Annotated in this window: 184 protein-coding genes, 1 tRNA gene, 3 rRNA genes, 8 pseudogenes and 1 riboswitch (2 of these 197 running past the window's edge); of the genes and pseudogenes, 100 read left to right on the top strand and 96 right to left on the bottom strand. The window is 65.8% G+C overall.

What is annotated here, in order from left to right; genetic code table 11:
* A protein-coding gene (locus ACVWZ8_RS03015; protein WP_456503749.1) for a carbon-nitrogen hydrolase family protein crosses the window boundary here: on the top strand, positions 1-172 show its end. The gene continues 611 nt to the left of window position 1, outside the view; only the last 172 of its 783 coding nucleotides appear in the window; its start codon lies off the left edge, out of view; its stop codon occupies positions 170-172.
* 56 nt (positions 173-228) lie between these two features.
* On the opposite strand, the gene ACVWZ8_RS03010 is transcribed toward ACVWZ8_RS03015, so the two are convergent.
* From ACVWZ8_RS03010 to ACVWZ8_RS02965, 10 genes and pseudogenes are all read right to left on the bottom strand, one after another.
* On the bottom strand, positions 229-738 hold the full coding sequence (locus ACVWZ8_RS03010; RefSeq protein WP_456503748.1) for a glycerophosphodiester phosphodiesterase family protein: 510 nt from the start codon (positions 736-738) through the stop codon (positions 229-231).
* Positions 696-1,310 (bottom strand): glycerophosphodiester phosphodiesterase family protein, encoded by a 615-nt coding sequence (locus tag ACVWZ8_RS03005; RefSeq protein WP_456503747.1) that lies wholly within the window; start codon positions 1,308-1,310, stop codon positions 696-698. The genes ACVWZ8_RS03010 and ACVWZ8_RS03005 overlap by 43 nt, the downstream gene beginning before the upstream one ends.
* 135 nt (positions 1,311-1,445) lie before the next feature.
* Positions 1,446-1,913, bottom strand: coding sequence for an SRPBCC family protein (locus ACVWZ8_RS03000; protein WP_456503746.1), 468 nt, complete (start codon positions 1,911-1,913; stop codon positions 1,446-1,448).
* Positions 1,914-2,084: 171 nt separating this feature from the next.
* Positions 2,085-2,688: pseudogene (locus ACVWZ8_RS02995) on the bottom strand (DEAD/DEAH box helicase); the annotation flags it as partial.
* Positions 2,689-2,972: 284 nt separating this feature from the next.
* Positions 2,973-4,118 carry a flavin-containing monooxygenase gene (locus ACVWZ8_RS02990; RefSeq protein ID WP_456503745.1) on the bottom strand — a complete coding sequence of 382 codons (1,146 nt, stop codon included), beginning with the start codon at positions 4,116-4,118 and terminating at the stop codon, positions 2,973-2,975.
* A gap of 38 nt (positions 4,119-4,156) precedes the next feature.
* Positions 4,157-4,456: a hypothetical protein gene (locus tag ACVWZ8_RS02985; protein ID WP_456503744.1), complete on the bottom strand. Its 300-nt coding sequence runs from the start codon at positions 4,454-4,456 to the stop codon at positions 4,157-4,159.
* 115 nt (positions 4,457-4,571) lie between these two features.
* Positions 4,572-5,561: a LuxR C-terminal-related transcriptional regulator gene (locus tag ACVWZ8_RS02980; RefSeq protein ID WP_456503743.1), complete on the bottom strand. Its 990-nt coding sequence runs from the start codon at positions 5,559-5,561 to the stop codon at positions 4,572-4,574.
* Positions 5,561-6,643, bottom strand: coding sequence for an IS630 family transposase (locus ACVWZ8_RS02975; protein WP_456503742.1), 1,083 nt, complete (start codon positions 6,641-6,643; stop codon positions 5,561-5,563). The genes ACVWZ8_RS02980 and ACVWZ8_RS02975 overlap by 1 nt, the downstream gene beginning before the upstream one ends.
* 46 nt (positions 6,644-6,689) lie before the next feature.
* Positions 6,690-7,391, bottom strand: a complete 702-nt coding sequence (locus ACVWZ8_RS02970) for a hypothetical protein (RefSeq protein ID WP_456503741.1) — start codon at positions 7,389-7,391, stop codon at positions 6,690-6,692.
* 205 nt (positions 7,392-7,596) lie between these two features.
* The gene (locus ACVWZ8_RS02965; protein ID WP_456503740.1) at positions 7,597-8,346 is read right to left on the bottom strand and encodes an ArsR/SmtB family transcription factor; all 750 of its coding nucleotides are present in this window, start codon (positions 8,344-8,346) and stop codon (positions 7,597-7,599) included.
* A 73-nt stretch (positions 8,347-8,419) separates the two neighbouring features.
* On the opposite strand from ACVWZ8_RS02965, the gene ACVWZ8_RS02960 reads away from it, so the two are divergent.
* Complete coding sequence (locus tag ACVWZ8_RS02960) at positions 8,420-9,097, top strand: LmeA family phospholipid-binding protein (protein WP_456503739.1); 678 nt, start codon at positions 8,420-8,422, stop codon at positions 9,095-9,097.
* Here the strand turns inward: ACVWZ8_RS02960 and ACVWZ8_RS02955 are convergent.
* The 3 genes from ACVWZ8_RS02955 to ACVWZ8_RS02945 all read right to left on the bottom strand — a co-directional run bounded on the left by ACVWZ8_RS02955 (position 9,040) and on the right by ACVWZ8_RS02945 (position 12,351).
* Entirely contained in the window at positions 9,040-10,644 is a 1,605-nt protein-coding gene (locus ACVWZ8_RS02955) for a serine hydrolase domain-containing protein (RefSeq protein WP_456503738.1), read from the bottom strand. The two genes, ACVWZ8_RS02960 and ACVWZ8_RS02955, sit on opposite strands and share 58 nt — an antisense overlap.
* Before the next feature lie 304 nt (positions 10,645-10,948).
* Positions 10,949-11,494: a hypothetical protein gene (locus ACVWZ8_RS02950; protein ID WP_456503737.1), complete on the bottom strand. Its 546-nt coding sequence runs from the start codon at positions 11,492-11,494 to the stop codon at positions 10,949-10,951.
* A complete protein-coding gene (locus ACVWZ8_RS02945) occupies positions 11,491-12,351 on the bottom strand; it encodes a DMT family transporter (RefSeq protein WP_456503736.1) in 861 nt (286 codons plus the stop codon). Before ACVWZ8_RS02945 ends, ACVWZ8_RS02950 begins: the two co-directional genes overlap by 4 nt.
* Positions 12,352-12,525: 174 nt before the next feature.
* On the opposite strand from ACVWZ8_RS02945, the gene ACVWZ8_RS02940 reads away from it, so the two are divergent.
* The 8 genes and pseudogenes from ACVWZ8_RS02940 to ACVWZ8_RS02905 all read left to right on the top strand — a co-directional run bounded on the left by ACVWZ8_RS02940 (position 12,526) and on the right by ACVWZ8_RS02905 (position 20,572).
* Positions 12,526-14,103 carry an ABC transporter substrate-binding protein gene (locus ACVWZ8_RS02940; RefSeq protein ID WP_456503735.1) on the top strand — a complete coding sequence of 526 codons (1,578 nt, stop codon included), beginning with the start codon at positions 12,526-12,528 and terminating at the stop codon, positions 14,101-14,103.
* Positions 14,103-15,059, top strand: coding sequence for an ABC transporter permease (locus ACVWZ8_RS02935; protein WP_456503734.1), 957 nt, complete (start codon positions 14,103-14,105; stop codon positions 15,057-15,059). Before ACVWZ8_RS02940 ends, ACVWZ8_RS02935 begins: the two co-directional genes overlap by 1 nt.
* Positions 15,056-15,949 (top strand): ABC transporter permease, encoded by an 894-nt coding sequence (locus tag ACVWZ8_RS02930; RefSeq protein ID WP_456503733.1) that lies wholly within the window; start codon positions 15,056-15,058, stop codon positions 15,947-15,949. Before ACVWZ8_RS02935 ends, ACVWZ8_RS02930 begins: the two co-directional genes overlap by 4 nt.
* On the top strand, positions 15,949-17,874 hold the full coding sequence (locus ACVWZ8_RS02925) for a dipeptide ABC transporter ATP-binding protein (RefSeq protein ID WP_456503732.1): 1,926 nt from the start codon (positions 15,949-15,951) through the stop codon (positions 17,872-17,874). Before ACVWZ8_RS02930 ends, ACVWZ8_RS02925 begins: the two co-directional genes overlap by 1 nt.
* Positions 17,805-18,806: pseudogene (locus ACVWZ8_RS02920) on the top strand (CocE/NonD family hydrolase); the annotation flags it as partial. The gene ACVWZ8_RS02925 and the pseudogene ACVWZ8_RS02920, both read left to right, overlap by 70 nt.
* A pseudogene (locus ACVWZ8_RS02915) lies at positions 18,793-19,377 on the top strand (CocE/NonD family hydrolase C-terminal non-catalytic domain-containing protein); the annotation flags it as partial. The pseudogenes ACVWZ8_RS02920 and ACVWZ8_RS02915, both read left to right, overlap by 14 nt.
* Positions 19,378-19,413: 36 nt before the next feature.
* Complete coding sequence (locus ACVWZ8_RS02910; RefSeq protein WP_456506002.1) at positions 19,414-19,896, top strand: hypothetical protein; 483 nt, start codon at positions 19,414-19,416, stop codon at positions 19,894-19,896.
* A 25-nt stretch (positions 19,897-19,921) separates the two neighbouring features.
* Entirely contained in the window at positions 19,922-20,572 is a 651-nt protein-coding gene (locus ACVWZ8_RS02905; RefSeq protein ID WP_456503731.1) for a TetR/AcrR family transcriptional regulator, read from the top strand.
* Positions 20,573-20,630: 58 nt separating this feature from the next.
* Here the strand turns inward: ACVWZ8_RS02905 and ACVWZ8_RS02900 are convergent, their stop codons facing one another.
* Positions 20,631-21,785, bottom strand: a complete 1,155-nt coding sequence (locus tag ACVWZ8_RS02900) for a DUF1275 family protein (protein WP_456503730.1) — start codon at positions 21,783-21,785, stop codon at positions 20,631-20,633.
* 292 nt (positions 21,786-22,077) lie between these two features.
* Here ACVWZ8_RS02900 and ACVWZ8_RS02895 point away from each other — a divergent pair, with 292 nt between their 5' ends.
* Positions 22,078-22,458 (top strand): VOC family protein, encoded by a 381-nt coding sequence (locus ACVWZ8_RS02895; protein WP_456503729.1) that lies wholly within the window; start codon positions 22,078-22,080, stop codon positions 22,456-22,458.
* Positions 22,459-22,558: 100 nt separating this feature from the next.
* Here ACVWZ8_RS02895 and ACVWZ8_RS02890 read toward each other — a convergent pair whose 3' ends face one another.
* Entirely contained in the window at positions 22,559-23,392 is an 834-nt protein-coding gene (locus ACVWZ8_RS02890; protein ID WP_456503728.1) for a serine hydrolase domain-containing protein, read from the bottom strand.
* 411 nt (positions 23,393-23,803) lie between these two features.
* Here ACVWZ8_RS02890 and ACVWZ8_RS02885 point away from each other — a divergent pair, with 411 nt between their 5' ends.
* Both ACVWZ8_RS02885 and ACVWZ8_RS02880 read left to right on the top strand, forming a co-directional pair.
* Positions 23,804-24,124, top strand: a complete 321-nt coding sequence (locus ACVWZ8_RS02885; protein WP_456503727.1) for a GYD domain-containing protein — start codon at positions 23,804-23,806, stop codon at positions 24,122-24,124.
* A 370-nt stretch (positions 24,125-24,494) separates the two neighbouring features.
* On the top strand, positions 24,495-25,571 hold the full coding sequence (locus tag ACVWZ8_RS02880) for a methyltransferase (protein ID WP_456503726.1): 1,077 nt from the start codon (positions 24,495-24,497) through the stop codon (positions 25,569-25,571).
* A gap of 23 nt (positions 25,572-25,594) precedes the next feature.
* On the opposite strand, the pseudogene ACVWZ8_RS02875 reads toward ACVWZ8_RS02880, so the two are convergent.
* The 3 genes and pseudogenes from ACVWZ8_RS02875 to ACVWZ8_RS02865 form a co-directional block, all read right to left on the bottom strand.
* Positions 25,595-26,549: pseudogene (locus ACVWZ8_RS02875) on the bottom strand (lipid kinase).
* A 26-nt stretch (positions 26,550-26,575) separates the two neighbouring features.
* Entirely contained in the window at positions 26,576-28,249 is a 1,674-nt protein-coding gene (locus ACVWZ8_RS02870; RefSeq protein WP_456503725.1) for a thiamine pyrophosphate-binding protein, read from the bottom strand.
* 119 nt (positions 28,250-28,368) lie between these two features.
* Positions 28,369-28,872 (bottom strand): Lrp/AsnC family transcriptional regulator, encoded by a 504-nt coding sequence (locus ACVWZ8_RS02865; RefSeq protein ID WP_456503724.1) that lies wholly within the window; start codon positions 28,870-28,872, stop codon positions 28,369-28,371.
* 93 nt (positions 28,873-28,965) lie between these two features.
* Here ACVWZ8_RS02865 and hisC point away from each other — a divergent pair, with 93 nt between their 5' ends.
* The 3 genes from hisC to ACVWZ8_RS02850 all read left to right on the top strand — a co-directional run bounded on the left by hisC (position 28,966) and on the right by ACVWZ8_RS02850 (position 32,436).
* Positions 28,966-30,063, top strand: a complete 1,098-nt coding sequence (gene hisC, locus ACVWZ8_RS02860) for a histidinol-phosphate transaminase (protein ID WP_456503723.1) — start codon at positions 28,966-28,968, stop codon at positions 30,061-30,063.
* A 47-nt stretch (positions 30,064-30,110) separates the two neighbouring features.
* Entirely contained in the window at positions 30,111-31,523 is a 1,413-nt protein-coding gene (locus ACVWZ8_RS02855; RefSeq protein WP_456503722.1) for an amino acid permease, read from the top strand.
* A gap of 265 nt (positions 31,524-31,788) precedes the next feature.
* Complete coding sequence (locus tag ACVWZ8_RS02850) at positions 31,789-32,436, top strand: hypothetical protein (protein WP_456503721.1); 648 nt, start codon at positions 31,789-31,791, stop codon at positions 32,434-32,436.
* Between the two features lie 160 nt (positions 32,437-32,596).
* On the opposite strand, the gene ACVWZ8_RS02845 is transcribed toward ACVWZ8_RS02850, so the two are convergent.
* The 11 genes from ACVWZ8_RS02845 to ACVWZ8_RS02795 all read right to left on the bottom strand — a co-directional run bounded on the left by ACVWZ8_RS02845 (position 32,597) and on the right by ACVWZ8_RS02795 (position 48,409).
* Positions 32,597-32,773: a hypothetical protein gene (locus ACVWZ8_RS02845; RefSeq protein ID WP_456503720.1), complete on the bottom strand. Its 177-nt coding sequence runs from the start codon at positions 32,771-32,773 to the stop codon at positions 32,597-32,599.
* A gap of 97 nt (positions 32,774-32,870) precedes the next feature.
* Positions 32,871-36,020, bottom strand: coding sequence for a UvrD-helicase domain-containing protein (locus ACVWZ8_RS02840; RefSeq protein WP_456503719.1), 3,150 nt, complete (start codon positions 36,018-36,020; stop codon positions 32,871-32,873).
* Positions 36,017-38,695 carry a PD-(D/E)XK nuclease family protein gene (locus tag ACVWZ8_RS02835; protein WP_456503718.1) on the bottom strand — a complete coding sequence of 893 codons (2,679 nt, stop codon included), beginning with the start codon at positions 38,693-38,695 and terminating at the stop codon, positions 36,017-36,019. Before ACVWZ8_RS02835 ends, ACVWZ8_RS02840 begins: the two co-directional genes overlap by 4 nt.
* 104 nt (positions 38,696-38,799) lie before the next feature.
* Entirely contained in the window at positions 38,800-39,393 is a 594-nt protein-coding gene (locus ACVWZ8_RS02830; protein WP_456503717.1) for a hypothetical protein, read from the bottom strand.
* Positions 39,390-39,944, bottom strand: a complete 555-nt coding sequence (locus ACVWZ8_RS02825; RefSeq protein ID WP_426939274.1) for a hypothetical protein — start codon at positions 39,942-39,944, stop codon at positions 39,390-39,392. Before ACVWZ8_RS02825 ends, ACVWZ8_RS02830 begins: the two co-directional genes overlap by 4 nt.
* Before the next feature lie 98 nt (positions 39,945-40,042).
* Complete coding sequence (locus ACVWZ8_RS02820) at positions 40,043-41,725, bottom strand: nuclease-related domain-containing DEAD/DEAH box helicase (protein WP_426939275.1); 1,683 nt, start codon at positions 41,723-41,725, stop codon at positions 40,043-40,045.
* A gap of 26 nt (positions 41,726-41,751) precedes the next feature.
* The gene (locus ACVWZ8_RS02815; protein ID WP_456503716.1) at positions 41,752-43,278 is read right to left on the bottom strand and encodes a TY-Chap domain-containing protein; all 1,527 of its coding nucleotides are present in this window, start codon (positions 43,276-43,278) and stop codon (positions 41,752-41,754) included.
* Between the two features lie 65 nt (positions 43,279-43,343).
* Positions 43,344-44,882, bottom strand: a complete 1,539-nt coding sequence (locus tag ACVWZ8_RS02810) for a TY-Chap domain-containing protein (protein ID WP_456503715.1) — start codon at positions 44,880-44,882, stop codon at positions 43,344-43,346.
* A gap of 143 nt (positions 44,883-45,025) precedes the next feature.
* Positions 45,026-45,895: a sigma factor-like helix-turn-helix DNA-binding protein gene (locus ACVWZ8_RS02805; protein WP_426939277.1), complete on the bottom strand. Its 870-nt coding sequence runs from the start codon at positions 45,893-45,895 to the stop codon at positions 45,026-45,028.
* A gap of 13 nt (positions 45,896-45,908) precedes the next feature.
* Positions 45,909-47,453: an ADP-ribosylglycohydrolase family protein gene (locus ACVWZ8_RS02800; RefSeq protein WP_426939278.1), complete on the bottom strand. Its 1,545-nt coding sequence runs from the start codon at positions 47,451-47,453 to the stop codon at positions 45,909-45,911.
* Positions 47,450-48,409: an ARPP-1 family domain-containing protein gene (locus ACVWZ8_RS02795; protein ID WP_426939279.1), complete on the bottom strand. Its 960-nt coding sequence runs from the start codon at positions 48,407-48,409 to the stop codon at positions 47,450-47,452. The genes ACVWZ8_RS02800 and ACVWZ8_RS02795 overlap by 4 nt, the downstream gene beginning before the upstream one ends.
* A gap of 93 nt (positions 48,410-48,502) precedes the next feature.
* Here ACVWZ8_RS02795 and ACVWZ8_RS02790 point away from each other — a divergent pair, with 93 nt between their 5' ends.
* Positions 48,503-49,171: an NUDIX hydrolase gene (locus ACVWZ8_RS02790; RefSeq protein WP_426939280.1), complete on the top strand. Its 669-nt coding sequence runs from the start codon at positions 48,503-48,505 to the stop codon at positions 49,169-49,171.
* 113 nt (positions 49,172-49,284) lie between these two features.
* Here the strand turns inward: ACVWZ8_RS02790 and ACVWZ8_RS02785 are convergent, their stop codons facing one another.
* Positions 49,285-50,865 carry an SIR2 family protein gene (locus tag ACVWZ8_RS02785; RefSeq protein WP_426939281.1) on the bottom strand — a complete coding sequence of 527 codons (1,581 nt, stop codon included), beginning with the start codon at positions 50,863-50,865 and terminating at the stop codon, positions 49,285-49,287.
* A gap of 248 nt (positions 50,866-51,113) precedes the next feature.
* Here ACVWZ8_RS02785 and ACVWZ8_RS02780 point away from each other — a divergent pair, with 248 nt between their 5' ends.
* The 3 genes from ACVWZ8_RS02780 (at position 51,114) to ACVWZ8_RS02770 (ending at position 62,767) form a co-directional block, all read left to right on the top strand.
* Positions 51,114-54,176: a hypothetical protein gene (locus tag ACVWZ8_RS02780; RefSeq protein ID WP_426939282.1), complete on the top strand. Its 3,063-nt coding sequence runs from the start codon at positions 51,114-51,116 to the stop codon at positions 54,174-54,176.
* Positions 54,173-59,521, top strand: coding sequence for a DEAD/DEAH box helicase (locus tag ACVWZ8_RS02775; protein WP_426939283.1), 5,349 nt, complete (start codon positions 54,173-54,175; stop codon positions 59,519-59,521). Before ACVWZ8_RS02780 ends, ACVWZ8_RS02775 begins: the two co-directional genes overlap by 4 nt.
* A 90-nt stretch (positions 59,522-59,611) precedes the next feature.
* Entirely contained in the window at positions 59,612-62,767 is a 3,156-nt protein-coding gene (locus ACVWZ8_RS02770) for a DUF3427 domain-containing protein (RefSeq protein ID WP_426939284.1), read from the top strand.
* An 82-nt stretch (positions 62,768-62,849) separates the two neighbouring features.
* Here ACVWZ8_RS02770 and ACVWZ8_RS02765 read toward each other — a convergent pair whose 3' ends face one another.
* Positions 62,850-64,127 (bottom strand): hypothetical protein, encoded by a 1,278-nt coding sequence (locus tag ACVWZ8_RS02765; protein WP_456503714.1) that lies wholly within the window; start codon positions 64,125-64,127, stop codon positions 62,850-62,852.
* 132 nt (positions 64,128-64,259) lie between these two features.
* Entirely contained in the window at positions 64,260-64,901 is a 642-nt protein-coding gene (locus ACVWZ8_RS02760; RefSeq protein WP_456503713.1) for a DUF6308 family protein, read from the bottom strand.
* 12 nt (positions 64,902-64,913) lie between these two features.
* On the opposite strand from ACVWZ8_RS02760, the pseudogene ACVWZ8_RS02755 reads away from it, so the two are divergent.
* A pseudogene (locus ACVWZ8_RS02755) lies at positions 64,914-65,135 on the top strand (hypothetical protein); the annotation flags it as partial.
* An 880-nt stretch (positions 65,136-66,015) separates the two neighbouring features.
* Positions 66,016-66,243, top strand: a complete 228-nt coding sequence (locus ACVWZ8_RS02750; protein WP_456503712.1) for a matrixin family metalloprotease — start codon at positions 66,016-66,018, stop codon at positions 66,241-66,243.
* Between the two features lie 70 nt (positions 66,244-66,313).
* Here ACVWZ8_RS02750 and ACVWZ8_RS02745 read toward each other — a convergent pair whose 3' ends face one another.
* From ACVWZ8_RS02745 to ACVWZ8_RS02710, 8 genes are all read right to left on the bottom strand, one after another.
* Positions 66,314-69,466 (bottom strand): DEAD/DEAH box helicase, encoded by a 3,153-nt coding sequence (locus ACVWZ8_RS02745; RefSeq protein ID WP_456503711.1) that lies wholly within the window; start codon positions 69,464-69,466, stop codon positions 66,314-66,316.
* Positions 69,456-71,336 (bottom strand): phospholipase D family protein, encoded by a 1,881-nt coding sequence (locus ACVWZ8_RS02740; RefSeq protein ID WP_456503710.1) that lies wholly within the window; start codon positions 71,334-71,336, stop codon positions 69,456-69,458. Before ACVWZ8_RS02740 ends, ACVWZ8_RS02745 begins: the two co-directional genes overlap by 11 nt.
* On the bottom strand, positions 71,329-72,537 hold the full coding sequence (locus ACVWZ8_RS02735) for a DUF6361 family protein (RefSeq protein ID WP_456503709.1): 1,209 nt from the start codon (positions 72,535-72,537) through the stop codon (positions 71,329-71,331). Before ACVWZ8_RS02735 ends, ACVWZ8_RS02740 begins: the two co-directional genes overlap by 8 nt.
* Before the next feature lie 81 nt (positions 72,538-72,618).
* Positions 72,619-73,152 carry a hypothetical protein gene (locus ACVWZ8_RS02730; RefSeq protein ID WP_456503708.1) on the bottom strand — a complete coding sequence of 178 codons (534 nt, stop codon included), beginning with the start codon at positions 73,150-73,152 and terminating at the stop codon, positions 72,619-72,621.
* Positions 73,149-76,226 (bottom strand): type I restriction endonuclease subunit R, encoded by a 3,078-nt coding sequence (locus ACVWZ8_RS02725; protein ID WP_456503707.1) that lies wholly within the window; start codon positions 76,224-76,226, stop codon positions 73,149-73,151. The genes ACVWZ8_RS02730 and ACVWZ8_RS02725 overlap by 4 nt, the downstream gene beginning before the upstream one ends.
* 10 nt (positions 76,227-76,236) lie before the next feature.
* A complete protein-coding gene (locus ACVWZ8_RS02720; RefSeq protein ID WP_456503706.1) occupies positions 76,237-77,172 on the bottom strand; it encodes a restriction endonuclease in 936 nt (311 codons plus the stop codon).
* A complete protein-coding gene (locus tag ACVWZ8_RS02715; RefSeq protein ID WP_456503705.1) occupies positions 77,169-78,344 on the bottom strand; it encodes a restriction endonuclease subunit S in 1,176 nt (391 codons plus the stop codon). Before ACVWZ8_RS02715 ends, ACVWZ8_RS02720 begins: the two co-directional genes overlap by 4 nt.
* Before the next feature lie 92 nt (positions 78,345-78,436).
* Positions 78,437-80,407 carry a type I restriction-modification system subunit M gene (locus ACVWZ8_RS02710; RefSeq protein ID WP_456503704.1) on the bottom strand — a complete coding sequence of 657 codons (1,971 nt, stop codon included), beginning with the start codon at positions 80,405-80,407 and terminating at the stop codon, positions 78,437-78,439.
* 209 nt (positions 80,408-80,616) lie between these two features.
* Between ACVWZ8_RS02710 and ACVWZ8_RS02705 the strand changes: the two genes are divergently transcribed.
* Entirely contained in the window at positions 80,617-81,903 is a 1,287-nt protein-coding gene (locus tag ACVWZ8_RS02705; protein ID WP_456503703.1) for a hypothetical protein, read from the top strand.
* Here ACVWZ8_RS02705 and ACVWZ8_RS02700 read toward each other — a convergent pair.
* Entirely contained in the window at positions 81,813-82,457 is a 645-nt protein-coding gene (locus ACVWZ8_RS02700) for an NAD(P)-binding domain-containing protein (protein WP_456503702.1), read from the bottom strand. The two genes, ACVWZ8_RS02705 and ACVWZ8_RS02700, sit on opposite strands and share 91 nt — an antisense overlap.
* A gap of 13 nt (positions 82,458-82,470) precedes the next feature.
* Between ACVWZ8_RS02700 and ACVWZ8_RS02695 the strand changes: the two genes are divergently transcribed.
* Positions 82,471-83,238, top strand: a complete 768-nt coding sequence (locus ACVWZ8_RS02695) for a hypothetical protein (RefSeq protein WP_456503701.1) — start codon at positions 82,471-82,473, stop codon at positions 83,236-83,238.
* Between the two features lie 22 nt (positions 83,239-83,260).
* On the opposite strand, the gene ACVWZ8_RS02690 is transcribed toward ACVWZ8_RS02695, so the two are convergent.
* From ACVWZ8_RS02690 to ACVWZ8_RS02680, 3 genes are all read right to left on the bottom strand, one after another.
* On the bottom strand, positions 83,261-84,496 hold the full coding sequence (locus ACVWZ8_RS02690) for a flavin-containing monooxygenase (protein WP_456503700.1): 1,236 nt from the start codon (positions 84,494-84,496) through the stop codon (positions 83,261-83,263).
* 213 nt (positions 84,497-84,709) lie between these two features.
* Complete coding sequence (locus ACVWZ8_RS02685) at positions 84,710-85,204, bottom strand: GNAT family N-acetyltransferase (RefSeq protein WP_426976370.1); 495 nt, start codon at positions 85,202-85,204, stop codon at positions 84,710-84,712.
* Positions 85,201-86,073, bottom strand: coding sequence for a ribokinase (locus tag ACVWZ8_RS02680; RefSeq protein ID WP_426976371.1), 873 nt, complete (start codon positions 86,071-86,073; stop codon positions 85,201-85,203). Before ACVWZ8_RS02680 ends, ACVWZ8_RS02685 begins: the two co-directional genes overlap by 4 nt.
* A 135-nt stretch (positions 86,074-86,208) precedes the next feature.
* Between ACVWZ8_RS02680 and ACVWZ8_RS02675 the strand changes: the two genes are divergently transcribed.
* Both ACVWZ8_RS02675 and ACVWZ8_RS02670 read left to right on the top strand, forming a co-directional pair.
* Positions 86,209-87,630: an MFS transporter gene (locus ACVWZ8_RS02675; protein ID WP_456503699.1), complete on the top strand. Its 1,422-nt coding sequence runs from the start codon at positions 86,209-86,211 to the stop codon at positions 87,628-87,630.
* Positions 87,631-87,694: 64 nt separating this feature from the next.
* A complete protein-coding gene (locus tag ACVWZ8_RS02670; protein ID WP_456503698.1) occupies positions 87,695-88,660 on the top strand; it encodes a nucleoside hydrolase in 966 nt (321 codons plus the stop codon).
* On the opposite strand, the gene ACVWZ8_RS02665 is transcribed toward ACVWZ8_RS02670, so the two are convergent.
* Positions 88,657-89,445 carry a GntR family transcriptional regulator gene (locus ACVWZ8_RS02665; RefSeq protein ID WP_456503697.1) on the bottom strand — a complete coding sequence of 263 codons (789 nt, stop codon included), beginning with the start codon at positions 89,443-89,445 and terminating at the stop codon, positions 88,657-88,659. The two genes, ACVWZ8_RS02670 and ACVWZ8_RS02665, sit on opposite strands and share 4 nt — an antisense overlap.
* A 473-nt stretch (positions 89,446-89,918) precedes the next feature.
* Between ACVWZ8_RS02665 and ACVWZ8_RS02660 the strand changes: the two genes are divergently transcribed.
* From ACVWZ8_RS02660 to ACVWZ8_RS02625, 8 genes and pseudogenes are all read left to right on the top strand, one after another.
* A complete protein-coding gene (locus ACVWZ8_RS02660) occupies positions 89,919-91,118 on the top strand; it encodes an acyltransferase family protein (RefSeq protein WP_456503696.1) in 1,200 nt (399 codons plus the stop codon).
* A gap of 192 nt (positions 91,119-91,310) precedes the next feature.
* Positions 91,311-91,631, top strand: coding sequence for a putative quinol monooxygenase (locus tag ACVWZ8_RS02655; RefSeq protein ID WP_456503695.1), 321 nt, complete (start codon positions 91,311-91,313; stop codon positions 91,629-91,631).
* 22 nt (positions 91,632-91,653) lie between these two features.
* Positions 91,654-91,983, top strand: a pseudogene (locus ACVWZ8_RS02650) (ABC transporter permease); the annotation flags it as partial.
* A gap of 4 nt (positions 91,984-91,987) precedes the next feature.
* A pseudogene (locus ACVWZ8_RS02645) lies at positions 91,988-93,818 on the top strand (gamma-glutamyltransferase family protein).
* Positions 93,802-95,433 (top strand): dipeptide ABC transporter ATP-binding protein, encoded by a 1,632-nt coding sequence (locus tag ACVWZ8_RS02640; RefSeq protein ID WP_456503694.1) that lies wholly within the window; start codon positions 93,802-93,804, stop codon positions 95,431-95,433. The pseudogene ACVWZ8_RS02645 and the gene ACVWZ8_RS02640 overlap by 17 nt, the downstream one beginning before the upstream one ends.
* The gene (locus tag ACVWZ8_RS02635) at positions 95,414-96,190 is read left to right on the top strand and encodes a GntR family transcriptional regulator (RefSeq protein WP_456503693.1); all 777 of its coding nucleotides are present in this window, start codon (positions 95,414-95,416) and stop codon (positions 96,188-96,190) included. The genes ACVWZ8_RS02640 and ACVWZ8_RS02635 overlap by 20 nt, the downstream gene beginning before the upstream one ends.
* Before the next feature lie 29 nt (positions 96,191-96,219).
* Complete coding sequence (locus ACVWZ8_RS02630) at positions 96,220-96,456, top strand: hypothetical protein (protein ID WP_426976384.1); 237 nt, start codon at positions 96,220-96,222, stop codon at positions 96,454-96,456.
* A 110-nt stretch (positions 96,457-96,566) separates the two neighbouring features.
* The gene (locus ACVWZ8_RS02625; RefSeq protein WP_456503692.1) at positions 96,567-97,760 is read left to right on the top strand and encodes a S8 family serine peptidase; all 1,194 of its coding nucleotides are present in this window, start codon (positions 96,567-96,569) and stop codon (positions 97,758-97,760) included.
* A gap of 485 nt (positions 97,761-98,245) precedes the next feature.
* Here ACVWZ8_RS02625 and ACVWZ8_RS02620 read toward each other — a convergent pair whose 3' ends face one another.
* The 9 genes from ACVWZ8_RS02620 to ACVWZ8_RS02580 all read right to left on the bottom strand — a co-directional run bounded on the left by ACVWZ8_RS02620 (position 98,246) and on the right by ACVWZ8_RS02580 (position 108,253).
* Positions 98,246-98,638, bottom strand: a complete 393-nt coding sequence (locus ACVWZ8_RS02620) for a type II toxin-antitoxin system VapC family toxin (protein WP_456503691.1) — start codon at positions 98,636-98,638, stop codon at positions 98,246-98,248.
* Entirely contained in the window at positions 98,635-98,901 is a 267-nt protein-coding gene (locus ACVWZ8_RS02615; RefSeq protein ID WP_426976387.1) for a type II toxin-antitoxin system Phd/YefM family antitoxin, read from the bottom strand. Before ACVWZ8_RS02615 ends, ACVWZ8_RS02620 begins: the two co-directional genes overlap by 4 nt.
* A gap of 94 nt (positions 98,902-98,995) precedes the next feature.
* Positions 98,996-100,588, bottom strand: coding sequence for an alkaline phosphatase D family protein (locus ACVWZ8_RS02610; protein ID WP_426976388.1), 1,593 nt, complete (start codon positions 100,586-100,588; stop codon positions 98,996-98,998).
* Between the two features lie 121 nt (positions 100,589-100,709).
* Positions 100,710-101,996: a Wadjet anti-phage system protein JetD domain-containing protein gene (locus ACVWZ8_RS02605; protein WP_456503690.1), complete on the bottom strand. Its 1,287-nt coding sequence runs from the start codon at positions 101,994-101,996 to the stop codon at positions 100,710-100,712.
* Positions 101,986-105,387, bottom strand: coding sequence for an ATP-binding protein (locus ACVWZ8_RS02600; protein WP_426976390.1), 3,402 nt, complete (start codon positions 105,385-105,387; stop codon positions 101,986-101,988). The genes ACVWZ8_RS02605 and ACVWZ8_RS02600 overlap by 11 nt, the downstream gene beginning before the upstream one ends.
* On the bottom strand, positions 105,384-106,034 hold the full coding sequence (locus ACVWZ8_RS02595; RefSeq protein ID WP_456503689.1) for a DUF4194 domain-containing protein: 651 nt from the start codon (positions 106,032-106,034) through the stop codon (positions 105,384-105,386). Before ACVWZ8_RS02595 ends, ACVWZ8_RS02600 begins: the two co-directional genes overlap by 4 nt.
* On the bottom strand, positions 106,031-107,473 hold the full coding sequence (locus ACVWZ8_RS02590; RefSeq protein ID WP_456503688.1) for a DUF3375 domain-containing protein: 1,443 nt from the start codon (positions 107,471-107,473) through the stop codon (positions 106,031-106,033). The genes ACVWZ8_RS02595 and ACVWZ8_RS02590 overlap by 4 nt, the downstream gene beginning before the upstream one ends.
* Positions 107,474-107,594: 121 nt before the next feature.
* Positions 107,595-107,990: a type II toxin-antitoxin system VapC family toxin gene (locus tag ACVWZ8_RS02585; protein ID WP_456503687.1), complete on the bottom strand. Its 396-nt coding sequence runs from the start codon at positions 107,988-107,990 to the stop codon at positions 107,595-107,597.
* A complete protein-coding gene (locus tag ACVWZ8_RS02580) occupies positions 107,987-108,253 on the bottom strand; it encodes a type II toxin-antitoxin system Phd/YefM family antitoxin (protein ID WP_456503686.1) in 267 nt (88 codons plus the stop codon). Before ACVWZ8_RS02580 ends, ACVWZ8_RS02585 begins: the two co-directional genes overlap by 4 nt.
* A 248-nt stretch (positions 108,254-108,501) precedes the next feature.
* Between ACVWZ8_RS02580 and ACVWZ8_RS02575 the strand changes: the two genes are divergently transcribed.
* The gene (locus tag ACVWZ8_RS02575; RefSeq protein ID WP_024365339.1) at positions 108,502-108,705 is read left to right on the top strand and encodes a cold-shock protein; all 204 of its coding nucleotides are present in this window, start codon (positions 108,502-108,504) and stop codon (positions 108,703-108,705) included.
* Between the two features lie 207 nt (positions 108,706-108,912).
* Here ACVWZ8_RS02575 and ACVWZ8_RS02570 read toward each other — a convergent pair whose 3' ends face one another.
* From ACVWZ8_RS02570 to ACVWZ8_RS02560, 3 genes are all read right to left on the bottom strand, one after another.
* The gene (locus tag ACVWZ8_RS02570) at positions 108,913-109,212 is read right to left on the bottom strand and encodes a DUF1905 domain-containing protein (protein ID WP_456503685.1); all 300 of its coding nucleotides are present in this window, start codon (positions 109,210-109,212) and stop codon (positions 108,913-108,915) included.
* Between the two features lie 2 nt (positions 109,213-109,214).
* Positions 109,215-109,565: a hypothetical protein gene (locus ACVWZ8_RS02565; RefSeq protein ID WP_456503684.1), complete on the bottom strand. Its 351-nt coding sequence runs from the start codon at positions 109,563-109,565 to the stop codon at positions 109,215-109,217.
* Positions 109,566-109,679: 114 nt separating this feature from the next.
* Complete coding sequence (locus ACVWZ8_RS02560) at positions 109,680-111,482, bottom strand: SARP family transcriptional regulator (protein WP_456503683.1); 1,803 nt, start codon at positions 111,480-111,482, stop codon at positions 109,680-109,682.
* Between the two features lie 129 nt (positions 111,483-111,611).
* Here ACVWZ8_RS02560 and ACVWZ8_RS02555 point away from each other — a divergent pair, with 129 nt between their 5' ends.
* The 9 genes from ACVWZ8_RS02555 (at position 111,612) to ACVWZ8_RS02515 (ending at position 123,466) form a co-directional block, all read left to right on the top strand.
* The gene (locus ACVWZ8_RS02555; protein WP_456503682.1) at positions 111,612-111,806 is read left to right on the top strand and encodes a hypothetical protein; all 195 of its coding nucleotides are present in this window, start codon (positions 111,612-111,614) and stop codon (positions 111,804-111,806) included.
* A gap of 94 nt (positions 111,807-111,900) precedes the next feature.
* Positions 111,901-112,368: a hypothetical protein gene (locus ACVWZ8_RS02550; protein ID WP_426976403.1), complete on the top strand. Its 468-nt coding sequence runs from the start codon at positions 111,901-111,903 to the stop codon at positions 112,366-112,368.
* Positions 112,369-112,534: 166 nt separating this feature from the next.
* A complete protein-coding gene (locus ACVWZ8_RS02545) occupies positions 112,535-114,154 on the top strand; it encodes an alkaline phosphatase D family protein (RefSeq protein ID WP_456503681.1) in 1,620 nt (539 codons plus the stop codon).
* 611 nt (positions 114,155-114,765) lie between these two features.
* A 16S ribosomal RNA gene (locus ACVWZ8_RS02540) occupies positions 114,766-116,291 on the top strand.
* Between the two features lie 524 nt (positions 116,292-116,815).
* A 23S ribosomal RNA gene (locus ACVWZ8_RS02535) occupies positions 116,816-119,954 on the top strand.
* A gap of 236 nt (positions 119,955-120,190) precedes the next feature.
* Positions 120,191-120,307, top strand: a 5S ribosomal RNA gene (gene rrf, locus ACVWZ8_RS02530).
* Together the 16S, 23S and 5S rRNA genes form the textbook arrangement of a ribosomal RNA operon.
* A gap of 253 nt (positions 120,308-120,560) precedes the next feature.
* Positions 120,561-122,063, top strand: a complete 1,503-nt coding sequence (locus ACVWZ8_RS02525) for a CBM96 family carbohydrate-binding protein (protein ID WP_456503680.1) — start codon at positions 120,561-120,563, stop codon at positions 122,061-122,063.
* A 154-nt stretch (positions 122,064-122,217) separates the two neighbouring features.
* On the top strand, positions 122,218-123,063 hold the full coding sequence (locus ACVWZ8_RS02520; protein ID WP_456503679.1) for an SDR family NAD(P)-dependent oxidoreductase: 846 nt from the start codon (positions 122,218-122,220) through the stop codon (positions 123,061-123,063).
* A gap of 100 nt (positions 123,064-123,163) precedes the next feature.
* Positions 123,164-123,466, top strand: a complete 303-nt coding sequence (locus ACVWZ8_RS02515; RefSeq protein WP_456503678.1) for an excalibur calcium-binding domain-containing protein — start codon at positions 123,164-123,166, stop codon at positions 123,464-123,466.
* A gap of 95 nt (positions 123,467-123,561) precedes the next feature.
* Here the strand turns inward: ACVWZ8_RS02515 and ACVWZ8_RS02510 are convergent, their stop codons facing one another.
* From ACVWZ8_RS02510 to ACVWZ8_RS02485, 6 genes are all read right to left on the bottom strand, one after another.
* Positions 123,562-125,427, bottom strand: a complete 1,866-nt coding sequence (locus ACVWZ8_RS02510; RefSeq protein ID WP_456503677.1) for a putative bifunctional diguanylate cyclase/phosphodiesterase — start codon at positions 125,425-125,427, stop codon at positions 123,562-123,564.
* Positions 125,428-125,543: 116 nt separating this feature from the next.
* A complete protein-coding gene (locus ACVWZ8_RS02505) occupies positions 125,544-127,661 on the bottom strand; it encodes a putative bifunctional diguanylate cyclase/phosphodiesterase (RefSeq protein ID WP_456503676.1) in 2,118 nt (705 codons plus the stop codon).
* 180 nt (positions 127,662-127,841) lie between these two features.
* Positions 127,842-130,115: an EAL domain-containing protein gene (locus ACVWZ8_RS02500; RefSeq protein ID WP_456505897.1), complete on the bottom strand. Its 2,274-nt coding sequence runs from the start codon at positions 130,113-130,115 to the stop codon at positions 127,842-127,844.
* 197 nt (positions 130,116-130,312) lie between these two features.
* Positions 130,313-131,707, bottom strand: a complete 1,395-nt coding sequence (locus tag ACVWZ8_RS02495) for a UDP-glucose dehydrogenase family protein (RefSeq protein WP_456503675.1) — start codon at positions 131,705-131,707, stop codon at positions 130,313-130,315.
* A complete protein-coding gene (locus tag ACVWZ8_RS02490; RefSeq protein ID WP_456503674.1) occupies positions 131,704-132,891 on the bottom strand; it encodes a glycosyltransferase family 4 protein in 1,188 nt (395 codons plus the stop codon). The genes ACVWZ8_RS02495 and ACVWZ8_RS02490 overlap by 4 nt, the downstream gene beginning before the upstream one ends.
* A 196-nt stretch (positions 132,892-133,087) precedes the next feature.
* Entirely contained in the window at positions 133,088-133,825 is a 738-nt protein-coding gene (locus tag ACVWZ8_RS02485) for a hypothetical protein (protein ID WP_426976411.1), read from the bottom strand.
* Between the two features lie 425 nt (positions 133,826-134,250).
* Between ACVWZ8_RS02485 and ACVWZ8_RS02480 the strand changes: the two genes are divergently transcribed.
* Positions 134,251-135,015, top strand: coding sequence for an RNA polymerase sigma factor (locus ACVWZ8_RS02480; protein WP_456503673.1), 765 nt, complete (start codon positions 134,251-134,253; stop codon positions 135,013-135,015).
* Positions 135,012-135,284, top strand: a complete 273-nt coding sequence (locus ACVWZ8_RS02475; RefSeq protein ID WP_456503672.1) for a hypothetical protein — start codon at positions 135,012-135,014, stop codon at positions 135,282-135,284. Before ACVWZ8_RS02480 ends, ACVWZ8_RS02475 begins: the two co-directional genes overlap by 4 nt.
* 8 nt (positions 135,285-135,292) lie before the next feature.
* Here the strand turns inward: ACVWZ8_RS02475 and ACVWZ8_RS02470 are convergent, their stop codons facing one another.
* The 3 genes from ACVWZ8_RS02470 to ACVWZ8_RS02460 form a co-directional block, all read right to left on the bottom strand.
* Complete coding sequence (locus tag ACVWZ8_RS02470; RefSeq protein WP_426976413.1) at positions 135,293-135,541, bottom strand: hypothetical protein; 249 nt, start codon at positions 135,539-135,541, stop codon at positions 135,293-135,295.
* On the bottom strand, positions 135,534-136,970 hold the full coding sequence (locus ACVWZ8_RS02465; RefSeq protein ID WP_426976414.1) for a flotillin family protein: 1,437 nt from the start codon (positions 136,968-136,970) through the stop codon (positions 135,534-135,536). Before ACVWZ8_RS02465 ends, ACVWZ8_RS02470 begins: the two co-directional genes overlap by 8 nt.
* A 201-nt stretch (positions 136,971-137,171) precedes the next feature.
* A complete protein-coding gene (locus ACVWZ8_RS02460; RefSeq protein ID WP_456503671.1) occupies positions 137,172-138,041 on the bottom strand; it encodes an HNH endonuclease in 870 nt (289 codons plus the stop codon).
* A 54-nt stretch (positions 138,042-138,095) separates the two neighbouring features.
* Between ACVWZ8_RS02460 and ACVWZ8_RS02455 the strand changes: the two genes are divergently transcribed.
* Entirely contained in the window at positions 138,096-138,275 is a 180-nt protein-coding gene (locus ACVWZ8_RS02455; protein WP_426976416.1) for a hypothetical protein, read from the top strand.
* Positions 138,276-139,183: 908 nt separating this feature from the next.
* Here ACVWZ8_RS02455 and ACVWZ8_RS02450 read toward each other — a convergent pair.
* Complete coding sequence (locus ACVWZ8_RS02450; protein ID WP_426976417.1) at positions 139,184-139,651, bottom strand: DUF4383 domain-containing protein; 468 nt, start codon at positions 139,649-139,651, stop codon at positions 139,184-139,186.
* A 144-nt stretch (positions 139,652-139,795) separates the two neighbouring features.
* Between ACVWZ8_RS02450 and ACVWZ8_RS02445 the strand changes: the two genes are divergently transcribed.
* Positions 139,796-141,112: a cell division protein PerM gene (locus ACVWZ8_RS02445; RefSeq protein ID WP_456503670.1), complete on the top strand. Its 1,317-nt coding sequence runs from the start codon at positions 139,796-139,798 to the stop codon at positions 141,110-141,112.
* Positions 141,113-141,160: 48 nt separating this feature from the next.
* On the opposite strand, the gene ACVWZ8_RS02440 is transcribed toward ACVWZ8_RS02445, so the two are convergent.
* Positions 141,161-141,601 (bottom strand): hypothetical protein, encoded by a 441-nt coding sequence (locus tag ACVWZ8_RS02440; protein ID WP_456503669.1) that lies wholly within the window; start codon positions 141,599-141,601, stop codon positions 141,161-141,163.
* Positions 141,602-141,640: 39 nt separating this feature from the next.
* Here ACVWZ8_RS02440 and purN point away from each other — a divergent pair, with 39 nt between their 5' ends.
* Together purN and ACVWZ8_RS02430 are read left to right on the top strand one after the other, a co-directional pair.
* Positions 141,641-142,222, top strand: a complete 582-nt coding sequence (purN, locus tag ACVWZ8_RS02435) for a phosphoribosylglycinamide formyltransferase (RefSeq protein ID WP_426976420.1) — start codon at positions 141,641-141,643, stop codon at positions 142,220-142,222.
* 132 nt (positions 142,223-142,354) lie between these two features.
* On the top strand, positions 142,355-143,857 hold the full coding sequence (locus ACVWZ8_RS02430; RefSeq protein ID WP_456503668.1) for an exosporium protein: 1,503 nt from the start codon (positions 142,355-142,357) through the stop codon (positions 143,855-143,857).
* A gap of 163 nt (positions 143,858-144,020) precedes the next feature.
* On the opposite strand, the gene ACVWZ8_RS02425 is transcribed toward ACVWZ8_RS02430, so the two are convergent.
* A complete protein-coding gene (locus ACVWZ8_RS02425) occupies positions 144,021-145,373 on the bottom strand; it encodes an MFS transporter (RefSeq protein WP_456503667.1) in 1,353 nt (450 codons plus the stop codon).
* Positions 145,374-145,524: 151 nt separating this feature from the next.
* On the opposite strand from ACVWZ8_RS02425, the gene purH reads away from it, so the two are divergent.
* Both purH and ACVWZ8_RS02415 read left to right on the top strand, forming a co-directional pair.
* On the top strand, positions 145,525-147,219 hold the full coding sequence (purH, locus tag ACVWZ8_RS02420; protein WP_456503666.1) for a bifunctional phosphoribosylaminoimidazolecarboxamide formyltransferase/IMP cyclohydrolase: 1,695 nt from the start codon (positions 145,525-145,527) through the stop codon (positions 147,217-147,219).
* 718 nt (positions 147,220-147,937) lie between these two features.
* Positions 147,938-150,157, top strand: coding sequence for an NADP-dependent isocitrate dehydrogenase (locus ACVWZ8_RS02415; RefSeq protein ID WP_456503665.1), 2,220 nt, complete (start codon positions 147,938-147,940; stop codon positions 150,155-150,157).
* A 189-nt stretch (positions 150,158-150,346) separates the two neighbouring features.
* On the opposite strand, the gene ACVWZ8_RS02410 is transcribed toward ACVWZ8_RS02415, so the two are convergent.
* From ACVWZ8_RS02410 to ACVWZ8_RS02365, 10 genes are all read right to left on the bottom strand, one after another.
* A complete protein-coding gene (locus ACVWZ8_RS02410; RefSeq protein WP_456503664.1) occupies positions 150,347-150,835 on the bottom strand; it encodes a mucin-associated surface protein in 489 nt (162 codons plus the stop codon).
* Positions 150,832-152,043, bottom strand: a complete 1,212-nt coding sequence (locus tag ACVWZ8_RS02405; protein ID WP_456503663.1) for a serine/threonine-protein kinase — start codon at positions 152,041-152,043, stop codon at positions 150,832-150,834. Before ACVWZ8_RS02405 ends, ACVWZ8_RS02410 begins: the two co-directional genes overlap by 4 nt.
* Positions 152,044-152,249: 206 nt before the next feature.
* Positions 152,250-152,468 (bottom strand): hypothetical protein, encoded by a 219-nt coding sequence (locus ACVWZ8_RS02400; RefSeq protein WP_426976428.1) that lies wholly within the window; start codon positions 152,466-152,468, stop codon positions 152,250-152,252.
* A gap of 1,574 nt (positions 152,469-154,042) precedes the next feature.
* Complete coding sequence (locus ACVWZ8_RS02395) at positions 154,043-155,113, bottom strand: Gfo/Idh/MocA family protein (RefSeq protein ID WP_456503662.1); 1,071 nt, start codon at positions 155,111-155,113, stop codon at positions 154,043-154,045.
* Positions 155,114-155,309: 196 nt separating this feature from the next.
* Positions 155,310-156,002, bottom strand: coding sequence for an ABC transporter ATP-binding protein (locus ACVWZ8_RS02390; protein WP_456503661.1), 693 nt, complete (start codon positions 156,000-156,002; stop codon positions 155,310-155,312).
* 2 nt (positions 156,003-156,004) lie between these two features.
* On the bottom strand, positions 156,005-157,465 hold the full coding sequence (locus tag ACVWZ8_RS02385; RefSeq protein WP_456503660.1) for an ABC transporter permease: 1,461 nt from the start codon (positions 157,463-157,465) through the stop codon (positions 156,005-156,007).
* 218 nt (positions 157,466-157,683) lie between these two features.
* A complete protein-coding gene (locus tag ACVWZ8_RS02380) occupies positions 157,684-158,784 on the bottom strand; it encodes a substrate-binding domain-containing protein (RefSeq protein WP_456503659.1) in 1,101 nt (366 codons plus the stop codon).
* A gap of 84 nt (positions 158,785-158,868) precedes the next feature.
* Positions 158,869-160,140, bottom strand: a complete 1,272-nt coding sequence (gene mmsB, locus ACVWZ8_RS02375) for a multiple monosaccharide ABC transporter permease (protein WP_456503658.1) — start codon at positions 160,138-160,140, stop codon at positions 158,869-158,871.
* A 55-nt stretch (positions 160,141-160,195) separates the two neighbouring features.
* Complete coding sequence (gene mmsA / locus ACVWZ8_RS02370) at positions 160,196-161,752, bottom strand: multiple monosaccharide ABC transporter ATP-binding protein (RefSeq protein ID WP_456503657.1); 1,557 nt, start codon at positions 161,750-161,752, stop codon at positions 160,196-160,198.
* Between the two features lie 130 nt (positions 161,753-161,882).
* Complete coding sequence (locus tag ACVWZ8_RS02365; RefSeq protein ID WP_456503656.1) at positions 161,883-163,073, bottom strand: ROK family transcriptional regulator; 1,191 nt, start codon at positions 163,071-163,073, stop codon at positions 161,883-161,885.
* Positions 163,074-163,281: 208 nt separating this feature from the next.
* Between ACVWZ8_RS02365 and ACVWZ8_RS02360 the strand changes: the two genes are divergently transcribed.
* Positions 163,282-164,073 carry a nitrilase-related carbon-nitrogen hydrolase gene (locus tag ACVWZ8_RS02360; RefSeq protein WP_426979823.1) on the top strand — a complete coding sequence of 264 codons (792 nt, stop codon included), beginning with the start codon at positions 163,282-163,284 and terminating at the stop codon, positions 164,071-164,073.
* Here the strand turns inward: ACVWZ8_RS02360 and ACVWZ8_RS02355 are convergent.
* On the bottom strand, positions 164,052-165,659 hold the full coding sequence (locus ACVWZ8_RS02355; protein ID WP_456503655.1) for a PucR family transcriptional regulator ligand-binding domain-containing protein: 1,608 nt from the start codon (positions 165,657-165,659) through the stop codon (positions 164,052-164,054). The two genes, ACVWZ8_RS02360 and ACVWZ8_RS02355, sit on opposite strands and share 22 nt — an antisense overlap.
* Before the next feature lie 172 nt (positions 165,660-165,831).
* Between ACVWZ8_RS02355 and ACVWZ8_RS02350 the strand changes: the two genes are divergently transcribed.
* Positions 165,832-167,376 carry an amino acid permease gene (locus ACVWZ8_RS02350; RefSeq protein ID WP_456503654.1) on the top strand — a complete coding sequence of 515 codons (1,545 nt, stop codon included), beginning with the start codon at positions 165,832-165,834 and terminating at the stop codon, positions 167,374-167,376.
* Positions 167,373-169,076 carry a flavin monoamine oxidase family protein gene (locus ACVWZ8_RS02345; RefSeq protein WP_456503653.1) on the top strand — a complete coding sequence of 568 codons (1,704 nt, stop codon included), beginning with the start codon at positions 167,373-167,375 and terminating at the stop codon, positions 169,074-169,076. Before ACVWZ8_RS02350 ends, ACVWZ8_RS02345 begins: the two co-directional genes overlap by 4 nt.
* 21 nt (positions 169,077-169,097) lie before the next feature.
* Here ACVWZ8_RS02345 and ACVWZ8_RS02340 read toward each other — a convergent pair whose 3' ends face one another.
* From ACVWZ8_RS02340 to purU, 3 genes are all read right to left on the bottom strand, one after another.
* Positions 169,098-169,619, bottom strand: coding sequence for a gamma carbonic anhydrase family protein (locus tag ACVWZ8_RS02340; RefSeq protein ID WP_456503652.1), 522 nt, complete (start codon positions 169,617-169,619; stop codon positions 169,098-169,100).
* A gap of 107 nt (positions 169,620-169,726) precedes the next feature.
* Positions 169,727-170,140 carry a class I SAM-dependent methyltransferase gene (locus tag ACVWZ8_RS02335; protein ID WP_456503651.1) on the bottom strand — a complete coding sequence of 138 codons (414 nt, stop codon included), beginning with the start codon at positions 170,138-170,140 and terminating at the stop codon, positions 169,727-169,729.
* Positions 170,141-170,161: 21 nt separating this feature from the next.
* A complete protein-coding gene (gene purU, locus ACVWZ8_RS02330; protein WP_456503650.1) occupies positions 170,162-171,022 on the bottom strand; it encodes a formyltetrahydrofolate deformylase in 861 nt (286 codons plus the stop codon).
* A 63-nt stretch (positions 171,023-171,085) separates the two neighbouring features.
* Positions 171,086-171,171, top strand: a riboswitch (ZMP/ZTP riboswitch).
* A 172-nt stretch (positions 171,172-171,343) separates the two neighbouring features.
* Here purU and glyA point away from each other — a divergent pair.
* From glyA to ACVWZ8_RS02265, 13 genes are all read left to right on the top strand, one after another.
* Positions 171,344-172,645: a serine hydroxymethyltransferase gene (glyA, locus tag ACVWZ8_RS02325; RefSeq protein ID WP_426976442.1), complete on the top strand. Its 1,302-nt coding sequence runs from the start codon at positions 171,344-171,346 to the stop codon at positions 172,643-172,645.
* Positions 172,646-172,649: 4 nt separating this feature from the next.
* On the top strand, positions 172,650-173,585 hold the full coding sequence (locus tag ACVWZ8_RS02320; RefSeq protein ID WP_456503649.1) for a bifunctional methylenetetrahydrofolate dehydrogenase/methenyltetrahydrofolate cyclohydrolase: 936 nt from the start codon (positions 172,650-172,652) through the stop codon (positions 173,583-173,585).
* Between the two features lie 121 nt (positions 173,586-173,706).
* Positions 173,707-174,846, top strand: coding sequence for a sensor histidine kinase (locus ACVWZ8_RS02315; protein ID WP_426976444.1), 1,140 nt, complete (start codon positions 173,707-173,709; stop codon positions 174,844-174,846).
* Positions 174,843-175,520, top strand: coding sequence for a response regulator (locus ACVWZ8_RS02310; protein ID WP_426976445.1), 678 nt, complete (start codon positions 174,843-174,845; stop codon positions 175,518-175,520). Before ACVWZ8_RS02315 ends, ACVWZ8_RS02310 begins: the two co-directional genes overlap by 4 nt.
* Positions 175,521-175,695: 175 nt before the next feature.
* Positions 175,696-175,983 (top strand): SHOCT domain-containing protein, encoded by a 288-nt coding sequence (locus tag ACVWZ8_RS02305; RefSeq protein WP_426976446.1) that lies wholly within the window; start codon positions 175,696-175,698, stop codon positions 175,981-175,983.
* Between the two features lie 225 nt (positions 175,984-176,208).
* Positions 176,209-177,159: an ABC transporter ATP-binding protein gene (locus tag ACVWZ8_RS02300; RefSeq protein WP_426976447.1), complete on the top strand. Its 951-nt coding sequence runs from the start codon at positions 176,209-176,211 to the stop codon at positions 177,157-177,159.
* Between the two features lie 27 nt (positions 177,160-177,186).
* Positions 177,187-178,056, top strand: coding sequence for an ABC transporter permease (locus tag ACVWZ8_RS02295; RefSeq protein WP_456505896.1), 870 nt, complete (start codon positions 177,187-177,189; stop codon positions 178,054-178,056).
* On the top strand, positions 178,053-178,901 hold the full coding sequence (locus ACVWZ8_RS02290; RefSeq protein ID WP_456503648.1) for an ABC transporter permease: 849 nt from the start codon (positions 178,053-178,055) through the stop codon (positions 178,899-178,901). Before ACVWZ8_RS02295 ends, ACVWZ8_RS02290 begins: the two co-directional genes overlap by 4 nt.
* A gap of 82 nt (positions 178,902-178,983) precedes the next feature.
* The gene (locus tag ACVWZ8_RS02285) at positions 178,984-179,559 is read left to right on the top strand and encodes a hypothetical protein (RefSeq protein WP_426979825.1); all 576 of its coding nucleotides are present in this window, start codon (positions 178,984-178,986) and stop codon (positions 179,557-179,559) included.
* 10 nt (positions 179,560-179,569) lie between these two features.
* Positions 179,570-180,403 carry an exodeoxyribonuclease III gene (locus tag ACVWZ8_RS02280; RefSeq protein ID WP_426976485.1) on the top strand — a complete coding sequence of 278 codons (834 nt, stop codon included), beginning with the start codon at positions 179,570-179,572 and terminating at the stop codon, positions 180,401-180,403.
* Positions 180,404-180,420: 17 nt separating this feature from the next.
* Entirely contained in the window at positions 180,421-181,560 is a 1,140-nt protein-coding gene (gene trpS, locus ACVWZ8_RS02275) for a tryptophan--tRNA ligase (protein ID WP_426976486.1), read from the top strand.
* Between the two features lie 4 nt (positions 181,561-181,564).
* Entirely contained in the window at positions 181,565-182,167 is a 603-nt protein-coding gene (locus ACVWZ8_RS02270; protein ID WP_426976487.1) for a 2'-5' RNA ligase family protein, read from the top strand.
* Entirely contained in the window at positions 182,145-183,323 is a 1,179-nt protein-coding gene (locus ACVWZ8_RS02265; protein WP_456503647.1) for a YihY/virulence factor BrkB family protein, read from the top strand. The genes ACVWZ8_RS02270 and ACVWZ8_RS02265 overlap by 23 nt, the downstream gene beginning before the upstream one ends.
* Here the strand turns inward: ACVWZ8_RS02265 and ACVWZ8_RS02260 are convergent.
* From ACVWZ8_RS02260 to sdhC, 5 genes are all read right to left on the bottom strand, one after another.
* The gene (locus ACVWZ8_RS02260; RefSeq protein ID WP_426976488.1) at positions 183,280-184,050 is read right to left on the bottom strand and encodes an alpha/beta hydrolase family protein; all 771 of its coding nucleotides are present in this window, start codon (positions 184,048-184,050) and stop codon (positions 183,280-183,282) included. The two genes, ACVWZ8_RS02265 and ACVWZ8_RS02260, sit on opposite strands and share 44 nt — an antisense overlap.
* A 102-nt stretch (positions 184,051-184,152) precedes the next feature.
* Positions 184,153-184,935, bottom strand: coding sequence for a succinate dehydrogenase iron-sulfur subunit (locus tag ACVWZ8_RS02255; RefSeq protein WP_426976489.1), 783 nt, complete (start codon positions 184,933-184,935; stop codon positions 184,153-184,155).
* Position 184,936: 1 nt separating this feature from the next.
* Positions 184,937-186,745: a succinate dehydrogenase flavoprotein subunit gene (gene sdhA / locus ACVWZ8_RS02250; RefSeq protein ID WP_426976490.1), complete on the bottom strand. Its 1,809-nt coding sequence runs from the start codon at positions 186,743-186,745 to the stop codon at positions 184,937-184,939.
* A 126-nt stretch (positions 186,746-186,871) separates the two neighbouring features.
* Positions 186,872-187,384 (bottom strand): succinate dehydrogenase hydrophobic membrane anchor subunit, encoded by a 513-nt coding sequence (locus ACVWZ8_RS02245; protein ID WP_426976491.1) that lies wholly within the window; start codon positions 187,382-187,384, stop codon positions 186,872-186,874.
* A 3-nt stretch (positions 187,385-187,387) separates the two neighbouring features.
* Entirely contained in the window at positions 187,388-187,768 is a 381-nt protein-coding gene (gene sdhC / locus ACVWZ8_RS02240) for a succinate dehydrogenase, cytochrome b556 subunit (RefSeq protein ID WP_354242701.1), read from the bottom strand.
* A 293-nt stretch (positions 187,769-188,061) separates the two neighbouring features.
* Here sdhC and ACVWZ8_RS02235 point away from each other — a divergent pair, with 293 nt between their 5' ends.
* The 24 genes from ACVWZ8_RS02235 (at position 188,062) to ACVWZ8_RS02120 (ending at position 214,026) form a co-directional block, all read left to right on the top strand.
* Positions 188,062-189,207, top strand: coding sequence for a mannose-1-phosphate guanylyltransferase (locus tag ACVWZ8_RS02235; RefSeq protein WP_426976492.1), 1,146 nt, complete (start codon positions 188,062-188,064; stop codon positions 189,205-189,207).
* Between the two features lie 99 nt (positions 189,208-189,306).
* Positions 189,307-190,506 (top strand): amidohydrolase, encoded by a 1,200-nt coding sequence (locus tag ACVWZ8_RS02230; RefSeq protein WP_426976493.1) that lies wholly within the window; start codon positions 189,307-189,309, stop codon positions 190,504-190,506.
* Between the two features lie 171 nt (positions 190,507-190,677).
* Positions 190,678-191,127 carry a MarR family winged helix-turn-helix transcriptional regulator gene (locus tag ACVWZ8_RS02225; protein WP_426976494.1) on the top strand — a complete coding sequence of 150 codons (450 nt, stop codon included), beginning with the start codon at positions 190,678-190,680 and terminating at the stop codon, positions 191,125-191,127.
* Between the two features lie 28 nt (positions 191,128-191,155).
* Positions 191,156-191,587, top strand: a complete 432-nt coding sequence (locus tag ACVWZ8_RS02220) for an organic hydroperoxide resistance protein (protein WP_426976495.1) — start codon at positions 191,156-191,158, stop codon at positions 191,585-191,587.
* Entirely contained in the window at positions 191,584-192,633 is a 1,050-nt protein-coding gene (locus ACVWZ8_RS02215; protein WP_426976496.1) for an NADP-dependent oxidoreductase, read from the top strand. The genes ACVWZ8_RS02220 and ACVWZ8_RS02215 overlap by 4 nt, the downstream gene beginning before the upstream one ends.
* Before the next feature lie 307 nt (positions 192,634-192,940).
* Entirely contained in the window at positions 192,941-194,050 is a 1,110-nt protein-coding gene (locus tag ACVWZ8_RS02210; protein ID WP_426976497.1) for a BMP family lipoprotein, read from the top strand.
* A gap of 168 nt (positions 194,051-194,218) precedes the next feature.
* Positions 194,219-195,838 (top strand): ABC transporter ATP-binding protein, encoded by a 1,620-nt coding sequence (locus tag ACVWZ8_RS02205; protein ID WP_426976498.1) that lies wholly within the window; start codon positions 194,219-194,221, stop codon positions 195,836-195,838.
* Entirely contained in the window at positions 195,831-197,258 is a 1,428-nt protein-coding gene (locus ACVWZ8_RS02200; protein ID WP_456503646.1) for an ABC transporter permease, read from the top strand. The genes ACVWZ8_RS02205 and ACVWZ8_RS02200 overlap by 8 nt, the downstream gene beginning before the upstream one ends.
* Entirely contained in the window at positions 197,255-198,625 is a 1,371-nt protein-coding gene (locus ACVWZ8_RS02195) for an ABC transporter permease (RefSeq protein ID WP_456503645.1), read from the top strand. Before ACVWZ8_RS02200 ends, ACVWZ8_RS02195 begins: the two co-directional genes overlap by 4 nt.
* Before the next feature lie 5 nt (positions 198,626-198,630).
* Entirely contained in the window at positions 198,631-199,035 is a 405-nt protein-coding gene (locus tag ACVWZ8_RS02190; protein ID WP_426976501.1) for a cytidine deaminase, read from the top strand.
* A complete protein-coding gene (locus tag ACVWZ8_RS02185) occupies positions 199,032-200,354 on the top strand; it encodes a thymidine phosphorylase (protein WP_426976502.1) in 1,323 nt (440 codons plus the stop codon). The genes ACVWZ8_RS02190 and ACVWZ8_RS02185 overlap by 4 nt, the downstream gene beginning before the upstream one ends.
* Before the next feature lie 137 nt (positions 200,355-200,491).
* Positions 200,492-201,127, top strand: coding sequence for a DedA family protein (locus ACVWZ8_RS02180; protein ID WP_456503644.1), 636 nt, complete (start codon positions 200,492-200,494; stop codon positions 201,125-201,127).
* A gap of 125 nt (positions 201,128-201,252) precedes the next feature.
* Entirely contained in the window at positions 201,253-201,975 is a 723-nt protein-coding gene (locus ACVWZ8_RS02175) for a DedA family protein (RefSeq protein ID WP_426976504.1), read from the top strand.
* Between the two features lie 32 nt (positions 201,976-202,007).
* Positions 202,008-203,174 carry an adenosine deaminase gene (locus ACVWZ8_RS02170; protein WP_456503643.1) on the top strand — a complete coding sequence of 389 codons (1,167 nt, stop codon included), beginning with the start codon at positions 202,008-202,010 and terminating at the stop codon, positions 203,172-203,174.
* A 64-nt stretch (positions 203,175-203,238) separates the two neighbouring features.
* The gene (locus tag ACVWZ8_RS02165; RefSeq protein WP_426979828.1) at positions 203,239-203,844 is read left to right on the top strand and encodes a MazG nucleotide pyrophosphohydrolase domain-containing protein; all 606 of its coding nucleotides are present in this window, start codon (positions 203,239-203,241) and stop codon (positions 203,842-203,844) included.
* 148 nt (positions 203,845-203,992) lie between these two features.
* Positions 203,993-205,273 (top strand): phosphopyruvate hydratase, encoded by a 1,281-nt coding sequence (gene eno / locus ACVWZ8_RS02160; RefSeq protein WP_426976506.1) that lies wholly within the window; start codon positions 203,993-203,995, stop codon positions 205,271-205,273.
* Between the two features lie 174 nt (positions 205,274-205,447).
* A complete protein-coding gene (locus ACVWZ8_RS02155; protein WP_456503642.1) occupies positions 205,448-206,335 on the top strand; it encodes a septum formation initiator family protein in 888 nt (295 codons plus the stop codon).
* A 94-nt stretch (positions 206,336-206,429) separates the two neighbouring features.
* Entirely contained in the window at positions 206,430-207,152 is a 723-nt protein-coding gene (locus tag ACVWZ8_RS02150; RefSeq protein WP_456505895.1) for a DUF501 domain-containing protein, read from the top strand.
* Positions 207,149-208,102 (top strand): Ppx/GppA phosphatase family protein, encoded by a 954-nt coding sequence (locus tag ACVWZ8_RS02145; protein WP_426976508.1) that lies wholly within the window; start codon positions 207,149-207,151, stop codon positions 208,100-208,102. The genes ACVWZ8_RS02150 and ACVWZ8_RS02145 overlap by 4 nt, the downstream gene beginning before the upstream one ends.
* Positions 208,103-208,225: 123 nt before the next feature.
* Complete coding sequence (locus tag ACVWZ8_RS02140) at positions 208,226-209,635, top strand: S8 family serine peptidase (protein WP_456503641.1); 1,410 nt, start codon at positions 208,226-208,228, stop codon at positions 209,633-209,635.
* Between the two features lie 107 nt (positions 209,636-209,742).
* Positions 209,743-211,212 carry an NAD(P)/FAD-dependent oxidoreductase gene (locus ACVWZ8_RS02135; protein ID WP_456503640.1) on the top strand — a complete coding sequence of 490 codons (1,470 nt, stop codon included), beginning with the start codon at positions 209,743-209,745 and terminating at the stop codon, positions 211,210-211,212.
* Between the two features lie 121 nt (positions 211,213-211,333).
* Positions 211,334-212,275 carry an N-acetyltransferase gene (locus tag ACVWZ8_RS02130; protein WP_456503639.1) on the top strand — a complete coding sequence of 314 codons (942 nt, stop codon included), beginning with the start codon at positions 211,334-211,336 and terminating at the stop codon, positions 212,273-212,275.
* A 48-nt stretch (positions 212,276-212,323) separates the two neighbouring features.
* Positions 212,324-212,397 (top strand) — tRNA-Leu (locus ACVWZ8_RS02125).
* Positions 212,398-212,676: 279 nt separating this feature from the next.
* Positions 212,677-214,026: an ABC transporter substrate-binding protein gene (locus ACVWZ8_RS02120; RefSeq protein ID WP_456503638.1), complete on the top strand. Its 1,350-nt coding sequence runs from the start codon at positions 212,677-212,679 to the stop codon at positions 214,024-214,026.
* 391 nt (positions 214,027-214,417) lie between these two features.
* Here ACVWZ8_RS02120 and ACVWZ8_RS02115 read toward each other — a convergent pair whose 3' ends face one another.
* The 4 genes and pseudogenes from ACVWZ8_RS02115 to ACVWZ8_RS02100 form a co-directional block, all read right to left on the bottom strand.
* The gene (locus tag ACVWZ8_RS02115; protein WP_426976514.1) at positions 214,418-215,191 is read right to left on the bottom strand and encodes an ABC transporter ATP-binding protein; all 774 of its coding nucleotides are present in this window, start codon (positions 215,189-215,191) and stop codon (positions 214,418-214,420) included.
* Positions 215,188-216,258, bottom strand: coding sequence for an ABC transporter ATP-binding protein (locus tag ACVWZ8_RS02110; RefSeq protein ID WP_426976515.1), 1,071 nt, complete (start codon positions 216,256-216,258; stop codon positions 215,188-215,190). The genes ACVWZ8_RS02115 and ACVWZ8_RS02110 overlap by 4 nt, the downstream gene beginning before the upstream one ends.
* Positions 216,255-217,224 (bottom strand): annotated as a pseudogene (locus tag ACVWZ8_RS02105) (branched-chain amino acid ABC transporter permease). The gene ACVWZ8_RS02110 and the pseudogene ACVWZ8_RS02105 overlap by 4 nt, the downstream one beginning before the upstream one ends.
* Positions 217,225-217,233: 9 nt before the next feature.
* Positions 217,234-218,517: a branched-chain amino acid ABC transporter permease gene (locus ACVWZ8_RS02100; protein ID WP_426976517.1), complete on the bottom strand. Its 1,284-nt coding sequence runs from the start codon at positions 218,515-218,517 to the stop codon at positions 217,234-217,236.
* 526 nt (positions 218,518-219,043) lie between these two features.
* Between ACVWZ8_RS02100 and ACVWZ8_RS02095 the strand changes: the two genes are divergently transcribed.
* Positions 219,044-219,946, top strand: coding sequence for a Bax inhibitor-1/YccA family protein (locus ACVWZ8_RS02095; protein ID WP_456503637.1), 903 nt, complete (start codon positions 219,044-219,046; stop codon positions 219,944-219,946).
* A 126-nt stretch (positions 219,947-220,072) separates the two neighbouring features.
* On the opposite strand, the gene ACVWZ8_RS02090 is transcribed toward ACVWZ8_RS02095, so the two are convergent.
* Positions 220,073-221,311: an acetyl-CoA C-acetyltransferase gene (locus ACVWZ8_RS02090; protein ID WP_456503636.1), complete on the bottom strand. Its 1,239-nt coding sequence runs from the start codon at positions 221,309-221,311 to the stop codon at positions 220,073-220,075.
* A gap of 20 nt (positions 221,312-221,331) precedes the next feature.
* The gene (gene galK / locus ACVWZ8_RS02085) at positions 221,332-222,492 is read right to left on the bottom strand and encodes a galactokinase (protein WP_456503635.1); all 1,161 of its coding nucleotides are present in this window, start codon (positions 222,490-222,492) and stop codon (positions 221,332-221,334) included.
* A gap of 76 nt (positions 222,493-222,568) precedes the next feature.
* On the opposite strand from galK, the gene ACVWZ8_RS02080 reads away from it, so the two are divergent.
* Genes ACVWZ8_RS02080 through ACVWZ8_RS02065 form a run of 4 tightly spaced genes read left to right on the top strand, consistent with a single transcriptional unit; the run spans position 222,569 to position 226,744 of the window.
* On the top strand, positions 222,569-223,495 hold the full coding sequence (locus ACVWZ8_RS02080) for an aldose 1-epimerase family protein (RefSeq protein WP_456503634.1): 927 nt from the start codon (positions 222,569-222,571) through the stop codon (positions 223,493-223,495).
* Positions 223,496-223,547: 52 nt separating this feature from the next.
* Positions 223,548-224,855, top strand: a complete 1,308-nt coding sequence (locus ACVWZ8_RS02075) for an AI-2E family transporter (protein ID WP_426976522.1) — start codon at positions 223,548-223,550, stop codon at positions 224,853-224,855.
* Between the two features lie 21 nt (positions 224,856-224,876).
* Positions 224,877-226,115, top strand: coding sequence for a threonine ammonia-lyase (gene ilvA, locus ACVWZ8_RS02070; RefSeq protein ID WP_426976523.1), 1,239 nt, complete (start codon positions 224,877-224,879; stop codon positions 226,113-226,115).
* Between the two features lie 5 nt (positions 226,116-226,120).
* Positions 226,121-226,744, top strand: a complete 624-nt coding sequence (locus ACVWZ8_RS02065) for a rhomboid family intramembrane serine protease (protein ID WP_456503633.1) — start codon at positions 226,121-226,123, stop codon at positions 226,742-226,744.
* 103 nt (positions 226,745-226,847) lie between these two features.
* On the opposite strand, the gene greA is transcribed toward ACVWZ8_RS02065, so the two are convergent.
* Both greA and ACVWZ8_RS02055 read right to left on the bottom strand, forming a co-directional pair.
* The gene (gene greA / locus ACVWZ8_RS02060) at positions 226,848-227,342 is read right to left on the bottom strand and encodes a transcription elongation factor GreA (protein WP_426976525.1); all 495 of its coding nucleotides are present in this window, start codon (positions 227,340-227,342) and stop codon (positions 226,848-226,850) included.
* Positions 227,343-227,521: 179 nt separating this feature from the next.
* On the bottom strand, positions 227,522-227,980 hold the full coding sequence (locus ACVWZ8_RS02055) for a DUF4307 domain-containing protein (RefSeq protein WP_426976526.1): 459 nt from the start codon (positions 227,978-227,980) through the stop codon (positions 227,522-227,524).
* A gap of 137 nt (positions 227,981-228,117) precedes the next feature.
* On the opposite strand from ACVWZ8_RS02055, the gene mca reads away from it, so the two are divergent.
* The 3 genes from mca to ACVWZ8_RS02040 all read left to right on the top strand — a co-directional run.
* Complete coding sequence (gene mca, locus ACVWZ8_RS02050) at positions 228,118-229,023, top strand: mycothiol conjugate amidase Mca (protein ID WP_456503632.1); 906 nt, start codon at positions 228,118-228,120, stop codon at positions 229,021-229,023.
* Between the two features lie 156 nt (positions 229,024-229,179).
* Positions 229,180-229,533, top strand: coding sequence for a hypothetical protein (locus ACVWZ8_RS02045; protein ID WP_456503631.1), 354 nt, complete (start codon positions 229,180-229,182; stop codon positions 229,531-229,533).
* On the top strand, positions 229,511-230,686 hold the 5' portion of the coding sequence (locus tag ACVWZ8_RS02040) for a thioredoxin domain-containing protein (RefSeq protein ID WP_456503630.1). Its footprint extends 1,125 nt past the window's final position; 1,176 of the gene's 2,301 nt are visible here — the first part of the coding sequence; the start codon lies at positions 229,511-229,513; the stop codon falls past the right edge of the window. Before ACVWZ8_RS02045 ends, ACVWZ8_RS02040 begins: the two co-directional genes overlap by 23 nt.

Below are 230,686 nucleotides of genomic sequence, written 5' to 3'. Positions count from 1 at the left end.
GTGCCAGGCGCCCCCGGTCTCCGTGGGACGCAGCATTCTGGTCGATCCCATGGGGTTCATTGAAGCTGACCTTGGCCTCGAACCCGGCGTCCGGGCCGTGGACATCTCGCTCGAAACGGTGGCCCGGGTACGGGAGGCCTTCCCGATGTTCCGGCAGCGGCGGCTGCCTTAGCCGTGGCAAACGCCGGTGGCGGCCATTGAGTGGCCGCCCCCGCCGTTGTCGTGCTTCTAGGCCTTCGGTGAGTAGGCCTTGGGCAGCTTCATCCCGCGCTCTTCCAGAACGGTGCGCAGGCGGGTGGGGTAGTCGCTGATGATGCCGTCAACGCCGAGGTCCATCAGCCGCTTCATGTCCGCTGTGGTGTTGACGGTCCAGGGGATGACCGGCAGGCCGAGTTCGTGGGCTTCGGTGATCATTGCCGGGGTGACGGAGGAGAAGGCGGGCGAGATGATGTCGTAGCCCTGGGCGGCGGCTGCCTTGGCAAGGGATCCGCCGTAGGTGTCGATGTCGATGCCGCCGAGGTTGGGGCTGGCGCCGGGCTTGCCGACCTCGAGCCAGGCGTCGCCGCTGGACAGGGCGACGAGCGGGAGCTCCGGGGCGATCTTCTTGGTGAGGTTCAGTGAGGACCAGTCGAAGGACTGCACGGTGCTGCGCTCGGCCGTGCCGGCGGTGTGGATCTCCTCGACCACGGCCTTGGTCAGCGCCACCATGCCCTCGCCGCCGGACTTCCCGTCCTCCACCTTGGTCTCGATGTTGAAGCGGACTTCTTGGCGTCGGCGTCGCGCACCAGCCCGAAGACGTCCTTGAGCTCGGCGATCCGGTTGCCCTCGATCACGTCCTGTTCCGGGTACCCGTTCGGCTGGGTGAATCCGCAGTCCAGGGTTTTGATCTGCGCGAGCGACAGCTCGGCGACCCGGTCCCCAACATATGGGAATTGCGGGTCGCCGGGAGTCGCCGCTGCGGTGTCCTGGCATTTGTCCGCCTGGATGGTGTCGTCATGCCAGACGATGACCTTGCCATCGGTAGTCAGGTGGGTGTCCAGCTCCAGGGTGGTCACGCCGAGTGTCAGCGAGTTGGCGAATGCGGCCAGGGATTCCTCGGTCCACTCGCCGCGGCCCCCGCGGTGGGCCTGCAGGTCAAAGGAGCCGTTGCTCTCGTTGGTTTTGATGCGGGCCGTTGCGGTTGCGGCAGCCGTTGCGGAAGCGTTCGACGACGGCGCGGTGCCGGCTTCGGGGGTGGACGCGGCGACGGCGGGGCTCGCCAGCGAAGCGATGAGCGCGGCGGCAGCCGCGGCAGTCAGGGGTGTGCGCATGGGAATGGTTCCTCCTGGATGACGGTTACCGGCGCTGCGCCGGCGACTCGACCACCGTAGGGAGGCGAGAGGACTGGGGAGTTCGGGGAGCTGGACCTCGGGTGAAACACTTCATCGGCGCGCGGCCGCGCGGTTTCAAGTGCGACTGCCCAATACCGCCTGCAATTTCTCGAACGACTCGGTCCATCCATTGCGGTGCAGGGTCAGCCGCTCGTCCGTCAGGAACGGTCCCTGCGAGAGAACCAGGCGCGCGGCTTCGCCGGTACTCCCGAGTGACAGGTCCACGACGGTTTCCCGGTCGTCTGGTGTCGGTTCCTCCCAACGGAAGGTGTACACCAGGCGCCATGGAGGATCGATCTCCAGGAACTCGCCTGATAGGTGGAACGGCTCGCCGTCCGGTGGCGTCATGCGGAAGCGGTAGCGGCCGCCTTCCGTGAGGTTCAATTCAGCTGCAGGGATGGTGAAGCCGTGCGGACCCCACCACTTCACCAGTTCGGTCGATTCCGTCAGCATCCTGAAAACTTCTTCCGGGGGAGCATCGAGCGTGCATTCCAGGCTCAGGACCAGCCCGCCTGTTTCCTCATTCCCGGTTGCCTCGTTCATGACTTAACTCTGGCATCGCGCGGACGCTGACGGAAGGGGATCGGGCTGGCAGCCGTCTGTCAGTTCGCAAGCCTTAGCAGCTTGCCTTCCGTCACGGCCTGGCGGGACAGCGTTTTTGTAGCCCTCCTGCTCGAACAGCACCGTGATCACGTCCCCTCATGCCTCATGCCTCACCAGGGGGTCCTTCATGCGCAGGCGCTGTTGAATTTCGTCGCGCACCGGTGGAGAAGCGGTGGCGGTGAGGCCTACGACGTCCAGGGCCGCGAGTCGTTCGACGGTTTCGGCCTTGGCGAGCTGTTCGGGGGCGAGGAAGATAAAGACGGCGTCGCCGTGTTCGGCGGCGGCCCAGGACTCGTCCACCTCGGAATCGCTGTGGCCGGAGTTGATGGCGACGGCGGCCTGCCCGCCCAGCGTCTCCAGCAGTCTGTCCAGCTGGTCCTCCTGCAGGGCGATCAGCGGGGAAACCACGACGGCGGGACCGCGCCGTGCGCTGCCCGGCTGGCTGGGGTTTCCGCCCGCTTTCTGCTGGCTATGCTTCCCGTGCAGCTGCAGCGCCGCCACCTGGCAAATGGCCGACGTGCCGTAGCCGGTGGGCATCACGGCGAGGACGTCCCCGGCCGGTGACGAGGTCCTCCATCCCGGCGAGCTGACCGGCGCGGAGATGGGGGAGTCCGAAGATGCCGGCCGCTAGCTGGCGGAGGCCGGCGTCGGGATCAGGAGTGATGCCGGATTCAGCGGTGTCGGTGGCGACTGCGGGGGAAAATGCCTCGGTCATGATGGCAGCTCCGTAGGGTGCGATCCAATGGCCGGGTGGCTTCAGCCGAGGGTCCCAGCATAACGCTTGGCGTTGCTACTGAGAGATGGTTCCGGCCTCTGTCAGGCGCACCCTGGAGAGCAGCCAATCTGTCCAGGGGGCCGGCTAGGCAATGGCCCGCCAGAAGCAGTGCCAGCGAGACGGTCCAGCTGTAGCGCTGAAGCCAGTCCTCCTGAGTTACTGCCGGCGCCGGCCGCTGATCGTCCCTTCACGGTATGGCCCGGCCAAGGAGGTGTCCGCGTGCGTTATGCCGCCAGCCCGCTCTGGACCTCCGCTTCGTCCTGCGGAGCCCGAGTGGCAGCCAGCCGCTTCGCCAAGTACTTGGCGTCCCGGCACACGCCGGGGAGGGTTTCGGATGCTGCCGAGAAGATGAAATCCTTCCCCAGCAGGTACAGGCCCGGCAGTGCATCCACGATCCCGCGGTGCTGCTGCTCCCGCCAGTTCGCGGGCAGCGCCGAGATGTCCAGCCATGGGTAGGCCTCGGTGAAGCCGGTGCACCAGATGACGTTTGCCACCGGAAGGCTCTGACCGTCGTCGAGTTTTACTTCGCCGTCCTGGACTCCGGTGACCCGCGGCACCAGGTGGACGCCGGCGGCGCCGAGGTCCGAGAGCTTGGTGCGGATCAATGGCGTAGCCATGGCAGCAATCTTGGGCAGCACCTTGCGCCCGACCGGCGTGTTGGTGTTCAGCACGTGCATCCCGGCGAAGCGGACCACCGGGAGGAAGAAGCGGGCCGCGGTCCGGCCGTGCCGGAACGGGATCTCGGCACTCGGCTTGCCGGCCAGCCAGGTTTCATGCGTGCGGCTGGTCTCCAGGGCGATCTCCGCCCCGGAGTTGCCCACCCCCACCACCAGGACGGGACCGGGCTTGAGCTGGGCAGGGTTCTTGTAGTTGTGGGAGTGGAGCTGCACGACGTCGGACGGCAGTTCCGCCGCAAAGCCCGGCGTCTTGGGCAGCTGGCAGGCACCGGTGGCGAGGACGACGTTGGCCGCCGTCCAGCGCTGCGTCCCGGCCGTAACATGGAACCGCTGCCCGTCGTGGCTCAGCCGGGTGACGGCCGTGTTGGGCCGAACCGGCAGGTGAAACCGGGAGGCGTAGTCCTCCAGATAGTCCGCCTGCTCGTCCTTGGCGGGGAAGGCGAGGGGGTCGCCTGGGAAGGGCCGGCCGGGAAGGCCGTTGTACTTGGCGGGGGTGAACAGGCGCAGCGAGTCCCAGCGGCTCCGCCACGCGTCGCCAACCCGTGTGCCGGCGTCAAGAATGACAAAGTTCCGGTGCTGCTGCGCCAGGTAGTAGCCCAGCGCCAGGCCGGACTGTCCGGCTCCGATGATGACCGTGTCGACGGCGGCAATACCGACGACGACGCCGGTGTCAGTTGCTGGGGTGGTGTTCATGGTGGTGCCTCCTTGGTGTTGCATGTGCAATGGGGTGGTTATGAACGCTGTGCCTGCTGTGGCGCCGGGTGGCCCGCGGGTCCGGACCGGAAGCGTACGTACCAGACGAGCAGCAGCGCGGATGCGACGACGTAGAAGGAGTGCAACAGCCAGATCGGCCCCGGCGGGAGGCTGAACACGTAAACGGAGTGCACTGCGTTGGCGACGTTGCTCAGCGCGAGGTAGCCGAGGCTGTAGGAGTCAAGATCCCTCGTGCGTAGGGCCTTGAGCAGCATGGGCAAGTAGCTCACCGCGAAGAGGCCGGTGGACACCATTCCTGCGAGCAATGAAACGTTCATGCCATTAACGCTATTTTCCGTCGCGTCGCGGCGAATCGGGCGAATCACCCATTTCCCATGTGACGGGGAGGAATCCGGCGGGCGGGGAGTGGGTGATTTTATGCAGGGAGGGAGGTCAGGCGAGTCCGTGCTGGTAGGCGTAGGCCGTGACCGCGGTTCGGGAGGTCAGGCCCAACTTGGTGAAGATATTGCTCAGGTGCCGGGCCACCGTTTTTTCGCTGATGAACAGCTCGGCAGCGATGTTTCGGTTGGTTAGTCCGGCGGAGACGAGCTGGACCACCTCGGTTTCGCGGGCGGTGAGCGGCCCGGCGTCGGCGGCGTGATGAGCGCCGTTCTCGGTGGTTGGCGCCGGGGCTGTCCGGGCGTCCGGCGCTACGGGCACCGATCGCTCAAGCCCCGGTTGCTCAAGCCGCGCCAGCGCCGGCGCGGCGCCCAGTTCGGCAAATACCGCCCGGGCCGCCTCACGCTCCAGCCTGGCGGATTCCTCATCGCCGAGCGCGGTCCACAGCCTGGCCAGGAGGGCACGGCAGCGGGCCGCTTCGAACGGTGCGTCGAGGCTGAGCCAGCGGGACCACGCGCGGCGAAGCGGGACCAGGGCAGCCCCGGGGTCGCCTGTGTGGAACAGGATAGCGGCTTGGGACTGCTCGGCGAGCGCGTGCAGCATGGGCATGTCGATCGAGGCGCACAGCGAGGTCAGCTCCTCCACGGCGGCCCGTGCTGCCAGTGCGTCGCCTGCTGCCAATTCGATCTCCACCCGGGCGGCGAGCATCCGGCGCCGGTAGGCGGGGTCGGCGCCGTCCATGGCCTGCCGGAGCAGGGACTGGGCCTGGTCCAGCTTGCCTTGGGCCAGGCGTAGGAGCGCCAGCCCGGGTTGCGGCGGGAAACCCGTCTCCTGAGCGTGCAGGTAGGAGGCCTCGGCGGCGTCGAAGTCGCCCCGGAGCCGGTGGATTTCGCCCTGTTCGTAGAAGCCGCCGTAGGTGGCCATACGGTCGCCGCGGTAGGCGAGGTCCTGCGCCGTTTTGGCCGCGTCGATCGCCTCGGTCCAGGCGCCGTGCAGCCGGTACAGCTCGGCCCGGTGCATCTGGCACTGGCCGCTGAAGGCCACTAGTGTTCCGTGTTAATGGTTTGTTTGCGTTTCATCTTGCCCAGGAGATACTCCGCTGATTTGGTCCAGGTGAATGGTTTGGCGTCCTGGTTGTAGTTCTCGATGTAGCGTTCCAGGGTTTCTTCCAGCTCTTTCACGGAGCTGAATGCCCCGCGTTTGAGGCACTGGCGGGTGATGATCCCGAAGAAGATCTCCACCATGTTCAGCCAGGAACAGCTGGTCGGGGTGAAATGCAGGGTGACCCGCGGGTTGTTGGCCAGCCAGTCCTTGACGTTCTGGTGCTTATGGGTCGCGTAGTTGTCGCAGATGACATGCAGCTCAACCCCGGGGTGGGCGTCGGTTACCCGGCCCAGGAAATCGACGAACTCGATGTTGGTGTGCTTTGGGTAGAAGGCGTTCGCGGTGAGTTTGCCGGTGAGGACCTCCAGTGCGGCGAACAAGGTGGTGGTGCCGTTGCGCTTGTAGTCGTGGGTCTGCTGCAGCGGGTGCGTCGGGGACAACGGCTGGTCCGGGCCGGTGCGGGACAGGGCCTGGATTTGGGTTTTCTCATCGATGCTCACCACCACCGCGTTTTCCGGCGGGGACATGTACAGGCCCACCACGTCCCGGAGCTTGAACTCCAGGGCGGGGTCGGTGGAGAACTTGAACGTCTCGATCCGGTGCGGCTGGATTTTCCAACGGCGCCAGATGCGGGCCACAGAGGAAAAGGAGACTCCGTGGCGTTCGGCCATGATGCGGGCGGACCAGTGCGAGATCCCCAGCTCGGCCGGCGGCTTCCCGTCGTTGGTCAGGGTGTCCGCGATCAGTGCGAGCTCGTCGATTTCCCGCTCCCGACCCGGACGCTGGACATCGGACAGGGCCTCGATCCCGCCCTCGGCATAGCGGTTGCGCCACTTCAAAACAGTGGGTGCCGAAAACCCCGTGATCTTCTCGATCTGGATATTCGGCAGCCCGTCGGCAGCCAACAAGACCGTGCGCGCCCGCAGGGCCACTGTCGCGGTGGATGCTTTCCCACGAGTCAGCGCCTCCAGAGCTCCCCGGTCCCCGTCACGCAACTCCAATGCCCTTGCCAGATAAACCATGGATCAAGTCTGACAAACACTCAAACCAAAAGGAATCAACGACACGCTACACTAGGTTCCCTTGCGCGTCGCACCACCGGTCCAGCGCCCGTGTCCACTCGTGGGCGCGATGCAGGTCAAAGGCCAGATGGCAGGTTTCGATCACTGCGCAGTAGATGATCCCGGCGGGGATCGGGGAGATTTCCCCGACGGTGACGGCGACCATGGCTTCGTCGAGCAGGGCAAGGCCGTCGTTGAGCTCGCCCAGCATGATCTTTGCCTGCCCGAGGCCCAGCGTACCGAGGGCCGCCGTGTCAGCGTCGCCACGTGCCCGTCCGAGGTCGGCGGCCCGGGTGAAGGCTTCCGCGGCGGTGACGCCGTCGCCTTGGTAAAGGGCGCCCAGCCCGGCAGGGACGGACAGCAGGCCTTCGAAGGGGCAGGGCTCGGGCAGGTCCTCGACGATCCGGTGGGCGCGGGCGAGCCAGCCGGCGCTGCGGGCCGGTTCGCCCACCAGGATGAGGTTCAGCCCGGTCCAGACGGCGCAGCGGGCGGCGGCGGGGTAGTCGCCGTCGGCGAGGTACTTCAGGTGCGCCCGGGCCAGGATGTCCACTCCCTCGGAGCCGCGGCCGGTGAGGATGACGGAGGTGGCCAGCTGTTCCAGATCGCTGGCCGGAAGTTCGGCGTCCTGGTCGGCAGCGGTGTACTGCCCTACGGCGTCCGGCCAGCGCCGTTCGGCGTAGGCTTCCCGGCCGTGTGCGAGCGCAGACATCCCGTCTTCCCCGTTCCCGGTGGCGGGTCTAAGCCTGTGGGCGCTGCCCGGCCCGGCACTCCCGGAACCGGTGGTCGGCGCGGCCCGTCATCTGCTTTTCAGGCTACCGCCGGGGTTAAGGGGCGGCAAGGTGCGGGCTGAAGCGCCAACAGGCCCGAGCATTCCACCACGACGGCGGCGCCCGAGTTAGGCGCCAACGGCCGCCTCAGGTGTACATGAGGGAGCCGGGAGTGGTGAGGAGCTCGCCGGTTTCCAGCCAGGTCTTCAGGCCGGAAAGGATCATCGGCCAGCCGCCGTAGAGCTGTTCGTTAGCGCCGTCGCGGAGCTGGTCGTGGGTGACGGTCAGGCGGCAGGAATCGCCCACCGGTTCGATCTCCCAGGTAACCCGGGACGTGCCTTCGGCCTTGACGTCCTCACCCCACAGTGCGCGCATGCTCTGGACGAGCCGGCGGGGCGGGTCCACCTCCAGGTTCTCGCCCTCGCCCAGTGGTTCCCCGCCCTTGGTTGCCATCTCGAACCGGGATCCCGGCGTCCAGTCCGAGGTGATGACGGACCCGAACTGGTACTTGCTGCGGATCTCGCCGTCCGTGATGGCCTCCCAGAGCCGCTCCGGGGTGGTCTTGATGTAGATTTCGAAGATCTTTTCCATGGGGCTTTCCAATCTGGTTTTGAGGTCGCTGAGCCCAGCGGCCCATGGTTCGGCATATTTGCTCACCCAGCGGTCGTGGACCAGCCGGATGGGCACCGGATTCAGGAAGTGGAGTTTCTCCCGACCCCGACGGCGGGTCAGCACCAGGCCGGCTTCCTCCAGGACCCTGAGGTGCTTCATGACGCCGTAGCGGGTCATCTCGAAGCGGGCCTCAAGGGCGTGGAGGGTCTGCCCGTCGTTCCTGAAGAGCTCATCCAGGAGATCGCGGCGGGTGGCGTCGGCCAGGGCCTTGAATACGGCGTCCACAGATCCAGAATAGGTGACTGATTGGTCACATGTCTAGGGTGGCCACCAGACTGTCCTCATCAAGCGGACGCGTGTGAAGGACTGGCTGATCGGTGTTGCGGGGATGGTCCTCGTCCTGCGGGTGATGGCCGCGATCCTCTGGTGGGCGGTGAGCGACCCGGCAGGCCGGGGCGAGGCAGGGCCTGTGCCGACGCCGCCGGTGGGCGCCGACCGCCCGCCGGCCGCACAGCCTCCCGCCGACCTGCGCGAGGACGTAGTGTGGCTCGCCGACCTTGCACTGGACGCTGGGACAGTGGTGGCCGCGGGCTCGCTACTCCGCGACGTCCGGGCCGTCGGGCAGGACGTGGTCACGGGCCCGGACGGGCTGGTCGCTGGCCGGCTCGCCGTGGACGCGACAGTGCCGTTCGAGGTGGTCGCCAACAATCTCGGTAGCAGAACCGTGGTCCGCGCCGCGGACGGAGGCCAGGCCTCGGTAATTCGCACCGTCACGGCCCTGGGCCGCGAACTGCGCGTCACCGCTACCGGCACGGTCCGGGTCAAGGCCGGCAAGCTCATTGTCGAACCGCGCTCGATCGACGTAGGTGGGCCGGACTTCCTCTCCGACGCTACCGCCGCCGTCGTCCGCAGGTTCGTTTCCATCGAGCACAGCATCGAGGGCTTGCCCGAGGGCCTCGTGCTTCAGAATGTCGCCGTTCAGGGCGACGGCTTCCGCACCAACCTCCGGGGCGAGGACATCAAGCTCGTCCCGTAACCTAGCCATAGTGTCCGCGGGACCGGCCACAGGATAGCCAGCGCAAGAACCGGCACCAGGGAGACGCCGACGTCGGGAAACTGGCGGACGATGACGAACAGGTGGGTGTCGAACCGGGCAGGGGCGTAGATGAGGCACAGCCACAGCGCAAACCCGTCGAGGGCGAGGGTTGCGGCAGCCAAGGCCGGGGGAGCCCACCGCTTCCCGGCAGGGGCGTGTCGCCGCGGCAGCAGGAACCGGAGCGCCAGCCACAGGCTCAGCAGCTCCGCCAGCAGCAGTGCGAGCGAGATCGCCCAGCTGTAGCGCTGCAGCCAGTCCTCCTGCACCACCGCCGGCACCGGCACCTGGCCGTGGAGAATCCGCAGGACGTTGCTGTCGATCGCTCGCAGCCGTGACGGGGCAGCCGCGTCATTGCCGTTGATGACCAGGGCCACGCCAAGACGGGCGGACGGAACCATGGCCAGGTAAGTGTGGCTGTTGCCCCATTCGCCCTGATGCTCCAGGAGAAGAGGCAGCGTTTCCTCCGGGACGGCCGGTGTTGCGGGTTCGGCGGACTCCACAAGCGGCCTGGCGTACCAGCCCATGGCGTAGCGTTTGGATCCGTCCACCTGCGCCCGTGGCTCGAACATCGCCTTAACGCTCCCGGGCTGGAGGATCCGGGTCTCGCCGTATCGGCCGCCGTCGAGCAGAGCTATCAGCTCGTGGCTCAGGTCCTCTGCCGACGAGTACATCGTGGCGGACGGCATTCCGGTGGTGGGAGCGGGCACGTCAGTCTGCTGCCAGAACGAGCCGAACCACCGCGAATAGCCTGCAGCCGCGTTGTCGGCGCGGGCATCAGCTCGCGTCGGATGGCTGCGGGCCATCTCCAGGGGCCCGAAGACGTGCTGCTCAAGGTAGTCGCCGAACGGCTGGCCGGTGACCGTCTGCACCAGGAGGCCCAGTATGTTGAAGTTGACGTTGGCGTACCGGAAGGCCGCGCCCGGTTCGCCGGCCAGCGGGGATGCCGCCAGGGCCCGCACCCCTTCCTCGAGCGCTTCCGGGCCCTGCGCGTCGGAGGCTTCGAAGGCTGTGTCCTTCGTGGCCATGCCGCTGGCCTGATGGAGCAGGTGGCGGACGGTGATGGCTGACGAGCGGGTGTCGTCCAGCGTGAACCAGGGCAGGTAGGTCTGGACCGGCTCATCCAGCCGCAGACGGCCAGCCTCAACCTGCTGCAGCACGGCGATGGCGGTGAGGGTCTTGCTGGTGGAGGCCAGCAGTACCGGCGTCTGCGCGGTCATCGGCCGTCCGAAGTCATCGGCGCGGCCAAAGGCGGCGGCGTGCACCCGGACGCCGTCCCGGACGACGGCGACGGCGGCGCCCGGAATTCCGAGGGACTTGATCTGCTCCTGAAGGAAGGAGTCCAACTCCGCATAGGCCTGCTCGGGATTCGGAGGTTCGGTGGTCGGCGCCGCGGAACGGGCAGGTGCCGGCGGTGTGGTGCCGCCGAGGATGCCCGCGGCCAGAAGACACAACAGGAGACAGAGCGATGACCAGGGTAAAGTCCGCATTCCCGCACCTGCACTTCGGCTGACCGTTGCTTCACGGTATGACCGGACCAAGGGGAAAACAATGGCGCGCGGCGGGCGCTCTCGGAAACCGTGCGAAGCGGGTGCGGTAGTCGCTGATGATGGCGTCGACGCCGAGGTCCATCGGCCGCTCCATGTCCGCCGTGGTGTTGACAGTCAAGGGGATGACGGGCACGCCGAGCTCGTGGGCTTCGGTGCGGCAGCCGCTCCGGCAGCGGTCGCGACGGCGCGCCGCCGGCTTCGGGGCGCAGTTGCCTCTGCGGAGGCCCCCCGCACGGCCGAAACCTCAGCCAGTCGTGGAACTTCGGAGTTCCGCCAGAAGGTCAGCCAACTCGCCGGCCAGGGTATCGGCGGCCCGGACACTCTGCTCCGTGTACGAGCCTCGGCTCCCCAGCAGGTTCAGGCACCCGAGAAAAGCGCCCTCTTTGGCTATGACGGCATTCATCGCGGCCTCCAACTGGAGCGCGCCCAACGTGTCCTGGTGTTCGAAGGCGTCGGAATTGATGGCATGCTCATCTTCCGCGAGGAAGGATTCCAGTTGTCCTACGCACCGTCGGGTCCACTCTGCCCCCAACTCACTTGAAACCCCGCCCAGCCGGTAAATCCGTGGCATGTTGGAGTAGACGCGGACGAGATCGTGGCTCGCTGGGCGCCACAACGAAACGGTGACGAGCCGCCCGCCAACCAGGCGCAGTGCCGTGTTGGCCACGGACTCCAAAGCCTGGGCCGCCTGCCGGGGAACGGTGAATTCGATAATGCTCTCGGGAACGGGTCCCAAGCCGGTGTCTTCGGCGCGCTGCCTGGAGGCTTGCCTCTTCGATTCGGGCATCACGGGACCGGCCTCAGTTCTTTCATTTGGGATGCCGGTGGAGTTGCCCGGGAGAGCAGCACCACGCCCGTGAGGGCCGCGGCTCCGCCCACCAGCGACGCCGCCGTGGGCACTTCGGCGAGCAGGCCCCAGCCCAGGAGCAGGGAAAGCGCGGGGACTACGTAGAGCAGTGCACCGCCTTCCGCGACGCTGGTGCGGGCCAACGAGACGTTCCAGAAGGCGTAGGCCACGGCCGTGCTTACTCCGGCCAGGACCAGGAGTGCGGTCCAGAACATCGGGGTGAACGCTGCCGGATCAGCCGTGAACGTCGCGGTCGGCAACGTTGCCGCACCGCCGATGACGCTGCCCCAGAACACCACCTCCACCGGGGGTACGCGCTTGAACAGCGGTTGCTGGACGATGAGGAAGACTGATAGCACCAAGGCGGCGGCCACGATGTAGATCGCGTCGCGGTTGAATCCCACAGCGCTGCTGTCCCCGAGGGTAATCACTGCCACGCCCAGCACAGCAATAACGATGCCAACGTAGCCAAGCCTCGTGGTCCGTTCCCTGAGAACCAGGTAACTCAGCAGAAATGCGAACACCGGGGATATGTTCAACAGCAAACTCGTGGTGCCGGCAGGCACGGTGGCCTGGCCCAGGTTGAGCAGGAAGCCGTAGCCGGCGTAGCCGAGAATCCCGGTGAGCAGCATGCGCGGCACGTCGGCGCGTGTCAGGGCCAACCGCTGCCCCCGAATCAGCAGGAACGCACCCACGATGCCGGCGGACAGCAGGAATCGGACTGGAGTCAGGTCCTGGGGTGAAAGTACCTTGAGAGCTTCCCGCGTCGCCACATAGGTGGGCGCGGACGTAATGACCATCAGCACATCTGGTCTTCGGTACCAACCCGTCACTGCAGGGCCTTTCGTCGGAAAATGGCCCGTTGTTTCTGGGCGATTAATTTATCGTGGAACTATTGCTCTCCCGGACGATTTATTCGTACAGTACATGAATTAGCTCGTTCACGAAAGCAAAAATGTAAAGGATTCCATACGATGGATTCAAGGATCAAAGCACCCTCGGGGCAGCTTTCCCGGCGTTCCCTTCTCGTCGGTTCGGCCCTTCTGTTGGCCCCCACAGTGCTCGCCGCATGCGGGGTCAGCCCGTCGCCGTCGGCAGGAGGTACAGCCACCGGCACGGCCCGTCAGGGCGGAACGTTGCGTATTGCCCGGCCGCCGGCGTCGAAGGCCGAAACGCTGGACCCGGCCAGCTCCCTGTCCGCCTATGAATACCTGGGCGCCCTCTACAGCCGCCTGGTTAAACTGTCGCCCACCGGTGAGATCGTCGCGGACCTGGCAGATTCGTGGAGCCTTTCCCCGGACGCGCTGAGCTGGACGTTCGTGTTGCGCAAGGGCGTGACCTGGCATGACGGTAAGCCGTTCACTGCGCAGGACGTCATCTTCTCCATCCAGCACATTCTGGATCCGGCCACAAAGTCGCCCCAGGCAGGAGTGCTGTCGCCCTTCGTTGACGGCAATTCCATCACCGCCCCGGACGCCAACACAGTGGTCTTCGCACTCAAGTCCCCGAATGCGGAATTCGCCAGCCTCCTGACCGGCTACAACTGCTACATCATCCCCGCAGGCTCCGCAGCGACCATCGCCGCCAGCGGCATCGGCACCGGTCCGTTCAAGCTGAAGAGCTTCACCGCCGCAGGACCCGGCGCCGTCGTGCGAAACGAGAATTACTTCGGCGACAAGCCCAAGCTGGACGCCATCGAGTTCTCCAGCATTGCCGATACGCAGGCGCGGGTAAACGCACTGCTGGCCGGCCAGGTTGACCTCATCGCTCAGACGAACCTTGATTTCGCCACCGCCAAGACGGTTTTGGCCTCGTCCGTGGCCACGGTGTCCAGCGTCAAAAACGCCCAGTGGTACCCGGTTCCCATGCTGAACACCAGTGAGCAGTTCAAGGACGCGGACATCCGCCGTGCCTTCGCCCATGCCTACAACCCGGAAGAGGTCTTCAAGCTGGCCGTGCAGGGCAACGGAACCATCGCGCACAACAACCCGGTGCCGCCCACCGAGGCGTACTACCTCGACTACGGCCTGGGTTATGACCCGGACAAGTCGAAGTCCCTGCTCAAGGCCAAAGGGTTCGACACCTTTGAGGTGCCCGTCTACACGTCCAGCTACGACCCCGTCCTGTCCCCGCTCGCACTGGCCCTGCAGAGTTCCATGAAGTCCGCCAACATCAATTTGACGGTGACCAACTCGCCCGCGGATTCGTACTTCACGGATGTCTGGATGAAGAAGCCGCTGATGACCACCTACTGGTACACGGGCCGGCCGATCGACCAGCTGCTGAACCAGATCTTCCGCACCGGCTCCTCCTACAACGAGACGGCGTACTCCAATGCGCTGTTCGACCAGACCCTGGACGCAGCCCGCGGCACGGTCGACGCCGGCAAGCGCAAGACGCTCTACCAGGATGCGCAGAAGATCCTGATCGACGACGGCGGCTCGCTGACTCCGTTCTTCTCCGACCGGATGACCGGGCTGAGCAAGAAGGTAGTCAACTACAGTGAGCACGGGTTCGAGTTCGACTACATCAACATCGGGCTGCAGGCCTAATGCTGACGTTTTTCGCTAAGCGGATAGGCTGGTCCGTCTTCACGGTGCTACTGGCGACGGTGCTGGTCTTCAGCGCCATCCAGTCTTTGCCGGGAGACGCGGCCAGCCAGCTGCTGGGGCAGAACGCCACCCCCTCGGCAGTTGCCACGATGCGCCAGCAGCTGGGGCTCGACGAGCCTCCCGTCTCACGGTTCCTCAGCTGGCTGGGCAACGCGCTGCAGGGCAACTTCGGGAGGTCCCTTGTCAGTGGCGGCAGTGTGGGGGCAGAAGTAGGCTCGGCGCTGGTGAACACGTCGGTCCTGGCCGGCATCACCATCGTGATCGGCATCCTGCTGTCCCTGGTCTTGGGACTGGTAGCCGGACTGACCCGCGACCGCTGGCCCGACATCTCGATTTCCACGTTGGCGCTCGTAGGGATGAGCGTCCCGGAGTTTGTGGTGGCAACGGTGCTCGTTTTGCTGTTCTCCATCTACATCCCGATCTTCCCGGCTGTCGTGATTGCCGGCCAGAATGCCTCGTTGGCCGAGATCCTGCCGTCCGTGTGGCTGCCCGCAGCCGCGCTGATCTGCGTCCTGGCGGCCTACATCATCCGCATGATGCGGACCTCCGTGATCGATGTGATGGACAGCGAGTTTGTCCGCACCGCCATCCTGAAGGGCAACTCCACGCCGCGGATTGTGTTCCGGCACATCCTTCCCAGTGCGATGCTCCCTACGCTGAACGTCATCGCCATGAACGTCGCCTGGCTGGTGGGTGGCGTGGTGGTGGTGGAGAGCATCTTCAATTACCCGGGCATCGGCACCTTGATGATCCGCTCCGTCCAGACGCGTGATCTTCCCGCCATCCTGCTGATCACGGTGATGAGCGCCCTGACCTACGTGGTGTGCAATCTGTTGGCGGACCTTGCGGCGTTCCTGCTCAACCCCCGACTGCGTTACCCGAGGAGCGCCAAATGAGTGCCACGACGACGACGGCGGCCCCGGCTTTAGCGGCGCCCGGCAGCCTTACCCGGGTGGTCCGGTCCATCCTGAAGTCACGCTCTGCGACTTTCGGCTTCGGGCTGGTGATCCTGAACATCCTGCTTGCGCTGTTCGCGCCGCTGCTGACTGCATACGATCCCATCGCCACGGACGCGATGGTCGCGCTGCAGGAGAGTTCGGGCGCGCACCTGCTTGGCACCGATGCGCTCGGCAGGGACACCCTCACACGGACGCTGTTCGGTGGCCAGTATGCGCTGGCCATCAGTTTCACGGCCACCGCCCTGACGGTACTGCTGGGATCCGTCATCGCCGGCATCGCCGCCTACCGCGGCGGCATCGTGGACGATGTCATCACCCGGGTGCTGGACTCCGTGCTGGCCGTCCCGGCCATCTTGTCGATGCTTGTGGTGGTGACCATCTTCGGGACCGGTCCGTGGGTGATCATCCTGGCGGTGGTGGTCGTCTATACCGGCGGCGTGACCCGAATAGTCCGGGCAACGGTGATGGATGTGCTCCCGAAGGATTACATCACTGCTGCCAAAGCCCGCGGTGAGGGGATGTTCTCCGTCCTGGCCCGCGAGGTGTTCCCGAATGTCCTGGACGTCATCCTGGTGGAGTTCGCCATGCGCGCTTCCTGGGTGGTGCTGCTGATCAGCTCGCTGTCCTTCCTGGGCTTCGGAGCCAGTCCTCCCACGCCTGACTGGGGCCTGATGGTGGCGGAAAACCGAAACCTGATGTCCGTCGTGCCGCTCGCCACCCTGTCCCCGATCGCGGCGCTGGCCACCTTGATCGTCGGCCTCAACCTCGCAGCCGACGGGCTCGCCAAGAGCCTCGGTGTTGACCGTATGAAAGAAGTGCTGGGCTGATGACACCAGAGACCATAACCTCCAACACGCGGCGCGGATCGGCCCAAAACGTCGATGACAACCGAGTGGTGCAGATCCAAAACCTCGGCATCTCCTACCGGACCGGCAAACGCGAGGTCTCCGTCCTGAAGGACATTAACCTCGTCCTCGGCCGGGGCCGTGTCCTGGGCCTGGTGGGTGAATCCGGTTCCGGAAAGTCCACGCTCGCCGGCGCCCTGCTGGGATCCCTGCGCGTCGGCTCTTTCGTTGCCGCCGGAACCGCCGGCGTTTCCGGCCAGGACGTTTTCGCCCTCCGGACGAAGGAACTGCGCCAGTTCCGGATCAGCGAAGTGGCGATGGTCCCGCAAAACGCGGGCAGCGCGCTGACGCCGACCATGAAAATCCAGGAGCAGATCACAGAGGCGCTGCACTCGCTCAAAGGGAACAAGGCCGCCCAGCGCCGCCGGGCCGAAGAATTGCTGCGGCTGGTACGCCTGCCCGATCCCGCCCAGGCCCTTGACCGCTACCCTCACCAGTTTTCCGGCGGACAGCAGCAGCGCATCGGGATCGCCGTCGCGCTGGCAGCCAACCCCACCCTGCTGGTGCTGGACGAGCCCACCACCGGTTTGGACGTGGTGACGCAGGCGGCCATCCTGGACCTGCTCGCGGAGTTGCAGGTTTCGCTGGGCATGTCCATGGTGCTGGTCAGCCACGATCTGGGTGTCATCGACAAGATGTGCACCGATGTTGCCGTCCTGCGGCGCGGCGAGATCGTGGAAGCCGGTGCCACCCGGGAGGTGCTGGCAAATCCCCGGCACCCCTACACCCGCGGACTCCTGGCGAGCGTGCCGCGCATAGACGTCCCTGGTATCCCGCCCAGCATGGACCAGGATGCGATCGACGCGGGCATCGACTCGGTACAGGACCAAGGAGTGTACCGGCGGACCGCGCCCCAGACGGCACAGCCCGTCTTGACCGTGGAGTCCTTGAGCATCGACTACCGCCGCAAGCACGTGCCCGGCACCGGGGCCACCGTGAAGGACGTCAGCTTCACAGTCAATGCCGGCGAAGTGGTGGCCTTGGTAGGCGAATCCGGCTCGGGCAAATCATCCATCGCCAACGCGATCGCCGGGCTGCAGAAAACCGCCGGAGGCCGGATTTCCCTGGCTGACGGCGGCGAACTGGCCAAGACGGTGTCCGGCCGGCCCAAGAACCTCAGGCAGGCCATCCAGCTGATTTTCCAGAACGCCGACACGTCCTTGAACCCGCGCCAGACCGTGCGGACTGCTATCCAACGGCCCATCAACCTGTTCGGCGTGAAGGACGCCAGCGTGCAGCAATCCCTGGCCGACGTGGACCTGCCGGACGGCTTCGCGCAGCGCCTTCCCGGCCAGCTCTCCGGCGGCCAGCGCCAGCGGGTGGGCATCGCCCGGGCCGTGGCGGCAGCACCTGCGCTGGTGCTGGCGGATGAAGTGGTCTCCGCCCTTGACGTCTCGGTGCAGTCCTCGATCCTGCGGCTGATGGATGACTTGAGCCGGGAAAAGTCCCTCGGCTTTCTGTTCATCACCCACGACCTGGCGGTCGTGCGCGCAATCGCCGATCGGGTGGTGGTGCTGTACCTGGGCCGCATTGTGGAGGAAGGGACGGTGGAGGAGATCTTCGCGTCCGTTTCCCATCCCTACACCAGGCTGTTGCTGGACTCCGTCATTGAGCTCGGGGATGACCACGAGGCCAAGATGAAGGCCGTGAAGGACGAGATTCCCGCCGCCCCGCCCGAGCACGGCTGTCCCTTCGCCAGCCGCTGCCCCCTGGTCCGGGACGTTTGCCACACCGTCGCCCCGCCCACCATCGCCGTGAGTGCCAGCCACAACATCCAATGCCACGCCGACGTGGCCGAACTCGCTGGCGCAGCAGCACCAGCACTGGAAGGAAACCGGACATGCTGATTCGCAGCGACTTTCCCCACACCGTCACCGTGATGGAGAACGTTGTCATCCCCATGAAAGACGGCACCAGACTGGCCGCGACCATCTGGCTGCCGGAAAACGCCGCGGCGGAGCCGGTGCCGGCGCTGCTGGAATACCTCCCGTACCGCCGATGCGACTGGACGGCGCCCCGCGACGCCCAGCGGCACCCGTGGTACGCCGGCCACGGCTACGCGTCGGTGCGCGTCGACATGCGCGGCTGCGGTGATTCGGAAGGAGTGATGCTCGATGAATACCATGAACAGGAACAGGCCGACGGCGTCGAGGTCATCGAGTGGCTGGCTGCCCAGCCGTGGTGCACCGGGAAGGTCGGAATGTTCGGCATCTCCTGGGGCGGTTTCAATTCCCTACAGCTGGCTGCCGAGCAGCCTGAAGCGCTGAAGGCGATTGTCACTGTTTGTTCCACCGACGACCGGTACGCGGACGACGTCCACTACTTCGGCGGCGCCATGCTGGGCATCGATATGACCTCGTGGGCGGGCACCATGCTGGCCTTCCAGTGCCGGCCGCCGGCGCCGTGGCGGGTCGGGGAGAACTGGGAGGTCATGTGGAAGGAGAGGCTGGAAGCCCTCCAGCCGTTCTCCGAAATCTGGATGGACCATCAGGAACGGGACGATTACTGGCGTCACGGCTCTGTCAACGAGGACTACTCCAAGATCACCGCGGCGGTGATGGCCGTGGGTGGCTGGGCGGATCCCTACCGGAACACGGTGTTCCGGCTGCTGGAAAACCTCGAGTCGCCCGTGCAGGGTCTGATAGGGCCTTGGTCGCACCAGTATCCCGACATCGCCCGCACTCCCGGGCCCACCATCGGCTTCCTGCAGGAAACGTTGCGCTGGTGGGACTACTGGCTCAAGGGCATCGACACCAAGATCATGGATGAACCCGCCCTGCGCGCCTATCACCAGGAGTCGGTCCGGCCGGCGACCAACTACCCGGAACGCGCCGGCTCCTGGGTGGGCCTCGAAGGCTGGCCCTCGGCCGCCGTCGGACGCTCCACCTTTAATCTGGCCACCGACCTGCGCAGCCTTGCAACGGAACCACCAGCAGCACGCGGCGGTGGACACCCCGCAGCACAACGGCGTGGACGCCGCCCGTTGGTTCCCGTTCGGCAATGCCTCGGATCTCCCGCCGGACCAGCGCTCCGAGGACGGGCGGTCGGTGGTCTTCGAGACCGGCGTCCTGGACAAGGACATCAACCTGCTCGGCTTCGCGCGCCTGGGATTGCGGGTTGCCAGCACCACGGCCCGGGGGAACGTCATCGCGCGGCTCTGCGATGTCGCTCCGGACGGCTCGTCAACCCTGATTACCCGCGGAGCCATCAACCTCGCCCGGCGGCACGGGATGGACCGGGCGGACGAGCTGGTGCCCGGCGAGTTCGTGGATGCGTCGATCCAGTTTGTCGCCATGTCGTGGCAGGTTCCGGCCGGGCACAAGCTGCGGCTCGCGCTGTCCACCACTTACTGGCCCTGGATCTGGCCACACGGGGAGCAGGGCGCTGTGACCATAGATGCTGCTGCCAGCGAGCTGACCCTGGACGAACTGGATGCGTCGGCAATCGGAGCGGCGGACATCCGCTTTGAGGAGGCCGAACAGGCGCCCGCGCTTAACATCCAAGCCGGGCCACCCCTTCTGGCCCGGCCCGAACGCGAAGTCCGGTACGAGCCGCAGTCGGAAAGCTGGACCCTCACCGTGGATCCCAATTACGGTGGGAATCGGATCTATCCGGACGGACTGCATTTCGGTGAAGACGCCCTGGAATCGTATTTCATTTCGGGCAACGACCCACTGAGTGCCAAAGCTGAATCGCAATGGAAAATCAGCTTGAGCAAGGATGACTGGGCCGTCCGGATAGAAACCCATGCGACCGTCACGGCCTCGGCTGAGCACTATGTGCTGCGCAATACGGTGCGTACCTTTAAAGGCGAGGACCTATTCTTTGAAAGAACCTTTGAGAAAAACATTGACCGGACGTCCGCGTAAATTAGGGGAGAGCGAGCACAACGAAATGGCCGCCGCCGCACAGGATCACTTCGATCGTCCGCGTGCCAAGACAGCGGGGGAGCGCCAGCGTCATCCCACTGAGGTCCGCCGGCAACTGGTGGTCGACGCCGCCCGGGACCTCATTGCGGACAAGGGATTGTTCAATGTTTTGATCCGGGATATCTCCAAGGCCTGCGGTGTTTCACCCGGCACAATTTCCTATCACTTCAAGGGCCTCGACGAAGTGCTCATGGAAGTGGTGAAGGCGGAAACAGCCGATTTCTACGTTCCATTGCAGCAAAGTGCGAAGGGATCCGGGGACCCAGGGAAGGAGCTCCTGTACTTCCTGGAAGGAATGTTCGGGTCTGACGCCAACTCCCGCCGGCACTGGCTGATCTGGCTCGACTTCTGGTCAGCGGCAGCCCGGGATGAACAGTACGGCGAATGGATGAACGCCCACTACACGGCCTGGCGCGACGCCCTTCAGGACGTGACCGAGCGCGGAGTCAGCGAAGGGTCGTTTTCCTGCGCTGATCCCCGCGGTTTTGCCATTGAAACCGCCGCCTTGGTGGACGGGCTGGCGGTGCAGTGTTACTCCCGCGGGTCGGTCATTCCCGTAGACATGGCCCGTGAGCTATTGGTGAAGTTCGTTAAGCGGGAATTGCAGATTTCCTAACCTGCTTGATGAGAGCGGGCGGCCGACGGCCCGGCCGCCCGCAGCAGACCGGTCCCAGCTAGCGCCGGGCCAACGATGCCGGGAACTCCGCGGGTGCCGCAGGCTCACCGGCAGCTAGGGTCCCGCCCTGACTATGGGCCCGGGCAATCCCGCCGGTCAACGCCATCGCGATGGTGAGCACCGCCGTCAGCAGCACTCCGAGGCCGACGTGAACGTGGAGCAGTGGGGCGCCGGCGGCAGCGCCGGCCAGGATCAGGACGACGGACCCGAGCCGCCTTCCCCGGTGCGCGCCGGTGCCGCCGCCGAGCCGTGAATCGGCGGCCAGGCCCGTGAGGGTCGATGTCACCACCACCGTGGTGGCATCATTGACGCTGAGGTGGCGGGCAGTGGCGGCCTGGACGCCCATGTCCGTCGCCATGGCACCGGTGATGCCCAACGTGACGGGGCCTCCGGCCTGTGGGGCGTGCCCGAACAGCACTGACGCCGCCGCGGCCATCGCCACCTCGTCGACGGTGAGCAGGGCCGTGGTCCTCTTGTTCCAGCCCGCCGTTTCCGGCTTAAGGAGGCTCCGGGCGATAACGGCACCGATGATGAACCCTGCCAGGGCAATGGACGGTCCCAGGACCGGCAGTTCCTCGGCACTGAAGAGGGCCATCCCGAGGATGACGACGTTGCCGGTCATGTTGCCGGTGAACACGCGGTCCAGCCCTAGGTAGCCCACCGCGTCAATGGAGAGGGGCACGTTGACCGCCGGCAGCCCTGCGATCCCGGCCACACACGTCAGTTGCACGGTGGCGCGCCGAATTCGTTCGATGGCATCCCCGCCGAGGGCTGACTCGGGGAGGAGCGGCGCCACGGATGAGGCCGACGGCAGTATCAGCACCCCGCCGAAAACCGCGGAGCAAATGTGCTGCCGGGCGGCCCGGAGCACGTCCCGCGCGCCTTCGGCCTGTCCCGGCTCGATGATCGAGGCCGTCCGGAACCGGGCGGCTACATCGGCGCCGAGGAATGCCCAGTGCCGGCTGATCCAGGCGCCGTGCTGCTGCCAGGCCTCGAAGCCATGCACGGTCTGGAACGCTGCGAGCCAGCCGGGCAGCTTGGCGGTCCGAAGGCCCGGGGACTCCAGGGCAGGCAGCTCCGGACTTCCGGCCCAGTCAGCGAGGAACTGCTGGCTGGAATGTCCGACGTCGGGTTCCGCCAGGGCGATCAGCAATCGTAGCCGCCACCCTTAGGGAGCACCACGGCTTGCTGTGGTGCCGGGACCCCTCCGCGCCGCGTAGCAAGGCTCCCTTTTTCCCTGGCCTCAGGTCGGTCCATAATGGCCACATAGGCTTCGGGGACCCTCGCGCCGGTGATGGCTGGCACGGCGGTGAAGAGTCCCGGGTGGCTGCCCGGCATTCGGCGCGACGGGTGGTCACGGCCCCCGGACAAGGACGCAGCGGGGACCGAAAACTGGGGGAGCCGCGCCGTCGCTGCGACACATCACTGCAGAGAAGGAAATCGTCATGCTCACCGATGCAAACATTCTGGCTGTCCTCCCCGCGAAGGACATCAACAGGGCGAAGGATTTCTACCGGGACAAACTGGGAATGGAACCCTCGGATTCCATGGAGGAGGGCAGCGTGATGTACCGCTGCGGCAACGGAACGGGCTTCCTCGTTTACCAGACAGAGAACGCAGGGTCAGCCAAAAACACCCAGATGGGCTGGGAAACGGATAACCTCCAACGCGAGATGGAGGATCTGCGGGGCCGCGGCGTCGTCTTCGAAGACTATGATTTTCCCGGCCTGAAGACGGAGAACGGGGTTGCCACCAATGACTGGGGACTGTCTGCCTGGTTCCTGGACAGCGAGGGCAACATCCTCAGCCTCTCCCAGCGCACATAAACCCGGAGCTGGCACCGGTCAGCAACGCAAAGCTTCGCTGCCGCCGGCAACGAAGCCGGAGCGAACCGGTCCCCGCCTCAGGGCGGGAGCCGGTTCGGTGCTACCGGCGTTCGAAACGCGGGCACCTGCTAATCGTCAGCTGCACCCGTGGCTCGAACATCGCCTCAACGCTCCCGGGCTGGAGGATCCGGGCGTCGCCGTAGCGGCCGCCGTCGAGCAGAGCCATCAGTTCGTGGCTCAGGTCCTCGGCCGACGAGTACATCGTGGCGGACGGCATTCCGGTGGTGGGCGCGGGGACGTGGGTCTGGTGCCACCAGGCGCCGAACCACCGCGAGTAGCCGGCAGCTGCTTTGCCTGCGCGGGCCTCGGCCCGCGTCGGATGGCTGTAGGCCATCTCCAGGGGCCCGAATACGTGCTGTTTCAGGTAGTCGCCGAACGGCTGGCCGGAAACCGTCTGCACCAGGAGGCCCAGGATGTTGAAGTTGGTGCTGGCATACCGGAAAGCCGCGCCGGGTTCGCCGGCCAGCGGGGATTCTGCCAGGGCCCGAACCCCTTCTTCGAGGGCTTCGGGGCACTGCGCGTCGGAGGCTTCGAAGGCCGTGTCTTTCGAGGCCATGCCGCTGGTCTGATGGAGCAGGTGGCGGACGGTGATGGCTGACGAGCGGCCGTCGTCCAGCGTGAACCAGGGCAGGTAGGTCTGCACTGGCTCATCCAGCCGCAGTCGGCCAGCCTCGACCTGCTGCATGACGGCGATAGCCGTGAGGCTCTTGCTGGTGGAAGCCAGCAGCACCGGCGTTTGTGCCGTCATCAGCCGTCCAGAGTCATCGGCGCGGCCAAAGGCGGCGACGTGCACCCGCACCCCATCCTGAACGACGGCGATAGCGGCGCCCGGAATGCCAAGGGCCTCGACTTGCTCCTGCAGGAAGGAGTCCAACTCCGCGTAGGCCTTCTCCGGATTCAGGGGTCCGGTGGCCGGCGCAGCGGGAGCGCCAGGTGAAGGAGGTGTGACGCCGCCGAGGACGCCCAATGCCAGACAGCACAACAGGAGCCAGAGCCGTCCTACTTTGGCGGCTGCGGCTGGGGGGAGGTGCGTCCACGGACCTGGCGGTCTTAAGAGGCGCCCGGGACTAGATATCCCGGCATATTGACTGCCTCCGACCGGAGGAATAGCGTCTGCTTCAACGGGGTCATCCCCGTTTTCGCGGATTCACCCATGGACTTCATCCCGCACCGAATATAGGCGGGGTCTACGGGCGCGCTCCGTTGCGGTGGCTGCGATTGCGCTCGGTGTGGCACGTGCCCCCGCGGCGACAACTGAAATGGGACTGTAGGAAAGGGACGGGTCATGCCGAAGTATCTGTTTGAGGCGACGTACGTGGGCCAAGGCATCAAGGGGCTTATGCAGGAAGGCGGCACAAAGCGGCGTGAGGCTCTTACGGAGGCCCTCAAGTCTGTAGGCGGATCGCTCGAGAGCTTCTACTACGCATTTGGTTACTACGACGTCCTCGGCGTTTTTGAGGCGCCGGACGATGCAAGTGCTGCCGCACTGTCGCTGATGATCAATTCGACGGGGAACGTCAACGTTCGCCTGAAGCCCCTCCTGACGGTCGAAGACCTCGACGAAGCCGCCAAGAAGACGCCGTCCTACCGGGCTCCGGGACAGTAGGGGCTGGTCGGCACCCGGCCGATGGGGCAGGAGGCACGCACTAGCCGAGGGACAGGCGGATCGGGAAGCGGCAGACGTGCCGTGCACGCTGACGCCGTCGGTGGAGCCGTTGGTGCACACCTGTATCCTGACAATGCAGGTTGACTGGTTCCAGGGGCCATCAACCAAGCTCGGGTCGCGGCGGGATGACGGGTCCGGAATCTTGGACGTAGCCAGCCACGTTGTCGACGATCCCCCCGGACTCTTGGAACGGATCTTTATCTCTGACACGCCAGCTCCTGTCGAAACCCCGACGTCTGTCCTCAAGCCTTCGAGCAGAGCTACGGTGGTTGAGGGTGCCCTCGTGACCTGGGCCGAGGCTGGTGAGAGCATGACCGCGCGATGGCGTTCGGCGAACGGCAGACCGGCGCCGACGCGCGTCGAAGTGGTGTCCGACTCTCTCACGGCCGATGATGCGAACCGGATGGCGTCACAGGGGATCGCGATGCTCTGGCACGGCGACTTCCACAACGCACGGCAGATCCTCAACGCCTTGGACCGGCGGATAGGTGCCGGAAAGAAAGAGATCGCAGCAACTCCGGCCGATAAGTTCTATCGGCACCGCCAGTCCCGCTCGCACCGTGCACGCGTTCTCGGCCTGCTGCTGATACCTCTTGATCCGGGCCCGGTGGTGCCGCTGCGCCGCGCACCGGACATCCGGCAGGCCGCCGCTGAAGCGTACGGTGATATCGGCGAATCTTCCATTGTGTCCCTGCATGAGCTTGTCGGGGCCATTGGCGCCCACGAGTGGCGACGTAATGGCGTCTACGTCGATGCCCTGCAGGGCCGCATCCACCCGCACTACGGCACGTTCTTCCCCACACGGAGTGAGTATGTGGACCTCGTGGCCGCCCCTGCGCTGCCCGCTGACACGCTGGCGTTCGACGTCGGAACCGGCACCGGGGTGCTCGCTGCCGTCCTCGCGCGCCGCGGAGTCCGCCGCGTGGTGGCCACGGACAATGAACCGCGTGCCATCGCCTGCGCCGGTGAGAATTTCCGGAACCTCGGTGTCCAGGACCGTGCGGAGGCCGTCCTGACCGACATGTTTCCGCCCGGACGGGCACCGCTGATTGTGTGCAACCCGCCCTGGATTCCGGCCACTCCGCATTCCAGCCTGGACAGTGCAGTCTATGACCCCGGAAGCAGGATGCTGTTCCGCTTCCTGAACGAACTCTCCGACCATCTGGAGCCGGGCGGTGAGGGCTGGCTTGTCCTCTCCGACCTGGCCGAGCACCTTGGCCTGCGGTCGCGTGACGATCTGCTGACGGCCATCAAGGCCGCCGGGCTGAAGGTGATGGAACGGCTCGACACCAAGCCGACGCATCCGAAGGCATCGGACCGGGACGATCCTCTGTTCGAGGCGCGCACGGCCGAGGTCACGTCCCTATGGCGGCTTGTTCCCCGATAGTCACAACCTTCCGCCGTCGGGAATCACGACGGCGGCCCGTTCACAGCTCCCGGTCCGTCGAGCAACGCGCTGGTGCTGCTTTGTGGCACGACGACGTGGACGGCGTTGCGCTGGACGGTGAAGTCGGTGGGCGTGGTGGTCGCGATCTCGCCGTCGAGGTTCACCGGCAGCGGCTGGTCGGTGACCAGCCGCACACTCCTGGTGGTCAGGTGGTACACCCGGTCGTGTTTGATGAAGCTTCCGTCCTTGAGCAGCCGTGCCATGCTCACGTGCTCCCGCCAGAATTGCGTAGATATCAAGGATGTGGTCATCGATCCCTGCGGTGGGGGAGACCGTGTTGCCGCCGCCGTAATGCCGGCCGTTGCCGACCGCCACCTGAAGCAGATCCTCGAGCTCCAGCGGCTCGTGGTCGCCCTCCGGGAACTCGAGGCGGGCCCTAAATGGCTTGTGCCGGGCATAAGCCCGAAGCGTGGCGATGCTGTAGGCCAACGGCCCGATGTACCGCTTCAGGCGGGGGCTGAGCGCTTCGGTAACCGCCACCGAGAGGCCCACGGATGCCACGTTGAGGAACGGCTCACCGTTGGCCCGGCCGAGGTCGATGTCCACCACCTTGCCTTCGGCGACGGTGGCGCACGCCTCGGCAAGATTGTTCGGTATCTCCAGCGTGCGGGCGAAGTCGTTGGCGGTGCCCAGTGGAAGAACGCCGAGCATAACGTTGGTGCCGGCAACCCGGCCGGCGGCGTAGGAGATCGTCCCGTCGCCGCCGCCGACAACCATTAGGTCGTGCCCGTCCGCAAGCGCCCGGTCGAGCGTCCCGGACAGCTCTGCCCCCGACCGCACGCGGTGCACGGCGAAGATTGGCACGCCGGCCTTACGCATCGCGTCCACGGCAAGTTCGTGTGACGCCCCCCGACGGGAACCGGCGTTGATCACAACGGCGGCAGAGCGTGCGTCCCGGGCAGCCTTCATGTGGGTCATGGTAGGCCGCGGACCTGTGAATTCCGTTAGCCGGCCACCGCCGCCTTCGCGGCCTGCGAGGCCGCCATCCACTCGCTCAGCCACGGGGCCCGGACGCTGGAGGTGATCCGGCAGTCGGCCACGAAGGTTCCCCTGGCGCCGGCGTCGATCCAGTCCGTGAGCGCGGAAAGGTCCGCCAGGGAGCGGATGATCGCCGATTCGGCACCAAGGGCTCGAGCGACGCCGCTGAAGTCCACCTCGGGGATCAGCATGGGCTTATCGGTCAGGCCCCGGGAGCCGTACTGGTGGATTTCGGCTCCATAGGCGGCATCGTTATAGATCACGACGACGGCGCTGCTCGCCGCCCCAATCAGCGATTCGAGGTCGGACAGGCCCATCAGGAAACCGCCGTCGCCAGAGGCCAGCACCAGGGTGCGGCCGTCCTCCACAGCGCGGGCCGCCCCGACGGCGCTGGCAAGGCCAAGACCGATGGCCTGGTAGGCGGTCCCCACCATGACCAGGTCCTGGGGCCTCGGGATGCGCCAGTACATGGGTGCCCAGCCGACGAAGTGCCCTCCGTCCTGGACCACCGTGCGGCGCTCCGGCAGGATGGCATCCAGTGCCGTGGCAAGGGAACGCGGGTCCAGCCGGCCGTCCGGCGTCTCCGCTGAGCCTGGATGGTGGGCCGGTCCTTCGGCCAGGCGCTTGCGGGCTTCCGCGCGCCACGCTTCAGCGCGGCTGGCGTTCGGCGAGGCCGGGCCGTCCAGCACCCGGAGGATCCGTCCCGCAGCAGACTTCACGTCCGCGCTGACGAAGGTGTCCACCCAGGGGTGCGTCGGCTGCAGTGCGGCGTCGATCTGGATGACGGTGCTGTCCGGGCCGAGCAAATGCCCGAACCGCATGGTGAAGGGGCTCAGGCTCGCCCCGGCCACCAGGACCACGTCGGCCTCGCCCATGAGCCCTGCCGCGGTGTCCGTGCTGAAGCCGCCCGCGACGCCGAGATACCCCTCGCCCTGGAGGAGGTTGAGCGCCAGGGCGGTTCCGGCGGTCAGCGCGCCCAGGCGGTCGGCGAGCTCCCGGAGCTCCGGGCCGGCGCCGGCGAGATGTGCGCCGCGGCCGGCGAGGATCAGCGGCCGCTTCGCGCCGGCGAGCAGGCGGGCTACCTGCCCCAGGCCGCCGTCGACGTCGTCATTCACGGTCGGTGCCAACGGCGCCGGAAGCTCTTTATCTGTCGCCTCGAGTGCCGCGAGGTCGTAGGGGATGGCAATCACGACGGCGGTGCGCTTGGTGAGTGCGTACTCCACCGCCTGCTGCGTGATGGAACCCGCGGCGTCGCGGGTGACGGTGAAGGTGGCCGCGCCGAGGCCTGCGGCGATGGCCGCCTGGTCCACGTCCTGAGGGCGGGCGCCGCTGCTCGGAGCGTCCCCGGTGACCAGCACGACGGGAATTTGTGCCTGGACCGCCTCGGCCAGGGCGGTGAGCGCGTTGGTGTAGCCGGGGCCGTAGGTGGTGGTGCCCGCTGCGAGACGTCCTGACGTCCGGTAGTAGGCGTCGGCTGCGGCGATGGCGGCGCCTTCATGGCGGACGGCGGAGAAGCGGAGGCCCAGCTTCTCAGCGGCGTCCAGGAAGTAGACGTTTCCGTTGCCCATGACACCGAAGAGATCGGTGAGATAGCTGCTGAGAACCTGTGCCACGCGGCCGGAGACGGTGAGTGAATTCATGCAGCAATTTTGTGTGCTGGGTCACGAATCGGCAAGAGCGTTGTTTTTGACTGGGATTTTTGGCAGTCGGAAGTCGTTCGAAGTGAAAATCTGCACGCTTGTGGTGGGGGTCATGCGCATTAGTCGGCGGGGCGGGATTCCTGTTCCGAGAGCCGGGCCAGAAGGCCGTCGTACCGCGGGGGCATGAGTTCCAGCACTGAAATGGCGGTGCTGGTCCGCTGGATGCCGTCGATTCCCAGGATCTCGTTGGTAATGCGGTAGAGGTCGGCTGTGCCGCGGGCCACCACCTTGGCCATGAGGTCCGCATCCCCGGTGGTGGCGTGCACCTCGATGACCTCCGGGATCGCGGCGAGCCCGTCTTCCACCGCTCCGGTCCGCGTCTGGCTGATGGACAACGAAAGGAAGGCCATGAGCTCATAGCCCAGCGCGGCGGGGTCCAGCCTGCGGCTGAAGGACCGGAGGGCGCCGTTGCGCTCGAGCCGCGCCAGCCGGGCGTGGACAGTGTTCCGTGCGACGCCGAGCGTCCGCGAGAGTGCCAGGGCGCTGGCTTCGGGATCCGTGTCCAGGGCCAGGATGATCCTGCCGTCGAGGGAATCCAGGGTGCGGGGGTTCGGGATGGTCATATTTTCACCGCAGACAGTAGAAGTTGAGCAGAAGTCCCAATGAGATGAGGGTATCTTGCATTGTGGGGCGGCTCACAATCATGATCGGTCCTCATGACCCATGATCAGCTCCTCACCGCACCGGACACAGCGTTTCCCACCCTTCGTGGCGCTGTGGCCGGACTTCCGTCCTACGTCCCGGGACGGCGGAGCGCCGGCCTGGACATTGCAACCCTCGCCAGCAACGAAAGTCACTACGAGCCGCTGCCCGCGGCCGCCGCTGCGGTGACCGAAGCGGCCGGCACCATGAACCGCTACCCGGACAGTGCCGCCGTCGAACTCCGCGAACGGCTCGCCCGGCACCTGGGCGTCACCGTCGGGGAGGTCGCGGTGGGGCCCGGCAGTGTGGGGGTCCTCCAACAGATCATCACCGGACTGTGCGACGCCGGCGATGAAGTGATTTTCGCCTGGCGCTCCTTCGAGGCGTACCCCATCCTGGTTGAGCTGGCCGGCGCCCGGCCGGTCCGCATCCCGTTGGACGACGCCGAGGGCCACAACCTCGAGGCCATGGCCGCGGCCGTCACTGACCGCACCAAGGTGATCCTGCTCTGCACTCCCAACAACCCCACCGGCGTGCCGATCAGCCACGAGCGCATCGAGGCCTTCCTGCAGTCCGTCCGTTCCGACATCCTGGTGGTGGTCGACGAGGCCTACGTGGAGTACGCCGAAGCGGGCAGCGGCCCCGATTCCCTGTCGCTCTACCGCCAGCACCCGAACGTCTGCATCCTGCGCACCTTCTCGAAGGCCTACGGACTCGCCGGCCTGCGCGTGGGCTACGCCGTGGCGGCGCCGGCTATCGCCGAGGGACTGCGCCGCACCGCCCTTCCCTTTTCGGTGAGTGCGCTGGCCCAGAAGGCTGCCATCGCGTCGCTGGACGCCGGGGAAGAGATGGAATCGCGGGTGACAGCCGTCAAGCAGGAGCGCGCCCGGATGGCCGCGCAGCTGGAAGCGCAGGGCTGGAAACTGCAGCCAAGCCAGGGCAATTTCCTGTGGATCCGCACGGATGACAGCCTCCGGGCAAGGCTGGTGGACGCGTTCGACCGCGCCGACATCCTGGTCCGGGCGTACCAGGGCGACGGCGTGCGGATCACCGTTGCCGATTCCGCCTCCAACGATCGCGTGCTCCGGCTCCTCGAAGCCCACGCTGCCTAGAAACTTTCTGACCCTTATCTATCCGTTCCACAACCAGAGGACTCCCCATGGAACAACAGACAAAGACGTCTGGCCGCCCACTCGGCGCCGCACTCAAACCCCGCCAGCTCACCATGATGGGCCTCGGAAGCGCCATCGGCGCGGGCTTGTTCATCGGCGCCGGCGCCGGCATCCAGGCCGCCGGACCGGCCGTGCTGATCTCCTACCTCGTGGCTGGCACCCTCATCATCCTGGTGATGTGGGCCCTCGGCGAGATGGCCGCCGCCAACCCGGACAGCGGAGCCTTCTCCGTCTACACCGCCAAGGCCTACGGACCGGTGGCCGGTGCCACGGTGGGCTGGCTCTGGTGGCTGCAGCTCGTGGTGGTCATCGCCGCCGAAGCGCTCGGCGCGGCCGGCCTGCTGGCCACCATCTTCCCGGCTCTGCCGGTGTGGCTGATGGCCTTCGTGTTCATCGTGCTGCTCACCGCAGTGAACCTCACCAGCGTGAAGAACTTCGGCGAGTTCGAGTTCTGGTTCGCGCTGCTGAAGGTGGCAGCAATCGTCGGGTTCCTGCTGGTGGGCGCGGCCCTGCTGTTCGGCTGGCTGCCGGGCGTGCAGTCGCCGGGCCTGTCGAACTTCACGGGTGCCGGGTTCGCGCCCAGCGGCTTTGCCGGGATTGCGACGGCGCTTTTCGTGGTGGCGTTCGCGTTCGGCGGCACCGAGATTGTCTCCGTGGCGGCAGCTGAGACCGCCGAGCCGGCCCGCAGCGTGAAGAAAGCGGTCCGCACAGTTCTGTGGCGCATCCTGGTTTTCTATATCGGTTCCATTTTCATTATTGCGGCCGTGGTTCCCGTGGGTTCGGCGGGGCTGAAGAGCCCGTTCGCTGCCGTGTTGGAGGCCGCCGGCATGCCCGGCGCAGCCACCGCCATCACCCTGGTGGCCGTCGCAGCGCTGCTCTCGGCCCTCAACGCCAACCTCTACGGTGCGTCACGGATGGCGTACTCCCTCGCGGAGCGGGGTGAGGCACCACGGGTGCTGGCCTCGGTGTCCAAGGCCCGGGTTCCGGTGGTTGCCGTCCTGGCCAGCGTCGCCTTCGGCGTCGTCACGGTGGTGCTGGAGCTGGCCTTCCCCGAAATGGTCCTTCCCGTCCTGCTCAACATCGTGGGCTCGACCTGCCTGCTGGTGTGGACGTCCGCACTATTGGCCCAGCTCGCGCTGCGCCTACGCGCCGACCGCGAGGGCACGGAGCTGCCCCTGCGGATGCCCGGCTTCCCCTGGCTCACGGTGTTTGGTCTGGTCATCCTCGCCGCGATCTTCACGGTGGGATTCATCGGCGAGGATTCCCGTCCCCAGCTCCTCAGTACGTTCGCGCTCGTGGCGCTTCTGGCGGTGGCTAACTGGTGGCACCACCGTTCCCGGAAGGCTGCGCCGGTTGAGGAATCCCCGGATGGTGCCAAGGAGCCGGTGCTCATCGACTGAATCAGGGGATGCCGACCCGCCCCGCGGGTTCGGCGCACGCGGAGGGCGCGTCCGGTCTGACCGGGCGCGCCCTTCCGCCCTGTTGTGCCGAGCTCGCCATGGTGAGCATGAAATCGGCTGGGTGACGGGGCGCGTCATAATCTGCCGCTCCCTGCTTTCGTATATCGTTCGAGGGTACTCGACAATTCGATGTGTTGTAGCCGATAAACAGCGCTGAGTTCCGAGGCAATTTTGACGTCGAACTTAAGCTGGAGATCGAAACACCGTGAACTTCTTCAAAACAATCATGAACTTTTTCAAAGCACGGGTTCTCCTTTGGCCGGTCTTGCTGCTCATCGTGCTGCTGGTTGGGGGAGCGGCCGCCGCATTCGCATCCGGTGGACTCAACGCCCTCGCCCTCAAGTCCCTGTTCAGCAGCAGCTCCAGCGAACGTGATTCCCAAGTGGTTCAGGCCGTCACGCGCGTGCAAGAGGTCGCCCTGCTTAGCCTTCACATCGAGGGTGTCACGAGGCATGAAAGTAATGGAGAGATTCTCGGCGTGGCTATACCCGCGAGCGAGAAAACCACGCTCATTCAGTACAAGTTCGACGCAAAATTAGGCGTCGACGGGTCACAGGTGAAGATCGAACCCACCGGCCCAAAGTCGTTTCGGGTGACCATCCCTCAATTTATTGGCATCGGCTTTGACGATCCCAAGTTCGAGGACGCCCTCGAGAGCTCCAACCCGCTTGGCCTGCTGGCGGCCCCAGCCGTTCAAACTCGCATGATGAACAACGTTCTCAGCGACGAGAACAAGCAGAAGTACGTCACCCAAAACGCAACAGCGCTGAAAGAGCAGGCCAAGGTGTTCTACTCCGGAATCATCGCAAGCGTCGATCCCGAAATCACCGTCGACTTTGAGTTCGCAGAGTAAATACCTGCAACGCCCAGTCCTCGCGCGTGAACCCGCAGTGGGGTGGCTGTTATGTCCGGAGCGGTGACTTTTACGCCGGAGTGTGCCGGTGAGCCGGATGGAGGGGGAAACCATCGGCATCGCCACCGCGTAAGGCGCTTCTTTCTGTCAGACCGTCCACTTACGGTGCTTCCATGACTTCCGATGAAACAACCCCCGAGCAGTCGACGAAATGCGCTGCCACGCGCAGGTGCCCGATTTGTGGCAGCGAGGCTTGGCGAATCGCGTACGGGATGATCATGCCGTCGGCTTGGGAGAGGATGCCGAAAACCGAGTTCGCAGGCTGCTGCATCGACACGGTGGTCCGGGAAGACCTGGCCACCGGCAAAACTGAGATCGGCACACCCGAGTGGGCGTGCCAGAACCCGGAGTGCCGGCACCGCTGGTGGTGAGGCTCAGCTGATCCGGTACATCTTCCCCAGCGCCGGCATGTGGATCAGCGTCTCGACGACGGGCCGCCCGGTGATGGACTCAATCGCTTCGGCATACCCCCGCATCTGGCCGATGTACTTGTCCTTGATGTGGCCGACAGGATCTTTGCCCGGATAGGACTTATGATCCACCAGGACATATCCGGCAGGGGTCTCCAGCAGGAGATCGATCCACCCTTCCATGAGTTGGTTGTCGGCGTTCCGCCAGGCAACCGATTGTTCAGTGGTGACCGTCGCGCCAGGATAATGCTGGGCGAAGAAGGCGAGCATCCGTTCGCCCGCCTCCACCACGACGCTTGGCTCGACGGCGGAGGCCGCACCCCACCGGTCAAGGAGCCGCTGCGCAGCGCGAAGCCGGACGGAGGCGTCCATCTCCGCCAGAGGCAGGGCGAAGTAACCGTGGATGGCGGAGCCCACCTGGTCCCAGTTGGCAGCGCCGTGGGGAATCAACTGCGGGCCGAGGGCCGCCGCCTCGGTGACGTCCGCAGCGAAGCCGAAGCTCGCCAGGGAGCTGGCGGTTACCCGGGCTGGTTTATGCGAAACCGGCGCGTCGACGGTCAGGCCGTCCTCGTGCTCGACATTGGCATTGTCATCGGTATCGGCGGGTCCATCCGCTGGCTCGTAGGTAAACGCATCCACGGCGAGAGCGTGTTCGCCGTCGCGCCCTTGGACAGTCAGGGTTCCGTCGTTGCCGGCTCCCGCGGTCCACTCCACGATCGGTCCGGTCCCCAGCGAGTTCAACGACGCCGGGGCCGGGTTGGCGGCCGCCAGGCAGGTCACGCTGACTGAGCGGGTCAGGCCCACATAGAGCACGCGCGCGGAGTCGGCCTGGCGCCGCGCCAGGACCCGCTGCGCGACGGCTGATGAGTCGGCGACTGCGGACAGAGGCTTGAATCCCTTTCCGCCGAATGCCCACGGCCAGAAGCGGATCCAACGACCGGCGAGGGGGTCGCGGACGTCGATCTCGTCGACTCCTTCGACAGCCACACCCCACGGTTTTGCGGCGACGTCGCTGTCGAGACTCGCCAGCACGACGGCCGGCCATTCCAGTCCCTTGGCCTTGTGGTAGGTCAGCACATTGACGACGTCGTCACCAAAGTTCTCACTGCCGGCACTGTCGGCGTCGGCCAGGAACTTGAGCGAGCCGCTCAGCGTCACTGGCTTGCTGAGCGCGGCACACGATTCGTAGTACTGCTCTAGCAGGGAACGCAGGGCATCCAGATTCTTCAGCCGGGTTCCCGGGTTGCTCCACGACTTGATGAGCCGGGCAACCCCGAGCCGCGACGTCACCTCTTCCATGATCTCGGTGGGCGTGCACACCTTGGCCAGACCGCGGAGCTCGACCAACCCGGACACCAAAGGGTCGTTGGCCCAGCGCTGGAGCTCTTCCCCGGGCTCCTCGGCGTCGAACAGCGCAGGGACCCACTGGCCGAATTGGGGGTGGTCCGGATGCAGGTGGGCTAGCTCGGCCAGGGCTACCGTGTCGTCGTCGGACGCGACGAAGGCCATCCCGGCGCGCACCAGCTGGATCTCCCGGGCGGCGAACAAGGAGGAGGTGTTGGTGGTTGCCTTGATCCCGAGGGACGCCAGTTCGGCGGCGACGGCTGCGACGGCGTCGTTTGACCGGGCGAGGACTGCGACGTCGGACCCTTTGAGTCCACGCCGCTGGATGAGGTCGGCGACGCCGGCGGCGACGGCCCGGCGCTGCGCCGGCACGGTTTTCGCTGCCAGAGTCCAGGCCTCCCGGTCGCCGCCCAGTGCGTTCTTGGGATGGGACTCATCACGACGGGCTTCCGGAATGGTCAGCCTGACTTCTTTCTCGCCGAGCTCAGGGAACATGGCGAGGCTGATCTCGTTGGAGAGCTCGATGACGGCTTCTTTGGACCGCCAGGAATCATGCAGCTGGGTCTTGTTCTCCACGTGGGCGGCGACGGCTTTCATCAGCTCGGGGTCGGTGCCGCGGAATTCGTAGATGGCCTGCTTTGAATCGCCCACCCAGACCACTTTGTCCACCAGCTCGGCGAACTTGGTGAACAGCTGGAGCTGCAGCGGGCTGGTGTCCTGGAATTCGTCCACCACCATGAACTTGATGCGTCCGGCGATGGAGGCGCGGAACGTGGGATTGTGCTCCAGCAGATCCAGGACGAGAGTTTCCTGGTCGGCAAAGTCGATGAGCCCGTATTGCCGCTTGAATTCGGCGAACCGGTCCAGGCAGGAAGCGGCGCAGGCAAACACCAGTTCGGTGAATTCCCTCAGCTCGTTTTGGAAAGCAGGGTTGGAGACCAGGTCGACGTCGACCGCTGAAATAAAGCTCTCCAGCTGCCGTTTGGCGTCCGCGTTCGGGACGCCGGCCGCGTCGATCCAGAAACGCCAGGGGGCGTCCTCCGGCGACGCGTGGGTCAGGACGGGCTCAAGCAGGGCGATCGAGGCGTAGAGGTTCTTCGGGGGAGCCTTGCCGCCTTCGGCGATGTCAGCTGCCCGCCCGCGTAGGCTCATGATTCCCTGGAGGAGCTGGTTGGACCAGGATGCGCGGTGGTCGAGGCCCGCCGGACCCAGTACCTGTTGCAGCCCCTGCCAGGACAGTGCGGCGGAGTGGGCTAGTGCCGCGGGGTCGATCCGGTTGCTGCGGGCGGCGTCCGTGATGTTCCGGACGATTGTGCGCCAGTCGGTGTCGCTGCCCCGGATGTCGGATTCGCCGTCGTGCCCCAAGCGCCGGGCCAGTGGTTGGATCATGGGCGTGAACTCCGCGAACACATTGTCTGTAGCCAGCTGGAAGATCCGGAGTTGTTCGTCTTCGGCGATGACCTGCAGGGCCGGCGAAAGCCCGGCGTCGACCGCGTATTCCTGGAGCAGCCGGCTGCAGACGCTGTTGACCGTGCCCACCATACTGACGGACATCTGCCGGGCGGCGTCCGGGCGTTCGTTGCCGAAGAGTTCGGCCTGGACCCGGTCGATGAGTTCGGCGGCGGCCTTCTTGGTGAAGGTGGTGGCAAGGATCTGGCTGGGCTTGGTGCCGCTGTTAATAGCTGTGGCGATTTCGCCCATGAGGCTGTAGGTCTTGCCGGTGCCGGCGCTGGCGGTGATCATCGTGACGTTGTTCAGTGCATGGTTCATGACAGGTCCCCCTTGAGGCCGCAGAGCGCGGAAAAGTCGCAGAAGTTGCAGGGCGGCTTCTGGTAGAGCCTGCCGTCCGTAGCCGCAGTCTCCCGCTGTTCATCTGACGATCCCAGTTCCTGGCGTCCGGCGGCGAGGACCCGTCCGCCTACTACCTCAGAGATGGAGAATTCGGCGGCGCGGACAGAGCGTTGCCAGGTGCTCCGGCTGGACGCGGGGCTGGCCAGAGCCGGGCCGAAGAGCTTGCTGGTGGAGGCGAACTCGCCTTGTTTGAGCATGTAGTAAGACATTGCGGCGTCCTCGGCGACGGTGGACATGGAGTCCGGCCCGTCGTCCAAGGCCCAGTGGTACAGGGCAAGCTGCATCGCGTCACCCTGGGTGATCTCTTCGCGGCGGTACTTCGCGCGGTTGGTCCACTTGAGGTCGATCACTACGGGCTCGGCGTGCTGGTCCGCGGCAAGGACATCGATGTAGCCGGAGACCATTACTTCGAGCTGAGTTCCGTTGACGTTGAACAGGGCCGGCTTGCTGAACTCGTGCTCCGTGGCGCGGATGTAGACCCCTTGCGTTTGCAGGGTCTGGAAGAGCTTGATGACCGAGTTCTCTATGACAGGCCGGAGTCCAGCGAGTTTGCTGCCTCTGCCAGGCAGGAGCAGCTCCGAAGCGTAGTGGGGAACGAGCTGGTCCAGTTTCGCGTGGACTTCCGCCGGCTCGGGCACGGCCCGGTTCTCGGCGTAGAGCTCGCCAAAGAGTTCTTCGACGACCCTGTGGACCAGGGTGCCGATCATGGTGTTTCCGGTGGGGACTGACTGCGCGTCGCCCACCCTCAGCCGCCCCTTCTTCTCCAGGACCCACTTCATGGAGCAGCCGATCAACGTGCTCAGCTGCGAGTAGGAGAGCCTGTCGGGCATGAAGGCCGGGCGCGGGCCCAATTCGTGCGATGCCGGGATCGGCTGGGATTCTGAGGGCTGCACCGGCGTCAGCACTGCGGTTCGGCCGGCGAGGTGCCAGACGCCGTCGCGCACCAACTCCGTGGGAGTAGTGCTGAAGGCTGAAATGGCGTGTTCCACCGCCTTCTTGTTTTCCTCCGGGGTCCCGGGCAGGGGAGTCGGAAGGGTGCTGAAGGCCAGGGAGGACAGCACGGGGTGCGCCTTCGTCGGCTCCCCGCTGATCTCGGCGGCGCGGACCAGCAGCAGCCGATGGCAGTGCCTCGCGGCGTTCACTGCGACGGAGAGTTCCAGTTCGGCGAGGGCAGCAGGATCCGGCAGTACGACGCCGACGCCCAGCAGGGCCTGGCGTTCGGCGTCGTCCCAGTGCCGGGACCGGGCCTGGCCGTCATCCTGGCACCCCCACCAGACGAGCGTGTCGACGTCGTCGCACAGTTCGGCGAGGCCGCGCAGCGTGAGCCACGGCGCTGCCTCGCCGCCGGCCAGGGGACTGGAACTGGCGGGAATGACGGATTCCAGGATCCGTGCGATGGTCTTGCGGGTTACTGGCTCCGGCCCGTCGATCAGGGCCATGAATTCATTGAGCTGGCTGAGGACGGATTCGAGCTGGGGGTAGAGATGCACGCGACGCTTGAGCTGGGCGCGCAGCCACTGCGCGCGTTCGACGACGGCGCTGCCGCTGACGGTGCCGTCGTCGGTCAGCAGACCGGTGCTGAGCAGCTGGTCCAGTTCTGCCGCGACGGCGGAACCGAGGTTCTCGTCGGCGCTGATCTTCTGGAGGGCGGCGAGCCATTCCTCGCCGCCGGTGCCCGGTTGGGCGGCGAGGGCGCGCAGGAGATGCCGGGCGGCTGCACGCCGGACGGGGCCCACGGGGAGGTTCAGGAACTCGCCCAGCAGCTGGACGTCCACCGGCGCCCAGATCACGTTGAAGAAGAGGGGAATGATCTGGTCGATGGCCCGCCAGCGTGAACGGCTGCCGACACCGATCCGCGGCAGGCCGCGCAGCTGCAGTTCTTGGTCGAGCAGCGAGGTGCTCGTGGAAGCGACGACGGCGGAGCGGGCCGAGTCGGGTTTACCTTCGGTGGTAACTCCTGACGCGAGCCAGCGTGCCGTGTGCTCCGCCGCTTCCCATTCGGTTTTGGCGACGAGGGCGGTGACCTCGGCCACCGGCTCGGTCTGCGCGGCGGGCTCCACGACGCTCACTCCGCGGCGTTCGAGCGCGCCGATGAGGCGGTTCCAGATGGCCGGGAACGAGCCGCGTGGGTGCTGCAGTTTCATCTCAGAGATTCCGAGCGGCCAGTTGGCGGTGGCTTCGCTCTCGAGCTCATGGATGAGTTCCAGCGGGTAATCGGCGAACGCCCGGTCAAGGGGGAGTGTGCTCTGTTCCACGGAAGCGAGGGCTTTCAGCTTGGCGGTGGACCTGTCCGGAGCGAGGCCTGTCCATCCGTTGACCACCAGTTCGTCGCGCATGCTCAACAGGTCGATGGCCGTGGACCACGGATCGACGGAGAACGAACGGTGGAACCAGGTCTCCGGGGTGTCCTGCTCCGCGAGTCGGGCCATGTACTGCCGGATCCGCGTCGAATGGCGGGCATCGGGTCCGGAGAGCCCGAGCCGGGTCTGAAGCAGCTGGGTCAGCCCCAAGGGCCCGAGCCTGACCACGCCGAGCGCGGAATCACGGTAGGTCCACGGTGCGCGGTCCAGATACAGGCCAAACAAAACGTTCACATCATCCCCCGGGACGTGTTGGAGCGACAGTTCCTAGATCATATGGGCAGGGTCGGACAATGAACGGTGCGACGCGTCAGAGCCCCGGAGTGGGGCCGGTCTTGTCAGTCTGCGTCGAGGGTGGCCTGGAGCAGTCGGTCAAAGCTGGCCGTTCCGTACTCGGGCGGCGTGATGGTGATGAGCAGCCGGGTTGTGGTCACCTCTGGCGTGTCCCGGGGGGAGGGGTTCTTCTGGACCCGAGCTGGCTGCTTTCTTCCGGTCGCTGTGGATTGGCCGTCCTTGACCGCCGTCACCTCGAGGCCCGGCACGCCGTGGACAAGCAACGGAATGCGCTGCTCGTTCTCGATGAATCTCCTGAAGTCGTGTAGTGATAGTTGGTCGCCCGGATTTCCGGTCAGCTCGAGGATGGTTTCATTGACACTTTGGTTAACTCCAGTGAGGAACTTTTTCTCGCTTGACGCTTTCGCCATGACGAGGAATATTGTCAACGCGACTGCAAAAACAACGATAAAAAGTGTTGCGGTTCCGGGGTTTCGAAGGCCGGCGATGAAGATCATCAGGATCAGGCAAACGAAGAACCCGATGATTCCGAGCCCCAGACATGAATAGACGGAATCCTGTCCCGGCCGCCCGCTCCATTGCTGGGACGTGAAGGTCACGAGCAACCTTTGCTCGGGTTTAGGTAGTGACTTGCTCATTTTCCCTTCACTTCCAGGAGCGCCTCGGCGAGGACGATTGCCTCCCGGGCTTTCTTGAGATCGTCGAGAAGGCCGGCGTCAGAAAGGCCCCCAAAAGGGCCTTGCGCCGTGCCCGCCAATTGTGCAACGGCCCTGCTGAGATTGTCCCGCTCTTGCGCAAGCATTCTGGAGGAATCCAGTTTGGTCTTGCTTTTCTCAAGCTCCACAAGAGATTTTGTGAGTTCGTCGGAGCGGTTTCCGAGCAGAGCAAGCCGTTGCCCGATCCGTTCGGTTCGGTTGCGAAACATCGGCTCCATCCTGAGTGCGACCTCCAGGAGTTCCCTGAGGGATTCCGCTTCCGGCCTTTGGGGGTTTTTCTCCAGCAACTTGCTGGTATTCGCCCGCCGTTGCTCCCACGCCAGAAGGCCGGCGCGGTTCTGGTCCGCCAACAGGACAAGGATCTCGAGAGACGTGCTGAGGGAGTCGCGCCGGCTGCTCAGACTCTGCGTCGCTGCGTCTAGCCGCGCGATGAACTGGGCGTAGTTGTCGTTGAGCTGTGTTCCCTCTTTCATGGATCCCCCAAGAATCGTGTCCGATGCGACGGTTTCTGACTGAAGTGTGCCTCACCGCTCCGACATTTTAAGCCCCCGATGAGCTCCGGCATGGGGACTCACATGCCGACAGAGGCCGGGACCCAGGCCTCGGCCCGGGACAGGGCCGTTTTCAGGTCCCGTCCGCCAGCGCTCTCCAGCAACTCAGAGTCCCCGACCACCACCAGCAGGCTCCGGGCGCGGGACAACCCCACGTAAAGTTGCTCCGCGGCACGGTCCATGTCCTTAAACCCGTTGACACAGAGCACCACGGCCGAGCGCTCCAGGCCCTTGAAGCCGAGAACGTGGCCGTAGAAGACGTCGTTGTTCGCGTGGAAGTCCAGCCAGTACTCAGCGATGGTCCCGGCGTCGACGTGCTCCAAGTGCGCCGGGTGCCGCGACTTGGTGGTCAGGAGAGCAATCTGGTTGTTGCTCCAGCCCTCGTCCATCAGGGCCTCAACGCATTCGTCGGCGGCGTTGAGGGCATCATCCGTGGGGCATTCGACGCGGCGGACGGGCAGCCCCGTGCCGCCACGGGGAGTGAAGTGCTCGCCTGCGAAGGACCGGAATGTCTCGGCGATCTTCCGGGTGTTGCGGAGGTTTTCATCGATATGGATCGGCACTAGGTCCGCCGTCGGGTGCTTGCCGTCGGCGCCGGTCCCGCTCCACCTTTGGTAGACGTCCTGCCGGTCGTCCATGAACGCATAAACCTCGCCAGCCTCCGGATCAGTGGTGCAGGCGAGCAGCGCCTCCCACCACAGCGGGGCAAAGTCCTGCGCTTCATCGATGACGACGGCGTCAAGCCGCTCGTGCGGTTCCATGCGGCCCGCCAACTCCCGAAGGAGGCGGGGCATCTCCTCCTCGAAATAATCCTGCCCGGAGCCGTCCGGGACACCAAGCGCGCGGACGTACTCGTGAAACTCCCCTGTGAAGACCGGCTTGGCCTGCCGCCAGCCGGAGACCTGCTGCTGCAGGTACTGACTCAGCCCCTTGTTGTAGCAGAAGAGGCCCACACGCTTGCCTTCACGGCACAGCAGACGCGTCTTTTCGACCGCGAGCCAGGTCTTGCCGCTGCCGGCCCCGCCGGTGAATCGGACGCGGGGTAGGGAACGGGTCGCCCGCAACAGCACTAACTGCCGCACGGTGAGGTGATCCTGCGCGTCTTCGGCTTCGTGGGGGTCGGGGAGCTGGCTGGCATCGACGTCGAGGTCGCCGCCAAGCTTCCGGACGATCCGTTCAAGGAAAGCCGGGGTCAGCGTGGTGGCCCCGCTGCCTTCACGCTCGATGGCGTCGCGCACCCTGGCCACCAGCGACTCAGTGTCCGCCCGGTCCAGTATCAGCGAGCGAGGACACCCCGCCATGGCCCAGCCCCGCGGCACTTCCGAGTAGGGGAGACTGACAAGATACGCGAAGCGGCTGCTGAGCCGAGATCCGAGCTGATCCTCCAGCCAGTTCTTCAACGCATGCATCGACGCCTGCGACTGGACCACCGGGCTCTGGATGTTGTGCCGGCCCGCCTTGTCAGACTGATACCACTGCCCGTTCTCGACGCCGACCTTTCCGCCTTTGACCTCAATTGCGGCCATACCGACGCCGGGCCACAGGACGAGGATGTCGATCTCGTGTTCTGCCCGCCCGTCCCGCAGCTGGACTGAGTAGGCAAGTACGACGTCGTCCGGGAGACTGCTTTTCAGCGCGTCCCAGACCGCTTTCTCGGCCACCATGCCATCGCCGAATACGGGTTCTTCCGGAATGCATTTCATCGGTGCTCCATCAACTCGGACTTTGGCTAGGCAGCGTTGCTAAGTGTCTGCACAATACCGTTCAGCGCGTCATCAAGTGTGACGCCGCCGTCCGGACCGGGCCCGGTCGGAAATTCGCCGGTATGCCATTGAAGCTTGCTTGCATCGTCGCAGCCCCGGCCATATCTCAAACCTTCGAGTATCTGGTGCCCCGCTTCGATGTGTGGAATACCGTCCTTGTACCAGTTCGGAAAATTGCTATCGGGAGCCGACCATCGATTCCTGGTTAGGTAGCCCTTCTCGATTGGCCATTGGTCCGCGGGTAAATACTTCTCTGACACGATTTCGAACCAGACCCCATCAGCGCTGGGAACCGCCTGGGCATATGGTGCCAATCCTTCGGTGTCGTCGTCAGCGTACTGAATGCTGAGGAACGAGTTCCACGGCATGTTGGCGAGGACTTCGCTGACCAGTTCGCCGGCTTTAGCCCAGCCTTCCTGGACGTTGTTCCCGGCCCTGATGTGGTTGACCATGCCGTCGTACTCATCCTCGATTTCCGAAGGCATCACGGCGCCGATCACCGACTCCCAAGCAGCGAAATGCCTCATGATAGCGACTGCGGACGGCCGATCGCGTCCGGCGGCTGTCTCGGCAATCATCCAACTGTCATAGCTCGCCACCTCTTTCGGAGACCCAAACTGGTCATAGGCGCACATGAATCCTGCAGCCGCGTCGGCGAATTCGGCGGCATTGAACCGATCTCTGGTGGATGGGAGTTGCAGCCCCACGGAACCCAACGCGGTGTCCCAGAATCCTAGGCCCAGGCGGCGCCGGAGCTCGTCTGCCGGAGCCGGCCAGCTGGCTCCGGATGGTGTCCCGGCGTCGTCAAGATGCAGCGCGATTACCTCGGCCAACTCGCCGTACTCGGAGGACGATATTCCAGCCACATTGCCGGAGCGGATGGCCTGTGCCGTTGCTTCAATAATCCCTAGGATTCTGGCTGTATCCCGGTGGGGATGGCGGGTCCCCAGGAGGTCCCGGATGTCGGCGATGGATGAAACAGGCATCATCCCCAGAGCCATTTCACAATCTGGTTTCACGCCGCGGTGCAGACCCGTCACATACAGCAAACTGAGCGCGTCGGTGGGTGCTGCAATCCCCGCACCGATGCCCCCTTGTTGTTGTCGCACGCGATAAAGAATGTCCTTGAACATGTGTGTGCTCCGGAGCATCTCCACTGCGATGTCGACGTCGACCGGTGCCCCGAGCGCTGCCAGAACCTTCGGTATGTCCCTAAAGTCAATCCCGGCAGCATGAAGCTGCTCAAAGCGCTCGCGCTCGTGCCAAAGGGCAGCTCCCGTTGCGTAGCATCGATCCCGGATAGCCTTGGACCGCTGTTCCTCGGCCCGATCGGCGACGCGGGAACAGAGAAGACGCAGCATCTGGTAGCTATGCATGTTCGCCGCAGCCGCGATTGAACTCAGGGGATCACCCGCGCGAAACGATGCCATTGCTGGCCCAATCGCGTCTCGCGGGTCGGCCTCGGGCAGGAAATCTTCGGTTGGTGTGGTCATAATGTGATCCCCGTCGAGTGTGGTGTGTGTCGAGTGAAAAGTTTGCGCGCCTTCTCCAAGCGCTCTCACCCCGCATTTCGCAGAGTTTGGACTTCGCCGGCTAGAGCTTGCTCCATCGTCACGCCGTGATCCCGACCCGGTCCGCCTATCGGCTGCTTGGTACCCCAGCGCAGTTGCCAAGGGTCTGGGCATAGCCGGCCGAACCTCAGTCCTTTGAGAAGCTGATGCCCGGCTTCATGGAGGGCCACCTTTTCCTTGCACCACTGCGGAACTTCGTCGTCGGGGGCTAGCCAGTCCTCGTCTTCCAAATAGTCTGTGTCGATAGGCCACTGTTCGCCCGGCAAGAGGCGCTCGGAGACGACTTCGCACCATACGCCGTCAACACCGCGGATACCCTCCGCGAAGGGCGGGATAGAACCATCGACGCAGTCGCCGTAATGAATCAGGAGGGAGCGGTTCCGGGGCATGCTCGCAAGCAGTTCGCAAACGTACTCGCCCACGCGCACCCAGGCGGCCTCAAGGGCTGAATCAGTCCGGTCCAATAGCGCGGCGTCGATGGAGTCAGAGTTGGGAGCGGGAAGCTGTTGCTTCGCCTCGTACCCCGGGATGGTGCTGAGTGCCTCCTGCCAGCCGCCGTAGTGGACCATCAACTCGATGGCTGAAGGACGGTCGCCTCCCAGCGATACCTCTGCCGTAACCCAGCGGTCGTAAGTCTCGAGACTCACTGGGAAGTCACAATCGGCGCATTCCACCCCGTAATCCTGAATGGCCTGGATGAAATCGGTTTCGCCAAAACGGTCAGCGGCTTTGCGCAGTTGCAATCCCACTTTGCTCAACGCCTGATCCCAACACCCGCCGCCGAGGCGGCGGGTCAAGGCTGAGACAGGGGTAGGCCATGCGGCGGCTTCATCAAGGATATGGCCCCTGAACCGCCTTGCCAGAGGTTCCGCCGTTGCCACGTATTCCTCAACGGACAATGATCTGGCAACCCGCGCTCGGATGGCCAGCTTGGTGGTCTCAGCGACTGCCAGGATCTCAGCGAAACGTCTCGGAGGAAAATCAGCCCTAGTCAAAAGCCGCAGCTCGGCGATCTCAGCCGTGGGCATCTGCCCCAGCGTCAGCTGATAATCGGGTTCGATCCCGTGGTGCTTGCCAGTGACATACAGCAGGCTCAGTTTGTCGCAGAGGAGTATTGGGTCCTGCAGAATTGTGGGATCGTCGCCGGGAATCCCGGGGACGTGCAATAGTTCGACGGCGACCTCGACGTCAATCTCCGTCCCAATTGCACGCAGGACCACCGGAATTTCCGAACGCTTGATTCCGGAATCGTCCAGTCTGGTGATCATTTCCACGTTGTCCCAGATGGACCCCATGGTGGTTTGGCCTCGCTGCCTGACGGAGCGGAGACGCTCAAGCTCGTTGTCCGGCAGCGTTTTGTCGATGAGCGCCTCACAAATGTCGAGGACGCTGCCGTCGTAATCATGCGCAATCGCTCGCAGGGGATCGCCCCTGCGATATGCCTCGACTAAGGCTTCGGGTCGAGTCCAATAGCCCGGCGCGCTTCGGCTGCCCGCAGTTGTCAGCTCGGCCCGCACAATGTCCACCAATTTCGCCGTCTACTCCTGCACTGACCGGACGGCGTCCATCCAGGTGCCGTAGATGTTCCGTACGGATGCACCGGACGGCCGTTCACGCCCCTCGGCGATCTCCTGTTTCACCCACACGTCATATCCTGCATACGTGGCATTTATATCGGCAGCCGAGGCGTAGAAGCAGAAATCGTGCACCGCGTCGTCGTAGTCTTCGCGGTGAACTTCAAAAGACCCTTCGGCCTGCCCTGAGTAGTGGTGCCTACGCCCATTGCTTCCAAGGCCTCGTTCCAGCCGCCGAAGCGTTTCGTGACGGTTTGGCGAGTCGGCGGCCAAGGGAACGCACCCTGCCGCGATACGAGGCCAAGGGCAACCACGAGTTCCTCACGGAGTTCCTGGTAGCGCTTGCCGGTGATGCTGGATGTGGGGTTGCTGGCGAGGTGCTTCTGCGCCGCACCGATGACTCCGAGGATTGTGGCGATGTCATCGAGGTCTGCTTCCGCGGACCCGAGTGCGGCCCTCAGCTCGCCCATCAGCGAAAGGTCCAGATTGACTGCTGCCCATCCACGGGCCGGGGCCAGCCGAAGTTCGGAACCGAGCAGATACCAGACGCCTGCGGCGACAGCTTCTTTGGAGAAGATGTCGTCAATCTGACTTTTGTCGAAGACGATGCTTGACTCCCGGAGAACGTCCTCGGCGAGATCAACATCGATCGCCGGGTAAAGCGCCTGCAGCTTCAGCACCGCGTCCGGCCGGGTGACGCCGCGCTTGGCCATCTGGCGCGCCAAGTCACCGTATTCCGTCAGAAACGCGTCGTGGGCAGCTTTTCGGGCCGCTTCGCGCGCAGAGATGCGGTTCTTTCGGGATTCCTCGGCGTTCGTCCCACCGACCTTGGCAATGATCTGCCGGACACGCTCGCGGGTGATGCCGAAGGTCTGGCCGATGGCATCAAGGGTCTCGCCATCCGAGTAGCGTTCCACCATTGCGGCATCGCGCTGCTCCCGGCTGAGTTCAGGAGTTGTAGTCATGGTCACATTCCTATCAGTAGGATCGGACATTTTGGGCAACCCCGGTCGTGGCTCCATCAACATGGAGTGCTGCGGCTGTTTCGGCTTCCTTCAGGAGTCCAAGGAACAACGCATTCGGGTTTGCTCCCGGCAGTACCCGTCGCACATCCTCCAGTGCCACCAAGGCGGTAACCCCAGCAACACGTGCACCGTACAGCGCCGCCACAGTGGGCGTCCGGGACTCGGCGCGGACGCAGTGCAGCAGCACCGTCTTGCCCTCCGCGCGGAAGCGTTCGACGGCGGCCGCCGCGTCCCGCAGGACGTACGCGGCGTCGGCGTTGTCCTCAGAGGCAGGGGAGTCGATGATCCAGAACGTGGCGTGGTCTTCCGGCGCCACGCCGGGCACGTCGGAAGTCCCCAGCCGGCACAACGACACCACGGCGTCGATCCCCAGCTCGGAAACCTGCGAGAGGGATCCGACGCCGCCCAGCCAGACGCCGTCGTCGCACGGGTGTTGGACCAGGACGTCGGTGCGGCCCCACATGCTGTAGTCCTGGCGTTCGGCGCGCGGCCAGGCTGCGGGCCGGCGGCCCACGCCGCGGCCCAGTTCCATGCCGAGCATCATGAGGTCGCGCGCCAAGAGTCCGGGCCAGCCGTGCAGACGCCGCCGCCACTCGAACGGCACCGCGGTGTAGCCGTAGGCGGCGCCGAGCAGCCCGCCGGCGATGGCGGCGACGGTGTCGGTGTCCCGGCCGCCGCGGACGGCCTCCTCCAGCGCTGCCCGCAGGTGGGCCGGGCCGGAGGCCGACAAACCGAAGTGGATGGCGCTCCAGGCGCCCTGGAATGCCTCGACCCCCCAGCCGTTATGGGTGAAGTCACGCGGCCGGGACCGCTCGGCCGCCTCGATCCGCTCCAGCCACAGCCCTGCCCGCGCGGCAGGAAGCAGCGGCAGCCCGGCCCGCACATCGAGCAGCCCGGTCAGCACCGCCTCCCGGATGGCGACGCACCAGAGGCCGCAAGCTTCCTGCGCGTCCGGGTCGGCGTGGGTCAGCGCGCTGAGCACCCCGGCCTCGGCCATCAGTTCAGCCGGATCCCGGTCCAGATAGGCCAGCGCCAGCGGAGCGGTGCGCATCAGCGAGCCGTTCCCGGCGCTTCGGCCGGTGCGGGCGTGGAAGTCCGCGGCCGCGGCGCTGAAGTCGGCGGCAGTCACCTCGCTCCGGCCCGCCGCAGAGGCCAGCCGGCGGGCGGCCGCGATGACGGCGCTGGTCTGGGCGCCCACGTCCTTGGCCTCGGCCGCCCACGCCGTCCAGGCCCGGACCACCATGGTGAGCGCGGCGGGTGAGGAAGATCCGGCGTCGGGCGCCGCCTCGAGCAATGCCTGCGCGATCGGGACGGCCATGGAGGTGTCGTCGGTCCACTCGGCCGGCGCGAACCCGAACGGCCCGCCGCCTTTCATAGTGACCTCGGCGCCGTCCGGCAGCGGAGCGCCGAACTCGTAGCCGGCGCCGAGGGCGTCGCCGGCGGCCAGGGCAACGAGGACGCCGGCCGCGCGGTCGTTCTGCAAGGGGGTCAGTTTCATGCCAGCTCCATCAGGGGGTGGTGGGTGTTCCAGCCGGTCAGGTGGGCCAGCTGGGGGCTGCGGGTGGGAAGTTCGACGGCGATGCCCGCGGCGGACACCGGGCCGGCGGCGCGGGAGATATTGCGGCTCCGGAGCGCACCGTGGCTCCGGACCTCGACAGCAGCCACGCCGCCGTCGAACGCTCCGAAGTCCAGCGCCTGGACCAGGGCGGCGAAGTCACGGGCCCGCTGGCCCGGCATGGGACCGGAGGCCAGCGCCTGGGGTGAGAGGAGCTCCAGGTCCAGCAGTGCGGAGTCGATCAGCTGTCGGTAGTGCCGGCGGAACAGCGTGCCGGTGCCGAAGACCTCCAGGAGGAGCGGCTGCGTGCCCAGCCCGAGCACGACGCCGCGCTGGCCCTCCAGCGGTGCGGGGGCATTGGCGGCGTCGAAGCGGTTGTGCGCGTTGTTCCTGAACAGGTCCAGGTGGTCCAGCAGGGAGCCGGTCACCGACGCGCCGCGGGCCGCATCGAAGCGGCTGACCCGCTCCCAGATCCGCCCCTGCCGGTCCCCGCCGCGCCGGCCGTCGAGGCCGTTGGCCAGCTCGGACCAGACGTTCAGCGGTGCGCGCCGCGCCTGCCGGCGGTGGCTGGACTTTCCGGCTTCCCAGCGGCCGGCCTCGACGCAGAAGGTGTCGATGTCGCGGGTTTCGCCGGGGCCCAGGACGACGTCGCGGGCGCAGGTCCGGTGCTGCTGTCCGCCCTCGAGCAGCTCGCCCTCCAGCAGCAGGGCCGGATGCGGGCCGTTGTTGGTCACGGTGAGCCGGGCCACCTGGGGGCCGCTGGCGAGCTCGGTAACGGCGACGTCGGCGTGGGTGCCGGTGCTGATGCCCAGGTTGCCGGACCCGGAGGTCCAGACGGGGAAGATGCTCAGCGGGCCGAGCCTGCTGCCGGCACCGACGTGAAGCTGTGGGATTTTCATGATGACCTCCATTTGATTTAGTGCACTTCTGCGCTAATTGACTTCAGTATGCACGGCTTGCATCTTTAGCGCAAGACTGCGATAAATAGTGATGTGAAGGATTCCAAGAACAGCCCTGCCGCAGCCCTGCTCGACTACCCGCGTCCCTCGGTGGCGGTGGACACGGCGGTGCTGACCGTTGCCGGCGGGGATGTGTGCGTGCTGCTCGTGAAGCGGCAGGAATCGGATCAGCATGGAAATTGGGCGCTGCCAGGCACCTTCCTGCGCGAATGCGAGACCCTCGCGGTTGCGGTGTTGCGGTGCCTGCGGGAGAAGGCCGGAATCTCCGGCCGGGTGCCCCGCCAGCTGCACGTCTTTGACGAGCCGGGGCGCGACGACCGCGGCTGGGTGTTGTCAGTGGCGCACGTGGATGTGGTGCCGCTGACGGCGTTGGAGGAGGCATTGAAGTCCGACGGCGTCCGGCTGACTTCCGTGACCGGGGAGCCTCAGCTGATCGCCGGGCTGCCGTACGGCCATTCGGAGATTGTGGCGAAGGCCGTGGAGTGGCTGAGGGCTGCCTACACGGAGGCCCCGGACCCGGGGGAGCTGCTGACCGAGCCGTTCACGCTGAAGGAGCTGCGGGACCTGCACGAGGCGGTGGCGGCTTCGACGTTGATGCGCGATACGTTCCGGCGGTTTATGGAGCCGAGGCTGCAGGGGACCGGGCAGATGTCCGACGGGACGCGGGGGAGGCCGTCGCGGTTGTGGGTGCGGGGACTGTAACCGTCCAGTGCTGGACTGAGTGCGTAGGCAGGATGCCGCTGCGTACGGGCGGGGCGCAGGTTCTGAGTGACAATAACGAGCATCCGGACCCGCTACTCGTCTGTTTGTACCGTTTAAGTCGGACCTTCCCATCCGAGCTCCCGAAGCATCCGATGGACGACCGGCGTGACACTGCTGGCCTCGCCGGCAGCGGAGACCCTGGCGACTTTGAGCAAAGCATCCCTGAGTCCCGACTCTTCCTCCGTGAGGCCCTCTCCATAGTGCGGAGCCAAAAGGAATGAGTGGCTGTCTGAAGAGTGCGCGACGAGTGCGTCCAAGAAAATCTCAAGCCGTCTGGCTGGTTCGTCGGTAACGAACTCCGATGCATCCGGATTCTTCATATTGATCAAATTGAGGTGCTTTCCCCAAAGCTTTTCCTGCATCCCATCCTGCTCCAGCATTAGGGCTGATCCGAATCGATCGCCTCCTTTTTTGGCTGGCAGCGCCCGTCGAACATCGTGAACAATCTCATGGAAGTGGTCGTCGGTTAGTCCGAAGCCCACGAAGAGTAAGTGATGAGTTATGAGATGGGCCTTTACCAGGGCGGAGAGCGCTTCCCGTGTGGCGCTGTAGCCGAGGTAATCGTCTCTGGTAAGGACAATAGTTTCTGGCTTATCGACTGACCCGTGGAGCTTCAAGAGCCATCTCTTGCTTGCGGCCGTCTGGTCGTCCGGCTGATCGCCGGGAATAACAGTCCGGGGACTTCCTGCGTCCTTCGATGCTGTCTCGAAGAGGGTGTCGTAGTTGAGCGTGATCGCTCCGTCAGATGGGAGACAGGCGAGGAGGCTCGGTGCGAGGCCGTAATTCTTAACATCGACGGCGGCGGCCACTGCTTGGCCAAACCTGGCATCGCTGTCGCGGGGAAACTTATCCGAGAAGAAGGATCGGAGGACGTCGGCCTGATCCAAATTACTCAGTTTCTCGAGTGCCTCCTGTTCGGATAATTCGAGGCCTGCGGCACCGGCCAGACTCTGCAGCAGCTGGCGCCAGCTTGGGGCTCCCGCGCTAATGCTGACGCCAGCGCCCATGAATGGAACTAACCGGCCATCACGTGCGATCTCGGCCAATTCTTTCGCCTGGTTGAGGAGAGAAGGACCCAGGGATGACCACGCACCCCGGCGCTCCCTCCGTTGCTGTTGCGCGAGAGCGAACGCCGCAGGATCCTGGAAGACAAAGACGACGTCAACCCCAGCCTCGTCCGTGTGACGGTATGCCTCTCCAAGGAGAACGCGGAGAATTTCGCCCCGATAGATGTTTCCGCCACCTCCCCCGGTGCCGAAGAATGGCACGGCCAACACTGGGCGGGTCGCCGATTCTCCTGTTGATCGACGGCGCTCGGTCGTGGCAGCTGTGGCGGCCTCGAGGAACGCGCGGAAACGCGGTAGGAGCTGTTCGGCCTGGGATATTCCTGCCATCGGAACCGCCGTGAGAACCGGAATGGATGATTCTTTGTCCCGGATATTAAGAGGCAAAGCGAACACCGATTCGTTCTTTATCGCCTGGAGACTGCTGATTTCTAAGGCCTCCGCCAGCCCCGGCAACCTCTCTTTCCAGCGTTCTCCGGGCGAAGCCCGCCGGTCGACTGGCAGAAGCCAAGCATCCGATTTGAAGTTGAGCAAGTCGCCCATGGTGACGAAAACGTGGCCTTTGGTCATTGGGACGGTATATCAGCAGTCATCCACTACATCAACAGCTGCGTTTCTGCAGATAACGTGTCGTCTCACAAAGGTCACCGTTCAATTCTTGATGCACGCTGGGCACTAACGCCATAGACGTATTGATCTCAGCGGCTGCACGAGTTGGAATGGCTGCGTGCCTGGCTTCTGCGCGTCCAATCAGTAACTGTCAGTACCGCCCAGTAACCTGACCTGAAAGAGTTCCTTTGTACTGGGGGTACGTGTAAATGGTTGAACTGGCGGCAAACGATGTCGAGTTAGAAGTCCGTGTGGGCTACGAAGAGTGGAATGCCGCGTTGGCGCACAGATTCTTCGCTGCGGATCGGGCGGGCGAGCTCGTCTACTTGGACAAAGACGACGAGGCGTTTGCGCGTGTTTGCTCCGACGTTGGAGTGGACGCCGATGAGGCTGACGATTCGTTGGCGAACGCCATCAGGGCCAAGCTCTTCTGGAAAGATTCGGGCCGGGCCGCCTTCGCCGAGTTTGATCGAGTAACCTCTCTGTGGCTGGCCAGGAGGCGCGATGCACTTGCGAATGCGGAGCAGGTGCCCCCACCGCCTCATATCGCGCTTCTTACACTCTTCTCACTGGCCGCCGAAAGGATCGGCGGCGCCAACACGAACACAGGCGCTGTCGAATCCAGCTATTACTCCACACTGGAGGGACTTCTCTGTATACCTGCCAACGAATCGGGGAGATTTCGAACTTCTTTCACGAAATCCAGTGAAGCTTACTGGGAGTCGTTGAGCCTCTGGCTTGAGGACCTGGACGGCCACCGTGGTCTGCCGAGCGCGTACGCGCTAATGCACCGCTATGTTGGCTTGCCCATTTCGCAAGCCCTGGTGCGCGCCCGTGAACGAAGAAACCTGAAAAAGATGTTTGAAGAGCAGGGCTTCGTCGCTGGAATGACGGTGTCCCACACCGACATGTATGGGGCTATTGACGTCTGGATCAATTCTGCCAGGACCTCGGCAAATGCTGCACTCATCCAGATGTGGGTTTCACCCGAACTCAAGAGTCGAATAGTAGAAATCGCCTTGGCCGAGTTTGCGACTTGGGAAGGTGCTGCCCTGACCGGCGCAGGTACGAAGACGCCTGGACAGACATCCGGACGCTGTCTCCTCACCCTGAGGGATGGGCGTGTCATGCTTCGATCCGAACTACGATTCGGGTTGACGGTCGGTGGCTCGTCAGTCGTCGGGGAGACTTGCCATGTTGAAGGACTTAACGGTGCGGCCCGAGAGTTCACGCTGGAGGCCCTCGGAATCGGCTCGACAGGATTTGATTTTCGGGCGGTCGGGATCGATGCCGGTTCGGCCATCAACGGTGACTTGCGAATTGTTGTCGGGGCGGGCAAGGCTCTACGGCGCTTTCCAAAGAAGGTGGTCATCCTGACCCGTGACGCATTCTCCGCTGGCTATATCGAATCTGATCGAATAAACGCTGCGGCTTTGTCACGAATTCTGGTCAAGGACGAAGCGCAGCTCGTGTCGTCGGTGGAGAAAATCCTCAACGATGCGGCCCAGCCGGGATACTCGCGAACTCATGGGGGAACTGGCGGCGTTCCGCAAGGCTGGACGGTGTTCACGGACGTCATTCTGTTGCGGGCACCAGCGCCCGCACTGGTGACGGCGAACGACCTCTCAGCATTCCAACCGCGGCTTTCGACACAAATGACCGTCACAGGGGGACTCAAGCTCCCTGGTCACGTGCCGCGCTGGAGTGCGCTCAGCCCGATCCGGGTCATGATCGCCTCCGAAAGCGAAGAGCCCGTTGACGTCGTCTTGTTGACGCGAAACGCGGAAACACTCCAAACAGAAGAGCGTGTCATTCACCGTGGCTTGGCTGTTCCTGCAGTGGTTGACCTGGAAGAGCTGCCGGGGGACTGCAAGGACTTCACTTTGTCACTGCGCCGGGGAAAGACAACGCTCCAGAACCTGGCTGTGAAGCTGAGGAGTTCGTTGGTGCCAAGCCCGGACGTAACGGAGCGGTTCAGGTCTCTCTGCCACGACCTGGAAGATCCAGTTTGGCCCATGAAGTGTGTCGCCAGCGAAGACGCAGTCGTTCCCGGTCTCGACGGGTTGGCACTCTCAGCCCCGTCGGTGCCATACCGAAGCCGCCCTGTAGCCTCCCGCCCGAATTGGGCCGGCAACGGGCGGATGGGTCTCAGCGGACAGCTGCTTGTTGTGGCTGGACCGCCGGAGAACTCCTGCATCGTGACGGGGCATCACCGTTTCGACTTCCCAGCTTTTGATGGAAAACGTCCAAAATCGAGTTGGATGTATGGTGTCTGCACCCAATGCGGTATGAGTAAACGACAACCGACTTCAGTGCGCAAGTCGGCACCCGTCAACAAGATCCCGACCCGACGGACCCGGCATGCCCTGCCCGAGCTATCTGCCGCGGGACCGAGCTGGAGCGCTCTCATCGACTCCCTGTTCTTCCTGGGCGCGGGGTCACGTCGAGAATTCTCGACTCTTGCGAGGCAGATCGAAGACACTGCTATTTTCGAGAATCAGCTTCTACGCGATTTAGAGGCCCTGAGCATTATCGAGTTGGAGCGCAACGACGAACTCGACGTCACTCGGTGGGAATCCGCAGCGACCTGTTTTGGTGAATTAGCGGATGGATCTTGGATTCTCACAGGATTCTGGAACAGACAACTCAAAGGCGAAGCGATTGAGGCCCTGGAGGCGGCTGGGGCCACGATTTCAGTCAACGCCCCTACCCGCCAGTCCTTGCTCGTCGTCAACAATATCCCGCACGGCAAGATCGCCTCCATCGCTGAGGAGCTAGGGGTCGACTTAGTGCCGAATGCTTCGACGGCCCTATCCAGCGCGCTGCCTGCATTGTCCTCCGTTGGTGAAGGGCTAGTCCGCTGCGGCATGCCTTTCTCAGAATCATATGAGTACTTCAACCCACCGTCTGCATCATGGATGACGGCGGAAACCGCTGGACTGCCGGGGCTCTATCGGGTGTCTCGGAGTTTCAGTTCGCGGTACTTCTTCCGTAGCGCTCAAGACGTCGCCGACGGTGTCGCTGCGATGGTAACCGTGGAATTGGGAAAGCACCTGGCCGGGCTCTCGGCGAATCGCCCGCTGATTGCCTATGACGCGGCGGAAGCCACCTTGTCAGTGCCAGTGGGTGCCGAACTTCCAGGCATATACGGACGTGCAGCTGTCATGGGCGACGGTGGATTGCCCCAAATACAGCGGGCGGACCGTTCAACCACCTACTTTAATGTCCCTCCCGCCGCTGCAGAAGCGATTATTGGAAAGCTCACGTCATGACTCAGTATCCCAACCCGATCAGCGTAAGCGACGACCTCAAAGAAGCCTTTTCGCGATACTTCTCGACAAATTATCGCCTCCGATCCCCCGGGCTTGCAGCAGACCGTGATGAACTTCTTGCTGCGGCAGGACAGGTATTTCAGGAACCGTTAGTCGAGCCCGTCATTCCCTATCCCACAACGGACGACCTCGTCGACACAGCCACAGCTGCTGGATACTCGGAATCGGTTGGACGAGTAGTCGGCGACGCCTTCTTCCGCCAATTCGTAAAGCCCGGCGAGCGAATGGGAGTTCGCCGCCATCAAGCAACTAGCATCCTGACGAATAGGGGTGCTGGTGAGGCCGGCAAAAGAAACGTCGTCCTTACCTCGGGTACTGGATCCGGGAAGACTGAAGCGATCCTGCTGCCAATCCTGCTTCGGCTGGTGGAGGAGTCGGAGGAGTGGAGTAGACCCGGGCCGGTCAACACGTGGTGGACTGGGGACTCGTTCAGTCCGATGCGGAAGAACGAAACTCGCAAGGCAGCGGTCCGCGCCATGATCTTGTACCCCACGAACGCCCTAGTGGAAGACCAGCTAACCCGTCTCCGACTGGCCTTCCGGAGGATTTCCGAGACGCGACCCGAGGCGCGGCTCTGGTTCGGCAGGTACACGGGTGCAACGCCCGGAAACAATGTACTACCAAAACCGTCCGCAAAATCGGGGTCCGTTTCACGGGTCATTCAAGAACTTCGCGAAATGGCCGACGAGTACCAAAGCCTTGTCACTGCGGGGACAGTCGGCGAGAGCGATCTGTCGCTATTTACCGACCCAAGGGTTCACGAGATGGTCACGCGTTGGGACATGGTTCAAGACCCACCCGACGTTATGGTTTCAAACTTTGCAATGATCAACGCCATCCTTATGCGGGACTTCGAAGCGCCGCTCTTTCGGCAGACGCGCGAATGGCTTGCTCAATCCCCGGAGCACGTGTTCACGTTGGCAGTGGACGAACTCCACTCTTACCGAGGTTCCGCCGGCAGCGAAGTTGCACTACTTTTGAGAAGGCTTATGAGCCGGCTTGGCCTCGAACCGGACAGCCCACAGCTGCGCATCATCGCGGCCAGCGCATCGCTGAATCAGGATGATGAAGGCTTGAACTTTCTGGAGGAGTTCTTCGGAGCTTCGAAGAACAGCTTCGTAGTCACCGCAGGCCTATCCCGCGAAATTGTGAGCCCACTACCGATCAGTCGGGATCAAGTGCTGGCAGAGCACGAGGCGGGGACACTAGTGAATCGATCTGCGGAATTGTCGGAGGCAATCGCGGCGGCCTGCTTTGAGAAAGCGGACGGCAGGTACCGCGCGCAGTTCCTACAAACCATTTCTCAACGGTTGTTCGGCAGCGACGATCTTGAATTGACTGCACTGCAATCAGCATTCCAAGCTGTTGCACTCGGCGAACACGTTGGCATCCCGCTGCGTGGCCACATATTTGCCCGCGTCCTTTCCGGATTATGGGCCTGCAGTAGCGCCCAGTGTGCGGGTGTGTCTCCGGACCGACGCGACCAAGACCGAAACGTCGGCAAGCTCTTCGGGCAACCCGTATCAGTCTGCGACGACTGCGGCAGCCGAGTCCTGGAACTGATCCTGTGTGGCGAGTGCGGTGACACCAGCTTGGGTGGCTATGTCTTGCCGTTTAGCGACGGAACGGAGAGCCTGAGCGCAACGCCGGCCGGTATCTTGTCGGACGCCCCCGGATTGGTTACCCGTCGAAACCGGGGCATATATCGGTGGTTTTGGCCGGCTGTCGGCAACCAGCCGCCGGTTGGTGCGGGTGGCAAATGGTCAAGTCAGAGTTTCGACGTTGCCTGGGTCCGGGCAAGTTTGGATACCAGCGGACGCGTCGAAGTAGGGGCTCCTGAGGGCGCAAACGGCTGGGTGCTGCAGATCAGCGGCAAAGGCGACGCCACTGCGACGCCTGCCATCCCCGGTAGGTGTCCCCAATGCGGACAACAGGGTCGCCAGACGGCTGAATTTGTTCAGGGCCAAGTCGCCTCCCCCCTTCAAGGCCACGCTACGTCGCCTGCTCAGACGACTTCGGTATATCTCCGTCAGCTGCCTCGGACACTCGGTGAGCGTCCGGAGGACTACCGAACCATAGTGTTTACAGACAACCGAGATTCCGCGGCGCGGACTGCCGCTTCATTGGCCACCCGGCAATATAGCGACATCTTGGTGCAGATGCTCCGAAGGGGCCTCTCCGATGCGGCGGCCACAGATATCGTTGACATCCTTCGACGCTTCACCTCCGACCAATCAGTTCTGAAGCCTGCTGAACTCGCCCAAGCACAACACTTACTGCAGACCAACCCCGGCGCCCTTATGGCTGTCATGCGCGAAACGGCGGGCGTCGCCACACCCATGGACAATGAATTGTTGTCAGCGCTCAACTCAACGGGTTCCGAATCCATTGCATGGACGGACCTCCGGGTTCGGATCGAAACCCAGATGATTGACTTGGGGATCAGCCCGGGCGGCCCGTCGCCCTTTGCACAGAACTTCAACAAGGAGCCTTGGTACACGTTTTACGCGCCGCCGGAGCCGGGACTCTGGACCAAGGCCGATGCAGCCTCCTCTGCCGTCGCGCAAGAGAAGCTTGGAAACATGCTGGACATGGAGTTGGCACGGCAAGTCTTCGACTCCGGCCGGCGCGACGTTGAATCGACCGGACTTGCCTGGGTCCGTGCAGAAGTCTCAGGGTCCGGGTCCGGTCTGAGCGACGAACTCGCAAGCGAAGTTGCGGCAAGCTGCGTGCGCTTGTTGGGTCTCGACCTCAACTATGAAGGGTCCTTCGCTGCCGGGTCGGACGGGATCAAAACGCCGACCGCGGTGAAAGACTACCTCAAACGAGTTTCGCTCCTGCATGGCGTCGACGTCGGGACACTCGAGGCATGGGCATTTGGCGTGCTTAAGAGCCAGGGCCTGACACACGACGGTTGGATTCTAAAAATTCACGGTTCGACGAACCACATCCGCTTTGCCCCTCCATCGGGCCGAGTGTGGACTTGCGACCGTTGTGGTTTTGTCCATCTACAAGGCTCTGCGGGAGTCTGCGCCAACAAGGGCTGCGACTCCACCGCTTTGTCACAACGCGAACGGCTCGCGGGCGGTGGCGATTACTATGGGTGGCTTGCGAGCCAGGACCTGAGGCGAATAGCAGTCGCCGAGCTGACAGCACAGACTAAGCCTGCCAGCGAACAGCGTAAGCGCCAGCGCTGGTTCAAGGGCATCCAGCTGCCAGCGCCCAAGGAGAACCCACGCACCTGCCAGCTCGATGTTCTAAGTGTGACTACGACCATGGAGGTCGGCGTGGACATCGGAGCGCTCAACGCAACTCTTATGGCTAACATGCCGCCCCAGCGGTTCAACTATCAGCAGCGAGTCGGCCGCGCTGGCCGCGCGGGGCAGGCGTTCTCATTCGCCATCACATCGTGCCGCGACTCTGCCCACGATGAGTATTACTTCAACAATGCTTATCGTATGACGGGCGATCTTCCGCCACAGCCGTTCCTTGACCTGGGACGACCTCGAATCGTGCAGCGCGTCGCCGCATCCGAGCTGCTCAAGCGGGCCTTCTCATCGTTGGCAGAGAAGCCAGAATGGACTCCTGAGAGCCTGCATGGATCATTCGGAAAGGTAGATTCCTGGCCTAGCTACAGGCCCGGGGTCGCTAACTGGCTTGACTCGCACCCGACCGTGCGCGACGTCGTGCGGCAGCTGAGCCGATACACGAGGCTTAGCGACGCACAGGTCCTGGAGATCGAGCGTTGGGCCCGCGTCGAACTCGTCGCAGAGGTTGATCGCATAATTGGGTCGCCGGAACGAAGCGAGGAGGAACTTAGTCTGGTCTTGGCCCTGGGTGGGCTGCTTCCCCTCTTCGGATTCCCCACGAGAGTCCGCAATCTCTACGACGGCCAGGTGATGGGCAGGGTACTGGACAACAATGTTGTAGCTGACCGTCCCCTGGCAATGGCTGTTACAAACTACGCGCCGGGCGCGGAAATTGTCAGGGACGGTCTCGTTCACACGGCGGCAGGCTTTGCCCACTACGAGAAGACCGGCAGATCATGGTCCCCAGCCGACCCCATGGGAGCGGCCCACGAAGTCGTCTCGTGTCCGGAATGCGCCACGACCTTTATCGACCGGAAAGTCGGTGACGTCTGTGAGAATTGCGGCCGTGAAGTGGTTCGGTTCTCAATGTTTGAGCCGCGAGGATTCAGAACGACCTACAAACCGCGTCCCTACCGTATCGACGGCTCGCGAGCACAGTCCAAGAGCCTGCCAACGTTCGTTTCTGCCCAGAAGGAAACGGCCCGGGAAGAAGTACTCGGCGTGGACGTCCGCCTGTATGAGCAGGGCAAGTTGCTGCAATACAACGACAACAGAGGGAGGCTATTCGACCTAAAGCGTCAGGGCGACGGGTCCGTTGTGGCCGCCGATAAGGCCATCTATCCGCGGGGTTGGAAGGACATGCCGACGACAGGGATCGACATCGGAAAGAGTGCCATCGGAGAAATTCGCACAACCGATGCCGTGACTGTCGCGTTCACCCGGCTGAAGACGCCAACCGGCGGCCTTCCCACATCTTCCGGAGTACTGCCGGCAGGAATGTCTGCACTGTGGTCGCTGGCGGAAGTGATGCGTGCTGGCGTGAAAGCGCAGCTGGACATCGATCCACAGGAGATACAGGCGGGCCTTCAGCACCTCACGACAGCCGGCGAGCCGACGGCCAGGGTCTTCCTGGCCGACAGCCTGGACAACGGGGCGGGATATGCCGTGGAGATTGCCAAGCCGGCCAACTTCAAAGCCTTGTTGCACTCCACCCGTGAGACTTTGAGGAACATGTTCGAAGCCAACAGCCACGCCGCGTGTTCCACCTCTTGTCCCGACTGTCTGAGGTCCTGGGACAACCAACGTCTCCATGGCGTTCTCGACTGGAGACTGGCGCTCGACATGCTCGATTTGTGCGCGGGCGACGAGCTGAGACTCTCCAGATGGTTCGACCGCAAGCTGGAGCTCCAGTCGGCGGCGCAGTCCATCGATGCTGGCTGCGAGGTCGTGGTGGCTGGATCCATGGATGTCCCGGTCGTGCTATTGCCGGATGAGAAAGTTGGGGTGGTTGTGGGGCATCCTCTGTGGTTCCGGGGAGGCACTGCCAACTCAGATGTACGACGAGAAACCGCCATCGCTGAGGCAAAACTGGAGCTGCCCGGATACCGACTCTCAATCAGCGATCATTTCGAGTTCGACAGGCGGGCACTTCCTGTGCTCGTATCGGCGTTGGAGGGCGAAGCAGCTGTTATCTGAGTGGGCGTTCCGTCGGCTTGCCCTCTGCTGTGCCCTGGGTAAGCCGACAGAATGCGCGTGGTTGTCGGTGACGACTAGTACCCTGGCGCAGTGACTAATTTCATTGGGGGAGGGGCGGCGGAGCGGCTGCCCGAGGGCTTGTACGAACTTCTCAACACGGACGCGCTGGGCGAAGAGCTGAATCATCAGGCAGAACTTCAGCCGGTCTTCGCGGACATCGACGACGAAGACTCCCCGGACATCCTCTCCCGCCACGTCGGGGACGCCGTCCGGAAAGCCCTGGCCTCAGCCAAGCCCACCGAACGCGTCGCCCTGGCGAACAAGCTGCTCCAGCAATTGGACACGGAAGACCGCATCACCCCCGGTCCCACCCAACTCCAGTCCCTCCACCGCCCGGACACGCTCAAGCGCCGCAGCCTGCGCCGCCCCAGCACCAAACTCAGCGATTCGGCGCTGCTCACCAACAGCAAAGACGATCCCAACCTCGCCGCGGAACTCAGGACCGAGATCGAATCGGCTAACACTGTAGACCTGCTCTGCGCGTTTGTCCGCTGGACCGGGCTAAGACTCCTCGAACCAGCGCTGCAGCAGCTCAAGGAGCGCGGCGCCAAACTCCGGGTCATCACCACCACCTACATGGGCGCCACGGAACGCCGCGCCATCGACGAACTCGTCAACCGCTACGGCGCCGAGGTGAAGATCAACTACGAAACCCAGGCCACCCGCCTGCACGCCAAGGCCTGGCTGTTCCGCCGCAACTCCGGCTTCGACACCGCCTACGTCGGCAGCTCCAACCTCAGCCAGGCAGCCCTCCTGGACGGCCTCGAATGGAACGTCCGGCTCAGCTCCGTCGGCACGCCCACCCTGCTGCAGAAGTTCGAGGTCACGTTCGACAGCTACTGGGCGCAGCGCGCCTTCCAGAGCTACGATCCCGAACGCGACGGCGAAAAGCTCGACGCCGCTCTGGAACGCAACGGCGGCCGGCGAACAGCCGTCCCCGGGGCAGCCACCGGCCTCGAGCTCCAACCCTTCCTCCACCAGGAGGAGATGCTCGAAGATCTCGAAGCCGAGCGGCTCAAAGGCTTCAACCACAACCTCCTGGTCGCGGCCACCGGTACCGGCAAGACCGTCATTGCGGCGCTGGACTACAAGTCTCTCTGCGAAGCAGCGGGCAAAGACCTGAAGCTGCTGTTCGTCGCGCACCGCCAGGAAATCCTTAAGCAGGCCATGCGCACCTACCGCGACGTCATGCAGGACGGCGCCTTCGGCGAACTCTACGTCGGCGAGCACAAACCCCGGCAGTGGAAGCACATCTTCGCCTCCGTCCAGTCGCTGTCCGCTCTCGGCATCGACAAGCTGGAACCCGACTTCTTCGACGTCGTCGTCATCGACGAATTCCACCACGCCATGGCGCCCACCTACCGCCGGCTGCTGGACCACCTGCAGCCGCAGCAGCTCCTCGGGCTGACCGCGACGCCGGAACGCGGTGACGGTGTCGACGTCGCCCAGCAGTTCTTCGACGGCCGCACCGCCAGCGAACTGCGCCTGTGGGACGCCCTGGACGCGGATCTGCTGGTGCCGTTCCACTACTTCGGCGTCTCGGACGACGTCGACCTCAGCCAGCTGGAATGGAAGCGCGGCAACTACGACACCGCGCAGCTGAACACCCTCTACACCGGCAACGACGCCCGCGCCGCTAAGGTGATCCGCGAACTCCGGGACAAGGTCACCAGCACCGAACAGATGCGGGCCATCGGCTTCTGCGTCTCGGTCCAGCACGCCCACTACATGGCGGAGGTCTTCAACCGCGCCGGCATCGCCTCCGTCGCGGTCGACGGCAGCACCGACGACGCCGACCGCGCGGCGGCGCTGAAGCGTCTCGCCGCACGCAAGATCAACTGCATCTTCGCCGTCGACCTCTTCAACGAGGGCCTGGACCTGCCGCAGGTGGACACCATCCTGATGCTCCGGCCCACGCAGAGCGCCACGATCTTCCTCCAGCAACTGGGGCGAGGGCTGCGCCGCGCCGAGGGCAAGGCGGTGCTGACCGTCATGGACTTCATCGGCCAGCAGCACCGGGAGTTCCGCTTCGACCTGCGCTACCGGGCGCTCACCGGCTACGGGCGCAAGGAGCTGGAAAAAGCTGTCGAGGACGAGTTCCCGTACCTGCCGTCGGGCTCGCAGATCGTGCTGGACCGGGTGGCGCAAAAAGTTGTGCTGGACAACATCAGGGCCCAGCTGCGGTTTAACCGGGCCCAGCTGGTCCGGGACATCGCCTCGCACGCGGAGACGGAGCTGGAGGCCTATCTGGAGCGGTCCGGGAACGACGTGAAGTCGATTTACCGTTCCACCAGGGATTCGTGGACCGGCTACCTGCGCCAGGCCGGGCTGATCGAGGGGTTCTCGCCGTTGGAGAAGGTGCTCAGCGGCAGGATCCAGGAGCTCTCCCACGCCGATGAGAAGAGGCTCCTCGGCCGGATGGCAGCGCTGATCCACGTGGACGATCCGGAACGCGCCGAGGCGTATTCGATGCTCGTCGGCGCCGACGCGCCCCGCTTCGCAGAACTCGGCATGCGGGAGCAGACGTTCGCCCGCATGCTCTTCTACACGATATGGGACGACGGCGGCGGGTTCCCGTCGTACGACGCCGGCCTGGACTATCTGCGCGGCTACCAGTTTGTCTGCGGCGAGATCCGGCAGATCGTGAAGCTCGGAGTGGTCGCGTCCAAGCATGCCGCCAAGGGCCTCGGTGCGGGACTGCAGCACGTTCCGCTGCTGTCGCACGCGACCTACCGGCGCGAGGAGATTCTGGCGGCGCTCCAATACGGGTCGCTGGAGCTTGGCAAGAACGTACAGCACCGCGAGGGCGTTGCCTGGTGCCCGGCGACGTCCACGGATGCCTTCTTCGTCACGCTCAACAAGGACGACAAGAAGCACTCGGCGACGACGATGTACAAGGACTATGCCATCAGCCCTGAGCTGTTCCACTGGGAGTCTCAGAATGCGACGTCGCCCGGAAGTCCGACGGGCAGGCGGTACCTGAACCGGGCAGCGCACGGCTCGAAGGTCCTGATCTTCACGCGCGACACATCAGAGGACGAGACCGGGCTGACTGTTCCGTACACATGCCTCGGCCAGGTGGACTATGTGCAGCACGCGGGGGAGAAGCCGATCGCGATCACCTGGAAGCTTCACCGTCCGATGCCGGCTGATGTGTTCGCGACTGCGGCCGCGGTGGCCCAGTAGGCGATGGTCCGCCCCTAGAAGGGTTCGGAAAGTTGGTTTGACCACCGATGTGCACGCGCTGTGCGACGTAGGCCGCTAACCGTCACAATCTGGTGCCGTCGTTATGGCTTTGACGATGAAACTCGAAATTCTCCGTGGTTGCCTCTGAAAATTCCAGACAGTGGAAACCTCCAAGCTTGTCCAGCACCCGCAGCAACTCGGGGTCATCCGTGGGCGTAGTCCGAACGAGGCCGCCGTCATCCACAGTGAGATACCCCTGTTCGAACAGTGCATCGCACCCCAAGGAACAGGCGAGCATGGCCGCCGCATCAAAATTGAGCCGATCTGCTTCGCTCGATTCGGAACGAAGCTTGATGTGGGCGGCGATTAGCAGGTTCATGGGGAGAAACCGCCCACAGAGAGCGCATTGATTGCCGTAGCGGGCGAGCAGTGCCTCTCTGAGGTAGCGTTGTTCCGCACGTCGGAACATTGACCCGGCTATGTCAGTGGTCGCCAAGTCTAATTGCTGGCTGGTATCTCGCTCACCCTTGGACTCAGCCACTTGTACTCGAGACTGCTGCATCGGCAGAGACCCGGCACTGAGATAGCGCGCCAAAGGCTCACCTACCGCGGGCGGGATTGCGGCTATATAGACCCTGCCCGGATTCCCGGTCCTGTTCATGGGGCCCACACCCGGAGGAAAGACCGTCTTGAGGACGTCGAGACGCACTTCCATATCAACAATGCAGGGCTCAACGAGTACCAGCGTGCCATGCAAATGTCCGGTGTACCCCGGCGGACGATCGGCTTCGACTCCCGCTGCAACAACCAGTGAAATGGCCTTGAACTGCTGAGCGGCGTAATGAAAGACCACATCCCCCGGCAGCATACGGTGTATCGACTGCCAATCCTCGTGTCCAGGTTTCCCGTCTATGCGCAGGTGTGGCGCCCAAAGCGAGCCTTGTTGGATGGCGGTGGAGTAGTTTTCTCCCTGGCTGACCCACCAATAGCCCCGTGAGTCGTGAGCCGAAGAGGGCGCGCCCTCGGCGTCGGGTTCAACGTGGCCATGTCCACTGTTTTTCAGGTGGTCGGTATCGATCCAAGGGACGCCACAACCATCAAGTACGCGCGTCGTCGCTACCCCGCCTGACGAGTTATCAGACGTGAGTTCAAGCGGCGGCATCAGATGCGCCGCCACGGCAGCCGACAAAGCTTTGCTGTCGAAGTGGTGCCCGGCAGCGACTGCGACGAACTTACTTGAGGGGCCAAAGCCGTACTTTCGTCTCAAACCGGTCCGACCCAAGTCAACCGCTTCGTCGAGGGCTTTCGACTTGGCCGTTCGGAGTTCCGACTCCGAGTATCGTCCAAAGAATGTTGCCACAATCTTCTCCTCATTCTGGAAGTTGCACTGGCCGCCGAGTCATGTGCAGAGACAGCTGAATGGAGCGTGGCACATCCTCCATCCGGCGCCGACCGTAGAGCCTCAGGAGTGTCCCATACTTCGCCGACAGAGTTACCTTCTTCGGTCTCCCAGTTCCCAGCCGATAATGTCCAGCGCACGTAAAGGGGTGATTTTCGGCCCCGGAGCGATCGCAGCGATTTCCTCCCAATGAGGAAACTGCGTCGTTAAGTCATTTTGGAGGGCGGTGAGCCATGCGCGCCGGTAGCCCGCGTAACTCCTAGTCTTTTCGTAAGGGACTGGGGCGCCGTCACACTCGCTGTAGCAGTAACGAATGTTTCCGTCGAACAACGGGAGGAGTTCTGGTCGCTTACGGTGCAGGACCTTCGACAGCGTGGTTAGCTGGACGTGTTTTGTCGGTTTCTCTTCGAGGATTCCGAACAGGTGCACAATCGCGTCAAGCGTTTCGGAGCTTGCTAGGGCCAGTTCGCCGCTGATCGCCGGATTGTTTAGTCGCTCGTTCATGAGCTCCAGAAGCCCTTCAAGCCCGTAGTACACGGGGATCGGGTTATTGGATACGTTAAGTAGAGCAATAGCCAGGAGGTCCTGACGGCCAACCGCGTCGCCTGGAGTACCTGGATATTCGTCGTAGGCCGGGTAAGCCGAAGTTCCTGGCCTTTCGACCAGATATTTCTTTGCCCAGGCCTTTGCTTCGTCAAGTCCGATCGTTGCCCCGCCAACCTTTAATGTCGTCATGGGGCTTAGCCTACGGGCAGGCGGTACCTCGACCGGGACGCGCATGGTTCGAGGGTCCTGATCTTCACCCGCGACACGTCAGAGGATGAGACGGGGCCGACCGTTCCGTATACGTGCCTCGGCCAGGTGGACTATGTGCAGCACACGGGGGAGAAGCCGATTGCGATCACCTGGAAGCTGCACCGGCCGATGCCGGCGGATGTATTTGCGACGGCCGCCACGGTGGCCCAGTGACTTAACGACAAGACGGGGGCCTCAATCCCCTTATGCTGGGGTCACCATAAGGGGATGGTCTTGGGCATCGAGGGGGACGAAGTTGCATTCGAGTAATGGACGCCGGGACGGTTTGAATTCAAACCACATTAGCAAGACCGGTGGCGACTGGCCGGCCGGTGTTCGCCGTTCGCCGAGTGGGCGTATCCCGCAGTGGGCTATCGACGAAGCGCTCGGAAAGTTGCAGGAGCCTGCTGCCTGGCGCACAGACTCCTCCGAGAGAACGGGCGGGGAAACGGTAGGTAGCCGGCGCCTGAAAGGCGGCTCAGGAACCCGTCGCCTGAAAAGGAAGTCCACTCCGGCCGTCTTGGGCATTGCTCTCCTCGTGGGCCTGTATTTCAGCCCTACCCTGTTTGAGCGATTCGTTCTGCAGCCTTTCCGGCCGTACCTCCCCGGGGCTGCCATGCCTCCGCCGGGGGTCGAGGCGGCGGATTCCCCTCTCGGTCATCCACCCGTAACGTCCCCGTCCAGCGCATACGTCCTGCAACCCTCTCCGGATCCCGCCCAACCCTTCGTGGCCTACGACCCCTGCCGTCCCGTCCACTACGTCGTCAGACCTGACAACGCGCCAATCGGCGGGGAACAGCTGATTCATCAGGCAGTGGCAGAAGTTTCAGCTGCAACAGGGTTGCGGTTCGTGAACGACGGACCGACCTCTGAGGGCCCCAGTGAGCAGCGCAAGGCGTACCAGGCTGACCGCTACGGCAATCGGTGGGCGCCGGTCCTGATTTCGTGGTCCACTCCTATTGAAAGTCCGCAGCTGGAAGGCAAAGTTGCCGGGTTCGGGGGAAGCGGGCACGCCGGGGCCTCTGGGCGTCCCTTGGCTCTGGTTACTGGACAGGTGGCACTGGATGCCCCGGCTCTTGAAGAGATCATGCAGCGCCCGGACGGGCCGCTACTAGTTCGCGCGGTGATCATGCACGAACTGGGCCATGTCGTTGGACTTGACCACGTCGATGATTCGAAGCAGCTAATGAATGCGGACAACACCGGGATCACCGCTTTTGCAGACGGCGACCGCGCTGGCTTGGCTGTACTGGGTAGCGGGGCGTGCATCCCGGAACTTTGACCAGACCTGACCCACCGAAAAGCACGACGGCGGCAGCTGGAACGATGACCGGGACTCAACCTACGGCACCTCACGGCCGCAAATTTAGCGGCTTGATCTCAGTCCCGTCCTTGATTAGTCCCAGCAGATCATCCTGCCGGGCCTGGCCCAGCGTCAGCCGGTACTTTGCCAGCCCCGCAAGCATGTGTTTCGTCTTAGGCACGTCGCGGCTCAACGGGTGGTCCAGAAGCCGCCGCTCGATCTTGTGCGCCCCCGGATGAATCCAATGAGGAGCGAACTCGGTGCTGGAATCTTCCGCGCGCGCGGCAACGTCCGCTGCAGCAACGGAAAACAACGTTTCCCACGGATCGGTCACCCCGGGCTTCAGCACCTCGGCGCAATGGGCCTCCGCCACATTCTTCCGCACCGCGTGTCCCAGATAGCGGTGTACCCGGCCCTCGCGCTGTTCGAAATCAACGGGGTTGCCGGGCACGTTCCAGTGGATGACCGAGTGGGCCCACCAGTGGAAGTCGATGCCCTCCTGGCCCACCGACGTAGACGCAAGCACGAAGGGCCAGAACGGGCTGTTGAAGGCCCGGCGGACGTCGGGCATGCGGTTGCTGTCGCCGTCGTCCGTTTTGGCGTTGCTGTAGCGCACCGCGAAACGGCTGCCCATGCGGAGATCTTCATGCGAACCGTCCGGATACTTTGCGAGCATCTGCGCCGGTTTGAGGGACAACGAGCGCCGGATGTCATCGGCCAGCCCCCATAGCTGTTCGGCGGTGACCTCCCCGGGAGCCTGCTGGCTGCGGAGCTGGAACACGTACTCGTCCAGCACCGCCTGGAGGTTCCCGGCTTCGCAGTAGCGCAGGACCTTCTGCCAGTAGTCACCCTCGGGGTAGAGCTTGTCCAGCAGCTCGGTGGCGTCCAGCCGGTTGAACAGCGTGCGCAGGCCGGTTGCCGCGAACACTGCGGCCTTCCACAGCTCGGCGCCGTCAAGATCGGCCGGCACCACACGCTTCAGGGCACGGTAGAGGCAGTTGGCAGGGGAGTTGACGGCCAGATCTTCAATGCCGTCATCCCAGCCCGCCCGCTCACCGCGCACGGCGTCCAGCAGCCGGTCAACGTGTGCCAGGTAGAGGCCAGCCTCCGAGCCACCTTCCTGCTCGGTGTCCCCGCCGTCCGAGGCTTTGCCTTGCCGCTGGGTGAATTCGTCCAGCTCCCGCAGCTCCCGCGCGGCCAGCTTCGCGTCGTCGTTCCACGCCGCCGGCAGAGCGCCGGGCACCGAGAAGTAAGAAGCCCATGCGCCGAGGCGGCTGGCCGGATCAACGACGGCGCCGCCAACCATGGCCTTTCCAGCCGCTGCCGCAGCACCCCGCGCCGCGTGTCCGGGCACCAAGGAACCGCGCAATGAGGCGCTTTCCAGCGGGTCACCCGCCAAGGCCAGGGCCGCGTGGGGAATGAACAGCGCCAGCGTGGACATGGCCTGCGGCTCACCGTCGCGGACACGGAACCTGAGCCTGCCACGGAAACGCTTGCGAGCCTCGGCCGTGTTTTCACCGTGCAGCGGCGACCCCTCGAGGATCTGCCGCTCGGCCTCGTAGGAGAGCATCGTGGTGATCGCCGTCGGGGCCGCGTTCCACGCCGAGAAGACCAGCTGCTTGGTGACGTCCGGACCCACCTCAGCGAACGCGCCGGAGGGCTCCACATACGGGAGCGACGGCGGCATCCACAGCAGCTTCCACCATCCCTGGCCGGTGGTGTATTCGCGCACGGCCCGGAACTTGGCGTTGTCAGTCTCGACGGCCCCATATCGGCGATAGGCCTCGGGGTCGATGGTTGCCAGGGCCGGCAGCACCGGGTCCACGGCTTCGCGATCGCAGTGGATCCTGCCGTCCAGCATCCTGCCAATCTTGTAGTCGGTGAGGAAGTGCGCGAACATCGGCACGGATTTCCAGTACTCCATGGGATTGCCGGTGCGCGCGGCCCGGAACAATGCGGAGAGGGACCTGTAGCTGGCGAGGTCACCGGCACGGACGTCCGTCGGTGCCATCTCGATCACGGACAGCATGTCGTCTTTGCCGAGCTGCGGCCGCTCCGTGCGGCTCATGAACAGCTTCAGGCCGTCCTCGATGCGGTGCGTCAGAGCATCGTCCGTGACCTGCTTCAGCAGCTGGGTCCGGCGGCCGTCGAGGTCTGCCTCAAGTCCTTCCATGTATCCCGGCCGTTCGCTGCTCAGGAAACGCAGCAGCTGCCGGAAGTCTGCGGCGTGATCGTCGCCGTCGTCCTCGTTCGCTCCCGTGTGCGCCTTGTACGGCGTGGCCGAGAGCAGAATCAGTTTGGCGCCCTTGTAGTTCAGGAACTGCCTCGCCAGCTCCGCCGCGGAATCCTCGTCGTCGGGCGCGGTGCCGGGGGAATACAGCAGGTCGCGGAAGCGCTGGAACTCGTCCAGGATGATCAGGTCGGGTTCCAGGCAATCAAGCCCGGCCTGGGCCAGGTCTCCCCGGAGCCCGCCGATGATGGCGCTCATGCGCGGCCGGACTGTCTCTGACCCATCACGCGCCGCCTCGCGCAGGGCCTTGCGGAAGGCGGGCAGGTTGCCGCTTTGGTGCGCCAGCGTGCGGAAGCGGTTCCGCACAGGCACGGCAAAACCGTCGGGGAACTGCTCGTGCATGTACTGGACGCGGCGCGCGAAGTTCTGCGGGGCCGAGCCCGCGCGCAGGAGCTCGACGGCGTCGTCGTGCTGTAACTCGCCGATCACGCCCAGCTGCGTGATGATGCGGAAGAGCACCGCGCGTTCCTTGGCCTGGCCCGTTGCCCCGCCGACGTTGAACGACGTGCCCGGAGTCAGCGAAATGAAGTTGACCCGCTTCCGTGTTCCAGGCGCGGCCGGAGCGTTGAGCTTGGCCAGTTCGGTGGGCAGCAGTGTGAGCCGGCCGGACTCGATGATGTCCTTCTGCCCGGTGACGTTCAGACGGCCGAGGTTCTGCTTGGCCAGGTCAGCGTTGGAGCAGACGTAGACGACGTCGATGCGGTTCACCCCGGAGTCGGGCCGGTCGAGCAGCTCGATGGCTTTGGCAATGACGCCTCGGGCCACCATGCTCTTGCCCAGCCCGGTCTCGTCCGCGACGAGGAAGCGGTCCGCCGGCTGGTCGTCCAGGTAGAGGCGCTTGAAGACGTGTTCCACGGTGCGGCGCTGAAAGCCCCGCAGTCCGTCCAGCGCGGGCGTTGCGTCAAACCCCATGAAGTTCCCCAATTTCCAATGCTTCGGTGGCTGCCGTCCAGAGCGCGTGCAGCTGCTGAATCTCCGGGTCATCGCTTCGAAGGGCGAGCAGCCGGTCCATGACGACCTTCAGATCCGGGAAGACCGAGCCGGCGTCCGGACCCGCCATGGCGCCCACCATCGCTTCGAAGAGTCCGGCGGTGGATCCGTCGCCGAACCCGGAACCGGCGAACCATCCCGTGCCAGTCCCCGAGCCCGGCAGGGCGTCTTCCGGGGTGAGGAACAACAGCAGGAACTGCCGGAGCTTTTGCGGGTCGTCGAGCTGGCGGGCGATGATCTCATCCAGCCGTCCGGCGGGATCGGTGCGCAGGACGCCCTGGATCACCGTGCTCTTGGATAGCCCGGCAGCCGTGTCTTCCAGCGTCAGCACCAGATACGGTGTCACGTCAGCCAGCGGTATGGCGTGGAAGACGTGTGCGTGCTGGCCCCCGGAGGGCTCGACGACGGCGCTTGGCTGGGGGAGCGAGAGGAGCCGCAGCGTCGCGGTGAACTCTGGCTTCGGTGACCAGTCATGCGAGACGGTCACGGCGAACGTGTTTTTGGCATCGCCCTCGGCGACGGCGTCGAGGAGGAACCGTTGCGCGGCAGCGTCGCGCAGGGCGTTCTCCAACCGGAAGGCCGCCACGTCTTCTTCGGAGCGGGCTGCGCCGCCGGTGCCCAGATAGTCGGCGAAGGGCACGTCCTTGAGGCTCTCCCGGATCCGCTGCACACCCAACCGCTTTTTGGCTCCCCGCATTTCCAAGAGGAACTCCACGTTCGTGGTGAAACCTGCCTCGGTGGCGTTGGCCGAGCCGAGGAGCGCGTAAGTGAAATGGTCGTAGTCGCAGAAGTAGGCCTTCGCGTGCAGGCCGGTGAGATCGTCGGCAACGCGCTGGATCCCGGACTCGTCCATATCGCTCTGCCCTGACTCCGACGATTCAGGGATGCCGAGCTCGTCAAAGGCTTTGAACGAGGTATGGGTGTCTGCGACCGTCCGTTCCTGAAGAAGGTTCAGTTGATCGTCGCGTGAATAGACGTAGAGGTTCCGCGTCCACGTGTCCTGCAGCCGACCGATCAGCTTGTCATCGAGGAAGGGCGAGATGACCAGTTTCTCGTAGCCCAGGAAGGCGTCCTTCCCGGTCTTGTTATTGAGTGCGATGAAGTTCTCCGGGTCGCGGAGGTGGGCCACGATTGAGCCCTGTTCGAAGTCTTCGCCCATACCCATCGGCCGGAAAGCCAGACGGTGGATGTCCTCGGGCAGCTCCCAGCGGACGTCCGCCAGGCGGGACGCGAGCCCGCGCACCCGTGCAAGCCGCCCGGCGTCGGGCTTCACCGTGCAGAGGTCGGGGAGCCCTGCGATGAAGCGTGCCAGCGGCCCGCTGTCCGGGCCGGCATCCCCGGCGTCCTGCACGGGTTCGCCGTCCAGCCTAACGAGGAGGTCCCAGCTGGCGTCGGCGGTGAGGTTGCGGCTGCTGCACAGGAAGCGGTAGCGGCGCTCGGTGTCGTTCTCGAATTCGAGCAGCCAGATTTTCGGGTGGAAGAGCCCGCGCCGGACGCTGACCTGGTGGACCATCGGCTCCAGCAGCGCGAGCAGGTCCGAAGCGTCCGAGGGCGCCTTGATGTGGCCGGCCTGGCAGAAGATGTCGACGCGGTCGGAGACTTTGCGCAGGGCGCTGAGCACCGCCACCGGGTTGGTGAATTCTTCTCCGGAGCCCGCGACGAAGCTCAGCGGTACGGACAGCGCGCTGGTCATGTCCAGGGTGAAAGTGGTGCCCACGGCGTGGGAAAGCCGGAATCCTGCCGGCGGGCGCAGTTGCTGGGTGAGGGCCTGCCTGTTTGCTGCCTCAAGCATTCGACTGTCCTTCCAGTGCGAGTCCTGCATGGATGTCCAGGACGTTCCGGCGCACCTGCGTCCAGCGGAACGTCAGGGCTCCCACCCGTGCCGGCGGCTGCCAGGCACGGAGCCGGCGTTCGTTGCGGAACCGCGAGTTGGACTTCTTCATCAGCTTCTCTCGGGTTTCGACGGCGGCACGGAAGTCTCGATTGTCGATCAGTCTGCCCGGGCTCGTGGCCGCCTGGGCCATGGCCCGGGCGAATCCGGCGGTGTTGCCGTTGATGCCCCGGTTCAGTGCCGCGGCGCGGTTGATGAATCCGTCGACGTCCCATCCGGCGAGGAGGTCGCGCCTGCTGTCCCGCTGGTCCTCCCACGCTGCGAGGAGTTCCTGCGTGGGCTCCAGCGTGTCCTGGCTCGCGGAGAAGACCTTTGCAGAGAGTTCGGCGAGCAGGTGCTGGTAGAGGATGGTGGCTCCGTTGTGGATGAAGGAGAACGCCTCTGCGTCCTTGAGCCACTGTGCGGGGTCGCCCTCCGCGCTGCGGCACGCCGGGTCCAGCCAGGGTGCCCAGAGTCCCGGGGTGGGGCTGACCTCGGATCCGACGACGTGGGCCAGCATGGTGCCGGGACAGGTGGTCAGGATGCGTTCCTGGAGCCAGCGGGCCTCATCATGGGACAGCTTCAACCCGCGGTTCTCCGTTTGCGGGAAGCCGGCCGGCGGGTGGGGGAGGGTCTGGTTCCAGACCGAATAGGTGCTTTCGCCGTCCTCAGGCGCGGAGGCGTCTGCGCACATGAGCTGGGCGACGGCGGAGCGGTCGGTGTCCGGGGCGACGATGCCGTAGGTGCGCAGGGCCGTCCAGTAGGCCGCGGAGGGAAGCTGCATCACGTTCCGGCCGGCGTCGCGCCCGATGTAGCTTTCCTCGCCGATCGCTTTGAGCCTGCCGATTAGCTGTCGTTCGGATTCCTCGGACCGTTTCCGGAGCTCTTCCGGGTTCCTGGTGCTGCGGTGGGCAGTTTGGTAGGCCCACGGGACAAGCAACATGTAGCGTGCGCCCAGGTGCAGCACGGAAGTGCCCGGGAATAAGCTGTTGCTGATCGCGTCGCGCAGCTGTCCCATGCCGAGGTCATCGGTGGTTTCCGGCGTGCCGAAGAGCTTCACGAGCTCGCGCATCTTCGAGTTTTCCTCCGTTGATGCGTCGAGCCAGGAGATGAGGGAAGTCATGTGTGTGATGCGCTCGCTTCTATCGGGCGGCCGACGGGACGGATTACGGTTGATTCTTCGGTCAGTGCTACGCCGACGAACCTACGAGCGGGCAGCGTCGTATTCTTGCGCGGCAGCCACCGGCCGCCTTGTTGCTTGCTTTCGACCTTCATTTCCAACGCCAGTCCACCATTTCCGGAACCAGTTCATTTTCAACGGATCCTCGTTTCCGTTGTCGATAAACTCATGCAGCGCAGGCAGTTCGCCCTGTTCCATGGCGTTTAGGGCTTCTTTGTAGGCGGGCCGGGCGCACTGACTCTTCATGCCGTCTACCCATATACCCCAAGTTTTCGTGGAGATGAAGCCGTTTCGTCGAAGATCTAGTTCATCCTCGCAGAGTTGAAGATAGGCCGAAACACGAGGCCTATCGCTGTCCACGAGGTCGTCGATGGAAGAAGCCGTCCAGGGATTACCCTCGAAACGATCCATCAGGTTCCAATAGCGCTGAACATAGAGGTTTTCGAAGTCTCTGTGCTTTGCGGCTCTGGCACCGATGAGCTGCAAGAAGGCCGCGCCCACTGCAATGACCGTTGCAACTTGGCCGACGACGTCTGCCCACTCCCATCCTGTGGTCATGACTGCATGTCCTCATAAACCAGCTCGCTCAGCATCTTGAGCAAGGCCTGCATCTTCGTCTTGTCGCCCAATGCTTGGATGCTGAGGTTGCGGTGGCTTTCCATCGAGTTGATGACGGCTGTGCTCACCGCACCATGGAGTTCTGGACTCGCATTGAAGTGGCTACGTGTGTTGTTCTTTGCCTGCTTCTGCAGCGTCTCGTTCTTCACCAGTTCCCGCCGCACGCCCTCGACAAAGTGCGCCACCGCGTCGAGTTCCTCGCCCTCGAACGGCAGGTTGGCCTGCTGGATGATCTCTTCCCACGTCGCCAGAACCGGGTCCTTCGCCTGCCCGGTTCCGACTTCGGTGGCGGGTTTCAGAAGCGCGTCCTCGTCCGAGAGCTGAAGCTGGGCCTGGCCCTTGTCCTTGAGCGCGTACTTCGCCAGCACCACTCCGGAGAGGTCCAGCGCCACCTTGGCGTCGTTCACGCGAAGAACCGGCAGGAGGTGCTTGAAGTAGATCGAGCGCTTCTCCAGATCCGTGTCAGCGAAGTCCACGATCTGCGAGAGGAAGTCGTAGGCGCGTACAAACGAGCCGAGGTCCTTCCGGAACAGGTCCAGCTCGTCCTGGGCGGCCTTGTCGCCCTCAGCCACAGCCCTGTTATACCGGGTGTTGAAGCGGGACTTCGCCGGTGCCACCCAGCCGGAGAGAGCGTTGTTGCCGGCCTCCAGAACGTAGGACTTCACCAGGCCGTCCACCTCGGACTCAAGGTATATCTGAGAGGCATCGAGCTTTGCCTGAAGATCGTGGACCACGTTCGGCTCGGAGACGCCTTCCAGTGCGGCCTCGCGGAAATACGGCTGGAAGGAAGCCAGAATCTCATCCGGATCGTTGACGAAATCCAACACGAACGTCTGGTCTTTGCCCACGGCTGTGCGGTTCAATCGGGAGAGCGTCTGCACGGCGGAAACGCCGGAGAGTTTCTTGTCGACGTACATCGCGACGAGCAGCGGCTGATCGAAGCCGGTCTGGAACTTGTTGGCCACCAGCATGATCTTGTACTCGTCGGTGGAGAACGCCTCGGGCAGCGTCCGGCCTTTCAACCCGGGGTTCATGTTGATCTCGGTGAAGGCGCCGGGACCGGATTCGCCGTCGTTCACTTCGCCTGAGAACGCGACCATGGTGCCCAGGCCGGAGTAGCCGGCGTCGTGAATGTACTTGTCGATGGCCAGCTTGTACCGCACGGCTTCCTTGCGGGAGCCGGTGACCACCATGGCCTTGGCCTTGCCGTCGAGGCGCCAGGCGACGTTGGCACGGAAGTGCTCCACGATCACTTGGACCTTCTGGCTGATGTTGTACGGGTGCAGCTTCACCCAGTTCATCAGGGACTTCAGCGCCTCGGACTTCTCCACCTGAGTGTCGTCCGAGTCGTAGTCCCGGCCCTCGTGGGTCAGTCGGTAGGCCACCTTGTAGCTGGTGTAGTTCTGCAGCACGTCCAGGATGAAGCGTTCCTCGATGGCCTGCTGCATGGAGTACAGGTGGAACGGCTGCGGCAGCCCGTCCGGACCCTTCCGGCCGAACAGCTCCAGGGTCTTGGCCTTGGGCGTGGCGGTGAAGGCGAAGTAGCTGATGTTCCTGGCATCGGCCCGCTCGGCCATCTCGGCGGCCAGATAGCTCTCGACGTCGAACTCACCGCCGTCGTTGACGTCCGCCAGCTCCTCCGCGGAGAGCACCTTCTTCAGCTTGTTCGCGGTGGACCCGGTCTGTGAGGAGTGCGCCTCGTCCGCGATGATGGCGAAGTTCCGGCCCTTCAGCGCCTGGGACTCGGCGATGGCCTTCAAAGCGAACGGGAAGGTCTGGATCGTGACGATGATGATCGGCGTCCGGGCCACCAGTGCTGCGCTGAGTTCGGCGGACTTGGAGCCCGCATTGCCGCGGATGGGAACGACGACGCCGGACTTGTGTTCAATCTGGTAGATCGCGTCCTGCAACTGCGCATCCAGCACGGTCCGGTCGGTCACGACGATGACGGAGTCGAAGATCTTCTCGTTGCCGGCGCCGTGCAGGGAGCTGAGCTGGTGCGCGGTCCAGGCGATGGAGTTCGTCTTGCCGGACCCGGCGGAGTGCTGGACCAGGTAGCGGTGGCCGGGGCCTTCGGTGCGGGCGGTCTCGATGAGCTGGTTGACCACGTCCCACTGGTGGTAGCGCGGGAACAGCAGGGACTTACGGACCTCCCGCTCGCCGGTAACAGGGTTGGTCTTGTCGCTTACCTGCAGGTGCAGGAACTTGCCAATGATGTTCAGCCAGGAGTCGCGCTGCAGGACCTGTTCCCAGAGGTAGCTGGTGGCCGATCCCTTGGGGTTGACCGGGTTGCCGGCGTGCCCGTCGTTGCCGAGGTTGAAGGGCAGGAAGTAGGTGTTCATGCCCTTGAGCTCGGTGGTCATCTGGATTTCGTCGTTGCTGACGGCGAAGTGCACCAAGGCGCGGCGGCCGAAGGACAGCAGCGGCTCGTCCTTGTTCTTGCCATTCTTGGGCAGCCGGTCCTTGCGGTACTGCTCGACGGCGTCATTGATGTTCTGCGTGAAGTCCGTCTTGAGCTCGATGGTCGCGACCGGAAGGCCGTTCACGAAGAGGACCAGGTCGATGCTCTTCAACGTGTCGACCGTGGAGTAGTGGACCTGCCGGATCACCCGCAGGCGGACTTTGCCGTAACGCTCCAGCGTCTCTGGGTTCAGGCCCATGGCCGGCCTGAACTGACACATCTCGAACTTGGCCGCGACGTCCTTGAACCCGGTGCGCAGGACCGAGAGCGTGCCCGCTTCCTTGGCCACCGGCTTGTCCAGGACCTTGCACAGCCGGTCCAGCAGGAGCCGCCTAGCGACCTCATGCTCGGCAGGGGAATCCGTTGGCTTCACGACCTTCGCCAGTTCCTCCGGCTGGGTATCCGCCAGCCACGCGAAGACGTCCTCCGGGACGAGTGCGCGGGTGGCGTCGTAGAGCTCACCGGCTTTGCGGTGAGGTTCATAGATCCAGCCCTGCGCCGCGAGGCCCTGGCAGATCTCATCCTCGAAGGTCACTTCATTGTGTTGCGCCATATTGTTCCCCCTAGAAACTGTCGAAGAAGTCCTGGTCCAGCTTCTTCACGACCACCGTGCGGTCGACCTGGACGCCGACGCCGTACTCGAACATGAGCGACGCCAACCGCTGGCCGTCAATGAGAATCAGCGTGTAATGCGCGGTATCTCTGGCGACGGCTCGCGCTCCAGTGGTGAACGTCGAAGTTGTGATGAAAATGCCCTTCGTGGCGCGAAACTGGCCCAACGCGCCGCTGAACGCCTGCACCTCGGGTGCGCCTACGTTATTGCCTTCCGAATAGCGTTTGGCCTGGAGGTAAACACGGTCGAACCCTAGGGCGTCCTGCCAGACAATCCCGTCAATGCCCTTGTCGCCGGAACGCTGCGTTGGCTTGAGGTTGTCTTCGCGGTCCGTTCCGTATCCCAAGGCCCTCACTACAAAGGGAATCAGATGTTCGAAGGCGTCGGGCTTGAGTTCAAGAAGGTTCCGGTAGATTTCGTCGATCACGACTTGATTGAGCTGATTTGCTGACTGTTCGAGAGCCTCCGACGGATCTGAATCTGCGACAGTGGCCGCCGCGGGCGGCATCAGCGGCAGATTTGCCGTCTGCGAAGCTTTGGGCTGGCTCGATCTCGCCTGATATTCGCGGTAGGACTCATACTCCATCAGCGTCCGATAGGTGATGGCGGCACCGTCTGCAGCGCGACGAAGTCCCTCATCGCTGATCCGGTATTGGCCCCGGGCCTCGCGGACGAGCAATCCAGCCTTCATGGAGTCAAATACGGCCCAATTGATCCTGTTGGCCCAGCGGGCCTCACCCGAAGACATAATCTCGCCCATGTCCTCTTCCGACAGCTGAGTCCGGTCCGCAACAGCGGTCCGGATCTCAGCATTCCGTCGGATCTGACCGTCCGTCATTTCTCGAAGAACGGGGTCAACGAATCCATGCCACTGAGGCAACGTCATGGCTTTGAAGCTCCTTCTCGAACATCAATCTTTCCTGTCACGGCAGCGGAGATGAGGGCTGAGCGACGTTCCTTCAGCGTTGAAACAACCGCATGAGCTTTGTCCGTGAGGTCATCGAGCTGGCGAGTCTTCAGCCCGAGATGATCCACAATGCGGCGTTGCTCGCCCATCGGCGGGACCCCAAATCTGTAGTTCTTGACCGTCGTCGAGTTTGTTGACGCCAGATTGGTTGACTGTTTCCCAGTTATATGGAAATAAGTGCGCGCGGGATCAGCGTCCAGGGCTAGAACTAGGAACTCGTTTAGCAGTTGATCGCACGTTCGAACGGCAAAGATGTGGTTTTGGTGCACGCATGGAGTTATCGGCGCATCCCAAATGCAGCCGCGGGCTAACTTGTCTCGGTCCCCACCTTCTGTCATGAGCACGTCACCAGCCCGCAGCATGGACGTCGCGGCCACTTCTTTGGGCAAGTCGATTTCCTTGACTTCACTGAGGTCGACGTATCCGATTTGAACGTTTGCCACCCGCAGATACGGGTACGTCTCAGTCTCAACCTCCGAGAAATCTCTGCCGAGTGTGACGCCGGTCTGCATCCGAATCAGATTCTTCAGCGGCTGAACTGTCCAGTGCTCCGGAATGGGGCCCTGCCAAGGAACACCGGAGGGTTTGGTGGGGGCGGTGGGGTCGAGGCCTTTGGTGACGGCGTGGGTGATGATGGCCTGGCGCTTCTCGGCTAGTAGCTCGATAAGCCGCTCCTGCCTGCTGATCAGCTCATCGATCTGGGAGGTTTCGTGGTCGAGGAAATCGGCAATCGCGCGCTGCTTTTGGAAATCGAGAGTCGGCACGGTGTACTGCCCCAGAGATCCCACATCAATACGAGAAAAGCCCGAGACGTCCGGATCCGATGCGCCGAGCCCTCCCATCGTGGATTTCATAAAGTTGGACAGTTCCTCTGAGCGCAGCAAGAAGTCGAGGAATTTGGGATGCGAATTTCGGTTTGCGCGGAGTACGAGGTAGTCCGGACTAACAATGCCGCGTTCGTTGCTGATCCCGAGAGATCCCCTGTAGGCATTGAAACGGTTGAGTACTACGTCGCCAGCTTCACAGATCTTGTACTTGTCAAAGCTGTCCGCCCGCGGCGGCTTGTCGCTGATGAGCTCACGACGTACCACGCCGAGTGTCTGAGAAACTGACAGCAGAGGTGGCACAGGCGTGTCACTGAGCCGGTTGTCTACTTCGCGCCATAGGTGGCGAAGTTGGGTTCTCAACGTTCCACCTCAGCCAGCAACGTCGTGATCTCGGAGATGAGCTTGTTCAGGTCGGCGTCGATCTCGTCCAGCGACCTGGGCGCAAAGTATTTGTAGAAGTGCCGGGTGAAGGGGATTTCGTAGCCGACCTTGGTCTTGGTTTCGTCGATCCAGGCGTCGGGGACGTGGGGGAGGACTTCGCGTTCGAAGTACGCCGTGATGTCCTCGCCCAGCGGGACGTTTTCTGTGTCGCGGAGGTCAGTGTCTGCCTCGGGTGTTCCCTTGGGACCCTTGCAGACGTCGGCGGTCTCGTCGCGTTCGGAGAGCCCGACCAGAACAGCTTTCAGCACCGGGGCGCCGAGTTTTAGGCCTGCGCTGGCGAGGGCAGGCTTGAGGAGCTTGAGGAAGGCCTCGCGGTTCTTCCAGAGTTTCGTTTCGCCTTCGCCGAGCCGAGTAAGCGTCTTCTCGAGAAGCTGCCGGTCGTCGTCGGACAGCTTCTCAATCGGCTTCTGCGCAAGGACAGCGTCGATCCGCTCCGGCGTGCAGGCGAAGTTGAGCTTGAGCGGCCGTTCAACGGTGATGGTGGAGTAGCCGAAGTCCTGGTTGTTGAAGATCTTGGAGGTCTCGCCGTCGTCCTCGAACGTGCCGTAGAGCTGGACGATTTGGGCGATGTCCTTGGGGCCGAGCTCCTTGCGTTTGGAGCCGAGGCTCTTGCGCATCTTTTGGAAGAAGTCGACGCCGTTGATGAGCTGGATCTTGCCGGCGCGCTCCGGATGTTTTTGCTTCTTGCTGTTGGCGAGGATCCAGATGTAAGTGGCGATGCCGGTGTTGTAGAACATGTCGGTGGGCAGCGCAATGATGGCTTCCACGAGGTCGTTCTCAATGACGTATTTGCGGATCTCGGACTCGCCGGAGCCGGCGCCGCCGGTGAACAGCGGCGAGCCGTTGAGGACGATGCCGATGCGGGACCCGCCGTCGTGCGCGGGGCGCATCTTGCGGATCAGGTGCAGCAGGAACAGCAGGGAGCCGTCGCTGACGCGGGGGAGGCCGGGGCCGAAGCGGCCCTCGAAGCCGTATTGCTCGTGCTCTTTCTGGATCTGCGGCTGGATCTTCTTCCATTCGACGCCGAAGGGCGGGTTGGAGAGCATGAAGTCGAACTGCTGGCCGATGTTCTGGTCGTTGGCGAGGGTGTCGCCGACCGAGATTTTGGAGATGTCCTGGCCCTTGATCAGCAGGTCCGACTTGCAGATGGCGTAGGACTCGTCGTTGATTTCCTGGCCGTAGGCGACGAGAGACGCGCTGGGGTTCAGGGAATGGAGGTGTTCCTGGGCGACGGTGAGCATACCGCCGGTTCCGGCGGTGGGGTCGTAGATGCTGCGGACGATGCCCTCCTTGGTGAGGACGTCGTCGTCGTAGTTCAGCAGGAGCTGGACCATCAGCTGGATAACCTCGCGGGGGGTGAAGTGTTCACCGGCGGTCTCGTTGGAGGCTTCGGCGAAGCGGCGGATGAGTTCCTCGAACATGAGGCCCATCTCGATGTTGCTGATGATTTCCGGGTGGAGGTCGATCGCGGCGAAGTCTTTGGTGACGTGATAGAGCAGGTCGGCGCCGTCCAGCTTTTCGAGGGTTTTGTAGAACTCAAAGCGCTCAAAAATGTCCCGGGTGTTTTCCGAGAAGCCCTGGACGTAGCTGAGGATGTTGGCCTTGATGTTGGTGGGGTCATCCAGGAGCTTGGCGAAGCTGAACTTTGAGGTGTTGAAGAAGCTGTGGCCGGAGGCCTTCTGCAGGAAGGTGTCCAGCGGGATGTTCAGGTCCTTCTTGGCCTCTGCCTCGGCGAGGACGGCGTCCTTGGTCTTTTCCAGGACGCAGTCCAGACGGCGCAGGATGGTGAAGGGCAGAACCACCGAGCCGTACTGCGCTGGTTTGTAGGTGCCCCGCAGAATGTTCGCGATGCTCCACACCAGGTTGGCGTTGTTGTTGCCGGCCACTGCTCCTACTTCCCTTGCTGCGGGCAGTGGGGTTCGCTGTGTTTGGCCGATCGCGCTTGGCCGATCGCGGCGCCCCCATTGCCGTGCAGCGTTCTATCGATCACGCACGTACCTGCCTATGCATTGTATGGGGGAGGTGGGACGTTGGCTGGTCATGTTCGGCCGCGTGGTCGCACTTGGAGCTGTGCCCGTTATGTAAAGATGTGCGTATGACTGACAACGACCGCGAACTTGCTGTCTACATCGACGGCACAGATGCCCTGGTAGCTGGAGACCCCTTGGCCATCGCCGAGCTTTTTCAAAAGCTTGAGGTTAAGCCGGAGGCCACATCGAAAATCGGGGCGGGCGTGGCGGATCTTCTCGCCGGTCTATGTGGGATTGCGGCAGCTTGGGCTTCCTCGGGTATCAGTGGAAATTCCTTCCACATGACGCCAGAGTCCTACGCAAGATATGTGCAACTCGCTGGATCTACCAAGGAAAAACTCGGCATTGTCAGCGGTGTGCTACGACAGTCCGATGGCACGATCGATACCGTGATCGAGCTGGTGAAATCTTCGCCAGGCAATCCTGCAGCGGCCGCGAACGTGCAACTCATGGCCGCAACTTTGGCGATTCGGGTGGCGCTCAAAGACCTCGATGCACTCGTTCAGGCTGTCGACGCAAAGCTGGACACAATCGTCCGGGATAACCGTGATGAGGCACTCGGCAACGTACAGGGCACAACCCACGTCCTGGATAAGGCGTTTGGGTATTTCGAAGAGACCGGCCAGCTTAACGACGCCCTTTGGGACCAAGTGTCGGGACAGGCGGCGTCGCTTGCTCAGGCACACGCCGTCGCCCTAAACCACCTCAACACCATCGCCGACGGGCTCGCCGTCAAGAATCTAAGCAGGCGGGTGAGCAGCGCCGAGGCGGCCGCCAAAGGCGAACTGAAGCACTGGCTGGTCATCGCGGCAGTGGCTCTCACGAACATGGTTCGAATGGACTCGTTGGAGGCTGTCCGCAGCGCACATGACGGACCGGATTCCGTGGCTCATTCCCGACACATCGCTAAGTCGCGGGAGCGGCGAATGGCAAGCACCACGGCCTCACTTCAGAATCTGTCCAACGCCATATCGGAGGCAGTAGAGGTCGATACGTTCACCCGCGTTACGAATCCCATGGAGATGGCCAGGCTTTACACCGCCGCCGAAGAACTGCAGCGGTTGCTGCGAATCTTCAGTTCGGTCTTTGGCATGTCCGATACCTCGTCTATTAAGCGCACCCAGTGGCACGAATCGGTGATACGCCTCGGTCAAAAAGCTGGCGGGGCGGTGGCTGGCGCCGCAGCTGCTGTTGCCGAAGGAGTGGCCTCAGTTCCAAAAGCGATCGGCGGAACTGTCGAAGACACCATCCTGCATGTAGCTCAAGGGATCGAGGAGCGTCGGCGGGTACCTGCAGAAACCACAGATACGGAAATTGAATCTGAGACCGGAGATGCGGCAATCACTCGATAGCCACGTCGTTCGTCTTGAGGTGTCGTGGCCGCGGTACCGGCGGGGCGCCTCCGGGCACGAGGAAACGGACAAATGGACCTCGCGGCCGCGTCCAGGAGGTCCTCGGTGATCTGGCCGCCTGACTGGCCGGCGCCCACCACCAGCACGGCGGCGTCGGGCAGCTGTTGCGGGTTGCGGTAGTCGTGGCTGTGGAGCTGCTGCACATGCCCCGGGAGACCGGCGGACGCGGCAGGGATGCGCGGGCGCTGGAAGGCACCGTTCGCCAGGACCACGTTCTCGGCCGTGAAGCGCCCGCCGGCGGTATCCAAGCTGAAGCGGCCGCCCGCCCTGGCGATTCGGGTGGCCTCGGTGCCCAGCAGTACGGGCGCGGCGATCCGCCGCGGTGTCGGGGGCCTGCTTCGGGTATTGCAGATAAGGCCTCGCACCAAGGCGGTGCGGAACAGGTCGACGCTAACGCCGAAGGTCCGGTTACCCACAAGTGCGGGACAATGGAAGTCCCGACCACGGAAGCGGGCCACCTTGATTTGTCTGCAGCACAATGCCGACAGCTCCATCCCGGCTGACTCCATGGGACTGAGCGGCGCCGGCGGCGCCGGGCCTCTCGATCCGCTGCTCTATCCGTGGGACCCGCCCGTGGCCTCGGGTGTCATGGACGGCAACGAATTCCGGCCCCTTGAGCTTTCAGCCGGACTGGATGAAGCCCTCGCGCAAGCCGGCGCGGCACCGCTGGACGCCCGTTCCCTGGTGGTGTCCATCGGCTCGAATTCCAGCGCCGACGTGATGCGGCGGAAATTCGCCAGCTACCACCAGCCTGTCAGCACGGTCCTGCCGCTGGTCCGGGGGCAGCTTCACAACATCGCCGTTGGCCACTCCGCCCACGTGAGCAAGGCCGGCTACATTGCCGCCGCCCCGTATCCGCGGATGGGGGAGTGCACAGCGGTCTGGCTTTCGTGGCTGGACGATGTCCAGCTGATGGCCCTCGACGAAACGGAGCCCAACTACCGGAGGATCCAGCTCGACGGCGAAACCTTCCCGCTCATGGTGGACCACGGGGAACATCCGGAGGAGTTTTCGCTGTTCACCTCGCGCTGGGGCGTGCTGACCGACGGCGACGGCGGGAAGCTTCCCTTCCTCGACCAGCCTGCCCTCTTCGGGCTCCTCGGCGGCAGCGGCACCGGGGACCTCCTGGAGGAGGGGAAGGCCGTGTTCGACGGTCCGCCGGAGCTTGTTGCCGGGCAACTCGCGATGCTCTCGGTCCAGGCATGGGCCAGGGAATGGTTCAGCTCGGCCGGCCTCGTCGCGCCGGTGGACTTCGACGGTCCTTGCGCGGGGTAGCCACCCCTCTTGAACGTCGCCTTCACCGGGCGGCGATGTGCTCGGCCACGTACCGGGAGTCCTCGCCCACCAGCGCCAGCGTGGCCGAGGCGTGTCTGGTTAGCCACGGCAGCCCCACGGCGTACAGCCCGGCAACCTCGGTGACGCCGCGGGAGTGCCGGGGGTAGTCCCACTCGTCCAGCACCGGGATGTCCAGGAAGCTGAAGTCCAGGCCGTAACCGGTCGCCCAGATGACGGACGTGACATTCTCCGCCTCCAGGTTCAGCCGCGCGCCGGACTCCCCGGGAAGCCAGCGATCGTCCCGGGGCGGTTCGGCGGCCGGTGCGTCGATGCCCGCCGCCTCGATGTAGGCGTCCGCCATCGGCTTCAGGCGCTGGCCGAACCCGGCCTCCACCATCGCCAGGCGTCCGGGGACGTCGTCGCTGAAGACGAGGACGCCGTCGTCTGTTCCCTCAAAGCGGCCGTGAAGCCGCACGCCGCGGCGGCCCAGTTCCCGCAGGTGGATGCTGTGGCCGCCGTCGTTGCCGGAGACCAGCGGGTTGCACATGAAGCGGGCGGCGGGGGAGGGGAGCTGCTCCACTTGGAGTCCGTTGATGCCGTACGCGGGCCCGTCCAGGTTGATCTGCAGGATCCAGTAGAAGGTGTCCTGGCCGCGGTACCTGCGCGGCGCCTCCGAGCATGCGGAAACGGACAAATGAACCTCGCGGCCGGCGGCCAGCAGGTCCTCAGTGATCTGGCCGCCGGACTGCCCGGTGCCCACCACCAGCACGGCACCGTCGGGCAGCTGCTGCGGGTTGTGGTAGTCGTGGCTGTGGAACTGGTGCACATGCCCGGGGAGGCCGGCGGATGCGACAGGGATGCGCGGGCGCTGGAAGGCGCCGTTCGCCAGGACCACGTTCTCTGCCGTGAAGCGCCCGTCGGTAGTCTCCACGCTGAAGCGGCCGCCCTCCCTGGCGATCCGGGTAACCTCCGTGCCCAGCTGCACCGGTGCCGCGATCCGCTGCGCATAGTCGCGGAACAGGTCAATGACGGCGTCGCGGGGGAGGAACGCATCCGGCTCGGGACCGTCGTACGTCAGCCCCGGCAGCATGAACGAGAAGTTGGGCGTGTTCAGGTAGAACGAGTCCCACCGGTCCTGCCACGCCCCACCAAGCGTTTCGCGCCGTTCCAGCAACTGATGTTCGACGCCGGCCCGGCCTAGCCAGTAGCTCGTGGCCAGGCCAGCCTGCCCGGCCCCGATCACCAGGGTGTTGACCATTTGTGCAGGCTGATGTCGGGCGGTTGCTTCCGGGGACGGCATGGCTACCTCCTGGCGGCCTGGGCCTTTGGCGCCTTCGGCGGCAGGCTTGCGACGTTGTCAAATGCCTCGGTCTCCATGGTTCCTCTCCCGTAGCTAAGGGGCAGGGCTGGATTTGTCGGCAGGATATGCCCGCAGCGTCGCCGCGTACAGCAGTTTCCCGCAGAGCCTTCCCTACACCTCCAGCCGGAACACCCAGAGAAGTACGTCCTCGCCGGGCACGTACCAGTCGCGGGCCGGAACCCTCCGGAAGCCCAGGGATTCGTAGAGACCATGTGCCCGTTCCATAAACGTTGCACTCGTGATGCTGATCGCCCTGATAACCGACAGCGACTGGGCGTGTTCGATGACCTGACGAACAACGGCGCGCCCAACCCCGCCGCCTTGAATAGCAGGATCAACCGCGAGCATCCGAAACTCGAGCTCATTCTCAATCGCGATCTCGCTGTACGGCTGCCCCGCGAAGGTTAGCGTCACTGCCGCGACCACCGCGCCGGAGGCTTCGGCCACCCACACCTCAGCATGCTCCGCCCGGTGTTCCACGTTGTCCAACACACTCATATACGGGTGGTCGGCAGTGAAATGCCCAGCGCGGAGGTACGCCTCCCGGGTAATTGTCCGGACCTCTGCATAATCGGCCGGCCTTGCTGGCCTGAAAACCAAATTCACTGCCCAGCAACCTCGGCTCCAGCTACCCGGGCAACGTACTCCTCCAACCGAGCCAGCGCCGGCTGGGAAGAGGGATCGCCCACCGCATCCGCTCCCACGGCGTTAGCCACGGCCAGCGCTGTGGAGTAGTCGAGCCCCGCCCGGAGTGCCAGAACCAGAGCCGCGCAGAAGGCATCACCGGCACCGATGGTGTTTGCCACCGTCACAGTCGAGGCCGGAGCCTCGGCCACCCGCCGCCCGTGCTCGAACATCGCCGCCCCGTCCTTGCCGTATGTCACGGCGACAAGCTTCGCTTCCGCCAGCGCCGGAATCAGCTGGTACTCGGTCTCATTGACGATCACCAGGTCGCAGCGCTCCAGCAGCTCCGCCGGCAGGTCCATGGCCGGGGCCGCGTTCAGGACGAAGAAACCGGCGGAACGACGGGCGGCTTCCAGCACCACGGGCAGGCCCACTTCGAGCTGGCACAGCACCGTCTCGTCCGGCCCGAACTGCAGGCCCTCCACCGAGAACCTGGAGTTGGCCCCCGGGCAGACCACGATCTGGTTTTCACCATCCCGGTCCACCACGATCAGCGCCGTGCCCGTCGCGTCGCCGTCGAGCACGGCGACCGCGGAAGAGTCCACACCGGCGCCTGCCAGGGCGTCCAGCATCAGCCGGCCGGAGGCGTCATCGCCCACCGCCCCGACGATCCTCGCGCTGGCGCCCAGGCGGGCAGCGGCCACGGCCTGGTTGGCTCCCTTGCCGCCGGGCTGCTGCTGCAGACTGCCGCCGCCGATGGTCTCCCCGGCAGCCGGGAGCCTGTCCGCGGTGGCGATGATGTCGAGGTTGATGCTGCCGACGACGGTGACGGCAGGAAGTCGATTGCTCATGGGAAGTCCTATCGGGGCCAAGGGGCTGGATTAGGAAATAGTGTACGTCATGGTTGTACTTGTTCGTCATACATGGTTGTATAACAACTCACATCCCAAGGGCAGGCACGCCCCTGCAGAACAAAGGAGTTTGATGTGAACACCCCAGCCTCAGTCGCCACTTCGCCGCCAGCCATCGCGGGGGAGGAGCCAAAAATTGCCGGCCGCCGCGCCGCCCTGCTGATCTCCACTCTGCTGCTCGGAGTGCTGTCCTTCCAGCTCAACGCCAGCATGGTCACGCCGGCGCTGCCGCAGATCGCGGCATCCTTCGGCCAAGGCCCCGAGAGCGCGGCCCCCGTCCAGTCCATGTTCTTCCTCGCCGGCGCCATCGCCGGGCCCGTCATCGGACGCTGGAGCGACTTCATCGGACGCCGCGCCGCCTTGCTCCTGGTCCTCGGCATCATGGGCGCAGGCACCATCCTCTGCATCGCCGCCCCCACCCTGCCGCTCCTCATCGCCGGCAGGTTCCTCCAGGGCGTCTCCAGCGCGGTCTTCGCGCTCGCCTACATCGTCCTCAGCGAAAACCTGCAGGCCCGCGTCTTCGGCACCTCCGTGGGCATCATCGCCGCCATCAACGGAGGCGTCGGCGGCGCGGACGGCTACGTCGGCGGCCTCATGGCCGAAACCATCGGCTTCCGGTCCATCTTCGTCGTCGTCCTCGTCCTGACGGCCATCGCCGCCGCCTGCATCATCAAAACCGTCCCGAGCGGACGTCCGCAGGGAGTGCGCGGCGCCATGGACTGGTGGGGAGCAGGATCCCTGTCCGTGTTCCTGGTCTTCATCACCTACTTCGTCTCCGGCGGCTCGGCCGCCGGCTGGACCGCGCCCAGCACCCTGGCCCTGCTGGCCGGCGCGGTCGCGTCCTTCGCCGCCTTCTGGATGATCGAAAAGAAGCGCAGCCACCCGCTCATCGCCGTCCACCACCTGCGCTCCCGCCAGGTTTGGCCCGTCATCGCCACTACCGTCCTGACCCTGGCCGGTATCTTCGCCGTCATCAACTTCACCGTGGTGTTGCTCAGCCAGGACACCCACCACGGCTTCGGGCTCAGTGCCTCCCTGTCGGCATTGCTGTTCCTGACCCCCGCCGCGCTGATCGGCGTCTTCGCCGCACCGCTCGCCGGCTGGCTCGCCGACCGGCGCGGCTGGATCAAAACCCTCCGGGCCGGAACCGGGCTGAGCTTGGCCTGCGCCATCGCCGCGGCCGCGTTCGCCGACAACCAGGTGGCCGTCCTGATCGCCGTCGCCGCCCTCGGCATCTTCTACAACGGCTTGTTCCTCACCGCCATCAACGGACTCTCCGTCCTGCTCTCACCCAAGGAAGCGCCCGCGGCCCTGCCCGGCATCAACGGCGCCTCCTTCGGCATCGGCGCGAGCCTCGGCGTGGTGCTTGTGGCACCGTTCGCCGCCCAGGCCACGTCCGCCGGCTACACCACCGCCCTCTGGATTTCGGTCGCCATCACCGCGGCCGCCTTCCTGGTCAGCCTCTTCGTCGCGGCACCCAAGGGCGAAAAGCTCTGATCCGACGCCGTCCAGCACCACGTCCAGCACCACCTCCAGCACCAACGAAACGAGAGACCCAGCAATGACCATGCCCACCAGCCACCCGTTCTACCTCGACTGCGACACCGGAATCGACGACGCCCTCGCCCTGGCCTACCTGCTCGCCTCGCCGCAGGCGGACGTGCGGGGGATCGGTACCGTCAGCGGCAACGTCAGTGCCGCCGTCGGCGCCCGGAACACCCTGGACCTGCTCCAGCTAGCCGGGCACGCCCAGATCCCCGTCGCGCTCGGAGCCCACGACCCGCAGGCCGGCGCCTTCCGCGGCGGCGCCCCGCACGTCCACGGCTCTAACGGGATCGGGGGAGTGGACCTCGAGACCGCCGACGCCGAGCTGGTGCCCGGAACCGCCGCCGAGATGCTGGTCCGGCTCGCCCACCAACACCCCGGCCAGCTGCGGATCCTGGCCATCGGGCCGCTCACCAACATCGCCGAAGCGCTGCGTTTGGACCCGGAGTTGCCACGGCTGGTGCAGGACATCACCATCATGGGCGGCGCGGCCTATGCTCCCGGAAACATCACTCCCGTGGCCGAGGCCAATATCGCCAACGACCCCGAAGCCGCGGCGGACGTGCTCGCCGCCGACTGGAACGTGACCCTGGTGCCGCTGGACGTGACCATGTCCAGCGTGCTCGAGGAAAGCCACCGGCAGGAACTACTTGCCGCGGGTCATCCGGTCCCGCAGGCACTCGGCGACATGCTGGGCTATTACTTCCGCTTCTACGAGAGCCAGTTCGGCCGGGCCTGCTCGGCGATGCACGACCCCCTCGCGGCGGCCCTCGCGGTGGGCGGCGTCAGTGCGGCGGTCGCCCCGGTGGTGACGGTCGACGTCGACACCACCGACGGTCCCGGCCGTGGCCAGACCATCTGCGACCTCCGCGGACGGTACATGGATTACCCGGAGCAGCCCGGCGCCCGCTGCCGGGTTGTGCTGGAGCTCGACGGCGACTTCGCGCCGCACTTGGTGGAGGTGCTGCAGGGATTTGCCTAGGACTGGATGGACTGCATCACGGACAGGTGTCCGGCGCGTGCCGCGATGAGGCACTTGGCCAGGTAGAAGGGCCGGTTCGCGTGCCTGACGTACTGCGTCAGCACGAGGACCGGATCCGGGGCCCGCAAGTCCAGCAGCTTGGCCCGGCTGGGCCCCACCTGGCTCAGGCTGATCTGGCATTCGCCGGGGCCGAGGACCCGGCCGAAGCGGCTGTTCAGACTGGCAAGCAGGGTGCTGCCGCCGTCGTCGTCGATTTCCAACGGCGCGGCGGCAGCGGAACTGCTGCCAAGGCTCACGGGCAGGGCCGAGATGTTTTCCTGCAGGTGGGCGATGGCCTCACCGTCGCGGATCAGGACCGACTCCCACAGCCAGCAATCGGCGCCGGGCTCCACGCCCACGCCGGGGGCGACGAACTCTGAGGCGGGCTGCCGCTCCCTTTGGACACGTTTGATCTCAAGGTGTTGCCCGGGGCCGCCGAGGACTTCCTCGAAGGGGCGGATGCGCTCGATTCCGATGCGGGGAAGGGTGTCGGCGACAAAGCGGCCGACGCCCCGGCGGGCCCGGATGAGCCCGTCCTCTTCGAGCAGCATCAGCGCTTCGCGGACCACGGTGCGGCTGACCTTCATGTCCGCGCCGAGCTCCGTTTCAGTGGGAAGCATCGAGCCGGGCGTCAGCAGGCTGTTGCGGATGGCCTCGGCGATCCGGGAGTACACCGCAACCCGGAGCGGCGAGCCGGGCTGGGCCTCCACCGGTTGGGACAGGAACCGGACGGCGTCCTCGTGCACGTTATGCCTCGCTTAGTGGTCTTCGGAAAATCCAGCCTACTCCACGGTCCGACACGTTTGTTGGACAAGTAGCGCCGATTTCCGGGGGTCCGGTTCAGGGGAGCGGCTGCCGTTCGCCGACGCTGGACGGCGCCGTCGGGCTGGACGTAGTCCCGCCGTCGTTGTTCTATTCTTTACTGCTCGCCTTCAACCAGACCTTCACCGACTTCAACGTCCCGGTGTCGTCTCGCTGGCAACGCTCCGGGCAGTACTCGCGCAGCCGGTCCCGCCACGCGTTCGACTGCCCCTTTGACCACGACCGAGACACCCACGACCGCCACCGACTTCGCAGACGTCGAGTTCGTCGTCCGCGCCATAGCGTAGACAGCGATCGTGAGGTGCCGCATCCTTGGAGCTTAGCGGCGGGGCACCGAGGCCGAGCGGCTCCGTCGGGCAGCCGCCGGGTAATGTAACGGACTGGTAACATAGGGCTGATGCGGTATCAGTCTGGTCAAACACGAGTCACTCAGCTGGATGGCCTCAGAGGGATTGCCGCCCTGGTGGTTGTCGCCTGCCATGTACTGTCAACCCTCCCGGGACTCGGGAGTGTTGTCTCTGGCAACCGTTCCGTGGGGCTCAACACTGCGGAGATGTGGGCTGTTTTCTCTCCGTTGCACGTCCTCTGGAATGGCACTCCGGCGGTCCACGTCTTTTTTGTGCTCTCCGGTTTCGTCCTGGTCCTGCCGTTCACCAGGCCGGGCGCGGTCGCCAGTTGGGCGCCGTACTACGCCAAGCGTTTTTTCCGCCTTTACTTACCGGCCTGGGCGTCCCTGGCGGTGGCTGTTGCGTTGATTACGATCATTCCCCGGTCGGCGTCGCCGTCGCAGAGCCCCTGGGCGGACATGTACGTGATCGACCCAAGCGTGGGTCAGGTCTTCAAGGACGCGCTGCTCCTGCTGAACGCGAGCACCATCAACACTCCGCTGTGGTCCCTCAAATGGGAAGTCGCGTTCTCCCTCCTGCTCCCGGCGTACGTCTTCATCGCCCTCCGGTGGAGACGCTTCTGGCACGTGAAAATCGGCATTGCCCTGCTGCTGGCCGTGGTGGGAGCGGTGCAAGACCTGGATTGGCTGTCCTATCTCCCGATTTTCGCCATCGGGGCGATCCTTGGCGCCGAACGTGAGCGGATCCGTGAACTGACCCAATCCTGGCCGCGCTTCGCCTGGTTCTTCGTGGCCGCCGCGGGTCTCTTCCTGGCCAACGCAGAATGGATCAGCCCCGAGCAGCCGATCCCCGGCGTCGAGGCCGTTGTCACAGTCGGTGCGACGCTGATCGTATTGCTGTTCGTGTCCTGCAAGTCGGCCAAGAAGCTCGGCGACACAGCCGCGGCGCAATGGCTGGGACGCGTGTCCTTCAGTCTCTACCTGGTGCACCTTCCGATCATCCTGGCCGGCGTCACACTGCTGAGGTCAGTCTCGCTTCCGCTGGCGCTCGCGGTCTCCGTGGCAGCCTCGTTCGTGGTCGCCGAGCTGTTCTACCGCTACGTGGAACAGCCCGCCCACCGGCTCTCGATGGCCGCAGGCCGTGCTGTGGGGTCCCGGATCCGCCGGGAAGCCTGCCCGGACGGCCCACCGGTCCCACCCGCGGCAGAGGCGACTTCGAGGCATCTGGTAGAGAGCTCAGCAGGCACCTGAATTGGTGTGAACCGATGGAGCCAGGGCAACCCCCGGGCACATCAGGCGGTTCAAGGCGGTGCAACCCGGGCCGCAGTTGCAACTCGCTCCCAGTAGCCCGCGTTCCCACCCCGCGATGGCCCGCTTGGGCGGACGGCTCATCCGGGGCAGACTTCTCTGGTACCCACACCACCGCTGGAAGGCAGGAACCCGATGATCTTCATCGTCGTCAAATTCAATGTCAAGCCGGATTGGACCGACCGCTGGCTGGACCTGACCCGCGACTTCACCGAAGCGACCCGCAAGGAACCCGGCAACCTGTGGTTCGACTGGTCCCGCAGCGTGGACTACCCGAATGAATTCGTGCTGGTCGAGGCGTTCCAGGACGACGCCGCCGGCGACCACGTCAACAGCGAACACTTCACCCAGGCCATGAAGGACATGCCGCAGGCCCTGGTGGAAACCCCGCAGATCATCAGCGAAAAAATCGGCGCGGACGGCTGGGGCCGGATGGGCGAACTGACCGTCGCCTAGGCTCAACGCCCGGCGCTTTGTCCTCGCGGCCAAAACCATGGACGCCTCCGGCGGGCGGATCATCTTCCAGCACGTCCTGCCGAACACCGCCTCGGCCCTGATCGTGCAGGCCACGGTGATCATGCCGGTGGCCGTGATCGGCGAAGCCCTGCTGTCCTTCCTGGGCCTGGGCATCCAGCCGCCCTCGCCGAGCCTGGGCATCATGCTCTCCGACGCCCAGCAGTACATTTTCCGTTCCCCCACCGCGGCCATCATCCCGGGCATCGGCATCGCCGTCATCTGCCTGGCGTTCAACCTCTTCGGGGACGCCCTGCGCGATGCCCTGGACCCCGCCGCCTCGAACCGAAAGTAGCCCCATGACCTACACACCCGCAGACTCCTTCACCACCCGCCCCATCCCTGCAGGGCACCTTCGGCATGACCGCCTCCACGCATTGGCTGGCGACGGCGTCCGCCCAGGCCGTGCTGGAACGCGGCGGCAACGCCTTCGACGCCGCCGTCGCCGGCGCCTTCGTGCTGCACGTCGTGGAACCGCACCTGAACGGCCCCGGCGGGGACATGACCGGCGTCTTCGTCACCGCCGCCGAACCGTCCGACCCCGTGGTCCTGATGGGACAGGGCCCGGCGCCCGCCGCCGCGACCCGGGAGCATTACCTGGCCGAGGGCCTGGAACTGGTGCCCGGCGCCGGGGGACTGGCCGCCGCCGTTCCCGCCGCCGTCGACGCCTGGCTCCTCCTGCTCCGGGACCACGGCACCTGGGAACTGTCCGAGGTGCTCTCCTTCGCGATCGGCTATGCCCGGGACGGCCACCCGATCGTGGACCGGGTGGGCAGCACCATCGCCTCCGTCGCGGAGCTCTTCACCGAGCACTGGCCGACGTCGGCCGCGCTGTGGATGCCGGACGGCAAGATCCCCGCCGGGGGTGATCTGGTCAAAAACGGCGCCTACGCCGACGTCCTGGACCGGCTGATCGCCGCCGGGGCTTCCGCGTCTGCCGGCGGGGCAGACTCGCGCGAAACCCGGATCGACGCCGCCCGCCGCGAATGGAGCGAAGGCTTCGTGGCGAAGGCCGCCGTCGCGTTCCTGGCCACGCCGCACCGTCATTCCTCCGGGATGGACCACGCCGCGGTGATCACGGAAGCGGACTTTGCGGCCTGCCGCGCCGGCTACGACTCCGCCACCACCTTTGAATTCCGCGGGCACACCATCGCCAAGACCGGCCCGTGGGGGCAGGGCCCGGCGCTGCTGCAGACGCTCGCCATCCTGGACGGTTTCCCGGACGAGTACCTGGACCCCTCCACGGCCCTCGGCGCCCACACCATCCTGGAGGCGCAGAAACTCGCCATCGCCGACCGTGAGGCGTACTACGGGGACGCCTCCGTGCCGATGGACTACCTGCTGAGCCCGGAGTACGCGGCGCAGCGCCGCGGACTGATCACGGAACGGGCCTCGCACGAGTTCCGCCCTGGGACCGTGCCCGGCCACGAGCCGTTCGTGCCGCCGCTCCGGACGGAGTACCGGCCGCCGTCGCGCTCCGGCCGGGGCGAGCCGATGTTGGCCGGCGTCGGTGAACCGACGGTGATGCCCACCGGGGAAACCCGCGGGGACACCTGCCATATCGATGTGGTGGACCAGTGGGGCAACATGATCTCCGCCACCCCGTCCGGCGGCTGGCTGCAGTCCTCGCCCGCCATTCCGGAGCTGGGCTTCTGCCTGGGCTCCCGGCTGCAGATGACCTGGCTGGAAGACGGCGCACCGTCCACCCTCGCCCCGGGAAAGCGGCCGCGCACCACGCTAACGCCCACGCTGGTCCTCAAGGACGGCAAACCGGTGACGGCGCTGGGTTCCCCGGGCGGTGACCAGCAGGACCAGTGGCAGCTGCTCTATCTGCTGCGGACCCTGGTGGGCGGGTACTCGCCGCAGGAGGCGGTGGATGCTCCCGCGCTGCACACCACGTCCATTCCTGGATCCTTCTGGCCCCGGACGTGGACTCCCGGCGGCGCCGTGGTGGAGGACCGCCTCGGGGACGAGGTCATCGACGAACTGGAACGGCGTGGCCACGTGGTCAGCCGCGCGGGGGACTGGGCCCTCGGCCGGCTCTCCTGTGTGGTGTCCGATCCCGAAACAGGCCTCCTGAAGGCCGCCGCCAACCCGAGAGGAGCGCAGGGCTATGCAGCAGGGCGCTAGGAATGACGAGAACACGCTGCTCGCGGTCCGGAACCTGGAGGTCAGCTACGGCGGCACCCCGGTGCTGGACAGCGTCAGCTTCGACCTGAAAAAGGGCGAGCGGGTGGCGATCGTGGGCCAGTCCGGCTCGGGCAAGTCCACCGTGATCGGCGCCATCCTGGGCCTGCTCCCCGGCAGCGGCCGGATCTCCCAGGGGTCCATCCTGCTCGACGGCACGGACCTGGCGGACATCACCGGGAAGGAGATGCGCGCCATCCGCGGCAGGCGCATCGGCCTGGTGCCGCAGGACCCGATGTCCAATCTCAACCCCTCCATGAAAGTGGGCGCCCAGATTGCCGACGCGCTGGCCAGCAACGGGCTGCGCGGCCGGGCGGCGGTCAAGAAACGCGCCGTCGAACTCATGGCGGAAGCCGGCATCCCCGACGCCGGACGCCGCTACGGGCAGTTTCCGCACGAGTTCTCCGGCGGCATGCGCCAGCGGGTGCTGATCGCGATCGCCCTCGCCGGTGAGCCGGACCTGCTGATCGCGGACGAACCGACGTCCGCGCTCGACGTCACGGTGCAGCGGCAGATCCTGAACCACCTGCAGACCCTGGTGGATGCCCGCGGCACGTCCCTGCTGTTCGTCACCCACGATCTGGGCCTGGCGGCCGACCGCACGGACCGGATCATCGTGATGGCGGACGGCCGGATCGTGGAAACCGGCTCGCCCCGGGAGATCCTGCTGGACCCGCAGGAGGACTACACGGCCCGCCTCGTCGCCGCGGCGCCGTCGGCAAGCCTCCTGCCCGGCGCCGGAGTGTCGGCGGAGCTGTTCCCCGGCGCCGCACCGGAGCCGGTCCTGACGGTCCGCAACCTCGCCAAGGAATTCAGGCTGCGCGGCCAGCGCGGCGGGGTGGTCCGTGCCGTGGACGATGTCTCCTTCACCGTTGACCGCGGCACCACCACCGCGATCGTCGGCGAATCGGGATCCGGCAAGACCACGGTGGCGCGGATCATCCTGGGCCTGGAGACGGCTTCGGGGGGAGAGTCGCTGATTAACGGCGGCAGCCTCGCCACCAAGGATGTGCGGGCCCGGCGGGCGTTGCGCCGGATCGTCCAGCCGGTCTTCCAGGACCCGTACGGATCCCTCGATCCCACGTACTCCATTGAACGGCTGATCGACGAACCGCTGCGGATTTTCGGCGTCGGGAATCCGGAAAGCCGGCGGCAGCGTGTGGGTGAGCTCCTGGACCAGGTGGCGCTGCCGCGCACGCTCGCCCAGCGCCGTCCCAATGAACTCTCCGGCGGGCAACGCCAGCGCGTCGCAATAGCCCGCGCCCTGGCGCTGGAACCCGAAGTGCTCATCTGTGATGAGGCCGTCTCGGCGCTTGATGTGCTGGTCCAGGAACAGATCCTGGATCTGCTGGGGGATCTGCAGGATAGGCTGGGCCTCAGCTACCTGTTCATTACCCACGACCTGGCGGTGGTTCGCCAGATTGCGCACAATGTGGTGGTCATGAAATCCGGCAAAGTGGTGGAAGCAGGCAGCGTGGACCAGGTCTTCCTGGCCACCGAGGCCGACTACACACGAGAACTACTTGGAGCGATACCCGGTGCAGCATTCGCTAGATAGCGGGGATCCTGCCCCGCGACAGCGCGTCCAAGACGAGATCCGGCGCGACATCATTTTCGGCGTGCTGCCGGCCGGTAGCCGCATCACCGAAACGGCCCTGGCCTTGAAGTACGGCATCTCCCGGGTGCCGGTCCGGGAGGCCCTGCGGGCGCTGGAAGTGGAGGGATTCGTTGAATCGAAGCCTTTTGCCGGGTCAACTGTCTCTGCCATCCCCGTGGACGACGCCGACGACCTCTTCGCCGTCCGCGAAGCCCTGGAATCCGCCACCGCACGGCGTGCCGCGCAAAATGCGGCGGCGCAGTTTGCCGCGGGCGGCCCGGACCCGGCCTGGTGGAAAACCCGCAAGGATTTGGCCGCGCTGTTGGAAGCGGGGGACCAAGCCATTGCAGACGGGCGGATTGATCTGCTGCCGGAACTCAACATCCGCTTCCACCTTGGCATCGCGGAGCTCAGCCGGAGCTCGTCCCTGACGGCGCTGCTGCGCCAGATCTCGGGGAAGATCGAATGGCTTTATGCTTCCGACGTCGACTCCCGGGGAAATAGTTCCTGGAGCGAACACCGGACCATCATGGCCGCCATTGACGCCGGGAACTCCAAAGAGGCGGAGCGGGGCATGGGCGCCCATGTGCGCAGCTCGAGGTTGGGCTACCTCAGCCGGTTCTCGCCGGCGGGTGCGGCTGAAAGCCCGGCGGGCGGCTTAAGGGGACCCGCGCCGGGCGGCGCGGCGGGCGTCTTGGCTGACGGCGTGGGGAGCTGAGGCCTGAGCCGCTCAAGCGCCCAATCCCAGTGGATCAACTCCTGTTCCAGCCTGACGGCCGGTCCATGGGCGTCGCTGCCCAGCGCGTGACCCTGGTGCCGCTGGACGTCACCATGTCCAGCGTGCTCGAGGAAAGCCACCGGCAGGAACTGCTCGCCGCGGACCATCCGGTCCCGCAGGCCCAACGGGAGCTCGTCGGAGTGCCCGGTCACGCAACACTTCATGGGGGACAGTCGACACGTAATTTGCCGGCTGCCACTATCTAGACAGTGCAGATTGAAGCAAGATGCTCCTCATGAAAAGAATCGTTATAGCTAGCTTCGCGGCGGTAGTCATAAGCTGCGGCACAATCACGTTGGCAGCCCCAAGCAACGCAGTGACCACGAGCAACGCGGCGGCCCAGTCATCACCCATCGCGGGGCAAATCATGGTTAAATTCCACGACGATCGCGCAGCTGCCGGCGTACTACGCCAGCACGGCCTCAGCGACGGCGCGAGTATCGGCAGCACCGGCGCGCACCTCATCAAAGTACCGGCCGGTAAGGAACTTCAGCTCATCGACGCCTTAAGCCGCAACCCGGCAGTTGAGTACGCCGAGCCGGACGAGCTCGTTACTGCCGCTACAGCTGACCCGTATTTCCCTCACCAGTATGCTCTGCAAAACGATGGCCAATCATTTACTAACACCGCCAGCACGCTAACTGTAGCCGCGGGCAAAGCGGACGCTGATGTCGACGCCGTCGAAGCGTGGACCGTCACGACCGGTAGCAGCACGAGAGTCGCCATTATCGATTCAGGTGTCGCAAGCGACAACACCGACATCGCACCAAAGGTTGTTGCACGCGCCAACTTCAGTGATGCGGCAACCGGTGAAGACAATTACGGCCACGGCACCCACGTCGCCGGCATTGTTGCCGCCACCGCCAACAACGGGATTGGTGTTGCCGGTGTGTGCCCGGATTGCACCATCCTGGATGCCAAAGTGCTCAACGACAGCGGCTCCGGCTCTTCATCACGCATTGCAAACGGCATCAACTGGGCCGTCAGCAACGGTGCCAAGGTGATCAACATGAGCCTTGGACAGCGCGTCTCATCCCGCACCCTCGAAACTGCCGTCAACAACGCATGGAATGCAGGTGCAGTGATCGTCGCCGCAGCAGGCAACGCCGGTACTCAGGCCCAGATCTACCCCGGCGCATATCCCAACGTTATTGCCGTCGCCGCAACCGACAACACCGACGCCAAAGCATCCTTCTCAACCTACGGCGCCAAGTGGGTGGATGTCGCAGCGCCCGGGGTCAATGTTTACTCGACCTTCCCGAACCACCCGTTCTACCTGGGAACTCAGAACGGCCGCTCCCAGGGTTATGACGTCGCCAGCGGTACGTCAATGGCTTCACCTATCGTCGCAGGCACTGCCGCGCTTGCCTGGAGTTCACATGCCGGCGCCACGAACACATCGGTCCGGGCAAATGTCGAATCAACCGCCGAGAACATTATTGGCACGGGCACCTATTGGGCACATGGCCGCGTGAACGCATGCAAAGCAGTCGGTTGTGTACAGCCCTAAGTTTAAACGCGGTTGCAGTCAGGACTGCAGGGACTGCATCACGGACAGGTGCCCGGCGCGTGCCGCGATGAGGCACTTGGCCAGGTAGAAGGGCCGGTTCGCGTGCCTGACGTACTGCGTCAGCACGAGGACCGGGTCCGGGGATCAGGACCGACTCCCACAGCCAGCAATCGGCGCCGGGCTCCACGCCCACGCCGGGGGCGACGAACTCTGAGGCGGGCTGCCGCTCCCTGAGGACGCGCTTGATCTCGAGGTGCTGCCCGGGGCCGCCGAGGACTTCCTCGAAGGGGCGGATCCGCTCGATGCCGATGCGGGGGAGGGTGTCGGCGACAAACCGGCCGACGCCCCGGCGGGCCCGGATGAGACCGTCGCTCTTCGAGCAGCATCAGCGCTTCGCGGACCACGGTGCGGCTGACCTTCATGTCCGCGCCGAGCTCCGACGGCCTCTTCGGACGTGACGTACGCCCGCCGTCGTCGTTTCAGCCCTACACGCCCGGTGCCAGCGCGGTGATCCCCGCCTCGACCGCCGCGGTACTCAACACCTGGTCATACGCCACCAGCACGTCCGCTTGCAGCCGGATTGCGGTGGCCAAGTGGATGGCGTCGGCGCTCCGGAGCCCGCCGGGCAGTGCGGCCGCATACATGAGGTCCGAGCGAGCCAGATCCACTAGGTTGATTCCACCCAGCACTGCATTGATCACGTCGGCCGGAAGGCCGCGACGCCGGCCGGCGCAGTGAAGTTCCGTGTACAGAAGCATGGAGGCAACCAGGTGGTTGCCCTCTGCTGCGCTCCTTGTAAGGTACTCAGCAACGTCGGCCGATTCAGTCTCCTCGACCACCAGTTTGAGAGCCGCGGACGTGTCGACGTAAACGATCAACGGTCGCCACGCAGATCGGCGATTATCTCCAAGGTCCTGGCGCTGCCATTAACGCGCGGCAACGATTGGAAGTCGACGGCCTTCTTGGCTGCCAGCCGAACGTTTCCGGACAGCAGCAGGCGTTCGAACGGAGACACCGACGGCGGTATCAGCGTGGCGGCGATTTCGCCGTTGTTCGTGACGTCGATGGTCTCGCCATTCTTTACGCGTTCCAGAATCTTGCTGCTCTGGTTTCGGAGTTCGCGGTGCGGAATCGTTGTCATGATTGCCTCCGTAGCAATCGTAGCACCGCTGTCGGGGGCGTCGACAGGCTTGGTGTCGACAGGCTCAACCACCGGAGCCGCTCCAGTGCTGACGCTACGCGCGGGGCTGCAGCCCCGGGACGCCGTCGTTGATCTGAAATGATGCCTTGGTGCTGACCGGGGATCCCGGCCTCGTGACGTAGTCCAGCACCCGAAAGTCCGCTTGCAGGGAGTCCCTGGTGATCCGGGTATTCACATAGCCGCGCTGATTGTTGTAGAACTTCAGATGCGGGTTCCACGCCATGGGCGGATCGACCGTGGAACCCGAACCGTTGCCCGAGGACGTAATGGACGTGCTCACCAGCTCCGAGCCCACCACTGGCGACGCCGGATCCTTGTAATCGACCTTGAGGTCGTTGGCGCAGTGCCGGTGCACGTCCCCGGTCAGTACGACGGCGTTGCGCACGTTCGCGTCCATCCAGCCCCGGGTAATCCGACGGCGCGATGCCGCGTAGCCGTCCCAGCCGTCCATGGACACGTCGTCGATATTGACGGCCTGGTTGCGGTCGCGCTCCGCGAAGAAGACCTGCTGGCCCAGAAAATCCCAGCGCTGGGTGGAATTCTTGAAGCCGTCCAGGAGCCACTTCTCCTGCTGGGCGCCGGTGATGGTGCGGTGCTCGCCCAGCCGCCGGGTCACGTTCTTCCTCCAGCCGTCGCCGGCAAGCTGATTGTCCCGGTACTGGCGGGTGTCCATCATATGGAAGTTGGCCAGCTGTCCCCACTGGATGGTGCGGTAGATCTTCATGTCCGCCCCGGCCGGCACGGAGGACGAGCGCAGGGGCATGTTCTCGTAGTAGGCCTGGAACGCCGCGGCGCGGCGCAGCCGGAAGCGCTCAGCGGTGTCGTCCATCTCGGCCGGGTCCCTGTCCTCCGGAATTTCGCCCGCATAGTTGTTGTCGACCTCGTGGTCGTCCCAGACCACAAGCCACGGTGCGATCGCATGTGCAGCCTGCAGGTCGGCGTCGGACTTGTACTGCGCATGGCGCTGACGGTAGCTCTCAAGCGTGACGGTCTCCGGTCCGTCGAGATTGCGGCGGTTTCTGCCGGCGACGAGGCGGTTGCCGTTGCGGCGCTCATACATATAGTCACCAAGGTGCAGCACCAGATCCGGTTGGTCCTGGGCCAGGCGCGAGTAGGCCGTGAAATAGCCATCCTCATACTTTGCGCAGCTGGCAAAGGCCATCGCGAGCGCTGCCGGCGTCTCATGCGGTGCGGGGCTCGTGAGCGTCCGGCCGGTGGGGCTGATGTGACGTCCGCTGCGGAAACGGTAGAAGTACTCACGGCCCGGCTTCAGCGCCCGCAATTCCACATGGACCGAGTGGGCGTTCGCTATGTGGGCGTATTCAACGCCCCGGGCCACCACATTCTGCATAGCGGCGTCTTCGGCGACCTGCCAGGCCACCGGGACACTGCGGGAGGGCATCCCGCCGAGGCCGTCTTCGGCGAGGGGGTCGAGCGCCAACCGGGTCCAGAGCACGAAGCCGTCCGGCCACGGCTCGCCTGACGCGATGCCGAGTATGAACGGGTCTGTCCGGAGCCCGGCATCCTCTGCGGTTGAGGTGCTGGTCACGGAGGCCCCCGGCAATGAGACGAGGATGCCGGCACCGAGGCCGGCGGCAATCAGGGATCTGCGAGAAATACTTTTCATGAATCAAACGCATTCAACCAATTTTGACGGGTACTGTTACCCACTGTGTAGCCATTGTAGGCGGCGTCCTCCCCGTTGGTGCCGGGGCCGACGTACATGTTCAGACCGGCCGCTGTCAGCGTTAGGGCAGGAGCCGCTCCAGCGCCCAGTCCCAGCGGATCAGCTCCTGCTCGAGGCGCACAGCTGAACCGTAGTCATCATTGCCCAGCGACTTGTAGACGATCGATTCCTCGTCCGTCAGCCTGGTCAGTGCGGCCCGCGACGGGGACGGTTCGCTGCCCCAGGCGTCGCAGTGCGCGAGCAGTGTCGCTTCGTCCATCAGCACGCTGGCGACATGCCGATGTACCGCGCGGAGCTGATCGAGGATCCGGAAGCCATGCGTATCCAAATCGCCCCAGTAGAGGACTCGGCAGTCCCGCAGCCAGCCCGCATCCCGAAGCGCCAGAAAGCCGTAACCGCCACCGAAAATGGCCAGAGTGCGCGGACGTTGCGGCAGGGACAGGAAATTCACGAGGTTTTCGGTAACGATCACCGTGCGGACCGGCAGCCGGAGCGCGCCGAACGCCTCCGCCGTCACCATGACATCATCAGGGCCGCCAAGCAATGGGGTCTCGGGATCCAGCAAGCGAAAACGGACGCGCTCGGGCGGGTGCAGGAAGCCATGCCGCCGGTCAAACCGTGCAGCCGGCGTGCGAGCCGCCCCAGCGCCCAGCACCGTGTCCGGTGCATCTGCTACGACGGACGCATCCTCTGCTACGTCCGACGCCTCGGTGAGCGCCTCCGGCTCAGCCTCCGCCGACGCACCCTCAAGCAGCACGGCCTCCATTTCGTCAATGACCCGCCGGTGATTTTCGATGAACTTCGTGTGCACTCCGGGCAGGCTCAACTGACGCACGTAGATGCCCGGCGCAGGGTTGTCCCGAAGCCAGAGCGCCACCTGAGCTGCCGTCAACGCCGCACCGCCAAGGCCCAGCAGCTGCAGCGGCCGTTTCAGTGCCCAGCCGCGCAGGGCGGGATCCAGTTCGGATAGTCCGGCCACAAGATCGAGAAAACGGACCGATTCCCGCGTCTTTCCGGCAAAGGCAATCTCATCCTCCACCGTCGCAAACATAGCCGCGGCGGGGAGCTGGTTGGACCCAATGGTGGTGCGGCCGACGTCGACCGTTTCCAGACTGTAATGCCCCGTCGCGGCGGACAGCTCGGCTGCCCACGCCCGCGCTGCTGCGTAGTCGTTGCGCAATTCGGCCGCCGTCGGGCGTTTCAAAGAACGACGGCGAGGGTACAACCCGGTGGGTTCCACCAGTTCGCGCAGCAACTGGCCCCGGTCCCAGGCTGCACGGGCCAGTGAACGCAGCCCGGCCAGCGTAGTCCACTTCCCGCGCTCCCCGGCTGCAGCGTCAGCCGGCACGCCGGTCCCGTTCGTCCCGGTATTCCTGGATGGTCATGTTGCGCAGCTGGGAGTCGTCGCCGTTGATGTTGGCCACGAAGCCGACGTGGGCCACAAAGGGTTCGATCACATGGATTTTCTGCAGGGGCGTGACAATCAGCAGCTGGAGCTTCATCCGCTGGAACAGCTCCAGGCCGTACCGCGCGGACTCATCGGAGCCGCGGCCGAAGGCCTCATCAATGACGACGAACCGGAAGCTGCGGCCATTGCCGGCATTCCTGCCGGCGCCCTGCCCGGAGCCCAGGCCGAACTGGAAGGCCAGCGCGGCGGCGAGGATGGTGTAGGCCAGCTTTTCCTTCTGGCCGCCGGATTTCCCGCCCGAATCGGTGAAGTGTTCGAACTCCTCACCGGTCTCGGTCCACTTCTCGGAGGCGGAGAAGGTGAACCAGTTCCGCACATCGGTCACCTTGGCTGTCCACCGTTCGTCGAGGGTGGTGTAGCCGTCCCGGCCGCGGAAACGCTCGATCAGCCTCGCCACCTGCAGGTACTTCTGCTCCGAGTACTGGTCCTCGTCTCCGATGGTGCCCTCCGAACAGGCCCGCAGGTCCATGCCGAACTGGCGGACGTCCAGGTCAGTGGTGTTCTGGTGCTCCAGCTGGATGTGGCGGCCGGCGTTGTACTCAATCCCGGCCAGGGAGAGGTTGATTTCGCCGATCCGGTTCACGATGTCCTGCCGGCGGCTGTCCAGGAAGGCGTTGAACGCCACCACCTCGTGGATGGTGTTCTGGTTGAGCGAGTCCTTGAAGTGGGCTTCGAACCGGGGCAGGTCGTTGCTGACCAGCTGCTCCAGGAGGCGGTTGTAGTCCCCGGCGGCCTCGAGGGCGGCGTCGATTTCGGTGGTCTCGTTCGGGTATTTGTTGCGGAAGTCAGCCATCAGCCGCACCGTGGTTTCCGCCGTGCGGGCGATCCGTTTGACCAGCGCGTCGATGATGTCCGTCAGCCCGGCACGGACGGTGCTTTCCACCGCCGCGGTGTTCTTGTACGTCAGCGGCTTGTCCCCGAGGGCGCCGGCGGTGAGCTTTGCGACGGCGGCCAGCACGCCGGCGTCGTCCGTCAACGGCTGCTCACCCAACACGACAGCGCATTCCTCGATCGCGGCGGCGATCTCCTTGGCCGCTTCCTCATTGGCGCCGATCCGCTGCTGGAGTTTGTTCGCCTGGTCCTCCAGACGCCCCAGCCGGGAGGACATCTCCGTTTCCCTGGCTGCCAGCTGCTGCAGGACATCGCTGGCGGACTCGAGCTCGGTTTTCTCCTTTTTGAGGTCCTCGATGCGGCGGGCGGTGAGCTGCCAGCTGATCTCGGCGAAATCCGTCACGGAACGGACCGTGCCGAGCTGCTGGTTCTGCCTCCCGAGCGCGCCGAGGTAGTGGTCCACCTTGCCGAGCCGGGCGGTGTTGCCCTGGAGCTGGCCGCGGACCTCATCCTGTTCGGCGAGGAAGCGGGTGACCTTGTCCTGGTTGTCCCAGCCGAGCACATAATTGCGCCGGTCAGCCAGGTCCCGGCGGTCGTCCTTCTCATGCCGCCCCCGGCCACCCTTGAGCTGGCCGTTGAGGGTCAGGGCCTTCGGGTAGCGGCGGAAGTCCTCCAGGTTCTCGCAGCAGAAGTAGTCGAACCGGCTGCTGAGTTCGTAGAGGAGGAAGTCGCGGAACGGCGTACCCTGCTTGATGGCGATTTTGGCCGCCAGCGTTCCCGGCTCGGCTGCCTTGGGCGAATGCGATTCCCCGATCTTCAGGTACACCAGCCGGCCCCGGAGATTGTTGGTATCCACCCACTTGCTCACCGCCTGATAGTGCTCGGAGGGCACCAGCAGCGAGAGCGCAAAACCGTGGAGGGTGCGTTCCGCAGCTCCCTCCCACTCGGCTTCGCCGTCGCGGACCCGCAACAGTTCGCCGGCGTACGGCAGCGCGTTCTCCGGAATTCCGGTTCCCTCACACAGCCGACGGCGGAGCTCCAGCTGGGGGCGCGGCAGCAGGTTGGGGCGGGACTGCAGGCTGGTCAGTTCGGCGCCGATCTCGGCGGCGCGCTCGGTGAGCGTTGTCCGCTCGATGGTCAGCGCGGTCCGGCTTTCCTGCAGCCCGCGGGAGTTCTCGCCGAGCTCCGCTTCCACCTCGGCCAGCCGGGCGCGGTTGGCGTCGAAGAGGACCCGGTCCTCCGGGACCTGCAGGCCCAGGCCGGCGGCCGCCGAAGTGTAGTTCTCGAAGCGCGCCCGCTGGGTCCGTGATTCCTCGGCAAGGCGGGTGGCCTCGGCGTCGATGGCGGCCAGCCTGCCGCCGCCGTTGCTGCGGATGTCCTCCTTGACGGCGGAGAGATCGTGGCGCAGCTGGGTGACCGCCGTGGACAGCTTGCTGCCGTCCTCCCGCAGCCGGACGCCGGTGCCCGCCAGCTCCGCCTGGTGTGCCAGGCTCAGCTTCAGCCGCTGGTCCGTGAACCAGGGGTGCAGCTGGTCCCGCTGTGTCCTGGCGAGCTCATCCTCGCCGGCCAGCCGGGCGTGCTGGACGGAGCCCTCCTTGATGGGCGTCAGCAGGCCGATCTGATCCTTGGCCCGCAGCACGGCGTCGTGGGCCTTTTTCAGGTCGTCGAAGTGGTGGATGAGGTTGCCGATCCGTGCCGCCACGTCGTCTTCCTCGAGCATGTTGGTGCGCACGAAGTGGGTGATGTTCTCCACCTGCTTCATGGACACGGTGCGGTGGAACAGCTCCATGGCCTGGTTCCCGCCGATGCCGAACTGCCGCTTGAACGCCGCGGCGTAGGGGTCGAAGGAGTCATGGACGGTCACACTCGCGGCGCGGAGCTTCTTTTTCAGCTTCGCCGGATCCTGGCCGAAGTTCGCAAAGTCCGCCGCGATGGACTGGTCCGACTCGGCCAGCGAGTAGAAGCGGTTGGGCTGGCCGGCCTCCTGCATGGCCCAGAGCGTGACGGCCAGGGTGACCGACTTGCCCAGCACCGCGTTGTGGAAGACGCCGAGCACCACGGTGAGCGTTCCGGTCCCGCGCAGTGCCACCGGCTTGGAGTATTCACCCCCGGCGCTGCGGGCGCTCTTGTGGAAGCCCCGGACGTAGGACATCAGGGTGCGTTCCTTTTTCTGCGCGCCCGCGGCCTTGTTGTACTCGATCCGGTGCGCCGGAAGCAGCAGGGTGGTGATGGCATCCACCACCGTGGATTTTCCCGAGCCGATGTCACCGGTCAGGAGGCTGTTGGCACCGTCGAGCCGGAACGTCCGGACCCCCTGGTGGAAGGTGCCCCAGTTGAGCAGCTCCAGACGCTGCAGCCGGAAGCCCGGGGGAGTACCGGCGTCGTCCGCTTGTTCATCCAGACTGAAAAGGCTGTCCTGCAGTTCCGTGTCAGCGGTCATTTGCTTTCCACCTCCGTTGCCTCTGTGCCGGTGCCGGTGCCTGTGCCGGTGAGCGAGGAGCGGTAGTCCGCCAGCCGCGCGTCGAACTCCTCCAGCCACTGCGCGTCCACGTACGCCTTGAGGATGCGGGCCACCTCGTAAGTTCCCGCCTGTCCGCGCAGTTTCCGCAGGAAACCCAGCTCCACGACTTTCTTGATGTTGGCACCGAGCTGGTCCAGAATGCGGGCCTCGTTGCTGGACTCGGGCAGGAAAACCGAGACCATGTCCGCGATGTCCTGCTCCGTCATGATGAGGCGGAGCTCGCTGCTGTTGGTGTCAAACTCCAGCATCCGGCCGCGCAGTAGGGCCAGCAGCAGGCTGACGTTGAAGGTCAGCTGGCGCCGCGGGATCAGCCGGGGGAGGGTGCCGTCCGGGTCCTCACGCGACTTCAGGAACGCGTAGCCCTCGGATTCGTCGAGAATCAGGTCCAGCCCCAGCACGGCAACATAGTCGCGGACATGGGAGGCCAAGCCAATCAGCGACTGCCAGATTTTCTCATCCGCCTCGGCGTAGACCACGCCTTTGAACAGCCTGGTGACGACGCCGGGAAGTTCCTCCGGCGTCCTGGTTTCAGGTGTCATGGTCTCCAATGCGTCGGCGGGGTTCATGCAGGCCTTCCAAAGATGATCTGGTCGATGGTCGCCTCGCGGATGCTTCCGTCCGGCAGTGACCAGGACAATTGCTGGGTGGCCTCGGGGTTGATGTCGGCCCACTCGGTCTCGGTGGCGAGCTGGTAGTAGGCAACGATCTCGGCCAGTCCCTGCGACAGCGGATACGCATCCGTAATTTCCGCGAGCGTGGCCTGCTCCGCGTGCGCCAGGACGGCGTCGATGTTGGATTTGAGCCGCTCCGTATCCACGTGGAACTGACTGAACAGGGCGCCCGCGTCCACGTCCGTGTCATCGGCGGCAACGACGTCGTCGTCCACCATCACCTTCCGGCTGGGCTCATACAGGGGACGTTCGAAGGGCAGCGCCACGTCCACGGACGGCGCGGCGACGTCCATGAAGACGCCCGACGGCGGCGCCTCCCGGGTGCCCAGCGCGCCGGACTCTATGCTCCGGATCAGCTGCATGATGCGTTTGTTCTCCAGGAACACCTTGTCGTCGAGGAGCCGGCGCATCTGTTGGGACAGCTGGCGGACCGTCGCCTGCGTCTGCTCGACGGCGGGCAGCCAGTCCTGGTGGAGGTTGGTCACGGCGTGGAGGTTGTCCAGCCGGGACAGCGCTTCGATTTGGGTGGCCCGCTGCAGCAGGTCCCGGAGCTCGGTGCGCAGCTGCGGGGACATGAGGTAGTCCCAGAAGCCCTGGAACGTCCGGCCCTGCAGGGAGCTGCTGATGTCCTGCTGGTTGGCGAAGATCGAGGCGAGCAGCTCGCCCTGGCTGCCGTCCCAGGTGGCGATCTGTTCGCGGACCTGCCGGTCCAGCCGGCGGAAGTTCTGTTCGACCTCGCGGAAATCGGAGAGCAGGTCCTTGGCCAGGGCCGTCAGCTGCTGGAAATGGTCCAGTGCTTCGGGAGCGCTCATGACCCGGACGTTTCCGTCGCGGATGCGCTGCATCTCGGCGTCGATCCCGTCCCGCTGGCGCTGAAGCTCGGCAAGGCGCACCTCCGGGTCCGTCTCGGACTGCTGGACGAGGGCCTTGAGGACGGCGAAGATGCTGGTCAGCCGTGACTGGGTGGCGACGAAGTCCCTGCCACGCAGGCTCTCCACCCAGCGGACCACATCCTCGGCGGCGGCCGTGAGATCGTAGCGGGGCTCGTCCTGTCCGGTTATGTAGTATTTCCGCAGCCAGGCGCGTTCGGGTGCGGCCCAGTCGTCGAGGTATTCCGCCGCAGGACGCGGGAACTTGTCCTCGCCGTAAGCATCCCGCAAGCCGAACAGCACATCATCCAGGGTGTCAATGAGCTGCTGGCGGCCGATGTTCCGCTGATTCGGCCCGGTGAACGCGGTCATGAAAAACGACACCGCCAGCGGAGCGTTCTGCGCGCGGAGCAATGACCATCCGGCGTGGTTTTCACGCAGCGAATTGATTGCGTAGTAGTCCATGGTGTCCTTGGTTGCGGTGGTTCCGGTCTGGCCGGTTTCCCTCTACCTAAGCTACCTTCAACCGCCGACATTTTCTGTGGAGGAGCAGTGGGCGGTCGGATTACTTCACGTTCAGACCCCGCTACCCGGCCCCAGGGGACAGGACGGTGAGGCCGGCGTCCACGGCGGCGGCCAGCAGGCCGGCGTCGTAGGCGACGAGGACGTCGGTCTGCAGCCGGATGGCCGCCGCGAGGTGGATGGCATCTGCGGTGCGCAAACCGCCGGGCAGGGCGGCCGCGTACATGAGGTCCGAGCGCGCGAGATCCACCAGGTTGATTCCGCCCAGTACCGAATTGACCAGCCCGCCGGGAAAATCGCGGCGGTGCGCTGCGCAGTGAAGTTCCGTGTAGAGCAGCATGGAAGCGACCAGCTTGTCGCCCTGGGCCGCCGTCGTTGAGAGGTACGTGGCGGCGGCGGATGATTCGTTCTCCTCCACCACCAGTTTGAGGACAGCCGAGGTGTCCACGTAGATGATCAACGGTCCCCGCGGAGGTCGGCTAGGATTTCCGCCGTGCCGGAGGCCTGACGGACGCGCTGCAGGCTCTGAAAGTCAACGGCGACGTCCACGGCCGGCCGGACCTGCCCTGCCAGCAGCAGCCGCTCGAACGGGGAGGCGAAAGGAGGAATCAGCGTGGCAGCGATTTCGCCGTTGTTCGTCACATCAATCGTTTCGCCGTTTTTCACGCGCTCCAGAATCCTGCTGCTCTGGTTGCGCAGCTCGCGGTGCGGAATGGTTGTCATGGCTGCCTCCGTAGCAATCGTAGCAACCCGTGGGCAGGGCCGGAAGGCCCCGCCGTTCCGGCGGTTTGGTAAAGGGCCCCGAGAATCTCCTGTAGTGTTGATCCTGTTGTTGTGTTTATGCAGTTTCGTAGTTCAGGCAGTACGCATGGTTGAAAGACCATGTTCTTCTGAAGTAGCGGTTGAACACCCCACACCGGAGGACCCGAAAGTCGGGACTTTTCCTCCACCTTCACGAAGGACAAAAAATAATGGCTACTGGTACCGTCAAATGGTTTAACGCTGAAAAGGGCTTCGGCTTCATTTCCCCCGATGACTCCTCACAGGACGTCTTCGCACACTACTCCGCGATCGCCTCTTCCGGCTTCCGCTCCCTCGAAGAGAACCAGAAGGTCTCCTTCGAGACCGAGCAGGGCCCCAAGGGCCCGCAGGCCGTAAACATCCAGGCTCTCTAAGACTTAGTTTCTAACTAACTCTTCTGAGTCCGGGGCCGCAAGGTTTCGAGCAGGGCCCGTCTTTGACGGGCCCTGCTTTTGTTAACCCGGAAGTACTGTTTCGGGGTCCCAAGTAGCTCGCAATTGTTGCCGTTTTGAGCCCTGAAAACGACAACTAGTGCGAGCTAGTTGGGGGGTGAGGCCCGGGTCCCGGCGGCACCGCCAGGCTCAACCACCAAGCTCGAGCTCGACGTCGACCTCGTCTCCGGCGAGGATGCCGGCCGCGGCCCTGATGTCCTTCTTGACGGGAAGGACGAACGAGCGGCTCTTGCTGTCCGGGAAAAGGGACGTGGACCAACGCCGCCCGGCGATGGAGGCGCTTACCTTGACCGAACCGAATGCCTTGCGGAACGGAGCGGCGTCGTCCCGGAGCTCCTCGGCCAGGTCCGGAGGCAGCGTGATGAAATGCCACGCGGATTCCCCGGGATACTGCCACAGCTCGCCGCGGAACGAGTACGACGCCGTCACATTCAGCCGACGTCGCGGTAGTCGAAGAAGACCTCGGCAGGGGGAGGGCCCTGCAGCATCTCTGCCGTCAGCCCGTGCAGGCTCACCAGCTGCTCCCGGAACCAGACATCGAAAGGGTCCTCCGACGTCGCGAGCGTCTGGTACGCTTTCGCGAGATCTTCGGCCTCATGGAACAGGCAGACCGAATCCCCTTCCGGCGTCTGCATCAGACTGGCCACTTCCCGGGTGACGCCCATGCGCTTCCACGACCGTACCTGCTCCTCCCAACGCGGGCCCTTGATCTCCTCGACCATCGCCTTCCACTCGTCCAGTTTCCCGGGCAGGATCGGCGCGAACCACGTGATGCATTCCATGACAGATTTCCTTCCACGCAATAGTGAGCACACTGGTAACCCCATCGGTACAGGAGCATGTTAGTCCCGTGCACGACGGCGGGACAGGGCTTCCGGAAACGCCTCCGGACCTGCTCAACCACCGTGGCGCTGCGCCAGGAACGCCGTCAACGCGGGGTTGTCGATCTCCTTGGCCAGCCACGGTACGGCCTGGGCGGCGGCCTGATCCCCGAGGACCGCCCGGTGCGACTGCGCCCGGACCACGAACTCGCGCATGCCGCTGCGGCTGGCCAGCGCAGCCAGACGCTCCACGAACTCGGAAGCACGGGGCGAGCCCGTGGCGAGGGCGACTTCCGCCGCGGTGTCCAGCAGCCGGGCCGAGTACCAGAGATACCACGGCGTGGGTTCCAGGCCTCTGTCAATCCAGTGTTCGGCGGCCGCGAGGTCGCCGTGGGCCAGGAACAGCCGGGCTTCGGCGCCGGCCGCCAGTGCCATATAGCAGTGGTCGCCGGCCAGTTCGGCCATCACCCAGGACCGGTCAATCAGGGCCGCGGCCGCATCCAGCCTGCCGGCGGCAAGGTAGGTTTCGCCGCGGATGCCGGCGACAAACGGTTCGAACGCGGTCCAGTGTTCCGCCGCGATCCAGTCCAGGACCCGGTCCAAGGAGGCGGCCGCCGGTTCCAGCTCGCCGCGGAGCAGGTGGACGCGGCCCAGCAGCGCCTCGCTGAACGCCTGTTGCCGGCGGTTCCGGACCGCCCTGGCGAGCCTTCCGGATTCCGTGAAGGCGGTCACGGCGTCCTCATAGTGTGCGGTGTCCGACGCCAGCATGCCCTGGATGGCCAGGATTCTTGCCTGTTCGTCCGGGATGCCCTCCGCAGCCTGCATCGCCCGGTCCAGCCAGCCGGCCGCGCGGTCCGGCACGCCGCGCTGTACGGACAAATAGCCAAGCTCGCGGAAGGCGGCAGCGGCAGTCCGGGAGACGCCGTCGGGCGCTTCGGCCGACAGCGCGCGGTGCAGGAAGTCGGCCACCTCGGCGCCGCGGCCGCCCGCCTGATGGATCAGAGCCCCGGCCAGCGTCACGAGCGACTCGGCCAGCAGGTGCCGGTCAGCGGTGCGCTGGGCCAGTACGACGGCGAGCCGCAGCTGATCGAGTCCGCGGTCGACGGCGCCTGCCGAGAGTGACGCGCCGCCGGCGTCGAGATAGGACCGTACGGTGGCCAGGTTCGCGGGGATCTCGGGGGGCGAAGCTGGACCGGCATCCGCAAGGGCGCGCCGGACTTCCGCGGGCAGCGGCAGGCCAAGCTCCCGGTGGTACAAGTTCTCGAATTTGCTGACCTGCTCGCGCGCCCGCCGATGCTCGCCCTGCGCCACCAGGGCCTTCACCAGGACGGCGGTGCAGTCCGTGTTGAAGGGATCCCGGCGCAGTGCCTGCGAGCTCAGCTCGACGGCCTCAGCGGGAACGCCCGAGGCCAGGGCAGCCAGCGACGCCTCATAAAGCAACGACTGGACACAATTTTCCAGCCGGTACCGCTGGTCCGCCAGCCAGGAGTCAAAGACGGGGCTGTCCCCGAAGGAGAGGCCCTCCAACAACTGGCCGTCGAACTTCCGCAGGTCGATGTCCGGGCCGGTGGCGGAGTCGACGAGCTCCAGGGCATCGCAGCGCCAGGGCGGCAGTAACGCCAGCCGCAAGGGGTCCCCGGTTATCGACGCGCCGCCGAGGGACCGGCGCAGCTCGGACAGGTTCCAGCGCAGGGCGCCCAGCGGATCCGCGGCATCCGGAAACAGCAGCGTGGCCGTGCGGGAGCGGCCGGTGCCATCCGGTTGCAGGGCGAGGTAGGCCAGCACCGCCCAGGCCTTGCGGCCTCTGGGCTGCGGGGGAGTGGCGTCAGGGGACTCGATCGCGGGCGGACCGAGGAGCCGGATCCACGTCTCGGCCATAAGACTCATGCTACGCCGGGGGATTGGCGGCGTCGCAGTGCAGGCAGCGGAAGATTCACACGCTTGCTCACACGGCTGCTGAACAGACTGGATTCATCCAATCCGCACAACACCTGAGGTGAATCAAAAATGGCACTCCTCATTGTCCTGCTCGCCGGAATCGTGCTTGTCTCCGGCGGTGCCACGTTCCGTGCAGTGCTCAAGGACGGCCACGGCCACACCCCCGAGGTGCGCTCGAATGCACCGTGGACGGCCGGCTCTCTGCCGAGCGAACCCTACACGGCGGCCCCGAATCGGATCCCTATGGCGTTGTGGCTGCGTTAGGCCGGCCAGCAGCCGTCGTCGAGTCTGGACACCGAAGAGGGGCGGTGGGATTCTGGTCGCAGGCGCCATGGGCGAGGGAGGCTGGTAGCAGGTCATGGATGAAGCACCGGATACACGTCAATTGCTTTCCACCCGCATCGAACAGAAGCAACAAGCCGTCCGCTCCTACCTGGGGCGGGAACGGCCACGGCGGAACAAGCTCTCCAACATCAGCGTCGTGGGCAGTGCCCTGGCCGCCATGCTCACCGCCGGTCCGGCGTTCGGAGGCACGGGCTTCACCGAGGCACTGCAGGGGATCTTCTCGCTGGGGGACGACTCGGTGGTGTGGCGTGTTCTTTGCCTCCTTGCCGTACTGCTGTCCGTCGCCGCGGCGCTGGCCACGAATTTCGCCAATTCACATTCGTTGTCGGACAGGGTCAGCGCAGCAGAGACGGTGAATGCGCAGCTGGAAGGGCTGCAGGATACGCTGAGTTTTGGCCACATCGCCGTAGACGACGCGCTGAAGCTCTACCAGCAATATGTGGCCCAGGTGGCGTTCGTGGACGAAGTGCCTTCCCGCTGATGCTGGACTCGCTGACTCGGGGAACCTTTAACCCGGGTGAGCTTCGACGTTAACCCGCGTGCGCTTCGACTCCGACGGGTATCGATTCAGCCGGGTTTCGGCAAGGCCACTGAGCCGTTCACGTCGCCGTCGCCGCTGGTTCATACGGGCGGTCAAGGATGAATCCATGACTGCTTTCACACGCCGAACCATTCTCAAAGGTGCCCTGGCCGCTGCCGGTGCCGCCGCCGTCGTTCCCGGAACTGCGCAGGCGGCCAGGCCGGCCGGCGTCGCCCTGGTCCGGAACCGTCTGCTTCTTCCCTCCGGGATCGCCACAGGTGATGTCACCGCCGATTCCGGCGTCCTGTGGTCCCGCGCGTCGGGGCCCGGACGGCTGGTGGCGAGCCTGCTGGCCGTCGCCGACGACGGATCCCCGCTCCGCGGCGGCCGCGCCTTCCAGCGGGTGCTGCGGGGGAGTGCCGCCAGCGAGGCGACGGACTTCACCGCCAAGATCAACGCACGGTACCTCCCCGCTGGCACTCGCTTTGCCCTCACGATGCATTTCGAGGATGCCGAAGGCAACGCCGGCGAAACTGCGGAAGGCTCCTTCCGCACCGCTCCCGGCCGCGGCGGCGTCAGCAAGGGTGACTCACCGCGCCGGCAGAGCTTCGTCTGGAGCGGCGACACTGCCGGCCAAGGCTGGGGCATCAACGAGGAGATCGGCGGGATGCGGGGCTACGCGGCCATGCACGCGACCCGCCCGGACTTCTTTATCCACTCCGGCGACACCATTTACGCCGACGGGCCCATCACCGCGCAGGTCACGGAACCCGACGGCAAAATCTGGCGCAACCTCGTCACCGAGGAGGTGTCCAAGGTGGCCGAGACGCTCAACGAGTTCCGCGGCAGGCACCGCTACAACCTGATGGACCGGAACGTCCGCGCCCTGTACGCGGAGGCCCCGGTAATTGCCCAGTGGGACGACCACGAGACCCACAACAACTGGTACCCGGGGCAGCTCCTCAGCGATGACCGCTACAACGAGCGCCGCGTGGACGTGCTCGCTGCCCGTGGCCGCCAGGCGTGGCAGGAGTACCAGCCCATCGCGGAGCCGGGCGGCCGGTTCCGCGACGGGAGCACCGGTTTTGAACCAGCCCGGATCTATCGCAAGATCTCCCGCGGCCCCCAGCTGGACATTTTCTGCCTGGATATGCGCACGTTCAAGGACGCCAACACAGACGGCAAGGAAACCCGGCTGACTCACATCCTCGGTCAGGAGCAGGCGGACTGGCTGATCAAGGAAGTCAGCCGGTCCAAAGCCACCTGGAAGGTGATCGCCGCCGACCTCCCGCTCGGACTGATTGTGCCGGACGGGCCCGTGGACCAGGAATCCCTCTCGAACCGCGACGACGGCGCACCCTTGGGCAAGGAGCTCGAGATCGCCGGGGTGCTTTCCGCATTCAAACGGCACCGGGTGAAGAACGTGGTCTGGCTGACTGCCGATGTCCACTACTGCGCGGCCCACCGCTACTCTCCTGAGCGCGCGGCCTTCCGCGATTTTGACCCTTTCTGGGAGTTCGTGGCCGGGCCCATCAACGCCGGCAGCTTCGGACCCGGCACGCTGGACGGCACCTTCGGACCGGAACGGGAGTTCTTCAAGGCCGGCAGCTACGCCAACGAGTCCCCGCGCAGCGGCGAGAGCCAGTACTTCGGCCACGTGGACCTTGGCGATGACGACGTCTTCACGGTCAGCCTGCGTAACGCCAACGGCGCGGTGCTCTGGAGCAAGGAGCTACTCCCGGAGTAGTGACCCAACGGCAGTGACCAAAAGGCAGTGACCCAGCTCTAGCGACCCCGCGGCAGTGACCCAGCTCATAGAATGCGGCTTTGCCGGAAAATCCAAAGTGGGTAATCCGAATGGGGACGGATTCCCCGCCGTTATTGGGTTCTCCGGGCCGCAGGACCGCTTTCGGGGTGGATTTGTGCGGGGTCCCGGCGGCGTGTAAAGTAATTCGAGTCGCCGCCGCTGATGCGGAAAGATAGCGACCGACCCCCTGATAAACAGCCTGAAAATGGTACGCAAATTTGCGCGCTAATTACGGGCGGGGACCCACTCGTGGAACTGGAAATCGCGGAAACGCTGATTTGCAAAGCTCCACGGAACCGGGTAAGTTTGAAAAGTTGCTCCGGAGCGATCCTCGACTGGATAAGTCGTGGTGGTGCCGGGTGTGTCTGTTGTTTGAGAACTCAATAGTGTGCCAAGTTTGTTGATACCAATTTGTTTATATGGATTGGTTGAATTTGCCGGATCCCGCCACCCCGTGGTGTGGTCTGGTGTTTTTGGCTGGTTTCAAATTTTGTGCAGCCTTCGCGTCCCGTTTTCCCGGGGGTGTTGGTTGTGTCTGTTTTTGTTTTACTTCAACGGAGAGTTTGATCCTGGCTCAGGATGAACGCTGGCGGCGTGCTTAACACATGCAAGTCGAACGATGACCCGGTGCTTGCACCGGTGATTAGTGGCGAACGGGTGAGTAACACGTGAGTAACCTGCCCTTAACTCTGGGATAAGCCTGGGAAACTGGGTCTAATACCGGATATGACTCCTCATCGCATGGTGGGGGGTGGAAAGCTTTATTGTGGTTTTGGATGGACTCGCGGCCTATCAGCTTGTTGGTGAGGTAATGGCTCACCAAGGCGACGACGGGTAGCCGGCCTGAGAGGGTGACCGGCCACACTGGGACTGAGACACGGCCCAGACTCCTACGGGAGGCAGCAGTGGGGAATATTGCACAATGGGCGCAAGCCTGATGCAGCGACGCCGCGTGAGGGATGACGGCCTTCGGGTTGTAAACCTCTTTCAGTAGGGAAGAAGCGAAAGTGACGGTACCTGCAGAAGAAGCGCCGGCTAACTACGTGCCAGCAGCCGCGGTAATACGTAGGGCGCAAGCGTTATCCGGAATTATTGGGCGTAAAGAGCTCGTAGGCGGTTTGTCGCGTCTGCCGTGAAAGTCCGGGGCTCAACTCCGGATCTGCGGTGGGTACGGGCAGACTAGAGTGATGTAGGGGAGACTGGAATTCCTGGTGTAGCGGTGAAATGCGCAGATATCAGGAGGAACACCGATGGCGAAGGCAGGTCTCTGGGCATTAACTGACGCTGAGGAGCGAAAGCATGGGGAGCGAACAGGATTAGATACCCTGGTAGTCCATGCCGTAAACGTTGGGCACTAGGTGTGGGGGACATTCCACGTTTTCCGCGCCGTAGCTAACGCATTAAGTGCCCCGCCTGGGGAGTACGGCCGCAAGGCTAAAACTCAAAGGAATTGACGGGGGCCCGCACAAGCGGCGGAGCATGCGGATTAATTCGATGCAACGCGAAGAACCTTACCAAGGCTTGACATGAACCGGAAACGCCTGGAAACAGGTGCCCCGCTTGCGGTCGGTTTACAGGTGGTGCATGGTTGTCGTCAGCTCGTGTCGTGAGATGTTGGGTTAAGTCCCGCAACGAGCGCAACCCTCGTTCTATGTTGCCAGCGCGTGATGGCGGGGACTCATAGGAGACTGCCGGGGTCAACTCGGAGGAAGGTGGGGACGACGTCAAATCATCATGCCCCTTATGTCTTGGGCTTCACGCATGCTACAATGGCCGGTACAAAGGGTTGCGATACTGTGAGGTGGAGCTAATCCCAAAAAGCCGGTCTCAGTTCGGATTGGGGTCTGCAACTCGACCCCATGAAGTCGGAGTCGCTAGTAATCGCAGATCAGCAACGCTGCGGTGAATACGTTCCCGGGCCTTGTACACACCGCCCGTCAAGTCACGAAAGTTGGTAACACCCGAAGCCGGTGGCCTAACCCCTTGTGGGAGGGAGCTGTCGAAGGTGGGACTGGCGATTGGGACTAAGTCGTAACAAGGTAGCCGTACCGGAAGGTGCGGCTGGATCACCTCCTTTCTAAGGAGCACCTACAAACGTTCCGCCTCCGTGTATGCGGGGTGTGGGGTTTGTCAGGAGTACGCCCGTTGCGCAGACGCTAGTTCTGCGGCGGGTGCTCACGGGTGGAATATCAGCAGATAGCGGCCGCGTGTTCTTCTCCTTACCCAGTACGGATCCTCTCTTGAGGGGTTCCTGGAACGGTGCGGGGGCGGGTTGCATGCGGTTTAGTGTTTGGCACACTGTTGGGTCCTGAGGCAACAGGACCATGGCCTGCGGCTGCCCTTACGGGGGTGGGTGCGGGGTGTGGGACTTGTTTGTTTCTGGTTTCCTGGCTGCACCGATCATACGGTTGTGCCCCTTTTGCGGGGGTTCGTGTGGGGTGTGTGGTACGGGGTTGTTGTTTGAGAACTACATAGTGGACGCGAGCATCTTTTATAAGAAGCAATTTCCAAGAATATGAACCTGGATCTGTTGTTCTGCCTTTCTTAGGTGGAGTGATGGTTTTCATGGTTCTCTCGTGAATTAGTTTTTTGATCTTTTGTGGTCAAGTTTTTAAGAGCACACGGTGGATGCCTTGGCATTAGGAGCCGAAGAAGGACGTAGGAATCTGCGATAAGCCTGGGGGAGTCGATAACCGGACTGTGATCCCAGGGTGTCCGAATGGGGAAACCCCGCCGGGGGCGCGAGCTGCCCGGTGACCCGCATCTGAACACATAGGGTGTGTGGGGGGAACGCGGGGAAGTGAAACATCTCAGTACCCGCAGGAAGAGAAAACAATAGTGATTCCGTCAGTAGTGGCGAGCGAACGCGGATCAGGCTAAACCGTTCCATGTGTGATAGCCGGCGGGCGTTGCATGGTCGGGGTTGTGGGACTTCCCGTTCTGTCTCTGCCGGGACAGTGGGGTGAGTAGTACAGGCATAGGTGAACGGTCTTGAAAGGCCGGCCAGAGAGGGTGTGAGCCCCGTAACCGAAATGTTGTGTACCGCCTGGTGAAGTATCCCAAGTAGCACGGGGCCCGAGAAATCCCGTGTGAATCTGTCAGGACCACCTGATAAGCCTAAATACTCCCTAATGACCGATAGCGGACCAGTACCGTGAGGGAAAGGTGAAAAGTACCCCGGGAGGGGAGTGAAACAGTACCTGAAACCGTGTGCTTACAATCCGTCGGAGCCAGTCTGATTCTGGTGACGGCGTGCCTTTTGAAGAATGAGCCTGCGAGTTAGTGTTACGTCGCGAGGTTAACCCGTGTGGGGAAGCCGTAGCGAAAGCGAGTCTGAACAGGGCGTTGCAGTGGCGTGATCTAGACCCGAAGCGAAGTGATCTACCCATGGCCAGGTTGAAGCGACGGTAAGACGTCGTGGAGGACCGAACCCACTTCAGTTGAAAATGGAGGGGATGAGCTGTGGGTAGGGGTGAAAGGCCAATCAAACTTCGTGATAGCTGGTTCTCCCCGAAATGCATTTAGGTGCAGCGTTGCGTGTTTCTTACCGGAGGTAGAGCTACTGGATGGCTAATGGGCCCTACAAGGTTACTGACGTCAGCCAAACTCCGAATGCCGGTAAGTGAGAGCGCAGCAGTGAGACTGTGGGGGATAAGCTTCATAGTCGAGAGGGAAACAGCCCAGACCACCAACTAAGGCCCCTAAGCGTGTGCTAAGTGGGAAAGGATGTGGAGTTGCGAAGACAACCAGGAGGTTGGCTTAGAAGCAGCCATCCTTAAAAGAGTGCGTAATAGCTCACTGGTCAAGTGATTCCGCGCCGACAATGTAGCGGGGCTCAAGTACACCGCCGAAGTTGTGGATTTCAGATGATAGCCAAGCCGCCCCCTCGTGGGGTTGGTTCAGGCGTCTGGAGTGGTAGGGGAGCGTCGTGTGGGCAGTGAAGTCGCGGTGTAAACCAGCGGTGGAGCCTACACGAGTGAGAATGCAGGCATGAGTAGCGAAAGACGGGTGAGAAACCCGTCCGCCGAATGATCAAGGGTTCCAGGGTCAAGCTAATCTGCCCTGGGTAAGTCGGGACCTAAGGCGAGGCCGACAGGCGTAGTCGATGGACAACGGGTTGATATTCCCGTACCGGCGAAGAACCGCCCATGCTGAACGGGGGACACTAACCGCCCGAAACCTGCCTGACCGCCCTTCGGGGCGGGAGGGTTTTGGTGGAGCGCGGGACCTGATCCCGGGAGGCAAGCGTATTAACAGGTGTGACGCAGGAAGGTAGCCGAGCCGGGCGATGGTTGTCCCGGTCTAAGGAGGTAGGGCGAACGGTAGGCAAATCCGCCGTTCATGATGCCTGAGATCTGATGGGACCCCCTCACGGGGGGATTCGGTGATCCTATGCTGCCGAGAAAAGCATCGACGCGAGGTTCCAGCCGCCCGTACCCCAAACCGACACAGGTGATCAGGTAGAGAATACTAAGGCGATCGAGAGAATTATGGTTAAGGAACTCGGCAAAATGCCCCCGTAACTTCGGGAGAAGGGGGGCCCCCATCGTGATGGACACTAGCTGTCCGGAGCGTGCAGGGGCCGCAGAGACCAGGGGGAAGCGACTGTTTACTAAAAACACAGGTCCGTGCGAAGTCGCAAGACGATGTATACGGACTGACTCCTGCCCGGTGCTGGAAGGTTAAGAGGACCGGTTAGCCGCAAGGCGAAGCTGAGAATTCAAGCCCCAGTAAACGGCGGTGGTAACTATAACCATCCTAAGGTAGCGAAATTCCTTGTCGGGTAAGTTCCGACCTGCACGAATGGAGTAACGACTTCCCCGCTGTCTCAACCATAAACTCGGCGAAATTGCAGTACGAGTAAAGATGCTCGTTACGCGCAGCAGGACGGAAAGACCCCGAGACCTTTACTATAGTTTGGTATTGGTGTTCGGAGTGGCTTGTGTAGGATAGGTGGGAGACGTTGAAGCCCGGACGCCAGTCCGGGTGGAGTCATCGTTGAAATACCACTCTGGTCACTTTGGACATCTAACTTCGGCCCGTAATCCGGGTCAGGGACAGTGCCTGATGGGTAGTTTAACTGGGGCGGTTGCCTCCTAAAAAGTAACGGAGGCGCCCAAAGGTTCCCTCAGCCTGGTTGGCAATCAGGTGTCGAGTGTAAGTGCACAAGGGAGCTTGACTGTGAGAGAGACATCTCGAGCAGGGACGAAAGTCGGGACTAGTGATCCGGCGGTACATTGTGGAATGGCCGTCGCTCAACGGATAAAAGGTACCTCGGGGATAACAGGCTGATCTTGCCCAAGAGTCCATATCGACGGCATGGTTTGGCACCTCGATGTCGGCTCGTCGCATCCTGGGGCTGGAGTAGGTCCCAAGGGTTGGGCTGTTCGCCCATTAAAGCGGTACGCGAGCTGGGTTTAGAACGTCGTGAGACAGTTCGGTCCCTATCCGCTGCGCGCGCAGGAAATTTGAGAAGGGCTGTCCTTAGTACGAGAGGACCGGGACGGACGAACCTCTGGTGTGTCAGTTGTACTGCCAAGTGCACCGCTGATTAGCTACGTTCGGATGGGATAACCGCTGAAAGCATCTAAGCGGGAAGCTCGCTTCGAGATGAGATTTCCATACACCTTGTGTGTGAGAGGCCCCCAGCCAGACCACTGGGTTGATAGGCCGGATGTGGAAGCGAGGACTAACGACTCGTGAAGCTGACCGGTACTAATAGGCCGATAACTTACACCACACACTCTCTTCGTGAACGGATTCAAAAGACGTTCACACCATGGGGAGGGTACAAAGAAACAAGACTGCTTGCGTCCACTATGTGGTTCCCAGACAACAAACCCGTTCACACGGCATGTTGTCCCAGGAACCGACAACTGAATAACAACACCACAACTGCGATCCATCGCAGTCAGCATGTTGTAACCACAGATTTCCCACCCCCACGCCCAGGCATGGACGGTGCGGAGCAAGGGTTACGGCGGTCATAGCGTGGGGGAAACGCCCGGTCCCATTCCGAACCCGGAAGCTAAGACCCACAGCGCCGATGGTACTGCACCCGGGAGGGTGTGGGAGAGTAGGTCACCGCCGGACAACCATTAAACACGGTCGAGAGCCTCCAGACACGTCTCTGGAGGCTCTCCCGCATTTAACCCCCAAAACCGCTGATGAATCAGGTGAGCAGTTCTGGCACACGCGAAAGGTGGATAGGCACCTTGAGAATACCTTTAATTGGCCATCTATTTTGGGCATGAGCATTGTGAGGCTCTTTTTCGCAGGCTAGGGTTTGGAACTCCTACCCGCCCATCAGGGCTTAGGGTGCGTGGACCTACCTAGGAGCCCCACGATGAGCCTTGAATCTGACGTCGCCCCAGGGAAGATCAGCATCAAGAGACACCGGCTGAACCGCACCTCATGGCGGCGCCGCTGGATATCCGTGGCATCAGTCTTTTTCCTCGTGGCCTCCACAGTTTCCCTCATTGCGGGCCCCGCGGAGGCCGCCACGTTGACCTTTTCCGCTTCGGCGGATGCCGTAGTGAAGCGTGACAGTCCCACCACCAACTTCCGGACGGCAACAGGCCTTAAAGCTGATAATTCGCCGGTCGAGATGATCTATCTCAAGTTCACGGTAACTGGCACCGCGGGCAGCACCGTGACCGGCGCAAAGCTCAGGCTATTCGCTACGGATCCATCCAACTCGGGCGGCCAATTCCGACGGGTCCTTAACAACTCCTGGAGTGAAAACACGATCACATTCAACAACGCGCCCGTCGCGGAATCGCCAGTAGTGGCCTCGCGCGGCGCCGTTGGCGACAACACGTTTGTGGAGTTTGATCTCTTCAGCGTGATCAAGCGTGACGGGACGTACTCATTCCGCATCAGCAGCACCTCCTCCGACGGTGTCATCTACAGCTCCAAGGAGGCTTCGGTCGCCACCCAGCGGCCTCGATTGACGATCACCACGAACGCCACGCCGCCACCACCTCCGCCTCCGCCCCCGCCTCCGCCACCGCCACCGCCACCGAACCCCTGCGGCAAGACCTCGACGCCGCCGGCTAAATACGACCATGTCATCTGGATTCTCTTCGAGAACAAGACCTACTCGCAGGTCATCGGGAGCGCCAACGCGCCGTACATGACGCAAACTGCCAGGCAGTGCGGCTCAGTGTCCACGTGGAGCGATGCCGGGGCTGGCTTGCCATCGCTGCCGAGCTATCTGGCCATGACGTCCGGGAGCACACAGGGCGTCACGTCCGATTCGAGCCCGAGCGGTCTGCCGCCGATTACGGCCGACAACATATTCCGCCAGGTGAGAGCATCGGGCCAGTCGCAGAAGAGCTATCTGGAAGACATGCCCTCGAATTGCCGGCTGAGCGCGTCGGGCCTGTATGCGGAGCGGCACAACCCGGAAGTTTATTACCAGGGGCCAGGAGACAGAGCAGCCTGCGCCACCAACAACGTGCCGATGGGAACTCCGGCCTCGGGAAACTTTGCACGGGACCTGGCCAACAACACGCTGCCGAATTTCTCCTTCATCGTGCCGAATGTCTGCAATGACATGCACGACTGCAGCATTGCGACGGGTGACGCCTGGCTTTCCCAGTGGTTGCCGGTCATCCTGGCCAGCCAAAGTTATCAAGCGGGGAAAACCGCGATATTCGTGCTTTTCGACGAAGATACCCCGGTGCCCAATTTCGTGGTGGCTCCGTCCGTGGTGCCGGGCACGGTTATCCAGGGTTCCTATAGCCACTACTCGCTACTGCGGACAACCGAAGAGATGCTGGGCATCGGTTTTAGATTGCTCAATGCCGGCACGGCGCTGAGTTTCCGGTCGCCGCTGCGTATCTAGCGGGTTCGTATTTAACGGCTGCGTATTTAGCCCGCTGCATCATTAGCCGCCCAGGAATTCAGGTCAATACCGGGGTCACGCCCCCGGCCGGGGAACATTACCCGGCCGGGGGCCGTTGTATGAGCGCCACCCTCCGCCATTCGAAGGACATTTCATGACCGCACGGACCATTGTCATCACCGGAGCCAGCGACGGCATCGGCGCGTCCGCGGCGCGGACCCTCAGCAAACAGGGCGAGCAGGTGGTCGTCGTCGGGCGTTCCGCGGAGAAGACCGCGAAGGTCGCGAAGGAGATCGGGGCGGACCATTACGTCGCCGACTTCGCGGAGTTGGCACAGGTGCGACGGCTCGCCGAGCAGCTGAAGGACAAGTACCCGCGGATCGACGTCCTCGCCAACAACGCCGGCGGGATAATGGGCCGGCGCGAGCTCACCGTGGACGGGCACGAGAAGACGTTCCAGATCAACCACTTGGCACCGTTCCTGCTGACCACCGAGCTGATGGACGTGCTCACCGCCAGCAACGCCACTGTCATCAACACCTCCAGCGCCGCCAACGGCTTCGGCAGGCTGGATCTCGAGGACCTTGACTCCGCGCAGAACTACTCCACCAACCGCGCCTACGGCACCGGCAAGCTCGCGAACATCCTCTTCACCACCGAGCTGAATCACCGCTTCGGCGCCGAGGGCATCACGACGGCAGCCTTCCACCCCGGCGTCGTCGCCACCAACTTTGCGGCCGAGTCCACGAGTCCCATGCGGCACGCGTACAAGACCTTCCTGAACCGGTTCCTGCTGAGCCCGGAGCAGGGCGCAGACACGCTGGTATGGCTCGCCACCGCGATGCCGCGGCACGACTGGATCTCGGGTGCCTACTACGCCAAACGGGCGCTGGCGAAGGCCAACAGGCATGCGTACGACGCCGAGCTGGCGCGCCAGCTCTGGGAGCGCAGCGAGGCGATGCTGGCACAGGATCTCGACAAGCTCGATCACCGGGCGTAGTTTCCGTCGGCGGAGCCGGATTCGGTAAACAGTGAGATAGCATTCCCTTAGCCCTCGCCGACAAGCGGCCTTGGCATTCTAATGGGGGAGTCTTTTTTATATGCGCGTGAAGAAATTGTTCGTTGTTTCTCTGGCCGCGGCAGCCCTTCTTTTGACTGTTTCGGCGGTGCCGGCAAACGCTGCGCCCTCGCCGAGGTCGTACAAGAATTGCACCGAGCTCAACAAGGTTTATCCGCATGGTGTCGGCAAGAGCGGTGCACGGGATAAGACGTCCGGAAAGCCCGTCACAACCTTCCGCGTGAATAACACTGTGTACAGCTACAACGACGGCGGTGCGAACCGTCACGCCGGCGAGTACGATCTGGACCGCGACAACGACGGCATTGCCTGCGAAAAGCGCTGAGTCTTGGCCGGGATCTTTGCAAATTCGGGATCCCGGGGCTGGCCCAGGATCTCGACAAGCTCGATCACCGGGCCTAAACGGCCTAACCACCGGACTCAGCGCGCGGCGTCGACCTTGTCGATCGCGGTCAGCGCGCTTTCCATGGTCCCGGCCAGTTCGCTGGCCGGGGCCGGCTTGGCGAAGAGATAGCCCTGCAGGAAGTCGCAGCCGCGGTCCATCAGGTACTTGGCCTGCGCCGGGGTTTCGATGCCCTCGGCCGTGACGTGCAGGCCCAGGGCATGGGCGGCGTTGACCATGGTGTTGAAGAAGGGCAGCTGCTCCTGGCCGGTCTTGATCATCGCCACGAAGGAACGGTCGATCTTGACCTTGTCCAGCGGCAGTTCCTTGAGCCGGCCCAGCGACGAATAGCCGGTGCCGAAGTCGTCCATCGCGATCTGCACGCCGGCCTCCCGGAGCTGCCGAAGCTGCCGCAGCACATCCGAATCGGCGTCGAAGAACACGCTCTCCGTCAGTTCCAGCATCAGCTGGCGCGGATCCACGCCGGTGGACCGCACAATGGCGAGCACATCCGTGCCGAAATCCCGGTTCCGGAACTGCAGGCCGGAGACGTTCACGGCGACGCTGTACGCGGCATCGCCGGCCAGCCAGGGGCGGATCTCGGCGCAGGCACGGCGCAGGACCTCGTCGCCGATCTCCCGGATCAGGCCGCTCTGCTCCGCCACCGGCAGGAACTGGTTGGGCGGAATCACGACGCCGCGCCGTTCCCAGCGCGCAAACGCCTCGAACTGCACCACGGCACCAAGCCCGGGGGAGACCACCGGCTGGTAGTGGACCGAGATCTGGCCCAGCTCGACGGCCCGCCGGAGCCCCTTTCCGCCGTCGGCCCGGTGTGCCGCCGTGGTCAGCATCTCCGGCCGGAACCTGAGCCAGCTGTGCTGGCCGCCTGTCTTTGCCGCCGTCATTGCCGTTTCGGCCTGCCGCAGCAGCTCCGCGCCGTCTTGCGTGTGTGGCGTCTTGGACGCAAGGCCCATGCTCAAGCCTGGCCGCACCCTGGAACCGCCCACGCGCAGCGGCTCAAGCAGGGACTCGGCAATCCGCGCGGCCACCGCGTCAGCGTTGAGGCATTCGGTCAGCAGCACCACGAACTCCTCGCCGCCGAGCCGGGCCACGGTGTCGTGCGGCCGGACGCAGTTGCGCAGCCGGCTTGCCACCTCCACGAGGAGCTCATCCGCGGACGAACGGCCCAGCATGCCGTTGAGGCTCTTCAAGTCATCGAGGTTCAGCAGCAGCACGTCCACGGGGTCCGGGCGGCGCATCGCGGCGGCCAGGCGCTCGTTGAACAGGGTCCCGTTGGGCAGCGCGGTCAATGGATCCCGCAACACTCCGGCCTTGAGCTGGTCATCGTGCTCGGCAACCGCCGCGGGAACCGCCGGTGAAGCAGCAGCAGTACGACGGCGTTGCGTCGCGGCATCTGCCGCAGCGGCGGCGTAGCCCTGGCGCTTGTCGGATGACGCAGCAACCGTGCGGTGGCCGGCGCCGCGGACCGACAGCGCAACAGACCGCGCGGGCTGCGCCCCGGCGCCATTGGAATCAGAGCCGGTGTTTTGGGCGATTGCCCCGCCGGTGGTCTCGGCAGTGGTCCCTGCAGTGGTCTCGAGGGGGAGCAGGGAACAGGTGATTTCGACCGGGAGCTCGGTCCCGTCCGCGCGGCGGCCGGAGCCGGCGAACGGCTCTCGGGAGCGGCGCCCGGTGACGCCCAGGCCGGCGAGCACGCCGTGGAAATCCTCCCGCGAGGCCTCGGCCAGCAGCAGGCTGGAATCGGCTCCCAGCAGCTGGGCGCGGGGGTAGCCGAAGAGCTCCTCCGCGGCAGCATTCAGGAACGAAATGGATCCGTCCGGAGCAAGGAGCAGCAGCGCATCCGGAGTGTGCTCCAGCAGTATATGTGCGAATCCAGATTCCAAGATGTTGCCTGCCCCCAAGTGACGGATGCGGTTGCAGGCACCGGGCGGGAACACGGTGGGGCTGCGCTTCCTGAATCATATGTGGTGGAGCCCGCTGCCACGCTATCCGGGGTTCGCTACCTGGGGTTCGCTACCAGGGGGAGCGGGACGCCCTCGAGTGCCGCGATGGCCGCAACGGAGTTCCGTACCGCGAGTTGCCGCTGGGATTCAGGCACCGGGCGGGAGAACAGGAAGCCCTGCAGGGCGTCGCATCCGTGGTCCATCAGGTACCGCGCCTGCGCCGGCGTCTCGATGTCCTCCGCCGTGACCTTGAGCCCCAGGCTCCGGGCCATGTGGATCATCGAGGTCAGGATGGGAAGCTTCTCCACCCCGGTCTGCAGCATGGACACAAAAGACTTGTCGATCTTGACGACGTCCACCGGGAGCTCCTGCAGCCGGCCCAGGGAGGAGTAGCCGGTGCCGAAGTCGTCCAGCGCCACCCGGATGCCGGCCGCGCGCAGGCTGGAGAGCTGGGCGATGACGTGGGTGTCGGCGTCGAAAAATACGCTCTCCGTCACTTCCAGCACCAGCTGGTGCGGATCCACGCCGCTCCAGGCCGCAATGTCCAACGCCCGTTCCGCGAAATCTCGGTGCTGCAGCTGCACGCCGGAGACGTTCACGGCGAGGGTCCGGAAGGAGTCCTCCGCCAGCCACGGCTGCAGTTCGCTGCAGCTGCGCCGCAGCACCTCGGCGCCGATGTCCCTGATCAGGCCGCTGCGTTCCGCCGTCTGGATGAACTCGTCCGGGGCCATCAGCTGCCCGCCCCGCTCCCAGCGGGCCAGCGCCTCGAACTGCACCACCTCGAGCCGGTCGGTGGAGATGACGGGCTGGTAGTGCACGGTGATCTGCCCGAGTTCCACTGCCCGGCGCAGGCCGGCGGTCAGCTGGGTGCGCTCCAGGAGCGCCTCGAGCATCTCCGGCCGGAAGTGCACGTAGCAGTTCTTGCCGGCTTCCTTGGCCGCGTACATCGCCAGGTCCGCCTGCCGGAGCAGCTCCGAGGATGTCATTGCGTCGTCGTTCCTCGAGGCCACGCCCAGGCTCAGGGCCGGCCGCATCAGTGTGCCCTCGATGGACACCGGGGCGTTCAGCTGACTCACGACGCGCTGCGCGACGGCGTCGGCGTCCCGGCAGCCGACCAGCAGGACCACGAACTCGTCGCCGCCCAGCCGTGCGACGGTTCCGTGCGGACCCACACAGTTCTGCAGCCGCCGGGCGATCTCCACCAGCATCTCGTCGCCGGCGTGGTGGCCCAGCACATCATTGATTTCCTTGAAATCGTCCAGGTCCAGCAGCAGCACGTGCACCGGTTCCGGCGTCAGCAGTGCCGCCGCGGCCCGTTCGTTGAACAGTATCCGGTTGGCCAGGCCGGTCAGCGGATCCTGGAAGGCCAGCTCCTTGAGCTTGTCCGCCTGCTCGGCGAGTTCCTCCATCGCGCGCCGGGCTTGGTCCTGGGCGCGCTGCCGCGAGCTGATGTCCCGGAAGTTCCAGATCCGGCCGACGACCGCGTCCGCGACCCTCTGCGGACGCGAGTAGAGCTCCACGGTACGGCCGTCCTTGAACTCCAGCACGTCCTGGCTCTGCATGAGCGGGTCCGCATGGAGCGCCGAGACTTTCTGCAGGAAGTACTCCGGGTGGACCAGCTGATCGGCGATGAACGAGACCAGGGCCAGCGGGTCCTCGGCCGCCACCAGCTCCGCCGGCATGCCCCACAGCTTGAGGCACTGGTCATTGATCCCGGTGATCTGCCCTTCACAGGACACCACCACAATCCCGTCGGCGGTGGTTTCCAGCGTGGCGTCCAGCAGCGAGACGGCAAGACGCCGGCCGGAATCGGTGTCCAGCCGGTGGCGCGCATCCCGGACCGCGACCGCCATGGCCGTGCCGGCGTCGAACGTCACGAGCGAGCAGGTGATCTCCAGGGCGATTTCGGTGCCATCCCGACGGCGGCCTGCCGCCGCGAACGGCCGCTTTCCGGCCAGGCTTCCACGGCCGAGCCGGCCAAAGACCCGCAGGAATCCTCCGCGCCCGTCCCCGGAGAGCAGGATATGGTGCGGGACTCCCCGCAGCTGTTCGCGGCTGTAGCCAAACAGGCACTCCGCGGCGGCATTCACGTACGTGATGGTTCCGTCCGCGGTCAGCAGCAAGAAGGCGTCTGGACCCTGCTCAAGCAGGGTCTCTTGGAACCCAGTTCCCACGGCGATACCGGCTCCCATAGCGATGGTTGGTGACGAACTAATGTCGACGGACTCATGATGACGGGTGCCCGCAGGGATGCCGTGGACAATGCGTTTCACTGATCATAGGGTTTCCGGGCCCCGAGTCCAGCACCGGGGCACCTGGTTTTTCTTGCGGCGTCCGGACGGACGCCTGGCGGTCTACCGGTTTCCGGGCACCCGGTCCCCGCGGAGCGAGGCGAAAGCCTCTGCCGATCGGCTGATGGCAGGCTTCAGCCCGGACGCCGGTTCGGCGCCGGAAAAGAAGAACCCCTGCAGAGAATCGCACTCCAGCCTGATCAGGTATTCGGCCTGGGCCGCGGTCTCCACGCCCTCCGCCGTGACCGTCAGGCCCAGTCCGTGGGCCATGCTGATCATGGACGTGAGGATGGGAAGCTTCTCTGCGCCGGTGTGGATCATCGCGACAAAGGACTGGTCGATCTTCAGGGTGTCCACCGGAAGCTCCTGGAGCCGGCCAAGCGAGGAGTAGCCGGTGCCGAAGTCGTCCAGTGCCACCCGCACGCCGGCCTTCCGGAGGGCCACAAGCTGCCGGATCACGTGGCAGTCGTCGCCGAAGAAGACGCTTTCGGTGACCTCCAGGACCAGCTGCCGCGGATCCACGCCGCAGGACTCAGTGACGGCCAGGACCAGCTCGGCGAAGTCGCCGTGCTGCAATTGCACCCCGGAAACATTGACGGCCAGGAACCGCGAGGAATCCTCCGCGAGCCAGGACTTCATTTCCGTGCAGCCGCGCAGCAGTACCTCCGTGCCGATCTCGACGATCAGGCCGCTGCGCTCGGCCGCGGGAATGAACTGCTGCGGCGGCACGATTTCGCCGTCCCGTTCCCAGCGGGCCAAGGCCTCGACCTTGACGACGACGCCGCGCTCCGCCGAGAGGATTGGTTGGTAATACACGGCGATCTGGCCGCTGTCCACGGCCAGCCGCAGCCCGGCTTCCATCTCGGTGCGCCGCACGAGGGCCGTCATCATCTCCGGCCGGAAGCGCAGGTACCGGTTCTTGCCTGCGGCCTTCGCCGCGTACATGGCGACGTCCGCGCGACGCAGCAGCTCGGAGGCGTCCACGGCGTCCACGGCGTCCTCGCTGATCGAGGCCAGTCCCAGGCTGAGGCTGGGCCGCAGCATGGTTCCGTCGATCCACAGCGGCACCTTCAAGGATTCGACGATCCGCGCGGCGGCGGCCTCGGGATCGAGTGAGCCGACGAGCAGTACGACAAATTCGTCGCCGCCCAGCCGTGCTACGACGTCGTGCGGCCGGACGCAGGCGCGCAGCCGCCGGCCCACCTCGATCAGCATCTGGTCACCGGCGTGGTGGCCCAGGATGTCATTGACTTCCTTGAAGTCGTCCAGGTCAAGCAGCAGGACGTCGACGGCGGTTCCGCGCGGCCCCAGCAGCGCGCTGACGAGGCGGTCATTGAAGAGCTGCCGGTTGGACAGCCCGGTCAGCGGGTCCTGGAACGCGAGGGACTTAAGCAGCGCGGCCTGCTCGGCGAGATCGGCCATGGCCTGGGTGATCTGGTCCTGCGCGATTCTGGCCGGGGTGACGTCACGAAAACTCCAGACCCGCCCCACCACCTCCTCCGCCACGAGCTGCGGCCGGGAGTAGCGTTCAAAGGTCCGGCCGTCGCGGAAGTCCAGGACGTCATGGCTTTCCGCGGCGGGATCGGCGTAGAGCGCGGTGACTTTCTCGATGAACTGGGCCGGGTCCACGAGCTGGTCCATGACGAAGCCCAGCACGGCATCATCATCCCGGGTTGCCAGCAGCTCCCGGGATATACCCCACATGGACAGGAACTGGTTATTGACGCCCGCTATCTGCCCCTCGCCGCTGACCACGAGGATGCCGTCCGCGGTGGATTCGAGCGTGGCCGTCAACAGCGACATCGCGGCGCGCAGACCCGCGTCCGCTGCCTGCCGGTGCGAGATATCCCGGACCATGACGGCCATGCAGACGGCGTCTGCACCGGCGGCCGCATCCGCGGCTGCGTCTGCGGGGGCGTCCGGGTGTCCCTCCGGGTGGTCCTCCGGGTGGTCCTCCGGGGCGACGAGCGAGCAGGCGATTTCGCCCTGGAATTCCGAGCCGTCCCGCCGCAGGCCGTAGGCCTCGACCGGCGGGAGGGCGGCGGCGTCGGCATCCCGGCGGAGGGCGAAGAACAGCCGCTGGAAACCGCTGCGGAAGCCCTCGGCCAGCAGCATGCGGTGGTCCTGGCCCACCAACTCGGCGCGGGAATAGCCGAACATGCGTTCCGTGGCCGCGTTGACCATGCGGATGGCGCCGTCCGCGGCAACCACCAGGAGGGCGTCCGGGCTGGATTCGAGGACGGCCCTGGAAGAAGGGGCGGCGCTGGACCCCGCGGGAGACGCGGGTGCGCCCAGGAACTCGGCGGCGTCGTGCGCGTCCGGGCGCCGTGACGCCATCACGCGGCCGCCCGAGCGTGCATTTGAGACCGATATGCCATTGACTGTCCTCCCCACAGGAAATCATAGGGGTGCCGTGCGGCTGCCCAGTGCTACGACTCAGTGCAACGGCGCCGCAACGACTCAGGGCAACGGCACGTCGGGACACTGTCAGTGGTTCCCGCAAGGCGTGATCACGCGGTGGGGTGGCCTCTGGTTCAGGCGGTGGCTGAGCTTGCCGCAACCATCCGGCGCCCGGCTGCGGCGGTGGCATCGGCAGCCACGCTGCTGCCCGCCCCGCGCCCGGGTACCCGCCCGAGGCTGCGGACGGTCCAGCCTTCCGCCTCCCACACCGACGCATCGAGCGCGTTGCGGGCGTCCAGCAGGACCCGGCGTCGTACCAGGCCGCCGGCGGCTGCCGGCGAGAGCGCGACGTACTCGGCCCATTCGGTCAACAGCAACACCAGTTCGGCGCCGTCCAGCGCCTGGCTTGTGGAGGATTCGAAGCGCAACTGCGGGTAGAGGAGCGAGGCGTTGTTGTTCGCGGCCGGATCCGTGACCGTGACATGCGCTCCGGCGTCCGCGAGCTGTTGGGCGACGTCGAGGGCCGGGGAATCGCGAATGTCGTTGGTGTCCGGTTTGAACGCCGCGCCGAGCACCGTGATCCGCCGGCCGAAGAGCTGGCCGCCGCAGAGTTCCCGGGCCAGTTCCACCGTACGGGCGCGCTGGTCGCGGTTGATGGCGTCCACCGTTTCCATCCAGCGGTCCACCGAGTCGACGCCGAGGGCGGACGCCTGGACCCGGAGGGAGCGGATGTCCTTGGGCAGGCATCCGCCGCCGAAGCCCAGGCCGGCGTGCAGGTAGCGGCCGCCGATGCGCGGATCCAGGCCCATGGCCGCGGCCAGCTGCGACACGTCGGCGCCCGAGGCATCGCAGAGTTCGGCCATGGCGTTGATGAAGCTGACTTTGGTGGCCAGGTACGCGTTCGACGCCGACTTGATCAGTTCCGCCGTGGCAAAATTGCACACCAGCCGCGGAATTCCGGCTGCCAGCAGGGGCTCGTAGGCGGCGTCAAGGGCGGCGGTGACGGCGACGGCGTTGTCCTCGGGGACGCCGTAGACGAGCCGGTCCGGCACGAGGGAATCCTTGACCGCCGTGCCCTGGCGCAGGAATTCCGGGTTCCAGCCGAGCAGCACGTCCGGCCGCGTGGACAGCACCCCGCGGAGCATGTCTACTGTGCCCACGGGAACCGTGGACTTGCCCACGACGGCGGCACCCGGCAGCAGGTGCGGGAGCAGCGCCCGGGTGCCGGTGACCAGGTAGCTGAGGTCGGCGCCGTCGGACGTCTTGGACTGCGGCGTGCCGACGCAGAGGAAATGCAGCGTCGCGCCGGCCGCGTCGGCGATGTCCGCGGAGAAGCTGAGCCGCCCGGTGGCGCGGCCGTGCTGCAGGAGCTCGTCCAGCCCGGGCTCGAAGAAGGGGGCAACACCCCTGCCGAGCTGCTCCACCTTGGAAGGGTCGACGTCGATCCCCACCACAGTGTGTCCCATCGAAGCCAGAGTGGCGGCGTGCACGGCACCAAGGTAGCCGCAACCGATCACGGAAATTTTCACAGGGTTGCTCCTGAAGTGGGTGTGGAATGAGTGGCTGTGGGTTCGGAACCTCGATGAGCTCGATCACCGGCGGTTTCGGAAATGACGGCCTTGTAGTGCTGGACAAGCTCGGCGCCCAGGGCGGACCAGGTCCGGCCCTGGACCGAAGCGTGGGCCGCCGCGGCGAACGCTCGGCGCTTGGCGTCGTCGCCCATCAGGTCCGCCACCCTCGCCCGCAGTGCCTTGAGATCGCCCGGCTCGTAGAGCCAGCCGGTCCGGGAGTTCTCCACGAGGTCCAGCGGTCCCCCGCGTCCCGTGGCGACCACCGGCACGCCCGAGGCCATGGCCTCCTGGATGGTCTGGCAGAAGGTCTCCAACTCGCCCGGATGCACAAAGAGGTCGAAGGAGGCCACGACGCGTGCCAGGTCCTCGCCGCCGAGGAAGCCGGTGAACACCGCCTGCGGCAAAACCGCCTGCAGGGCCTGCCGTTGCGGTCCGTCGCCCACAACCACCAGCCGCGTTCCGGGAATATCGGCCAGCACCGCGAGGTCTTCCACCTGCTTCTCGACGGCGAGCCGGCCCACGTAGCCGATGATGCGCTCGCCGTCCGGGGCCACGGAAGCGCGCCAGCCGCCGTCGCGCTTGTCCGGGCTGAACCGCCGGGTGTCGACGCCGCGGCGCCACATGTCCACGCGCGGAATGCCACGGCCGCGGAGCTGGTTGAATGCGAAGGTCGAGGGGACCAGTGTGCGGGTGGCCAGCAGGTGGATGTCCTCCACCCGGTTCCAGGCCCAGTTCTCCAGGAAGGGAACGCCGTAACGTGCCGCGTAGCTGGGGACCTCGGTCTGGTAGATGGCCACGCTGGGGATGCCGAGCTGGTGCGCGGCCTGCGCCGCACGCCAGCCGAGCACGAACGGGGACGCCAGGTGGACCACGTCCGGCGCGTAGTCGGCAAGGATTCGCTTGACCCGATAGACACCGCCCAACGCCACCCGCACATTCGCGTAGCCAGCCAGCGGCACCGAGGGCAGCCGATGGACATGCGCACCGCAGACCTCCGCAGGAACGTCAGCGTCCTGCGTGGACGGTGCGATCACCAGCACCTCGTCCCCGCGCTCCTGCAGATGCTCCAGGACCCGCAGAATGGAATGCGTAACGCCGTTCATGAGCGGCAGGAATGATTCGGCCACGATTGCGATCCTCACCCCTCCACGGTGGGGGCGCGTGCTGTCCGGCCGGGGGAGTGGGCGTGACGCGTGGGGGAAGAGTGGGTTAACAGGAGGGCGCGGCAGCCCCGCACCACCCTTCCGGTGGTGCGGGTGGCCCGGCTTCCGTCAGTGGAACTTGCTGGGGAAGGCACCGCGGCGACGGGGTCAGTGGCCCGTCAGCGGAATCGTTCCGTCAGTGGAACTTGCTGGGGAAGGCGCCGATGAGTCCGGCGCTGAGAGCGTCCGCCATCATCATCATGTGTGCCTCGGCCTGGTCGTAAACGGCAATGCCGTGGGCGTACCTCCCGGTCAATTCGTTGCCGCCATACACGATGGTCTGGTCAATATGCCCCTTCATCATGTCCCGCATCGCCTTCTGCGGCCAGAACTTCGGGTTGGCCTTGGCGAGGAAGTCGGCGATCTCCTGGGCGTTCGCATAGACGGCGGTGGTTGCCGATTTGAGGGCTGCTGGGTCATTGGCCTTCGCCGCTTGGAACAGGGCCACGAAGTCCGTGATGTGGCCCTTCAGCAGGGTGGTCAGTTGCCCGCCGGCAGCGCTGCCGTAGAACGGCTTGATCGCGTTGCCGATGTCCACCTGGTTCTGCAGCAGCCGCGAGGCGGTAGTGGGGAAGCCCGCGGAGCCGGAGGCGAAGTCGACGACGGCGAGCCGCGTCCACTCCATATGCTGCGCCCACAGCGTGCGCATGCTCTGGCGGAGGGCGGTCTGCGAAGCGGGAATGTGGCCGGAATTGGCGTCAGTGCTGGCGGAGTGATCGTGGGCGAGGGCAAGAACAGGCACCTCCTGGGCGCCAGCGGCGGGTTGGAGGCCCTGCGCCGGGGAGTAGGCGATCAGCAGACCGGTCAGCAAGGCCAGCACGGCCAGCGGCGCGGCACTCCAGAGGCGCCGCGGACGCGAAGTGAAGTAACTCATGACATGTCTTCCTGTCTTTGCGTTGGGGAAACACCGGCGCCTCCGGAGGGCCAGGGAATGGCTGACGCTGCTGAAGTGTGCCGGTTGGGCGAAGACGTCCATGGCAAGTTAGTAGCGGCTCGACGGCGGATCTTACCGGAGAGGGGCCGCCGGATCTTGGGGGCGGGGGGATCCGGGTACGGGCTGCACGGAATGCCTTCAGTTTTCCGGGTAAGACGGCCGACGCCTCAGACACTAACTGGATATGAGAAACCATCACTCTGTCCCCCCGGCCGCCGGTGCGGCCGATGGGAATATCCACTCACCGGAAGCCGGTGGCAGGGACCAGGACAGTACCGTCGCCTGGCGCCGAAGGCTACTGCGGTCGGCAGGATTTCCTGATAGTCTGGCGCACCTGCTGGCAGCAACGCCCGGGACGGACATTCATGCCCTGCTCAATCTGGTGGACCGCGGCTGCCCGCCGGAACTGGCTGCCCGAATTCTCGGGCCGCGCCCTGACCCCGGATGGCGGGAGTGAGCCGATGGCTTCGTTGGATGGCCCCGAGCTGGCGGATGCGGATCCTGTGCGGACGGAACGAGTCCGGGACACTTGGGTGGAGCTGCTCAGCTCGCCGGGACCGGGCCGCGACGAGGCGTTGGCCAGGCTGCACGGACTCCTGCTGAAGGCCGCCCGCCATCAGGTGTCGCAGATGCTGTCCCGGCTGCCGGCCATCGGCCAGGCGCGCTGGGACGATTTGGTCAACCAGGCGGCGGACGAAGCCATGGTTGCGGTGCTGGCAAAGCTACCCAGCTTCCAAGGCCGGAGCCAGTTCACCACCTGGGCCTACAAATTCGGCATCCTGCACGCCGCCGTGGAGGTCCGACGCAACCTGTGGCGCAACCGCGAGGTCCCGCTGGAGAACATGCCGGAGCCGGCCGCCGTCGGGACCTCCCCCGAACAGCTTGCCGAAGCAGCCGACTTTTCCAACGCTGTCAGCAGCGCCATCGACCAGGTGCTGACTGCGCATCAGCGAAGGGTGGTGCTGGCGCTGCTCGTTGACGACGTACCGGTCGATGTTCTCGCCGACAGGCTGGGCACCACGCGCAATGCCCTGTACAAGACGCTCCACGACGCCCGGGGCCGGCTCCGCACGCGGTTGACGGTTGACGGTTACCTGGTGCCCACCACAGCGAAGGAGGGGATCCTATGACCAGATCGCACCGGACGTTGTCGAGGGAGGCAGCCGCCCGGCTCACCGTGGCCGCAGAGCCCTGGCTGTCCTGCGATGACTGCTTCGAGCAGATTGACGAGTATGTCGAGCAGGTGCTGGCTGGCACAGCCGCGAGCATGCCGGCCATGCGCGCCCACCTGATCGGGTGTGCTGCCTGTGGTGAGGAAGCCCGGTCCCTGCTGCTTCTTGTGGCGGAGGACGAGGGCATTGATCCAGGCCCCGGACTACGCCTCCTCACCTACCGGTGACATTTTTCTCAACCGCCCGGGCCCTTCTTGAGGACGTCCGGCAGTTCATCAACGTAGAGGGTTTGCGGCGGCTCGTAGTAGATGACCAGGACCTCCTCGCCGACTGCGAAGACACTGGTCTTGTCGAAGGGGTGGGCGTGGAACGCGCTGGTGCCGCCCCGGAACGGCAGCATGACTTCTCCGATGGTGCCCGGCCCGATGCGTCCCGTAACCCGTCCGATTCTGCCGGTGAGGCTGCGGTCAACGTCTTTATGCATCGGGGCTTTTCGGGGGCTGTTTGGTTGCTTCCTTGCCGTTCCGGAGCGCGGATCGGAGGGCCGGAAGGTAATCCCCCACCTGGGCCAGGATCCCGCCGATCATGCGGTTGATGCCTTCGCCGCCGTTGAGGACGGTGAGCTGCCCGACATGGGCAAACGGTTCGGCTGCGGCCGCGACGATGGCGGGCATGTTCTCGGCGAGCTGCTGGGAGATGACGGCCTCCTGGTTGGTTCCAAGGGCTTCGGCGCGTGCCTTGATGCCGTCCGCCTCGGCCAAGGCCTTGGCTTTGATGGCGGAGGCAGCGGCATCACCGCGTGCTTTCGTGGCCGCCGCCTCCGCTTCGCCGGTGACCCGGGTGGCTCCGGCCGCGGCTGCCGCCGCCGTGGCGTTGGCCTGGGCCTGCAGTTCCGTACGCCTGGCGTTGACCTGTGCTTCGAGTTCCGTGCGCCGGGCCAGCGCTTCGGCCGCGCTGATGTCGGCCGACTTCTGGCCTTCGGCATCGGTGCGCTTGGCATAGGCCTTGGCATCGGCGGGCTTGCGGACGGTGGTCTGCAGCTTTTGCTCCTCACGGTCCGCCTCGAGCTTGGCCACTTCAGTCTCCTGGACCACCACCTGCTGGCGGGCTGTCGCATCGGCGAGCGGCCCGGCCTGGGCGGCATTTGCCTTGGCCCGTTCGGCGTTGGCCTGTGCCACGGACTGCCGGATCGCCGAGATACTCTGTGCGTCGGCGATCAGGGCCTCCGCTTCGGCTTCCTTTTCCGCTGCCTCACGGTTCCTGGTGGCCTCGGCGATGCGAGCCTCCATCTTGACCTGGGCAATATGCGGTTTGGCGATGTTCTGGATGTAGCCCGTTGGATCCTGGAGGTCCTTGATCTGCAGCGAATCGACCACCAGCCCGAGCTTTTCCATTTCAACACCGCTGGCGCCGCGGACTTGCGATGCCAGTTTGTCTCGCTCGCGGATGATTTCTTCCATCGTCATACTGCCGATGATGGAGCGCAGGTGCCCTTCAAAGACGTTGTACACCTGACTTTCCATTTTGGGCTGCTGGCCGAGGAACCGGCGTGCGGCGTTGGCAATGAAAGGCGGGGCGTCGCCGATCTTGTAGATGACCACGCCTTCGACGATCACCTGGATGCCCTGGGACGTCACGCAGGAGACTTTGAGTTCGGTTTCGTTCAGCGTCAGGGACAAGGTCCGAACGGTCTGCAGCCCCGGCAATACGAGTGCCCCCTTGCCGGTGACGATCTTGAAGTCCATGCCCTCCCTGGTGTCCAGGGTTCCCCGGGTCAGCCCCGAAATGATGAGGGCCTCATTCGGCTCGGCCACCTTCCACATCAGTTTTGTTGCAATCCAAATAACGCCGACGACGACGATCGCTCCAATGAGCGTGGAGACAAGCGGAAGGAATGCTGACACATCCGGCATATCCGGTCCTTTCACGATGCTGGAAAAGGTATCCGGCCAAGCCCCCCCAACGACGCCGCTGACAGAACCCGGCCGGACTTGAATGCGCAAGGCGGGGCCGCCAAGTCAGCTGTTGTAGACAGTCTGTGTGGCTCTTCGTCGGGAAGTCCATAGTGCGGTGCCGGTTTTTTGCTGTCGGCACGGGCTGCAAGGGACAAGCCGCTAGTCTCCCAGCATCTTCCGTGCTGCCTGCTGGGCCTCGAGTTCCCCGGGCGAGACGGTGCCTCCGCTCAGGAACCCGGCGCCGCCGATGATCCGGCGCAGCTCGGCCACCGTGCGCGGGGTGCCGACGCCGAGGTGTGCCATGGCGTGGCAGTTGGCGCAGAGCGGCACCAGGTCCGTGACCGGATCCAGTTGATAGCCGCTGCCCAGCTGGGATGCCGGCACGAGGTGGTGGACGTGGCTGAAGTCTTTGCCGATCTCTCCGTATGCGACTTCGAAGGAGAACCCGCAGGCCGCGCAGCTGGTGCCATGATGCGCCATGCAGGCGCGCCGGGCCTCCGGGCTTCTCTCGTAGCGGTTCACGAGGACCCGGGTGACCGCGGCTTCCGGGTAGGTGCCGGGGACGGGCTGCGTGGGATCGGGGCCATGCGGCGGCCCGAAGTCGCTCCAGACCGCCCGGATCGCCGCCTCGTCGCTGGGCCCGAGGGATTCGCCGGAACCGGGGACCGCATCCCACGGCACTTTGGGCACGGCCTCTTTGAGGACTGCTGCGGGAACCTGTTCGCCGAGGGGGAGGAGGGCATCGAAAGTCACCAGCACGGACAGCTCCCCGGTCCCGGTCTCCGCCTGCTCCGGCAGCTCGGGTGCGGGTTCGGGATGCTCCGAGACGACCACGCCGTGGCCGATCATTCCGCCGGCGTGGCCACCCTGGAGGACCAGCCAGGCATCGGCGCCGGCGGGGATGTTCCGGTGCTGGCCCACGCCCCAACGCTCCACGCGCAGGCCGGTCAACCCGATCTGGGCTACCGCTGCCGGGTAGTTCCAGCGGTCCCAGTTTTCAGGGTTCCACCCCAGAATGATGGCTGTCATCTGGCCATTCTCGCAGTAGTCAACGGCGGTAAAATTAACCTAGAGGTGTTGGACATGACTGGATCCATTGCAGTCTTTCTGATCATCCTGGCAGCGGTCGTCCTGCTCGCGGTCGTTGGCACGGTGGTGGTTGTCATCCGCGACGGCCGTGGCCAGGTTCCGGCGGAAAAATCGGAGCGCCCGTGGACCGCGGGAAACCTGCCGAGCCTGCCGTACTCCCTCATCCGCTTTTAGTTGCGGCGATCCGTGCGGGCACGGTGTGCCCTCCGGCGTGGGCGATCCTCGGGCGTGGGCGATTTGCCACAATCGGCCGCTAAGCAGTGCCGCTTAGCGGCCGATTGCGGCAAACCGCAGTTCACTCGGCAGACCAAGGCCGCACCCGGCTTCACCCGGTAAAACCCCGGTCTGCTCGGCCCGGGCAGGCCACTTCGCCCAAGCCCCGGCCCGAGGCGGCAAAGGCGTCCGTAGCGGTCGGCCAGTTCTTCCGGCGTCGGCCCGCCGTCGAGCCGGCACCACGCCGGTACACATGGTTGTGACCGCCCGATTGCCCTCCCATGGGTGGGGCGTGTCGGACAGCAATGTGCTCCGCTCGTGCCGATCCGTCGAGGCCTCGGATCTCGCTGAGGGCGACAATGGCGGGCTCGCCGCGGTGGGCGTGGAACAGCGTGAGGCAACGGATGAGCCGGTCGAAGAGGTCCAGCGCCGGCTGCGGACCGTCGGCCTGGGCTGCCGTGCTCCGATCCCAGAGCCTGATACCGCCGTTGCGCGCCCAGGCGGGCAGGGCCGGGCAGGGCGGGGCAGCGGCGAGTCCTCGAGTCGCCGGAGATGGCCGCTAAGCGAGGGTACTTAGCGGCCGTTTGCGGCGAATGGCGGGGTCTGGGGGCGGGGAGGCCTCGGAACTCACAGGGTCGATCATCGCTCAGGCTCATCGACGGGAGACCTTGACCGCCCACCCGCGGAACCGTCCGCCCTTGACCGCCGCCCGCCCACCCGGCCCACCCACGGAACCGTCCGCCGTCGTCCGCTGGACATAGGGAAGCTGGTGCAGCCACCGCGAGGCGCCTGCACCAGCAGGTAGTACGAATTTTCAGATTGCTATGAAACGTTACTCATTCGCGGCTCCCTTTTTCCCGGTTGTTCACTTACCGGGTTTGTGCGTCGTCAGCCAGATGCCTCGACATCAGCCAACCGGCGCCAACCATTGCTACGCCCAGCACCATGTGGGTCCAGTTGTCCATGGTGTTCAGCGACAGGAAGTTGGCCGCCGACCCCACGCCGACGATAAGCCCATAAACGCTAAGGACGATGTACAGCAGACCGAAGCCCATGAGGAAATTCCGGGCGCCCATGGCGTTCCGGGACATGACCCAGCCTGTGGCGCCGATCGCGAGCTGAACGATATTCAGCAACATCGACACCTGGAACAGGTTCAGGAACATGGCCCTGGAATCGGGCCCGAAGAACCTTAGTTCGCTGTACTGCGTCGTGATGCCCGGGATGAACCCGAGGACACCTACGACAATGAGGACGATACCTACACCCATGCCGACATTCTGAACATCTGTCCGTCCGAAGTGAATGCCATGTGCATGTGGAGATGCGGTAGTCATTTTCTGCCTCCAACCACTGATTGCGGACACTCCAATTTTACGGCGGGCCTCTGGAAAAAGCTCGCTCAGTCCCGGCGCCGAATTCGGGTTTCTTGAGCCTGTCGCGACCGTTCCGGAGGCCCGTGCATGGCACCATGGAACACGATGAAACTGCGCGCTGATCAGACCGGAGAACGTGGACTTCCGATGCCCTTGTGGCTGCAGGGAGCCCTCGAATCCGCACAGGCCGCGGTTATCTCCGCCCTGGTGGTGGCAGCCCCGATCATCGCGGTGTGGGCCACGGCCGGTTTCCAGCACGGCGGTGCCGATGTCCTCGCGCGGCTCGCCGGCCAGGCCTGGCTGCTGATCCACGGCGTTCCGCTGATGCTGGACACCGTGGGAGCCGGCGCCGCGGCCCGGCCGGAACCGGGGGCCCTCTCGCTGATCCCGCTGGGATTGACCCTCATCCCGTTCCTGTTCGCCTGGCGTGCCGGCCGCCGGCTGGCCCGGGCCTCCTACACGGACCAGCTCTGGCAGGCGCTGCTGGGATCCTGGCTCGTCTACGCCGGCTTCGGGCTGGCCACGGGCTTCATCTGCCGCACTTCCGACGTCGGCATCAGCCTCTGGGCCGCCGCGCTGGCCCCGCTGGTGCCGTTTGCGCTGGGCATGGTGATCGGCGCCCGCCGGGAGGCCGGTTCCTGGAGTCGGCTGATCGGCGTCGACGCGGTGGCCTGGCTGTCCAAAACCAGCCAGCACTCGCGCTGGGCCGGCTCCTACCTCGGCTCCGCGATCAAGGCCGGCTCCGTGGCGCTGATGGCGAGCCTGGCGATGTCCGGCGTGCTGCTTGCCGTCGACCTGTTCATCCACTGGAACCTGGTCGTCGCCGTCTATGAAGCGCTCGACGCCGGAGCCATGGGAGGAGCGGTGCTCACCATCGCGCAGCTCGGCTTCCTGCCCAACCTTGCGGTGTTCGCGCTCGCCTGGATTTCCGGCTCCGGGTTCGCGCTGGGCGTCGGATCGCAGGCCGGGTCGCTCGGCACCGCCGTCGGGCCGCTGCCCTCCATCCCGGTGTTCGCGGCCCTGCCCGCCGGTTCGCTGGACTACGGCTTCGCCGCCCTGGTGGTGCCGGTGCTCGCGGGGACCTTGGCCGGCTGGTGGTTCCTGCGCGAAGGCGAAAACCACTTCGACGAATGGCTGTCAATCAAGATCCGCGCCCGCTGGTTCACCGCCGCGGCCTCCACCCTGGTCCTGGGCGTCATGATCGGCAGCGTTGCCGGGCTGTTCGCCGCGGGGCTGGCCTGGCTGGCCCGCGGCTCCGCCGGCGTGGGGCGGCTCACGGACATCGGCCCGGACCCGTTCCGGACGGCGCTGTTCGTGGCCGCGGAGGTGGGGATCGGCGTCGTGATCGGCTACGCGGCGGGACCCTGGCTGGAACGCCAGCAGAAGCTGCGCGAAGCGGACCTGGAAACCGCCGCCAACTGACGCGGCGGCGCCCTTTTCGGTGCTCGGCGCCGGATGTGGGGCGCTGCGCTAGCGTAGCTGCACCGGCATCGACTTCTCCAGCTGCGTCCTGCACCCGGAGGCGGCCTGCTCGGTGAGGGCGTGGCGGACGCACTGCTGGTAGTCCCGGACCTGGGTGAAGAACAGCGCCGAGGTCAGCACCAGCAGCACCTGCACCGCCGCGACCACCAGCCCGGAAATCGCCCCGAAAAGCACGAGCTTGGACTCCTTGAGCTTCGCGGCCCGGACGAGGACCATGATGCCAAGCACGATGGCGGCTGCGGTGAGGATCGCGCTCAGCCACAGGTAGTTGATGTCCAGCTGGTACACGAAGAACGATCCCAGGACCACCACGACGAAGGTGCGGAACAGAATGTGCGTCTTCAGCAGGGAGGCCTTGGCCGCGTCGCTGAGCGGCTGCTGGCTCCGCCGGCTGTCCTGCCTGTCGGCGGGGTCGTTCGGGGGATTCATGTTTTCCAGCCTACGCGAGCGGCCCCATAAGCTAGGACCATGCGCATAGTTGTCCTCGTTTCCGGCACCGGCTCCAACCTCCAGGCTCTCATCGACGCCGTGACAGAGGGCAGGCTCGACGTCGAGATCGCCGCCGTCGGCGCCGACCGGCCTGGGACCTACGGCGTCGAGCGCTCCGCCGCGGCCGGAATCCCGACCTTCGTGGTGGACTTCAAGGCCTACCCGGACCGGGCGGCCTGGAACGGGGCGCTCACCGAAGCTGTGGCCGCCTACCAGCCGGACGTCGTGGTCTCCTCGGGGTTCATGCGGATCGTCAGCGCCGACTTCATCGATGCCTTCGGCGGCAAGTACCTGAACACCCACCCGGCGCTGCTGCCGTCCTTCCCAGGTGCCCATGGGGTGCGCGACGCCCTCGCCTACGGCGTGAAGGTCACCGGCTGCACGGTGCACTGGGCCGACACGGGCGTGGACACGGGCCCCATCATCGCGCAGGAGGCCGTGGCGGTCGGGGAGGGCGAGGGCGAGGAGTCCCTGCACGAGCGCATCAAGGTCGTGGAGCGCCGGCTGCTCGTGTCCACGCTGGCCGCGCTCGCCGCGGAGCAGTTCCTGAGGTACAAGTAGGCCGCTTCTAAAAGACGGGTGCCCCCCCACGGAAGACGGGTAGCGGAACAGCCGCAAGCCGCTGGTTGCAGTGCGATTTAGGCCATAGTCAGGCGCCCTCGAAACCATTTTTTCCTGACCAGGGGGGATTCCATGTCTTCAATCAGCTTTGTCAAAACCAGTCCGAAAATTCTTTGTCTTACAGCGGCACTCGTGCTCGGCACGGGTGCCGTGGTCTATGCAGCGGGGACAACGACCGCCGTCAGCGGTGAGATTAAGGGGTGTTACAACAACAACAACGGCGGCGGACTCCGGGTGCTTTCCGCCGGCGCGGGCTGCGACCTCAAAAAGGAGACTCCGATCACCTGGAACAGCCAGGGCGTGCCGGGCTTGCAGGGCCTCACCGGCGTAACTGGCGCTGCTGGGCCGGCTGGGGCGATTGGTGCCATGGGCCCGGCCGGCGCTGATGGCGCGATTGGTGCCATCGGTTCCCAGGGCGTTCCGGGCGACGCTGGTGCGGCTGGTGCGCAGGGCGAGAAGGGCGACGTAGGTGCGCAGGGCGAGAAGGGCGACGTGGGTGCGCAGGGCGAGACTGGTGCGGCTGGTGCGGCTGGTGCTGATGGCGCGACAGGTGCGCAGGGTGAGACTGGTGCGGCTGGTGCTGATGGCGCGGCTGGTGCTGATGGCGCGATTGGTGCGACAGGTGCGGCTGGTGCTGATGGCGCGATTGGTGCGACAGGTGCGGCTGGTGCTGATGGCGCGATTGGTGCCACAGGTGCGCAGGGTGAGAAGGGCAACGTCGGCGAGACCGGCGCAACGGGTTCCCAGGGTTTGATGGGGCTCCTGGGTCTCACGGGTGCAACCGGTGAGACCGGTGCTATGGGTCCGATGGGCCTCCAGGGCGACAAGGGCGACAAGGGTGACGTCGGCGAGACCGGCGCAACGGGTTCCCAGGGTTTGATGGGGCTCCTGGGCCTCACGGGTGCAACCGGTGAGACCGGTGCCATGGGCCCGATGGGCCTCCAAGGCGACAAGGGCGACAAGGGCGACAAGGGCGACAAGGGTGACGTCGGCGAGACCGGCGCAACGGGTTCCCAGGGTTTGATGGGGCTCCTGGGTCTCACGGGTGCAACCGGTGAGACCGGTGCCATGGGTCCGATGGGCCTCCAGGGCGACAAGGGCGACAAGGGTGACGTCGGCGAGACCGGCGCAACGGGTTCCCAGGGTTTGATGGGGCTCCTGGGTCTCACGGGTGCAACCGGTGAGACCGGTGCCATGGGTCCGATGGGCCCCGTGGGCCTCAAGGGCGACACCGGTGCGCAGGGAGCAGCCGGAGCAGTTGGTCCGGCTGGTGCAACGGGCGCTGTTGGTGCCACAGGTGCAATCGGCGCGACAGGGGCCACCGGAGCGGCAGCTTCGACTAGCGTGACCGTGGTGACTGTCAGCGGTACCGGAAGCAACACGTCGGCCACGGCCGCGTGCCCGGCCGGCCGTGTCGCGGTGGCCGGAGGCTTCACCATCACCGAGAGTAGCCAAAACGCGGTGAGTTCAAGCAAGCCGGTACCAACCACAGGGGTGCCCACAGGCTGGACAGTGACCCAGTCCAAGGCAGCGAACGCGTCGGCCTTCACGGTCTACGTGACCTGCATCCAGTAGTTCACCACCGACACAAGCGCGGCGGCGCCCCCAGCAGCGAAGCTGAGGGGCGCCGTCGTACGTTCTGCTCAGCTACGCTCCAGTCCCCAGGTAGCTAGCAGTTGTCGTCGTTCAGGGCGCCCAATACGACAACAACTGCGGGCCAGTTGGGGAGGGGACACCGTTACTCGAGCCGGCGCTGCTTGGTCTCGGGGGAGAAGAAGGCCATCCACAGCACTGACAGCAGCACCAGCCCGCCGGCCAGGGCGAACGACGTCGCCAGTCCCAGTTCGGGCCACAGGAACGCCGCGAAGACCAGCGGGCCGAAGCCGGCGCCAAGCCGGGAGAACGTCGAGGCCCAGCCGAAGCCGGAGCCGCGGAGCTCGGTCGGGTACAGCTCGGAGACGTAGGCGTAGAGCACGGGGATGGCCACCTGGACCACGAAGCCGAACACCAGCAGCCAGAACACGGCCGCCGTCGGGATGTCCACCACGATCGCCACGATCACCAGGGTCAGCGCGGACAGCGGGCCGGTGACGGCCAGGATCCACTTCCGGCCCACCCGCTCCACCAGCAGTGCGGCCACCACCACGCCCAGGAGCCCGACGGCGGCCATGGACGCCGTCGTGAGGAAGGCCTTGTACTCCTCGAAGCCGGCACCGATCAGGATCCGCGGCATCCAGGTCAGGGACAGGTAGTAGACCAGCAGGATGCTGAAGAACAGCAACCAGGCCGCCGTCGTGATCTTCCAGCTGAACTTCCACAGCAGGCTCAGCTGGGTCCACGCGCTGCCCGCGGAAAGCCGCGGGGCGTCCAGGGCCTCGGGCAGGCTGTAGGCGCGGGGCTCGGCGCCGGTGGCGTCGACGAGGTCGTCGATGACCTTGGCGGCCTCCTCGCGGCGGCCCTTGCGGATCAGGAACAAGGGGGACTCGGGGACGCTGCGCCGGACCCAGAACACCAGCAGCGCGGGAAGCACCATCACGAGCATGGTCAGGCGCCAGTCGGCGAAGGCCGCGATGAGGCCGGCGGAGACGAAACCACAGAGTGCTGCGCCGATCGGCCACCAGCCGTCCATCGCCGTGAGGACCCGGCCGCGCTGCTTGCGGGGCGTGAATTCGCCCACCAGGGCGTAGTCCACAGGGATGCAGCCGCCCAGGCCGAACCCGGCCATGAACCGGAACATGCAGAACCAGAGGAAGTCGGGGGAGAAGGCGCCCAGCACGGTGAAGAGCGAGAAGATCAGCAAGGTGGCGGTGAAGGCCTTCTTGCGTCCGATGGTGTCGGCGATGGTGCCCCAGATGAAGGCGCCGAGTGCCATGCCGATCAGGTTCGAGGCCCCGATCCAGGCGGCCTCGCCCGGGCTGAGCTGCCAGTGCTTCGAAAGCAGCGGGATCAGGATGCCGTTGAGCGTGACGTCCCAGGCGTCGAACATGAAGCCCAGTCCGCCGATCAGGAAAATCCGTCCCTGCACTTTCCAGCGCCACGGCAGTTCCTGGACCACCTGTTCGCCGCTCGGCACAGTGGTGTATGTATTCATCTCAGCCTCCTGTGAAAACTCTACGTTGCGGCGCTCGTCCGGGCATGTGCTTCACACTCCGGCGCGCGGGAAGCACCCAGGTCGTGACGCGATAAACTGGGCCCATCCCCACCACCCGCGGCCGCGCCGCGATATAAGACGGAGACTTTTTGTGAGCTTTACGCCGCTTGACCGTGTATCCATCGACCGTGTTCCCATCCGCCGGGCGCTCATCTCGGTCTACGACAAGACCGGTCTGGAGGAGCTCGCCAGGGGCCTGCACGCCGCCGGCGTCAAGATCGTCTCCACCGGCTCCACCGCCAAGAAGATCGCCGCCGCGGGGATCCCGGTGCAGGAAGTCGAGGAAGTCACCGGCTCACCGGAAATGCTCGACGGCCGCGTCAAGACCCTGCACCCGCGCGTCCACGGCGGCATCCTCGCGGACCGCCGCGTCCCGGCGCACATGGAAACCCTCCAGTCCATGGGCATCGAGCCGTTCGACCTCGTCGTCGTGAACCTCTACCCCTTCGTCGAGACCGTGAAATCCGGCGCCGCGCAGGACGACGTCGTCGAGCAGATCGACATCGGCGGCCCCGCGATGGTCCGCTCGGCCGCGAAGAACCACGCCGCCGTCGCGATCGTGGTGGACCCGTCCTCCTACGGTGCCGTGGTGGCGGCAGCCGCCGCTGGCGGTTTTGACCTGAAGACCCGGCGCCGGCTCGCCGCCAAGGCCTTCGCGCACACCGCCAGCTATGACAACGCCGTGGCGACCTGGACCGCGAGCCAGTTCCTCGATGAGGACGGCGACGGCGTGATCGACTGGCCCGCCTACGCCGGCCTCGCGCTGGAGCGCTCCGAGGTGCTCCGCTACGGCGAAAACCCGCACCAGCAGGCCGCGCTCTACGTCGACAGGGCAGCCCCGGCCGGCATCGCCCAGGCCGACCAGCTGCACGGCAAGGCGATGAGCTACAACAACTTCGTCGACGCCGACGCCGCCCTCCGCGCCGCCTTCGACTTCGCCGGACCCGCCGTGGCGATCATCAAGCACGCCAACCCCTGCGGCGTGGCCGTTGGCTCCGCCTCAGCCGCGGATCCGATCGCCGACGCCCACGCCAAGGCCCACGCCTGCGACCCGGTCTCCGCGTTCGGCGGCGTGATCGCGGCCAACCGCACCGTGACCGCCGGCATGGCCAGGACCGTGGCGGACATCTTCACCGAGGTTGTCATTGCGCCGGGCTTCGAGGACGAGGCCGTGGAGATCCTGTCCAAGAAGAAGAACATCCGGCTCCTGGCGTTGCCCGAGGGCTATGGCCGCTACCCGTCCGAGATCCGCCAGGTCTCCGGAGGCGTGCTGGTGCAGATGTCAGACCGGGTCGACGCCGAGGGCGACAACCCCGCCAACTGGACCCTCGCCGCCGGCGAGGCAGCGGACGCTGCCACCCTGGCCGACCTCGCGTTCGCGTGGACCGCCTGCCGCGCCGCCAAGTCCAACGCCATCCTGCTCGCTGCTGATGGCGCCGCCGTGGGCATCGGCATGGGCCAGGTCAACCGGCTGGATTCCTGCAAGCTTGCTGTCGAGCGGGCCAACTCCCTGGGCGTCACCGTCACGTCCGACGTCGATGCCGCCGGCGGCGCGGCTGGTGCCTCAAATGCAGATGCGAGCGGGGCCCCCGAGCGCGCCCGCGGTGCCGTGGCGGCGTCGGACGCGTTCTTTCCGTTCGCGGACGGGCTGCAGATCCTGATCGACGCCGGCGTCCGCGCCGTCGTCCAGCCCGGCGGATCCGTCCGGGACGAGGAAGTCATCGCCGCGGCCAACGCCGCCGGCATCACGTTGTACTTCACCGGAGCCCGCCACTTCTTCCACTAGGACCTTCGCGGTTCCGTGGTCCCCCAGCTTCATGGTTCCCCGGTTCCCGGTTCCCCGCGCCGCCAAGAATGGACATGCCCTCCCTTCCCGGAGGACATGTCCATTTTTCGTGACCAGGGCTGCGCATATTGGGATTGTGTCCACGCCCCGTCCCGAGGGGAGGGCATGTCCAGTGGTGGCGCGGCTGCGGATGGGAGCCCGGGCGGGGGACATGCTCATTGTTTGCGCTAGCGGCTGGGCACATCGGGTCTGTGTCCACGCCCCGTCCCGGGGGGAGGGCATGTCCAGTGGTGGCGCGGGTGCGGATGGGAGCCCGGGCGGGGGACATGCTCATTTGTTTGCGCCAGCGGCTGGGCACATCGGGTCTGTGTCCCCGCCCCGTCCCGGGGGGAGGGCATGTCCAGTGGTGGCGCGGGTGCGGATGGGAGCCCGGGCGGGGGACATGCTCATTTGTTTGCGCCAGCGGCTGGGCACATCGGGTCTGTGTCCCCGCCCCGTCCCGGGGGGAGGGCATGTCCAGTGGTGGCGCGGCTGCGGATGCGAACCCGGGCGGGGGACATGAGGAACTGTCAATTCTTGTCACAGCGCGTTGCGATGGTCATGGAGGGACAGGCCCACGACGCCGGTAGGCGGCAATCCGGCGACCTCGGGTAAGTTAGAGCTGTCGAAATACACAAGATTCCGGAAATACCCAGACCTTCAGGGAGACGCCCGAGCAATGGCCAAGATTATCTATACCCACACCGACGAAGCGCCGATGCTGGCCACCTATTCGTTCTTGCCGATTGTCGGGGCGTTCGCCTCGACGGCCGGTGTGGAAGTGGAGACCCGCGACATTTCGCTGGCCGGCCGCATCATCGCCGCGTTCGGCGACTACCTCACCGAAGAGCAGCGCGTCAGCGATGCTTTGGCTGAACTGGGCCAGCTCGTCAAGAAGCCCGAAGCCAACATCATCAAGCTGCCGAACATCAGCGCTTCGACACCGCAGCTGAAGGCCGCCGTCGCGGAACTCCAGGGCCAGGGCTACGCCCTCCCGGATTACCCGGACAACCCCTCCTCGGACGAAGAGACGGACATCCGGTCCCGCTACGACAAGATCAAGGGTTCCGCCGTGAACCCGGTGCTGCGCGAAGGCAACTCCGACCGGCGGGCGCCGCTCTCGGTCAAGGCGTACGCCCGCCAGAACCCGCACAGCATGGGCGCCTGGACCCCCGAGTCCAAGACCAACGTCGCCACGATGGGCGCCGATGACTTCCGCTCCAACGAAAAGTCCGTCGTCATCGAGTCGGCCACGAACATCAAGATCCAGCTGGTCAAGGAAGACGGCACGGTCAAGGTCCTCAAGCGCGCCTTCCCCGTCCTCGCCGGCGAGATCATCGACGGCACCGTCATGCGCGCCGCCGCGCTGGATACGTTCCTCGCCGCACAGGTTGCCCGCGCCAAGGAAGAAGGCGTCCTCTTCTCCGCCCACCTCAAGGCCACCATGATGAAGGTCTCCGACCCGATCATCTTCGGCCACGTCGTCAAGGCCTACTTCTCCGAACTTTTCGACACCTACGGCGCCCAGATTGCCGCCGCCGGCCTGAGCCCCAACAACGGCCTGGCCTCCATCCTCAACGGCCTTGCGGACCTCCCCGAGGAGATCCGCGGCGAGGTCGAGGCGGCCATCAAGCAGGGCCTGAATGAGGGCCCGGAGTTGGCCATGGTGGATTCGGACAAGGGCATCACCAACCTGCACGTGCCGTCCGACGTGATCGTGGACGCCTCCATGCCGGCCATGATCCGCAGCTCCGGCCACATGTGGGGCCGGGACGGACAGGAAGCCGACACCCTCGCCGTCCTGCCGGACAGCAGCTACGCCGGCATCTACCAGGTGGTCATCGATGACTGCCGCGCCCACGGCGCCTTCGATCCGACCACCATGGGCACCGTCCCGAACGTCGGCCTGATGGCCCAGGCAGCCGAGGAATACGGCAGCCACGACAAGACCTTCGAGATCCAGTCCGCCGGCACCGTCCAGATCATCGACGACGCCGGCACCGTGCTGATCGAACACCAGGTCGCCCCCGGCGACGTCTGGCGCGCCTGCCAGACCAGGGACGTGCCGATCCGCGACTGGGTCAAGCTGGCCGTCACCCGCGCCCGCGCCTCCGCCGTGCCGGCCGTCTTCTGGCTGGACAAGGGCCGCGCCCACGACGCCCAGATGATCGCCAAGGTCGAGGAATACCTCAAGGACCACGACACCGAGGGCCTGCAACTCGAGATCATGTCCCCGGACGAAGCCACGGCCTTCACCCTGGAGCGCGTCCGCAAGGGCGAGGACACCATCTCGGTGACCGGCAACGTGCTGCGCGACTACCTCACGGACCTGTTCCCGATCCTGGAACTCGGCACCAGCGCCAAGATGCTCTCGGTCGTTCCGCTGATCAACGGCGGCGGGCTCTTCGAGACCGGTGCCGGCGGTTCCGCCCCGAAGCACGTCCAGCAGCTGCTCAAGGAAAACCACCTTCGGTGGGACAGCCTGGGTGAGTTCCTGGCCCTGGCCGTGAGCTTTGAACACCTCGCCACCACCACCGGAAACGCCCGCGCCCAGATCCTGGCCGACACGCTGGACCGTGCCACCGGCACCTTCCTGCTCGAGGACAAGTCCCCCAAGCGCAAGGCCGGCGAGCTGGACAACCGCGGCAGCCACTTCTACCTGGCCAAGTTCTGGGCCCAGGAGCTCTCCCGCCAGAGCGACGACGCCGAGCTGGCCGCCGCTTTCGCTGCGGTCTCCGGCGCGCTGGACTCCAACGAGGACACCATCGTCGGCGAGCTTCTCGCCGTACAGGGCTCCCCGGTCGACATCGGGGGCTACTACCGCCCCGACGAGGCCAAGGTCTCCGCAGTGATGCGCCCCTCGGCCAAGTTCGGCGAAGTGTTGTCCATGCTGGGCTAAGCACCACGCCAGCACGCAGCGCCTGATGAGCGCACCGCCTGAACGGCGCACCGGGAGTTCCCGGTGCGCCGTTCAGGCGTTTAACGGTTCCCTGCCACCGGGGCCTGATCCCGCGAACTCCGTGTAGCCGGAAAACCGGCAGGGAAGAACCTCAGGGGTTCCTCCCTGGCGCCCGTCCGGGGGAGGGCGTCAGCCGTTTCCCTTGCCCTTGTTCTTCGGCTTGTCGCCCTTGTCCGAGTTACCCGGCGCCGGCGCCACCACAGGCGCCTGGGCTGCGGCCGCGGCTGCCTGCGCTGCCGCCTCCCGTTCGGCCGCGACCCTGGCCGCTTCGGCGGCGGCCTGCTGGGCCGTGAGGTCCGTCCGGACAGCGTCGATGGACGTCCTGACACTCTGGCGGCGTTTGAAGGACACAGCGCCGCGGTCGGCGGCCTCATCCAGCTGTGTCACCAAGTCATCCAGCAGCTTGAGGGAGGTTGACGGATCATTGGCGGCGGCGGCCTGCGTCACGGCGAGCACCTTGGACTGAAGCTGGGAGGCCGCATCGCGGTCCAGCTCAGGCGCCGGAACGCCGCAGCCGGCCAGCGCACCAGTCAGTAAAGCCGTGCTGAGCAGGCATCCCGCGAGCACCATGCCCGGCGTGCGTCGGCCCGGGCCTGTCCCGGGTGTGCGCGGCTTCATGGCTGCACGCCCTTCTGCAGCTGCTCCAGATGTTCGCCCAGGCTGCCCGTGACGGCCGGATAAGGCACGACGGCGGGCGCTTCCGGCGTCGTGAAGGCGACGGCCGCGGCAGCGGCCACCGCCAGCACGGCCAGCATGGCGAGGAGTACGACGCTCCGGGTGCGACGGCGGGCCTGCCGGAAGCGGGAGACGGTGCGGGACGCGAAGGAATCCGCTCCCGTCCGCCGCGGTGCCGCAGCATCCGGGTCCAGCACGCGCAGGGCGCGCGTTCCGGCGTCGTTCTGCGGCAACCGCGGAAGCCTGCCGGGCGGCGCCGGCAGCACCCGGGTGCGCTCCTCGGCCAGCGGCCCGGGCAGCGACTGCGGCGAGATCAGGGCCTGCCGCAGTGCCGCTTCCAGATCCGCGGCTGCCGGACGGTCCATCGGGTCTAAGGCCGTCATGACCCGGATCAATTGCGCCCACTCGGCCGGAACGGTGTCCGGGATGGCGGGGGCCCGGTGCAACCGGGCGACGGCCGATTCCACGGCGCTGCCGGGGTACTCGACCTCGCCCTTCAGGCATTCGAGCATCACCAGGCCCAGCGAGTAGATATCGCTCGCCCGTCCCAGATCGGCGCCCCGGGCCTGTTCCGGACTCAGATAGGCGGCGGTACCCACCATGGTGCCGGTCGCCGTGAGCCTGGTCCCATTCATGATCCGGGCGATTCCGAAGTCGGTGAGTTTTGGCCGCAGCGGCTCGCCTGGGCGGACCGGAACCAGCAGGATGTTGGCCGGCTTGATGTCGCGGTGGATGATGCCGAGCGCGTGCACATAGGCCAGAGCGTCAGCCACACCGGCACCGACGACGGCCAGTTCGGTGAGGGACAGCGTGCGGTGCCGGATCCTGGTCCGGAGGTCCTGGCCGTCCACCAGCTCCATGGTCAGGAACGTCCGCGGCTCGTCGGGGATACGGCTGTCTGTCCCGGCGTCGAAGAGCGTGACGAGGCTTGGGTGGTTCAGCGTCGCGAGGAGTTCAATCTCGGCCTCGTGGCGTCTGAGTTCGTCAGGATCGGCCGACTGTGGAGCGAAGAGCTTGAGTGCCACATCGCGGCCCAGGTTCTCGTCCTTGGCGGTATAGACGGATGCCATGCCGCCCCGGCCGATCACTTCCCCCAGCCGGTAGCGGCCGCTCACTAGGTCAACCGCGACGCTGTCGGGTGAAATGCCCACACTATCCCCGTCCTTCCCCGGGCGCCTCGGCGGCGCTACTCAAGACTAGTACGGGGACGGGTGTGCGCCGCCCCGCCGCGGCCGCGTCAAGCGGCCGCGGTGGGGGCGGAACTCCGCCGCAGCGAGTGAATGCCGTTGAGTCCCCCAGCGGACCCAACGACTTCGCTCCGGCGGTCACGGAACCTCCACGCGAGCGGTTAGTTGCGCTAGGGCGGATGTTCGTCCTGCTGCGGAGATGGTTTTCGTTGCCGCAGCAGCGGGGCCGTCCAGGCCCGGCGGGGCTTTCGGAGCGTGGCCGAGCGGCGCGCGTACGGGGCGGACGCCGGGTGCGGCGAAACCGTGAGCCGCACCGGAAGAGGGGTGCCGGAAAAGGGAGGGACGGAAAAAGGGGTGCCGGAAATCCGGGCGGGGACGAGGGCGTCCATTGGAAATCTCCTGAATGACTGTTGGCGGGCGCCTCAAGGCAACCCGATTGGCCGTGCTCTGTGGAGGGCAGAGACGGCTAGCTAGTCAGGAGATGAACCGGGGTCAGCAGCGAACGCTGAGTGTTCGTTCTGAAGCGGGCCCCGGATTGGATCTGCGTCGGCAATGGGGATGAACAAGTACAGGCTTGGAAGCCAGGCTGCCGCACCGGCGGGTCCGTTGGACGGGTGGGCGTTGCCCGAGCCCGAGCCGGGGGCCGCCGGAAGGGCGTCAGGTGCGGGTAGTCCGGGCGCACCGTGCCACGGGCCGGGCCCATCATCGCCAGGAGGGCCCGGGTCGCCGGGGGCGGCCGGTGGATCCGCCGCGCCGGTGGCGGGCGCCGCCGGCGCGCCGGAAGGAGGCGGTGGGGCTGCGACAGGGACTTCACTCGAGGCTCGCGGCGGGACGTAAACGGTACGGATGGCGCGGGCGGGTTCAGCCCGGGCTGTCATCACTTCCCGCGGGGATGAGCCGGTTTGTGGCTTGACGCTGCACTTTGGCCGCGACCCGTAGGCGGCCGGCGACGCGGCAACCGGCTGCGACACAACCACAGAGTTCGTCGCGGGTACGGGGACGCCGGACGGCGCCGGGGTAACGGAACCCGGAAGGTTGGGGTCCTTAACGGGGCCGCCGGGGAGGGGACCGGCCGGGTCAGGAAGCGGCTTCGTGGGGTCCGCGACGGGCGGTTTACCGCCGGGGGGCGGTGTGTCGTGGTCTGTGGCCGGCGTTGTGGGCTCCGGCGCAGGCTTCGTGAGGTCCGGAGCGGGCTTCGTTGGATCTGAGACCGGGACGCCGGGGACCGCGGGGCCCGTGGCAGGAGTAGTGGGGACAGTCGCCGGAAGCGTGGGCTTCGGTGCCGGGACAGTAGGCGTAGCAGCCGTAGCGGTCGGAACGGGAGCCGGCACGCTCGGACTCGGGGGCGTCGGCGACGGTGCGGCGGCTCGTTCGGACACCCTCGGGGACGGTGCGGGCTTTGACGGTGCCGGTGTCGTGGCGGGAGGGGACGGTGCTCCGCTGGGCGCGGGATGGCTGGGTGCCGTGCCTGCCCGCCCCGTGCCCGGAACAGGGGCGCTGGGGCTCGGGACGGCGGCATGCGCGGGAGCCGTGGGTACGGCAGGCGCCGGCCCGGGCTGCAGGGTGGGCGCCGGATACGGAGCGGTTGGCCAGGGTGTCTGCGTCGCGGAGCCGGATGGAATCTCGGGCGTTCCGGCAATGTCGGACGGGACGGCAACCGCCGTCGTGACAGTGACACCGGAGAGGCCCGTCATGGCAACCGAAGTGGCGGCGTCGTCGGCGTTTGCGGCCGTCGCGGAAAGCGCCAGCCAGGCGAATCCGGCGACGCCAGCCAGAATCACCCGCCGGATTGGGTGGCGCGCGCGCATCAGGACTGACACTGAGTCCATGCGCACACCCCATTCCCCGAAGCTCGACGATTGCCTACAGGGTAAGTCCGCGCGCCCCGGTGAGTCCAGAGTGCGCCGAACAAACGGCGGATCCACACGGAATAATAGGCGGATTCACGCCGCTCGGGGCACCGTCAGCGAGCGTCGTTCGCGTAGCTCACACCTAGTTGGGCGCGGACCCCGTCGAAGAGCCGCATGGTGTTCAGCGAGTCCTCCAGCGGCATGACCGGGCTCTCGGTCAGCCCCTGCTGGATGCAGCGTGTCACTTCGCGCAGTTCGTAGCAGTAGCCCCTTCCGACGACGTCGAACCGTTCGCTGCGCACGTCGTCGAATCCGACCCGGACCTGAAGTTCCTTGGGGTTGTTGATCGAGCCGATGGCCTGCAGGAAACCTGCGCTGCCGGCCACGGTGGCGGTGCGGGGACCGTGCGCCAGCAGCGACGAGGTCAGCTGGGCCTGGCCTCCGTGGTGGTAGCCCAGGGTGAGGGCATTCTGGGCGTCCACGCCGTCGTCGTTGACCCAGCCGGTGGCACTCACGGTCTGCGGGAATCCCAGCGTGCCGAGCGCCCACAGCAGCGGATAGACGGTGATGTCCAGGAGGGCGCCGCCGCCGTCCTTGCGAGCCCACAGCCTGGACGTGGGCGAATAGGGCGCCGGGAAGCCGAGATCGGCCCCCACCCACTTGACCTCGCCGATTTCGCCGGAGGCGGCGATCTCGAAGGCCCGCTGCATGCTCGGCAGGAAGCGGCTCCACATGGCCTCCATCAGGAACAACCCCCTGGCGCGGGCCAGTTCCACCAGTTCACCGGCCTCCCGGGCGTTCACGGTGAGCGCCTTCTCGCACAGCACATGCTTGCCGGCGTTCAGGGCCGCCAGGGCAATCTCATGGTGATGGGCGTGCGGAGTCGCCACATACACGACGTCCACAGCGTCGTTGGCGAGCAGCCGCTGGTAGCCGGTCTGCCCGCCGTCGTCCCCGTACGCCCGGGCAAAGCCGTAGTCGGCGGCGAACGCGTCGGCTGCCGCCTGGGTCCGGGAGCTCACGGCGTAGAGCTCGGCATCGGGCAGGAGCTCCAGGTCCCGGGTGACCGAGGCGGCGATGCCGCCGGTGGCGATGACGCCCCAGCGCAACCTGGCGCCGGTGGCCGTTCGGGGGTCCTGGTCCGGCTGGCCGGAGAGCCAGGGCGTCGCGATGAGGGCAGTCATGGTGCCATCCTCTCACTCTGGAGAGGCATGGTTTCGGATTCGACGGCGGGAAGTCGGGAGGGCCGGCGGAGCGGCGGAAGGAGCGGGGTCGGGGGGAGGCCCGCCCCCGGCTTCCCGCCCCCGACTTCCGGCCCCCGCGCCCGGCTTCCCGCCCCCGGCGGGTCCCCGCGCCTGTCGGGCGCCCGCGCCTGTCCGGCTACCCGGCTACACCTGCCCCGGCCCGGCTGCGCGCGGCTTCCTCGGTGAGCAGGCCCTGCTGCAGCCGGAACCGCCGCTCGGTCTTGTCGGCCAGCGAGCGGTCATGGGTCACCACGAGGATCGTGGTGTTGTGGTCCCGGCTCAGCGAGCTGAGCAGCTCGATGATGTGCCCGCCCGTCTGTTCGTCCAGGTTGCCGGTGGGTTCGTCGGCCAGGATCAGTTTCGGTTCGTTGGCGAGGGCGCGGGCGATCGCCACCCGCTGCTGCTCGCCGCCGGAGAGTCGGTTGATGCGGCGGGCGTGCTTCCCCGGATCAAGCTGCACCTGCTCGAGCAGCTCCCGGGCGCGCTGCAGGCGGGCGGCCCTGCGGATCCCGGCGAACTCCATCGGCAGCATGACGTTGTCCACGGCGGAGAGGTTGGGCTGGAATACGAAGCCGATGTCCCGCCGGCGGTACTCGGTCAGTTTGCCGTCCGGCATGCCGGCCAGGCTCACGCCGTTGACCAGCACGTCGCCGCTGGTGGGCTTGTCGAGCGCGCCCAGCAGGGACAGCAGCGTGCTTTTTCCGCTGCCGCTCTTGCCCGCGATCGAGGCGAGCGTTCCCTGCTCGAGCTGGAAGCTGACATCGTTGACCGGCTTGATGGTCCGGTCGCCGGACTTGAACGTGCGGACCAGGTTCTTGACTTCGATCATGGCTACTCTCCTCGGAGGACTTCGATGGGACGGATGCGGGCGGTCAGCAGGGCTGGAACCAGGGCGCCGATGATGGCGACGCCGAACACCGCGGCGATGCCGGCGCCAATCACGCCGGGGGAGGCGCTCGCCGTCACGGACGTCAGCAGCTGTGAGGCACCGCCGAAGGGCCCGCCGCCGGGGAGGCCCGCGCCGCCGCCGGGAAGGCCTGCGCCGCCGCCGGGGAATCCGCCGGCCGCTACGCCTGGGAGGCCTCGCTGGCCGGCTGCGCCGCTGGCCGCGGTGGTGCTGTTGGTACTGATCAGCGCCGAGGCGATGCCGCCGCTGGCGAACGAGGCGACGGCGGCACCCACCACGCTGCCCAGCGCCACAAGGACCAGCGCCTCCAGCACGAATTGCAGCCCGATGATGCGGTTGGGGGCGCCAATTGCCTTGAGCACGCCGATTTCCCGGCGGCGCTCGCGGACCAGCATGACCATGATCAGCAGGATGATCAGCCCGGCGGTCGCCAGGGCGGCGACAAAGGCGGTGAACGAGATGTTCTTGACGCTGCCGAGCGAGCTGACGGCGGTCTCAAGGTTGCGCTGGCCCTGGCTGACGTCGGCGGCGTCGGTGCCCAGCGCGTCCTGCAGGGCGGTCTTCGCGGCGTCGACGTTGTCCAGGCTGTTCACGGTGACGATCATCGTGGACAGTTCCCCGGGCAGTTCCGCCAGGCTCTGGGCCGTCGGCAGCGTGAGGTACAGGGCGTTGTTGCCGAAGGCGGTGCCGGCGTCGAACAGGCCGGCCACGGTGAAGGCCTGGTCCTTGATGGTGAAGGTGGAGCCCACCGCCAGACCGTTTTTCTCGGCCAGGGTGGTGCCCAGCAGGGCGCCGGTGGAGGCGGCGTTGTAGTCGCCGAGGCCCGCGCCGCCGGTCAGCTGCAGGGCTTTGCCGGTCGCGTCGACTTCGGCCCCGATGCCGGTTGCCGTGACGGGCAGCGAGAACGCCGGCGCTGCCGGCGTCGTTCCGGTGCCTGTGGTCCCGGTGGCTGCCTGATTGCGGGAGCCGAGCGTGCCGGCGTCGACGGCGGCCGTGAGGCTTGTGGTCACGGTGGTGGCCGCTTGCCCGCCGGGACCGCCTCCCCCGGGGCCGCCCTGGCCCGTCTGGGCGGCGGCGTCGGCGTTCCGCAGTCGCAGCGCCTTGGTGCCAATGACGGCGCTGACGTTCGGTACCGCGGCCGCCGTCGCGGCCTGTACTGCGGTGAGCGGTTCGCCGCCGCCCTCGAAGCCTTGGCCGCCGGCCGGGTTGACGGTGAGCACGGTGCCGACCGAGGCATTCAGCTCCGCGACCTTGGCGGCGACGGCCTGGTTGGCGACGAGCATGGCAAGGGCGAGGCCGATGGCTACGGCCAGCACGGCCACCACCGCCGCGGTCCTGACCTTGTTTCTAAAGGCGTTGCCTACACTCCGGGCAAGGACGCTCACGGGACTCCTAGGATCAGGCCGGCTCGAATGGCCGGCGGCTGCTCCCACACTGGTACGGGCTGCTGTGCGGAGATCACAGCCAAGCTATGGATGGGCTGTGAAGGCGTCTGGCAGGGGTCTGGCAGGGCACACAAAAGCCCCGGCCCTCCCTTGCGGGGGAGCCGGGGCTCTGGTGTTGCCTGCGGCTCAGCGCCTCACGCTGTGGCGACTAACGGGCACTACTTCGTCAGCGGTCCGAGGACCGGATCGTCGGCGTAGGCCGTCTTGACGTTTTCCTTGGTCACGATGACCGGCTCCAGCAGGTACGCCGGAACGGTCTTGACCTTGTTGTTGTAGGACTTGTCATCGTTGATCTCGGGCTTCTTGCCGGCCTGGAGGTCCTTGACCATGGTGATCGCGTGCTCAACGAGCTTGCGGGTGTCCTTGTTGATGGTGGAGTACTGCTCCCCGGCGAGGATGGACTTGACGGACTCAACCTCGGAGTCCTGGCCGGTGATGATCGGAAGCGGCTTCCCGGCGGCCTTGACGGAGGTCAGGACTGCGCGGGCCAAGAGGTCGTTCGGGGACAGGACGCCGTCAAGCGTGGCGCTGCCGTAGCTGCCGCTCAGCAGGGTGTCGGCCCGACGCTGCGCGTTCTCAGCCTTCCAGCCCTGCGTGACAGCCTGCTCGAAGGACATCTGGCCGGAGAGGACCTTGAGGGTGCCGTCGTCGATCTTCGGCTTCAGGACGCTCATGGCGCCGTCGAAGAAGACCTTCGCATTGGCATCATCCGGGGAGCCGGCGAACAGCTCGATGTTGTACGGACCCGTCGCCTTCTTGGCCTTCATCCCGTCCAGCAGCGCCTGTCCCTGGAGGACGCCGACCTTGAAGTTGTCGTAGGCCACGTAGTAGTCCACGTTCTCGGTGTTCAGGAGCAGACGGTCATACGCGATGATCGTGGCGCCGGAGTCCTTGGCCTGCTTGAGCTGGGTGCCCAGCTGCGCACCGTCGATGGCGCCCACGATGATGACCTTGGCGCCCTTGGTGACCATGGCGCTGATCTGGTTCTGCTGCTCCGAAACGCCGCCGTTGGCGAACTGGACATCCGCCTTGAAGCCGGCACCGTTGAGGCCGTCGTTGAACAGCTTCTCCGCCAGGACCCAGTTTTCCGAAGTCTTCTGCGGGAGCGCGACGCCGATCGAGGAGTTCTTCGGGAATGCCTCGCCGCCGGCGGTGGAACCGCCGGAGGTTCCGCTGTCGGTACGGCCGCAGGCTGTCAGCGCCAGTGCCGCAATAGCAGCAATTGCTGCTGCCTTTCCTGCTTTACCAATCAGTTGCATTGCTTGGTTCACTTTCTTTAGATGATGTGCGGAAACTCGGTGGAATGAGTACAGAATGAGTACGGAATGAGTACAGGGCGCCGCTCAGGCTTCCTTGGAGATGACCTCTTTGGTGGATGTGGTCTCGTCGGGCTGGAGCTCGGTGCTGCTGCGGCCGAAGTTCTTCATCATCAGTCCGATGATCGACTTCTTGCCCTGGGTCTTGTTGTAGACGTCGAACGCGACGGCGATCAGGAGCACCAGGCCCTTGATGATCTGGGTCAGGTCGGCGCCCACGCCGAGGAGCTGAAGGCCGTTGTTCAGCACGGCCATCACGAGGCCACCGACGATCGAGCCGATCACGGTGCCGACGCCGCCGGTCACCGCGGCGCCGCCGATGAACACGGCCGCGATGGCGTCCAGTTCCCAGCCGACGCCGTCGAACGGTCCCGAGGCGGTGGAGCGGCCGACGAAGATCATGCCGGCGAGGCCGGCCAGGATCGACATGTTCATCATGACCAGGAAGTTGACCTTCTTGGACTGGACACCGGAGAGCTCGGCAGCGTGCCGGTTGCCACCGACAGCGTAGATGTGGCGGCCGATGATGGTCTTGGAGGAGATGAAGCCGTAAATGATGACCAGGACGGCGAGGATCAGACCCGGAATCGGGAAGGACGTTCCGGGCCGGCCGGTGGCGAACAGGTACGTTGCGTAGAGGATCGCGCCGCAGACCAGGACCAGCTTGGTAATAGTGACCCAGGCTTCGGGGACCTCGGCGCCCAGGGCCTTGGCGGTGCGGCGGGATCGGATCTCGCTGTAGACCACCCAGGCTACGGCGAGCAGGCCAAGCAGCAGGGTCAGGTTGTTGTAGCCGGTGTTCGGCCCGAATTCGGGCAGGTAGCCGGAGCCGATGTACTGGAAGTCGTTGGGGACGGGGATGGTGTTCGATTTGCCGACGAACTGGTTGGCGCCGCGGAAGAGGAGCATTCCGGCCAGGGTCACGATGAACGCCGGGATGCCGACGTAGGCGGTCCAGAATCCCTGCCAGGCCCCGATCAGGGTCCCGAGCAGCAGCCCCAGCAGGATGCCCAAGTACCAGGGGATACCCCAGTCGCGGATGAAGAGCGCCACGCTGACGCCCACGAAGGCCGCGACCGAGCCGACGGAGAGATCGATATGGCCGGCGATGATCACCAGGACCATGCCGATGGCGAGGATCAGGATGTAGGAGTTGCCGTTGAAGAGGTTGATGACGTTGCCCGGGGTGAGTGTGCGGCCCTCGGTGAAAATCTGGAAGAAGACGATCAGTGCAACCAGGGCGAAGATCATGCCGAATTGGCGGGTGTTGCCGCCAAAGAGCTTCTTGAGCGCGTTCATTGTTTCAGTCCTTGTTTTCCGGAGTGATCGGAGTGTTCTGGATGGTCCCAGAGGGTCAGGCGGTCCTGCGGGCGGAAGTCATGAGTTTCATGAGGCTTTCCTGGCTTGCTTCGTCCTTGTCCAGTACGCCGGTGATGGCGCCCTCGAAGATCGTGTAGATACGGTCCGAGAGCCCGAGCAGCTCGGGCAGTTCCGAGGAAATGACGATGACACCCTTCCCCTGGTTGGCCAGCTGCTGGATGATGCCGTAGATCTCGTACTTGGCGCCGACGTCGATCCCCCGGGTGGGCTCGTCCAGGATCAGCAGGTCCGGATCGGTGAACATCCACTTCGCCAGCACCACCTTCTGCTGGTTGCCGCCGGAGAGCTTGGCGACACCCTCCTCCACGGACGGTGCCTTGGTCCGCAGCGATTTGCGGTACTGCTCGGCGACGGTGAATTCCTGGTTGACATCCACCACGTTGTGCTTGCTGATCTTCCTCAGGTTGGCCGAGACCGTGGTGGCCTTGATGTCGTCCAGCAGGTTCAGCCCCAGGGACTTGCGGTCCTCGGTGACGTAGCCCAGCCCGGCGTCGATGGCCTGGCGGACGCTCTTGAGGTTGACCTCCTTGCCGTCCTTGTAGATGTGGCCGGAGATGAAGCGGCCGTAGGAGCGGCCGAAGACGGACCGTGCGAGTTCGGTGCGTCCGGCGCCCATGAGGCCGGCGACGCCGACGATTTCGCCGCGGCGGACGAAGAAGCTGGAGTTCTTGCAGACCATCCGGTCCTGGATCTGCGGGTGGCCCACGTTCCAGTTCTTCACCTCGAAGAACACGTCACCGATCTTCGGCTCGTGGTCCGGGAACCGGGATTCGAGGGTCCGGCCCACCATGCCCTTGATGATGCGGTCCTCGTCGACGCCGTCGGCCTTGACGTCGAGCGTCTCGATCGACTTGCCGTCGCGGATGATGGTGATGGAGTCCGCGATCTGCTCGATCTCGTTGAGCTTGTGGGAAATGATGATGGACGTGATGCCGCGGCCCTTGAGGCCGAGCATGAGGTCCAGCAGGTGCTGCGAATCGGATTCGTTCAGCGCGGCCGTGGGCTCGTCCAGGATGAGGAGCTTCACGGACTTGTTCAGGGCCTTGGCGATTTCGACGAGCTGCTGCTTGCCGACGCCGATTTCCTTGACCGGGGTTTCCGGGTGGTCCCGGAGTCCCACCCGGGCCAGCAGTTCGGTGGAGCGGATCCGGGCTTCCGCCCAGTCGATCACTCCGCGCTTGGCGGGTTCGTTGCCGAGGAAGATGTTCTCCATGATGGACAGTTCCGGAATGAGCGCGAGTTCCTGGTGGATGATCACGATTCCGGCGTGCTCGCTGGCCCGGATGTCCTTGAATTCCTGGACTTCGCTCTGGTAGACGATGTCGCCGGTGTAGCTGCCGAAGGGGTAGACGCCCGAGAGCACCTTCATCAGGGTGGATTTCCCGGCGCCGTTCTCACCGCAGATGGCGTGGATTTCACCGGCCTTCACCCGCAGGTTCACCTCGGCCAATGCTTTAACGCCGGGGAACTCTTTGGTGATGGAGCGCATCTCGAGGATTATCGGATCGCTGTGCGTGTTGAGGGACGTCATCTGCCCTTACGCCTCCAATGTGTGACTTCGTTGTCCGGCCCTGCAAACCGCTGGGCCATCTGATGAAAAAGTAAACTGGATCACAGGCCTTGTCGTCAAGTCTTTAACGCAACGGGCCGGTAACGAAACACTAATTCCGCCGGATTCCGGCGTGTTGGAAGACCAGGGCCGTGGCCCCGAGGGCTTCGGCCCGGTCGCCCAGCGAGGACATGGTGAGGGTGGTGGTCTCGCCGATCACGGGCACCGCGTGGCGGACCAGCCCCCTCCGGATCGGGTCCAGCAGCAGCTCTCCCAGCCCGGCCAGCGGACCACCCACCACGATCACTTCGGGGTTGATCAGGTTCGCCACATTGCCCAGCGCACGGCCGGCGGCAAGGCCGGCGTCGTCCACCACCCGCAGGGTCGCGGAGTCCCGGGCGAGGGCCTTCCGGACGATGTCCTCCGGGGTCAGCGGCTTGTCCTCGCCGCGGCCCAGGAGCTCGATCATGGTGGTGGTGGACGCGATGGTTTCCAGGCAGCCCCGGTTTCCGCAGCGGCAGACGAGGCCGTGCTCGTGGATGGTGGCATGTCCGATTTCACCGGTGATGCCGACGTTGCCGTAGTAGGGCAGCCCGTTGAGGATCAGCCCTGCGCCGATGCCCGAACCGATCTTGAGGAACATCAGGTTGCTGATGCCGCTGTGGGGTCCCCAGGTGACCTCGGACAGGGCGCCCAGGTTGGCGTCATTGTCCACGAAAACCGGGAGATCCAGCGCTTTCTCGAGCCGCTGCAGGATGTTGATGCCCACCCATTCGGGCAGGATGGCGCCTTGCGCCACGGTCCCCGTGCGGCGGTCGATGGGTCCCGGGATGCCGACGCCGGCCCCCACCACCGCGCTGCGTTCCACGCCGCTGTCCGCCAGCAGCCGGTCCAGCAGTCCGACGGCGGCGGCGATGCCCTCCTCGGCATGGTGGCCCAGCGGCAGCAGCACCGTTTCCTCCGCGATCACGTGGTAGCTGAGGGATGCGAGGACCACCCGCAGGTGCCGGCGCCCGAAGTCGATGCCGACGGCGACTGCGCCCTTGCTGTTGAGCCGGACGTTCAGGGCGCGCCGCCCGGAGCTGGTGATCGGCTCGGTGGACGCCAGTCCGGCGTCCTGCATGATCCTGACGATGTTGGACACCGTGGCGGTGGAGAGGCCGGTCTGCCGTGCCAGTTCGGCCTGGGTCGACGGGCCGTTCAGCAGGCATTCGATGATCCGCTGCTGGTTCAGGTGCCGCAGGGCGGATTGCGATCCGGGGTTTTTGGTTCGGCTCCTCGTTGAGCGCGTTGGTGAGGGCATGGAAAGAAGCGTGCACCATTCAAGGCTTGCAGTCAAGAAGTTAACGCATAGCCGCGCGGTGTGTCTTCGGCAACGGCAGGGCATTCCGCCCCGCGGACGCCCGGGATGGGCGGAAATGCACCGGAGCCACGGTGGCGTCGCGTGGCTAGGCTGGAGGAAACGCGCGTCCGCCGCCCCGGTGCGGACCTCCCGAGATGCCGAGGTGGTAATGGTGCTGCTGGCCCTGATGCAGGCGAATGCCGCCGTGCTGGACGTAGAGGCAAACTGTGCCGCGGTGGATGAGGCCGCCCGGAAGGCCGCCGCCGCGGGCGCGCAGCTGCTCCTCACCCCGGAACTGTTCCCGGTGGGTTACGCGCCGTTGAGGATCCGCGCGGAGCTGGACCCGGCGGCGCTCCCGGCCATCCGCCGGACAATGGCCGGTATCGCCACCCGCCATGGCATCGCCCTGGTCTACAGCCTGCCGGCCGTCACCGGGGAGGGGGACTGGCAGATCACGGCCACTCTCGTGGACGCGCAGGGCACCGAACTCCTGAGCTATGCGAAAGTCCAGTTGTTCGGAGCGGAGGAACAGCAGGCCTTCACCCCGGCCGGCGACGCCCCGGGGGTGGTGGACTTCCAGGGGGTCAGGACCTCCCTGGTGATCTGTTACGACGTCGAATTCCCCGAGACCGTCCGTGCCGCCGCCGTCCGGGGTGCCCGGCTGGTGCTGGTGCCGACAGCCCTTTCCGAGGGGTTTGAGGCCGTACCCCAGCTGCTGGTCCGGGCGAGGGCGCTGGAGAACCATGTCACGGTGGCCTATGCCAACCACTCCGGCACGGAGGACGGCTGTGATTTCCTGGGCGGCAGCGTGATCGCAGCTCCGGATGGCTCGCTGCTGGCCGGCGCCGGGACAGGTCCGGAGCTGCTGTTCGCCGAGCTGCCGGAGCCGGCCGGCGGCGAAGAGCCCGTGGCGTACCTGGATGACCTCCGGCCGGAGACCTACCGCTCCTGGGGCAGCTGAACGTACTGCAGGGCAATCCAGAGCTCCGCCCGGGCCTGCGCCTGGTTGAGGTCCAGCTCGAGCAGCTCCGCGAGCGTCCGGATGTGGCGGCGCACGCTGTTGCGGTGAAGTCCCGTGACCTTCGCCGTGGAATCCCAGCTGCCGTTCGCGCCCAGCCAGGCGCGGAGAATCCCCAGCAGGGTGTCCCGGCGCTCGGGTTCCAGCGCGAGGACGGGAGCCAGCAGCCGCGCGGCGAGCATGGCACCCGCCTCGCTGCCCAGCAGCCCCGTCAGGGACCAGGTGACGTCGTCAACGCGGACGCTGTGCCCGCTGGTCCGCACCCGGCCGCGTAGGGACGACGTCCGCTGGTAGGCCTCCGCCAGGCCGGCGAATTCAGTGGCACTCCCGACCACCAGGCGCCAGCCCAGCCGCTCGACGTCGGCCAGCAGGGCGTCGTCGACCTTCAGCCTGGTGATGGCTGCGAAGCCGAAGTCGGTGATCTCCACCAGCTTGGTGTCGAACATCCTGCGCCATTCCAGCAGTTCCCTGACCGGGCTGTCGCCGGTGCCGCGCACCGCAGCGGCCAGGTTGATTCCCTGGACAACGCGCAGCTGCCCGGAGCGGGTGGAAGAAACGCTCTGTGCCAGCAGGTCCTTCAGGCCGTTGACGTGCCGGGTCCCGCCGGTGCTGTGACTTTCCGGGTGCAGGAGCAGGGCCGTGGCGAGCTGGCTGGGGGCCAGCGAGCCGCTGGTGCGCTGGCGTACCAGCAGCTCCAGGAGGCCGACGGCGGCCGAGACCACGCTGTTCTGCGCCGGTGTCAGCGGCGCCTCCGTGCCGAGGACCAGGGCGCCCAGGTTGGCATCGCGGGAGCTGCGCAGCGGATGGCCGAAGACGAGCGCCGAACCGGCGTCGTCGAAGGAATCCAGCTCCACCCGGGGACCGCTGCCGCTCAGCAGCTTGGCCAGCAGTGGCTGCAGCGCGGCTGCTTCCACGCCCGGTACCGGGCCGGTTCCGTGCGCACCGCCGGAGCCGCGGGCACGGACCCGTCCGTCCGCACCGACGAGGACGGCCCAGACCGGGACGCGCTGCACGAGTGCCGCCAGGAGCTCGTGTTCGGGCCTGGCCGACAGTACCGCGCGCATGAGCTGCCGGTTGGTGTCGGCCAGCTGCCGGAAGGTCTTGGCGTTGTCCGATTCCAGCAGCTGCGAGAATTCGAGTCCGATGGCGGCGAACGGGACGGTCTGGGGGATGGCGACCAGCGTGAGGTTGCGCCGGCTGCAGGCCTGTATGACGGCGGCGGGTACGGCGTCGAAGTAGGGTTCGAGGCCGAATCCGAGCGCGCCGACGCGCGCCCGGACCAGCCGCTCCACATAGGCGTCAACGCGTTCAGGGTCGCCGCCTTGGTCCAGGAACGGCAGCCCAGCGGTCAGCAGGAATTCGCCGTCGAGCAGGTAGGGGGTGGGGTCCTCGAGTTCGCTGGGCTCCACCCAGCGCAGCCGCTCCGCTCCGTTGCCGCCGTCGTGAAGGACAGTGAGTTCCGGCGGCAGTTGCCGGAGGAACTGCTCCAGGGTGACGAATCCGAGCCGCTCCCCGGCGTCAGCAGGCATGGCTGTCCCCGTCCGGCAGGCCGCGGCCGGCCGAGCGGGACCGAACCGCCCGTTGTGGTGCAATACGTCTCATGCCTGAAGTCTATAGGTCATTTTGCACAACTTGAGAGCTGGCTCACAGCCCTAGGCTGAAACGGGGAACTCAACCACTACTCACGAATGGACGTCAACGATGACTGTGCCTACCCTCAACCGGGAACGGCCCGCGGCCGCCGCCAGCCGTCCCGGCCTGACGACGCAGCTGCTTCGCCGGAAGCCGATCGGACAGCTCGTCAGCGAAGCCGAATCCGGTCACGGCGGCACGCGGCTGGTCCGCAGCTTCGGTGTGCTGCAGCTGACCATGATCAGCGTCGGCGCCACCCTCGGCACCGGCATCCTGGTGATCCTGGGCGAATCCGTCCCGCTGGCCGGCCCGGCCATCTGGATCTCCTTCGCGATCGCCGGACTCGCTGCGCTGCTCTCCGCCGTCTCGTATGCCGAGATGGCCGGACTGGTGCCCGCAGCGGGTTCGAGCTACTCCTACACGTACGCGACCATGGGCGAAGGCATGGCCTGGATCTGCGGCTGGTGCCTGGTGCTGGAATACGCCGTCTCCGTGGCGGCCGTCGCCGTCGGCGCGGGCCAGTACGTCAACGAGGCCCTGGCCGTCTTCGGCCTGACGCTTCCGGACGCCATCTCGCAGCCGCCCGGCGGCGGCGGGGTGCTGAACGCACCGGCGATCGTGATTGTGGTCCTCGCGATGGTGCTGCTGGTCCGCGGTGCCAAGGAAAGCGCCTGGATCAACACGGCCATCGTGCTGATCAAGGTCGGCATCCTGCTTTTCTTCTGCGCGGTGGCGTTCACCGCCTTCAACGGCGCACACTTCGAGCCCCTGCTGCCGATGGGCGCCGCCGGCGTCTCCGCCGCCGCCTCCCGGGTGTTCTTCTCCTACATCGGTTTCGACGCGGCGTCCACGGCCGGCGAGGAAGCCCGGAACCCGAAGCGCGACCTGCCGCGGGCCATCCTGCTCTCGATGCTGATCGTCACCACCATCTACGTTCTCGTTGCCGTTGCAGCCATCGGTGCGCGGCCGTGGGGCTGGTTCGACGGCACCGAGGCCGCGCTCGTGAAAATCCTCGAGGAAACCACCGGGCAGCCGTGGATTGCGCTGGTGTTCGCGGTCGGAGCCGTGCTGGCCATCGCCAGCATCGTGCTGACGGTTCTCTACGGACAGACCCGGATCCTGCTGGCGATGGCACGGGACGGCCTGATTCCCACGATCTTCGGCCGCGTTTCGGCCCGCACCGGCACCCCGGTTGCCGGGACCCTGATCGTGGGGGCCGCCGTCGCACTCACCGCGGGCCTGGTGCCGCTTGGCGCGCTGGCGGACGCCACCAGCATCGGCACGCTCTTCGCCTTCGCCCTGGTCAACGTCGCCGTCATCTACCTGCGGCGCACCCGGCCGGAGCTCAAACGCAGCTTCCGCGTCCCGTTGTTTCCGCTGACGCCGATCCTGGGCGCCCTGATGTGCGCCTACCTGATGGCCAACCTGGGCGCCGAGACCTGGGCGGTCTTCGGCATCTGGATGCTGGTGGGCCTGGCAGCCTACTTCGGCTACGGCCGCAGGAATTCGAGGGTAGCGGCCCTGAGCCACGAGGAATACCGTGAACTATCCGGCGCCACCCCCTCCGAGCCCACCACGTCCGAAACCGAACCGATGAAAGCAAGCCACTCATGACCACCGCCACCGAACTTCCGGCCCCCGGACCGAACGCGCCGGGCAGCGCCGCCGAAGCACCCATCACCATGCTGAATCCGGACTTCCCCTTCAGCTACGACCACTACCTGGCCCATCCCGCGGGCCTGGGCAGCATCCCCGCCGGGCTGTACGGGACCGAAGTTGCCGTGGTCGGCGCAGGACTCTCCGGGCTCGTCACGGCCTACGAGCTGATGAAACTTGGCCTCCGCCCGGTCGTGTACGAGGCGGACCGGATCGGCGGCCGGCTGCGGACCGCGAGCTTCCCCTCCGCCGCCGGCGTTGTCGCCGACCTCGGCGGGATGCGGTTCCCGGTCTCCGGCAAGGCCTTCTACCACTATGTGGAGCTGCTCGGGCTGGAAACCGACGAGTTCCCCAACCCGCTGGCGGCGGCGACCTCCAGCACCGTGATCGAGCTCGCCGGGCAGAAGTACTACGCCAGGACCCCCGCGGACCTCCCGCCGTTCTTCCGGGAGGTGGCGGACGCCTGGAAAGCCGCCGTCAACGACGGCGCCAGGTTCACCGAGATGCAGGAAGCCATCCGGGCCCGGGACACCGCCAGGATCAAGGAGCTTTGGAATGAGCTGCTTCCGCTCCTGGACGAACAGACGTTCTACGGCTTCATCGCCGGCAGCGACTCGTTCAAGCAGGCCGGATTCGCCCACCGCGAGGCGTTCGGCCAGGTGGGATTTGGAACCGGAGGCTGGGACACGGACTTCCCCAACTCCATCCTGGAAATCCTGCGCGTTGTCTACACCGACGCCGACGACCAGCACCGGCTCATTGCCGGCGGAGCGCAACGGCTCCCCGAGGCGCTCTGGCGGCACGCGCCGTCGGGCATGGCCCACTGGCCGGAAGGGACCTCCCTGGCGAGCCTGCACGCCGGGGCCCCGCGCGGCGCCGTGGACCGGATCGCCCGGGACGGCAGCGGTGACTTCCGGATCCGGGAGCGGTGGGGCCGCGAGGCCGCCTATCCCGCCGTCGTGACCACCTGCCAGTCATGGCTGCTGTCCACCCGGATCCACACCGAGGAAACGCTGTTCCCTGCCGAACTCTGGACGGCGATCGAGCGCTCGCACTACATGCAGTCGTCCAAGACCTTTGTGATGGTGGACCGGCCCTTCTGGAAGGACATCGATCCCAGGACGGGCTGCGAGGTCATGTCCATGACGCTGACGGACCGGCTGAACCGTGCCACGTACCTCCTTGACAACGGCCCGGACCAGCCGGCAGTGATCCTGCTGTCCTACACCTGGAACGACGACGCCCTGAAATGGCTGGCCCTGGACGCCGACGAGCGCGTGGAGCTGATGCTGCACTCGCTCGCCCAGATCTACCCCGACGTCGACATCGCCAGCCACATCGTCGGCCAGCCGATCACCGTCTCGTGGGAAGCGGACCCCAACTTCATGGGGGCGTTCAAGGCAAACCTGCCGGGCCACTACCGCTACCAGCAGCGGCTCTTCACCCATTTCAAGCAGGACAAGCTGCCGGCGGAGCAACGCGGGATCTTCCTGGCCGGCGACGACGTCTCCTTCACGGCCGGGTGGGCGGAAGGCGCCGTCACCACCGGGTTGAACGCGGTCTGGGGTGTCGTCAACCACCTGGGCGGCCGGACGTCGGCCGGGAATCCGGGGCCGGGGGAGTTGCTGGACGAAATGGGTCCGATCCCGCTGGATTAGCCCTTCCCGCTGGCCGGCTCTTCAGGAGCCGTGCAGCTCCCGGTGGGCCCGGGCCAGCTCCTGGTAATGCGCCGCGTTGTGCTGGACGCCGGCGAATTCCTCGTCGCTCAGCGAGCGCCGGACCTTGGCCGGCACCCCGGCGACCAGCGAGCGGGGCGGCACGACCGTTCCTTCCAGCACCACTGCGCCGGCGGCGACCAGGGAGCCCGCCCCGATCACGGCGCCGTTGAGGATCGTGGCGCTCATGCCGATCAGGCAGTCGTCCTCGACCGTGCAGCCGTGAACGACGGCGCTGTGGCCGACGCTGACGCGCGAGCCGACGGTGCAGGGGAAGCCGGGATCGGCGTGCAGCACCACGTTGTCCTGCAGGTTGGTCCCGGCGCCCACGGTGATGGCGGCGGTGTCTGCCCGCACGGAGACGCCGTAGAAGGCGCTGGAGTTCTCGGCCAGCGTGGCCTTGCCGATCACGGAGGCCGTGGGCGCGATGAAAGCGGAGTCATGGACGGCCGGGCTGTCGCCGGCGAATGCGTAGAGAGGAGCCATGCCTCCAGCCTAGGACACGCCCCCGGCCGTTGAGCTATCAGTTGTGGTCCTTCAGCCCGGCTGGGAACCACCACAACTGATAGCTCAACGGGTGTTGCCGGGGAGGGTCAGGCGGGGGAGCGGAGGACCGTGAAGCCCTCGCTGTGTTCCGGGAGGCCGGGATCGGGGAGTACGACGGCGATCGGGGCGCCGGGTTCCGCCACGCGCCCGAGTTCGCGGACGACGTCGTCCCACTTCTCCGGCGGCAGTCCCGCCAGGGCATCCACCGCCCACACGGAACGGAACGCCGAGTCGGCGAACGGAAGGGCGGCGGCTGCGGCCACCGAGGCCTCCAGACCGCGGGCACGCGCCGAATGGATGTGTTCCTCCGAGGCATCCACGCCGGTGAAGTGGATGCCGGACTGGACGAAGAGGAGCCCATCCGCGCCGGGGCCGCAGTCGAGGCCCAGCACCGAGTGCCTGCCCTCGGACTTGAGCAGGGATACGAACGCGGCCAGCCGGTCCTCCCGCAAACGTGCCATACCTCTCATTAAATACCAGGGTCAGCTAAAGACAACGGTCCGGTTCCCGTCGAGCAGGACGCGGTGTTCGGCGTGCCACTGCACGGCCTGGGCGAGGGTGCGGCCCTCGACGTCCCGGCCCATCTGGACGAACTGCTCGGCGCTGCGCCGGTGGTCCACCCGGATGACCTCCTGCTCGATGATCGGCCCCTCATCCAGGGCGGCCGTGACGTAGTGCGCCGTGGCGCCGATGAGCTTCACGCCGCGGGCGTGCGCCTGGTGGTACGGCCTGGCGCCCTTGAAGGACGGCAGGAAGGAGTGGTGGATGTTGATCGCCTTGCCGGTCAGATCGGTGCACAGCTCGTTGGAGAGGATCTGCATGTACCTGGCCAGGACGGTGAGCTCGATGTCGTGCTCCGCCATCAGCGCCCGCAGCGCGTCCTCTGCCTGGACCTTGGTGTCCGGCGTGACCGGGATGTGGTGGAAGGGGATGCCGTAGAACTTCGCCAGTCCCTCCAGATCCTGGTGGTTGGACACAATGGCCGGGATCTCGATCGGCAGGGTTCCGGAGCGCTGCAGGAACAGCAGATCGTTGAGGCAGTGCGCCGAGGTGCTGGCCATCAGCAGGGTGCGGACCTTCCGGCCTGCCGGGTTGAGGCTCCACTGCATGCCGAAGGCCTGGGCCACGGGCTCAAGGGCGGCATGCAGCTCGGCGTGGGAGGCCGCCGTCGTGGACTCGACCCGCATGAAGAACGTGCCGGTGCTCTGGCTGCCGTACTGCTGGGAATCCGTAATATTGCTGCCCGCCACCAGGAGGGCCCCGGCGACGGCATGCACGATTCCCGGCCGGTCAGGGCAGGAAAGAGTCAGGATGTAGGAAGCAGTCAGCTGGTCGTCAGTCACGAAGGACAGCCTACCCGCGGGTGCGACGGGCCTGGGGCAACAGCCTCGGGCCCTGGGGTAGGCTTAAACGGTCGCAACTGGCGTTGGGTGGTTAACCACCAGGGAGCGGCACTCACGAAGACCACGGATCGTACGCCTGGGCCGAGGGTCATGTTTTGCCGGTCGGCAGCGCCTGCTGCCGCCCCGCCGTCGGCACCCCTGAACGGGTGCCAGCCCTTGGCGCGTGCCCCGGATCTCCGGGACCGTAATCTAGGGGCGCGGCAGCGGGCCAGCCGGTAACCTGACCTTAAGCAGTGACCGTTGCCTAGCCAGGAGTTCTTCGTGACTACTTCCGTAAACCTTTCCTCGACCGCCGTGAGCAACCAGCCGCTGGCCGAACTTGATCCCGAGATTGCCGCCGTCCTCGCCCAGGAGCTTGGCCGCCAGCGCGGCACCCTGGAAATGATCGCCTCCGAAAACTTCGCGCCGCGTGCCGTGATGGAAGCCCAGGGCTCGGTCCTGACCAACAAGTACGCCGAGGGCTACCCGGGACGCCGCTACTACGGCGGCTGCGAATACGTCGACATCGCCGAGCAGCTCGCGATCGACCGGGTCAAGGACCTCTTCGGCGCCGAATACGCCAACGTCCAGCCGCACTCCGGCGCCCAGGCCAACGCCGCCGCCCTCTCCGCCATGATCACCCCGGGCGACAAGATCCTGGGCCTCTCGCTGGCACACGGCGGCCACCTGACCCACGGCATGAAGCTCAACTTCTCCGGCAAGCTCTACAACGTCGCCGCCTACCAGGTCGAGGAAGACAACTTCCGGATCGACATGGACAAGCTGCGCGAGCAGGCCATTGCCGAAAAGCCGCAGGTCATCATCGCCGGCTGGTCCGCCTACCCCCGCCACCTCGACTTCGCCGCCTTCCGCTCGATCGCCGATGAGGTCGGCGCCCTGCTCTGGACGGACATGGCACACTTCGCCGGCCTCGTCGCGGCAGGCCTGCACCCGAGCCCGGTGCCGCACTCCGACGTCGTCACCTCCACGGTGCACAAGACCCTCGCCGGCCCCCGCTCCGGCGTGATCCTGGCCAAGAAGGAGTGGGCCAAGAAGATCAACTCCAACGTCTTCCCGGGCCAGCAGGGCGGCCCGCTCATGCACGTGATCGCAGCCAAGGCGGTCGCCTTCAAGATCGCCGGCACCGAGGAATTCAAGGAACGCCAGGAGCGCGTCCTGGAAGGCGCCCGGATCATCGCCGACCGCCTCAGCCAGGCGGACGTGTCCGACGCCGGCGTCTCCGTCCTCACCGGCGGCACCGATGTGCACCTGGTCCTGGTGGACCTGCGCAACTCCCAGCTGGACGGCCAGCAGGCCGAAGACCTGCTCCACTCCGTGGGCATCACCGTCAACCGCAACGCCGTGCCGTTCGATCCCCGCCCGCCGATGGTCACCTCCGGCCTGCGGATCGGCACCCCGGCCCTGGCCACCCGCGGCTTCGGCGCCGAGGAATTCACCGAGGTGGCGGACATCATCGCCACCGCGCTGAAATCCGGTTCGGCCACGGATGTGGAAGCCCTGCAGGCCCGCGTGGACAAGCTCGCCGCCGACTTCCCGCTGTACCCGCAGCACGAGCAGTGGTGACCGTATGACCACTACCAACGCTGCAAGCACCGCTGCTAAGACAGCACAGGTCCTCGACGGCAGGGCCACCGCCGCCGCGATCAAGGCCGAACTGACCGAACGCGTGGCCGCCCTCAGGGCCAAGGGCATCGTCCCCGGCCTCGGCACCATCCTGGTGGGCTCCGACCCGGGCAGCACCTGGTACGTGGGCGGCAAGCACAAGGACTGTGCCGAGGTGGGTATCACCTCCATCCGCCGCGACCTGCCGGAGGAGACCAGCCAGGACCAACTGCTCGCCGTGGTCCGGGAGCTCAACGAGAACCCGGAATGCACCGGCTACATCGTCCAGCTGCCGCTGCCCAAGCACATCGACCAGGACGTCGTCCTGGAGGCCATGGACCCGGAGAAGGACGCCGACGGCCTGCACCCGATGAACTTGGGCCGGCTTGTGGCCAACGTCAGCGGACCCATGAAGTCGCCGCTGCCCTGCACGCCCAAGGGCTGCGTTGAACTGCTGACCCGGCACGGAATCAGCCTCCGCGGCAAGCGCGTGCTCGTGGTGGGCCGCGGGGTGACCATCGGACGCCCGGTGGGGCTCCTGCTGACCCGCAAGGACGTCAATGCCACGGTCATCCTGGCCCACACCGGAACGGTGGACCTGCCCGCCGAGCTCCGCCAGGCCGACGTCGTGATCGCCGCGGCCGGCCAGCCGCACATGATCAAGGCGGAGGACCTCAAGCCCGGGGCCATAGTGCTCGACGTCGGCGTCAGCCGGGTCGATGACGGCAACGGCAAAGCCGTGGTCACCGGAGACGTGGACCCCGCCGCGGCCGGCGTCGCCGCCTGGCTGTCCCCGAACCCCGGCGGAGTGGGGCCGATGACCCGGGCCATGCTGCTCGCCAACGTGGTGGAGACCGCGGAACGCCAATTGGCAGAGAAAAGCAGCTCAGGCATCGCCTGACGGGTATCCCGGCGGTCGAGCTTGGCCCGGAACCGAAGGTAGGGCGCCTACTCCCGCGGGAGTAGGCGCCCTACCCCGTTCAGCAGACGACGCCGGCCGGCTCCGCCGCTAGGCTCGGAGTATGCCGCGCCGATTCCAGGGTCCGCCCACCAGCTTCATGGTGATTGCGGTGGCCGTGGTCCAGGTGGTGGGCACGGTTTTCGCCGCGGCACGGCAGCCTGATCACCGGCCGCTGGACGTGCTGGCCTTCGCGCTGCTGCTGGCCGGGCCGGCCGCGCTCTCGCTCCGGCGGCGAGCACCGGCAGCCACGCTTCCGGTGGCCGCCGCGGCAACCATCATCTACCTGGCCTCCGGCTATCCCTGGGGGCCGGTGCTGCTCTCACTGGCACTGGCCATCGTGTTCTCGGCAGCCGCGGGCAGGCGGTGGCAGACCTGGACGGTGGCGGGCACCTGCGCCGCCGCACTGGTTGCCTTTTTTCTGGCCAGGGGCGATGAAGGTGCACTGATCCGCGCGGTGGCCGGAACGTCCTGGCTGGCTATCCTGGTGCTGCTGGGGGAAGGAGCCCGGCTGCGCGGCGAACGCGTGGCCGAAAGGCGCCGCCAGCAGGAAACCCGGGAGCAGGCCGCCCGGGACGAATACCGGCTGGCGCTGGCCCGTGACATCCATGATGTGGTGGCCCATTCGCTGTCCATGATCAACGTCCGCGCCTCGGTTGCCCTGCATCTGGGGGACCGGGATCCGGACCAGTTCCGCCCTGCCCTGGAGGCCATCAAGACGGCCAGCAAGGAATCCCTGGACGAGGTCCGCCAGTTGCTGGGCGTGCTGCGTGACGACGCTCCGCTCCGCCCCGCCGCGGGTCCGGGGCTCCAGAGACTACCCGAACTCGCCGACAACGCCCGCCGGGCCGGGCTGGAGGTGCGGCTGGACCAGCGGATCGACAGGCCGCTCAGCGCAGCCGTGCAGGAGGCTGCCTACCGGATCGTGCAGGAGGCGCTGACCAACGTGGTGAGGCACTCCGGAGCCAGCCGGGCCGCCGTCGTTCTTGAGGCCCCTGCCGGCCCCGATGCCGGACGTCTCACCTTAACGGTCGACGACGACGGCCGCGGCTCTGCCGGCGCCCCCGAAGGAAACGGTGTGACCGGCATGCGGGAACGGGCCGCCGCGCTGGGCGGAGCCGTGGAGTTCCTGTCCCTGGAGCCGGGCTGGCGCGTGCGGGCGGTCCTTCCGCTGGCCGGGGCCCCGGGGGAGGAACCGCGATGATCCGCATCCTGATCGCCGACGACCAGACGCTCATCCGCGCCGGATTCCGGGCACTCCTGGGCGCCGAGCCGGACATGGAAGTCGTGGCCGAATGCGGCACCGGGGACGAGGCCGTGCGGCTGGCGGCACGCGACAAACCCGACGTCGTGCTGATGGACATCCGCATGCCGCACGGAGACGGGCTGGAGGCGACCCGCCGGATCCTGGCTGATCCGGGGCTCGCGGGAACCCGGGTCATCATCCTCACCACTTTTGAACTGGACGACTACATCGCGGAGGCCGTGCGCGCCGGTGCGGCGGGGTTCCTCGTCAAGGACACCGAGCCGGAGGAGCTGCTCCGCGCCGTGCGCGTGGTGCACGACGGCGACGCCCTCCTGTCGCCGTCGGTGACCCGCCGCATCATGGCGCAGCTGGCGGTGCAGTCCCGCGCCGCCAGCCGGCCCAAAGTCACGGACCAGATCACGGACCAGATCACGGACCGTGAACGCGAAGTCCTGCAGCTGGTGGGCGAGGGACTCAACAACGCGGAAATCGCGGAGCGGCTCTTCATCACCCCGCTCACGGCGAAGACCCACGTGTCGCGGATCATGGCCAAGCTGCAGGTCCGCGACAGGGTGCAGCTGGTGGTCCTCGCGTACGAATCGGGCCTCGTCCGCCCCGGCTGGACCGGCTGACGGTCCCGTTGGGGTGCAGCCGGCCGGCGCGGCCTGCGGTCTCCCGGTGGAGTACGCCGCGCGGCGGAAGTGACTCCCCGCGGCGGATGCGGAGGGCGCGGCTGCGGAGAAGACTCGATGCAGAGCCGGGAAACGGCTCGAACCGAGAGTTTGGACGACTGACATGCTTACCTCAATGACTGCCGCGATTGCCGCCCCTGCCGCCGCCATCGCAACCCACGGGCCCTGGTCCGACGGCGGGTTCTCACCATGGTTCCTGCTGTTCCCGCTGTTCTGGATCCTGGTCATCGGCCTGCTGATCTTCATCGGCAGGCGCACCTGGCGCGCCAACCGTCGCTGGGCCGCGGCGCAGGGCGGCGAAGGCGTGCTGCGGGAACGTTATGCCCGCGGGGAAATCGACGAAAACGAATACCGGAAGCGCCTGCAGGTACTGCGCGGCGGAGAGAAAAGCGCAGAGAAATAGGCGCAGAGAAATAGGCCGGCCTGGGGTTGGGCCAGCGGAGTTCCTTCGGGGATTTCGCTGGCCCCGCTCCGCCACCACGAGCCCCAACCTGACCATCGGAAAACGTCTGGATTTTTAGCGGTCGGGCTCTTTCCTTGTTCGAACGCACCTACTAACGTGGGGCGGGTGCGTGAACTTGTGTCGAAAGAATCCTCTCCCAAGGAATCATCTCCCAAGGATGCGCCGTTGAGCAGCCCCTCCGAAACCGGCCCGCCGCAGTATGTCATCACCGCCGAGAACCTGACCAAGCGCTACGGCGAGGTCACCGCCGTCGACGGTATCTCCTTCCGCGTGCCCGCCGGGGAAGCCTTCGGGCTGCTTGGACCCAATGGCGCCGGCAAGTCCACCACCATGAAGATGATCGGCGGGGTGTCCCAGCGGACCTCCGGAACCCTCAGCATCATGGGCCTGGACCCCGACCTGAACGGACCGGAAGTCCGCGCGCACCTGGGCGTGGTGCCGCAGCAGGACAACCTCGACGAGGAACTCAAGGTCCGGGACAACCTGCTGGTCTACGGCCGATACTTCGGCCTGCCGATGAGCTACCTCAGGCCCAAGGCGGATGAGCTGCTGGAGTTCGCCCAGCTCACGGACAAGGCCAAGTCCAGGGTGGACGCCCTCTCCGGCGGCATGAAGCGCCGGCTCACGATCGCCCGTTCCCTCATCAACGAGCCCCGGATCCTGCTGCTGGACGAACCGACCACGGGCCTTGACCCGCAGGCGCGCCACATCCTGTGGGACCGGCTGTTCCGGCTCAAGGAGCAGGGCGTCACCCTGATCCTGACCACCCACTACATGGACGAGGCCGAGCAGCTCTGCGACCGCCTGATCGTGGTGGACAAGGGCAAGATCATGGCCGAGGGCTCGCCCGCGAGCCTGATCCGCGAATACTCCACGCGTGAGGTCCTCGAACTGCGCTTCGGTTCGGAGCGCAACGCCACCGTTGGCGCCGAGCTCGAAGGCATCGGCGAGCGGGTCGAAACCCTCCCGGACCGCGTCCTGATTTATGCCCACGACGGCGAGGCCGCCCTCGAGCAGGTCTCCGCCCGGGGACTCCGGCCGGTCACCTCGCTGGTGCGCCGGTCCTCGCTGGAGGACGTCTTTCTGCGCCTGACCGGCAGGAGCCTGGTTGACTAAAAAGCAGAGTTGACTAAAAAAGCAGAGTTGACTGAGCGGGCCGTCACTGGAAAAGACGGAACCGCGCAGGCGGCAACGCTCCACGCCCACCCGCCGGCCGTTTCGGCGGCCCGCGCCAGGAAGTGGGGCGCGTTCTACTACGCCGAGCAGGTCCTCCGGGTGATGAAGGGCTACGGCTGGACCATCATCATGTACGGCGTCGGGCAGCCGGTGGCGTACCTGTTTGCGATGGGCGTGGGCCTCGCCACCCTCGTGGAAAGGAACAGCACCTCGGCGTTCGGCGGCGTCAGCTACCTCACCTTCATCGCCCCGGCCCTGCTGGTCTCGGCCACGGTCATGACGGCGGCCAGCGAGTTCACGTTCCCCGTGATGGACGGCTTCAAATGGCGCCGGGTCTACTACGGCCCGCACGCCTCGCCGCTGACGCCGGAGCAGATCGCTGGTGGGCAGGTCATTGCCGTCACCGTGCGTTTCCTTCTGCAGTCTGCCATTTACTTCGCCGTCGTCGCGCTGTTCGGGGCGTCCCCGAGCGGCTGGGGCTGGGTCTCGATCCTGGTCGCCACCCTCGCCGGGCTGTCCTTCGGGCTGCCGCTGATGGCCTACGCGGCAGCCATCAAGGACGACAAGGGCCAGTTCGCCATGGTCATGCGGTTCATCGTAATGCCGCTGTTCCTGTTCTCCGGTACCTTCTTCCCGCTGGACACCCTGCCGCTGGGCGTCCGCTGGATCGGCTGGATCTCACCGATCTGGCATGGCACTGAGCTCGGCCGGGTGGTCAGCTACGGCTACCTGGAGGCCCCGCTGCTGACCGTCGCGCACCTCGTGTTCCTGCTGGTCCTCGCCGTCGTCGGCTGGATCCTGACCAAGCGGCAGTTCGCCAAAAGGCTGGGCTCATGAGCGCCGTCGTCGAAAGCCCCAATTCCGGGAACTCCAGCGTCACGGAGGCCGCCCGCAACCGGCGCTTCGGGCCGCTCTACTCGCGCAACGTGCGCGCCGTCGTCGCCCGCGGGCTGATGGCCACCAAGAGCAGCAACTGGATGGTGATTGTCTCTGGCTTCTTCGAACCGGTGCTGTACCTGATCGCCATGGGCGTGGGCCTGGGCGCGATCGTCGGTGCCGTGAGGGGGCCCGGCGGCCAGGAAATCTCCTACGCCGCCTACATCGCTCCGGCGCTTTTGGCCGTGTCCGCCATGAACGGAGCCGTCTACGACTCCACCTGGAACGTCTTCTTCAAGATGAACTTCGCCAAGCTGTACCAGGGCATGCTCTACACCTCGCTGGGGCCGCTGGACGTCGCCATGGGGGAGATCTTCCTGGCGCTGCTGCGCGGGCTCATGTACGCCACCGGCTTCACCGCCGTGATGGGCGTGATGGGGCTCATCATCACGCCCTGGGCCATCCTGATGATCCCGGCCTCGGTGCTGATTGCCTTCGGCTTCGCGAGCTTCGGCATGGGCATCACCAGCTTCATGAAGACCTTCCAGCAGATGGACTGGATCAACTTCGTGATGCTGCCGATGTTCCTCTTCAGCGCCACCTTCTACCCGCTCAGCGTGTACCCGCAGTACATCCAGTGGTTCATCCAGGCCATGCCGCTGTGGCACGGCGTGGAGCTGCTCCGGCAGATCAGCGTCGGGGTGTTCACCCCGGCGACGGCCCTGCACATCGGCTACTACCTCGTGATGATCGCCCTCGGGCTGCTGCTCACCACCGGACGGCTGCGCAGGCTGTTCCTCAAGTAGGGCGGTCCCGGTCCCCCCGCGGAAACGTTCGCCCGGGGTGGAAGCGGGGCGGCGGGCGGCGCGGGTTTGCGATAATGGGGGAATGCGATCTCTGGGCAACTCCGCGTCTTCCAAGCCGTCCGCGTACAACGCCGCCACGGGCAAGTTCTCGATGTTCCGGATCGGCGGTCTTGGCATGACCGTCTTCATCATCGCGTTCCTGGTCGCGGTCATCTTCGCGGCCAACCAGAACGACGTCGTGGGATGGGTCGTGGCGATCATCGCCGCCTTCTGGCTGGCCCTGGCATCCTTCGTGGTCTTCAGCATCCAGAAGGCCGCCAGGAAGGCCGCCGCGAAGCTCAACGAAGCGCAGAACGCGTTCAACGCGGCGACCGGCCGGGCGCCGTCGTCGGGCAGCGTTGACCACGGCAACACCCGCCTCGTGGCCCAACGCCGCGAAGCCGACGAGGTCCGCGACCTCAAACTGGACCACTCCTTCAAGATCGTCCAGGTGCAGGTCCGCGTCGTGGAGCAGGAACAGGCCAAGGGCGCCGCCTCGGACCAGGACACCATCCGCCGGGCGCTCGACACCATCGAAATCACCGCCACCAACGCGCGGGACATGATCAAGTCCTCCGGCGGAAGCGACGAGCCCGTCTCCGGAACCATCATCGACTAGAGTGGATCGGGTGAGCTCGGCATTGGAGAAGGAAAACCTTCGCATCGCATCTGTCAACGTCAATGGCCTTCGCGCCGCCTACAAGAAGGGCATGGCGGAATGGCTGGAGCCCCGCGGAGTGGACATCCTGTGCCTGCAGGAAGTCCGTGCCCCTGACGCGATCGTCCACGAACTGCTCGGCGAGGGCTGGTACATCCTGCACGCCGAAGCCGAGGCCAAGGGCCGCGCCGGCGTCGCCATCGCCTCCCGCGCCGAACCCGTCGCCACCCGGGTGGGCATCGGCGAGGACTACTTCGCCACCGCCGGCCGCTGGGTCGAGGCCGACTACATCGTCCGGGACGCCCAAGGGCAGGCCTCCCGGCTGACGGCGGTCAGCGCCTACGTGCACTCCGGTGAGGCCGGCACTCCGAAGCAGGACGACAAGTTCCGCTTCCTGGACGTCATGATCAACCGGCTGCCCGAGCTGTCCAAGCACAGCGACCATGCCCTCGTGGTCGGCGACCTGAACGTGGGCCACACCGAGCTGGATATCAGGAACTGGAAGGGCAACGTCAAACGTGCCGGCTTCCTGCCGGAGGAGCGCGCGTACTTCGACCGCTTCTTCGGCGAGGAGATCGGCTGGAAGGATGTTCACAGGGGCCTGGCGGGTAACGTCGACGGCCCCTACACCTGGTGGTCGCAACGGGGACAGGCCTTCGACACCGACACCGGCTGGCGCATTGATTACCACATGGCCACGCCCGCTCTCGCTGCTGCTGCAGTGTCAGCCGTTGTTGACCGGGCACCGTCCTGGGATACCCGCTTCTCTGACCACGCCCCGCTGGTAGTGGACTACCGGCTCTAGTCTTAAGGCTTCAACGAATGACCTCTCCTTCAACTGCGACCACCGGCACCGAACCCGCGCCCGCCGCCACGGCGGCAGTGCCCGTCGCCACCTCACCCGGCACGTCCGCTCCTGCCCCGGCCGCCACCGCCACCGCCGCCAGGCACCGCATCCTGTCCGGAATGCAGCCCTCCGCCGACTCCCTGCACCTGGGCAACTACCTCGGCGCCCTAGTGAACTGGGTCCGGATGCAGGACGAGTACGACGCGATCTTCTTCATCCCGGACCTGCACGCGATCACGGTCCCGCAGGATCCGGCGGAGCTGGCCCACCGCACCCGGGTCACGGCCGCGCAGTACATCGCCGGCGGCGTGGACGTGGACAAGTGCACCCTCTTCGTCCAGTCCCAGGTGCCCGAGCACGCCCAGCTGGCCTGGGTCCTGAACTGCATCACGGGGTTCGGCGAGGCCTCCCGGATGATCCAGTTCAAGGACAAGGCCGGCAGGCAGGGCTCCGACCACGCCAGCGTCGGCCTGTTCACCTACCCGGTCCTGCAGGCCGCGGACATCCTCCTGTACCAGCCGCACGGCGTCCCGGTGGGTGAGGACCAGCGTCAGCATGTGGAACTCAGCCGCGACCTCGCCCAGCGCTTCAACACGCGCTTCGGAGAGACCTTTACAGTTCCCCAGCCCTTCATCCAGAAGGAATCGGCGAAGATCTATGACCTGCAGCACCCCACTGCCAAGATGTCGAAGTCGGCGGAGTCACCGGCCGGCCTGATCAACCTCCTGGACGATCCCAAGGTCACGGCCAAGCGGATCAAGTCAGCCGTGACGGATGCCGAGACCGAGATCCGCTTCGACCGCGAGGCCAAGCCCGGCGTCTCTAACCTCCTCGCCATCTATTCGGCCATCACGGGGCAGAGCGTCGAGGCACTCGTCGCCGCCTACCAGGGCAAAATGTACGGCCACCTCAAGGTCGACCTGGCCGAGGTCGTGGCCGATCGCCTGACACCCATCCGGAACCGGGCCAACGAGCTGCTGGACGACCCCGCAGAGCTGGACCGCCTGCTGGCCCTCGGCGCGGACAAGGCCCGCGAGATCGCCTCCGTCACCCTCCGTGACGTCTACGCCAAGGTGGGTTTCCTGCCCTACGCCGGAGCCCACGGAGTCCGCTAGGCCGATGTCCTCCGTCAGCAAAGTCACCGCGAAAGACACCCCGCGAGCCGGCACTGCCCCCTCCGGCAACGGGCAGTCCCGCAGCGAAGGCATCAGCATCGGTGTGATCCTGGGGTTTCCGCCGGAGATCGCCGAGGAGCTCCAGCGCTGGCGTGCCTCCTTCGGTGACCCCATGGCCGGCGTCATCCCTGCCCACATCACGCTGGTGACCACCACCATGACCCAGGACTGGGAAGCGACGCGCCACCATGTGCGTGAGATCGCGAGCAAGCAGGAGCCCTTCGACGTGACGATCGCCGGCACCGGAACCTTCCGGCCCGTGTCTCCCGTGGTCTTCCTCAACGTTGAAGACGGCTTCGGTCACTGCGTCAGCCTGCACCAGCAGCTCCAGACCGGCCCGCTGGAGCGGGAACTGCCGTTTGCGTACCACCCGCACGTCACCGTCGCCCACGACGTCGCGCCGGAAAGTCTCGATGAGGCCGAAACTGCGCTCAGGGATTACAGGGCCACATTCCCGGTGGCTAGCATGGGACTTTACGAGCACGACGACAACGGCATTTGGCAGCTACGGGAAGAGCTTGACTTTGGGACCGAACCTGACCACTGAGCCGCGCTCGACGCAGGCGCGGCCGGGGCGGCAGCCGCCCGCCGAGCCGCCCCCTCCCACCGAGCTGGCCCGGCTGAAACTGGAAGTCATCCGGAAAAAGGTTGACTGGGGCAAGGCCCGCCGCTCCGGCGGCGGGGGACTGGCGTCGCTGGTGCCGATGGTGCAGTGGCTGCTGGCCCGGCTCAACGTGTTCTTACCCGTGCGCGCCCTCCAGCATTACGGGCGCCAGCACGGCCCGCTGATGAGTGCCGGCATCGGCTTCAGGATGTTCTTCTCCATCACGGGTCTGCTGGCCACCGGATTCTCCCTGGCCGGACTCGTTCTCCGCCGACAGCCGGCCCTGCTGGAACGCGTGGTCAGCAGTGTTGCCACGGGCGCGCCCGGCCTCTTGAAGGTCGACGGCGGCGAGGGGCTGGTTGATCCCCAGGAGCTGCTGAACCCCAACGGCCTCGGCTGGACCGCCGTGATCGCCGCCGTGGTGACAGTGGTGACCTCGCTGGGCTGGATCGACGGCCTGCGCGACGGCGTGCGCGGCGTGATGCAGCTCGGCCCGCTGAAGATGAACCCGATCCTGCTGAGACTGCACGACGTCGGCACCCTGCTGTTGATGGGCGTCGCCCTCGTGATCAGCGCCGGAGCCTCACTGGTGTTCGGTACGGCCGCGGGCTGGGCGACCGAGCAGCTGAGCCTCGATCCGCTGCTTGCCGGGCCCCTGACTACCTCCGTCAAGATCGCCGTGCCGCTGCTGCTGGGCTGGGCCACCGCGCTGATCATGTTCCGGCTGGCCGCGGGGCTGAAGCTGGCCCGGCGTTCCCTGCTGGAAGGGACCATCCTCGCCGCGGTGGGCACCGGTGGGCTGCAGATCTTCAGCGCCGAGCTGCTCGCCAGCGCGGGACGGAACCCCATCCTGGCACCGTTCGCCATCATCATCGGCCTGCTGATCTGGTTCAACCTGGTCAGCCAGGTCTACCTGCTGTCCGCGGCCTGGGCGGCGATCCGGGATGAGGACCTTAAGGCCGAGCCCGCCAACAAGACGACCGGTTGGGGCGCCCGCCAGGTGCAGCCGGGCAAAACACCGGTGGAGTCCGGCCAGCGCCGCCGCCCCGCCGCGCCTACAAGCCCGCGTCGAGGTACTGATCGGCCCACGCCGAAATAATCTTCGCGGCACGCGCCGCCTGGCCCTTGCCGGTCAGCAGGTGATCGCTTCCCTCCAGCGAGACGAAGCTGCGTGGGTGGCGCGCCGTCTGGAAGATGGTGCTGGCGTTCTCAATGCCGACGGTGTTGTCCGTGGGGGAGTGCAGCACCATCAGCGGCTTGTGCAACTGCCGGATGCAGTCCGTCAGGTCCGCATTTTCCAGGTCCTCCACGAAATGCCGGCGGATCTCCACCCGTTTGCCGCCCAGGTCCACCTCGGCGCTGCCTTCGCTGAGGATCCGGTCCAGGGCCGCGTCAAAGACGTGCGCCACATGCTTGGGCGAGAACGGAGCGCCCACCGTTGCCACGGCGTCGAGCTCCGGAATCTCCCGGGCCGCTGCCAGGACGGCTGCGCCGCCGAAGGAATGGCCCACCAGCAGCGAGGCCGGCCTGCCTGACTCCCGCATGAACTCGGCGGCCCGGACAGTGTCGGCCACCTTGTGGCTGAAGGAGCCCTCCGACCACAGCCCGGCTGATCCGCCCAGCCCCAGGTTGTCGAAGCGGAGCATGCCCACTCCGTTGTCCGCCAGCGCCTTGCATATCCGCGAGGCCGAGGGGCTGTCCTTGCCCAGCGTGAAGCCGTGCGAGAACACGCCCCAGCCTTTCACCGGCCCCGCCGGGACGTCGATGATGCCGGAGAGCAGCTCGCCGGTGGAACCCTGGAAGGAGACTTTTTCAGATCGGGACATGGGGAGCCTTTTCGTTGAACGGGAAGACGACGACGGCGCCCCCACCCGTAAGGTGAGAGGCGCCGTCGTCGTGGTTCTTTTGGTTCTTGCGGAGACCGGTTGCTAGATCTTGCGGGACAGAATGGCCTGCTTGACCTCGGCGATCGCCTGCGTGACCTGGATGCCGCGCGGGCATGCCTCGGTGCAGTTGAAGGTGGTGCGGCAGCGCCACACGCCTTCCTTGTCGTTGAGGATCTCGAGGCGCATGTCGCCGGCATCATCACGGGAATCGAAGATGAAGCGGTGCGCGTTCACGATTGCCGCGGGGCCGAAGTACTGTCCGTCGGTCCAGAACACCGGGCAGGACGAGGTGCACGCGGCGCAGAGGATGCACTTGGTGGTGTCGTCGAACCGCTCGCGTTCCTCGGCGGACTGCAGGCGCTCCTTGGTGGGTTCGTGGCCCCGGTTGATCAGGAAGGGCATGACCTCGCGGAAGGACTGGAAGAACGGTTCCATGTCCACGATCAGGTCCTTCTCCACCGGCAGGCCCTTGATCGGCTCGACCGTGATGGGCTTGGACGTGTCCAGGTCCTTCAGCAGGGTCTTGCAGGCGAGGCGGTTGCGGCCGTTGATGCGCATGGCATCGGAACCGCAGACGCCGTGGGCACAGGAACGGCGGAAGGAGACGCTGCCGTCGATTTCCCACTTGATCTTGTGCAGGGCGTCGAGGACACGGTCGGTGCCGTACATGGTGACCTTGAAGTCATCCCAGGTGGATTCGTCGGAGACCTCGGGGTTGTAGCGGCGCACGCGCAGCGTCACGTCGAAGGAAGGGATCTCCCCGCCGCCTCCGATATGGGCGGGCAGTTCGATCTTGGAGGCCGGCTCAGCAAGTTCAGCGGTCATCTTAGTACTTCCTCACCATCGGCTCGTAACGCGTAAAGACCACCGGTTTGGTGGCGAGCCGGATCCCAGCTGTTGTTTCTGCGGTTCCCGCAGCCCCATCCGCCGGAGCATGCTCATCCTTGTACGCCATCGAGTGCTTCATGAATTTTTCGTCGTCGCGCTCGGGGAAGTCCTCGCGGAAGTGTCCGCCGCGGGATTCCTCGCGGTGCAGGGCCGCCACGGTCATGACCTTGGCGAGCTCCAGCAGGAAGCCCAGCTCCACGGCCTCGAGGAGGTCCAGGTTGAAGCGCTTGCCCTTGTCCTGGACGCTGATGCGCTGGTACCGCTCCTCGAAGGAGGCGATGTCCCTCAGGACCTGGTTCAGCGTGTCGGCGGTGCGGAACACCTGCATGTTGGCATCCATCGTGTCCTGCAGTTCCTTGCGGATTGCAGCGACCTTCTCGGTGCCGTCCGAGGTGCGGACGTGGTCCAGCAGGTTCAGCGTGTAGGCCTCCGGGTCAGCGGGGAGCTCCACGAAGTCAGCGGTCTTGGCGTACTCCGCGGCGGCGATGCCGGCGCGCTTGCCGAAGACGTTGATGTCCAGCAGCGAGTTCGTGCCCAGTCGGTTGGAACCGTGCACGGAGACACAGGCGACCTCGCCGGCGGCGTAGAGGCCCGGGACGATCGTGTCGTTGTCCTGGAGCACTTCGGCGGTGATGTTGGTGGGGATGCCGCCCATGGCGTAGTGCGCCGTCGGGAAGACCGGAACCGGCTCCGTGTACGGCTCGACGCCCAGGTAGGTGCGGGCGAACTCGGTGATGTCCGGCAGTTTGGCGTCGATGTGCGCCGGCTCAAGGTGGGTCAGGTCCAGGAGGACGTAGTCCTTGTTCGGGCCGCAGCCGCGTCCCTCACGGACTTCGTTGGCCATGGAGCGGGCCACGATGTCGCGGGGGGCGAGGTCCTTGATGGTGGGGGCGTAGCGCTCCATGAAGCGCTCACCCTCGGAGTTGCGCAGGATCGCTCCTTCGCCGCGGGCGGCCTCGGAGAGGAGGATGCCCAGGCCCGCGAGGCCTGTCGGGTGGAACTGGAAGAACTCCATGTCCTCCAGGGGGATGCCGCGGCGGAACGCGATGCCCATGCCGTCACCGGTGAGAGTGTGGGCGTTGGAGGTGGTCTTGAAGACCTTGCCGGCGCCGCCGGAGGCGAACACCACGGACTTGGCCTGGAAGACGTGCAGCTCACCGGAGGCGAGGTCGTAGGAGACGACGCCGGCGACGCGCTTCTGCTTGTACGGCGTGCCGTCCTCGCGGACAGCGTCTTCCTCGACGGTCAGCAGGTCAAGGACGTAGTACTCGTTGTAGAACTCGACGTTGTGCTTGACGCAGTTCTGGTACAGGGTCTGCAGGATCATGTGGCCGGTGCGGTCGGCGGCGTAGCAGGCACGGCGGACCGGAGCCTTGCCGTGGTCGCGGGTGTGGCCGCCGAAACGGCGCTGGTCAATCCGGCCCTCGGGCGTGCGGTTGAACGGCAGGCCCATCTTTTCCAGGTCCAGGACGGCGTCGATCGCTTCCTTCGCCATGACCTCGGCGGCGTCCTGGTCAACCAGGTAGTCGCCGCCCTTGATGGTGTCGAAGGTGTGCCACTCCCAGTTGTCTTCCTCGACGTTGGCCAGGGCCGCACACATGCCGCCCTGGGCCGCGCCGGTGTGGGAACGGGTGGGGTACAGCTTGGTCAGTACTGCTGTTTTCGCGCGCTGACCTGATTCGATCGCCGCGCGCATCCCGGCGCCACCGGCACCGACGATGACGACGTCGTACTTATGGACCTGCATACCAGACGCTCTTTCTCTCAAAATTCGCTATCAAACACCGGCCGGCGGAGCCTGCCCGGTGAAGTCTCGTGGAAATCCTTGCCGGCACCGGGCAGGCAAGGATCGGTTGCCGCTTGGGCTGCGCCGTTACGGCGCGGGGCAGAAGCCGCCGGGCAGCTGGGCACCGTTGACCACGGGGCACGGGTCGAAGGTGAAGATGACCATGGTGCCCAGGACGATGATGACGGTGGTGGCCGCGTAGAGAACGATCTTCAGCCAGAGACGCGTGGCGTCCTTCTCCGCGTAGTCGTTGATGATGGTGCGGACGCCGTTGGTGCCGTGCAGCATGGCCAGCCACAGCATGGCCAGGTCCCAGACCTGCCAGAACGGGTCGGCCCACTTGCCGGCCACGAAGCCGAAGTCGATGGCGTGGATGCCCTCGCCCACCAGCAGGTTGACGGTCAGGTGGCCGAAGATCAGGACCACCAGGACCACGCCGGAAAGCCGCATGAAGAGCCAGGCGAGCATTTCGAAATTGCCCCTGGAAGAGCCGCTGCGGCGGTACTGCGGGGCAATGCGGCCGCTGCCGACCTTTGCACTCCTGTTTTGTCCACTGCTGTTTTGTCCACTTCGTGGGGTCTGAATCTCAGTTGCACTCATGGCTTAGTGACCTCCAAAGGCAAGGGAAAGGTGGCGGATGGAGAAGCCCACCATGACGACGACCCAGAGGGCCAGTACCGTCCACAGCATCTGGCGCTGGTACTTTGCGCCCTTCTTCCAGAAGTCGACGGCGATGATCCGCAGGCCGTTGAAGGCGTGGAACACAATCGCAGCGACAAGGCCCGTTTCACCCAGGGCCATCAGGGGGTTCTTGTAGGTTCCGATCACGGCGGTGTAGGCCTCCGGGGACACACGCACCAGTGAGGTGTCCAGCACATGGACCAACAAGAAGAAAAAGATCACTACACCGGTAATGCGGTGTCCAACCCAGGACCACATGCCTTCACGGCCGCGGTACAAGGTGCCAGCTGGTTTTGTCGGCACTGAATAAACCTCCCTGCAACACAGCGGCGCTGGCATGGGATCCACGCGGGGGGAACGCCTGCTGCGAGAGCACTCATAAACTCAAGCCTAAATCTAGGCTTCGCCCACAGCTTATTCAATTCAGCCACCCGTTGGTGACGGGCCCCGGCGCGGTTTTCGAACCGTTTTGAGACTAACGCCACATTGCCCGCGCTGGGCGGAGCGGTCGCGGGAGTGCCCCGCAGGAGCGGCAGGTGCCGTGTCCTGGCCCCTGATCAGGGGCGGCCGGGCCGGATTCGGCTAAAGTAGCCGTGATGACTACAGACAAAGTGACAAGCCAGGACTCACCACAGGGTTCGGCCCTGAGCCGATTTATTGCGGTGATTCCGGCAGGCGGTGTGGGGACCCGCCTCTGGCCTCTGTCGCGGGCAGCAGCCCCCAAATTCCTTCACGACCTCACGGGCTCGGGCAGCACACTGCTGAGATCCACCTACGACCGGCTGGAGCCGCTCGCCGGCAAGCACATGCTCGTGGTGACCGGGATGGCCCATCGTGACGCTGTCTGTCGCCAGCTCCCCGAGATTGACGACGCGGACCTCGTGCTGGAGAGCGAACCCAAAGACTCCGGCGCCGCCATCGGTTTGGCCGCGGCGATCCTGCACGAGCGTGATCCGGACACCATCATGGGGTCTTTTGCGGCGGACCAGGTGATCAGCCCCGACGAGCTGTTTCATGAGGCCGTCAGGGAGGCCATCCACGCAGCCGCGGCCGGCAAGATCGTCACGATCGGCATCAAGCCCACGCACCCCTCCACCGGCTTCGGCTACATCCGGGCCGGGAAGAACCTCGGCGTGGACGGCGCCCCCAGTGCCCAGGCCGTCGTCGAGTTCGTGGAGAAGCCCAGCGAAGAGGTCGCCCAGGAGTATCTCGACAGTGGCGAGTATGTCTGGAACGCCGGTATGTTCGTGGCTCCCGTCTCGCTGATGCTCAAGCACCTCGAGGCCAACCAGCCCGAGCTTTTCGCCGGGGTTCAGGAAATCGCCAAGGCCTGGGACACCCCGCAGCGCGAGGAGGTCAAGGCCCGCGTCTGGCCCACCCTGCCCAAGATCGCCATTGACTACGCCGTGGCCGAACCGGCCGCTGCCGCCGGCGACGTCGCCGTCGTGCCCGGAACCTTCCGCTGGGACGACGTCGGGGACTTTGCCTCGGTGGGCCGGCTCAACAGCGCAAAGGAAGTCAAGGACGTCACCGTGATCGGTGAGGGTGCCCGCGTCTTCACGGAGGACGCGAGCGGCGTGGTGGTCTCTGATACCAAGCGCGTGATCGCGCTGATCGGGATCAAGGACGTCGTCGTGGTGGATACCCCTGACGCCTTGCTCGTGATGCACAAGGAACACTCCCAGCGCGTGAAGCAGGCCGTCGACGCCCTCAAGGCCAGCGGCGACACGGACGTCCTGTAGCCGCCAGCCGGGCCTTGCCTGCCGGCGGCGAACGTTCATTCATCTGTAACGCGCCGTACCCGATGCCGCTATTCTTTGTGCGCTCGCTAGAGTTATTCCGTGCGCAATTACACTACTGAAGCTGAGCCCACCACACTGGTGGGGCCGTGGCTGGAGCCCCTCCTGCCGGAGCTGATCGCTTTCCGCCGTGACCTGCATGCGCACCCGGAGCTGTCCTTCAAGGAGTTCCGCACCACAGACAAACTCGTCAAGCGACTCCAGGACGCAGGCCTCACGCCCCGCCGCCTCGAGGGCACCGGCCTGACGGTGGACATCGGTGAGGGCCCCATCGCCACCGCCCTCCGCGGCGACATCGACGCCCTGCCGATCATCGAGGAAACCGGGCTCGAGTTCGCCTCGAAGAACCACGGCGTCACCCACGCGTGCGGACATGACGTCCACACCACCACCATGCTCGGCGCGGCCCTGGTCCTGCAGCGGATGCACGAGGAGTCGCCGCTGCGCGGTTCCGTGCGGATCATCTTCCAGCCGGCCGAGGAAACGATGCCCGGCGGCGCCCAGAGCTGCATCGAACAGGGCGTCCTGGCGGGTGTTCCCCGGATCCTGGCCCTGCACTGTGACCCCCGGATCGAAGTGGGCAAGATCGGCACCCGGATCGGCGCCATCACCTCCGCCTCGGACACCATCAAGATCGAACTGACCGGCCGCGGGGGACACACCTCACGCCCGCACCTGACCGAAGAGCTCATCTTCGCCCTGGCTCAGATCGCGGTCAACGTTCCGGCCGTGCTCTCCCGCCGCGTTGACGTCCGCAGCGGCGTCTCCGTGGTCTGGGGCCACATCTCCGCCGGCTCCGCCCCCAACGCAATCCCGGCGAGCGGCTACATGGCGGGCACCATGCGCTGCCTGGACCGCGACGCCTGGCACAGCGCCGGTGTAATCCTCGACGAGGTCGTGCAGCAGATTGCGGCACCGTACGGCGTCGACGTGCACCTGGAACACACCCGCGGTGTGCCTCCCGTGGTGAACTCCGAACACGAGACAGCCCTGATCGAGGCCGCAGCCCGCGCCGAAATCGGCGAGGGTGCCGTGGTCCTGACGCCGCAGTCGATGGGTGGCGAGGACTTCGCCTGGTTCCTCGCGGAAACCCCCGGCGCCATGATGCGCCTGGGCACCAAGACCCCCGGCGGCGAAGAATACGACCTCCACCGCGGCGACTACATCCTGGACGAACGCGCGCTCGGCCTCGGCATCCAGGTCCTCACGGCCGCGGCGCTGCGCACCATCCGCGACCTCTAGCCCTCCGCGACCTCCAAGGCCCGGCCACACCCAAACCCAGGCGCGAACGTACACTTCAGGCCCCGATTTCTGCGATTTCGGGGCCTGAAGTGTACGTTCGCGCATGGGGTGGGCGTCCGGCGATGCGCTGATTAGGTTGTGCACAATGCAATTGTGGACTACGGTGGTGGCATGACCAACGAGCCGAGCGTCAACGCCCCCCGCCTCAACAGGCAGGTTTGCTTCGCGATGTACTCGGCGTCGCGTGCCGCCACCGCGGTCTACCGGCCGATGCTCGAGGGGCTGGGCCTGACCTACCCCCAGTACCTCGTGATGCTGGTGCTCTGGGAGGAGCAGCCCCGCAGCGTCCGGGAGCTGGGGGAGGAGCTCGGGCTCGACTCGGGCACGCTCTCACCGCTGCTCAAGCGGCTCGAAGCCCTGGGCCTCGTGGAACGGCGCCGATCCGCGGAAGATGAGCGCCGGGTGGAAGTATTCCTGACCGACGCCGGTGCCGCCCTGAGTGCTGAAGCCACCGGCATTCCGCAACGGCTCGCGGTCGCCGCCGGGCTGTCGCCCGCAGAACTTGACCAGCTTCGGGACACCCTCGGCCGGCTGACCGCCGCGCTGCATTCCTCCCGCTGAGCACATACCCCCAACAGAACGGAACCACTTGAAGACTCTCTACACGGCAGAAGCACTCGCCACAGGTGTTGGCCGGGACGGCAACGCCCGGAGCCAGGACGGCAGACTCGATGTGACCCTGGCCAGCCCGGTGGAACTCGGCGGCACCGGCGAAGGTACCAACCCCGAGCAGCTGTTCGCCGCCGGCTACGCGGCGTGCTTCCACTCGGCACTGCGGCTCGTGGGGCGCAAGGAACGGGCGGACCTAACGGACTCCGCCGTCGCCGCCAAGATCCACTTCGGTGCCCTCGCCGACGGCGCCGGCTACGGGCTCGCCGCAGAACTGGAGATCGCTTTGCCCGCAGTGGACTGGCGGACCGCCGAGGCCCTCGTGGCAAAGGCGCACAAGATCTGCCCGTACTCCAACGCCACCCGCGGCAATATCAACGTCGACATCAAGATTCTGGAGGTCGCCGCATGAGCGCCAACACGGCAGAAACCACCGCCGTCCCCACCGGCCCGCTCCCCACCACCACTCGGGAAGTCCAGCTGGCGTCCCGGCCGCACGGCCGCCCGGTGCCGGAAAACTTCCGCCTCGCGGAAGCGCCGCTGCCGGAACTGCAGGACGGCCAGGTGCTGGTCCGCAATCTCTACATCTCGGTGGACCCGTACATGCGCGGCCGGATGAACGACGTCAAGTCCTATTCCGCTCCGTTCGCCCTGGACGCGGCGCTCGACGGCGGTGCCGTCGGTGAGGTGATCGCGTCCCGGGCCGAGGGGCGAACGGTGGGGGACGCCGTCGTGCACCAGCTCGGCTGGCGCGAGTACGCCGTCGTGGACGCCAAGGCCACCACCCTGGCGCGCACGGACCTTGCCCCGGCCTCCGCCTTCCTCGGAGCCCTCGGCATGACGGGACTCACCGCCTATGCAGGCCTGCTGAAGGTAGCCGACTTCAAGCCCGGCGACGCGGTGTTCGTCTCCGGTGCCGCCGGCGCCGTGGGCTCGCTGGTGGGCCAGATCGCCAAAGCCAAGGGCGCCTCCCGCGTGATCGGCAGTGCCGGCAGCCCCGAGAAGGTGGCACGGCTGCTGGAGCTCGGCTTCGACGCCGCCTTCAACTACCACGACGGCCCGGTCCGGGACCTGCTGCAGGAAGCCGCCGGAGAAAAAGGAATCGACGTCTACTTCGACAACGTCGGCGGAGACCACCTCGAGGCGGCGCTCTCGGTCCTCAACGTGGGCGGACGGGTGGCCCTGTGCGGCGCCATCTCGCAGTACAACGCAACCGAGGCCCCGGCCGCCCCGCGCAACCTGGCCGTCGCCATCGGCAAGCAGCTGACCCTGCGCGGCTTCCTCGTCGGCGGGCAGCGGCAGCACTCGGCGGAATTCGCCCAGCAGATGGCGGACTGGCTCGCGGACGGCACGGTCCGCTACGACGAGACAGTCGTGGACGGGCTGGAGAACGCGCCGCAGGCCTTCATGGACCTGCTCGACGGCGCCAACACCGGCAAGATGCTCGTCCGGATCTAACACGAAAGTAAAGTTAGTCAGCCTTCGCGAGCGGACACTTGAGGCCCCGGAATCCACGATTTCGGGGCCTCAAGTGTCCGCTCGCGCATCCTCGACTACCGCTTGGTAACAAGTTCTCAACAATCTAGGGAAATGCCGTGAACTGTGTTATCCGGACGTGTTGCAGGACACTAAAGTAGCTTGCATCAGTGCGCCTCGGCGCAGTGCTGCGAACTTCTCATTGAAAACAGCGTTGCAGCGGCAATACCGCCAACAGACACTCATTGAACTCCTGTCGTAGCGCCTACTCTTTCTTCCTGGAGGAAAATTGAAGAACTCACTACGTGCAACCTTCAAGCGCGGTTCAATGGCCGGAGTCGCCACCGCGGGTGCGGCTGCTCTCCTGCTCACGGGTTGCGGGGCTGCCCCGGAGGCAGGCAGCAGCGCCACCAACACCGCCGGCAACTACACGGGTTGCATCGTGTCCGACTCGGGTGGATTCGACGACCAGTCGTTCAACCAGTCCTCCTGGGAAGGCCTGAAGAAGACCGAGAAGGACCTCGGCATCAAGGTCAACCAGGTCGAGTCCAAGACCAACAACGACTTCGAGCCGAACCTGCGCGCCATGGTCACGGCCGGCTGCAACCTGACCATCACTGTCGGCTTCCTTCTGGGCGACGCCACGAAGGCCCAGGCCACGGCGAACCCGGACAAGCACTTCGCGATCATCGACTTCGGCTACGACACCCCGATCTCCAACGTCAAGCCGATCATCTACGACACGGCCCAGGCCGCCTTCCTGGCCGGCTACCTCGCGGCAGGCACCACCAAGACGGGAACGGTCGCCACCTTCGGCGGCATCAAGATCCCCACCGTCACCATCTTCATGGACGGCTACGCCGACGGCGTGAAGTACTACAACGAGCAGAAGGGCAAGGACGTCAAGGTTCTTGGCTGGGACAAGGCGAAGCAGGACGGCTCCTTCACCGGCGACTTCGAAAAGCAGGACAAGGGCAAGCAGTTCACCCAGAACTTCCTGGACCAGGGCGCGGACATCGTCATGCCCGTCGCCGGACCGGTCGGCAAGGGTGCGGGCGCGGCCCTGAAGGAAGCCAAGGCGGCAGGCAAGGACGTCAAGCTCATCTGGGTTGACTCCGACGGCTTCCTCACGGCACCGGATTACAAGGACATCATGCTCTCCTCCGTCATGAAGCAGATGGGCGAAGCCGTCGAGACCGTTGTGAAGGAAGACAAGGACGGCAAGTTCACCGGCACGCCGTACATTGGCACCCTCGCAAACGACGGCGTGCGGCTGGCTCCGTTCCACGACCTGGATTCCGCGGTTCCGGCCGAGCTGAAGACCGAGCTGGACCAAATCAAGAAGGACATCGCCGACGGCAAGCTGAAGGTTGAATCCGCAGCAAGCCCGAAGGCCTAGCCTCCTCCTCCGAGCGCCACGGCCCGTCCGGTCATTCACCGCACGGGCCGTGGCGCTTTTCGTTGAGCGGACCCCGCTCCGCCTCCGGCCGCAAGCACTAGGCTGGTGCTGCAGCCCCATTACGCGTCCGGGCCACGTCTTCCGGGCACCTCGAGATTGGTCAGAGTTTTGAAACTTGAACTCAAGGGGATCACCAAACGCTTCGGCTCCCTGGTAGCCAACGATCACATCGATGTGGTTGTTGAACCCGGGCAGATTCACTGTCTGCTCGGCGAGAACGGCGCTGGCAAGTCCACGCTGATGAACGTCCTATACGGGCTGTACGAGCCCACCGAGGGTCAGATCCTCGTTGATGGCAAACCCGTCACCTTCCGCGGCCCGGGGGACGCCATGGCTGCGGGCATCGGCATGGTGCACCAGCACTTCATGCTGGTCCCGGTCTTCACAGTGGCCGAGAACGTCGCCCTCGGTGCTGAAACCACCAAGGCCGGCGGTTTCCTGAATCTGGATGACACCCGGCGCAAGATCCAGGAGATTTCCGACCGGTACGGCTTCGACGTCGACCCGGACGCCCTGATCGAAGACCTCCCGGTCGGCGTGCAGCAGCGGGTGGAAATCATCAAGGCACTGGTCCGCGACGCCAAAGTCCTCATCCTGGACGAGCCCACCGCCGTGCTGACGCCGCAGGACACCGATGAGCTGCTGGACATCATGCGGCAGCTCAAGAGCCATGGAACGTCCATCGTCTTCATCTCGCACAAGCTCCGCGAGGTCAAGGAAGTCTCGGACACCATCACGGTGATCCGGCGGGGCAAGGTGGTCGGCACCGCCAATCCCGACGCCTCGACGACGGAACTCGCCTCCATGATGGTGGGCCGGGCCGTCAACCTGACCCTCGACAAGGCTCCGGCCCAGCCAAAGGAAAAGACCTTTCAGATCACGGACCTCACCGTCATTGCGGCCAGCGGCCAGCACGTGGTGGACGGCATCAGCTTCGACATCGCCCGGGGCGAGATCGTCGCCGTCGCCGGCGTCCAGGGGAACGGCCAGACGGAACTGACGGAGGCCATCCTGGGCCTGCAGGACCGCGTGCACGGCTCCATCCTGCTCGACGGCGAAGAGCTCGTGGGACGCAGCGTCAAGGAAGTCCTCGGGGCCGGCGTCGGCTTCGTACCGGAAGACCGCTCGGTCGACGGCCTGATCGGGACCTTCTCCATCGCCGAGAACCTGATCCTTGACCGGTACGACCAGGAACCGTTCGCCAAGGGCATCAGCATGAGCCCGGCCAAAGTCCTGGAGAACGCCAGGACCCGGATCGAAGAATTCGATGTGCGCACCCCGTCCGGCTCTCTCGCCGCCGGCACCTTGTCCGGCGGCAACCAGCAGAAAGTCGTCATGGCGCGGGAGCTTTCCCGGCCGCTGCGCCTCTTCATCGCCTCCCAGCCCACCCGCGGCGTGGACGTGGGATCCATCGAGTTCCTGCACAAGCGCATCGTGGCCGAGCGGGACCACGGCACCCCCGTGATGATCGTCTCCACCGAACTGGACGAGGTGATTGAGCTCGCCGACAGGATCGCAGTGCTCTACAAGGGCAAGCTGGTGGGCATTGTCCCGGCCGGCACCGGACGCGACGTCCTCGGACTGATGATGGCCGGGCTGTCCCCGGCCGACGCCCACGCCGACACCGTCAGTAAGCAGCACGCAACAACCCCGGCATCGATCCCGGCGCCCGCCGCCCACCCCGCGCAGGAGCCCGGCTCCGGCGCCGTAGGAGAGCACCATGACTGAACAGAACCCGCCACGACACCCGGCCGAGCAGGGCCCGGACAAGGGCCCGGACGAAGCTCCGGAGACCCAGGCTCCGGACGAAGCTCCGGAGGCGCCCGCCACAGCGCGCGAAACGCCGGCGGCGGCTGCCGCGGCGGCCATCTCGCTCGACACCGCGGGCGGCGCGCTGGCGCCGTCGGCCGTGCCGGTCTCCGCGCAGAGCGGCACGATCCCCGGCGGTCCCGACTCCGTGCTGCGAAGGATCTTCACCGGCGGCGGCCTGGTGTCCGTCCTGGCGGTGCTGCTGGCACTGATCCTCGGCGGGCTGCTGATCGCGAGCACCGACAAGGCTGTCACCACGACGGCCGGTTACCTGTTTGCCCGGCCCGCTGACTTCCTGTCCGCCGTCTGGAACGCCGCCACGCGCTCCTACATCGCCCTCTTCCAGGGCTCGGTGTTCAACCCCCGGGGCACCGGCGTGGCCGGCCAGTTCGCCCCGCTGATGGAAACCCTCACCATTTCCACCCCGCTGATCACCGCCGGTCTGGGCGTGGCTCTGGCCTTCCGTGCAGGCCTGTTCAACATCGGTGCGCAGGGCCAGATCATCATGGCCGGCATCCTCGCGTCTTGGGTGGGCTTCGCCCTGCACCTCCCGCTGGGACTGCACCTGCTGCTGGTCCTGCTGGCCGGCATCGTCGGCGGCGCCGTCTGGGGCGGCCTCGTCGGTTTCCTCAAGGCACGCACCGGCGCCCATGAAGTGATCCTGACGATCATGTTCAACTACATCGCGCTGTACTTCCTGCGGTACCTGCTCAACACTCCGGCCTTCCAGCGCCCGGGGGAGAGCAACCCGATCTCGCCCATCCTGGATCCCAGCGCGGTGTACCCGCAGATCTTCGGCAGCCAGTACCGGCTGCACCTGGGTTTCGTCCTCGCCATCGCTGCCACGTTCCTGGTCTGGTGGATCCTGAACCGCTCCACGATCGGCTTTGAGTTCCGTGCTGTGGGCGCCAACCCGAAGGCAGCCCTGACGGCAGGCATCAACGTGCCGCGAGCCACCATCCTCGTGATGGCGATCGCCGGCGCCCTCGCCGGCATGTCCGGCGTCGCGCAGGTCGCGGGTACCGAAAAAGTGCTCACCGACGGCGTCGCCGCCACCTACGGCTTTGACGCCATCACGGTGGCGCTGCTGGGACGCTCGACGCCGTGGGGCACCTTCGCCGCCGGCCTGCTCTTCGGCGCCTTCCGCGCTGGTGCGGTCCAGATGCAGATCCAGACCGGCACCCCGATCGACATTGTCCTGGTGGTCCAGTCGCTGATCGTGCTGTTCATCGCCGCCCCGCCGCTGGTGCGTGCGGTCTTCGGGCTGAACCCGCGTCAGAGGAAGGCCGCGTCCGCCGGCAAATCCCAGAAGGCAGCAACCACCGGAGGTGCAGCATGAGCACAACAGCAACATCGCCCGTTCCGGGAAAGCCCCAATCGGCAAAGCCGCAATCGGGAAAACCGCAATCGGGAAAACCGCGGCCGGGAACCCCGCCGGTCAAGGAACAAACACCCGCGGTCACCGCCAAGCCCGTGACCTGGAAGCTGCCGGTGACCCTGCTGGTCCTGGCAGTCGTGGCGTTCGTCTTCTTTGGCCTGCTCGGTCCCCACCAGAGCGCGAAGTTCGGGATTTCCACCGGCAGCGACTTCTTTCAGCTGCCGGCGATCGAAGTTCCGGCCTTCTTCGGCGGGATCGTCCTCTCCGTGTTGATGCTGGCCCTCGCCGGCTATGCCGTCTTCCTCAAGACCAAGAACCGGATCACGCCCGGCTGGTTGACGGTTGTGTTCATCGTGCTGTTTGTCGCGGCCTTCCTGATCTGGGTCGTCGGCGGCGCGCGCTCGACCAGCATTTCCCTCGCCGGGCTCATCGCGGGATCGGTAACACTGGCCGTGCCCCTCGTTTTCGGGTCCCTTTCGGGTGTGCTTTGCGAGCGCGTCGGCGTCGTGAACATCGCGATCGAAGGCCAGCTCCTGGGCGGTGCGTTCACCGCAGCGATCGTTGCGACCCTGACGCACAATGCGCTTATCGGGCTGCTGGCGGCCGCGATGGCCGGAGCCCTGGTTTCCATGGTCCTGGCCCTGTTCAGCATCAAGTACCTCGTCAACCAGATCATCGTCGGCGTCGTACTCAACGTCCTGGTCTCCGGCCTGACCGGCTTCCTGTTCAGCACCGTCATGCAGGCGGACAAGACGAAGTTCAACTCGCCGGCCCACCTGGACCCCATCCCGATTCCGCTGCTTGCGGACATCCCGCTGATCGGTCCGATCCTTTTCAAGCAGTCCCTGATCGGCTACCTGATGTACATCGCGGTCATCGTGGTGTGGGTCGGGTTGTTCAAGACCAAGTGGGGCCTGCGGGTCCGTGCTGTCGGCGAGCACCCGCAGGCGGCGGACACCATGGGGATCAAGGTCAATGCGACCCGGTTCTGGAACGTCACGCTCGGCGGCGCCATCGCAGGCATCGGCGGGTCCTTCTTCACGCTGGTGGCAATCGACAGTTTCACCAAGGAGATCTCCGGCGGCCGCGGGTTCATTGCCCTGGCCGCACTCATCTTCGGGCGCTGGAACCCGATCGGCGCCTTCTTCGCCGCGCTGCTGTTCGGCTTCGCCGACAACCTGCAGAGCATCGTGACGATCATCGGAACGCCCGTGCCGAGCCAGTTCATGGCGATGCTGCCGTACCTTGTGACGGTGCTGGCCGTGGCCGGACTCGTGGGCCGCTCCCGCCCGCCGGCCGCGAGCGGCATACCGTACGTCAAGGGCTGACGGGCGTGGGGAGCAACGACGTCGACTGGGCGGTCCTCGAGGCCGCGGCGGTCGCCGCCATGAAGAACGCGTACGCGCCGTATTCGAAGTTCGCGGTGGGGGCGGCAGCCCTCACCGCGGACGGCCGGATCGTCAGCGGCTGCAACGTCGAGAACGCGAGCTACGGACTCACCCTGTGCGCCGAGTGCGCCCTCGTGGGCAATCTGCACATGACCGGCGGCGGGCTGCTGCGCGCCTTCTACTGTGTCGACGCCGGCGGCAACGTCCTGATGCCGTGCGGACGCTGCCGGCAGCTGCTCTACGAATTCCGGGCTCCCGGCATGGAGCTCATGACCACGCAGGGAATCAAGAACATGGACCAGGTCCTTCCCGATGCCTTTGGCCCCCAACACCTGGAGGAACCCCGGTGACACAAACCCCCAACAAGACCGAAGCGTTCGACGCCGTCGACATCATCCGCATCAAGCGGGACAAGGGCGTACTCAGCCCCGCCCAGATCGACTGGACGATCGACGCCTACACCCGCGGCGCGATCGCCGACGAGCAGATGGCCGCCCTGAACATGGCCATCCTGCTCAACGGCATGGACCGGGCCGAGATCTCCCGCTGGACTGCCGCGATGATCGCCTCCGGTGAGCGGATGGACTTCTCCAGCCTGCGCCGGTCCGACGGCTCCGTGTTGCCCACGAGTGACAAACACTCCACCGGCGGCGTGGGGGACAAGATCACCCTCCCGCTGGCCCCCCTCGTGGCGGTCTTCGGCGTGGCTGTGCCGCAGCTCTCCGGCCGCGGCCTGGGCCACACCGGCGGCACGCTGGACAAGCTCGAATCGATCCCGGGCTGGCGCGCGGCGCTAAGCAACAAGGAAATGCTGGCCCAGCTCCAGGACGTGGGCGCCGTCATCTGTGCCGCGGGCGCCGGGCTGGCCCCGGCCGACAAGAAGCTCTATGCGCTGCGGGACGTCACCGGAACGGTCGAGGCCATTCCGCTGATCGCCTCCTCGATCATGAGCAAAAAGATCGCCGAAGGCACCGGCTCGCTGGTGCTCGACGTCAAAGTGGGCAGCGGTGCCTTCATGAAGGACGAGGCCCGGGCCCGCGAACTGGCCGAGACCATGGTGGCCCTGGGCAAGGACGCCGGTGTGAACACGGTGGCACTGCTGACCAACATGCACACGCCCCTGGGCCTCACCGCGGGCAACGCGATCGAGGTCGAGGAGTCCGTCGAAGTGCTCGCCGGCGGGGGCCCGGAAGACGTCGTCGAACTCACCGTCCGGCTCGCCGAGGAGATGCTGGCCTGCGCCGGGGTCCGCGACGCCGACCCCCGGGCGGCGCTGCGGGACGGCCGGGCCATGGACGTCTGGAACCGGATGATCGAGGCGCAGGGCGGGGACCCCCGGGCCAAGCTGCCGGTCGCGAAGGAATCAGAAGTCATCTACGCCCCGGCCGACGGCGTGCTGGTGGAACTCGACGCCATGGCCGTCGGTGTCGCGGCCTGGCGCCTTGGGGCCGGCCGCGCCCGCAAGGAGGACCAGGTCCAGGCCGGCGCCGGGGTGCGGATGCACGCCAAGCCCGGCGCCACGGTCAAGGCCGGCGAGCCGCTCATGACCCTGCTGACCGACACCCCGGAGAAGTTCGAGCGGGCCAGGGAGGCACTCGAGCACGCCGTGATGATTGCCCCGGAGGGTTCCCGCCCGGCACAGCGGCTGATCATCGACCGCATCGCCTGAGGACCCTGCCGCCGGCCCCCCGGTTGCCCTATCACCTATGGTCGCCAAACCCGCCGTTTAGCCGCCGCATCTGATAGGGCAACCAGTACACTGGCACCACAGCAGTACTCCCAGGCCCGGCCGTGTGATAGGAAACCGTGCAGGCAATCAACGATTTCATCCTGGCAGCCGCAGGCCAACCCTGGGTCCTCTTCGTCGTGTTCGCCTGCTGCGTGATTGACGGCTTTTTCCCGCCCATCCCGAGCGAATCCGTGGTGGTCGGGCTGGCCGCCGTCGCGGCCACGGCAGACGTACCCAATCCGCTCTTCCTGATAGCCACCGCAGCGGCGGGCGCCTTCCTCGGCGACAATACCGCCTACCTGATCGGCCGGCGCACAGGCACCCGCCGCTGGGCGTGGATGCGGGGCCCGCGTATGCAGAAGGCCTTCTCCTGGGCCGGCACGGAACTGCACAAGCGCCCGGCGTCGCTGATCCTCGTGGCGCGGTTTGTTCCCATCGGCCGGGTAGCCGTGAACTTGGCCGCCGGCGTCACGCACTACCCGCGGCCCCGGTTTGTGGGGCTGACAGTCCTCTCGGCGCTGCTCTGGGCCGGGTATTCCGTCGCGATCGGACTGTTCTTCGGGCAGTGGTTCGAACACAACCACCTGCTCGGCGTCATCGTCGCCGTCATCTGCGCGATCGGCCTCGGAATCGTTGTGGACCTTGGCATCAGCCGGCTGCGCGGAAAGGTCCCGGCAGACGCGGACCGGACGACGCCGCCGGCGGAGGGCTAGGCCGGCAGTGAACCTCCGCGAAACCGTAGCGAAGCGTGCCATCGCCATGGGACACTTAGGAGCGATTTACGTCACTTTCCGCTGGCAGATGTTGTGCCACATTTTCGTCTAGGAGCCATGCCCGCGTGGAGTTCATTAATGAGGTCGTGCTCCACGCAGCTGGCCAGTGGTGGATATACCCCCTCCTCCTGGTCTTCTTCTTTGTGGACGGCTTCGCGATGGTGGTCCCGAGTGAGACCCTGATTGTTGCCCTCGCGGCGTTCTCCGTGCGCGGCGGTCAGCCCAATCTCTGGATCCTGGGCCTGACAGCCCTGGTCGGCGCCATCGCGGGTGACAACATGGCGTACCTGCTGGGCCGGAAGATCGGCCTCGAGCGGTTCCGCTGGATGCGCAAGCCGAAAGTCCAGAAAGCCTTCGGCTGGGCGCGCTACGAACTGGAGAAGCGCGGCGCAGTCCTGATCTTCACCGCCCGTTACATCCCGTGGGGACGCGTCGCCGTCAACTATGTTGCGGGCACCACGGGCTTCCCGCACCGGAGATTCTTCTTCCTGGACGCCTCTGCCTGCGCCACCTGGGTGGTCTATTCCATCGGCATCGGCGTCCTGGCGAGCTCCTTCCCCTGGCTGCATGACAACCCGTTGCTGAGCGCCGGCATCGCAGTGGTGTTTGCGATCGTGCTGGGTGTGCTGATCGATCACGTCCTGCGCTGGTGGCACAAGCGGCTCGGGCGCCACGACGCCGAGGTCGTGGACGAGTGGCTCGACGGCGGGCCCACGCACGAACCGGCCGCCGCCTCCGTCCCTTCACCGATGATCGCCTCCGGGGATGCCGAGGCCGGCAGAAAGTAGCGTCCGGCGCCCTCCGACCCTAAGGTTGGAACGTGACTGAGACTATTCCTGACGCTGCCCCTGACCTCGACTTCGACCTGAAGGGCCTTCCCAAGGTTTCCCTTCACGACCACCTGGATGGCGGGCTGCGTCCGGCCACCATCATTGAGCTTGCAGAGGCCGTGGGCCATACGCTGCCTTCGACCGACCCTGTCGCGCTGGGGGAGTGGTTCCGCGAATCAGCCGACTCCGGCTCGCTGGTCCGCTACCTCGAGACCTTCGACCACACCATCGCCGTCATGCAGACCAAGGAAGGTCTGTTCCGCGTCGCCAAGGAGTTCGTCGAGGACCTGGCCGACGACGGCGTCGTGTACGGCGAAGTGCGCTGGGCACCCGAACAGCACCTGCAGAAGGGCCTGAGCCTGGATGAAGTGGTCGAGGCCGTGCAGGCAGGCCTCGAAGCCGGCGTGGACGCCGTGGCCGAGACCGGCCGCGATATCCAGGTCGGCCAGCTGATCACGGCCATGCGCCACGCCGACCGCGGCCAGGAGATCGCCGAACTGGCCGTCCGCCACCGCAACAACGGCGCCGTCGGCTTCGACATCGCCGGTGCCGAGGACGGCTTCCTGCCCTCCCGCTTCAAGGACGCCTTCACCTACCTGGCCCAGCACAACTTCCCGGCCACCGTCCACGCCGGCGAGGCTGCCGGCCTGGAAAGCATCCAGTCGGCCCTCGTCGACGGCCGCGCCCTGCGCCTGGGCCACGGCGTCCGGATCGCCGAAGATGTCACCGTTGAGTTCGAGGAGGACGAAGACGGTGCCGAATTCAACGACAGCAGTGATGAGGTCAACGACAACATCGGCCTCGTGACCCTCGGCGAGCTGGCCAGCTGGGTCCGCGACCGCGGCATCGCCCTGGAGATCTGCCCCTCCTCCAACCTGCAGACCGGCGCCATCGCCGGCTTCGGTGAGGGAATCGAAAGCCACCCGCTGGACATGCTGTACCAGCTCGGCTTCAACGTCACCATCAACACGGACAACCGGCTGATGAGCGGCGTCACGCTGACGGACGAGTTCGAACTGCTGGTGGAGACCTTCGACTACGACCTCGATGACCTGCTGGAGCTGACGCTCAACGCAGCCGAGGCGGCCTTCCTCCCGCTTGAGGAGAAGGAAGCCCTCGTCGAATACATCAACGAGGCCTACTCCGACCTTGGCTAACGACTCCAACGCGATGGACGCGCTGGTCGGTGTCATTGCCGAGCTGCGCGCCCACTGCCCCTGGATGGGCGCCCTCACCCACGAATCCCTCGTGGAGTACCTCCTCGAGGAGGCTTACGAGGTGGCGGAGACCATCGAGACGGGCGGCGGCGACGCCGAGCTGAAGGCCGAACTGGGCGACGTCCTGCTCCAAGTGGTCCTGCACGCCCGCCTGGCCGAGGAGCACAATGCCTTCGACCTTGACGACGTCGCCCGCGGCCTCAGCGCCAAGATGATCCGCCGCAACCCGCACGTCTTCCGCCCGGACGGCTCCCTGCAGGACTCGTTCCCGGCGACGGTGGAGGAAATCGTTGCGACGTGGGATGCCGTCAAACGCTCGGAACAGGTCCTGCACTCCGGGGTCCCACACTCCGGACCCTTCGACGGCGTCCCCGCCGCCCTTCCGGCGTTAGCGCGGGCGCAGAAGCTGCTGGACCGCGCCGAACGGGCCGGAATCCCGGCGGGCGTGAGCGAAACCGCCGTCGACGCCCCGGCCACGGAGGCGGAGCTCGGTGAGCTCCTGTTAGGCATCGTCGCGGCCGCCCGCCGCAACGGGCTCGACGCCGAACGTGCCCTCCGCGGGGCCGCGCGCCGCTTCCAGGACGGCCAGGCGTCCGCGGCATCGCCATGATGACGTCCGGGGGCCGGATAGGTTTCCGTAACCTGTACCACTCTCGACTAGGCTTAGGCGGACGAGGACGTCGGTTTCAGCTTGATTCCCAGCTAGAGTCCCAGCAGTCAGATTCCCAGCAGACCGCTTCACCCAAAGGAGCCTATCCATGGCGCTTATCGATGCCATCCACGCCCGCGAGATCCTCGATTCCCGCGGCAACCCGACCGTAGAAGTTGAAGTTCTGCTGTCCGACGGCCAGATCGGCCGCGCAGCAGTTCCCTCCGGAGCCTCCACCGGCGAGCACGAGGCCGTCGAGCTCCGCGACGGCGACAAGGGCCGTTACCTCGGCAAGGGCGTCCAGAAGGCCGTCGACGCCGTCATCGACCAGATCGCCCCGGCCCTGATCGGCTTCGACGCCACCGACCAGCGCAGCATCGACCAGGCCATGATCGATCTGGACGGCACCGCCAACAAGAGCAAGCTCGGCGCGAACGCCATCCTGGGCGTGTCCCTGGCCGTCGCCAACGCGGCAGCCGCCTCCGCCGACCTGCCGCTGTACAAGTACCTGGGCGGCCCGAACGCCCATGTCCTGCCGGTCCCGCTGATGAACATCCTCAACGGCGGCTCGCACGCCGATTCCGACGTCGACATCCAGGAATTCATGGTTGTTCCGCTCGGCGCCGAAACCTTCTCCGAAGGCCTGCGCTGGGGCGTCGAGGTCTACCACGCACTCAAGGCCGTGCTGCAGGAAAAGGGCCTCTCCACGGGCCTCGGCGACGAGGGCGGCTTCGCGCCGAACCTGCCGTCCAACCGTGCCGCCCTGGACCTCATCCAGGAAGCCATCAAGAACGCCGGCTACACGCCGGGCAAGGACATCGCCCTGGCCCTGGACGTCGCCTCCTCGGAGTTCTTCACCGACGGCGCCTACCAGTTCGAAGGCAAGGCCCTCAGCTCCGCCGAGATGAGCGCGTACTACGCCGAACTCGTTGCCGACTACCCGCTGGTTTCCATCGAGGACCCGCTGGACGAGAACGACTGGGACGGCTGGAAGGCCCTCACCGACGCCATCGGCGACAAGGTCCAGATCGTCGGCGACGACCTCTTCGTGACCAACCCCGAACGTCTGCAGACCGGCATCGACTCACGCACCGCCAACTCGCTGCTGGTCAAGGTCAACCAGATCGGTTCGCTGACCGAAACCCTCGACGCCGTGTCCCTCGCCCAGCGCGCGGGCTACACGACCATCACCTCGCACCGCTCCGGCGAGACCGAGGACACCACCATTGCTGACATCGCCGTTGCCACCAACGCGGGCCAGATCAAGACCGGTGCCCCGGCCCGCTCCGAGCGCGTCGCCAAGTACAACCAGCTGCTGCGCATCGAAGAAGAACTCGACGACGCCGCACGCTACGCCGGCCGCAGCGCCTTCCCGCGTTTCAAAGGCTAGTAGCGACAAAATCCGGTAACCGGTGGCTATGGTTGAAAAACCATGGCCGCCGGTTCTTTTGGCACCGGGTTGGCGCCTGAGTTGGTGCCGGGTTGGTGCCGCCGGTCCCGGTCACGGTTGTCAGTATGAGTCCAGCATGCCAGCCCAGCAAGGACCGGGCATTACAGGAGTGACATGGCTACCCGCCGCCCTAAGGTACCCCGGGCCACGCCGTCGGCCCCGAAGTCTACGGACACGGGCGACGGCGGCGACGTCATCCTCGCTGATTTCGGCGGCCGTGCGGCCCCGGGCGACGCTGCCGGCACGGCTCCCGGTTCCCGGCACGACGCGCCCCGGCACGACGCCGGCAGAGCTACATCCGGCACAGCCACACCGCACGCGCGGACCACCCCGGCCAAGAAGAGCACCACCAAGTCCAGCGATGCGAAGTCCAGCGATGCGCAGTCCGGCGACGCCGAGACCGGCGACGCCAGGACGAGCACTGCCAGGACCCGCGGGACCAAGGACGGCGGCACCAAGGACCGCGGGACCAAGGACGGCGGCACCAAGGACCGCGGGACCAAGGACGGCGGCACCAAGGACCGCGGGACCAAGGACGGCGGCACCAAGGACCGCGGGACCAAGGACGGCGGCGGCACCAAGCAGCCCGCAGCGGGGCCGGAGGAGACGCCCGTCCCCGCCAGAGCCTTCTCCGGACGCATGCTGGCCCTGTTCGTGGTCATGATTGCCATCACCATCATGCTGGCGCCCACCGTCAAGATCTTCTTCGAGAAACGCGCCGAAATCGCCGCACTTCAGGGCGATATCTCCGCGAAGCAGTCGCAGCAGAACGACCTCAAACGCCAGGTCTCCCGGTGGCAGGATCCGAACTACGTTAAGCAGCAGGCCCGCGACCGGATTAACATGGTTATGCCCGGAGAGACGGGCTACTGGGTATTCGGCAGTGATCTTCCTGCCGGAGAGCCCGGTGGCACAGCCGGAGCAGCATCAACACAAGACCCGGCCAAGCTGCCGTGGGTGGACACTCTCTGGGAGTCCATCCGGCGTTCGGCAACAGACTAAAGCGGCGCCCGCCGCCGGCTTATCCGACCGATAAGCCAGACAGGGCAGGAAAGGTGCCGCGCCAGTGGACGAGAACCGAGTGGACGAGAGCCTCATGGCAGGGGCCGCGGCGGCAGGAAACCCCGATGCAGCCAGCACGTCAGCCGCGCCACAGGAATCCCGCCAGCCCTCACCGCACGACCTTGACGTACTGAGCCGGCAGTTGGGACGCCCCGTCCGTGACGTCGTCGAAATCCCGGCCCGGTGCGTCTGCGGCAACCCGCTCGTCGCGGCCACCTCACCCCGGCTGAGCAACGGCACGCCGTTCCCCACCACTTTTTATCTGACGCACCCGGTCATCACTTCCGCAGTCTCCCGGCTTGAGGCGGCCGGGCTGATGAACGAGATGAACGAGCGGCTGGGCGGCGATGAGACGCTGGCCGCCGGCTACCGTGCAGCCCACGAGGCCTACCTGGCCTCCCGGGCGGAGATCGGCGCCCGGTCCGGCATCGGAGCGGTGCCCGAGATCGACGGCATCTCCGCCGGCGGTATGCCCACCCGCGTCAAATGCCTGCACGTCCTGGTGGGCCATTCCCTTGCCGCCGGACCCGGCGTGAATCCGCTCGGCGACGAAGCCATTGCCGCCATCGCCGAATGGTGGACCAAGGACCGCTGCTACTGCGGCGGCGCCTGGGACACCGGCGGCGAGGTCCCCTCGCAGGACCTCAGCCGGCACGGACCGCAGGGCCTTCCCGAGATCGTGGGCCGGCCGGCCCCCGTCCGCAGCGCCCGCGCGGAGAACGCCGGCAGCGCCGCGTCGCCGGAGGCCGGCCAGTGACCCGCGTCGCCGCCGTCGACTGCGGCACGAACTCCATCCGACTGCTCATCGCAGACGTCCACACTGGGGCCGGCAGTGCCGTGCCGCGGCTCACGGACGTCGTGCGTGAAATGCGTGTCGTCCGGCTGGGCCAGGGAGTGGACGCCACCGGCGAATTCGCCCCGGAAGCCCTGGACCGCACCTTCGCCGCCACCCGGGAGTACGCCGAACTGATCCGCCGCCACGGTGCCGGGAGAATACGTTTCGTCGCGACCTCGGCCACCCGGGACGCCGGGAACCGGCAGGCCTTCATCGACGGGATCCGCGAGCTCCTTGGCGTCGAACCCGAAGTGATCACGGGCGACGAGGAAGCAGCCCTGTCCTTCGCCGGTGCCAGCAGCGTGCTGCCCTCCCGGGGACAGGACCCGGTGCTTGTTGTCGATCTCGGCGGCGGCAGCACGGAGTTCGTGCTGGGAAACGCCGACGGCGTCATCGCCGCCAGGAGCGTCGACGTAGGCTGCGTCCGGATGACGGAGCGCCACCTCCGCAGCGACCCGCCGACGGCGGAGCAGATCGCCGCGGCGGAAGCCGACGTCGACGCCGCCATCAGCGAGGCTGCACGGACCGTGCCGCTGGACCGCGCCACCGCCGTCGTCGGGGTGGCGGGATCCGTCACCACCATCACAGCCCATGCCCTGCACCTTCCCGAGTACTCCCCGGAGGCAATCCACGGCACCGAGCTCCCCCTGGCTGCCGTCCGTCGGGCGTGTACCGAACTGTTTGAAATGACGCGGGCGGAGCGTGCCGCCCTGCCGTACATGCACCCCGGCCGTGCGGACGTGATCGGCGCAGGCGGACTGGTTTGGCGCCGCGTCCTGGAACGCCTGGCGGAAGTCACAGGGGGAAGGATCACCACGGCCGTCTCCAGCGAACACGATATCCTTGACGGCATTGCCCTCAGTATCAGCTAGCCCGGGCATCAGCCGGATCCGCCGTCAACCGGATCTACGTACCGGCCGGACCGGCCGACCGCTCCAACTTGCCGCAGCGCCTCCCGGCCGCGGTGCAACCGCTGTACCGCCGATAGGACCCGAATGACCAGAGCAACAGCCCGGCCCCGCCGGACCGCCTCCGCGTTGATGGCCTTGGCCCTTGTGGGCGGCACCCTCACGACAGCGCTGGCCGGGGTCCCCGCGGCCCACGCCGATTCCTGGCGCGACAAGGAATACTGGCTCGCAGAATCGGGAATCACCAAGGCCTGGGAAGTCTCCAAGGGTGCCAACGTCAAGGTCGCCGTGATTGACAGCGGCGTGGACGGCAGGCACCCGGACCTGGCGGGAGTCCTGGCCGGGGGAGTTGACATCTCCGGTGCCGGCAGCCCGGACGGGCAGACGAGCATCGGTGCCAAACCGGAGCACGGCACCCTCGTGGCCACCATGCTCGCCGGCCGTGGCCACCAGCCCGCAGGATCCACGCCGAGCCCCAGCCCCAGCGCCAGCGCCAGCGCCAGCGCACGGCCCCGCCCCACCGTCGGGCCGGACGGGATCGTCGGCGTTGCCCCCGAGGCCCAGCTGCTTTCCGTCTCCACCTGGCTCGGATCCGCCAACCCCGGCGGCAAGAGTGACCAGGACCAGATCCCCGAGGCGGTCCGCTGGGCCGTGGACAACGGCGCGCGCGTCATCAACATTTCGCTTGGCAGCACCTCCCCGGAGTGGCCGCAGAGCTGGGACGCGGCATTCCTCTACGCCGAGCAGAAGGACGTCGTGATCGTGGCCGCCGCGGGCAACCGGGTAGGCGGCAACGTGCAGGTCGGTGCCCCGGCCACCATCCCCGGCGTGCTGACCGTGGCCGGGCTGGACCGCAAGGGGACGGCCAGCATCGATTCCTCCTCGCAGGGCATCAGCATCGGCGTCGCAGCCCCGGCGGAGAACCTGGTCGGGGGCGTGCCCGGCGTCGGCTACGCCGAATGGGCCGGCACCTCGGGCGCCACCCCCATCGTCGCCGGCGTCGCCGCCCTGATCCGGTCCAAGTGGCCGGACATGACCGCCAGCCAGGTCATCAACAGAATCGTCAGCACCGCGAAGGACGCCGGCGCGCCTGGGAAGGACCCGCTCTACGGCTTCGGTGTGCTTGACGCCGAGGCGGCACTCAAGGCCGATGTGACCGAAACCAAGGCCAACCCGCTGGGTTCCATTTCGGAGTGGATCCGCGTCCACCGGCGCGGGAACCTGGCGACGACGCCGGCCGCGGCAGCCCCCACCCCGACGAGCGCCGCGCCGACCCTGCCCGAGGCAACGGTGCCGGTGGCGGAGCAGCCCTCGCAGCTGGACAGTGCCGTTCCGGCTGTCGTGATCCTGGGCTTCGGCGGATTGTTCCTGTGCATCGTCGGGGCTGCGGTCTTCCAGCTCCGCCGGGCCGTGCGGAACCCTCCGGGGGTTCCGGACGGCTCCGGCGGGCCGGAAACCGGGGTGCTGGATTCGGTGGATTCCGGCAAGCCCAACTAGCCCGCAGTAGTTGTCGTTATGAGCGCTCAAAGCGGCAACTACTGCGAGTCGGTTGGGGGAAATCAGGAGTTAGTGAAGTTTTTCACAAACTACGGTATCCTTGACCAATGGCATCCTCCCCTCAGCTCCAGGACCGTCCCAGGGTACTCGTCGTCGGCGGCGGGTACGTCGGCCTGTACGTAGCCCTCAAACTGCAGAAGAAGATCGCGAATGCCGGTGGCATCGTCACCGTCGTTGATCCCCTGCCCTACATGACCTACCAGCCCTTCCTCCCCGAAGTTGCCGGCGGCAACATCGAGGCACGCCACGCGGTGGTCTCGCACCGTCAGCACCTCAAGCAGACCGAGCTCATCCAGGGCCGGGTTCTCTCCATCGACCACGCCAACCGCACCGCTGTGGTTGCCCCGGCCGACGGCGGCGAAAACTTCGAGGTTCCCTACTTCGACGTCGTCGTTGCTGCCGGCGCGATCACCCGCACGTTCCCGATCAAGGGCCTCGCGGACAAGGGCATCGGCCTCAAGACCATCGAGGAGGCCGTCGCCCTGCGCAACGGTGTCCTGGAGCGCATTGAAACCGGCTCCCTCATGACGGACCCGGCCGAACGCGCCCGCGCGCTGACCTTCGTCGTCGTCGGCGGCGGCTTCGCCGGCATCGAGTGCATCACCGAAATGGAAGATCTCGCCCGCGCTGCCGTCAAGAACAACCCGCGCGTCAAGCAGGAGGAAGTCCGCTTCGTCCTCGTCGAGGCCATGGGACGCATCATGCCCGAGGTCACCGCCTCGCAGGCCGACTGGGTGGTCGAGCACCTGCGCAGCCGCGGCATCGAGGTCCTGCTCAACACCTCCCTCGACAACGCCGAGGGTTCCGTGAAGCTCATCAACCTCCCGGACAAGACCCCCGCCCAGGAATTCGAGTCCGACACCCTCGTCTGGACTGCCGGTGTGCAGGCCAACCCGATGGTCCGCTCCACCGACTTCCCGCTTGAGCCGCGCGGACGCGTCCGTGTCCTCCCGGACCTGCGCATCGCCGGCGACGAAGGGATCATCGAGAACGCCTGGGCTGCCGGCGACGTTGCGGCCGTGCCGGACCTCACGGGCAGCGGCCTGCCGGACGGTACCTGCGTCCCGAACGCCCAGCACGCGCTGCGTCAGGCCAAGCGCCTGGCCAAGAACCTGTGGGCTTCCCGCTGGGACAAGCCGCTGAAGGACTACAGGCACAAGAACCTGGGCGCGGTTGCCGGTTTCGGCGAGTGGAAGGGTGTTGCCAACATCAACCTCCTGGGCCGCATCGGGCTCAAGGGCCCGCTGGCCTGGCTCGCGCACCGCGGCTACCACGGCCTGGCCATCCCGACGTTCGAACGCAAGATCCGCGTCATCTCCGGCTGGTTCTGGGCCCTCTTCCTGGGGCGCGACACCACCCAGCTGATGGACCTGGACAACCCGCGCGGCGCCTTCGTGGCAGCGGCAACCCCGGCACCCAAGCCGGCCGCGGCCCCCGTTGCCCCGCTTGCCGGCAAGCCGGCAGCAGACGCTGCGACGGCCGAAAGCAAGGAAGCTGTCCCGGCCGACTCCAAGTAGCCAGCGCCAGCCTTTCGACGGCGGCCGTTCCCCTCCCGGGGAGCGGCCGCTGTTTTCGTTTGGCCAGCCGCCGGCAGCCGTTGGAGGACGGCCGGGCACGCCGCGCACCTAGACTGGCTGCATGAGCGCTGACAAGGACCTGAACACTCTTCTGGCTACCATGCGCCCCGAACTCCGCGCGGGCGAGTTCGTCTACGTCCTGTGGCCACATGGTAGACCCCTGGCCGGCGCGATCGCGGCAGCCGTCCGCGAGGCGGAAGGCCTCACCGTGGTGTTGCCGCGGGCCGACGCGGACGGCCAAGGGCTGTCCTATGACTTTGTCGGGGCCTGGATCACGCTCCAGGTGCACTCTTCGCTCGAGGCAGTGGGCCTGACGGCAGCCGTCAGCGCAGCGTTGACCGAGGCGAAAATCAGCTGCAATGTCCTGGCAGGCTTCCACCACGACCATCTGCTGGTCCCCGTGGCGGACGCCGACCGTGCGCTGGAGGTTCTGCACGAGATGGTCGCCGCCAGCGGAGAGCAGAAGCCGGCGCCGGAACTCGTGCTGCGCAGCGAACAGCCCGCAGACCGCCCCGCCATCCTCGCCCTCACGGCCGCGGCCTTCTCCGTCTCGCCCGTCACCGGGCTGCCGGTCGAAGGCGAACCGGAGGAGGTGCAGCTGCTGGCCCGGCTCTTTGAGTGCGAGGAATACCTGCCGGACTTCAGCATCGTGGCGGAGCTCGACGGCGAGGTCGTGGGCCATGTGATCAGCACCCGGGGCCGGGTGGGGGAGTTGGAACTCCTTGGCCTGGGTCCCATCGGCGTGGTGCCGCGGCTGCAGCGCCACGGCATCGGGTCCGCGCTCATGAAGGAAACTATCTCCCGCGCGAACGCCGCGCGGGAGCGGGGGATCGCGCTGCTGGGAAGTTCCGAGTATTACTCGCGGTTCGGCTTCGTGCCGTCCACGTCCCTCGGCGTCGAGGCCCCGGACCCTGCCTGGGGCGTGCACTTCCAGCTGCTTCCGCTGGCCGTCTGGCCGGGCGGAGTCAGCGGGACCTTCCGCTACGCCGGGCCGTTTGGCTGAACTCCGGCAGGAGCGGAGGGCTGCCCGAGGGGATAGCATGGACCGGGCGCCCCAGTAGCCCAACTGGCAGAGGCAGCGGACTTAAAATCCGCGTGTTGTGGGTTCGAATCCCACCTGGGGCACAGCAGGATTCCGTTGCTCGCGACAGCGGTTCCGGGTGCGTAGCCGATGCGCGTCTCGACGGTCATTTGAGAGCAGAGCCCGCCTTTCCGCTCCCGGCCGCCCCTGTCCAGGGCCAGCCGGATCACACCGCTGATTTCCTCTATGCAACGAGTGTTATAAGGATGTGACCGTAGTCACTTATGTTCGCGCCAAATTTGCATTAGCTTGAAGTTAAATCAGGAACACCTGATCTTTCGCATCAAAGGCCGTTCGCACCTTTAGATCGAGGAGATTTCTACATGACTTCACTCCCCCAGGTGGCGCCCCGCATCGCTAAGCTCACAGCGCTTAGCATCGGCGTCGCCCTTCTGGCTACGGCTTGTGGTGGCTCGTCCACCCCGACGTCGACAGGATCCGCCACCGCCAAGGCCGCAGGCATCGCCTGCCCGGCCCCCAGTGCAACCGGCAGCGCCACCACTGCGGCCGGCGCCGGCGGCGCAGTGCCAGCTTCCCCTACCACCACCGACACCCCCCTGAAGATCGGCTCGCTCCTGCCGACCACCGGGTCGCTGGCCTTCCTCGGCCCGCCCGAAATCGCGGGTGTCAACCTCGGCATTAAGGAAATCAACGATGCCGGCGGCGTGCTGGGCAAACCGGTCGAGGTTATCCACCGCGACTCCGGCGACACGAAGACCGACATCGCCACCCAGTCCACCAACGCGTTGCTTGGGTCAGGCGTCAGCGCAATCGTAGGTGCCGCATCGTCCGGTGTGACGAAGACCGTGATCAACCAGATCACCGGCGCCGGTGTGGTCCAGTTCTCGCCGGCCAACACCTCGCCGGACTTCACCACCTGGGACGACAAGGGCCTCTACTGGCGCACCGCCCCCTCGGATGTGCTCCAGGGCAAGGTCCTGGGCAACTACATGGCCACCTGTGGAGCCCAGACCGTCGGCATGATCGTACTCAACGATGCGTACGGCACCGGCCTCGCGAAGAATGTGAAGGCTGCGTTCGAGGCGGCCGGCGGCAAAGTTGTCGCCGAGGAACTCTTCAACGAAGGCGATTCCCAGTTCAGCAGCCAGGTGGACAAGGTCATCGCGGCCAAGCCGGATGCCATTGCCCTGATCACCTTCGACCAGGCCAAGAGCATTGTCCCGCTGATGACGGGCAAGGGCATCAAGCCCACCCAGATGTTCCTTGTGGACGGCAACACGTCCGACTACAGCAAGGACTTCCAGCCGGGCACGATGAAGGGCGCCCAGGGCACCATCCCAGGCACCTTCGCCAAGGAGGACTTCAAGAAGAAGCTGCTGGCGATCGACCCGGCGCTGAAGGACTACAGCTACGCAGGCGAGTCCTACGACGCTGTGAACCTGATCGCCCTGGCCGCCGAGGCCGCCAAGAGCACCAAGGGCGTCGACATCGCCAAGCAGCTCAAGGCAGTCTCCGAAGTTGGCGAGAAGTGCACCGACTTCCCCTCCTGCGTCACCCTGCTCCGTAACGGCAAGGACATCGACTACGACGGCCAGTCCGGCCCCGTAACGTTCTCCGACGCCGGCGACCCGACGGAAGCCTACGTCGGGATCTACGAGTACCAGGATGACAACACCTACAAGGCGTCCAAGGAAGAATTCGGCAAGCTCTAAGCCGCTTCCTCCCGACACCCAAAAGGCCCCCGTCCACTCCGGACGGGGGTCTTTTGGGTGCGCGGGAGCTGCCGAGGGGCGTCAGGGAGAGCACCGGCGCGTCCGACCATGGAATTCCGGCTACGCCCGCAGGGTGCCCGCCCATAACTCTCGGCACTGCGTGCCGCCGTCGTCATTCTGCCGGGGGAGCGGGCAGGTGAGACAAGCGCTGAGGGCGACGGAGGCAGGCGCTTGTGAAAGCGCCGTTGTTGCGTGAGGAACGAGCGCAGGCGCCGAGCAAGTGGCTGCGGAGGCGCCCGGACGGTACCAGCGCACTTGGAACCACGCCGGGCACGCAGAAGGGCCGCCACCGGCTGGTGACGGCCCTTCTGCGGGGATACTGCCCGGGGAGCTAGTCGACTTCGTCGGCCAGGGTGCCCAGGTACAGCTGGATGACCTTGGGGTCCTTCATGAGCTCCCGTCCGGTGCCCGTGTAGGCATCCTTGCCCTGGTCCAGGACATAGCCGCGGTCACAGATCTGCAGGCAGCGGCGGGCATTCTGCTCCACCATGATGACGGAGACGCCGGCCCGGTTGATCTCATGGACCCGGAGGAACGTCTCGTCCTGTCTGACCGGGGAGAGACCAGCCGAGGGCTCATCGAGCAGCAACACGGCCGGGTCCATCATCAGGGCCCGCCCCATGGCCACCATCTGGCGTTCGCCGCCGGAGAGGGAGCCGGCCCGCTGGGCGCGCCGCTTGCCAAGTTCCGGGAACAGGCCCGTGACGAAGTCGAAGCGCTCGGAGAAGTCCTTGGGCCGCTGGAACATGCCCATCTGCAGGTTTTCCTCGATGGTCAGCGCCGCGAACACGTTGTTGTTCTGCGGTACAAAGCCGATGCCCCGGCTGACCAGCTTGTTGGCCTTGAGCCCGGTGATGTCCTGGCCGCGGACCACGACGGAACCCGAGTGGACCTTGACCAGGCCGAACATCGCCTTCAGCAGGGTCGACTTACCGGCGCCGTTGGGGCCGATGATGCCGATCAGCTCACCCTTGCGGGCCTCGATGCTGCAGCCGTTGAGGATGTTGACGCCGGGGAGGTAACCGGCCACCAGATCGGTGACCTTGACGACCGAGTCCTCATCGTGCACGGTCTGTGCGGCGGGCGCCGCGCTGGTGGCGCTCATTCTGTATCCTTCTCTGTGCGGTTCGGCTCGTCGAGGCTGCGCCGGCCGTGGGCCGTCCCGTTGGCCTTCTGCTCCGTGGCTTCGGCGGCGACGACGTCGAGCGAGATGATGCCGGCATTCTCGGTGCCGACAATCGATTCCTCATCGGCCACCAGTTCCGCGGCGAGCTCCTTGATGCCTTCCGAGTCACCAAGATCCACGTCGTGGTGGGCGCCCAGGTAGGCGTCAATCACGGCCGGGTTCTTCATGACGTCGGCGGGCGGGCCCTCGGCCACGATCTTGCCCTCGGCCATCACCACGACCCAGTCGGCGATGTGGCGGACCATGTTCATGTCGTGCTCGACGAACAGCACGGTCATGCCCTCGGCCTTGAGGTTCTTGATGTGGTCCAGCAGGGACTGGGTCAGTGCCGGGTTGACCCCGGCCATCGGCTCATCGAGCATGACCAGTTTGGGCCGGACCATGAGGGAGCGGGCCATTTCCAGCAGCTTGCGCTGGCCGCCGGACAGCGACGCCGCGTAGTCGTCCTTCTTGGCGTCCAGCTTGAACTTCTCCAGCAGAACTTCGGCCTCGGCCGTGATCTCCTTTTCGCGGCCGCCCCAGATGCCCTTGAAGAGGGCCTTGGAGAGCCGCTCGCCGGACTGGTGGGACGCGCCCAGACGCATGTTTTCCATGACGGTGAGCTTGCCCATGACCTTCGTCAGCTGGAAGGTCCGGACCATGCCCATGCGGGCAACCTTGTACGAGGAAACGCCGGCAATGCTGTTGCCCTCGAACTGCCACGTGCCCGAGTTCGGGATATCGAAACCCGTGAGCAGGTTGAACAGGGTGGTCTTGCCGGCACCGTTCGGGCCGATCAACGCCGTGATCTTGTGCCGCGGGATCTCAAGGTATTCGACGTCGACGGCGTTGATGCCGCCGAAGCTGCGGGTGACGTTCTCCGCCACCACGATGGGATCGCGCTTCTTGCAGCCGGGTACTGCCTCCCCGGCCGCGATCGGGCGGGCGTCCGTCATGTAATCAATGTTGTCAGTGTTGTGGTTTTCGTCTGTTGCTTTTTCGCTCATGCGAACGCCAGCTCCTTCTTGTTGCCAAAGACGCCCTGGGGCCTGAAGATCATCAGCAGCATCAGCGCGACACCGACCAGGATGAAGCGGAGCTGCCCGGCCTGGACAGTGTTCAGCCAGGTCACGGCGCCGGATTCGATCAGGCCGAACAGGATGCCTTGTGTGAGTGACAGCACAACCCAGAAGATCATGGCCGCCGACAACCGGTCCCAGCACCGTGCCGAGGCCGCCGAGCAGCAGACAGGTGTACAGGAAGAATGTCAGCTCGGTGCCGTAGTTCGCCGGCTGGATCGCGCCGCGGGGGAGAGTGAAGATCATGCCCGCCAGGGCGCCGAGCACACCACCGATGATCAGTGCCTGCATCTTGTACGCGTACACGTTCTTGCCGAGCGAGCGGACCGCGTTTTCGTCTTCGCGGATGCCCTTCAGGACGCGGCCCCACGGGCTGCGCATCAGCAGCCACACCAGCGCGCAGCAGACGATCACGAGTCCCCAGCCGACGACGCGGATGAAGAAGTCCCGGTTGTTCATGCCGAGGTAGGAACCGGCAGGGAACGGGTTCATGGAGTAGAACCCGCCTTCGAAGGCGGCCAGGCCGTTGGCCGAACCGGTCACGGAGGTGAGCTGGTTGGTCGTGACGATGTAGCGCACGATTTCGGCGGATGCGATGGTCACGATCGCCAGATAGTCCGCCCGCAGGCGCAGGGTGGGTATGCCCAGGAGCAGGGCGAAGATGGACGAGGCGACCACGGCGATCAGCAGGCCCACGAAGAAGGGTACGTGGAACGTCAGAGTGGAGATGGCGAAGCCGTAGGCGCCCACCGCCATGAAGCCGGCCTGGCCGAAGTTGAGCAGGCCCGAGAAGCCGAAGTGAACCGCAAGGCCCAGGGCGGCAAGGGCGTACGCCGCCGTCGTCGGGCTGAAAATTTCACTGGCAGCGCTTGAGAAAATGAATCCGAAGTCCATGGCTGTCTCCTAACCCACGCGCTCGCGACGGCCCAAGATGCCCTGAGGCCGGAACAAGAGGACAACAATCATGATGAACAGTGCTCCCACATATTTGAGGTCGGCGGCGAGGCCGAACACGGTAGTCAGCTCCACGAAGATGCCGACGATGACGGATCCGATCAGGGCGCCGAAGACCGTGCCGAGGCCGCCCAGGGTGACGCCGGCGAAGATGAGTAGCAGGATCTGCGAGCCCATGTCGAAGGTGACGCCGGGACGGTAGTACGCCCACAGGATGCCGCCGAGGGAGGCCAGCATGCCGCCGGTGACCCAGACGATCCGGATGACCGAGTCGACGTCGATGCCGGAGGCCGCAGCCAGCGCCGGGTTGTCGGCCACCGCGCGGGTGGCCTTGCCCAGCCGGGTCTTCAGCAGGACGATGCCGAGCAGCGCGATGACGACGGCGCTGATGACAAGCGACCAGAGGTTATTGGGGGAGATGGAGACCGGGCCGATCTGGATCTCCGGGCTCTGGGCGAACGGCAGCTGCTGTGTGGCACCGCCGAAGTAGAACTGGATCACGTAGCGGACGGCCAGTGCGAGGCCGATGCTGACGATCATCATCGGGACCAGGCCGGTGCCGCGGCGCCGCAGCGGCTTCCACAGGCCGGCGTCCTGGACGTAGCCGAAGAGTCCGCCGCCGAGGAGGGCGAGCAGGATGGCCAGCCAGAACGGGAGGTGCATCGCGTTGAAGGCAAAGACCAGGACGGCGCCGAGGGTGACCATTTCGCCGTGCGCGAAGTTGGTCAGGCCGGTGGTGCCGAAGATCAGCGACAAGCCCACGGAGGCGAGGGCGAGCAGCAGTCCGAAGCTGAGGCCCGCCACCAGGCGGTTCAGCAGGTTCTGGCCGAAGTCCTGCTGCTGGATGACGATGCCTTTGCCGAAGGCGAAGATCACCGAGAGGTTGGAAGTCTGGCTGAAGGTGACCTTGCGGGGATTCTCCTGGCCGTCGGCGAGCTTGATGCCCTCCGGCAGTGTGGATTCGTCCAGCTGGACCTCGTACGTTCCCTGGGTGGGGACGCCGATGGTCCATGAGCCGTTGGCTCCCGACTTCGTGGTTCCTGTGAAGTCACCGCTCTTGGCGGTGATGGTCACGTCGGCGATCGGGGCGCGGTCGTCGCCGCGGAGGAAGCCGCTGATGCTGTTCTGGAACGTGGTTGCCGACGGGGATGGTGCCGGCGAGGGAGTCGTGGCCTGGGATGCCGGTGCGACGATGAGCAGTAGCGCGGCCGCGGCGGCGAAAACGGCCCCCACAGCTTTCAGCAGTCTGCCGCGCCGTCTCTGCGACAGGCCTCTCGGTGTGCTTCTCAAATTGAAAACCTCCACATGGGGGTGGTCTGGGTTGCGCCTTTGCAACCGCTGCGATCGGTCAGGGGACGAGGGGTGGTGCGTGGTGCGATGCGGATGGATAGAAAACGGTATAGCTTGTGATGTTCGTCACCCTGTGTGGCCCATGTTACAGCCCGTTCAGGGCAATGAATGCCGCTGCGAGCAGCGAGAACGTCGCGATCGGGTAACAACCGTGAAGCCCGCCCGTGCTGTGGTTTACCTGCGCTAAAGAAAACTTTTGTTGATTCCGAGTATTCCTAAACATTCGGAGTCTGCGGCGGCCGCAGGGCGGAAAACCGCGCCGGGGAGATCACGGTTGGGTTGCGGCCGGGGCCCCGGGGGAACTATCCCTGCCCGCCAGTCGTGGAAATTGGTAGCGTGAGCTGTAACCATGGACTAACGGCTCACCACCGGATCATCATTCACCCCCTTTATTTGGAGGACACCCGCAATGGCACTTGGCGGAAACCCGATCTTCAACGGAAAGAACTTCCGTGGAGCCACCCAGGCACCGCCTGCCCCGCAGGCCTACGGGCAAGGAGCCTACGGTCAGAACGGCTACGCCTCGGGACAGCACGGCCAGGGCGGCTTTGGCGCAGCCCAGCAGGGCATGACCCAGGACCAGCTCCAGGACATGTACAACCGGCCCGCCGCCGGGCCCGCCGATACCGGCCGCATGACCTTTGACGATGTCATCGTCAAGACCGCCGCCTGCCTCGGTGTACTCATCGCCGGCGCAGCCGTGACCCTCGTCGTGGCTCAGGGCCTGGCTTCCATGCTGATGATCGTCGGCGCGCTGGGCGGCTTCGTCCTCGCGCTCGTCAACAGCTTCAAGAAGCAGCCTTCACCGGCGCTGATCCTGGCCTATGCCGGACTGGAAGGTCTCTTCCTCGGCGGTCTGACGCGGATCCTCGACGGAATGTTCCCGGGCGTGGGCCTGCAGGCCGTCATCGGCACACTCTCGGTCTTCGCCGTGACCCTGGTGCTCTTCAAGAGCGGCAAGGTCCGCGCCACCCCGAAGGCCATGCGCTTCTTCATGATCGCGATGATCGGCTACGCCGTTTTCGCGCTCATCAACATGGTCATGATGTGGACCGGCGCCGTCGATTCCCCATTCGGCCTGCGGACCAGCGTGGAGATCTTCGGCATTCCGCTGGGCGTCTTCATTGGCCTGCTGGCGATCGGCCTGGCCGCGTTCTCCCTGATCATGGACTTCACCAGCATCGAAGCCGGTGTCCACAGCGGCGCCCCGCAGCGCTTCTCCTGGACCGCTGCCTTCGGCCTCACGGTCACCCTCGTGTGGCTGTATGTCGAGATCATCCGCCTGCTGGCGATCCTCCGCGGCGACGACTAACGATCGGCGACGACTAACGATCGGTCCCGGGAACCAGCTGACAGGGGAGCCCCGCCGCAGGGCGGGGCTCCCTTCTGCATGCCGCTCCTGCGGCCCGGGTGGACTGCGGCCCGGGCGCGTTGCGGCTCAGCCCAGCCGTTCGAGGACCACTGCCATGCCCTGCCCGCCGCCGACGCACAGCGTGGCCAGCCCGAGCTGCGCATCCCGCTCCCGGAGTCCGTTCAGCAGGGTCACGGCGAGGCGGGCGCCCGTCATGCCGAACGGGTGCCCCAGCGCAATGGCGCCGCCGTGGACGTTGAGCTTGTCGTGGTCGATCCCGAGCTCCTTGGCACTCGCCACGACCTGGACCGCGAACGCCTCGTTGAGTTCCACGAGGTCGATGTCCCCGATGCCCAGCCCGGCGAGCTTCAGCGCCCGCCGGGTGGCCTCCACCGGGCCCATGCCCATCAGCTCGGGGGAGAGGGCGCTGACGCCGGTGGACACGATCCGTGCGAGCGGCGCCAGCCCGAGTTCGCGCGCCCGCACGTCGCTCATGACCACGACGGCGGCGGCGCCGTCGTTCAGCGGGCAGGCATTGCCGGCGGTGACGGTGCCTTCGCTGCGGAAGACGGGCTGCAGGGCGCTGACGGACTCGTAGGTGACACCCGCCCGGGGCGAATCGTCCCGGTCGACCACGACGCCGTCCTTCCGGGTGTACGGCGTGATCTCCCGGGTGTAGAAGCCCGAGGCGATGGCCGCTTCGGCGCGGTTCTGGCTGAGCACGGCCCAAGCGTCCTGGTCCGCCCGGCTGATCCCATAGCTGGTGGCGACGTTCTCGGCGGTCTGGCCCATGGAAATGTAGATGTCCGGCATCCGGCCGCCCAGCCGGGGGTCCGTCCACGGCGTGTTGGAGGCGGCGCGGGCCGCCGTGCGCTTCCGGGCGGCGTCGAAAAGCGGATTGTGGGTGCTGGCGTCGGCTTCCCCGGCCCCCGCCCAGTCGCGGTACCGGGACACCGCCTCCACTCCCGCCGATACAAAGGCCTGGCCTTCGCCGGCTTTGATGGCGTGGAAGGCCATCCGGAGCGTCTGCAGGCTGGAGGCGCAGAAACGGTTGACGGTGGCGGCCGGGACGTTGTCTAGGCCGGCCAGGATGGCGACCACCCGGGCCATGTTGGAGCCTGCTTCACCGCTCGGTTCCGCGCAGCCCAGATACAGGTCGTCGAGGCCCTGGCCGTTCGTGTCCGCGGCGTCGAAGGCTGGTATTTTGGCCAGCGCGGCCGTCACCATGGCGGCAGCCAGGTCGTCGGGCCGCTCGTCTTTCAGCGAGCCCTTGAAGGCGCGTCCGATGGGGCTTCTGGCAGTGGAAACGATGACGGCTTCTGACATGCGCCCAGCCTACGCTCCGGTCATGCCAGGCGCATGGCCCCGGCCGCGGGGCGGACGCTGAAGACGTCCGGCGCGGCGTAGCCGGCCTGCGCAAAAGACCGTTCGACGGCGGTCCGCACCTGCCGTACCGCCCCCACCGGCGTGAGCGCAATCGCGGAGCCGCCAAAGCCGCCTCCGGTCATGCGGGCGCCGAGGGCGCCCGCCGAGCGTGCAGCTTCCACCGCGAGGTCCAGTTCGGGACAGGAGATCTCGAAGTCGTCCCGCATCGAGGCATGGGAGGCATCGAGCAGGGGACCGATCGACTGGGGTCCGGCGCTGCGGAGCAGCTCGATCGTCTGCAGCACGCGGTCATTCTCGGTGACGACGTGGCGGACCCGGCGGAATGTCTCCTCGTCCAGGAGCCCGCCCGCTTCATCAAGATCCTCGAGTCCCACATCGCGCAGGGACGCCACCCCGAGCACCTCCGCCCCGAGCTCGCAGGAGGCGCGCCGGGCAGCGTAGCCACCGCCGGCATGGGAATGCGACACCTTCGTGTCGATCACCAGCATCTGGAGCCCGGCACGGGAGGCGTCGAACGGCACGAGGCGGATGCTTTGGTCCCGGCAGTCGAGGAAGACGGCGTGTCCGGGTGAGCCGCGCAGCGAGGCCGACTGGTCCATGATGCCCGTGGGCGCGCCGACGAACTCGTTCTCGGCGCGCCGGGTGGCCAGCACCATGTCCTCGAAACCCAGCCCGGCGGCCGTGAGCTCGTTCAGCGCTGTAATGACGGCGCACTCGATGGCATGGGAGGAGGCCAGCCCCGCGCCCCGGGGCACGTCCGAGTCCAGGAGCAGGTCCAGGCCGGGAACGGGGAGCCCACGCTGCTGCAGCGCCCACAGCACCCCCAGCGGATACTTCGTCCATCCGCGCGCCGTGGCGCGGTTCAGGGCACCGGCATCCGCCGTCGTCAGGCCCTGGTTGCCGAAAGTGGACAGCAGCCGGAGGGTCGAATCCGGCCGTACCCGGACCGCCACCCGGGCCGTCCTGTCGATCGCGAAGGGCAGTACGAACCCCTCGTTGTAGTCCGTGTGCTCGCCGATCAGGTTGACGCGGCCGGGGGCCTGCCAGACGCCGTCGGGGGCCGCGCCGAAAGTGCCCCGGAACAGCGCGGCGAGTTCGCCGGTGCCGAGGGGGGCGGTCATGGCTGTGCAGCTTTCGAAGTGCGGCTCATGGGTCCAAGGTATACGGCTTGCCGGGCCGGTCTGTACGGTGGTGCGCATGGATCAGACGACGCCCGTTCCCCGCCACGCCTCGGGCCGGCAGTACGAGCTGCGGCGCGGCGACGCCCTCGCCGTCGTGACCGAGCTGGCCGCCGGGCTCCGGCTGTACAGCCGCGGCGGCACCCAGCTGACCGAAAGCTACGGCGACGGCGAGATCCCGCCCGGCGCCACCGGGATCACGCTGGCTCCATGGGCCAACCGGGTGGAAGACGGGCTCTGGTACCTGAACGGCAGGAAGCAGCAGCTCGACATCACCGAGGTGTCGCGCAACAACGCCAGCCACGGGCTGCTGCGCAACACCTCCTACGGCCTCGTGGACGAATCGGAGTTCTCGGTCACGCTCGAAGGCGTGGTCTTCCCCCAGCACGGCTACCCCTTCCTGCTGCGTCACCGGGTCCGCTACGAACTGGCCGGGGACCTGGGGCTGGTGGTCCGGCAGACCCTCATCAACGACTCGCAGGAGCCCGCGCCGGTTGTCCTCGGCGCCCACCCGTACCTGCGGCTGGGGGACGTGCCCAGCGGGGAGCTCACCGTGACCGTCGGCGCCGGCACGAGGCTCGTGACGGACGCCCGGCACATTCCGCGCGGCACCGAACCGGTCAGCGGCGACTTTGACCTGCGCGGCGGCCGGCTTGTCGCCGGGCTGGAGATCGACTCCGCCTACACGGACCTGGAGTTCGACGGCGGCGTCGCCCGCCACACGCTGCACGCGGCGGACGGGCGCAGCGTGAGCCTCTGGCAGGACGCTGCCTGCGGCTACGTCCACGTCTTTATCACCACGGAGTTCCCGGGCCGGGCCAAGGCGGTGGCGATCGAACCCATGACCGGGCCGGCCAACGCCTTCAACAGCGGAGACGGACTGCGCTGGCTCGCGCCGGGGGAGGAGTTCGCGATGAGCTGGGGCATCAGCGCGTCCCTGGGCTAGGCAAGCTACTGCGGGGTTTCCCATCCGGGCGCCGCTGGTGAATCATGGGGCTATGACGCCAGCTGACGCCGCCGAACCGCGCAACGCATCCGATTCCGCCCCACGGGCCGCGCCCCTCCGGGTGATGACGGACCGGGAACTGGACCAGGACATTCCCTACGGCATCCGTATCGCGGCAGCGTGGTCCTGGCGGCTGGGGCTGATCCTGCTGTTCAGCGGAGCCCTCATCTGGTTGCTGGGGCGCATCAGCTTCCTCATCATTCCGGTCATGGTGGCGGCGCTGCTGGCCGGACTGCTCAGCCCCGTCACACGGTGGCTGACGCGGCACCGGGTGCCCACGGGCGGCTCGGTGGCGATCACGGTCCTGGGCTTCATCGGGATCATCGCCGGCGCGCTCGCCCTGGTGGGACGGCAGCTAGTATCCGGTTTTGCCGAGCTGTGGAGCCAGGCGCTCGCCGGAGTGCAGCAGATCCAGGGCTGGCTTTCCGAGGGGCCGCTGCACCTGTCCGCCGCCCAGATCGACCAGTACCTCAAAGATGGCACCGCCGCGCTGCAGAACAACAGCAGCAGCATCCTCAGCGGCGCCCTCTCCTTCGGCAGCACCGCGGGCCACTTCGCCGCCGGACTGGTCCTGTCCCTTTTCGTACTGATTTTCTTCCTTCTCGAAGGCAGCCGGATCTGGGGCTTCCTCGTCCGGCTGCTGCCCCGGAAGGCCCGAGCCGCCACAGACGGAGCCGGCCGGAAGGGCTGGACATCGATGGTCAGCTACGCGCGGATCCAGATGTTCGTGGCCTTCGTGGACGCCGTCGGCATCGGAGCCGGCGCCGCCATCATCGGAGTGCCGCTCGCCCTGCCGCTGGGCGTCCTGGTTTTTCTCGGCTCCTTCATCCCCATTGTCGGTGCGCTCGTCACCGGGGCCGTCGCCGTCCTGCTGGCGCTGGTGGCCAACGGGCCCGTCAACGCGCTGATCATGCTGGGCATCGTGCTGCTGGTGCAGCAGCTGGAGAGCCACATCCTGCAGCCCCTCGTGATGGGCAAGGCCGTCGCCCTGCATCCGGTGGCCGTGATCCTGTCCGTGGCGGCCGGATCCTACCTCGCCGGGATACCGGGGGCGCTGTTCTCCGTGCCGATCCTCGCCGTAGCAAACTCGTCGGTTCGCTACATTGCCGGCAGAACGTGGGAACATGATGAGGTGCTTGCAGCCGCGGGTCATCAGGGCGTCCTTGCCCCTGCCGAGCCCGGCGCCGACAACACTTTCAGAGACGTCCACCTGCCGGGCCGAACGCCCGGCAACCGGGGGGACGCCGCACACCACCATGGTGACCCGGGCAGCGATGCCGGCCGGGGCGCCGGAGCCTGATCCGAAGAAGGAGACTCGTTCGTGATTACCCTTAAGAGCCTGCCCGTCACGCTGGACAATGTCCTGGAGGCGCAGAAGCTGCTCGACGGGATTATTACGCGGACGCCGGTCGAGTCATCCCGTGCCCTCGGCAGCATGGTGGGCGGCGAGGTGATCCTCAAATGCGAGAACCTGCAGCGTGCCGGCTCCTTCAAGGTCCGCGGCGCCTACGTGCGGATGGCAAAACTCTCCCCGGAAGAGAAGAAGCGCGGCGTCGTGGCCGCCTCGGCCGGCAACCATGCCCAGGGCGTGGCGGTCGCGGCCAAGAGCCTCGGCATCAAGGCACGCATCTACATGCCCCTCGGCGTCGCCCTGCCCAAACTCGCCGCCACCCGCAGCCACGGCGCCGAAGTGGTGCTCCACGGCCACAACGTCGATGAGGCCCTCGCCGAAGCGAAGCGCTACGCCGACGAAACCGGCGCCGTCTTTGTCCACCCGTTCGACGACGTCGACGTCGTTGCCGGCCAGGGCACCGTCGGCCTCGAAATCCTCGAGCAGGTCCCCAACGTCGACACCATCCTGATGGGCGTCGGCGGCGGGGGGCTGCTCGCCGGCGTCGCCGTGGCCGTCAAGGCCCGGGCAAGGGAACTCGGCCGGGAAATCCGCATCATCGGGGTGCAGGCCGAAAACGCCGCAGCCTACCCGCCGTCGCTCGCCGCGGACGCCCTGGTGCCGCTCAAGCGCGTCTCCACGATGGCCGACGGCATCGCCGTGGGCCGGCCCGGGCAGTTGCCCTTCAGCATCATCCGCGAACTCGTGGACGACGTCGTCACCGTCAGCGAGGACGCCCTGGCCCGGGCACTGATCTTCCTGCTGGAACGCGCCAAGATGGTGGTCGAACCTGCAGGGGCCGTCGGCGTCGCCGCGCTGATGGAAGGCAAGATCGAGAACCCCGGAACCGTTGCGGTGGTCCTCTCCGGCGGCAACATCGATCCGATGCTGATGCTCAAAGTCATCCAGCGCGGACTCTCCGCCGCGGGCCGTTACATGACGGTGCGCATGATGCTGGACGACCGTCCCGGCTCGCTGGCCACGATCGCCCGGATCATCGCCGAGAATGACGCCAACGTGACCGGCCTGGACCACACCCGGGTGGGCGGGTCGATCAGCATGGGCGACGTCTCCATCACGGTGAACCTGGAAACCAAGGGCCACGAACACTGCGAACAGGTCCTCGCGGCACTCCGGGCCGAGGGCTTCCAGCCGATCGTGGTGCACTAGGCCCCATGACCCTCGACTCTTCCCGGGACGAACGGCCAGGTGCAGGCAACACCGCGGTGCGGGCCCGCATGGGACTGCTTGTGGTGGGCTCCTTCGTGCTGCTGCTGTACGTGATCGAGATCATCAACACCGTGCTGTTCCATTCCCTGAACAGCACCTTCGGGCTGCGGCCGCGCGGCCCGGACGGGATCGTGGACATCCTGACGTTCCCGCTGCTGCACGCCAATTTGGCCCATCTGATCTCCAACACCCTCCCGCTGATCATCTTCGGATTCCTGGTGTTCCTGTCCGGACGGCGGGTCTTCATCACCGCCCTGGCTGCAAGTTGGCTGGGGTCCGGGGCCGTGGTGTGGCTGATCGGCGGGTTCAAGGTGACCGTGGGTGCATCCGGCCTGGTCTTCGGCCTCTTCGCCTTCCTGCTGGTGCGTGGATTCTTCAACCGCAACTGGTGGCAGATCGTGCTGTCGGTCGTGCTGTTCATGAGCTACGGCGGCATCCTCTTCGGCATCCTGCCCACCGTGGCGAGCTTCGTCTCCTGGCAGGCGCACCTCGGCGGGGCGATCGGCGGCGTCGCAGCCGCGCTGCTGCTGAGCACCCGGCGTGCCGGTGCGCTGCGCGCCGGACGGTAGGGCCGGCAGGCACAGAAGAACGACGCCGGCCCTCCCGCGAAAGGGGAGGGCCGGCGTCGTTCTGCGTTAAGGTATTCCGCCGCTGGGCGGCATGCCCGAGTGCTTAGCCGACGTACGGCTTGGCGGACATGATCTCCACCGTGATGTCCTTGCCGTTCGGGGCGGTGTAGCTGAGCTTGTCGCCCTCCTTGTGGCCGACGATCGCGGCGCCCAGCGGGGACTTCTCGCTGAAGACGTTGAGGTCGGAATCGCCGGCGATCTCGCGGGAGCCGAGCAGGAAGCTTTCCTCATCGCCCGCGATCCTGGCGACAACAATCATTCCGGGCTCCACGATGCCGTCGTCAGCCGGCGACTCGCCGACGTGGGCGTCCCGGAGCAGGGCGGTGAGCTGGCGGATGCGGGCCTCGATCTTGCCCTGCTCCTCCTTGGCCGCGTGGTAGCCACCGTTCTCCTTGAGGTCGCCTTCCTGCCGGGCAGCTTCGATCTTCTGAACGATTTCCGCCCGGCCGGGGCCGGAGAGGTGGTCCAGCTGTGCCTTCAGGCGGTCAAAAGCTTCCTGGGTGAGCCAAGCTGCCGTTGCGCTGTTGGGGGTAGACACGGACTTCTCCTTTTTGTGGTCAAACAAGCAAAGACCCCGCCACGGTGGCCACTTATGGAACTCAGTAACCAGCTCAGCGGGGGAAAGGTATTAATCCATTGTAGTCAATCCTGTGGATAAACCAAAGAACACTGCGGTGTGGATCACACCGTGTTACGGCCGGCCGGCCCGCTGCCGGGCTATTTGGCGGCGCCGGGAATCCAGCAACTGTCGATGACGCCGGAAACGGCCTGGGATTCGGTGCGGACGATCGCACGGTGCACGGTGGTACGGCCGCCGTCGGTGCCGGCGTCGGCAGCGTTGGGTCCGACGTCGACCACCTTCCAGCCGACCACGGCGAACTTGGCATCCAGTGCCTTGAGGGCGCATTTAGCGTCCGTGGCCGGGTCCTTGGTGACCTGGAAATCGATTTCGGTGAGGGTGGCGTCCGGAGTGCTGTAGCCGATGTCCTTGAAGCTCACCGACGCGGTGGCAGACGAGGTCGAGATCCAGGCCATGAAACCGATCCCCACCGCGAGGGCAGCAATCAGGATGTTGCGTTTGGCCTTGCCGGTCAGCGCGCGCTTTTGGCCGCCGTAACGATTGGCTAGGCTGGTAGATGCCGGCGCGGGCGCGGCAGGCTGATCCTCGGAAGTCACCAGTCCAGTTTAGTGTGGATCGGGACGGGGATTTTCCGGGCCGAGGATCCGGCCCGATCCCATTGCAAGATGACCCGTGTAAGTAGTCCCGAATCCGAAGACCTGTAGAAACCTGTAGAAAGAGGAGCCGTCCCACGATGACAGCGTCCCCCAGCCCGTCAGCGCCGCTCCGACTGCTGGCTGTCCATGCTCATCCCGACGACGAATCGAGCAAGGGCGCCGCCACCATGGCCATGTACGCGGCGGCCGGCATCGACGTCCTCGTGGCGACCTGCACCGACGGCTCCCGCGGTGATATCCAGAATCCCGCGATGGAGGGCGAGCCACACCCCAAACGCGACATGGCCGGAGCCCGCAGGCTCGAAATGAACCGCGCGGCCGAGGTCCTCGGCGTCCGGCAGCGCTGGCTGGGCTTCGTGGACTCCGGACTGCCGGAGGGCGATCCGCTGCCGCCCATGCCGGTGGGCTCCTTCGCCACGCAGCCCCTTGAGCGGGCCGCCGCCCCCTTGGTGCGCCTGATCCGGGAGTTCAAGCCGCAGGTCATCCTCAGCTACGACGAGAACGGCGGCTATCCGCACCCGGACCACATCATGGCGCACCGCGTGGCGGTCGAAGCCTTCGAGGCCGCGGGCGATCCGGCCCGTTATCCGGGAACCGGTGCGGCCTGGGCGCCGAGCAAGCTCTACTACGACCGCGCCTTCAGCCCCGAACGTTTCCGCGCCCTGCACTTCGCGCTGCAGGAATCCGGCCTCCAGTCGCCCTACGCCGAGCGGATGGCCGCCTGGCTCGAGGCCGATGCGGAAGGACACACCCCACCCGCGCCTACTCACGCCACGACCACCCAGATCGAGTGCGGGGACTTCTTCGAGGCGCGGGATGAGGCCTTGCGCGCACACCGCACCCAGGTGGATCCGGAAGGCTTCTTCTTCGCCGTGTCGCCGGCGATGCAGCGCCGCGTCTGGCCGTGGGAGGATTACTCGCTGATCCAGGCCAGGATCCCGGTGGACCTGCCTGAACAGGACTTCTTCGCCGGGCTAAGATAGAGCCAGAAGGCCAATTCTATGCCGTGTAGAACTATGACGTTTACGTGTCATCCAGAAGCGGTTCAGAAGCGGTTCAGAAGCAGCCATTCAGAAGTAGCCCCGCAGGAACGGCCCCGGCGTCGGGGCCGCCGTCAGTCCCCACAGAAGGTTCTCACCGTGCATTCCTTGCTCATCGCCCTGGCAACATCACCGGCGCCTGCTCCTTCGCCGTCGCTGCGCCCGGGACTGTCCCAGGACCAGGTGACGCCCGGCCTGCTGGGCTTCCTGCTGACCGCGTTCATCGTGGTGCTGACCGCGCTGCTGATTGTGGACATGGTGCGGCGCATCCGCCGGGTACGCTACCGTGCGCAGGTGGAGGAAGAACGCGCGGCACCCGAAGAAGCGGCGCTGAACAACGGTGACGCCCCGGCGTCCCCGCTTGCCGGTGGCCTGTTCCCGGACCACGGTCCTTCCGGCGCTGCCGGCACCCGCCCGGAAGCCAACGGTGATGCGGGACCCGGAAACCGCTGACGGCGGAACGCCGCGGACCTTCCCCGAGGCTGCCAATGCCCTGGGGGCAGAGCCCTCTGCCTATCTCCGGCAGCATGCCGGCAACCCAGTCCACTGGCGCCCGTTCGGCGACGAGGCCTTTGCCTTCGCCGCGGCCCGCGACGTCCCGGTGTTCCTCTCCATCGGGTACGCGGCCTGCCACTGGTGCCATGTCATGGCGCACGAATCGTTTGAGGACCAGGCCAGCGCGGACTTCCTGAACGCCAACTTCGTGGCCGTGAAGGTGGACCGGGAAGAGCGGCCCGACGTCGACGCCGTCTATATGGCCGCCACCCAGGCCATCACCGGTGAAGGCGGCTGGCCGATGTCCGTCTTCCTCCTGCCCGACGGCCGCGCCTTCCATGCCGGCACCTATTTTCCGCCCCGGCCGCTGCCGGGCAGGCCGTCCTTCCGTCAGGTCCTCGAGGCTGTGGTCGATGCCTGGCACGAGCGCCGCGACGCGCTGGTACAGAATGCCGACACCCTGGCCCGCGGCCTCGCAGCCTCGCAGCCCGGCTCCGCGGTGCGGCTGGACCGCCCACCAGAGCCCATCGGCGCAGCCCTGCTGTCCGAGGCCGTGGAGTCACTGGCGGCCTCGGAAGACCCGTCCCACGGCGGCTTCGGCACCGCGCCGAAGTTCCCGCCGTCGCCGGTCCTGGAATTCCTGATCCGGCACGCCGCCGTGCCCTCGACCGCCGTGCCGCCGAACGCCGTGGGATCCGGAACCGCCGACTCGGCCCGGGAGATGGCGGGCCGCACCCTGGCCGCGATGTCCCGTTCGGCCTTGTTCGACCAGCTCGACGGCGGCTTCGCACGCTACTCCGTGACGCGCGACTGGTCCGTCCCGCACTTCGAGAAAATGCTCTACGACAATGCCCAGCTGCTGCGGCTCTACGTCCACTGGGTGCGGCTCGGCGGCACGGCGGGGTACCCGCCCGCGGAAGCCGCCGATGTGGCCGGCCGCACCGCCGACTGGCTCCTCGCGTCGCTGGGTCTGACAGCTGCGCCTGGTCTGAGAGCTGCGCCTGGTCCGGCAGCGCCGCAGGGACAGGCGACGGCTGATGCCGGCCGCGGGGTAATTCCGGACGCCCTGGCCTCCTCCCTCGACGCCGACACCGTGGTGGACGGAGTCCAC

Source organism: Arthrobacter sp. UYCu723 (assembly GCF_054059215.1).
Note: the sequence above shows the minus strand (reverse complement) of the source record. Positions and strands in the feature narration are given on the sequence as shown.

Bases quoted from the DNA above. Each gene is read 5' to 3' on its own strand.
- ACVWZ8_RS02940 (WP_456503735.1), top strand. From the start codon at position 12,526: ATGGATTCAAGGATCAAAGCACCCTCGGGGCAGCTTTCCCGGCGTTCC.
- ACVWZ8_RS02455 (WP_426976416.1), top strand. From the start codon at position 138,096: ATGACTGGATCCATTGCAGTCTTTCTGATCATCCTGGCAGCGGTCGTC.
- ACVWZ8_RS02410 (WP_456503664.1), bottom strand. From the start codon at position 150,835: ATGAAGCCGCGCACACCCGGGACAGGCCCGGGCCGACGCACGCCGGGC.
- ACVWZ8_RS02550 (WP_426976403.1), top strand. From the start codon at position 111,901: ATGGATGAAGCACCGGATACACGTCAATTGCTTTCCACCCGCATCGAA.
- ACVWZ8_RS02680 (WP_426976371.1), bottom strand. From the start codon at position 86,073: ATGAGCAATCGACTTCCTGCCGTCACCGTCGTCGGCAGCATCAACCTC.
- ACVWZ8_RS02460 (WP_456503671.1), bottom strand. From the start codon at position 138,041: ATGACAGCCATCATTCTGGGGTGGAACCCTGAAAACTGGGACCGCTGG.
- ACVWZ8_RS02700 (WP_456503702.1), bottom strand. From the start codon at position 82,457: ATGGAGCTGTCGGCATTGTGCTGCAGACAAATCAAGGTGGCCCGCTTC.
- ACVWZ8_RS02165 (WP_426979828.1), top strand. From the start codon at position 203,239: ATGGGCGCCCTCACCCACGAATCCCTCGTGGAGTACCTCCTCGAGGAG.
- ACVWZ8_RS02140 (WP_456503641.1), top strand. From the start codon at position 208,226: ATGACCAGAGCAACAGCCCGGCCCCGCCGGACCGCCTCCGCGTTGATG.
- ACVWZ8_RS02195 (WP_456503645.1), top strand. From the start codon at position 197,255: ATGAGCACAACAGCAACATCGCCCGTTCCGGGAAAGCCCCAATCGGCA.
- mca (WP_456503632.1), top strand. From the start codon at position 228,118: ATGACAGCGTCCCCCAGCCCGTCAGCGCCGCTCCGACTGCTGGCTGTC.
- ACVWZ8_RS02775 (WP_426939283.1), top strand. From the start codon at position 54,173: ATGACTCAGTATCCCAACCCGATCAGCGTAAGCGACGACCTCAAAGAA.
- ACVWZ8_RS02315 (WP_426976444.1), top strand. From the start codon at position 173,707: ATGCCGCGCCGATTCCAGGGTCCGCCCACCAGCTTCATGGTGATTGCG.
- ACVWZ8_RS02975 (WP_456503742.1), bottom strand. From the start codon at position 6,643: ATGGTTTATCTGGCAAGGGCATTGGAGTTGCGTGACGGGGACCGGGGA.
- ACVWZ8_RS02555 (WP_456503682.1), top strand. From the start codon at position 111,612: ATGGCACTCCTCATTGTCCTGCTCGCCGGAATCGTGCTTGTCTCCGGC.
- ACVWZ8_RS02130 (WP_456503639.1), top strand. From the start codon at position 211,334: ATGAGCGCTGACAAGGACCTGAACACTCTTCTGGCTACCATGCGCCCC.
- ACVWZ8_RS03005 (WP_456503747.1), bottom strand. From the start codon at position 1,310: ATGCGCACACCCCTGACTGCCGCGGCTGCCGCCGCGCTCATCGCTTCG.
- mmsA (WP_456503657.1), bottom strand. From the start codon at position 161,752: ATGACGTCCCTCAACACGCACAGCGATCCGATAATCCTCGAGATGCGC.
- ACVWZ8_RS02310 (WP_426976445.1), top strand. From the start codon at position 174,843: ATGATCCGCATCCTGATCGCCGACGACCAGACGCTCATCCGCGCCGGA.
- ACVWZ8_RS02525 (WP_456503680.1), top strand. From the start codon at position 120,561: ATGAGCCTTGAATCTGACGTCGCCCCAGGGAAGATCAGCATCAAGAGA.
- ACVWZ8_RS02785 (WP_426939281.1), bottom strand. From the start codon at position 50,865: ATGACCAAAGGCCACGTTTTCGTCACCATGGGCGACTTGCTCAACTTC.
- ACVWZ8_RS02120 (WP_456503638.1), top strand. From the start codon at position 212,677: ATGACTTCACTCCCCCAGGTGGCGCCCCGCATCGCTAAGCTCACAGCG.
- ACVWZ8_RS02780 (WP_426939282.1), top strand. From the start codon at position 51,114: ATGGTTGAACTGGCGGCAAACGATGTCGAGTTAGAAGTCCGTGTGGGC.
- ACVWZ8_RS02660 (WP_456503696.1), top strand. From the start codon at position 89,919: ATGCGGTATCAGTCTGGTCAAACACGAGTCACTCAGCTGGATGGCCTC.
- ACVWZ8_RS02760 (WP_456503713.1), bottom strand. From the start codon at position 64,901: ATGACGACATTAAAGGTTGGCGGGGCAACGATCGGACTTGACGAAGCA.
- ACVWZ8_RS02235 (WP_426976492.1), top strand. From the start codon at position 188,062: ATGACTACAGACAAAGTGACAAGCCAGGACTCACCACAGGGTTCGGCC.
- ACVWZ8_RS02440 (WP_456503669.1), bottom strand. From the start codon at position 141,601: ATGAATCCCCCGAACGACCCCGCCGACAGGCAGGACAGCCGGCGGAGC.
- ACVWZ8_RS02990 (WP_456503745.1), bottom strand. From the start codon at position 4,118: ATGAACACCACCCCAGCAACTGACACCGGCGTCGTCGTCGGTATTGCC.
- ACVWZ8_RS02305 (WP_426976446.1), top strand. From the start codon at position 175,696: ATGACTGCCGCGATTGCCGCCCCTGCCGCCGCCATCGCAACCCACGGG.
- ACVWZ8_RS02320 (WP_456503649.1), top strand. From the start codon at position 172,650: ATGACCACTACCAACGCTGCAAGCACCGCTGCTAAGACAGCACAGGTC.
- ACVWZ8_RS02340 (WP_456503652.1), bottom strand. From the start codon at position 169,619: ATGGCTCCTCTCTACGCATTCGCCGGCGACAGCCCGGCCGTCCATGAC.
- ACVWZ8_RS02080 (WP_456503634.1), top strand. From the start codon at position 222,569: ATGGATCAGACGACGCCCGTTCCCCGCCACGCCTCGGGCCGGCAGTAC.
- ACVWZ8_RS02970 (WP_456503741.1), bottom strand. From the start codon at position 7,391: ATGTCTGCGCTCGCACACGGCCGGGAAGCCTACGCCGAACGGCGCTGG.
- ACVWZ8_RS02395 (WP_456503662.1), bottom strand. From the start codon at position 155,113: ATGACTGCCCTCATCGCGACGCCCTGGCTCTCCGGCCAGCCGGACCAG.
- ACVWZ8_RS02670 (WP_456503698.1), top strand. From the start codon at position 87,695: ATGACCATGCCCACCAGCCACCCGTTCTACCTCGACTGCGACACCGGA.
- ACVWZ8_RS02615 (WP_426976387.1), bottom strand. From the start codon at position 98,901: ATGACAACGATTCCGCACCGCGAACTCCGAAACCAGAGCAGCAAGATT.
- ACVWZ8_RS02610 (WP_426976388.1), bottom strand. From the start codon at position 100,588: ATGAAAAGTATTTCTCGCAGATCCCTGATTGCCGCCGGCCTCGGTGCC.
- ACVWZ8_RS02855 (WP_456503722.1), top strand. From the start codon at position 30,111: ATGGAACAACAGACAAAGACGTCTGGCCGCCCACTCGGCGCCGCACTC.
- galK (WP_456503635.1), bottom strand. From the start codon at position 222,492: ATGACCGCCCCCCTCGGCACCGGCGAACTCGCCGCGCTGTTCCGGGGC.
- ACVWZ8_RS02895 (WP_456503729.1), top strand. From the start codon at position 22,078: ATGCTCACCGATGCAAACATTCTGGCTGTCCTCCCCGCGAAGGACATC.
- ACVWZ8_RS02245 (WP_426976491.1), bottom strand. From the start codon at position 187,384: ATGAGTGCAACTGAGATTCAGACCCCACGAAGTGGACAAAACAGCAGT.
- ACVWZ8_RS02870 (WP_456503725.1), bottom strand. From the start codon at position 28,249: ATGAATTCACTCACCGTCTCCGGCCGCGTGGCACAGGTTCTCAGCAGC.
- ACVWZ8_RS02590 (WP_456503688.1), bottom strand. From the start codon at position 107,473: ATGGACTACTACGCAATCAATTCGCTGCGTGAAAACCACGCCGGATGG.
- ACVWZ8_RS02720 (WP_456503706.1), bottom strand. From the start codon at position 77,172: ATGACGTTGCCTCAGTGGCATGGATTCGTTGACCCCGTTCTTCGAGAA.
- trpS (WP_426976486.1), top strand. From the start codon at position 180,421: ATGACCTCTCCTTCAACTGCGACCACCGGCACCGAACCCGCGCCCGCC.
- ACVWZ8_RS02425 (WP_456503667.1), bottom strand. From the start codon at position 145,373: ATGAATACATACACCACTGTGCCGAGCGGCGAACAGGTGGTCCAGGAA.
- ACVWZ8_RS02595 (WP_456503689.1), bottom strand. From the start codon at position 106,034: ATGAACCCCGCCGACGCATTGGAGACCATGACACCTGAAACCAGGACG.
- ACVWZ8_RS02345 (WP_456503653.1), top strand. From the start codon at position 167,373: ATGACCACCGCCACCGAACTTCCGGCCCCCGGACCGAACGCGCCGGGC.
- ACVWZ8_RS02110 (WP_426976515.1), bottom strand. From the start codon at position 216,258: ATGAGCGAAAAAGCAACAGACGAAAACCACAACACTGACAACATTGAT.
- ACVWZ8_RS02560 (WP_456503683.1), bottom strand. From the start codon at position 111,482: ATGGCCGAGACGTGGATCCGGCTCCTCGGTCCGCCCGCGATCGAGTCC.
- ACVWZ8_RS02640 (WP_456503694.1), top strand. From the start codon at position 93,802: ATGCAGCAGGGCGCTAGGAATGACGAGAACACGCTGCTCGCGGTCCGG.
- ACVWZ8_RS02155 (WP_456503642.1), top strand. From the start codon at position 205,448: ATGGCTACCCGCCGCCCTAAGGTACCCCGGGCCACGCCGTCGGCCCCG.
- ACVWZ8_RS02135 (WP_456503640.1), top strand. From the start codon at position 209,743: ATGGCATCCTCCCCTCAGCTCCAGGACCGTCCCAGGGTACTCGTCGTC.
- ACVWZ8_RS02255 (WP_426976489.1), bottom strand. From the start codon at position 184,935: ATGACCGCTGAACTTGCTGAGCCGGCCTCCAAGATCGAACTGCCCGCC.
- ACVWZ8_RS02580 (WP_456503686.1), bottom strand. From the start codon at position 108,253: ATGACAACCATTCCGCACCGCGAGCTGCGCAACCAGAGCAGCAGGATT.
- ACVWZ8_RS02365 (WP_456503656.1), bottom strand. From the start codon at position 163,073: ATGCCCTCACCAACGCGCTCAACGAGGAGCCGAACCAAAAACCCCGGA.
- ACVWZ8_RS02065 (WP_456503633.1), top strand. From the start codon at position 226,121: ATGACCCTCGACTCTTCCCGGGACGAACGGCCAGGTGCAGGCAACACC.
- ACVWZ8_RS02725 (WP_456503707.1), bottom strand. From the start codon at position 76,226: ATGGCGCAACACAATGAAGTGACCTTCGAGGATGAGATCTGCCAGGGC.
- ACVWZ8_RS02415 (WP_456503665.1), top strand. From the start codon at position 147,938: ATGGCCAAGATTATCTATACCCACACCGACGAAGCGCCGATGCTGGCC.
- ACVWZ8_RS02690 (WP_456503700.1), bottom strand. From the start codon at position 84,496: ATGGTCAACACCCTGGTGATCGGGGCCGGGCAGGCTGGCCTGGCCACG.
- ACVWZ8_RS02380 (WP_456503659.1), bottom strand. From the start codon at position 158,784: ATGCAACTGATTGGTAAAGCAGGAAAGGCAGCAGCAATTGCTGCTATT.
- ACVWZ8_RS02820 (WP_426939275.1), bottom strand. From the start codon at position 41,725: ATGAAATGCATTCCGGAAGAACCCGTATTCGGCGATGGCATGGTGGCC.
- ACVWZ8_RS02075 (WP_426976522.1), top strand. From the start codon at position 223,548: ATGACGCCAGCTGACGCCGCCGAACCGCGCAACGCATCCGATTCCGCC.
- ACVWZ8_RS02335 (WP_456503651.1), bottom strand. From the start codon at position 170,140: ATGGCACGTTTGCGGGAGGACCGGCTGGCCGCGTTCGTATCCCTGCTC.
- ACVWZ8_RS02730 (WP_456503708.1), bottom strand. From the start codon at position 73,152: ATGACCACAGGATGGGAGTGGGCAGACGTCGTCGGCCAAGTTGCAACG.
- ACVWZ8_RS02475 (WP_456503672.1), top strand. From the start codon at position 135,012: ATGACCAGATCGCACCGGACGTTGTCGAGGGAGGCAGCCGCCCGGCTC.
- ACVWZ8_RS02520 (WP_456503679.1), top strand. From the start codon at position 122,218: ATGACCGCACGGACCATTGTCATCACCGGAGCCAGCGACGGCATCGGC.
- ACVWZ8_RS02150 (WP_456505895.1), top strand. From the start codon at position 206,430: ATGGCAGGGGCCGCGGCGGCAGGAAACCCCGATGCAGCCAGCACGTCA.
- ACVWZ8_RS02815 (WP_456503716.1), bottom strand. From the start codon at position 43,278: ATGACCACACCAACCGAAGATTTCCTGCCCGAGGCCGACCCGCGAGAC.
- ACVWZ8_RS02880 (WP_456503726.1), top strand. From the start codon at position 24,495: ATGACCGCGCGATGGCGTTCGGCGAACGGCAGACCGGCGCCGACGCGC.
- ACVWZ8_RS02930 (WP_456503733.1), top strand. From the start codon at position 15,056: ATGAGTGCCACGACGACGACGGCGGCCCCGGCTTTAGCGGCGCCCGGC.
- ACVWZ8_RS02600 (WP_426976390.1), bottom strand. From the start codon at position 105,387: ATGACCGCTGACACGGAACTGCAGGACAGCCTTTTCAGTCTGGATGAA.
- ACVWZ8_RS02500 (WP_456505897.1), bottom strand. From the start codon at position 130,115: ATGGCGTCACGGCGCCCGGACGCGCACGACGCCGCCGAGTTCCTGGGC.
- ACVWZ8_RS02290 (WP_456503648.1), top strand. From the start codon at position 178,053: ATGAGCGCCGTCGTCGAAAGCCCCAATTCCGGGAACTCCAGCGTCACG.
- ACVWZ8_RS02985 (WP_456503744.1), bottom strand. From the start codon at position 4,456: ATGAACGTTTCATTGCTCGCAGGAATGGTGTCCACCGGCCTCTTCGCG.
- ACVWZ8_RS02215 (WP_426976496.1), top strand. From the start codon at position 191,584: ATGAGCGCCAACACGGCAGAAACCACCGCCGTCCCCACCGGCCCGCTC.
- ACVWZ8_RS02655 (WP_456503695.1), top strand. From the start codon at position 91,311: ATGATCTTCATCGTCGTCAAATTCAATGTCAAGCCGGATTGGACCGAC.
- ACVWZ8_RS02830 (WP_456503717.1), bottom strand. From the start codon at position 39,393: ATGAGCAAGTCACTACCTAAACCCGAGCAAAGGTTGCTCGTGACCTTC.
- ACVWZ8_RS02935 (WP_456503734.1), top strand. From the start codon at position 14,103: ATGCTGACGTTTTTCGCTAAGCGGATAGGCTGGTCCGTCTTCACGGTG.
- ACVWZ8_RS02390 (WP_456503661.1), bottom strand. From the start codon at position 156,002: ATGATCGAAGTCAAGAACCTGGTCCGCACGTTCAAGTCCGGCGACCGG.
- ACVWZ8_RS02090 (WP_456503636.1), bottom strand. From the start codon at position 221,311: ATGTCAGAAGCCGTCATCGTTTCCACTGCCAGAAGCCCCATCGGACGC.
- ACVWZ8_RS02445 (WP_456503670.1), top strand. From the start codon at position 139,796: ATGAAACTGCGCGCTGATCAGACCGGAGAACGTGGACTTCCGATGCCC.
- ACVWZ8_RS02885 (WP_456503727.1), top strand. From the start codon at position 23,804: ATGCCGAAGTATCTGTTTGAGGCGACGTACGTGGGCCAAGGCATCAAG.
- ACVWZ8_RS02865 (WP_456503724.1), bottom strand. From the start codon at position 28,872: ATGACCATCCCGAACCCCCGCACCCTGGATTCCCTCGACGGCAGGATC.
- ACVWZ8_RS02485 (WP_426976411.1), bottom strand. From the start codon at position 133,825: ATGAGTTACTTCACTTCGCGTCCGCGGCGCCTCTGGAGTGCCGCGCCG.
- purN (WP_426976420.1), top strand. From the start codon at position 141,641: ATGCGCATAGTTGTCCTCGTTTCCGGCACCGGCTCCAACCTCCAGGCT.
- ACVWZ8_RS02400 (WP_426976428.1), bottom strand. From the start codon at position 152,468: ATGGACGCCCTCGTCCCCGCCCGGATTTCCGGCACCCCTTTTTCCGTC.
- mmsB (WP_456503658.1), bottom strand. From the start codon at position 160,140: ATGAACGCGCTCAAGAAGCTCTTTGGCGGCAACACCCGCCAATTCGGC.
- ACVWZ8_RS02095 (WP_456503637.1), top strand. From the start codon at position 219,044: ATGGCACTTGGCGGAAACCCGATCTTCAACGGAAAGAACTTCCGTGGA.
- eno (WP_426976506.1), top strand. From the start codon at position 203,993: ATGGCGCTTATCGATGCCATCCACGCCCGCGAGATCCTCGATTCCCGC.
- ACVWZ8_RS02115 (WP_426976514.1), bottom strand. From the start codon at position 215,191: ATGAGCGCCACCAGCGCGGCGCCCGCCGCACAGACCGTGCACGATGAG.
- ACVWZ8_RS02465 (WP_426976414.1), bottom strand. From the start codon at position 136,970: ATGCCGGATGTGTCAGCATTCCTTCCGCTTGTCTCCACGCTCATTGGA.
- ACVWZ8_RS02805 (WP_426939277.1), bottom strand. From the start codon at position 45,895: ATGACTACAACTCCTGAACTCAGCCGGGAGCAGCGCGATGCCGCAATG.
- ACVWZ8_RS02840 (WP_456503719.1), bottom strand. From the start codon at position 36,020: ATGAACCATGCACTGAACAACGTCACGATGATCACCGCCAGCGCCGGC.
- ACVWZ8_RS02745 (WP_456503711.1), bottom strand. From the start codon at position 69,466: ATGGGGTTTGACGCAACGCCCGCGCTGGACGGACTGCGGGGCTTTCAG.
- ACVWZ8_RS02695 (WP_456503701.1), top strand. From the start codon at position 82,471: ATGGGACTGAGCGGCGCCGGCGGCGCCGGGCCTCTCGATCCGCTGCTC.
- hisC (WP_456503723.1), top strand. From the start codon at position 28,966: ATGACCCATGATCAGCTCCTCACCGCACCGGACACAGCGTTTCCCACC.
- sdhA (WP_426976490.1), bottom strand. From the start codon at position 186,745: ATGCAGGTCCATAAGTACGACGTCGTCATCGTCGGTGCCGGTGGCGCC.
- ACVWZ8_RS02515 (WP_456503678.1), top strand. From the start codon at position 123,164: ATGCGCGTGAAGAAATTGTTCGTTGTTTCTCTGGCCGCGGCAGCCCTT.
- ACVWZ8_RS02450 (WP_426976417.1), bottom strand. From the start codon at position 139,651: ATGACTACCGCATCTCCACATGCACATGGCATTCACTTCGGACGGACA.
- ACVWZ8_RS02735 (WP_456503709.1), bottom strand. From the start codon at position 72,537: ATGACTTCCCTCATCTCCTGGCTCGACGCATCAACGGAGGAAAACTCG.
- ACVWZ8_RS02945 (WP_456503736.1), bottom strand. From the start codon at position 12,351: ATGGTCATTACGTCCGCGCCCACCTATGTGGCGACGCGGGAAGCTCTC.
- ACVWZ8_RS02225 (WP_426976494.1), top strand. From the start codon at position 190,678: ATGACCAACGAGCCGAGCGTCAACGCCCCCCGCCTCAACAGGCAGGTT.
- ACVWZ8_RS02565 (WP_456503684.1), bottom strand. From the start codon at position 109,565: ATGGAATGCATCACGTGGTTCGCGCCGATCCTGCCCGGGAAACTGGAC.
- ACVWZ8_RS02260 (WP_426976488.1), bottom strand. From the start codon at position 184,050: ATGTCCCGATCTGAAAAAGTCTCCTTCCAGGGTTCCACCGGCGAGCTG.
- ACVWZ8_RS02740 (WP_456503710.1), bottom strand. From the start codon at position 71,336: ATGCTTGAGGCAGCAAACAGGCAGGCCCTCACCCAGCAACTGCGCCCG.
- ACVWZ8_RS02200 (WP_456503646.1), top strand. From the start codon at position 195,831: ATGACTGAACAGAACCCGCCACGACACCCGGCCGAGCAGGGCCCGGAC.
- ACVWZ8_RS02285 (WP_426979825.1), top strand. From the start codon at position 178,984: ATGCGATCTCTGGGCAACTCCGCGTCTTCCAAGCCGTCCGCGTACAAC.
- ACVWZ8_RS02575 (WP_024365339.1), top strand. From the start codon at position 108,502: ATGGCTACTGGTACCGTCAAATGGTTTAACGCTGAAAAGGGCTTCGGC.
- ACVWZ8_RS02800 (WP_426939278.1), bottom strand. From the start codon at position 47,453: ATGAAACTGACCCCCTTGCAGAACGACCGCGCGGCCGGCGTCCTCGTT.
- ACVWZ8_RS02350 (WP_456503654.1), top strand. From the start codon at position 165,832: ATGACTGTGCCTACCCTCAACCGGGAACGGCCCGCGGCCGCCGCCAGC.
- ACVWZ8_RS03000 (WP_456503746.1), bottom strand. From the start codon at position 1,913: ATGAACGAGGCAACCGGGAATGAGGAAACAGGCGGGCTGGTCCTGAGC.
- ACVWZ8_RS02795 (WP_426939279.1), bottom strand. From the start codon at position 48,409: ATGAAAATCCCACAGCTTCACGTCGGTGCCGGCAGCAGGCTCGGCCCG.
- ACVWZ8_RS02705 (WP_456503703.1), top strand. From the start codon at position 80,617: ATGACTGACAACGACCGCGAACTTGCTGTCTACATCGACGGCACAGAT.
- ACVWZ8_RS02355 (WP_456503655.1), bottom strand. From the start codon at position 165,659: ATGCCTGCTGACGCCGGGGAGCGGCTCGGATTCGTCACCCTGGAGCAG.
- ACVWZ8_RS02430 (WP_456503668.1), top strand. From the start codon at position 142,355: ATGTCTTCAATCAGCTTTGTCAAAACCAGTCCGAAAATTCTTTGTCTT.
- ACVWZ8_RS02470 (WP_426976413.1), bottom strand. From the start codon at position 135,541: ATGCATAAAGACGTTGACCGCAGCCTCACCGGCAGAATCGGACGGGTT.
- ACVWZ8_RS02270 (WP_426976487.1), top strand. From the start codon at position 181,565: ATGTCCTCCGTCAGCAAAGTCACCGCGAAAGACACCCCGCGAGCCGGC.
- ACVWZ8_RS02480 (WP_456503673.1), top strand. From the start codon at position 134,251: ATGCCCTGCTCAATCTGGTGGACCGCGGCTGCCCGCCGGAACTGGCTG.
- ACVWZ8_RS02545 (WP_456503681.1), top strand. From the start codon at position 112,535: ATGACTGCTTTCACACGCCGAACCATTCTCAAAGGTGCCCTGGCCGCT.
- ACVWZ8_RS02905 (WP_456503731.1), top strand. From the start codon at position 19,922: ATGGCCGCCGCCGCACAGGATCACTTCGATCGTCCGCGTGCCAAGACA.
- ACVWZ8_RS02925 (WP_456503732.1), top strand. From the start codon at position 15,949: ATGACACCAGAGACCATAACCTCCAACACGCGGCGCGGATCGGCCCAA.
- ACVWZ8_RS02360 (WP_426979823.1), top strand. From the start codon at position 163,282: ATGGTGCTGCTGGCCCTGATGCAGGCGAATGCCGCCGTGCTGGACGTA.
- ACVWZ8_RS02825 (WP_426939274.1), bottom strand. From the start codon at position 39,944: ATGAAAGAGGGAACACAGCTCAACGACAACTACGCCCAGTTCATCGCG.
- ACVWZ8_RS02955 (WP_456503738.1), bottom strand. From the start codon at position 10,644: ATGCGGACTTTACCCTGGTCATCGCTCTGTCTCCTGTTGTGTCTTCTG.